This is a genomic window from Desulfosporosinus acididurans (assembly GCF_001029285.1).
GTDB lineage: Bacteria > Bacillota > Desulfitobacteriia > Desulfitobacteriales > Desulfitobacteriaceae > Desulfosporosinus > Desulfosporosinus acididurans.
The window spans coordinates 1-181648 of the sequence record NZ_LDZY01000011.1 but is presented as its reverse complement, the minus strand read 5'-3'; the positions used below and the strand labels follow the sequence as shown (position 1 = coordinate 181648).

Below are 181648 nucleotides of genomic sequence, written 5' to 3'. Positions count from 1 at the left end.
ATCCCCTCCGGGATATAGGGCTCATTGTATCTCCCCTCGATGACCAGCTTAGCAATTGTTTTGGGGTCCTTAGCATCCGTTTTGCTGGGGTGGTTGTCATCAAGCTCCTTACTACGCTTTACATGGAATGGGTTTACGAGGACTAGCTTAATGCTTTGCTCTTTTAGATATGATGCCAGGCCGAACCAGTAATGGCCGGTTGGCTCTGCGCCTACCACTATGCAGTCCTTTTGTGCTTGACCTTTTAAACGTTCAATCCATGCATAGAAATCCCTGAATCCTTCAGCACTGTTTTTCAAACTTGAATACTTTGCCCAGCTCTACTCCTCGCCAGTCGAAAGCCCTGGCGTAATGAAGCTCGCTGGCGATGTCCACTCCGATAACAATACTTCTTTCAGAAAGTTGCTTTAGTTTCTCGTTTTGTGTAAAATTCATTTGGGATGACCTCCGTTATTTTGATTGGATTCTGTTGGCCAACAGTCCTTTCAAATTGTAACGTGAGGTCTTCTTTTTGACAAAGCTCATTTTTTCCTACTACAGGAATGCTCCTTGATAGAGTTTATCTCTTCGTTCAGCGATTTTAATTGTTGTTATTTGACGGAACCTTAGGCCCTGAAATGCAAAAAATGTACTAAAGTGACAAATAAACAATTATTTCCATTCTGTTTCTCGATATTTAGTATGTTATACTTTAATTAGTATTTAATTGTTGGGGGTTATTTAATATGGCTAAAACGTCGCGCAAGGATAGCGGTTCACGACGAAGAAAAATCAGTAAGCTTCGAGTGTTCCTTTATTCACTTTTGACTATGCTTATTATAGCTGTTGCTATTGGCGGAATTATGGTATGGAAGGCAGCTGCACAGCTTCCGCAATGGGATCCCTCCTCTCTGGACAACATGAAGCAGTCTTCGGTTATTTATGATAAGGATGGAAATGAAATCGCTCAGTTACATAGTACAGTGAATAGGCTTAGCTTGAGTTCATCTCAAATTCCGGATATCGTGAAAAAAACGTTTGTTGCTGTTGAAGACAAACGTTTTTATCAGGAAATCGGAATAGATCCGATTCGAATTGTCAGTTCACTATATCAGGATTTGATCTCTGGAAGCGCCAAAGAAGGGGCCAGCACAATTACGCAGCAATTGGCCCGTAATGCCTTCATCCAAGATCCCACGGTGAAGACGCTAACGAGAAAAATTCAAGAAGTTCTTATTGCCATACAACTTGAACGCCGCTATACCAAGGATGAGATCCTTACGTTTTATCTCAATAAAATTCCTCTCGGCGAATCTTCCTATGGTATTGAGGCAGCTGCCAAAATCTATTTTGGCAAAGACGTCAGCCAGCTTGACCCGGCTCAGGTGGCACTTTTGGCGGGATTACCCCAAGCATCCAGCGGATATGATCCCTATTTTCATCCTAATGCAGCCAAGGCCAGACGCAATATAGTTCTTGGCGTTATGCGCAATGCGGGAATAATCGACGATGCACAGTACAATCAATCTATTAATGAATCTTTTTCCTATGTAGACACGATGATTAAAACATATGGCGGACCACAAAAGGCTGTTTATGCAACAGATAATTATAAGTATCCGTCTTTTGTAGATTATGTTGTCAATGAGTTGGAGAATAAATACAATTTGACTCAGGATCAAATCTTTAATGGAGGATTAAAAATTTATACAACGGTTGATCCCAAAATACAAACGGCTGCTGAAGACGCTTTTAATGACCCGGCAAATTTCCCCAAAAGTTATGATAAGACTCTTGTCCAGGGGGCGATGACAATTGTCCAACCATCGACGGGCAATATTGTGGCTATGGTTGGCGGACGGAATTATCAATTTGGAAATTTTGATCGTGCTTGGCAAGCTAAGCGCCAGCCGGGATCTACAATTAAACCTTTAGCTGTTTATGGTCCCGCCTTGGATAAGGGTGGCTATTATCCCGGGACAGTTTTGGATGATATGCCGGTAACCTTTAATTTAGGGTCCGGTCAGACTTACAGCCCTGTAGATGATGATACTTATACTTCAGGCTGGAAAGGACGGATTACAATGCGTTATGCATTGGCGCAGTCCGTTAATGTTTATGCTGTCAAGCTTTTGAGTTTAATTGGCGTGGATACTGGTTGGCAATTTGCCAGAGATAATCTTGGCTTACCTCTGACAAGTCAGGATAAGGTATTAAGTTTGGCTCTGGGAACATGTCACGTTTCGACATTGGATATGGCTTCAGCTTATGGAGTTTATACCAACAATGGAGTGCGTGTTACCAGTCATGCTATTGATAAAGTGCTTGATTCAACGGGAAAGACTATTATAACTCCGGAAATAACTCGAGAACGTGTCATGAAAGAAACCACCGCTTATTTAATCAATGATATGCTGCGCAGCGTCGTAACGAGCGGAACAGGTTATGCGGCAAAAATGGGGGATTGGGCTGTTGCCGGAAAAACAGGCACCACATCTCTGCCGCAAAGCTATGGCAATAAAAATGGTAATCCCGATGCTTGGTTTGCCGGTTATACGCCGTATTACAGCGGAGTAGTTTGGATGGGTTATGATTCTGATCCCGATGGGCAGCATTATTTGCGTCAAGTCTACGGCGGAAGCTATCCAGCTCAGATTTGGAAGAAGGTCATGACCGTCGCTCTTCAAGGGAAGAAGGTGCAGACACAGTTTTCCCGTCCCGCAGGAATTGTTAGCGGTAAAATTGATACGAAATCGGGATATTTACCAAGTTCTTTAACACCCTCGCAGTTCATTCAAACGGAAATAGCCGCTCAGGGGAATTTCCCTACTCAAGTTAGTAATATATGGGTACAGGAATATGTTGATCCCAAGAATCCAAGAGTGATAGTTCCGGCCAGTGATCCCAACAAAGTCTCGCGTGTGTTCTTATATCTTCCGGATAGAGATCCTGCCATTACTTGGCCAGCGAATGAAGCGTCTTACCGTTTGCCGGCTAAAGCGCCTTTGCCGCAGCAATTGCAGGAAGCGCCTTATTAAAACGGAAGCTATCGTTTGCCATTGGTCATCTTTTAGGCTCTGTCTTCGGACAGAGCTTATTTCCTAAAAAACCGTAAATAAATTTGAATCATCTTTGAGATCTAGGTAATTCTAAAGAATAGATAACAAAGTTGATTCGTTGTAAGTAAAAGTTTGGAAGATTATGCGGGAGGGATAAATATGCTGATCTCGTTCGGGTTTTTTGATGTTCCGGAAATGGCTATACTTTTGGTCATTGCATTAGTTATTTTTGGCCCTGGAAAACTGCCGGATATCGGTAAATCATTAGGTAAAGGAATTGCAGAATTTAAAAAAGCTTCTGAGGGAAAACCTACTGAAATGAAAGAAGACGATCAGAACAACCAGAACAACCAGAACAACCAGAACAACCAGAACAATAAACAATAGACTGATGAACAATTGGAACGTTTCCTGCCTAATCTGCGATGACAGAGCCCCACTTCAATAAGTGGTCCTTAGTAAACTTCAGGTGGGGTAGAATCCTCCTTCGCCGCTAAGTATTCCAATTGGGAAAGGCGGCTCGGCAACAATATCCACTGGACATTATTGTATCTGAACCCCGATGTTCAGCTTTGCTGAACGAGTTCACTTTAGAAAGAGAGACTATTCATAGAAATACTCAGGAAAGGAGATGGCTCATCATCGAACAAGTATTTCAGATGTTTAAAGAAGTAGCGGAAACGAATAATATTACCTTATCGGCCAAGCGTCTTCATATGAGTCAACCCAGTATCACTTTGCAGATACAGAGTCTGGAAAATGAATATGGCGCACGTTTTTTTGACCGTACGAATAAAGGGGTTACGCTGACAAAAGAAGGTGAAATCTTTTATACCCATGTTGTAAGAGTTTTGGACATTCTTTCCCACGCCAGGGAAGAGATCAATGCTGTTGCTAAAGATCAGCGCAAATTGCTTTACCTTGGGGCTACTTTAACCATTGGGGAATACATTCTCCCTAAAATTTTAGCGTTTATGTCTCAGCATCATCCTGATGTTGAGTTTAAGGTTAAGATCGCCAATACAGATAGTATTTCACAAGATATCTCGGAAAAAAAACTGCATGTTGGACTCATTGAAGGTCCTATCATTCAGTATAAGGACCTGAATGTTGAGAATTTCTGGGAGGATGAATTAGTTGTTGTGATACCGGTTTTCCATCCTTGGGGATCAAGAAATACGATATCCTTGGAAGAACTTTTATCTGAGCATCTTGTGACAAGAGAAGAAGGTTCTGGAACTCGCAAGGTCATGGAAATAGCTCTGAAGGAGAAAGGGCTTGATCCCGATCAATTGAATGTAGCCATGGAATTAGGCAGCACTCAAGCGATTAAGGAAGTCATTGTGGCGGGACTTGGAATTGCAGTTATGTCCAAGCTAACCGTCAGCAGCAACGATGATCAAAAGCATTTCAAGGCTTTAAAATTCGAAGACGGCCCCATTTATAGACCTTTCAGTATTTTGACCAATGCCCAAATTACTAAGACTAAAAAAGAACGTGCTTTAATCGATCTGCTTCATGACCATAATCAGATTGAGGATATTATAAGTAAGGATTATTATGAATTTGAGAAAAATAAGAAAAAAAAATGATATGCTAGCTTCAAAGTAAACCATTTAATATAGCTCATAAGAAGTCCTCCGCCTCAAGTGATAGCGCAGGTAGAGGGAGGATTCATAGCTGAAAATTCGAATTACGATATAAAAAACCTCCATTGGCTCTTGGCTCCTGGAGGCTTTTTTTGCGCATAATGTTCTTTGCTAAAGGCTATATCTTATTTGAGCGTTTTCAAGATGATTTTTCATGGCTAAAACGGCTTCGTCGTTACGATGCTGCGAGATGTTTTCATAGATGAGACTATGTTCTTGATAGACGGCATTTAAATTATCAATGTTCACCATACCGCTTTTGCTGATATGTTTAATGAGTTTGCGCGAAGTTTGGAGCAAATTACTTAGGATTGGATTATGGGAACATTGCGCAATTGAGAGGTGAAAATCAAGATCTAAATTAACGAAGTGTTGATAATTACGTTCAAGATATGCTCTTTTAGATTGTTCGAAAATCAATTCAAGATTATCTAAATCTTCTATAGTTGCATTAATAGCGGCTAGACGAGCCGATTCAATTTCCAGGACATTACGTACTGATATCACATGCTCCAAATTCTTATCTCCCAAGAAAAATGTCCAAGATAACGGGGTCAAAAAAAATTCTGAGCTGTCTGAGGCAATAAAAGTACCTTGTCCAGGGAGAATATTGATAAGCCCAAGCACGTTTAAGACTTTTAAAGCTTCGCGAATGGAAGTTCGCCCAACATTAAATAGGGCAGCAAGATTGCGGTCTGAGGGAAGCTTATCGCCAGGCTTCATTTTGTTTGCTAAGATTTGGTCTTCAAGAAAATTACTGAGGGTATTAGCCAGAGTTTCAACCTGGCTTGATTTTTTTTCGATTGGACTGAGATCGGCTAAGGTCTTTCCATGGAGAGATCGTTGGTTGGCAAGAAACACGTCAATATTCTTGGCAAAATCATCAGGGGGGAGCTGAAAGAGTTTAGAATCTACAGCGAAAGCTTGAGCAAGCAGTGAGGCATAATGTTCACTGTCCTTACTTAACTTTTTTTCAAGTGTCGAAAGTTTGGATATACTAAGGTGAGGCTGATTATCGTTCATTAAATAGTTATGAATAAAGGCGCTTTGCGACAGCATGAGCCGCCTTCGTAACAAAAGCATATTTTCGGGAATATGTATTGGGGTAAGATTATCCATTTGTCTTATCAAGCCTTTCTGGTGTCCTAGCAGCTGTTAGTCATCAACTGACATATTAATTATAGCAAACGTTTTAGCCAATCGTAAGAGTCCCACTTGTACAAGGGGAGTGGTTCCCTGACCGAGTTCACCCGAAATTAAAGATTGCATTATAACAATACATGAGTTAGAATAAAATTGCAAATAAAGCGGTCGACCACAAGACCGCTTTCTAAACGGAGGACAGTTTATGATCAAAAAGGCTGAAGACTTACGGGTTGAATACAGCCCAAACCTAAAAGACGGAAAAGGCACAGTAAAAATTATCAATATCCTTGAGAATAAGGATAACCATGGAACAGGCAGGCTTTTTGGAGTAAGTATTATCCCTGTAGGAGGGTCAATCGGCAAACATCAACATGTTGGAGATTTTGAAACATATTACATTCTGAAAGGCAAAGCTCTAGTCAATGATAACGGACAGGAACAAATTCTCGGTCCTGGTGATATGACGCATTGCAACGACGGAGATTATCATTCCATCGAGAATATCGGAGATTGTGATTTAGAGTATATTGCAGTGATTTTGTATACCAAACAAAAAGAACAGTAGAAGATATAGTGAAAGGATGATTTTTTATGGGTTACCCAAAGGATATTCTAACGACAAGAGCAGTTGTAAAGCACGGTAAGTATGCCGTAATTCCTCCTGACGGACTCGTTAATAATGTTGTCCCAGGAATTGAAGGCTGCCGAATCAGTATTGTCGCTTCGCCGAAAATGGGGGCTAGTTTTGTTCAATATGTGATTACTGCTGAAAAGAATGGTGGAACAACCAAGGTATTTGGTAAGCAAGCCAATGTCGAAACATTTATCTATTGCATTGAAGGGGAAGGAAACTATACTGTTGACGGTAAAGACTATAAGGCGGTTGATGGTGCCTATATTTATGCTCCGGCAGGTGTAGGTCTGGAATTTAAGAACACCAGCGAAAAGCCGATGAAGGTTCTTCTGTATAAACAAGTCTATATTCCCTGTGAAGGCATGAATCCTTATGTGTATTATGGAAACGTTAATGATATCGAATACAGAATTTATGATGAGATGGAAAACGTTTTCGTTAAAGATCTTCTTCCGGTTGATATCAATTTCGATATGAACATGCATATTCTCTCTTTCGCGCCGGGAGGATGCCATCCTTTCGTAGAGACTCATGTCCAAGAGCATGGGGCTTATATTTTGGAAGGCGAAGGCTGTTATCTCCTTGATGACAACTGGTCGATGATCAAAAAGGATGATTTCATGTGGTTCGGCCCTTATGTGGCTCAAGCGGCCTATGGTGTCGGCAGGACGAACTTTACGTACATCTATTCCAAGGATTGCAACAGAGATGTTGAGCTTTAAGTGATAATTTAGCAACTATTTTCAATATGCTCCCATAATGTAAAAGGTTATATATCTTTTGCGTAAATGGGAGCATTTTTTTTATACTTTATAATTCAAGGCAGTTGCTTCCCAACAAACTCGTTAAAGAATTAAAGATACAAAAGATACTCCATGAAACTTTAAAGGGAGTGGTCAACTATAAGTTTTGACTACTCCCTAAAAGAGGTTACATAAAGTGAACTTGAAGTGAGGTGTGGGAAGACCCCCGCTTATAGAAGCGGGAGCCTTATGATTGGATAAATATGTTTTGGCTAATTTTAACAGCTAATTCTAATAAAGTATAATACAGTACTTTGACTCCGTCGGCACAATCATCGGGGCTGCTCCATTCTGCCGGATTGTGACTGATTCCATCTTTCGAACGGACAAAAATCATGCCGATGGGGCAGATGTTCACCATCTGCATGGCGTCATGTCCTGCACCACTGGGCAGAGAAAAATATGGGAGTTCTGAAGCCACACATGCTTTTTGAGCGGCAATTTGGAACTCTTCTGCGCAAGGTGCAGGCGGAATTCTTTGCAGAATGTCAGTCTTGAGACTAACTCCTCTGTCCTTGCAGATTCTATCGAATTCCTTAAAGATCTGCCTTTCCACCTTATCGCTGACCTCCTGGGAAGTATCCCTAAGATCTAAGGTAAATTCGACGGTTCCAGGAATGATATTGATACCTCCAGGCTGTACATTAAGCCGTCCTACGGTAGCTACCGTAGTTCCTGTTGATTTCGCCTCTCGTTCAACAACTTGAACCATTTCGGCAGCCGCAACTAAGGCATCATGACGCAAGGTCATGGGCGTAGCTCCGGCATGCCCCGCTTCACCATAGACAGAACATTTTAGCCAAAGTTCGTTGACGATCCCGCTGACGATACCAATAGAGAGGTTCTTCGATTCCAAAACTTTTCCTTGTTCAATGTGGAGTTCAATAAAGGCTTTGATTGATTCTTGGGAGCGGTTAGCCTCGCCGATCTTGTTCGGATCGTACCCTTGTGCCTTCATTGCCTCAGCGACAGAAATACCATTTCTATCTTTTATTTCAAGATCTTTATGGCTTAGATTGCCGATAACCCCTCGGCTCCCAAACATACTAAAACTAAAACGAGATCCTTCTTCGTCGTTAAAAGCATAAACCTCAATGGGATGCTTCGTTTCAATATGTTGTTCGTTTAGTGTCTGCAAGACTTCAATTGCTCCGAGAAGACCTAGTGCACCGTCATAGATTCCTCCGTCACAAACAGAGTCTATATGGGAACCTGTTAGAACCACTGCTGCGTTAGGGTCACATCCTTCCCGGCGGCCAATCAGATTGCCTACGGCATCTTCTCTTACTTGTAAGCCGGCTTCCCGCATGTAAACAGCAACAAGATCTTTTGCCGATCTATCTTCTTGAGTAAAGGCGTGACGAGTTATGCCTCCAGATTGATTCCTTCCTATCTTCCCTAATTCCAATAAACGATGAAGTAGACGTTCCTTATTAATCACGTTTGTCACTCCTTAAATTGGCTTATATTGTGTCTAGTTTTATTTTTTAATATTTTTAGACTTTTGTCTTTAGTAATTATAGATAATAAAATCATCTTTTAATTAGCACATTGTGATAATGAAAAATGTAAATGTTCATTATATTCTAGATGTAGCACATTATTCGAATTGTATAAATTCAATGTTAAGGAGGGGACATTACCAATAATAATTTAGATTTAAGACTTAAGCTGGGTATCCTAAAGAGATGTCGGATTTTAGGTATTTAATTAGTAAAAGGAGGGGTTGGGCAATGTTTGATCTGGTTATAAAAAACGGCAAGGTTGTTAAAACGGATGGAATTATCGAAGCTAATATAGGAGTTAAGAATGGGAAAATTGCTGCCATCGTAGAATCCGAAAATTCCCTTGAAGGTAAAGAAGTAATTGATGCTCAGAGAAACTATATATTCCCCGGGGCTATTGACAGTCATGCTCACTTAAATGATCCAGGTTACTTATGGAGAGAAGACTATGCTCACGGCACTGCAGCAGCAGGGGTGGGGGGAATCACTACAATCATTGATATGCCTCTGCAGAATGAACCAGCAATGACGGATGCTCAGATTTTTGATAAAAAGATTCAAGCGGTTTCTGCAAACGCTTATGTTGACTATTGTTTCTGGGGAGGACTAGTTGACTATAACTTAAATCAATTGAAAGGACTAGATGAAAAAGGTTGTATCGGTTTTAAATCCTTCATTGGGCCGGTATCTCCTGATTACGTATCTCTTACTATCGGTCAAGCTAAAGAAGCTATGGAAATTTTGCGGGAGTTTGATGCCCGTGCCGCTTTTCATTGCGAAGACTATTCCCTGATCAAGTGGGAAGAGAAGAGAGCACAACGTAAAGTAAAAAATGACTGGCAGGATTTTTTAAATTCCAGACCGGTCATTGCCGAACTAATAGCCACTCAAAATATAATTAATCTTGCCAAGGAGCTGGGAGCAAAAGCCCATATCTGTCATGTCAGCCATCCTCGTGTTGCTAAAATCATTCAAGAGGCACAGCAGCAAGGGATTGATGTAACAGCTGAAACATGCGGACATTATCTTACGTTTACCGACCAAGACGTCATTAAGAATGGCAGTTTGTTCAAATGTGCACCCCCCTTAAGGGAAGCGGCCGCTGTAGAAGAAATGTGGGAATATGTTAATAACGGGACATTATCTTGCGTAGCTTCTGATCATTCACCGTGTGAATTGAGTGAGAAGAGTGAAGAAAAGCATGGGATTTTTGGAGCATGGGGTGGCATTAGCGGTATCCAGAATGTCATGCAGGTCGTCTTTAGCGAAGGCGTTGTCAAGAGAGGCTATAATCCGACCTTATTGGCCCGGAGTTTAAGTGAAGGTCCAGCAAAGGTTTGCGGGATTTTTGGCAAAAAGGGTGCCATTGAGGTTGGATTTGATGCCGATCTCGTTATCCTTGATCCGGAAAAGGAATGGGAAATTACTCCGGAGTCCTTGTACTATGTCAATAAAATTTCTGCTTTTGTCGGTTTAAAAGGAAAGGGTCTTCCTATCTGCACCGTTGTAAGGGGTCAAGTGGTCGCCAAAGACGGCAAATTAGTCGGTCAAAAGGGCTTTGGTGAATTTGTCAGCAAATTGAAATAGGTTAGGGGGATAATTATGAGCAAGCGTTATGACTTAATTATTCGGCAGGGAATGCTTGTCTGTCCAGACGGTGTCAAGAAAGCAGATGTTGCTGTTGACGATGAAAGAATTGTTGAAATCGCTGAGGAAATAAGCGGTGAGGCTAAGGAAACGATTGATGCCTCAGGTAACTATGTTTTTCCCGGTGCGACAGATGGACATGTTCATTTTAACGACCCAGGCCGTACGGAGTGGGAAACTATCGCCACCGGAAGTAACGCGCTGGCTGCCGGCGGAGGGGTTGCTTATTTTGATATGCCGCTTAACTGCAATCCCTGTACGTTAGATGCTAAAAACTTTAACAATAAGCTTGCCGTTGCTCAGAGGGATTCTTTAGTCGATTATGGATTTTGGGGCGGTCTTACGCCTAAAAATTTAGATAAGCTGGAAGAGCTTGCCGAATGCGGCGTTGTTGGCTTTAAGGCCTTCTCATGTTTCAGCGGAATTACAGAGTTTGAGAGAATGGACGATTACACGGCCTTAGTCGGCATGGAGAAATTAGCCAAGCTTGGTTATCCTCTAATGGTTCATTGTGAAAACGCTGAGATTGTGAGTGCCTTAACTGCTCAAGCTCTGGCCAACAATAAGACGACTGTCCGCGACTATTTTGCAGCTCATTCGCCCATAACAGAAATTGAAAATGTCTCACGGATGATTTCCTACGCTGAGGAAACGGGCTGCAAATTGATTATTGCCCACGTGAGCACCGCAAGGGCAGTGGAGTTAGTAACACAGGCCAGGAACAGGGGAGTTGATGTTTCCTGTGAAACCATCGGTCATTATTTAATTCTGACCGATGATGATGTTGAACGGATGGGAACGGTCGCCAAATGTTCACCCCCAATCCGCGATGCCCAAAACCAAACTAAAATGTGGGGTAAATTGTTCAACGGTGAATTTACCTTTATCTCCTCAGACCATTCACCGTGTGATCCCAAGCTGAAAGACGGAGAGTTTTTGAAGGTTTGGGGAGGGATCTCAGCCTGTCAAACGACGTTGTCGTCACTGCTTACTCATGGTTATCATGAGCGAAAAGTACCCCTTGCCGATATTGCCAAATTGACTGCACAAAATGTCAATGAGGTCTTTAAAATTCCTGGGAAAGGAAAGATTGCCTTAGGATTTGACGGGGACTTTGCGCTGGTTGACTTAAATCAGGAGTTTACACTTCAGGCAGAAGATCTCTTCTATAAACATAAGGCCAGCCCATATGTAGGCAGCACCTTCCGCGGAAACATCATTCAAACCATTCTCAGAGGTAAGACGATATTTAAAGACGGAAAAGTAGTTTCCAAACCAATCGGCAAACATTTAAGACCTCTCGTTTAATTCAGGGATCGCTTAGAATAGGGCTAACGCTTAAGAAGAGGAGTAGGTAAAATGTCTACAAATTCAGGAGACCTCGAAACAAACGTAACCCAGGTTTCACAGTCGGCAGATCATGATGAAGCTTTGAATCCGAAATCACCAAACGAACGGACGGTAGGTCCAATCCCCTATATGTTTATGTGGATCGGAGATGGCGTTAACTTAGGTAATATGACGCTGGGAGCGAGTTTAGTTGTCGCAGGAGTTGCCACGTTGAATATCGTTCAGACCTTTGCAGCCGCCATTATCGCTATCGCCATTATTTCGTCGGTATTTGCTTTAAATGATAGACTTGGTTATCGAACCGGAATTCCTTATGTCGTACAACTTAGAATGTCTTTTGGCCTAAAAGGAGCTACTGTAACCTCACTATTGCGCGGCATTCCTGCCGTTGTCTGGTATGGTGTCCAGAGCTGGATCGGGGGTACAGCCTTAAACGAAATTGCCAAGGCCATTACCGGCGGAGCCTTTAATAATGTTGTTATTTGTTTTGTTGTTCTTCAATTGGTGCAAATTGTAATCTCGATGTACGGATTCCATGCTATTAAGTGGGTTGAAACGCTGACTTCTATCGTGATTATGGTTGCCCTGGTTTATGTGTTTGGCATTCTCGTCACAAAGTATAATGGTGTCATTAGTCAAAAATGGGTTCATGCTACCGGTTCATGGGGGTTGCCCTTCTTTTCCTTCATCATGGTTTTTCTGGGGAATTATGCAGGTATCTTTTTAAGTGCTGCCGATTATTCGAGAGAGTTAAAATCGGGTATTCGTGATGGAAAACGTGGCTTCCTCTATTTCTCACCGATTGTGCTGGCCTATGGTTTTGTTATTACGATCGGCGCTATGCTGGCATCGGCAACTGGGATCTCCAATCCTGTCAAAGCTTTTGCCATCGTCGTTGATAATTCCTATATTACAGTATTTGTATCGGCCTTCATCGTTCTTGGTGCAGTTGCCACAAACATGGTTGCCAATATTGTCACCCCAACTTATGTCATTCAGCTGTTCACAAAATTGAAATATAAAGTAGCAGTATTTATTACTGGACTGTTAGGGCTGTGTGCCTTTCCCTGGGTGCTTGTTCAGGATTCCTCAGCCAAAGGTCTGGATATGTTCATTCTTATCTATTCAGCGTTCTTGGGACCAATTGTCGCAATTTTGCTTATTGAATATTATATCCTAAGAAAACAACGTGTAGAAGTTAGTGAATTGTACAATCAAGCGGGGGTCTTTGCCGGTTATAATCCCGCAGCAATACTTGCCATGCTGATTGGAGCAGGTGCCGCCTTTCTGAAAGTCGATCTTGCCTGGATAATTGGCCTGGTAGTTGCAGGAATTGCTTATTATCTCCTGATGAAATTTGCCTTTAAAGGGTCAAAATTTAAAAGTGGTACAATATTTGAGAACAATTAGTTAGTAAAATCATAGCATTAAGTTAGGGGAAGTCGGCTGCAAAGACGGCTTCCTTTAATTTCATATGTAAACGCATTTTTTTGGCATTAAAGATATAGGTGCAGGAAAAGAGAAGAAATAAACGAATTATTGACGATACTCTAAGTAAGATGATTATTAACAGGAGGAGTAACGTGGAATTAACAGTTGAGAAATTGCTCAAACTCGAACCTCTTCGAACGTCACAAGTAATGGCAGGTGCCCAGGGCCTTAAGAATGTGGTTAAAGGGGTTACCATTATGGAAGCTCCGGATATCGTCGATTGGCTGGCCGGTGGTGAACTGCTCCTGACAAGTTTATATTCCACTCTGGGAGGAAAGGTGAACTATCACGAGTTCATCCGAAATCTCGCAGCCAAAGGTGTCTGCGCGCTGGCGGTTAAAATTCGGCGCTTTGTTGATAGAATCCCGCCGGATATCCTAGAGATTGCCGATGAGGTGGGTTTGCCTATTATTGAATTAAATGGCAATGTTCGCTATGTGGATATTATGTATCCCGTCATGGAGATGCTCTTTAACAAGCAAGTTATTGAACTCAAATATTATAAAGAAATTCAGGAACGGTTTACCGCTTTAGCGCTTCAATGCCAAGGACTTGATAAGATCACAAGGACTTTAGCGGAATTGGTTGGAAATCCGGTGAGTGTTTTTGATAACCAAAGGAAATGTTTGTCTGCCACTGATGAGAAATTTTCTGATTTTGAGGGTATGATGACATTTTATGAAGGGGAATTACTAAGCAAGGACTTTAATTCCTATCGCATCAAAATAGCGGGAGCAGGGGAAGAGCCTGTTTACCAAGTTGTGGTTCCGATTCAAGCCTTAGGCCAGATAAAAGCTTATTTAATTGTGACTGAAATTAACAAACCAATGGATGAGATGGAATTGATTTGTTTGGATCAAGCTACGACAGTTGTAACCCTGGAGATGGTCAGGCGTTTTGCCGTCCGCGAAGTTGAACAAAAATTTAGCAATGATATTGTTGAGAAACTCATTAGCGGAGAGATTGAAGTTAGCAGTTTGCGTGAAAGGGCTAATCTCCTGGCTTGGGAAATTAATCGTTCTTTTGTTGTTGTACTGTTCAGCCTCAAAAATCTGGATGAGTGTTTAGCAGATACTAAGTTCAAACAGGATAAGATTGCTTTTCAAGGAATTAAAGCTGAAATTCAGTCATTGATTATGAACGTGATGAGAACACGAATGAAAGACTTTATTCTCGGACATAAAGGTGACTCGATCATTGTGTTATGGCCTGTTAGAGAATCAAGTAAAACGATTGAGGAGATTAAGAAGGCTGGGCGGGAAATTCAGGATAATGCGAAGAAACGATGGAAAAAAATCATGATTGGGATTGGTATTGGTAATGTTGCCGCGGAGATCGAAGAGATTCCAAGGAGTTATAAAGAAGCCCAGGATGCCCTAATATATGGAGAAATGCTTCAAGGAGAAGACGTCATTTCCTGGTTCCAAGACCTAGGTGTCTATCGAATGCTTTGCAAGTTTGGACAAGGTAATGATCTTGCAGATTTTGTTCCTAAATCACTCAAAATACTTGTGGACTATGATCGGCAGAACCAAACGGAACTCTTAAAGAGTTTAGAAGTCTTTCTAGAGTATAATGGTAACGCAAGTAAAGCAGCAAAAGCGCTCTTTATTCATTACAAAACCTTACTTTATCGTTTAGAACGGATTAAAGAGGTCACCGGACTTGATCTAGAGGATTATAAAAATCGCTTAGAATTAGAACTCGGCTTAAAGATCATTCAAATTTTAAATCAACGGGTATAATTGAGAAACGAAAATAAGAGACGACTGCAATTCTACGCAATCGTCTCTTATTTTAATAGCAGGAGCTGTTCTAAACCAGATGACAGGCAACCAAGTGTCCGTTGCCGCAATCTTTTAATTCAGGGGTTGTTTGGGCACATTGTTGCTGTGCTTTTGGACAACGTGTACGGAAATAACAACCGCTCGGTGGGTCAATGGGACTTGGAACCCCGCCCTCTAAGACTATGCGGGAGCGTTTTAGCTCTACATCCGGATCAGGAATCGGTATAGCCGATAAGAGAGCCTGCGTATAAGGGTGCATCGGATGATCATAAAGGTCTTGGCTCGTTGTTATTTCTACAATTCGTCCTAAATACATGACTGCGATTCGATGGGAGATGTGTTTAACCATAGAAAGGTCATGAGCAATAAATAGATAAGTCAATCCAAGTTGTTCTTGCAATTCTTCCAGCATGTTAACGATTTGGGCTTGAATAGAGACATCGAGAGCTGAGATAGGTTCATCACAAATAATCAGCTTGGGGTTGACCGCCAAAGCTCGGGCGATCCCGATCCGTTGTCTCTGACCACCGGAAAATTCATGAGGGAAGCGGTTGGCATGCTCGGAATTCAACCCGACAGTTTCCAACAATTCATAGATTCGATTGGTGCGTTTTTGACCGCTGGCCAGATGATGAATGTCGAGAGCTTCACCGATAATATCCCCGACAGTCATCCGCGGATTAAGTGAGGCATAGGGATCCTGGAAAATCATCTGCATATCACGGCGAACAGTCATCATTTCTTTTTTGCTTAGGTCATAGATATTGCGGCCCATAAATTTTGCTTCGCCGGACGTCGCTTCATAGAGGCGGATAATCGTACGTCCGGCTGTTGATTTGCCGCAGCCGCTCTCGCCAACTAAGCCTAACGTTTCTCCCTGATGAAGCTTAAAGGATATGCCGTTTACAGCATGAACTTTTTTGTTTTCACGGGATAAAAAGCCCTCATTAATCGGAAAGTGTTTGACTAGATTATTGACTTCCAGAATAACTTCGTTGCTCATGATCTAGCCTCCTTCTCATCAATCCCGTTGAAGGTCACCTTGGGAGCGTCGGGATGAAGAAGCCAGCATGCTGCCCGGTGTTTTTCATTAAGATCAGTATAAGCCGGAGGCTGGGTTTCACAGATCTTCATAGCATGCGGGCAGCGTGCCGCAAAGCCGCATCCTTTAGGAGGATTAAGCAGATCGGGAGGACTCCCGACGATAGGCACCAGTTTGCTGCGCTTGGAGGCATCTAAGCGGGGAACGCTTTTTAACAATCCCCAAGTATAAGGGTGCCGAGGATCCTTAAAGATATCCTGGGTTGAACCCATTTCTACGATTTTGCCGCCATACATGACGATAATTCGCGAACAAAGACCAGCCACAACTCCCAAATCGTGGGTAATTAAGATGATCGAAGTATTAACTTTATCCTTTAAGTCCTTCATTAACTCCAAGATCTGAGCCTGAATTGTGACGTCCAAGGCAGTGGTTGGCTCATCTGCAATTAATAGCTTGGGATTGCAGAGCAAGGCCATAGCAATCATAACCCTTTGTCTCATTCCGCCGGAGAATTCATGAGGATATTGTTTCAAACGTCGTTCAGGATTAGAAATTCCTACCATGGTCAAATATTTAGCAGCACGTCCTAAAGCTTCATTTTTGCCGATCCCTTCATGGTGCTGTAAGACTTCCGTCATCTGCCGTCCTATGGTAAGCACAGGATTTAGGCTTGTCATCGGGTCTTGAAAGATCATACCGATCTCTTTGCCCCGGATTTTCTGCATCTCTTTTTCCGGCAGGCGGACTAAATCCCGGCCCGCTAAACGGATTTGACCGTTTTTAATTTTTCCGGGGGGATTGGGAATCAAACGCATGATTGACTGAACAGTTACCGACTTACCGCAGCCGGATTCTCCGACAATCCCCACAGCTTCCCCTTCATCGACATGAAAACTAACCCCCGAAACTGACTGCACTTCTCCAGCATAGGTATAGAAGGAGGTGCTGAGGTTTTCCACTTCCAGTAAAGCCACAATATCTCCTCCTTACTTGCGCATTTTTGGATCAAAGGCATCACGAAGCCCATCACCAATAAAGTTAAATGCCAGCATTAAAATAGCAATTAAAGCTGCCGGAAAAATTAAAGCAAAAGCATAACCTGGAATATTCCCCCGTCCTTCGGCGGCCATATATCCAAGACTAACCAAAGGTGGCTGCACTCCTAAACCGATAAAGCTCAGGAAGGCTTCCATAAAAATAGCGGCTGGTATCTGCAAAGCAGATACTACAATAATTTGCCCGACAGTATTGGGAAGCAAATGCTTGAAGAGAATGCGGGGAGTGCTTGCTCCTAGAGTGCGGGCGGCCAAAACAAATTCTTGTTCCCGCATTGTCAGGATTTGACCGCGAACGATTCTGGCCATGGTAACCCAGTATTCGATACCGAGAACAATAAAAATATTGCGCAGACCAGAACCAAGAAGAACCATCAACAAAATGACATATAACATGTCAGGAACACTAAAGATGATATCAATAAACCGTTGCATCAGATTATCAATGCGACCGCCCACATAGCCGGAGATACCGCCATAGATGATTCCGATAGTCAGGTTAATCAGTACTGAACCAAAACCAATGGCCAGGGAAATCTGGGTTCCATACATAGCTCGGGTTAAAATATCCCTGCCCAGTTCATCAGTGCCGAAGGGATGTACCCAGCTGGGAGGGTTTAAGGTATGGCTCAAGTCATTGGAATAATAGTTAAAGTGAGAGAAGAAGGGCCCTACAAAGCCAAACAAACAGATAAGAATAAGAACAATCAGCCCGCCCATGGCTAGAGGATTCTTTTTAAAACGACGGCGGGCATCCTGCCAGAGGGTGGTGCTTGGCCGGTTAATCGCATCGGTTTTTTGAGTTCGTTGCAGCGGTGTAAATGAATCTAAAGGCAAACTCATGCTCAGACCCCCTTTTGATCGGTTAACTTGATGCGCGGATCGACCAGAGTATAAGCAATATCCACCAAAAGGTTAAACGTGACCATTAATGTGGCAACCAGAATCGTTGTCCCCATGATCACGGGATAATCACGGTTGGTAATACTGGTAACAAAATATTGTCCAATTCCGGGAATATTAAAGATATATTCGATAACAAAATTGCCGCAGAGAATATAAGCAAAGAAAGGCCCCATGAACGTCAAAAGTGGGATAATGGCATTTTTGAGGGCGTGTCGGAAAACAATAATATAACCGGGCAGTCCCTTAGCTTTTGCAGTTCTGATATAGTCCTGATGGAGAACATCGAGCATGCTTGTCCGAGTGAGACGGGTGATTTGGGCCACAGGGTAGGCACTTAAAGCCAGAACGGGCATAACAAGCTGGTTTGGATCTCCCCAGCCGATGGGCGGAAAGAGATGGAGTTTAAATCCAACATAATACTGTAAAAGGGTAGCAATTACGAAACTTGGTACGGAGATACCAATGGTAGCCAAAAATGTAGCCACATAATCGGCCGTTTTATTTTGCCTCAAGGCAGCAATAATGCCTAAAAACGTGCCGCAGATTAAGGCGAGAATAGTAGCCATGGAACCGATAGCCGCTGTTCGGGGCAAGCCCTCTTTAATAATATCATTGACGGACCGTCCCTGATAACGGAAAGTGGGTCCAAAGTCAAAGTGCGCAGCATTTTTTAGATAATCGGTGTATTGCTTAAACAGAGGATCGTTCAAGTGGTAACGGGCATTAATGTTGGCCTGAACCTGAGGCAGCAAAATCTTATCGGAAGCAAATGGGCCGCCGGGTATCGCATGCATTAAAAAGAAGGTCAGAGTTATCACCAACCAAATTACTAAAATAGCCGCCAGGATTCGTCCGAGTAAATAGCGAACCATATTCCTCCCCCTTAATCAAAGTTACAGAATTACAGAGTTAAGGGGCAAGTTACTGGAACTTGCCCCTTAACTTACTGTCCACTCAACATGATGTTATTGTAAATAAGCGGTTTTGAAATCAAAGTCCCCCATAGGATTAACGAGAACTCCCTTAATGTTGTCCTTCATAACATAGTTTTGTACATAGAAATAAATCGGCATAATCGGGTTTTCTTTCATTAAAATGTTTTCCGCATCATGCATGGCTTTCATACGTACAGCTTGGTCTGCAGTGTTCTTTGCGGTTTGAATATCTTTGTCATACTGAGCATTGGACCAACCAGTTTGGTTTTCTCCATTTCCGGTGGTGAACATATCCATAAAGGTCATAGGATCGATATAATCGCCATTCCAGCCGGCGCGTGCAACATCGTATTGCAGGTTTTGCATCGTTTGCAGGTAAACTTGCCATTCTTGACCGAGCAATTTGACATTGATACCTAAATTCTTATGCCAGAAATCCTGAATAGCTTGGGCAGGGAGTTGATGAGTACCGTTTGTATTATAAAGAAGTGTCAGAGTTGGGAAATTTTTACCATCAGGATAACCAGCTGCAGCTAACAGTTGTTTAGCCTTGGCTATATCTTCGGTAATGAAATTTCCGCCAACGGTACGGAAGTCTTTACCTGGTGCGGCATCAGGAATTCCACCTGGTACGTATGCATAGGCCGGAGTTTGTCCGCCTTTAAAGACATTGGTAATTAAATCCTGACGATTGAGACAGATGGACAGGGCCTCGCGTACGCGAGGATCATTTAAAGGAGCTTTAGTAGTGTTGAACCGATAGAAATATGTGCCTAATTGAGGAGCTTGTTTGAGGGTTCCGGATTTTTTGTAGCGGACGATATCTTCCGGAGTTGGGTCATATAAGCCATCCAATTGTCCGGCATCAAAAGCGGTTGCAGCAGCTTTGTGATCTTCTACCAAGTTGAAATCGAGTTCTGAGAGTTTAACATCGGCTGCATCCCAATAATTAGGGTTTTTCACAAGAGTCATCGTGTCGCTGTGAGTCCATGATTTCATCATAAAGGGACCGTTGCTCACAAAGGTTTTGGCTTCCGTATTCCAGTTCTTATTGGCTTTAACGTTTTTTTGGTCAACCGGATAATAGGTTTGGAAAGCCAGCAAGGATTTGAAATAGGGCGTAGGAGCTGCCAGAGTAAGTACTAAGGTATGAGGGTCTTTCACTTCGATACCCACTTGATCTGCCGTAGCTTTACCGGCATTATATTCTTTCGCGTTTTTAAAATAGTATAATTGGTAGGCATAATTTGAAGCTGCCGCTGGATCAAGAGCATGGAGCCAGGAAGCTTTAAAATCATCAGCAGTCAAAGGATCTCCGTTGCTGAACTTTGTGTCTTTCAGTTTGATGGTGTAAGTTAAACCGTCAGCAGATACGTCAATGCTCTTGGCAATTGCCAATTGCGGATTATTGTTTTTATCCAGACGGGTTAAACCTTCAAATAAATTCATCTCCATGATTGCTTCGGGAACACCGTCGGACATCTGGGGGTCGAGGGTTTTAGGTTCTGCGCCCGGATCAAAACTCACCTTCATTTGTTTACCAGCACCTTGAGTTGCTTGGGTGCTTGAGGTACCGCAGCCGGTAACTACAGATCCAAGAACAAGAGCAGCTGATAAGACTGAAACCAACCATTTTTTCTTTCTGATCATGATTGTTCTTTCTTCCTCCTTATATTTTTTCTTTTGTCTCCGCAGGTAATTTCGGCGGATTCAATTGTTGTGTATTCGGTATTGATATTGTAAATTCCTGCTACAAAATCAGAGAGAAAAAAGAGAATATGTAAATATCGAAAGTATAAATACAAAAATAACAAAAATAATGTTCGTTTAAAAATTGCGAGTTACATAATAAGATTGATTTTTATTAAACTTTGATACAATAGCGAAATACGATTAATTAAGAAAATTAACAGAAGTAAACGAGTATACCATTATTTAGAGTTTTTTAAAAGTTTCTACAGTCATAAGACTTTCTACCGGAGATGCTTTCAAGCAATTTAGACAGAAGCAGAAACTCACTTGAAGCGAATTTCTGCTTATAAAATAATCTAAAATAAGAGCCCATTTAGAAATTGGCGATTGTTAAGAGAACACTTTATTTTGTGAATTACCACCACCATCCAAACCAAGGCCAACCCCAAAAACCGAACCAAGGCCAGCGCCAACCAAAGCCGCCCCACCAACGACCATACATAACCAAAACCTCCTTTGCAGCAGTTTAGGATGTCTTCATCCTTAATATAAGCTATGAAGGTATATGGGATAATGTACCAAATTTAATTCGAACAACTTCTTAGATAAAAATAAGTCCGTTGCAAAATGAGTATTTATACGTTTTTATAAACAAACCCCTGCATATAAGTGGATGATAAACCACTATTTATGCAGGGGTTTTATTTTATGGGGGGGCTTATACATTTTGAAACAGCCCCAATAGATATGAAAATTACAATATTAGATGGCCCTTAAGAGCAAGTACTGATCAAGGGACATATAGTAAATTAGACCTGCCAAAATATGTATATTGTGGTATAGGGTTTTTAAATTACTTGAAAGGGGGAAGGAACATGTATGGTTGGGGTTATGCCGGCAGCGTCTGTACTAGAGTAGGTCTTGGTCAGGTACCTGGTCCAGGTGGTATTGGTACTTTAAGGCCTTGGGTTTGCTGCCCTGTTGTAGGATGCTTTAAATGTGGAGTAGCAGTTATTTTTATAGCTATTCTAATTTTAGTTGCCTTAGGTGTTATCTTTTAACGTGTTTACAATTGTTTTTAAGCTTGTTGTGGCTTGGTAAGTGACGAAGCCTCGTATTCAGCTGACTGTCAGTAATTAGGCTGGCAGTCTTCATTCTTTACTTCATGGCCTTTTTTGCATCAAGTTCAGCTTTAGCTGAACGAGTTCATTTGAATTTTATCAAATCGGCGGCACGCTTTAATTGTTCATCCAGCACCTTAGCATATATTCTTGTTGTCCTCGGATCTGCATGTCCAAGAGCATCTTGAACAATCGCTAGATTATCCGTTTCCCGCAGGAGCAAAGTAGCAAATGTCGAACGTAATTTGTGAACACTGTAACCTTCCGTGTTATGTCCAAACGATTTGAGGATGGTCATATATTTGGCAATTAGATTTTGTACTGCTCTTTTGCTGATTCGGTTTCCTTGAATCGATAGGAAAAGAGCATCAACGTTATTACGGGCATAACGAGGGCGTTCGCCGCTAAGATAATCATTTATCGCTGTCGCGACTTCCTGATTAAAATAAACAACGGTTTCCTTATTCCCTTTACGTGTAAGTTTAAAGTACCCCTTTGTTATAAATATATGGCTGAGATCCAAACCGCAAAGTTCAGATAAGCGCAATCCTGTGCCGATTAAAGTAAGGACAATGGCATAATCACGTTTCTCGGTATAAGCATAGTATTTGAGCTGACCGTCGGATAATCCTGTACCGGTTTCTAAAGCATCTGTCAAATCAGCAATTTGATTAGGTTCTAAAGCTTTAGGAAGGTTTTGATTAACGTAGATTGGATCTAATTTAATTGTAACGTCTTTATGTATCATATCTTCACGAAGCATGTATCGATATAATGACTTAATTACTGCCTGTTTACGAGCCAGAGCACGGGGACCGTTATTACGTTCGGAATTTGCCCAACTTAAATAAGATTCAATATGGCGATGATCTACAGTTTCCATGACTGAAACCTGGATCTGAGAGGGAGAGGCGGGGAAGTTGGGCATCGTGCGGCAGAGATAATTAAAAAACATACCCAACTCGTAAACGTATGCTGCTTGAGTGGATTTTGACTTATTAGTAACTGCAAGATGATTGATAAAATCTTGAGCAAATTGGGGCAGAAGGTGTTTCGTTGTCTTGATATCCATTATCAAACCTCCAATGGTCCAGTAATATGAGAGCATCAGGAGTATATATTAGTCATAATTATACATCGTCATGGCAAAGGGAGAGCAGTTCTACTTCGAAAGAAGTAAAGGCTCTCCCTGAATGTTTATACCGTTTCTTTAATCATTTGCTCTGAGGCGTCATCGTTTTCTTGTTTAAGCATTCTCTTGATAACAAGATATTTTTGAAAACGAATAAGAATGAGTTTGCGTAAAAGGAACTGATTTCTTTCTATGGAGGTGGTGGATTCGAGCATATGAACATTGATATTGCTTTTAAATAAGGAAAAAACAATTCCGGAAAAAGCTAATAATATTGTTAAATTAAAAAATAAAAAAAGCCAATTATCAAGTTGCATTAGCTCACCTCCTCATGGAAATTATATATCCTGAGAGAACTATTGACAAGCGAGGGAATGACAAGAGTCGAAGACTATTGAGGGAACCCAGTCTTGAGGGAAGACACTTAGATTTGAGTTATGTTTAAAATACATATTGACAACATAAACTATCAATGCTATTATTTAGTTCCGCGCTAAAAGTAGTTGAAGATGCTGATTAAACGTTCTGATAAAGAAAGTAAAAGCAAGTCAAAATTGCTTTAAGCGAAAGCTTAGGCATTAAGATATATTGGGGTGTCGCCAAGCGGTAAGGCACCAGACTTTGACTCTGGCATTCGTTGGTTCGAATCCAGCCACCCCAGCCAATTTATTATGCGTGGTGGTTATGGCGAAGTGGTTAACGCACCGGATTGTGGCTCCGGCACTCGTGGGTTCAAGTCCCACTATCCACCCCAATACATAGGAGATTATCCTCCTATAATATTTATCTGGCCCGTTGGTCAAGCGGCTTAAGACACCGCCCTTTCACGGCGGCTACACGGGTTCGAATCCCGTACGGGTCACCATTCATAATGAGCCATTAGCTCAGTCGGTAGAGCACCTGACTTTTAATCAGGGTGTCCCGCGTTCGAGTCGCGGATGGCTCACCATTTCGTTATTTGCATCCGGATTGTGGTTAATTCTAAAAACAGGGTGAAGTAATATAATATATTAGAAACCGATGCTATTCAAGTGAATAAAGGCATCGGTTTTTTCTTATATACCGCTCCGTATCAATATATTGCCTAACGATTATGATCATTGCTGAAATAAGTTGTTATTATTATCATGACAAACGGAATTAGTGAACAAGTTCACTCTTCTTTTAAACCGGCAAGGCTTCTGGCATAGCTTTTTTTCTCTTCAAAGTTAGTTAGGTTATATAAGGCCATTTTTTGCGCCATGGGGGAACCGGCTCCATGCCAAGTACCTGCACCATGCAGGCCGGCACACCAGTTTTGAATAAACTTGGCGATTCGCAGACGTTGTTCGGCCGGTGCTGAGGCTTTCATGAACTTGCGGACATAATGGGCTGTTTCAGGATTTTCCAATTCCAGCTCGGAAGGCATGGTTACTGCCATCCCGCCGCCAATGTCTCCGGCCCATTTCAGGATATCCCAAAAACCGTCGGCAATAGTAAGTTTGGCCGCGTTGCCAAAGATGTCATCCGGCTGAAAAAAGCCGGAGCCGGCCGGTTCCTCATGTCCTTTCAGCGCTGCAGCGACAGTACAGGCCCGAGCGGTTTCATTGATTCGAATCATGTCGGTCATCTTTTCCACAATATGAGGCGCTTTTTGAATCCCGGAGAACTCTGCGGCAAGTTGGGTGGCACCGATAATCAGGTCAGCAAAACCCACTTTGCAGGCACCGCCGCAGTTCATGCGATGTGTCTTGGCGAACCGAGCGACTAACCGTCCGGAATACTTTGCTTCACCGCACATGAAAACATGTTCCCAAGGTATAAATACATTATCGAAGACCATGATGCAAGTCTCCCTTTGACCGTAAAGGGGATTGCCCAGGTATTTCACGTCAGGGGACAGTTCTCTTTCGGCGGTAAATGGTGTGTACTGGCAAATATACGTTAATCCTTCGGCTCCGTTGGGTACGGCAAAGGCTACGGCAAAGTCCTCTTCTCCTTGACGCATTCCCATGGTGGGAATCACTAATGTTTCATGTGAACCGATCGCGCCACTCTGGCTGACTTTTGCTCCCCGCACTACGATGCCGTCTTCTCTTTTTTCTACTATGTGAACATAGACGTCAGGGTCATCCTGTTCTACAGGTCGTTTAGTTCGGTCGCCTTTAGCGTCAGTAACCCCTCCACTTACGGCCAGATCATTTTCTTGGAGGTATTTGAGATGATTGAGCAGGCGGCTGTGATACTCTGTACCTAACTCCCTGTCCATTTCCCAAGTAATACCGGCTAAGGCGTTCAAGACATCCGCCCCCACACAGCGATAATTACAGGTCCCCAGCATTTGGCTGGTTAGGGTTGCCATTTCTGACCTTCTTTCCAGATCAGCGACGCTGGAGGCAATGTGTAGGTTTCTGCTTACTTTGTCACCCAAATATGGTGAGAAAACATTCATGATGTCAGCGTATTTCGGATCCTCAGCCAGCTCGTAAACCCTGGCATTAGCGCGAAGGACGGTCACTGTGGTGGAATTTTCATGAAGGTTAACCTGCTTACCGCCGAGAAAGATCCTTGGATTATAAGCTTTCATACTCTCAAGGTATTCAGTCGCTGTTTTCATTGTAATCCTCCTTTTTAATAACTGAAGGGAGATGTGGCTAATTAAGATATGCGGTTTATAATATTCAAAATATTCAATATAAATTAGCAAATTCCTTTTTAAATTTCGATATTAGATGGAAATAATTTATATCAACATAAGGCGGTTGATTAATACCGGGATAACCCCGTTGTGAAGAGAAATGAATGACTGCAGACTTATCAAGGGTTCTGGACTGACTGTGGATAGGGTATTGCGCTTTTGTTGTCAAATGCAGCGCCCTGCGATTACAGGCAAAAAGAAGGTTCTTATTATGTTTAGAAGTCTGGAATTGATGGCAGGCTTCTCGCAGCATGTGATAAATTAACAAGATAAAATAACAATACCGTTAAGCAGGTAATTACAAATATTTTGGTGAAGTATTATGATGAACAGATTATTAGATAAACAGATAATGACAAGCGGCATTAGTGCCATGAAACAGCGAAAGGAATGACAACCATATATGAAAAGAAGGTATGCCTTAGCAGAGGTTACTGAGAAGCTGGCTGCAGTTGCACAGGGGAGGGAAGCGGCGGATACGGTCATAAGGAATGCACGCTTAGTGAATGTTAATACGGCAGAAATTGTTTCGGGCGTCGATGTCGCTATAACCCACGGAAGAATAGCTTTAGTTGGAAATGCTTCCCATACAATCGATGAGAAAACACAGATTATTGAAGCCCAAGGGAGTTATATTACGCCTGGGTTCATGGACGGACATATGCATGTCGAAAGCAGTATGCTGTCTGTTCGAGAATTCGCCCGCGTTGTTATGCCCCATGGAACTACGGCCATTTTTATGGATCCTCATGAAATGGCTAATGTTCTGGGCATGGATGGCGTACGTCTGATGATTGAAGACGGCAGAAATGTTCCTCTCAGGGTTTATACCGCAATGCCTTCCTGCGTTCCGGCAGCTCCAGGCTTCGAAGATACCGGGGCTGAATTAGGCCCTAAAGAGATAGAAGAAGCTATGACCTGGAAAGAGGTTGTGGGCTTGGGAGAAATGATGAATTTTCCCGGAGTAATTCAGGGAAATTCGGATACGCATAAGGAACTTCAGGCAACTCTAAATGCTAATAAAACAATAACCGGACATTACTCGATGCCGGAAACGGGAGCAGGCTTAAATGCTTATGTGGCTGCTGGTGTACGCTGCTGCCATGAGTCAGTGAGGATGGAAGACGCGCTGGCCAAAATGCGTTTGGGGATGTATGCGCAGCTGCGGGAAGGTTCTGCTTGGCATGATTTAAAGGAAACAGTCAGAAGTATTACTGAGAACCGGATAGATACGCGGTACGCTACCCTAATCAGTGATGATACCCATCCGGAAACTCTGGTTTCCTTAGGACACCTTGATCATATCGTTAAACGGGCCATCGAAGAGGGGGTTAACCCCATTACGGCTGTCCAAATGGTGACGTTAAATGTTGCTCAATGCTTTGAAATGAGTAAGGATCTTGGTAGTATTTCCCCAGGTCGCTGGGCAGATATTCTAATAATAAGTGACTTAACGAACGTTACCATCGAAAAGGTTATCATTAACGGGGAACTGGTTGCTGAAAACGGTAAACTGACCGTGGAGATTTCCGGAAGTACCTATCCGGATTACGCGAAGAAAACCGTGCATTTGGCTGGGAAATTGACGGCTGAGGATTTTGCAGTGTCTGTCCCGAGTTTAGAGCAAAACCAAGCTAAGGTTCGCGTTATAGAAATTATTGAGGCTAAGGTCGGGACTTATCATAGGGAGTGTGCGTTACCCGTTGCCGCCGGCAAAATTCAAACGGACTTAAGACAGGATGTCATTAAAGCCGCAGTTATTGAACGCCATAAAGCAACTGGTACTATGGGGAAAGGGTTTGTCAAAGGTTTTCACCTAAAAGAAGGAGCCGTAGCTTCAACGGTTTCCCATGATGCGCATAACCTGCTGATTGTTGGGACGAACGATGCGGACATGGCTTTGGCCGGAAATACTCTTGCTGAAGTCGGCGGCGGACTCGTGGCTGTTAAAAACGGTCAGATTTTGGCTCTGCTGCCTTTACCCATAGCCGGGCTGATGTGTGAAGAGCCTGCTGAGGCAGTAGCCGGGAAAGTAGCCAGTCTCGAGAGAGCATGGCAGGAGCTGGGCTGCGATCTGGTATCCCCATTTATGACCACATCACTGCTGGCCTTGGCCGTTCTGCCAGAGTTGAGACTAACTAATCGGGGACTTGTAGATACATGTCAATTCAAGTTTTTAGATTTGCTAATTGAGTAGTTCGATTCTTTTCTCTCGAATAAAGGCAATCAAGCGCAAGCCACCTGTTATAAAAATTACTGGTTGAAAACCACTAGAGCCATGCCGAGGCTTGCCCGTAAAACTTGACTTGGAGTTAACTCTAAATGATAGACTATGACAGAAGGTTAAGATACAAACTGTCATTCAAATCATTAACCATAACAAGAGTTGAAGGAGAAAGGAAAACGTAAGATGGGGAAACAATTAGGTTTTGGATGTATGAGATTACCGCTTCTGGACAAGAATGACCAAACATCCGTTGATAAAGAAACGGTAAACAAACTCGTTGACACCTTTTTAGAAGAAGGATTTACTTACTTTGATACCGCATACGTCTACCATAGCTACATGAGTGAGAGCATAATGAGAGAGGCTCTTGTCAAAAGACATAAACGAGATGAGTTTGAACTTGCCACAAAGCTTCCTATGAGAGATGTAAAAACTGTGGAAGACCAGGAGAAAGTCTTTAATGAGCAATTGGAAAAATGCGGTGTGGAGTATTTCGATTATTATCTTCTCCACAATCTCGGCGTTATCACCTATAAGAAGGCCTGTGAACTTGATAGTTTCGGTTTTGGAATGACTAAAAAGAAAGAGGGTAAGATCAAAAGCCTCGGGATGTCATTCCATGATTCACCCGAATTATTGGATGAGATCTTAACGGCTCACCCCGAATTAGATTTTGTGCAGTTACAGATCAATTATATTGACTGGGAAAATCCAAGCATTCAATCAAGAAGGTGTTATGAGGTCGCTAGAAAGCATAATAAGCCGATAATCGTCATGGAGCCATGTAAAGGCGGCTCACTTGCCTTAGTACCGGAAAAAGCAGAAAAGGTAATGAAAGAATACAATCCTAAGGCTTCTGTTCCATCGTGGGCAATCCGATTTGCTGCCAGTCAGGAAGGAGTCTTTATGGTACTAAGCGGAATGAATAGTATCGAACAGGTTAGGGATAACACTTCCTATATGGCAGACTTCAAACCTTTGAACGAAGAAGAGTACAACGTTATCAATCAGGTAATCGAGACGATCAACGAAAATACAGCAATTCCTTGTACAATCTGTAGATATTGTGAAAAAGGCTGTCCGAAAAAGATTGCTATCCCGGATTATTTTGCCTTGTATAATAGTACCAAACGTGCTACGACGAATAACTTTTCGAGTCAATTTGTCTATTATTTGAATCTTGCGGCGAATCATGGCAGGGCAAGTGATTGTATTGGCTGTAAGGAATGTGAAAAAGCGTGTCCACAGCATTTGAAGATCACAGAGCATCTAAAAGATGTTTCTGCTGTCTTTGATGCACAACCTCAGTTCCCGACAAGAAAGGAATAAGGCAGCGAATCATAGATCGCTCTGAGGACCACTTCAGTATAAAATGAATTATTTAAATGCGGATATAATATGTAAAATCGCGTACCATAGATTTTATAGTTTCAGCGTCCAAAATAAGGATATTAAAGAACAATTGGAGGACCGAGGCGATAGTCTCGGTTTTTTAAAGCACACTTTAAAAAATACGTTTTCATTTTAATAACTCGGGATGGATTTATTTATTAACAAAAAAATTTTTTTATGTACATAAGGAAGACAGATATGATTAAAGAGACTAAACTAAAAAATGTTATTATTCTGACCGAATAAAAGTTATGTAAGAAAGGGGCGTCTTTTTGTTCAATTCATGCAAATTGTGCTAATCCCCAATTGGGAAAACCAGTAAGTGTCCTTGTTTCTTTACCAATCTTTCATTAAGTTGAAAGTGTAAATATTCACAAAAACATGTGAAAGTTTTAACTTGTTGAAAAATTCTAACTATTAAAAAGAGCTGGGATGATTGATTTACTAATTTTCAAAGGTTTACAAAAAAAGAAGAGAGTTACAAAAAGGTGGTAGAACACATGGCAAGCAAAGCAGGGCAAGTAAAAAAATTGTCCAGACGTTCTTTCCTCAAATTTGTTGGAGGAGCAAGTTTAACTGGTGTTACACTAAGCTTGGCGGGATGCGGCGAAGTGGCTACAGCCGATAGTGCTGCCGGTGGAAAAGGTTGGATGCCGGCTCAATACAATGCACCAGGCAGCTGGCCAACCGATGTTCGCGGCCGGGTTCCCATTGATCCGCTAAATCCATCAATTGTCCGAGACGACCAAAAGTGTATTCTTTGTGGACAATGTCTTGAAGTATGTGAGAAAGTTCAATCTGTGTTTGGTAATTATGAGCTGCCAATTAAAAATGAATTTGTTTGTGTCAATTGCGGACAGTGTACCCAATGGTGTCCTTCGGGAGCAATAACAGAACGAGATGAAACCGATAAAGTCTTTAAAGCACTTGCAGATCCGAAAGTCACAGTTGTCGTCCAGACTGCGCCTGCAACACGTATTGGTCTTGGTGAAGAATTTGGCATGCCTGTTGGAACGAATGTTCAGGGCAAACAAGTTGCGGCCTTAAGAAAATTAGGTTTTGATGTAATATTTGATACGAACTTCACTGCTGACTTGACAATTATGGAAGAGGGAACAGAACTTGTTAAACGGGTTCAAGGCGAATTGAAAAAGCCTCTGCCTCAACTTACCTCATGTTGCCCTGGTTGGGTTAAGTTTGTCGAATATTTTTATCCTGAACTTATTCCTAATTTATCATCAGCAAAGTCTCCTATGCAGATGGAAGGAACTCTGATGAAAACCTATTATGCTGAAATGAAGAAGGTAGATCCCCAAAAGATCTTTTCAGTAGCTATCATGCCTTGTACAGCTAAGAAATTTGAATGTCAGCGTCCTGAAATGGTTTCGGCCCAAAAAGAATTAAAGGACAAAAACGTTACACCTGATGTTGATGTTGTTCTAACAACCAGAGAACTTGCCAGAATGATCAAGAGAGCTGGTATCGATTTTGCTAATCTGCCTGATGGTCAGTATGATCAGCTGATGGGTACTGGCACAGGTGCAGGAGCAATCTTTGGTACCACCGGCGGTGTCATGGAAGCCGCAGCTCGTTCTGCTTATTATCTTGTGACTGGGCAACAGCCGCCTTCAGCACTTTGGGATTTAACACCTGTGAGAGGAATGCAGGGTGTAAAAGATGCGACAATCAATATTCCTGGTATCGGAAATATGAAAGTTGCTGTAATTTCCGGTTTGGCTAATGCCAGAACAGTTATGGATCAAATTAAAGCAGGTAATGCTCCGTGGGATTTCATTGAAGTAATGGCTTGTCCCGGGGGCTGCGAATATGGCGGCGGACAACCGCGTGCATCTGCTCCTCCTTCTGATGACGTTCGAAATAGACGTGCTGCTTCGTTATATCAAATTGATGCTAATGCAAAACTTCGCAACAGTTACGATAATCCTCAAATCAAGGAAGTCTATGCAGATTTCTTAACTGCTCCGATGAGCGAAAAAGCAGAAGAACTGCTGCATACCACTTATATTTCCCGGGCTTCAGAGTTTACAGCTAAAAAATCAGAGAATATGTAGGAGGTGAAAGAAGATGTCAAAAGGAATACTGGTAGATATACCAAAATGTATCGGATGTGAAAGCTGTTCGGTCGCCTGCAAATTGTGGAATGAACTGGGATGGGATCCACAGGAAAAAAACAAAACGGCTGAAGACAGAGCCAAGGAACCTAACAAAGGCTTATGGCCTGATGAATGGACGTCAATAAATCGTTATGATGTGAAGAAAAATGGCTCGCCTGTCGGACGATACGTGAAAACACAATGTTTACATTGCGTAGATCCTGCCTGTGCCTCAGCTTGTTTCTCAAAAGCATTGAAGAAGCTTCCTGAGGGACCGGTTGTTTATGATCAGAAGCTGTGCGTTGGCTGCCGTTATTGTATGATGGCCTGCCCATTTGACATATTGAGATACGAATGGAAAAAAGCTATTCCCGGAGTAAGCAAATGTCAGATGTGTCCATCACGAGTTACCAATAATCAGGAAACGGCATGCACCTCAGTGTGCCCGACAGGAGCTATTACCTTTGGGGACAGAGATCAATTACTGGCTGAAGCTAAAAAAAGAATCAAAGATAATGGTTATGTCGATCGAGTTTTTGGTGAAAAAGAAGCAGGTGGAACATCCTGGCTGTATATTTCAGACGTGCCGTTTGAACAGTTGAGATTCAGGACGGATGTAACCACCAAGTCTCTGCCTTCTTACACAGAAGGATATATGAAACTTACACCTTTTGTTGGAGGTACCTGGGCAGCTGTCTTAGCAGGATTATATATTTATAACAATAAAAATAAGGAACCTTTGGAGTAATTTGAGAAATTAAAAATGAATGGAGGGGATATTATGGATATGGTTACCACGTTCGAAAAAGAACCAGGTAAAAAACATCACAGTCTCAGATGGAGATTTAGATTAACTCCCATAAGATTAGTGTTTCTAGCCATAGCGGTCGCAGCCATAGCCGTAATCCTGGTGCGTTTTATCTTTGGCTTAGGAGCTACTACTAATCTTAATGACCAATGGCCTTGGGGGCTGTGGATTGCTTTTGATGTACTGTTAGGGGTAGCTCTGGCAGGCGGCGGATATGGAACATGCCTTATAGTATACGTTTTACGCCGGGATAAGTTTTATCCAATAGCAAGAAGTACCATGCTGACCTCATTATTAGGTTATATTGTCGTCGTACTTGGTTTGTTAATTGAAGTAGGGCAGTGGTTCAACTTCTGGAGACCCTATGTATCATGGGGACATACCAGCGTTTTGTTTGAAGTTTTCTGGTGCGTTTCCTGTTATACAGTGATTCAAATCTTAGAATTTTGTGAAGTAGCAACAGAGAAAGTTTTTAAAGGCTTACACAAATTCCTTAAAAAAGCAATGCCTGTATTGCTGATCGTTGGTATTACTTTGCCCACACTGCACCAATCATCACTGGGCGAACTGTTTTACATAATGGTTGGTAAAGAGAATCCGCTCTGGTGGTCGGTCTTACTGCCGCCGTTCTTCTTGTTATCATCATTTTTTGTCGGAGCAGGCATGATTGTTATTGAGAGCAGTCTAGCTGGGAAGGCATTTAATCACAATGTTGAAATCCCTGTTCTCAGAGGGCTGGTCAGAATTTCAGGCGGAGCAATGATCTTATATCTAATCTTAAAGATCGTGGATATGGCTGTTAAAGGTACCTTTGCCAATGCTTTTGCTTTTGATCTGCCTAGTATTATGTTCCTCACCGAGCTGATCTTTGGTGTTATAATCCCTATAATTATAGCCTTTAGTTCTTTGTCCAGTACGCGGAAAGGATTACTGTGGTTTGGTATTCTGGATGTTGCCGGAGTAATCTTGAACAGATTTGACGTCGTGTTCACGGGAATGGCAAAATATCTGAACCAACACGGCGGTCACTATTTCCCTGCTTGGACCGAGTTTATTGTCAGCTTAGGATTAGTCTCTATAGCTTGTTTAGCATATCTGTTCATCGTTGAAAACTTCAATATTATTGAACATCGTGGAACAGAAGCCGTTGAAGGTACAACGACTGAAAATGGTGATTATGCCGTCACTGCAAAATAATCGCCTTTAGCTTCAGTCAAAGTCGAACTATTGATTATACTGATATTGCTCATTTTAAGATGCAGTTAAATTAGGGGTTGCTGAACAACCCCTAATTTAATGCATAAATCATTGCAGAAAAGAGGTGTTTAAAGATGAATAATAGTCGAATAGTATTTAATTACAATAATTGTCTCAATAGTAAAAAAGCTTCGGTTAATATTTGTCGTTTGTGTATCGACTCCTGTCCTCATCAAGCTATTTCCTTATATTTTGAACTTGAGGCCAAACGCTGTACAGAATGCGGCATTTGTATGACCGTCTGTCCAAGCGATGGGTTTGTCTTCCGCAGCTTCGATAAGCTCTATGAATATATTCAAAATTCAGAGGAAATTATTTTAAACTGTCCGCAAGCAATTCCAGCGGGTCATGAAATTCCTTGTCTGGGAATTATTGACCGCGATTTATGGATGACTCTCATGATATATGCTCGAGAGAAGGAGGTGAAGATATTCACCGGAGCATGTGGTGATTGTCCCGATAAAAAAGCTTGTGGGACAAGCGTGCAAATTTTTAATGAAGTGCATACCGCCTGGAAAGACCATCCTCATCTATGGATTAAAGTCGCGCCTGATGAAATCCATAACGAGGAAATGAGTTGGCGGGACGTTGGCCGCGAGAGATTCGAAGCAATCTTTGCGAAGACCAATTCTGATGAAATGTATCTTATTCCAAAAACAAGAAAGTTCTTGGACGAAACCTGGAAATCCAGAACGTCCGAGGTTCATGCACTCCCGCTGCCGGTTATAAATGTAAGTGAAAATTGTTCAGATTGTGGGGAATGTCCAACGATTTGTCCTCAAGGAGCTTTGACGAAAAGGGAAGATGCTGAACAACTGTCTTTGATTTATGAACCCATTAAATGTGTCCGCTGTCAGCGATGTATTGATATATGTTCCTCTAAAGCATTAAGTATGGAAGTTAAATCGCTAACTTATCGTTTAATGGCAGGTAAAATTCTGATACACCATGGAAAGCGACGGTTTTGCTCCCAATGTGGCAAGCGAGTATTTGACAGCTTCGAGCCTCCTTTGTGTATCGATTGTTTGTCACAACCTGTTGCAGCGATTGATATTAGTCAGTGAGATAAATTAAGTTTCTGCGAACAGCTTTGCAGCACCAAGATACTGATTTTCATACCTGTTATACCTGAACTCCTGATAAGTCTCTTTCTTAGGAGCTTTTTTTTATCCAGTTTTTAAGGCCCTCACTTCTATAAGTGAGGGTGGGTCCTTCGTTAACTTCAGGTGGGGTAGAGTCCTCCTTCGCTGTACACAATCCCAATCCTTTTAAAATTAAGAATTAAATTTTAGGGATTTGAGATATATTTAAAGGGAAATTTAATTCTTTGTCGAAAAATATATGGTTACTGTTATATATTATATTGTAGACAGAAAGGGTGATAAACAATTGGAAAATGTCTTGGAAAAGAAATATGGTCTTTTGACCGCAATCGCAATGGTTATCGGTATTGTCATTGGCAGTGGTGTGTTCTTTAAAGCGGAAAAGATTCTCGTTGCAACGGGCGGCAACCTTCCCCTGGGAATATTGGCCTGGGTTATAGGCGGTATCATTATGGTCGTCTGCGCCTATGTTTTTGCAATTATGGCGACGCGATACGAGAAAGTAAATGGTCTTGTTGATTACGCTGAAGTTGCACTCGGGAGTAAGTATGGCTATTTTGTCGGATGGTTTATGGCAACGATCTATTATCCTACGCTTACCTCAGTTCTGGCTTGGGTTTCTGCGAGATATGCCTGTGTTCTCTTAGGCTGGAATATCACAGGTGGAGAAGCTATGTCAATTTCGGGCTTTTTTCTCATTGCAAGCTATGCTTTAAATGCTCTCTCACCAAAACTTGCCGGTAAATTCCAGGTCTCCACGACAGTTATTAAAATTATTCCTTTGGTTCTAATGGCTCTCTTTGGAACGATCGTTGGTCTTAAAAACGGAATTTTAATAAGTAATTTTACAAGTGGTCCCATCGCTAAAGTTACAACCAGCAATCCTTTATTTACCGCAGTCGTCGCCACTGCCTTCGCTTACGAAGGATGGATTATTGCGACGAGTATTAATGCCGAGCTTAAAAATGCCAAAAAGAACTTACCTATAGCCCTTACCTTTGGAACAATCTTCGTGGTCTTACTTTATATATTATATTATACGGGTCTTGCAGGCGCTGTAAGCAACAGTGTTATGATGAAAGGCGGCGAACAGGGCGCGAAATTAGCGTTCGCCACTGTTTTCTCAAACGCCGGCGGTGTTGTTCTTTTTGTTTTTGTTGTTATTTCTTGTCTCGGAACACTAAACGGTCTGATGCTAGGCTGTACACGCGGTTTATATTCTTTGGCCGCCAGAAATATGGGGCCAAAGCCTGAAGTTCTTAAAAGTATTGACCCAAATACGAATATGCCGACAAACTCTTCAATTTTTGGCCTTTTGCTAAGTGCTGCCTGGCTTCTTTATTTCTTTGGCGCAAATTTAGTGCCGGTCTCCTGGTTTGGCCCCTTTAGCTTTGATAGCTCTGAACTACCCATTGTTACGATTTATGCAATGTATATCCCGATTTTCGTCATGATGATGGCAAAGGAAAAATCCCTCGGCTTTTTTAAACGCTTCTTTATGCCGTCACTCGCAGTATTAGCTTGCATCTTTATGGTGATTGCCGCATGTTATGCTCACAGCAAGGAAATTCCCTATTATCTTATTATTTTCGCAGTAATTATGGTTATTGGAATGATTGTAAATAAGAAAGAAAAGTAATTTCATGTCAATAGTTACAACCTTTTTATTGTAATTTAAAATTGAGCGTCATTTTAACTAGTATAGGCCTTGCTTCTTAAGGAAATATATTCCTTGGAGCGAGGCTCTTGTTTTAGAAATGTCATTGTAGCTTTCTTGCAGTCAACATTGTTAACCATTTTGCAATGCTCAAAGCGTTGACAGTTATCATGAGGAGGGAGTTGTTCCTACAATAAGGAAAAAAGTTCTTATAACCCTTTATTTACCATAAAACACAAGCATTTGACTTTATAGGATTATAATTTTCGTCATGTTTTGTACAACTGAAGTATTATAATACTTACTTAGGAACAAGTTAATATAACAATGATTTAGGGGGAGAATGGTATTTTATTTTAAGCATCTCGATCTTCAGAGCATATTTCGAGTTAATTTTCTGATATAACGGCAATTAGTTGGAATATAGTGAATTAATCAAGCTGAAATAATTTATAACTGAAATAATTGATTAATTTCTGAAGAGAAAGGAACATTTCATAATGAGTTTCACAAAAACATCGAGTATTACACAAAGAATTTACTTTTTAACGTCATCAATTGTATTTGGGTTAATTGCATTTGTAATTATTATCACAAGCTATAGAACAGGAAAAATAAGACAATTGAAATATGAAAGACAGTTATACATAGTCTCTTCTATATTGGGAAGTCGATTGAATCAGTCTTATGATAATATATTACGAGAGAAAGGAGCACTGAATAAACCTGTAAAAGAACAGGTACGAGTTTTAAATACTGTACTTCAACCAATTGTGCATGATGTCTTAAAAGACTATCCGTCACTAGGTGCAGGTTTTTATTCAATAAAATTGGATCATAATCTTGCGATCGAACCGAATTTTAGCTCGGATAAGCTTATATCCATACCACATAGTCAGCCATTCTTTGTAGTTTACGAAACAGGAAAACCGATTTTAACAAAAGTAAGTTCTTCAGTGTCGTGGGGAACTCCTATTTTGAACTATACTAGTCCTGTTTTTGATAAAAATGGAATTATTATTGGTCATACGTGGGTTAATGTAAATTTACACGATATGTACGTAGAAATTATTACTAATGGTATCGAAATATTAATTGTAGGATTATTTATCATGGGAGGTATATTACTCGTATTAAGACGACTATTTACTCAATTAAGTAAAGAAGTTAGTAATTTTGCTTTCGAGGTTGTATCTGAAAAACCTAATTTGGATCTTCAATTGCTGCCTGAGTTACATCCAGTCTATTCTAAAATAAAAGAATATGTTAATGAAAAACAGTCGATTCTAGATAGCATGACAGATTGTTTTTTCGCGATTAATGAAAATTGGCAAATTTCATTTGTAAATTCAGCTGCCGAAAGTATTTTCGGTAGATCACGTAATGAGTTGTTGGGTAAGAAGTTAACCGAGGTATTTGAGGTTAATCAAATAGCCATGGAGAATTATCAACATGTGATGATACAAAAAGAGACTGTTCATTTTGAGGTAATTTCTGAAAACTTGGGCAATAAGTGGTTAGAGATAAGTGCATACCCGGTACAACACGGACTAACATGTTATTTTCGGGATATTACCAGCCGTAAGGTTGGGGAAAAGGAAATTGCCAGACTAGACCGTTTAAACCTTGTTGGTCAAATGGCAGCAGGAATTGGACATGAGATTAGAAACCCGATGACGACTGTTAGGGGTTATCTGCAATTATTAGAAGAAAAACCAGAATATAGTTCTCAAAAACAAATCTTTGAGTTAATGATTTCAGAACTTGATCGAGCTAATTCAATAATATCTGAATTTCTATCACTTGCCAGAACAAAACAGACTAAACTAGAGCTTCAGAATCTAAACGATGTTCTTTTTAGTTTGTATCCTTTATTAGAAGCCGATACATTTAATCAGAATAAACAAATTGAATATATCCCAGGCGATATTCCAAATCTGTTACTTAATAAGAAGGAAATTACACAGATGGTTCTAAATCTAGTACGTAATGGCCTTGAAGCAATGAAAGATCGAGGGAGGTTGAAGATTAGGACGTTTTTAAAAGGGAATCAAGTTGTATTTACTGTCGAAGATGAGGGAAGCGGTATTCCCAAAGACGATTTAACTAAGGTGGGAACTCCTTTCTTCACGACCAAGGAACATGGTACAGGACTTGGATTAGCAACATGTTTTAAAATAGCCGAAACCCATAAAGCTAAAATAGATATTGATACTGGGCCACAAGGTACGAAATTTATTATATCTTTTTCCGTACCAACTGAGACAAGAGGACTAGATCAAAGCGTCGTATAACAGAAGTCAGGAAAAATGAGCAGCAGGCTATCATCTTTTACGGATGATAGCCTGCTCTGTATTTCTAGAAGATAACGCCTAAAGCAATTAGAATTAACGTTGCTATAGCGATAATTCCTACACCTAGACAGTGGCCAACACCATAGCCTGCGGCTGGAGCGCAGCATGCTCCGCCAACACCGTAACCACTCATACCATATCCACCCATACCATATCCGTACATTATTTTATCTCCTTTCAGAATTAAAATACGATACCCATTGCTATAAGCAGAAGAATAATTACAACAACGATAGCAATTCCTGCACCAAATCCTGTTCCACAACCACCAGCAAAACCTGTTCCTAATGCCATTATTATTTCCTCCTTTACCAGTTATACCATAAGATATAATGCTCTTGGAAAAAATGGGAATTGTCTACTAATAAATAATACAATCGGTTTTAAAATAAAGTCCTCTACAGTGTTCTTTGATACTACGTTAGTTGTGATGGTAAAAAGATGTCGTCTTCACGACAATAATAATGTCGTGAAGCTAACATCTTTTTGGTCACATGTCAGACATATGGGGGTATAATATCTTGTTATAATATACACAAGCTTAAGATATTACAAAAGGAGGTTGATGCTCGGGTAGATGTATAGGATTTTAACTAGTCTGCGAAGTTTAGGGGAAGAGCAAATTTGTCCTAAAAAGTGAGGTGTTTTTATGTTGGCTGGGTTTGGAATTATTGATAAAGTATTACACCCTCACCGTAAAAAACAAGATAAACTAATGGCCAGGATGGTAGAATACCGAGAATTAGCTTCTTTAGCTTATGAACATGATAACAAGGACATGTACACGCTGCTGCAAAGGGAACTAAACGAGATGTTCTGTGAATACTTGGCTTGGTCTTTTCTTGACGGCATTGGTGTTCTGATCCCCCACTTCTTTATCATGGGATTCATAAGTTTATGGCTGCCGTACTTTACGTTGCCCTTTGCTTTACCCGTGATCGGCAATCAGGTCTCTGTGATTGTCTGGTATCCGTTAGTAATGATTGCTTACTATGTTGGTCGCCGGTTGCTGCGCAAGTTTTCCGGCAGTGTTCAGGCTCATCCTGTAACTCGATAAGCAGGATAAGAATTTTTGGAGGTGCAAAGAAATGTTCTTTCATATTGCGGGTGTTACAGTAAACCCTATCGTCGTTATTATCTGGATGGCATTTGTCGGATTCGTATTTTCGACCATTGGAGCAGCTGGCGGGATTTTGGCCGGTGTAGGACACATAACTATCTTTGGAATGAAAAAAGCTAATGTAATTAAACCTATGAACCAGATTCTCACGTTGGTTAGCCCAATCATCTCTACGCCATTATATTTGCGTGAAAGACGCCTCGTAATTCCCGCAGCTGTAAGTTTAGGAGTGGGCGGTATCATCGGAGCATTGCTTGGTTCTTGGCTTTCCCACACTTATCTAAAGGAAATGGCCTCTTATCAGCCGGTCTTTGGTTTGATCACCTTCGTTATTGCTGGCCGTATGTGGTATGAAATGACTCCAAAATTCCGAGAAAAACAACAAAAAGTAAAAAAGGCAACTAAAGCATTTGAAGCAAAAGTTAAAGAGCTGAAAGCCGCCGGAAAAATGAGTGAGATTAAGGAAATTGGCGTTAACTTCAGCGAAATGGGCATCAACAACACCTTTACCTTCGCCGGAGAAACTTTCCGTTATAATACCATCGCTCCTTTCCTGGCCGGAGTTTTTGTTGCCATTATCTCAGCAGCACTCGGCGTTGGTGGCGGATTCCTTCTCGTACCATTCCTGAGCAGTGCACTTGGTTTCCCAATGTTCATCGTTGCAGGTACTTCGACCATGTCCATCGTAATTTCCTCTCTGACTAGTATTAGTAACTATCTTCGTATGGGAAGCAAACTAGATTTGCCGATGGTTGGCTTTGAATTAATCGGTATCCTGGTTGGATCTTACCTCGGACCTATTCTTTCAAAGTATATCAAAGGTATATACCTTAAAGGCTTTTTGGCTGTAGTACTCACATACATCGGTATTGGTTATGTATTTGGCCCAACGATCCTGCACACTTTTGGGTTTAGAATTATCTAATCTTACCCCAGTAAACCAAGAAGGTTATATAATTAGAGAAGATTATAATATGTTTGAGAAGTTTCTGCTTCTAGTTTGAAAGGAGAAGATTAAATTGTCGAATACCAATACAGATATGACCTATGCGGAAGCTCAGGAATTGTTTGAACGCCTGTTAAAACTTGATTATCATCCAGTGGCGATTAAGTTTTTTAAATCCGAAGAGGAAGCCAATAAATATCCTGCTGAGAAAAAGGCAGCTGCCAAAATGACATTCTGTCAGTTTACAGCGGCTTCCCGTATGGCCAATTACGTTTTAAAAGGTAATAACAACAATATTTTATGTGAAAATTGTCTGACCAGTTTTGGTTATACAGCTCCATCTGATGAAGAAGCTAAAGGTCATTTCAAATATGTCGTTGACGATGAATATGCCAAAGAAGTAATGCTCAGTAAGCCACGTATGCCGATGGGGGAAGTAAAGGAATTTATGACTGCTCCGCTGGCCAAAACCCCGGTTGAACCTGATGTCGTTATGTTTGTCTGCAATCCGCTGCAAGCTTATCATATTCTGAATGATTTCGTTGGCGCTTTTCATGTACATCCGCTTCAATTCAATTATACCGTTAATTCCGCTGTTTGCGGAGGTTCTGTATGGTCCTATCTTAATCACAAACCTAATATGAATACGATGTGTTCCGGAAGTTATACTTCTGGAAAAACGGAAAAAGGGGAAGTCAATGTTTTTATCCCAGGCGACCAAATACTTGATGTAGCACGTCAATTAGCCCATCGCACGGAAGTCATGGGCGGCGCATCCTTCCCTTATAACGGTAATGAATGGCCCGGACTAGATGCTTGCAAAAAATGTCCGATGATACGCTTTAAAGACGTAGAATAGGATAACGCCAAAAGATATTAAGGGAATTATTACAATTTCAAAAGAGACTTAGATAGTTAATTAATAGTTTATCGCTAGCAATGTAGGCCGTGAAGAAAAATTTCTTTGCGGCCTTATTAAAAATATTAAATATTGTAGTCAGATTATAATGTAAGGGGCTCTGGACGTATCAGGAGATATTCGTTTTCAAAATTAGATTATATTATTTTAGCACTTAGTATTAGCCGTATCAGAAAAAATTTAAGGGTGTAAATCGGCAAAACCAGTCGATTTACACCCTTCATGATTATTTTGACCATTTATCCAATCGCAAGACCACTTCTACAAGTGGGAGTGGTTCCCATCCCCTGCTTCGGTGGGGGTAGAGTCCCACCGAAGCCCCGATGTTTAGCTTTAGCTGAACGAGGTCACTGGTTACCTATCATAATCGTTTACTTAGAATAATAGTTGATTAAGCATCCGCTAAGAATGATTTCTCTTTCCTCTTTGGTTAGATTGGTCAACATCAATTCTATAGCGCGATTTCCTTGGGGGCTGATAACTTGAACAGGGAAAATTTCATCTCCGTTCATTAACTTTTCTTTGACATTGGGGATGAAGATGAGATCGTCAACTCCAAAACCAATTTGATCAGGATTACGCAGTGTAAAAGGCAGTATGCCCCAGTTGATTAAGTTACTGCGATAACGCTTAGTGGCATATTCTTCAGCAATATTGGCCCAACCGCCTAAAACCTTCTGGCAAGAAGCGGCTTGTTCTCTGGCCGAACCATCTCCAGGTTTTACCGCGAAAATGGTTGTACCAATTCCTGTTTCTTTAAGAACTTCCTCCGCTTTTTCTAAAGGAAGGCTTGTTAAGAAAGCACAAAGTTCTTTTAATGAAGGGGAAAGAAGTGAGGTATCATTGGAGACATAGTTTTGACGTTCCAACTCAACTTTTTGAACCCCTTTAGCTCTTTCAACATATTGGGGGTCTTTTCGCGATAACGTGAATTCGGCAAGTTTCAGCGGATTTGAACGATAGGAGGACGTCTCGCCGGATGGAATTAGCTCATCAGTCGTTGTGACCGGATCGTTAATCACACAAGCCACCTTTAACAGCAGATTCTTCGGCAGGGCGATCATCTTTGGCCACTCAGCAATATTGGGCCCGAATTTTAATCCTTTTTCCGGCTGCGGTTGACTGAATCCGTTATAGACCCTATTAGCGTAAATTTTACGGTCGAAGCTATAAGGCAAATTGGCTGGGGCAAAATCAAGGTCAGTCGCAGGTGTTAAATATCCTCCGTTAACAGCTGTTGCAGCAATAGACCGGGCATCCATCAGGGCAACTGAGGAAAGCTGTCCATCACCGGGTTTTGATCCTTCACGATTGGGGAAGTTACGAGTTGCATGTCTTATACTAAGATTACCGTTAGCCGGTACGTCACCCGCGCCAAAACATGGTCCGCAAAAGGCGGTTTTTATAATAGCTCCGGCAGTCATTAATTTGGCCATCGTTCCGTTTTTGACCAATTCAAGATAGATTGGCTGGCTTGCCGGATAGACACTTAAGGACAAGCTGTCATTTCCTAAAGAATGATTTTCCACGATTGAGGCAACGTCAACAAGGTTTTCATAAGAACCGCCTGCACATCCGGCAACAATGGCTTGGTCAACTTTTAATCTGCCGTTGTCAATATTCTTCGTCAGGTTAAACTGTAATGACGGGTTATCGATTTGTTTCTGGCCTTCTTCTTCAACAACTCGTAAGATATCAGAGAGGTTTTGGTTTAATTCAGCGATGCTATACACATTACTTGGATGAAATGGCAAAGCTATCATGGGGACGACTTTGTCCAGATCGACAATAATTGCTCCGTCGTAGTAAGCTATTTCTCCCGGTTCCAGCTTAGCATAAGATTCGGCACGTCCATGGATGGCAAAGTATTCTTTGACCTTGTCATCTGTAGTCCAAATTGAACTTAAGCAAGCAGTTTCTGTTGTCATAACATCAATGCCGTTTCTGAAATCCATCGATAAATTCTCAATCCCCGGACCAACAAATTCCAGGACCTTATTTTTGACGAAACCACGCTTAAATACGGCACCGATAATAGCAAGGGCAATATCCTGCGGGCCTACACCCGGTCTGGGTTTGCCTTTCATATATACAGCAATAATTTCAGGATAAGTTAGATCATAGGTTTTTTCTAAGATCTGTTTAACTAATTCCGGGCCGCCTTCACCAATCCCCATCGTCCCCAGGGCACCATATCTAGTGTGACTGTCTGATCCGAGAATCATAGTTCCGCAGCGGGTCATTGTTTCTCTTACATATTGATGAATGACGGCCTGATGAGCGGGAACATAGATGCCGCCATATTTTTGGGCCGCTGATAGCCCGAAAACATGATCGTCCTCATTAATCGTTCCCCCAACTGCACACAGGCTGTTATGGCAATTGGTTAAAGCATATGGTATCGGAAACTTTGTTAGTCCGCTGGCACGAGCGGTCTGAATGATTCCTACATAGGTAATATCATGTGAAGCCAGAGCGTCGAAGCGAATTTTTATCGTTTTATTGTCACCAGAAGTGTTGTGTTGTGAAAGTATTTTATACGCGATAGTATTTTTACGAGCACTTTGAGGTTCCAAGTTTCGATCAGCTATAGCGGCATTTTCTTTTTCTAACAAATCTTTTCCTTTTAAAAGATATGTTCCATGGTTAATAATACGAATCATAAATCCTCCTAAGAATAAAAAGTATAGACTTTCGGTAGTCTCGAGTTAAATAACATGAGGCAGATTGAAACATCAATCTTAAATCTTTGAATTATTTCGAATCACGTTAAAAATCGATCTAGAAATACACTTAATAAAGAGTCGCAAAGATTAACTTCTTTGTATCACCTCAATAGTCCATTCTAGTTTTTCTTTCTGATTATATCATTTATTTTACTAAACCTAAGTAGTGCTAAGAGAATTATACAGTATTATTTTGCTAGCTTAAAATTGAGTAATTTGTTTAAACTTTGCTTTGGCATTTTTAAAGTTTAAAGATAATATTGGGGGAGCCACTCTCACTTACAAGAAGTGGGAGTCTTACGATTGAATAAAAAAATCCAGATATAATATCCGGATTAATAAGGCATTAGTATTTTTTCCTTGGATAGACGTCTAGGCACTTTGAAATTGAAACCTTAGTAGTAGAGGCATGGAGTTATCTTAAGCTATTATTTACATAAATTAATTTGTAGTGTAAAATACACTATACTGTAAAAAACATTAATGTAAAGAGAGATGCTGATCGATGAGCAAAAAAGAGTATGCCCCACGGCATGCCCCGGCGTTTATCTTGCTTTTTTTAGCTAGAAAATCAGATTATGGAGGATCTCTTCTGGCTGCTATGAAACGAGAAATGCCACATTTTTTAGGAGACAGATAGTTATAAATTTATTGGGGCTATATTTAATGAATGAAACGAGAAATGCCACATTTTTTAGGAGACAGTGCCATGATTTACCGTACTTTACGTGCCCTTGAAGGTGAAGGATGCATTGAATCACGCTGGGATGTTCATGACGCTGGTCAGCCGAAGAGGTTTTATTTCATTACAGTTAAAGGATGGGAACGACTCGAAGATTATTTTAAAGACATAAAAATGCGCATGGACAATTTTCAGTTTTTTTTCGAGGCATATCAAACTCTTCTTCAGAACACCGATTCTGCAGATGAGTAATATGGGACAGATCTAGAGAGGAGAAATTCATATGGAGGAGAAGAGATCAGTTACTTCAAGTCATTCTATTGGGAGGACACTCGTTTTTACTGTTAGTCATATGATTAATGACACTTACCCCAATCTATATCCGGTGTTATTGCCGGCTTTGATGGCCCAGCTTAGTTTTAATACCGCTGCAGCAGGTCTGATCAGCACTGTTTCTGCGCTAAGTGCCCAACTGCTTCAACCGTTGATGGGGTATTGGGCGGACCGATCCGGCGGCAGAAAATTTGTCGTTGGGGGACTTGCCTTAGGGAGTACTTTGGCTGCATTTGCCTTTGGATGGGCTCCATCTTATGTTATGCTGCTTATCTTATTGCTTATCAGTGGCCTGGGCAATGCAGCGTTTCATCCGCATGCATCCGCTCTCGTAAGTGATATCACCGGCAAACGTAAAGGATTCGGAATGAGTCTGTTCATGATCGGGGGGAATTTTGGCCGTGCTATTGCTCCATTTTTAGCAAGTACAGCTTTCCTTCTGGGAGGCCGGCGCGGACTTTTCTTTGTTGCAGTTCCTGGTCTGCTTATGGCATTAGTCATGTTTTGGGCAATGTCACCGCCTCCAGCACCTAAGCCGCGCCAAGGTAAGGTTTTAACTCCGGAATTTAAGCTTGGTTTGCACAAGGCCGGCAGTCTCCTGGTGGTTGTTGCCCTGCGCAACATGACCTCATTGACGACCTTAACCCTAGTTCCTATACTTTGGCACTCTTTAGGCTATAAGCTTACAGATACAGCCACACTCCTATCACTATTATTTATGGCCGGAAGCTTCGGAAATGTCGCTGGGGGGGCATTATCGGATATTATAGGTCCTAAACCGGTATTAATTGCCTCGGCGCTCCTTTCCTGTCTTTGGCTGTTGCTGTTCTTAAATGTGCATACTTTGTTTCTCTCCTTTGTCTTAGTGGCGCTTCTGGGTGCCTCACTATATTCTACCAGTTCAGTGGTTATGGTTTTTGGTCAAGCCCTTTTTCCAGAAAATAAAGGTATGGCTTCAGGATTAACTTTGGGGATCGGAAATACATTAGGAACTTTTGGGGTGGCCCTGATGGGTTTAATAGCCGACCATTATTCAGCAACCATCGGCCTTTATGTTTCCGCTTTTGCTGTCCTTCTCAGTATTCCCTTTGTGATTCGTTTAAAGACTAATTTTAATGCTGAGTGATTAAGATTACAGGTTTTTCACTAGTTTTTCTACCAAAGGATAGAGCTGTTTATCTTCATGATTAAGGCGAATTCTTAAGCGGGAGATTATGGAACGCGTTTCATTAATAAACTGGGTAATGTTCTCTCTGATATGAGCACTCGAAATATAGTTTGCCTTGTAGTTTACAAAGGATAAAGCAATATCTGCCATTTCTTCATTAAACAAATTTACAGTTGTTTTTAGACGCACATCTTCTGAAGCTTTTAAGGAGGGGTAAAGATAATCATCTTCCGACTTAAGATGGATCGACAGCTTTCCTGCCAGTGTCCCAATTTTTAGAGATATTTCAAACGATTTAGCGGCTACGTCCTGAAGCAATAGATTTTCAATTTCATTAATTAACTGAGTTATTTCGTGATGTTGTCTCTTGAGATTATCGAGGTTCATAGCTAATGCACTCCTTTATATGTAAATTGTTTAATTCACTGTTATGTATTCGACTGACCTATTTCAGGCCTATATCTATAGAAAGCTTATAAAACTGATTTATAGATATATCCAACTCCTGACTTAATTCATTACTTTCACCTCGATAGTAACTATAACTTGTCAAGGGAAAATAAACTGTGACTGGAATCTCTGAGCTAAGTGATATACATCATTAGTATCTGTGATTCATATCACGAAAGAGGGGTGAAATCTGGAGTGGGGGTAAATAGCCAAAGGCGTTCTCGCTAAACTACTGAGTGAAGTGAGAACGCCTTTATCCAGTTTTTAAGGCCCCCACTTCTTGTAAGTGGGGGGGTGGTCCTTCGAGTTCACGGCCTGATGCGGATATGTTGAAGTTTATTTACCTTTCGGAGCGTGACGAGAAATTTGCCTATGACTGCGATAAATAATATAGCTGCGTTTGAAATATTCTATAGGGACGCTCCAGACATGGACCAAACGAGTAAATGGCCATAATCCAAAAAGAGCGAAGCCTAAGATGATATGGAGCCGGAAGAAAAGAGGCACTGTTTTCATAAGCGATGGGTCTGGGGCAAAGACCAGCAGCCCTCGCAACCAAGGAGCCACCGTTTCGCGATAGTTAAAGTCGCTTTTGGCTAAAAGATTGAAGCCTAAGGTGTTGTAAACTCCCATCGCGATAATCAGCAACAAAAGAATCGCCACTATAAGGTCGGTAAAACTACTGGTTAGGCGTACGCGCTTAACGGTCAAACGGCGAAGAGAAAGGAGAACAATACCTATAAGAGTAATTACCCCGGCTGCGCCGCCGGTGGTAATAGCACTGGCATGAAAGATCTTTTCCGAAATACCTATACTGTCCGTAAATGTTTTAGGGATTAATAAGCCGGCAACATGTCCGCCGAAAACCAGTAATACTCCGACATGAAATAAGATGCTGCCCCACTTAAGGTAGTTCTTTTCTAAAAACTCACTTGATTTTGCAGTCCACCCTAATTGATCGGTATTATAACGATATATATGTCCCGAAACGAAAAGAGCTAACATCAGGTAAGGAAAAATAACCCACCAAAATTGATTCCACAAGTCAATACACCTCCTTGCTTTAATCCATAGTTAGAAATAGAGCCTTCAATAAGCAGACATAGGGACAATTGGCTTCATCTAAGCTTTGTTTTAAACGTTCTAGAGCAGGTCTAAATCGAGCCAGAAGATTTTGCGATTCTTTCGGGGACAAGGAGCAATACTCTAAAACAAGGGGAAGGTAATCAGGAAGCTCCTTATCGGTCATTAACAATCCGGCGCCGGCATAGAATCCTTTTAGATCAGCCATAACTTGTCCGCGTTGCCGCTCATCGAGGGCAGACGTAAGATAAAGATTGACCTTTTCATGGAAGTCAAAGAGGTTTATATAGTCATCTATAATTGTCTGTCGTTCTTTCTGCTCCATGATTCCCATAAACTCCTGAAGAAAAAGAGCGGCTTCTTTGTTTTCCAGAGCAGAGGTTTCGCTTAAGATATCAAAGTCTAACCATTCTTCCGGATAACTGAAGAGAAGCGAGAGGATTTGAAATAGACGTTGGCTGCTATTCAGCTGATTGTTATTCATTAGAGGTACCTCTAAATGAGAAGAAGTCGCTGCTAAGGGCAGAATCTTTACCTGCACTGCAGGTTGAGCAGTCTTGGGCAAAGGAATATCCGGTTGTTCCTTGTTCAGCATAGAGATCGGCAAATTGTTCTCTATGTGCCGTAGGAATCACAAAACGGTCTGAGTATTTGGCGATGGCTAATAAATGATAAAGAGATTGCATTCCGCTTTCTGTTATCCCTAATTCGGCCGGAATTTGCAGCTCTCGTTCCTTATTGACATGAAGGTTACGCATATATTGACGCAAGGCCGTCATTTTTTTAAGCACCAAGCTGATTGCTTCACGGTTTCCGGCGGTCAGTAAATTGGCTAAATAATCGAGGGGGATGCGCATTTGGTCAATGGCTGGAAAAATATCCTGCGCACTATTTCCTTCAAAAGCCCGCATAATGGGACTTAAAGGAGGAATATACCAGACCATGGGCAAAGTACGATATTCGGGATGGAGGGGTAAGGCTACGCCATGCTCAATCGCTAATTGATAGATCGGTGATTTTTGGGCAGCCGCCAGCCAATCGTCACTGATGCCGTCCTTTTGAGCTTGAGTAATGACCTTGGGATCCCTGGGGTCTAAAAACAAACTCAAATGATTTTTGTAGAGGTCTGACTCATCTGAGGAAGCGGTCTCTTGGATACGGTCGGCATCATAAAGAAGCACTCCGACATAACGTACCCGTCCTGAGCAAGTTTCGGAACATACGGTAGGCAGTCCGGCTTCTAAGCGTGGAAAACAAAGGGTGCATTTTTCGGCTTTTTGGGTTTTCCAGTTAAAGTACACCTTTTTGTATGGGCAGCCGGACATGCAGAAGCGCCAGCCTCGACAGGCTTCTTGATCTACGAGAACGATTCCGTCTTCGTCCCGTTTGTAAATTGCGCCGGAGGGGCAGGAGGCAACACAGGCCGGATTTAGACAATGCTCACAGAGACGCGGCAAATGCAGCATAAAGGTTTCTTCAAAGGTAAAGCGGATCTTTTCTTGAAGTGTTTTGAGGTTAACGTCCTTTTTACCTGTAATTTGGGCACCGGCCAGATCATCTTCCCAGTTTGGTCCCCAGGTTAATTCCATGGTTTCGCCGGTAATTAACGATTGAGGCCGGGCAATGGGCTGGTGTTTTCGGCTGGGGCTATTGGTTAAATTCTCATAGTTATAAGTCCAAGGTTCATAATAATCATCTAAAACCGGAAGATCGGGGTTATGAAAAATGTTTAAGAGTTTCGTAAGCTTATTTCCGGCCTTCAACTCTAAGCTGCCGTTATTTTTCCTGACCCAGCCGCCCCGGTACTTATCTTGATTTTCCCATTCACGCGGGTAACCAATGCCCGGCTTAGTTTCCACATTATTGAACCAGGTGTACTCAGTTCCTGGACGATTGGTCCAGGTATTTTTGCAGGTTACACTGCAAGTATGGCAGCCGATACATTTATCCAAATTGATGACCATGGCAATTTGCGCTTTAATCTTCAAGCCAGGACACCTCCTCAAGTTTACGAATAACGACTTTCAGATCCCGTTGATTGCCAGTGGGGCCGTAATAGTTGAAACCATAACTAAACTGGGCGTAACCGCCGATGACATGGGTCGGTTTCAGATGAATCCGCGTCGGACTGTTATGCGTTCCGCCGCGTTCGTGACTGAGGGGTGAACCAGGTGTGTTTAAGGTCTTATCCTGAGCATGGTACATATACGTTGTCCCACGAGGAATGCGGTGACTAACGACAGCCCGGGCCACCACGACGCCGTTGCGGTTATATAATTCGATCCAGTCGTTGTCCTTGACGTCAATGGTGTCGGCATCTTCGTTATTGAGCCAAACTGTTGGGCCTCCGCGAAACAGAGTTTGCATGATGAGAGAATCGCCGTACATACTATGGATATTCCATTTTCCATGGGGGGTCAAATAACGTAATTGCAACGTTTTAGCAGAGACATCGGGAGCTTGCTCATGAGCAGCGAAGGCCAGATTGGGCAGTGCCGGTTTAAAGATAGGCAATCCTTCGCCAAATTCCAGCATGATTTCATGGTCGGTATAGAAGTGCTGGCGTCCTGTCAGCGTTCGGAACGGCACCAAGCGCTCAATATTCGTAGTAAAGGGAGAATACCTGCGTTTCCCCTGGGTGTTGCCGCTGAAAATGGGGGAAGAGATGACTTCCTTCGGCTGAGCCGTGATGCTTGCCAGGTTAAAACGCTCTCCGGCACGGTCCGAGACAATGTCCTGCAGGGAAAGACCTGTTTTTGCTTCTTCAGCCTGCCAAGCGCGCAAGGCTAAAGTTCCGTTAGTAGCACTGGACAGTGCCAGAATGGTTTCAACAGTCTGACGGTCAAATTCCAGACTAGGCCGTCCGGAAGCGACCCCATCTCTCTGGATAGTTCCATTGATTTTCTTGAGCTCTTCATACATGCCCTGTGGGGAATAGGATAAACCATGGGCTCCCAGGGGATTTTTCTCGGCCAAAGGTCCGAGAGAAATAAACTTGTCATAGATTTGCGGGTAATCCCTTTCCACAATCAGGAATTTTGGCATGGTCTGGCCGGGTATGGCTTCAATCTCGCCTTTCTTCCAATCTCTCACCTTACCGAAGGGCTGGGCGATTTCATCAGGAGAATCGTGAAGAAGAGGAGAAGCTACAATATCTTTTTTGCTGCTCGGCAGATAGGTTGCTGCAAGCTCGGAAAACCTCTGAGCTAACCCTTTGAAAATATCCCAGTCCGTCTTAGTTTCCCAGGGAGGGTTAATGGCAGGGTTGAAAGGATGAACAAAGGGATGCATATCAGTACTGCTCAAATCGCATTTCTCATACCAAGTCGCTGCCGGCAGAACAATATCTGAATAAAGAGCTGTTCCGGACATTCGGAATTCCAGATCGACCAGTAGATCTAATTTACCCTCAGGGGCTTGATCACGCCATCTCACTTCTTCGGTTTTAAGGGCCTGCTGATCATTTCCCAGGATGCCATGGGAGGTTCCTAAGAAATGTTTTAAAAAATAATCGTGACCTTTTCCCGAACTGGAAATAAGATTGGCCCTCCAAACAAACAATCCTCGCGGGTAATTGACAGGATTATCCGGGTCTTCAACGGCGAATTCCATTTTGCCGCTTTTCAGCTCGTTGACTACGTATTGCAGGACCTCTTCATTGGTGACAGCGCCTTGATCTTTGGCCTCATCAGCTAATTGAAGAGAGCTGCGATTGAATTGAGGATAGCAGGGCAGCCAGCCTAATCGTACGGCCAGGGCATTATAATCTGCTGGATGCTGATAACGAGGCTGCTTTATAGTTGCCGACGTCAGCTCTTGCAGAGGTAATTCTTCATAACGCCATTGATCTGTCGCGAAATAGTAATAGGACGTGCCATTCTGAAAACGCGGCGGCAGAGTCCAGTCTCTGGCAAAAGCCACGGTCTGCCAGCCTTCCAGCGGACGAACTTTCTCTTGACCGACATAGTGAGCCCAACCGCCGCCGTTGACGCCTTGAGTACCGGTCAGAAGAATGAGATTCAAGATGGCCCGGTAAGTGGTATCGGAATTATACCAATGGTTAATGCCTGCGCCCATGATGATCATAGACCGTCCTTGAGTATCGACGGCATTTTGGGCAAACTCCCGGGCAATTTGAATTACCAAATCGCCTTTGATTCCGGTAAATTGTTCCTGCCAGCCAGGCGTATATGGCTTTAGGTCCTGGTAATCGAGAGGATAATCTCCCGGCAAGCCGCGGTTGATTCCGTAGTTGGCCAGCATGACATCGTAAACTGTGGTTACATAAAGCGTTTTGCCCTGTTGTTCAATTTGTTTGACCGGTACGGAACGTCGGATAAGGGAATTTTGATGATCATCGAAATAGGGCAGATCAAGAGAAACAACCAGATCTTCCACACCCAGCAGAGACAGGGTCGGTTGATAGGCATGTCCCGCTTCGTCTTCCGGTTTCAGGTTCCAGGTACCTTCATTTTCCCAGCGGTGTCCAATACTTCCTTTGGGGATGACGAATTGTTGAGTTGTTTGATCCAAAACAACAGTTTTCCACTCAGCCTTGTTCAGAGGCATACCAAGATCTGAGGCTCGCAGAAAACGGTCTGCAACAAACGTGTCGTCTTTCTTTTCCAAGAGAAGCAGATAGGGTAAATCCGTGAATTTTTTAGCATAGTCTAGAAAATAATCGCTGGCATTTTCTATATAGAATTCTTTCAAAATCACATGAGTCATGGCTTGAGCCAAGGCGCCGTCAGTTCCGGGATTTACCGCCAGCCAATGATCAGCAAAACGAACCGATTCCGCATAGTCGGGACTGACGCTGACGACCTTCGTTCCCTTATAACGGACTTCTGTCATGAAATGAGCATCCGGTGTGCGCGTTAAGGGAACGTTGGATCCCCACATGATAATATAACCGGCGTTATACCAATCACCGCTTTCCGGAACATCCGTCTGATCCCCCCAAACTTGTGGAGACGCCGGCGGCAGGTCAGCGTACCAGTCATAAAAACTGAGCATGGGTGCTCCAATTAAAGATAAAAAACGTGATCCTCCGGCATAACTGACCATAGACATAGCCGGAATGGGGGTGAACCCGGCCAGCCGGTCAGGCCCGTAAGTTTGAATCGTATAAATCATCATGGCAGCGATGATCGTGCAAGCTTCTTCCCAGGAAGCTCGTACCAGACCGCCTTTTCCCCGAGCCGATTTATAGGCTTTGGCTTTTTCCGGATCTTCGACGATGCTTTTCCAGGCCAAGACAGGATCACCGGTTTTGTTCAGCGCCTCGCGCCATAATTTAAGCAATATTCCTCGAATATAAGGGTACTTAACTCTTAAAGGGCTGTAGGAGTACCAGGAAAAAGAAGCACCCCGCGGGCAGCCCCGCGGCTCATAGTCCGGCATGTCGGGGCTGGTTGCGGGATAATCCGTACATTGATTTTCCCAGGTGATGATTCCGTTTTTCACAAAAACCTTCCAGCTGCAGGAGCCTGTACAGTTAACCCCATGAGTTGTACGTACCTCTTTATCATGCTGCCAGCGCCGCCGATAGAGGGCTTCCCATTCTCGATCCTGTGAGCTTAGTTCACTCCAATCATTGGAATAGGTCTCTTTGGGTTGAAAAAATCGCAGTTTTTTCCCAAGAGGAGACAATTTCTTCTTCATTGATGTTCTCCTTCCGACAGTGGTATAGTTCGGGTAATACCTGAGGTAAACCTGCGGCTTCGCTTCCCCACGAAGTTTTGAGAGCTGAACTGCCTTTCCGGAGAATTCGCTCACTTCTGTGGGAGAAGATGCCTTTCATGTCTGTTGAATTCATGCGATGTTAGTGTCTTCGAGTACCAGCTAAGTTCTCTTTAGACCAGGTTTTTAACAAGAAGGAGACTAGAATGGCGATAACAGCCAGGACTACATAAACCCAGAAACCTAGAGCATAACCTTTTTTGCCATATAGGTCCGTGAAAATTCCCAATAGGGGAGGGACTACAAATCCTCCGAAAGCACCTAAGCCTCCAACCCAGCCACTTGCTCCGCCTGGGGCATTGGATACATATTTAGGTACGAGTTTAAAGACGGCGGCATTGGCTGTGCCCATACCAATACCAATAATGATTTCTCCCAGGAGGGCGAACCAAAATTGACTCGTAACGATAAGAATAAGGGCACCGATTAATACGATTAAATAACTGACAATTGCTGTGGACTCGCCGCCGAATTTATCACTGAGGTGACCGCCATAAACTCGGATAAATGAGGCCAGTATTGAAAATCCCAGGGCCATTAATAACCCGGCTTCAGTTACATTAATCCCAAAGTATTGGTTCCAATAGGTAGGAAACCATCCGGTTAAGGCTAAAAAGCCGCCAAAAGAAGTGAAGTAGAGGATCACTAACAACCAAGTCCGGGGATTTCGGGCTGAGATCTTGAGAGCTTCTTTGACTTGACCGGACGGGAAAAGCTCTTGTCCAAGTTCCTGAGCGGTTTTTTTGGCTTCCTCAGGCGTTTTCCCTTGCTTGAGTAATTGAAAATAGTAGGCGTCATGAGCAAATATGGCATAAATGACAGTTCCGATTAAGAGAAAAATGAACCAGGCAGCATAGGAACCGGTTAAACCCAAACCTACTAAAGCAAAAGGAAGAATAATTCCGAATAGTCCCGGGGCAGTATTTCCTAACCCGCCATAGGCTCCGAGAGCCATTCCTTGTTTTTTCTGAGGAAACCAATACGATGTCTGCGGAACGCCCACCGAAAAAGTGGCGATACCGCTGCCGCTTAAGAGGCCAAAGAAGAAGATAACAGGATACATTTTCAGTGTGATTCCTTGAGGGTAGTAGAGGACAAGAATAGTAGTCAACCCGGCCATTCCTAGAAGAGATAAGATTAATAAGATAATAAAGGGTTTTTTACCGCCAACTTTATCGACCCAAGCTCCAAAGGGAATTCTTAATAAGGAACCTGTTAGATTGGGAGCCGCGATTAATAATCCGAGAAGCAATCCCGGCATGTGCATGAGTTGATTGAAGTTTTTAGTAACCGGTCCGAAGAGCGATACCGCTGCGAAGCCTATAAAAAGCCAAAGGTTGCCATCGATAGTCCGCCCAGGGGATTGCTCTTTAGTTGAAGTCTGGTGCTTATTTCTTTTACGCTCATCTGCTATCTCTTCTTTCTAATGTTTCAGTAGTAGGGGATTTGCGATGATATAATGATCTACAATGAGCATTATTTAACAATGAGAACGGGGCAAGCCGCCCCATGGAGAACCCGTTGGCTAACACTGCCCATAAGGGAGCCGCTTATGGGACCATAACCCCGGCTTCCCATCACCACAAGGTCTATATGTTCTTTTTTTATCTCTTCAAGAATTGCTGTTGCAGGGTGACCAGGTACTTGTTTTTTTTGCACCAAAACATGTTCACAAGTTGTGCTGTTAAGGGTGCGAAGTAATGCTTGCTCTCCGCTAATATTGATCTGTTCTTGAGGTACCGGGACTCCTTTTGAGAGAACATATCCTAAAGCTTCTGGTGTAAATGTTACATGAAAAAGTTCAATTTCCGAATTGAATTGGCGTGCCATACCTACGGCTATGGCAAACGCTCTGTTGGAATTTTCCGAGGCATCTGTAGGCATTAAAATTTTTTTAAACATTGAAACCCCTCCTCAATTGAACTAATGAATCCTTTCACTTTAAGATTTAACTTATACCCAATATCGAGGATAACTGCGATTTGGTGAAAGATTGTTAGTTATGATTGCGATTGCTATTAGAATGATTACTCCGGCCGCAACTGGAGTCAGTATGTATTGAGGCGTGGCTTTATTTAAAATTGCCACGAGGGCAGTTGCCCCACCAGGCGGGTGCGTGGTTTTGGTAATGAGCATTACGCCAAGAGCAATGGCAGTCCCTAAGGCTGCAGACCACCAAGTTAAACCAAAAAATTGATAAGTCATAACACCGATTGCAGCCGATAGAATGTGCCCGAAAAAGACGTTGCGCGGTTGAGAGAGAGGAGCATCAGGTACTCCATAAAGTAAAACTGCGGAAGCACCAAAGGAGGCCACTAACATGGGCATGTTATAGACCATAGACAAGATAGCTACTACTCCAATTCCCAAAAAAGTTCCCATCCAGGAAATAAAAATGTCAAAGGGCGGGGGCGATTGTAAGGGTGCGGTTCTGGGGTATCCTCTCATTTTTAAAAAGTAATTTAGAATGGGGTGGACCTTATGTTCATAGGCAGCTGTTGAATCATTTTCTTGCTCAATTGGAAACAATGATAACCAAACCTCCTGTTCTATATTTGATTTATAGAATAACTTAAAACATAACGTTTTGTAGTGACTTAGATCACAATCTCACATGCCAATTTAGGTTATCATTTAAATTAGTAAAGCGAGTGAAGTTAACGAAGGGCCCATCCCCACTTATCGAAGTGGGGGTCTTAAAAACTGGATCAACGAATTTCAGTGATGAAAGGAAATGTTCATATGAATACAAATGCTCTGGTTAAAGATACGCTTTTTAAAATGATCAGGTATTTTGGCAATGATGTTAAACGAATTAATCACGCTATGAAAGTACATACCTTTGCCAAGGCTATCGGAGAAAGTGAGACGATTAGTGATAACCAGCTTCAGCTTTTGGAAGTGGCTGCAATATTACATGATATTGGGATAAAGGAGAGTGAGCGAAAATACAATTCATCATCGGGAACACACCAAGAGATTGAAGGTCCCCCTATAGCTCGTGAACTCTTGTCAGATTTCCAACTGGAAAGTGAAATTGTTGACAGGATTTGTTATCTTATTGGAAATCATCATACATATAGCAATGTAGATGGCATTGATTTCCAAATATTGATAGAGGCGGATCTGCTGGTAAACATTTTTGAAGACAGTTTGAGTGAACAAGCAATTAAGCTCTTAAAAGAGAAATACTTTAAAACAAAAGCCGGAATAGTAATTTTGGAATGTATGTACGGAGTTCATTAGGGGATTCAATGGCTTACAAGGGTCTTCAGCAATGAATGATAAAAAAAGCTTCCTTACGGGTTTAGAGCAAGATCACAACCTGTAAGGAAGCTTTTTTATCCAATTGTTAGGCGGCCGTTGCAAAATGACTATCGAAGCCTCTATGTTCAGCTTTAACTGAACGAGGGACTGCCTGCACGAGACAAGTATGAGTACCATATTATGGTAATGTGATAATTGGAGGTGATAAAATGTTCGGTTTTGGACCATGGGGTTGGGGGTTTGGCTTTGGATTCCGTCCGTTTTGGGGAGGATTTTGGTGGTAAATCACCAAAACTTGATTATTAACATCTATCTTATTAGTAACTTTGATTTTGTTTGATAGGAGGAAAATTAAATGGCGTTTGGAGCAGCAGGTTGTGGAACAGGTGTTGGTTGGGGTGCTGGTATCGGGATCGTTGTAGTGATTATCTTATTATTAATTGCTCTAGGTATTGTCTTTTAAGAAAATTTAAAAGGGGGAACAACAAATGTACGGTTATGGTGGATATGGCTACGGTGGTTATGGCGGAAGCTGTATTGGAGCAGGAATTATTGCAATTGCAATTCTTATTTTAATCGCCCTGGGTGTAATCTTCTAGAATAATCTTACTCTGATGGAGATCACAACAATAAGAATATCAATGTCTCAGAATAGCCGGCCATATTATTATGGTCGGCTCAAAGCGTGCATAATTCATTATTCTTTACAAGACGAACAAAGCTCCAAGCGATGTTAGATTTTGCACCTTGAATTTTATGTTTGATTCAGGTGCTTTTATGTTTTTCGAAATTTGAAGGACCAATAACTTTCAATTTATTTTTACTGTTTTACCATAAATTCTTAATGAAAATTTCAAACTATTGTTTTATAATGAATTCCTTATTTGAATTAATATAAACGGAAATTAAAAGAGAGGATTTGAAAATGAAAAAGTTAACAAAGTTAGTTACCTTTTTTACTTTGATAATAATTGCTTTTAATATGCTTCCGCAGACAGTATTAGCTGACACGGCTTTTCCAACTAGAATTTCTGGGGCCACCCAATATGACACTGCGGCCCAAATAGCCGATCAAGGGTGGGGGACTTCAGGTTCGAGTGCTGCTGTATTAGCGGCAGGTATGACCGGGCCAACCTTAGTAGACGCTCTTTCCGCCGGATCTTTAGCTTCAGCTTTAAATATCCCTATTATTTTAACACAGGGAAATACTTTAACCCCTATTGCAGCCAATGAGTTGACAAAACTACATGTTACAAAGGTTTATGTGACGAGTGGAATTGCAGTTATCCAACAACCTGTTTTAGATGCGCTTAAAGCATTGAATATTTCGGTTGTACCTTTAGGCGGATACGATGCATCGGAAACGTCTGTCAATATTGCCAAAGAAATGGCCAAATCAACTTCGATCAATGGAGTTGTCTTAACTGGTGGTTCAGGCGCTGATGCCATATCTGCAGCTTCCATTGCAGGAGCAAAAAAGATGCCAATTCTTTATACAGATAATCAAGCTTCTCTGCCAAGCAGTATTAGAACCTATTTAACGGGAATTAGCAGGGTGAAAAATTATTATATAATCGGTGGAACTGCGGTTATTAGTAACGCCGAAATGGCTCAATTCTCCGCCAACTCTGTTCGTTATGCTGGTTATGATGCCTATGACACTAATCTTTCAGTGCTTCAAGGTTTTGATGCTGATATCAATTATGCCAATATCTTTGTTGCTAACGGCCGAACTCTTGTTGACGGATTAGCAGGCGTACCTTTGGCAGCTGGCCTGAAGGCCCCAATTGTTTTAACAGATGGAACTAATGTTAAAGCCGGAGATTATGTCCATAGCAAACTGACCTCGACTAGTGTGGTAACTGCTTTGGGCGGTCCAGCAGTAGTTTCTGCCCATGCATTAAATGCAATATCAGCTGGCTCTTCAGCTGCTTCAGTGGGGGTTACGCCAGTGACTTCAACAAATCTTCCAGCCGATACGCAATATTCCGGTAATTGGGCGGGATACATTGACACGCCTTATTTCGGCAGCGGGTATACCGGTATATCAGGCGCTTGGACAGTGCCTAATATCCCCGGCAGTGGACAAGATGCATCTTCAGCACAGTGGATTGGTTTAGGCGGAGTAAACTCATCAGACCTTTTACAAATGGGAACCATGGAAGAAATAATCAATGGGCAAGCTGTTGCAGAAGTGTTTTGGGAGCAGTTGCCTGCACCTGCTCAAATTGTGATGACTGTCCCCATTGGTTCTACTATAAAGGCTAATATTTCCCAATCGGCTGATTCAAGCACAATTTGGGATTTAACATTTACAGTAAACGGCAAAACACAATCTGAATCAATTCCTTCCGTGACACTTGCTCCATCCTATATACAGGGAATTGAAACATCGGCTGAATGGATTAGCGAAGATCCTTCAAACGAATATAATCAATTGTACCCTTTGGCAAATATGGGTACTGTATCGTATCAGTCTGCCACAGTAAATGGTCAACCATTGTACTCCGCAGGTCATGTTGAGCCAGTTGCTATGGTATCACAAAGTGGATATTTAATGATTGCTCCTTCCATATTAGGGGCGGATGGGCAGTCATTCTCAACATCGGTAATAAGTACGATGAATAATACAACTTTAATTCGTTGGAAGGGTAATCAAGGTAATCCAAGATCTCAAGTAAACTTAGGTCAAAAGGTTTTATAATAGATAGAAGAGCATAACCATTGATTCAATTGAGCTATGAAGCATACTTTTGCCGCATTTATAATTGAATTAGGCTTGATTTTTCGTCTTACAAGCTATCTCCTTGTATTATAAATCAAGGAGATGGCTGCTATTTTATCCCATTATTTCTTTGCCAGGTTATAAAACATAGTTAATAAGCCAGACTAACTATTATAGATCTAGCCTGGAGGATAAGTGGTGTTCATAAAACGAAAAAATCTAGAAGCTGGTTTATTAGTACTGTTAATATTTGGTTCCTTAATGTTTTTCTTAAAAGTCTCAAGTATACGTTACCAAAGGATTTCTTTAAAGCCCAAACTAGTTGTTCCCAAAGCCGATGCTTCTGGTTTAGCCGCCAAAGAAAAACCAATTTTGACGTTTGGAGTCGTTAGTGATATTCATGTTCAAGCAAAGAATAATAAGGCGAAGTTGAAGTTCGTAAAAATGCTGAGTGATATAAAAGAACACCTCAATATTCATACTTTAATTATTAATGGCGATTTAGGAAATGGAAGTTCATCCGATTATGCTGCCCTCCGAAAACTTCTAGTTTCAGAGGCCAATAACCTGAAAACATTCTATACGATTGGGAATCACGAATTTTATCAAGCTTACGTCAATCCGAAAACCAAACGTTGGAGTCCTAAAACCTTTCCGAATAATGAATCAGACCATACAGCAATCAACAGATTTTTAAGTTATACTGGACAATCAAAAGTATATTATGACCAATATATTTCCGGGTATCATTTTATTTTCCTTGGCTCGGAGAAATCGGCAATGAGCGGAGGAAAATACAGGGACAAGACATATCTATCAAAGACACAAATAGCTTGGTTTCAGAAAAAGCTTAAAGAAAACTATGTTCCCCATAAGCCAATCTTTGTTTTTTTACATCAACCCTTTCCCGCTGCGACTTCGGGTAAATGGTATCGTTCGATACATAATTATGTATTACAGGAGGATCAACTCAGAACGTTATTAAGTAACTTTCCGGAAGTAATCGTATTCAGTGGTCACACCCATTGGCTCTTGGGACAAGGGCGTGATATTATGCAAGGACCGTTTAACGTTGTCAATGATTCCTCTGTAGAAATGCCAGTAGATCATAACGGTGTGAAAGCAGCCAATGAAAGTGAAGGTCTCAAGGTGACAGTTTACCAAGATCAGGTAGTTATTCAAGGAAGAGATTTTGCAAATAATACTTGGATTACCAAGGCAAGATACAATATCAATTTATCTAAGGAATAATCATAACTCGGTCAGTGAACTCGCTTACGCTAAAGCTGAACATCGGGGCTTCAGATACAATAATGTCCAGTGGACATTATTGCCGAGCCGCCTTTCCCAATAGGAATACTTAGCGGCGAAGGAGGACCCCCGCCCCCACTTACAAGAAGTGGAGGTCTTAAAAGATGGATAAAGGCGGTCTCACTCCACTATACTAGTTAAGCGAGACCGCCTTTGGCTTATATTTGGGAAACCTTGCGGGATGCACTCACAGCAATCCCTAATTCAAGCATATTCTGGATACGTGCTTCAATTTCTTGGCGCTTTCCTTCTATAGCTGAAAAATCCATAGCTGCAATGTAGTAAGACTCCATTAGGTCATGGGTTGCTTTGGCACGGCTTGAGTTTTTAATTGCTCGTTGAATATTTTTATTTACACGTTCGCGACAATCTTCAATATCGCTGGAGAAATTATTGAGTCCTGACATGTCGACGCTCTGGTCAAAATCCAAGGTAATTTGTTTACAATTTAACTGAGGTGTATATTCGTAAGGCTCGGAAACCACACACAAAGCTTTGTGTAAATCTGGCATTATAATGAGGTCCAGCTTTGCAGGATCAAGAGTATTGTGGTAATACTCCACGTTTAAACCATAAGTAATTGCTCTTTCGGCAATTCGCTTTAAAAACGTCGATTTTCCAGTACCAGGCTGGCCTTTAAGAAGATAAAGGGCAGAAGTATCCTGTAATAGAGTATCAATAAATTGGGTTTTGCCTTGAGGCGTATGTGCCCAGGCAAAAAGGTGACGTTCTTTACCATGACCGGTGTTGCCTGAGCCAAATATATCATTTTCGACACTGAGAGTCATCTGGTTAATCGCATGCCAATTTTGGTGCTCTTTGACATAAAACTCCCATTCATCCATAGCTAGCTGGGCTTCCATTAAAGCGTAGTAAGATGCCTGGAAATAGCGCCCAACCTGGTAATTGCACCGCATAATTTCAGGTTTAGCCTTTTGAATTATGTTCTCGTCCCAATAGTCTCCCAAGTTGATAATCTCATCGACTGCCCCAGGATTTTTCGGATCGACGATATGTGGAGCGGTTCCGTCCAAAAGTGCAACTCCCAGAGCGGGAATTACTAAGCCATCGATTGAATTGTTGTCGGAGGAACAGCAATGATATTCAATGTCATAGCCAAGCTTTGAAATATTGTCGGCAATTTTTTTCATAAATGTTGATTTTCCGACACCGGGTCCGCCTTTGATTATAAAAATATGTAGTGCATTTGGCTCGATAATGTAATTATAATAGGAGAAAAAACCTTTTGACGTTACAGCACCTGGGAACATTTTCTTCACGACTCTTTTTGGCATGTTACTTCTCGCTTCCTTTCTGAAACATAAGCCTTTCGGTCAAAGTATTGTATGCAGGAAAGAAGTAAAATGCTAAAAAGAATTTCTTTCGCTGACATGTTAAAAGCCGCCCCACAGCAAGGGCGGCTTTTAGTCTTTTTCATGTCTTTTTTAATCTCTATCTTTATGAATCCTCTGCAATTAGAATACAATAAAGTTTATGATTTTTTGTCAGCTAAATTTTAAGAAGTTATCAAGATTGTCTCGATGTTCAGCTTTAGCTGAACGAGTTCACTGCCGGCCTTGATCTTTATATTGGCTAAACTTAATTTTGACAAGTTTTTCGTTCTTTTTTATTTGATATATTTTATAATAAAAGGGCTTTGTCACAATAACCAGATATATACAAAAATACAAAAAATATAAAAATAGCAGCAGTACGAGAAAGGTAGGGAAATCGTTTGCATCTAAGTAGCTCTTTCAAAGATAGTCTTGTAGTTTTATCAGCTGTATTCCTTTTAATAATAAGCAGATTGCTGAGTAGTTTGGTTTACTTAGTAATTCAGCCGAATTATTACCTAACTATGCATACTATTCTTGAAACATTCAGCATTGTTGTTTCGCTTACCATATCATTTCAATGTATTATTTTGTATCCCTATACGAAATCTGACAGACGACTATTTCTTGGTATACTCTTTTTATTAGTGGGACTTTTTGATATGATGCATACCTTATCGTATAAAGGAATGCCGTTTTTTGGTTTATCGATAACAGGAGAAAGAGCAACATATTTTTGGTTAATAGCCAGAACTACCCAGGCTATAGGATTAGTATTATATATTTTAAATCGTAGCCCTAGAAAAAAAGTAATTTTAACTTTTGGGTTAACATATTTACTAACAGTATGTTTTATTATCATTAAATTGGGCCATCTTTTGCCGCCGATGTTGAATAAAGCCGGCGGTGTAACGGGATTAAAAATTGTAGCAGAATACATTATCTGTTCCCTGGATATAATAGCAGCCATTTTTTTGTGGTCAACTAAGTTTTTAAATGATAGAGAAGAAAGCAAATATTTGATTTATGCCTTGTTTTTAATGTTGTTTAGTGAATTCACCTTTACGTTTTACAAAAATGTATATGATATCGATAGCTTTTTTGGACATGTCTTCAAGGTTATTGGTTATAGCTTTTTGTTAAGAAGTATCCTCGTTAGTAATGTGAAAATACCCTTCATTCGTGAAATTATATCAAAACACAATTTTGACAAGGTATTCCAGTTTGCCCCCGTAGGACTTGCGATTTTAGAGAAATCAACCCATGAGTTTTTAGAAGTTAATGAATCTTTTAGGAACTATTTTAAAATTCCTCTCGGAGACATTATTGGAAAGACACTTTTAGAGATAGGATTATCCGAACACGAATGGCATAAAGTGATTAAACTTATTCAGGAAACTAATTACGGAGTATTAGAATCAAAGAATTTAGAAATAGTCCTTAATTCTAAGGAAAATATTGCCGTTCTAATATCTATTGGAACGATTAATTTTAATCACAAAGAGTGCTTTTTATGTTCTTTTACCGATATAACCAAACAAAAGCGTTTGCAAGAATCGCTGAGAATGTCTGAAGAACGTTTACTCAAAGTTTTTAAGTCCAGCCCAAGTATGATCTCGATTGTTAGAAAATCAGACAATAGTTTAATAGATGTTAATGATCAATTTTTAAGCAAGAGAGGATTCTTGCTTGAAGAAGTAATAGGGAAAACACTAATAGACTTGGGCTTTCCCCAAAAAGAATATAACGACCTTCTGGATCTCCTCAAGAATAGGGGGTTTATTACAAATTACGAAACAAAAATGGCTAAAAAGGATGGGCTTAAAGGTTCCATTCTTGTTTCAGGGGAATCTGTGAACATTAATGGTGAAGAATACATTATTTTTTCCACATCGGATATTACAGAATTAAAAAGATTACAAGCTGAAATATTTCATTTAGATCGTTTAAATCTTGTGGCTCAAATGGCTGCCGGAATTGGTCATGAAATAAGAAATCCAATGACGACAGTTCGAGGTTATCTGCAGCTATTAGGGGTAAAACCAGAGTATAGCTCTCAAAAATCAATTTTTGAATTGATGATTTCAGAACTCGATCGAGCTAATTCAATAATCTCAGAGTTTCTATCACTTGCCAGAACGAAAAAAGCGGAACTTGAGCTTCAAAATCTAAACGATATCTTAAACAACTTGTACCCTCTACTAGAAGCCGATACGTTTAATCAAAATAAGCAGATCGAATTTGTTCCCGGAACCATCCCAGATATCTTAATTAATAAGAAGGAAATAACACAATTGGTGCTTAATCTAACTCGCAATGGACTCGAGGCGATGAAAGAGCGCGGTCGTCTGAGGATTACAACGATTTCAGAAATGGATCATGTTGTCCTTACGGTAGAAGATGAGGGATGCGGTATCTCGAATGAAGACTTAGCTAAGCTAGGAACTCCGTTCTTTACTACGAAGGATTATGGGACCGGTCTTGGAATAGCAACATGTTTTAAAATAGCCCAAAATCATCAAGCGAAAATAGATATTGATTCTGGCTCACAAGGAACAAAATTCACTATTACATTTCCGCTACCACTTGAGCTAATGGCCGGAAATCAAAAGGCTGTTTAGAATATTTGCTATTTTTTGATTTAATGTTATTGGTAAGTTTTAGGGCTAGTCTGCATACTATTGAACAGGAATAATTGGACAAGGGGAGATAGTATGGATTTAAGTTATACATTTCCAATCGTATTAGGTTTAGGAGCACTTCATTCATTAGAACCGGGACATGGTAAGGGATTAATAACTGCTTATCTTGTTTCAACCGGGGCGAAGGTTAAGGATGCCGTAATGATAGGTTTAGTTTCTGCTCTGGCTCATACCTTATCTATTGTTTTATTAGTCATATCCACTTCCTCCGCTTTAAAAGTTATTATGCCGCAAAATCTAACGTATTGGATCCAATTGCTCTCAGGAGTTGGTGTAATCTATATAGGATTAGATATGATCGTTAAATGATTATTTCCGAACAACGACTCAGACAATGGTTGCAGCCATCATCATCATTATATGGGTCACCACCATCAGAAGCATTGTAATCATGATGAACCTATATCATTAAAGACGGGGAATTCCTTACGGAACCTTTTCTTAACGGGATTTTTCATAGGACTGGTCCCGTGCCCCAGCGCCCTGGCTATTCTGCTTGCAGCAGTTTCGGCTAATAGAATACCATTAGGATTAAGCCTTGTGGCTGCTTTCTCCATCGGAAGTGCTCTTACAATGGTTACCATAGGCTTATTAGTAGTAAAAGCCAGCAGTTCATTTAAACGGCTCGAAAAGGGTTGGGTCATTAATAATTTATCAATGGCATCATCTTTACTGATCTTGTTTCTCGGTGCGGCAGTTATGTTACAATCAATTAACCATATTTAACCTAACATATTTTGATTTTTTTCATTGCGAAAAATTTTTACAGCCGGCTATTTCTGCCTGCCAATATTTGGGCCTTCCAGCAAAACTCAAGCCTCCAGCAGATATTACCATTAAAGGACGCAAGTGTTCTGGAAATGCCTGTGGTGATATCGGGAATTGTACTGCCTATGTGGGCAATCTTCTTTTGAATTTTGACTATAACGCCATGAGCAAGATCCTCAAAGTGACTGGCAGTTTAAGGTCAAGGATGGAGAAGCACTTATCGGCCTTTCGGATTATGGGCAAAGCAATATAGTCGATATTCTTTATTTAGAGCTTCCTCAAGAGGGAGAGTCCGTTGGCAGAGGAGATAAGCTTGGATCCGTTGAATCCGGAAAATGGGTTGGCAGTCTGCGGGTGTGCACATGTTTATGCTGAAAGGAAAAAACGAAGCCAGTGACTTTAGCACTGGCTTCGTTTTTTATCCGGTTTTAAGCCCCTCACTTCTATAAGTGGGGGTGGTCCTTCGTTAACTTCAGGGCCTAGGTATTTTTATGGATGTTTACAATCTGATTTTCATTGACCATATAAAGATTTCCGTAATTGAGGACGATCATATTGTATACGAAATTAGACAATAACTAAATATATTGTCTAATAAAGAAGGAAAGTATCTAAATATAGCGAATAATAGAAGGATAATGAATAAGAGAGTGATCGATTACTCTCTATTTAAAGCGACCCTTTCCAAGTAGCGCTATTCTTAGATGTGAGAAAAGAATGCGTTTTAAAAATTCAATAACATAGCAAACAATAAATTTCTTATTTATGATCAGGTTGATCAGGAGGTGATTAGACATATCAATTGGTTTGTTACTTAACTTGTATCATGATAGCCGAATTTATGTAATGAGTTTACAAAATGCTTCTGTGCGGTCCAGTTTAAGATAGCGATCCTTCTTGAGGAACAATTAGTAGTAACGGTACTGGAACTTTTTATACTTGATTGATGTAGAAGTGAATTATTAACTTTCGAGGAGAAATATACTATGTTTAAATTCAAAAAAATAGGCACAAAGATCATGGCTTCATTTGGCTTAGTTCTTTTAATATTTATTGGAGTAACCTGCTATTTGTTTTATATGGCCAATGCCGTTAAGAACAGTGTACATAGTTTTACAATCAGTGATACAGTTGTAAGAGGACTTAAAGATATGGGGACAGATCTGGATGGAGCGGACAGCGCCTCGATGAATCTCGCGTTCTATAATGATACGAAATATATTGATTCATTTAACCAGCAAGTCGATAAGTTTAATACAGATAAGGAGAAAATTCAAAATTTATTTGTTACTCAAAATAGTCGAGATACATTTGCCCGGATTATAGCCTTACAAAAAGACTATGTTGATACGTTTCATAATCTTTTTGTACCTGCTTGGAAGACAGGAAGTAAGGATAAATTAATGATTGCGGATGCTGCTTTAGGCAGCAAGATGGATACACTTGATTCGCTTGCCAGAGGGATTATGCAAAAACATGAGAAAGAGTTGCTTGCACAAAGTGATAAAATTGACGCCGAAATGATCGGGTTCATTTACACGTTATTATTCGCTTTAATCGCAGCAGTTATTGTTGGAATAGTAATTGCAATATTAATAGGACGGGGTATAGCGAAACCGATTATCACTTCGACAAGATTTGCGGAACAAATTGCTGCGGGTAATTTATTGGCAGAGCCGATTGATTTTAAACTTCAAGATGAAGTTGGGACATTGATAGAGGCACTGAATACAATGCAAAGAAATTTAAAAGAAATGGTTCTTCGATCCATCACTACCACAGAAGAAGTCAATACAGCTGTAACAAGTTCAGTTGAAGCCGTAAATAATGTTGCCAGCAGTTCTGAAGAAATCGCTGCTTCAACCGAACAGATCGCTGGTGGATTTCAGGAAATTGCTGCAGCCGCTGAAGAAATCTCGGCCTCCAGTGATGAACTAAAAAACTCAATTTCAGAGTTGAATGACAAGGCCAGAGGAGGAAATATTGAAGCGCAAAATATTGAGGCACGCGCGCGTGCCTTGAAGAAAGAGGCGCTGGATGCTCAAGCTAAGGCAGAAGCTATATACGAGAGAGAAAAAAGGGGACTAGAAAAGGCAATAGAAGAATCCATAGTAGTTCAGAAGATAGGCGAACTGACAAAGGGGATTTCTATTATTGCCGATCAGACGAATTTGCTTGCCTTAAACGCAGCTATTGAAGCGGCCAGGGCGGGCGAAAGCGGGCGTGGCTTTGCGGTAGTAGCTGATGAAGTTCGAAAATTGGCGGAGCAATCTTCCCAGACGGTAAAGGAGATTGAAGAACTAGTCGACAAAGTGATTCAAGCGCAGACGGCGCTTTCCGTTGGCGCAGAGAATACCCTTCGATTTATTAATGATGTCGTTACGCAGGATTATAAAAAAATGATGGAAACAGGCAATCAATACGAACACGATGCGAGCAGTGTGCTAAATATGACTGATGAATTTGCAATGATAGCTCAGGCACTATTCAATATGGTTAATGCAGTAGCTGTTGCAATAAATAACGTAACACAGACAATCAGCCAAGGTGCGGCGGGAGCAGAAGAAGTTTCTTCGGCTGCAGTAGGAGTATCCGAAGAGCTTGAAAAAATCAATCAATCTATGGGAGAGCTCGGAAGAAATGCTGACGCGTTAGCTAACACAGTCGGTTCTTTTGACGTCTAATAATACAGAAGCAAGAGCTCTCAGGTCGCTGGCGAGGAATATATTTTTGTGAGTTTGACGGTCTGAGGGATAGCCACTCACTTCTATAAGCGGGTGGGGCCTTCGTTAACTTCAGGTGGGGTAGAGTCCTCCTTCGCCGAAAATAAATACTTTTCGCATGACCGCTTATTTGTTATTATTATTCTGAAATATGATCTGAATTATGAACATAGGCGTGGCAGTATCTTTGCTTGATTGGGCTGGGATAAATTCTCCCGGTCTACGCTACCTTGAGTTCAGAAGAATAACCTTAAGAGTTCACAATAATTCAGATCACAGCGTAATAAAGGATGAAAATACTTGAAACTTATTATCTCACCGGCCAAGAAAATGAATATAGACGCTGATTTTCTTCCGCCCCGCAATGCCCCTGTATTTCTCGAAAAAGCCCAAAGGCTGAAAGAATATCTGCGAAGCCTCACATACGAGGACCTTAAAAAGCTGCTTTGTTGTAACGATGAGATAGCAAGGCTGAATTATGACCGTTATCAAAACATGGACTTGTGCGGTTATACAAACCCAGCCGTTTTAGCTTACGATGGTATTCAGTACAAGTACATGGCACCACAGGTTTTTGAGTACGACTATTTTGACTACATCGAAAGTCATCTGCGGATTTTGTCCGGATTTTATGGGATATTGAAACCTTTCGACGGTGTTGTTCCTTATCGCTTGGAAATGCAGGCCAAGTTGAAGACGACATTTTGTCAAAATCTCTATGACTATTGGAAAGATGATATTTACCGGGACTTAACCCAGAACGATACTACGATTTTGAATCTTGCTTCGGCTGAGTACAGCAAAACAGTTGATAAATACTTGAGTGCCAACGTTAATTATGTTACCTGCAAATTCGGTGAGCTGATCAACGGTAAACTTATCGAAAAGGGAGTATATGTGAAAATGGCCCGCGGAGAAATGGTGCGTTTCATGGCTGAAAATGCTGTTGAAGATTTAGATAAAATCAAAGAGTTTAATAGACTTGGTTTTGTGTATAACGATGAGCTGTCGAATAGCAGGACTATAGTATTTTTAATTAAACGGAGCTCGGATTAGGCGTAGTCGAACTGTGAAAAAATAGGAATAGTTTAACACCTAGATTTCTAGATTTATAGATATTGATGAAGAAAATAAAGGCAAGACACGAGAAGGAGCGAAGTTATTATTTCGCTCCTTCTCGTGTCTTGATAAGTGCTGCTCACGTTTTGAAATGGATTTGTACTTTGTCGTTGGACGAAACCTATTGTTTTTTAGAGTGATAGATTTGAATGAGGTTTTAGTTAATGATTATGACGGCTATCTTTATAATTTGCAGCTTCCGTCATGCAGCCGATCTTTGATCTGAAGTCTTAATAGATCAGCTGATACCTGGCAGCTTCCATCCTGCTTCTGATCCCTAATTTGATCCTTTGTCTGATCATGGAGTCTGATTCGATCTTGGTTTCCCCCTGTTTTAGCAAACGCAACAGGAACCATTATTACTTGAGACAGCATGACTATACTTAGGACCGTTAAAATAATTTTTTTCATAAATTTACGCTCCCTTTTAAATCTTTTGTATACTCCACAGGTCAGCGGCGCCACTGACCTGTGGTTCTATTATATATTACGTAGGGGAGAGAGCTTTTTAGTAGGTGTATTTATAAAAATATGCAAAAAATTTACAGACAAGGAATCTGCTACAATTAATGAATAGTACATTTAACTAAATCCTGCGCATTTTTTATCAAGATCTTTAAGAGAATTTGGAGATAGAAAACGTAGTAGTCTATGAAAGGAGATGAAAAAATGGTCTTTTCAGAGAGTGAGCTCATATCTGAAATAAAAAAGCGAAACTTAAACGCTTATAGGGACTTAATTAAAGAATACACTAAGCCTGTTTATTATTTAACCTATAATATTTTAAACATCGGCAACAGCAAAGAAGACATAGAAGAGTGTGTCGCCGATGTCTTCTTTGAGGTCTGGCAAAAAATCAACGAATTTGACAGCGAACGAAGTAATTTTAAAACTTGGATTTTAATCCTTACAAAATATAAGGCCCTTACTTATAAGCGCAAATTTAAAAAAAGTCACGTCGAAAACATTGATGATTATCAGCCTGAAGAGCCGAATACCGTTGAAAAACAGATCATCGACCGGGAAACGCAAAAAAAGCTGCTGGAAACAATCAATAGCTTTAACGAAACGGATAAAGAACTATTTATCCGCAGGTATTTTTGCAACGAGAAAATTAGCGACATTATGCAGTCCTTGGGGCTAAGTCGCTCGGCGGTTGACAACAGGCTGTTACGCGGCAGAAAGATAATTAAGGAGGTTTTGGCTTATGACTGAAAAGCAGATGCAGGAACTGATGCAAAATCTGGATAATGATCTCCTGACCGAAGAATTGGATGAGTTAATGAGCGGCATGGACATTGACCTGGATTCTATTACTAAAAAAGCGTTTACTAAGCTAAATAAGGAGCAGTCAAAAATGAAACTGAAAAGAAAAAGAATTTATCCTATTGCAGCAGCCTGTTTAATTATAGCGATCGGCGCATCGACCGCCTATGCCGGAGAAATTTCGGATTTTGTCAAATCGTTTTTCAATCAAAAAGTAGTTTATTCAACGGTTGCCGATGGAAGTGCTTACTATTTGAAATCCCCTGTGCAATTGGCTGAGGGAAGCAAACTAGAGAACGTTATCTTTACAAAGGATAAATTGGAAATGAATTTAACGTATCCTTTAAAAGAAGATAAACTCCCTGAAATATCCGTTACTACCCAAAGCGGCAAACTATATAAACCGGGCGGTTACAGTACTGACAATGGTCAACTGTCCATCAGCTTTTGGAATGAAGCGGAGCAGAACTATGTGTTCACGCCCTCACAGGAACTAAAATTAATGATCGGCGGAAAAAATTATACTATTCATTTAACAGGAGGTACGTCCGTAGTTGGCAGCGGAGAAATTATACCTGCTGAAAAATCGAATATCGATTGGGTAAAGGTTGGTTATCAGAAAACGGCTAAGGGTGTGCAGATTTTAACGAGTTTTAATGACCAGGATCTTAAATTGGAGAGCATTGGAGAACCAGCGCAAAAAACTGCGACAGATACGTTTAAAAATGAAAATGGCACTACATGCGGCGGGACTTCCTCGATGACTAATCCTCTCCTTGGTTATGATAAACATAACCATGTTTATACGTTCACCGAGGCTAAAAACGCTGTTGGCAGACCTGTTACTCAGTTCGAATCCCAGGCTCCTGCCGGTCAAGAAATAGATTTAAAAATCCCAAGTCTGCTTGTTGGTTACGAAAAGACCCTTGGTCATCTTGAGGTACCAATTCCGTCGTTGAATGAAGAAAAACAAATCGGCCAGGTAATCGACCTGAAATTGCAAAAAATCACCTTGAAAAGTATAAAAAGAACCTCCGCAACGACTGCCGAGTTGAAATTTGCATTGAATACAGGAAATAACCCAGGGGTTACTGTCCGTGATGCTAATCTTTACAGTAACGATGTGCAAAGCGGCAACAGCATTTGGCAAGGTGACGAATGTACAATGCGTATCAATTTTAATGAGAAATTGAAAAAGGCTAAGTTTGACGTGGACTGGCCGACGTTTGTAGTTAATGGCAATTGGACTCTGAAAATTAAATAATCGTTCAAGGTAGAAGCCGGCTACACGTTGCAACCGGCTTCTTGGAGGTATGCAACGTATGTCGCACCACCTTCGTATTTTGCTTCCTGAACCTACAATTATGCATCGTTCTCTTTAACAAGGCATCATAGTTTTTCACTCGGAAACATAAAGCCTGTGATTCTGATTTTTACAAAAATAAAAAGCTAATGGTGTTTATTTAAACCCATTAGCTTGATTTAGTCATGTTCATAGCTTCACCTCTTAGGCAATATGATTATTTAACTTAAATACTTTTTTTCTATTTAACATAGATTTTACTTCTTTAGTTGTCAAGGCGCTCTGTTGCCTGTAATCTATAATAACAACTCCATAGATAGCAATCATTACAATAATGCCCAAAATTCCTGATAGCATTTGAAATCCCCCTCGTAATTTTTTTGGTATTTCCTTTAGTTATAGAATAACACAATACCTAGGCTGTGTCATATTTGAATTATGTATTTGTCAAATAGTTTTTTGTTATGGCTATTTTTGCGGCATAGAAATTTTACACTCATACTTATCCCTGAAGTATCGAACACAGTAAGGACAATTAAAGCTTGTTTGCCATTAAAGCAATTGTTATTGGTATAATTTTTCATAAATATTCAAAAAAGGTAAGTAAGAGGACTTTTCGTAATTAGCTTATCTAATATTGCGGCAATAATAAAAAATAATAGTTGCTCTGATCATAAGGCCCCAATAGGTGATTCAATGCTTATATTATAAGCATTGAATCACCGCTTTCATTACAGATATCTAGTGTGCCGTCAATCATGGTGCTACCGATATCTCCACAAAATACATATTATTGCAGGATATCCTGGTAACACAGCAAATAGCCGATCTGACCCAAGAGGAAATAAACATAAAAAGCATTTTGCTTCCTGAACCTATATCTAGACATCGATTTGTTTAACAATCTTAACTGTTTTTCTCTCGGAAACATAAAGCCCTGCCAAAGTAAGGAGCACTCCCACAAAGGCAACCCATGTAATTATTTCATGGAGGATAAGAGCAGATGCCGCGATGGTAATGACAGGAACAATATAGATATAGACACTCGTTTTTACAGCTCCTAAAATACTAACAGACCAATTCCAACTGACAAAGCACACTGCGGAAGCCCCTAAACCCAAGAATAAGAGATTGAACATATTTTGTACTTTTGTAAACGCATAATAATCAAAATGAAAGGGTACAAAGAAAAGAGCTGGGATCATAAAAAGTAGTCCATAGAAGAAAACTTTGCGGGTACAGCCAATGGTATTATAGTGAAATCTGCTGATTCTGCGCATTAAAACAGAGTAAACTGCCCAAACAATCGCCGCAAGGGACGCTAATATATCCCCTAAAGGATTTACCCTTAAAAAATAGCTGCCATTGAGCATAACCAATACTATCCCGATGATCGCGACGATAAAGCCTATAAAAAACTCTGTGCGGAGATTTTCGCCCTCGAAAAAGTAAGCCAAAAGTGCTGTGAATAAGGGTGCAATAGAAACAATAATACCCACATTTGCTGCCAGCGTAAACGTAAGTGCGATATTTTCCAGAAGAAAATATAAGGTGACACCACATAATCCTGATAGGGCAAAAAGAAGTTCTTCCTTAAAGTCTTTAGTTTTCAAGCGATGGGGATAGACGAGAAATAAAGCTATGTAACCGATAATAAAACGGAAAAGTAATATTTCAATCGGGGTAAAGTCCTTCAGCAACAGTTTCGTGGATATAAAAGTTACTCCCCAAATCAGAATCGTACCGAGTGCTGATAAATGGCCGGCAACTAGTTTATGGTTCTCCATATTAAATCTCCTCTCCCATAGACAGCAAAGGTTTTGGATTGTTTTGAAAAATTTTCAGGTACTGCTTGGGCGTTAAGCCGATAAGTTTTTTAAAGAAATTCGAAAAATGACTCTGGTCACTGAAACCTGTTTGAAAAGCCACATCTAAGGGTGACATACCCTGTTCTAAAAGCTTTTTCGCGTTATTAATACGGATTGTAATGAGATAACTGTAGGGAGATATACCTTTCTGACGGGTAAACGAACGGAGTAAATGATATTTGCTGAGCTCTGTTAATTCGCTTAGTTTATCCAAAGTAATGGGTTGGGCATAATTTGACTCAAGATAAGCACAAGCAGTTTTTATCTCTGTAGTAGGTTCTTGTGAGAACGATTTAGGAATTGTATCGGAATATTCTTCGATTAATTGCTCGATGAGAAATAAAAACAGCTCTTCCTTGATAAAATCATTTTCTTCCTCGAAGATCATAAGATTGAGTTCCCGCAGGGAGGCAGCAAGCTCATTGTGATAAAGAACTGTCTGCTTAAAGTGAGGCAGACTGTCATTGCCTGTGATTTCCGCTGCAGTTCGCCTCATTATATTAGGCTCTATATTGATACATCTATAATCCAAGGCCTTGCCATCAACTTGTTCACAGGCATGAGTATCATGAGGATTGAATATAGTAATGTTTCCGGCGTTAAGAATATAATCCTGATTATTACAGGTCAGATAGCGTTTGCCCGACTCTATAAAGCCGAGGACATAATAATCGTGAAAGTGGTTTGGGAATTTTTGCATGATGCCTAGAAATTGGTAAGCCTCAATATTTAGATCCGTATCATAGCAAATGTTTCTGATCTCATTGACCATTTGTTATATAACTCCTTTAATTTATTTCTATCTAAGCATAACATTTTTATTGAGGCAGATCTTGTATGATATTGCTCAGCAAATCCCACTGGAACTTGAATTAATGGCTGTATTTCCGTCAATTAGCATAGATAATGGCAAAAAGAAAAGACTTCTGTGGTCAGCGTGATAGACCTTTCCAGAAATCTCTTTCGGTTATCTGCAGCCAGAGGCTTCCTTTATAAGGGAGCCTCTGGCTGTCAGATTAATACTCTTGAAATATTTCAGCTAAATCTATCTGTATGGATTTAGCGATCTCGGATTGTATTATATCAGTTTCGCAATAGATGTCGGGGCGGCCGAATTTTCCCCCTTTGTCCAATTTAAAAACTACGACAGTTTTCTGATCTGGGTAGATTATCCAATATTGATTTACCCCTGCTTTTTCATAGAGATAGAACTTATCCTTAATGTCTTTACGTAAGGTTGATGGGGATGTTACCTCAATGACGAGATCGGGACCGCCCACACACCCCAGGTTATCCAGCTTATTTCGATCGCAGATAATAACTAGATCAGGTTGTACAATAGTGAAAATATCGTCACTGTTTTTCTCCGGTTCTGGTAATCTTACATCAAAAGGGGCGCCAAAAACTTGGCAGGGACTGTCTTTAAGGGCGTTGTAAAATTGAGCTACGAGCGTAGTAACAATTTTCTGGTGCTGTGTCGATGGAGCAGGAGTTATATTATAAGGAATTCCGTTAATGAGTTCGCACTGTTCTTCTTTCGACCAACTTAGATAGTCTTTATACGTGAGTTTACGGTCAAGATTCTGTTCAGGGGAGCTCATTAAAGATCATCTCCTCACAAAGTTGGCTAAAGAGTGTATTTTTTATCAAGTTCCACATTTTCCCTTAATTTATCATAACATAGAGGTGATCTAGGGGCAAGGAAGCAGTGCACGGGTCAAGTAATTTTACCTGCAATTTTTCGCGAACACTCGTTCTCAAACCGTTCTCTTTGTGGTAAAGTAAGGATAACGGTGCGAGCTGCGAAGCAGCACGCAAAAGCGTGTTGCTTCCTCTTGAAGTTTATTTTCATTAGTAAGTTATTAACATATAGTAGGAAAATCCTATCAGGCAATACCTAACCAGTAGCCTGTACCTAGTCCTTGGAACCGAAATGGTAACATTAGGTTTAAGCCACGAAATTATTCAAGTGGGGCCTGGCAAAAGAACAAAAAAAACCGTCATCAGATGGCGGTTTTAATGTTAAGTATTATGGTTAATGATAGGATACAAGAGCTTTTCTAATCCTCAGATTGCATTTACAAATATCGGAATACTTAATAAAAAGCAACTTGATTTTGGAAAAGCTGATAATCATATAAACAAAAATTTGTCGAGCAGATAATTTGTATATAAGTAGAAAACCGGAGAATAAGAATAAGCATGAAGAACAGAACCTATATCGCAATTGATTTAAAATCCTTCTACGCTTCGGTCGAATGTGTGGAACGAAGGCTTGATCCGCTGACCACCAACCTTGTTGTCGCTGACGCAAGCCGCACAGAAAAAACCATCTGTCTGGCCGTCTCTCCCTCCCTCAAAGCATACGGCATTCCCGGTAGGGCGAGGCTGTTTGAAGTCATACAGAAGGTCAAGGAAGCAAATGCAGCACGGCTGCTCAAAGCCCCAGGACGAGCCTTTTCCGGCGTTTCCTGCAACGATACTGAATTGAAATCCTCACCAGATCTCTCGTTGGACTACATTGTTGCTACACCGAGGATGGCGTATTATATAGAGTACAGCACGCAAATTTACAATATCTATTTGAAATACATTGCGCCCGAAGATATTCATGTCTATTCTATTGACGAGGTATTCCTTGACGCCACCGATTATCTGAACACCTACAATCTTTCAGCCTGTGAGCTTACCACGAAAATGATTCTGGATGTACTCAAAACAACTGGCATTACAGCAACGGCGGGAATTGGCACAAACCTGTATCTTAGCAAAATCGCTATGGATATTCAGGCAAAGCACATCCCTGCTGATAACAACGGTATGCGGATTGCCGAGCTGAATGAAATGAGCTACCGTCGCTCCCTGTGGTCGCATCGGCCGCTAACAGACTTTTGGCGCGTTGGAAAAGGATACGCCAACAAGTTGGAGGAAAAAGGTCTCTTTACAATGGGAGATATTGCAAGATGCTCTTTAGGTAAACCTACCGATTACTATAACGAGGATTTACTGTATAAGCTGTTCGGCATCAACGCTGAGCTGCTGATCGACCATGCGTGGGGGTGGGAGCCCTGCACAATTGCCGATATTAAAGCGTATAAGCCAAGCACAAACAGTATTGGATCGGGGCAGGTGCTGCACTATGCCTATACTTTTGACAAAGCGAAGCTGATCGTACGGGAAATGACTGATTTGCTGGTGCTTGATCTGGTAGATAAAAGGCTTGTGAGCGACCAGCTTGTTTTGACGGTTGGATATGATATCGATAATCTAACAAATCCAGAGATAAAGAAATCATATCACGGGGCAATCACCACTGACCACTATGGACGCGCTGTTCCAAAATCCGCGCATGGGTCAGTAAATCTTGGCAGACAGACCTCCTCTACAAAGCTAATCATGGATGCCGTCACAGAGCTGTTTGAACGCATCGTTGACAAAAATCTTCTGATCAGAAGAGTCAACATCACAGCGAATCATGTCGTTGATGAGGCAACTGTTCACAAGACAAGCAACTTTGAACAGCTTGATCTCTTTACGGATTACGCGGCTGTGCAGGCGAAAAAAGAAGATGAAGAAGCTGAGCTTGCACGAGAAAAAAAGATGCAGCAAGCAATGCTGGAAATAAAAAAGAAATACGGCAAGAATGCCATTCTAAAGGGTATGAATCTGGAGGAAGGAGCTACCACTGTAGACCGGAACAGGCAGATTGGAGGGCACAAATCATGACGAAAACATATGATGACATCATTAATCTACCTCACCACGTCTCTACGACACACCCTCATATGACTGCTATTGACCGGGCAGCTCAGTTTTCCCCTTTCGCCGCACTGACCGGCTATGATACCGCCATCAAAGAAACCGCAAGGCTGACTGATGAAAGAGTAAAATTGGACGAATATATGAAAGACGCTTTGAGTGATAGGCTGCAAGTCATAGCAGATCGGATTAAAGAGTATCCCGAAATCGCAATTACCTATTTTCAGCCGGATGCGAAGAAGAATGGCGGCACCTATGTTACTGCTGTCAGTACGGCTAAAAAGATAGACGAATATGAACGGGTTATCGTTATGACCGATGGCACAGCGATTCCCATTGACGAAATAATCAGTATAGATGGGCAAATATTCGAATTTATGGAAATACGTTGAACCGATAGTAAAGGTTAGAACAGATAGTGAATACAATCACAGAAGACGTTAAAACCTCACCATATTGCTCCTAGTGGTTATCGTTACTATTCTCAAGAACAACTCAATCACTTTTTAGGTATTATGAGCAACTTGCAATTTAACAGGAAAGGAGCCATTGTGGGGATTGATGCTCCTAATTAATGCGTCAAACCTATTAGTTCTTAACGGTCAATCACTGAAGGGATTTCTTTCGTTGTTGAAAAGAACCTGGAAATTTGTTTAGACAACGTTTCGGCAGCCATTATAATAAAAAAATTAGGCCACTCATGAGTGGCCTTTACATCTAAAATTGAATCCCGCAAAGTTCCTCTAGAATTAATGGATACACGGCTCGAGATTAATCTTCAGCAAAGCTTTACTAATCTAATCCACAACCAGAGTAAAATCAAAATAGTTGGAGCACCTTACATCTGAGTAAACAGAACTATCAAGTAAGAATCTTGAAAAACTAAAAAAGTAAGGGAGTAAATACTTTGACCTAAACTAAAGGTAAATATTCAACAATTAAGTTTAAGTTAGAAACTAATCTAGACAAATCCTCCACTATTTCTTCGTGTTTTAAAAACCGACCTGACTCATACGAACTTGACTAACTGACCTGACTCATACGAACTTGACTAACTGACCTGACTCATACGAACTTGACTAACTGACCTGACTCATACGAACTTGACTGACTAACCTGACTTATACAGACCGACCTAACCAAGAGGAACTTTGCGGGAAAATTTTCTTTCTAAACAAAATAACCACCCTTTTAGGTGGTTCGATTCCTCGATTTCAGCATCGTCCTATCTGATTGCATTGCTGAAACCTTCGATGAATCGAAACTTCCCTAGCACGCTACCAACAAGTTTTTGCACTGAATCTTTGTTTAATAACTGATTATGAGATTATTATACTTAAATTCAGTTCCTTGTCAAGTATTGAAGTTAATAATATTTACAATCCTTGATACTAGCGTTTTAGGGGCTTGGCACGCATAAAAGAAACGGGAAAGAATAGAAGTAGTTGCCCATCATTAGCACCTTTCCCTTACCTCTAAGTTTCTGCTAATTCTTATTTTACGACGTATTATGTAAATATAAAAGTTTACCGGACCCTCAGTTGCCAAAAGGCCACGGCGCTGGCAGCAGCAACGTTCAGAGAGTCTACGTTATGGGACATGGGGATGCACGCGGTGTAATCGCAGTCAGCAATCGTGCAGGGCGCCAGTCCATTACCTTCTGAACCCAATACGATAGCAAGCTTTTCCTCTGCCATGAGTTGCGGATCGTCTATGCTGACAGCGTTATCATTTAAAGCCATGGCAACGGTCTTAAAGCCTAGCTTGCGCAGACTCTTCATGCCCTGCTGCGGCCACTGCGAGGGCTCGCTGCCAATACGGGCCCAAGGCACTTGGAAGATGGTACCCATGCTCACCCTCACCGCACGCCGGCACAGTGGGTCACAGCATGAGGGGGTAAGCAACACGGTATCGATGCCTAGCGCCGCAGCCGAGCGAAAAATGGCACCGACGTTGGTAGAGTCCGCAATACCTTCAAGCACAGCCACTCGACTTGCACCGGCACACGCCTCCTCAACGCTGGGTAGATGAGGACGCCGCATGGCACACAGCACACCGCGGGTCAGCTGAAAGCCAGTCAGCCCTGCTAGCAGGTTGCTATCGGCAGTATAGACGGGGACATCTCCGCAGCGGGTGATTATTCCGTGCGCCTGCCCTGCAATGTATTTGCGCTCCATCAAAAGTGAAATAGGCTCGCATCCAGCGTCGAGGGCAAGTCCAATTACCTTGGTACTCTCCGCAATAAAGAGGCCCATCTCCGGCTCCAACCGGTTGCGCAGCTGCGTTTCCGTCAGGCGAGCAAAGACATCCAAATTGGACGATGAAAAATCGCTTATCTCAATGATATTTGACATCTTATCTCCTTTTATGTTCGAGGTTAGTGGTAACATATCAACCTTAATTTTTTTGCAACATTACCGTAAGTAAGAATTACACCACCAGCAATATACTATATTATTAACTACACTATATTGCTTATAAGAAACCTCTTTCTACACTACGAAACAATATAAGAATAGCACTAAACCGCTGGCGAGGATAAGGATTTGACTCAGCAAGAGCTTGCCACTTTGCTGAAGGTAAGTCAAACAACCTATTCAAGATATGAAAGCGGTGTCCTTGATATTCCTAGTACCTCGCTTGTTGAACTTGCGGCTGGTCGTAGAATGGTGGATAGGGAAAAGTAAATTAGCTGTTTAAATGAAACAAATCAGGCCGCCTTGTGTTATGAGGCGGCCTGATCCCTGGAGCAGTCAGGGATAAGTTTCATCATATTGCCTGGAAGATTATGCCATAATAGTTCTAACAGGTTGTCGTGGGACGGTTAGCTAATATTATACTCACGGACTGTAAAATATGCAACCGGGTCACACACAAACTATTGGTATCGCTATATTTGGCACAGTTTGTGTTATAATATGGTAAATGTATAAGTTTTGGCAAATGAGGGGGTGTTCATAGTGGGTTTAACTGAACCTCAAGTAATTACGATCGCTGAATATAATAAACTCCGAGAGAATACCGAGAGTTATTTAGAATATATCGATGGCATAGTGTATATGGTACCATCTCCTTCGACGAAGCATCAAAGAATTTCCAGTAGATTACATGCAAAGTTATTCAATTTCCTTGAAGGAAAAGAATGCGAAGTCTTCCCAGCCCCCTTTGACATTGAGCTTAGGACAGCTGATGATGACCAAGGAGATCAGACTGAAAAGGCCAAGGTGGTCATTCCGGATTTATCGGTTATTTGTGATAAAACGAAACTAGGCGAAAATAAATATGTCGGTTCACCAGAACTGATTATTGAAATTTTATCTCCTTCAAATCAAGCTCATGATCTCGTTAAGAAACTTAATTTATATATGCAATATAGGGTTAATGAATATTGGATAGTTAATCCTTTTTTGAATACTGTACAGATCTATGGTTTGAATGAAGAAGGGCAATATCAGCAGGTAGAGGTATTGAAGGAAACAGGAGTAGCCCATTCAGATATTTTGAAAGGGTTTAGTATGGATCTTGAAGACTTATTTAAGTGAAGAGCAAAGGCATTATGAACGCAAGCACCCTCTGCCGGTTGGGAAGAGGATGCTTGATTCATTTAGGCAGGGGTAATATTCCAATAATACTTAAAAGATGCCGTCCCTCTGATCATAAGTATTAAACCGTTACGCATTCGTATGATACTGTCCTTTTTCAATTATCTGACTTATAATGATAGTAGTAACGATTAAAAGCAATCCAGAGCGATAGTAGGCTCTGGATTTTTATTTTATTGCCGTAAGCATGAAATAGAGGATAGTGGTGGAAATAGTAGGCGTTGAGAACCATGAATGGAGGAAGAGGATGAATTTTTGGCAACGCTTTAATCTGGACGCCGGCGAGGCTGACATCTCAGCTGTTTACCAAGGACATACAGACTGCTGTGGGCAGCGATTTTCCCAGCAGCAAAATCGAATCCCCGGTGGCAGCCAAAGAATCCTTTTTCGCCGTTTATGGAGGTTTATTCTTCTTGGGCATTTTTCGGGGGGACGTCTGTATAAACGGTTGAAGAAATATAACCTCAAAAATTACAATTTCAAGTTCAATAAACAAAGGCATCAGGACAGCAAATCGTGATGTCTTTGTTTTTATATACAGATCAAAAACGAAGTGAGTTTCAGGTGTCGAATGTAAAATACCCGACTTGCTCAAATAAGACCATTTGTATGATCGTTGTTTTTAAACATAACATGGGGAATAAATCCAGCATATTGGCAAAACCTATCAGTGATTTCACGAAGTACTTGACCAGGATTTACAATTTAAGAAAATTGTTTTAATAGAAACCAGATACAATAGGTTAATGATATTATCTTTATCGCACCCTGTATTGTTGCAGAGAAATACAATATTTCATGCATAACTGTGTAACAGAAAGGAAGAAGAAAGTGGGTAAATTAACCAAAATGGCTGTCAGGAATTCCTTTGCGGTAATTCTCATCATCATTTTGTTGTTGGGTGGCGGTATTTACTCCGCGAAAAACATGCAAATGGAAACAATGCCTAATATCAGTATTCCAATGATTACGATTTCCACATTGTATCCTGGTGGAACGCCGGAAGAGGTGGACAGCGATATTTCTTTGCCCTTACAAAAAGCGCTTTCCGGTATTCAAGGGGTTACCGACATCAAAACTATTTCCAACCAGAATATCTCCTTCGTGGTAATGGAATTTGATTATTCAGCTAATCTGGATGATGCTGAGAAACAAGTACAGGACGCGGTCAACAAATTCACTCTGCCATCCGGTGCCGAACAACCGGATGTGAACCGGGTTAGCTTTGGCAGTTTTCCGGCCATGACGTATACGGTGCAAAGCAGCATGAGTTCAGATCAGCTAAACCAGTTTATTAATGTCAAGCTTCAGCCTAAAGTTAGTGGCGTAAGTGGTGTCTCTAACGTTGCCATTGAAGGCAGCAGCGTCAAACAAATAAGTATCCGGGTCAACAACGACGAGCTGAGCAACAATAATCTCACCCTGCAAGATGTGCAAAAGGCTTTGACGGCCAACAATGTGACCATTCCAGCAGGTCAGTTCAACCAGGGTCAACAAACCCTTACTGTAAGCATTGACAACAAGCTGCAGAGCATCAGCGATTTGCAGGCAATTCCTCTAATTGTGTTACCTAATGCCACCCAAAGCATCGGCGATGCTATGAACCAGATTACCCAAGGTATGCAAAATCTGGCTGGAAGCGTTGGTCAGATAAGTGGAGCGGTAGGGGATTTGGGTAAGTCCGTAGGAGGAATGGGACAAGATCTAGGCCAGTTAGGTAGTTTGGTAGGCGGCAATGTCCAGGCAATGGCCATGCTAAATGTTATTCAAAAAGCCGAGGCGGCAATCATCAGCCAACAGCAGGTGTTAGCCAATCCTGGGTCCACGCCAGTTGCTAAAAAGCAAGCCCAGGCAGCTATCCAAAAGGCCCAGGCGACTTTGCAGGGGGCCCAAAGCGAGTTAGATACACTGCTGGCAGATCAGGCGGCAAAGGGCAAAGCTTTAGCCGGCACGAAGCCTCAGGTTCAGGCACCTGTTGGTGAAGCGAAAAAGCCAGGACCTATGTCAGCTGTCAAAGCACCATCAACTGTCTCCCCGAGCATCAAAGTTGTATTTTTAAAGGATGTGGCCACTGTTAGCGAAAGCAATGCCCCTGTCGACCTGTATACCCGCAGCAGCGGCAAGCCTGGGGTTGTGTTAAACATATATAAAACCGATAATGCCAATACTGTAATACTCTCGCAAAATGTATCCAGTGCTTTGGCCGACTTGGCTCAGTCTAATTCCCAAGTAACCTTTACCAAAATCAATGATTCAGCGGATGCGGTCAAAACCTCAGTGAACGGCATGCTGAGGGAAGGGCTATTAGGAGCGTTATTTGCCATTATAGTAATTGCGTTGTTCCTGCGGGACGTCAGGGCTACAGTAATTGCGGTAATTTCAATTCCTTTGTCGATTCTCATTACACTCATTTTTTTGCCTCGCTTTGCCTTTACCTTAAATACGATGACATTAGGGGGCATCGCCGTAGCCATTGGGCGAATCGTGGATGATTCCATCGTGGTGATTGAAAATATCTACCGGCATAAGCAGCAGGGCCTTGCCCCGGGCCGGGAAATGGTAGAAAACGCTGCCGGGGAGGTAGCAAGGGCTATTACTTCTTCGACTATCACAACGGTAGCGGTATTTCTGCCCTTAGGTATGGTTACCGGGATAGTAGGCAAGTTGTTTGTACCCTTTGCCTATACTATTGTGATCTCGATTTTAGCTTCTCTCCTGGTTGCGCTCACCGTAGTTCCAGCGTTGGCTCGGCTCATGATTTTACGCCGGCCGGTTAAGCATCAAGCTAAAGCCAGCAAGTTTACATCAGGCTATGGCAACATTCTAAAGTCAGCGTTAAACCATAAATTCATCGTCCTGCTGGGAGCCGTGATAATCTTATTGGGATCCTTTGTGCTGCTTAAACAGGTGGGGATTCAGTTTTTGCCTTCCGATACGACCAGCGTACTGCAAGGTAGTCTGACCATGCCGCCGGGAACCTCCTTGAGCCAAACCAATGCTAAAGCCGAACAGTTTGAACAATATCTGGACAGCAACCCTAATGTCAAAACTGTCGTATCGGTTATTGGTAACAATACTGCCACTAATAAAACTCCTGGTGCCATGCAGCAGGATAATCAAGGCAGCTTTACCATTGTGCTCAAAGATGGTATTAATAAGGATCCGGCAGCTCAAGCTATTATCGCCAAGGCTAAGCAGTTGCAGACCGGCGGGGAGGCTTTGGTCGTTAAAACCCAAAGCAGTACCGGGCAAAAGGATAATTTTGAATTAACAGTAAATGGCAATAACATGGATGATATCACCAAAGCCACCAGTATAATTATGCAGACCTTGGCTAAGGACCAAAGTCTCGAAAACCTGGCGAATAATTTAGCTCAGAAGAAACCGGAAATTTCAATAAAGATTGACGCCGGCAAAGCAGCCCAAAATGGCCTTACCCCAATAGCGGCAGCCGGGTTGATGCGCAATATCTTAAGTAACAATTATGTTATGACCCTAACACAAGGCACCCAGAACACAGATGTGATGTTAGGTTTTGCCGGCAACGACATCAATAGCGTATCTGCTTTAGAGAATATTCAGGTGAATGGTGCTAACGGCCCTGTGCAGCTCAAGGACATTTCAACTATTCAACAGGTCAATGGAGCGGTGAGTATCTCTGAGTTGGATGGCAATCAGTACGCTGATATTACAGCGGATATCAATGGCAACGATACCCAGAAGGTAGCCAATGACGCCCTGAAATTAGTAGATGGAATCAAAGAGCAATTGCCAAAAGGGGTAACGTACTCCCTGACAGGGACCACCAGCGACATCGCCAGTGGCTTTGGACAAATGGGACTGGCGATGTTGGCAGCAGTATTACTGGTCTATATTGTGATGGTAATGGCCTTTGGTGAAGGGCTAACCCCTCTAGCAATATTGTTCTCACTGCCCTTCGCTGCAACAGGTGCCTTGATTGCCTTGTACCTTACCGCTCAACCCCTGACTATGTCAGGACTAATCGGAATGTTGATGCTAATTGGTATCGTTGTGACCAATGCCATCGTGCTGTTAGACCGGGTGAAGAGCAACCGCAAACAAGGCATGGCACTTCAGGAAGCACTGATTGAGGCCGGTTCGGTGCGGCTGCGGCCAATTGTCATGACCGCCTTGGCTACGATTATGGCTACACTGCCTCTGGCCTTAGGGTTTTCTGAGGGTACTATCATGTCTCAGGGTATGGGTATTGTGGTGATTGGCGGCTTAACTCTGTCGACAATTCTGACCCTGGTCATTGTGCCGATTATATTCAGTTTATTGGAAACAGCTAAAGAAAAGCTATTTCCACAGCCCCATTGAATAGAGCAGATACCGCGATGATAATGACAGGAACAATATAGATATATACACTCGTTTTTACAGTTCCTAGAATACTAACAGACCAATTCTAACTGACCAAGCACACTGCGGAAGCCCCTAAACCTAAAAGACGCACACAAGGTCGCCATTAAGTCGACTTTGGTGTGTTACTTTTTTTATTAATCTTATAACCGTCTGAGCTGCTTTTTTCATTAGCTTTTCTTATGATGTCGGAATAAAATGTATAAAAATTTATATAAAATCAACCAACTTATAGTAATAGCTCTTGATTTTATATAAATTTTTATATAAAATATACTAAATTAACATAAAAGGAGTGAGAGAAATGAGGTACACACAATTAGATACTCCCACACTTCTTATTGACCGTGAGATTTTGGTAGAGAATCTGAAATATATGCAATCCTATGCCGATATTAACAGCGTTGCTTTGCGGCCGCATACCAAAACACATAAAATGCCATTTGTTGCCAATATGCAGATAGAAACTGGCGCATCTGGCATCACTGTGGCTAAGGTTGGCGAAGCGGAAGTAATGGCGGCTAACGGCATAAAGGATATTTTTATTGCCAATGAAATTGTGGGCTGCTCTAAACTGGAGCGAATACGCAAATTGGCGGAAACAGTGGAAATTTCTTTTGGTGTGGATACTCCTTGCCAGGTGGAAGCTGTGGAAGAGGTTTTCGCCTCGGCTGTCAATCCCGCTGAGATACTTATTGAGATTGAAGTAGGAGAAAACCGTTCTGGAATCATTGAAGAAGCAGATTTTATTGTTTTGCTTGATACAATCAAGGCGTGTCCCCATGTTCATTTCAAGGGCATTTTTTCTCATGATGGGAATAGCTATAGCGCTGACAATCTGGAAGAGTGTCGGCAAATCTCCCTTGCAGCGCAGCGGCGAACACTTCATTTTGCACAGCTAGCCAGAGAAAATGGGTTAAGTCCTGCAATAGTCAGTATAGGCTCTACTCCTTCTCAAATGAATCACTTTGAAATACTTGAAGGTGTTACAGAGATTCGTCCGGGGACATATGCGTTGATGGATGCTTCTCAGGGAAATGCTTTCGGTACCTTAAACCGCTGTGCCGCTACTGTTTTGGCTTCAGTCATCAGCCGGCCTACGTCAGAACGGGTGATTCTGGATGTTGGTGCAAAGGGCATCACGATGCAGGAGCGTAACGAAGGAATCTGTGCTGTACCTGGTAAGGGCATCATTAAGGAGTACCCCGATGTCCATATCGCAAACGTCTACGATGAACACGCTATCATATATAATAAAGATTTTCGAGACCAAATTCGTGTCGGCGACAAAGTACGGATTATTCCTGTCCATATCTGCCCGGTTTGCAATCTATACGATTATGCGGTACTAATTTCAGGAGATGAAGCAGTAGAGGAAATTCCGATTCTCTGTCGGGGGAAGCTGCAGTAATAAATATAAGTAAAAATTTAAGTAAATGTTATGGGAGAAATAAAAATGCATCCAATCTTAAAATCATATATTTCAGTTGCTGATATGATTACGCAGACATTCGGGAGAAACTGTGAAGTGGCTATCCATGATTTGACACAACCGGAAAGGTCAGTGGTATATGTTTCAAACGGTACTGTAACTGGAAGAAAAGTAGGTCAGTCATTTGACTATCTCATTTCACAAGTTTTGCTAAGTAAAAAATTCAAAGATGATTACACAGCAAATTATGTATTTGAAGCTGCGAATGGCAAGAAGATCAAGTCGTCATCTTCTCTAATCCGTAATTCAGAAGGTGATGTTGTAGGAATGCTGTGCATCAACTACGACTTGACACTATCTTATCTGATAAAGGAAGAAGTTATCGGTTTTCTACCAGAATCTAACCAGGATAAAATGACTGCTGACGATGATATTCCTAATCAGGATGTGATGACTATCATAGATGACCTAATTGACAATATCATAGGGAATAGAGATGTGGGCAGCCTAAAAAGAAAAGATAATATAGATATTATACGTTTCATGGATGTAAAGGGAGTATTCCTAGTAAAGGGTGCTATTGATAAAGTTGCTGAAAGCTTGAACTTATCTAAAGTTACGATTTACAGTTATTTAGATGAAGTTAGAGGTAAGAGATAAAATTACTATTTTTGATACGACAGGCAGGTAATTCAGGATGCAGCTGCAGCTTAAGTATTTAGCTTTTTTGCGTCCCAATAAAACACTTGGATAAATTTTTTCGAATTGATTCGGGCATGGGATTGACCACTATCTTGTCCATTCTTTAGCTCAAGCATCTTTTTTCGGATTTGGTCGAAATCAAAATACTTTGAAGCATATTCTTCAAATTTGGGATTAGAGTAATCTGTAAGTCCCAAGGAGGCAATATGAACTAAGGCATGGTAGATCGATCTGCGGACTCTTTGTTCAGTGGCCTTTATTTCCTTTTGAAGAGTTACAGGATCATTTTTCAGACCGAGCTTTTGTTTTCCTGCATTCGAGAAAATTTCCTTGAGAGATGGGAAAGTGTATTCGTTTCCCGCAATTTTTTCATGTTCATACAAATATTTAAGTATGGATAAAAGGTCCTGTCCACCGCTTTCCCCGCCAATTCCCAATTCTGATAAAAGGAAACGTCCAGAATCGTTAATAGACTTGACCTGATAAGGGCTATAAAGCGGGTTTGCGAAATTATCATTAAGATTACTAAGAGTTTTCTTAATATGTTGGATAGATTGATCGACCAGTATACGTTCGCTCACTTTCTTTAAAACACTCATAACTTCGTTCCGATTCAGAGGTTTAGTAATATAATACTCAATTCCGCAGGTATAGGCTTCCCCAATCATCTCTTTGAAATCGCATTGGGAAATCATAATAATTTTGCCCTTAAATACCTCTTGAAGACTTCTTGCAGTTTGAATTCCATCCAGGTGAGGCATTAGAAGATCTAGAATTAAGATGTCAACCTTTTTCGTCTCAAGAAGTTTTGCATTGATTTCCGAACCGTCACGAGCTTCCCCTACGATCTCATTTGCTAAGTCTTCTTCAATAATTTCTGTTAGCATGGCGCGAAAAGCGATATCGTCATCCACAATAAAATAGCGCATTTTCTTTATCCTCTTTCCATTAAGGCTTTGATGGGTACGCGCACAAGGAAACAGGTTGAATGTAATGAAGGCTCATTTAATAATTGAATTGTTCCCCCAAGGCTTTCAGTAATATCTTTAATATACGATAAGCCAATACCCGTGGAAGGTCGTCCGGAAATATCAAACTTTGTTGTAAACCCATACTCAAAAATGGCGCTCTGGATTTTTGCGGGGATACCGGGGCCATTGTCACAAACTTTAAATTCAACATCGTCTTGGCAGCGGGTAATGAATATTAACACTCTTCCAGCATCCATTATAGCTTCCACCGCATTACTTACCAAATTATTAAGAATAGAAAAAACAGTATAGGTATAATAACTCGGGTGCTCGCCTTGAATGCAAATTTTAAAATCTAAGTTTTTCCCTATTAACTGTGCATATTTTTGATTAGTTTCTTGAATTATAGTGCCTAGATCATTAACATTTATATAATCGGTAAAATTTTTATCGGAAATGATTTTGGATAACCCAGCATAAATACGTTGGTTATCCTTTTTGATTTCGTGAATTTCGCCCGCAAGTTTTAGGGCAGTTTGAGCGAATGCCTGATTTTGAGGGATTTGCGTATCGGTGAGATGACGATATAGAGTATAACAGGCTCGGGTAGCCTCTTCTGAGTTTTTAATCGATTTCTTAAGTTGAATTGTTTCGACAAATAAGTTTGAAATTTCAACAAGCATGTCATCAATACGTTGCTGTTGTTGCTCTTCTAATAATTGGGCTTCCCGTATTGCAAAGATACTATAAAATCCGAGCACTAAAAAGCTCCGAATAATCGCGATGGGTGCAAGTGTAACCAAGAGTCCATCAGGAATGCTCATTCCTATTAAAAAATGCCTAACTAAAATTTGCGCAAGGCTTGCCAAAATCTCAGCACAAGCAGCTAATATTCCAATGAGGAGCGGCTTATCTGAAAAACGCTTAATTCGAAAAAGAAAAAAAAACGCGCCATATGTTAAATAGTAGAATAACGCATCAATATTAGAAATTAGTGCATAGTTCAAACTTCCTATCTTGGAAGTAGTAATTCCAAGTAATAAACGGAAGCAAGATACAGAGATGCCGACTAATAATCCCGCAACAAGCGGGTTTATTTTTTTCTTTAATAACAAAAAAAAGAAAAACGTCGGTGTTCCTAAGCTAACTCGGAAGCTATCGTCAAAGGGATATATTCGATACTGACCAGCAATAGGAACAATTAGCATCATAAAAGCCAAGGTCGGAAATCGCTTCTGCAAATTAAGCTTAGGCATCTTGAATCCTTTCAATTCAAAAAATTTACATTTTATATTAATTATTAGTGCAATCACTCCTGATGTCAAGATATATTTCTACAAAATAAGCTAAAGTTCCTCAAAATTCCTTAAAATTCATATTAATGCATATAATTTTGCCCCCCGTTTACAATTTCAGGTTTTCAAGTGGCAAGGGCTTTTTCTAAAAAAATTGACTTGTTCAGTGTAACTTTTTGTAGTTTTTTGTATTTTGCCATAGATTAAAACTTATGATTATTCTGATAAATAAAAATAAAGAGTATTAATGCGAATTAATGGAAAGAAAGGGCGTCTAGGTGATCGGAAAGGAGACAGATGCCAAAGACTTTTTAATTCAAAAACGTTAAGGAAACAATGGAGGAATAGAAATGTCAATAACTGAAAAAAGAGTAGAAAAGGATTTTCTCGGCAGCAAGGAAGTACCTAGTGATGCCTATTACGGAATCCAAACTTTACGTGCGACAGAAAACTTCCCGATCACAGGCTATCGTATTCATGAAGACTTGATCAAGGCGATGGCCATTGTTAAAAAGGCAGCAGCTAAAGCCAATATGGAAGTTAAACATCTCAACCCACGTCTGGGTGAAGTTATTTGTAGTGCCGCGGACGAGATCATCCAAGGTCAATGGCATGAGCAATTTATTGTTGATCCGGTCCAAGGTGGCGCAGGTACTTCAATCAATATGAACACGAATGAAGTCATCGCCAATCGCGCTATCGAAATTCTCGGCGAGAACAAAGGAAACTATTCAGTTATTAGTCCGAACACGCATGTTAATATGGCTCAATCGACGAATGATTCCTTTCCAACAGCAGTGCACATTGCTATCCTCACTGGACTTGAGAGGCTCATAAATACGATGGAAGAAGTTTATGGCACGTTTGTGAATAAAGCGAAAGAATTTGAAAGTGTTATCAAAATGGGACGCACGCACTTACAAGATGCTGTTCCTATTCGATTGGGTCAAGAGTTCGAAGCGTATAGTCGAGTCTTTAAAAGGGATATTGACCGCATCAAGGCTACACGTAACCATCTTTATGAAGTTAATATGGGAGCAACTGCCGTTGGTACGGGACTAAATGCCGATGAGAAATACATCAAAATAGTAGTTCAACTTTTAGCGAATCTAAGTGGATTTCCCTTGGTTAATGCTGAGAATCTCGTTGATGCAACCCAAAACACGGATGAATACACTGAAGTTTCTGCTGCCTTGAAGGTTTGCATGATTAATCTCTCAAAGATTTGCAACGATATTCGTCTCATGGCTTCCGGTCCACGTGCTGGATTGAGTGAGCTCAATCTACCTGCTCGTCAGCCCGGTTCATCCATCATGCCCGGGAAAGTCAATCCGGTTATGTTTGAGGTTGTTAATCAAGTTGCTTTTCAGGTAATCGGAAATGATCAAACGATCTGTTTTGCATCGGAGGCTGGTCAATTTGAATTAAATGTCATGGAGCCAGTGTTGGTCTTTAATTTGCTGCAGTCTCTGACCATTATGAACCAAGCCTTAAATGTCTTTAAAAAATATGGATTAGCAGGAATCACAGTCAATGTCGATCGTTGTAGAGATTATGTCAACAGAAGTGTCGGCGTAATAACAGCACTTAACCCGCATCTCGGCTATGAGGCAGCGGCCCGAATTGCTCGCGAAGCTATCGAAACGGGTAAGCCAGTACGAGAACTTTGTTTGGAACAGGGAGTTCTGTCCAAAGAAGAATTGGACATTATTCTTAATCCCTACGAAATGACGCATCCGGGTATCGCTGGCGCAGAACTATTAAATAAAGATGGCTCAAAAACGGCCTAAATCAGTTGCCGAACCGTTTGAGCGATCTTCAGGAAGGAGAGACACAAAACCCGTTAAAGGGTAAGAAGAAATGAAGATAATTAATGTGAATGAAATTATAGAAGCTGTAGAAAAAATGTGTATTGAAGCTAACTATGACCTTGGAAATGATGTAATGCTCAGTTTTCAGCGGGCCTTAAAATCGGAAACATCTCCCTCAGGACGGGAAGTCCTTGAGCGTCTAATCGAAAATGCTTCGATTGCTCATGAAGAGCGGGTGCCAATGTGTCAAGATACAGGAATGACCATCATTTTTGTTGAAGTTGGCCAGGATTTGCATATTGAGGGCGGAATGCTTACAGATGCACTGAATGAAGGGGTACGTCGTGGCTATAAAAAGGGGTATCTCCGTAAATCGGTGGTCAATGATCCATTTGAACGGGTAAACACCGAGGATAATACTCCCGCTATTATTCATTATGATTTTGTATCTGGGGATGAGCTTCATATTACGGTTGCTCCAAAAGGTGCGGGTAGTGAAAACATGGGGGCTTTAAAAATGTGTAAGCCTTCCGATGGATTAGAAGGGGTCATGCAATTCGTCGTGGATACTGTGGAAAGGGCAGGGGGGAATCCTTGTCCACCGATTATAGTGGGCGTCGGTGTGGGTGGCATAATGGAAAAAGCGAGTTATTTAGCGAAAAAAGCACTTCTCCGCGAAGTAGGCGTTCATAATAAGGAAGAGCGCTTAGCGAAAATCGAAGAGAAATTATTGGAGCGAATCAACAAACTGGGGATTGGGCCTCAAGGCTATGGGGGAACAAACACGGCATTAGCGGTTAACTTGGAAGTTTACCCGACTCATATTGCTATGTTGCCGGTCGCCGTCAATATCAACTGTCATGCAGCCCGCCATAAGGAGATAATACTGAAGGGGAGGGAATATTAATGACGGAGGTCGTTCGTATTGAAACCCCACTGACCCATGAAAAAGCAGCTCAGCTTAAATCCGGCGATAATGTTCTACTAAGCGGTGTCATCTATACCGGACGGGATGCCGCTCATAAAAAAATGGTGGAAGCATTGGCTCGTGGGGAAGAACTTCCATTTAACGTAAAAGACCAGATTATCTTTTTCGTTGGGCCTACTCCGCCGAAACCGGGTCAAGTGATCGGTTCGGCGGGACCCACAACAAGTTATCGGATGGATGCGTATTCCCCAACGTTAATTGAACGGGGCTTGACAGGAATGATCGGTAAAGGCTTGCGTTCTGCAGAAGTCGTTGATGCCATGAAAAGATATGGTGCGGTATATTTCGGCGCAATTGGTGGTTTAGGTGCTCTTTTAGCGAAACGAATTGTTGCTGCGGAAGTTATTGCTTATCCGGAACTTGGTCCGGAAGCTGTGCGGCGCCTTGAAGTCAAGGATTTTCCGATAATGGTCATTATCGATCAAGAGGGGAACAACCTCTATGAGATAGGAAAGGCGAAGTATCGTACTATCTAAAAAGATTATTTTTGGTAATATTTATCTATTTGTACATCGATTCACGCCAATTTGGTCGAATGGGACAGGCTCTTTTCATGAAACTGCATAACTCCTGTTAATGATAGACGGATAGAGTAGACGACTTAACTATTTTCTAGAGGAGGACGGATTAAATTGAACAAAAAACTTGCAATTTATATCTTCAGTGGGCTTATTTTAGGCGCCATTGTGGGACTTATGTTTCCTTCGTTCGGTGTGGCGATTCAGCCGGTTGGGAAAATGTTCATAAACCTGATCGAAATGGTTATCATTCCGCTGGTTTTTTCAGCATTAGTTGTCGGAGCATCCGGAATCGCGGATATGAAAAAAATGGGTCGTATTGGACTAAAAAGCATTATTTGGTTTGAGTTTATTACCACCATCATTCTTGTCTTAGGACTTGTCCTTGCGAACGTTCTCCATCCCGGGCTGGGTGTTCACATCCAACAAGCAAACGTGGGAGATTACAGTGCTGCGAAAGGTCAAAAAATTGATATCATCTCTATGATTGTCAACATTCCTCCGTCCAATCTGGTTAAGGCGATGTATAACGGCTCTATGCTGTCCATTGTGTTCTTTGCCACCATACTTGGGCTGGCTATTGCATCCGTAACAGGAGAAGCCGGCAAAGTAGCCATCCGCTTTTTTGAAGGTATTTCTCAAGCGACGTTCACAATCATTCGTTGGGTCATGCAAGTGGCGCCGATCGGTGTTTTTGCTCTTTCTGCTTATGCAGCTGGAAACTATGGTATCAAAGTGTTCCTGCCACTGGCAAAGGCAATTGGTGTAATGTACTTGGGACTTGCAATTGTTCTCTGTGTTCTGTTCCCGCTTGTCAGTAAATTTATCCTGCATGTACCGTTCTTCAAGTTGTTCCGGGGAATCCTCGATCTCTTTATCATTGCATTCTCTACCGCAAGCTCTGAAGCGGTTATGCCGCAGTTGATTGAATTTGTGGAAGAGATTGGCGTACCAAAATCGATTTCGTCCTTCGTTATTCCGCTTGGACTTTCCTGGAACGACGACGGAACTAGCCTGTATTTATCGGTTGCGGCTATGTTTGTCGCGCAGTTAGGTGGACTCCATCTTTCCATCAGTCAGGAAGCCGTGATGATTTTGATGCTGGTTGTTACGTCGAAAGGGATGGCTGGTGTTCCGATGGCTGGATTCGTAGTGCTGCTTACAACTGCAACCGCAGTCGGTTTGCCAATGCAGGGGATTGCATTATTAGCCGCTGTTGACCGCGTTCTCGACATGGCTCGCACCGCTGTTAATGTTATTGGCCACCCGGTGGCTGCCATCGCTGTTGCGAAGTGGGAGAAAGAGTTTGATGAAAGTAAGCTGCAGCAATTTTTGAAAAACGGCAAGCGTAGTCAGGGTATATCCGATAGTGCTGATGCAGCCAGATAATGTCTGTGGATTGATAGCGTAAATGTCCGTAATTCGACAGAGAGACTGACCGAGATGCCTGAATCCGTCAGTCTCTCTGTCACATTGTAGGCTCGAAAAATAAAGAAGTACCTGGAGCTTGCTGCTCATCGACGTATCAGAGATTAACGCATTCTTATGATAATTAACGAACAGACATCTATAACCGGCAATCGGAGGTGCCATTGCGGTTTCAGCTGGTGCCAAAGCGATCTCCATTCGGAACGAGCACCGAATGGTTCGGTGCTCTTAATTATTAGGTAAATATAAATTGCAGCCGGTTCATGCATATCTGCCGGATAATAACCTGACTGATTCATTAAAAAGAATGGCAGTTTTACCTCAAGTTTAAACTATTCCTAATCGGCAGAAAATGGTATAATCAGATAGATATATAAGGAGCGTGTATAATATGCTATTGCCACGACAAGGGCGAAATTATTCATACGCTGATTACTTGACTTGGAACGGGGAGGAAAGATGGGAGGTTCTTGACGGCATAGCTTATATGCAATCTGCACCTTCAAGAATTCATCAAGAAATTTCCGGCGAACTGTACAGACAGTTTGCAAACTATCTGCAAGGTAAGAATTGTAGAGTTTATCATGCCCCGTTCTGCGTGAGACTTGATGTTGAAGATAATGATAATGATGTTAAAAATGTCGTTGAACCGGATATTACCATTATCTGTGATAGCTCTAAGCTTGACGAAAGAGGTTGTAAAGGAACTCCTGACTTAATAATAGAAATATTATCTCCGTCAACCGGTAAAAACGACAAAGTATTTAAATTTAACAAGTATGAAAAAGCAGGTGTTAAAGAATACTGGGTAGTAGAACCTGACCAGAAGATTGTAAGCATATTTTTATTGCAATCAAACGCCAGATATGGAAGACCAGAAATGTATACGGACGAAGATAAAGCTAGAATATCAATTTTTCCGGACCTCGAAATTGATTTGAATTTGGTGTTTTCTCAACAACAGTGAGATCCTTCTCTTTCTCAGGCTTGTACCAAGAATCTTACGCGCGTAAGATTCTTGGTACAAGCCTGTTTGTTAGATTCTCTCCCTTGCTCAAACCCGGATTTCCGAGTTTTCGGGCGAGTTTTAAGCTGCGTTTAGAATTACGTTGGACAGAGGTTGTAGAGATATTTGACGAGGACTAATACTGCTGCGGCTCTCAGGTAAGATACTTCCTGAGGGTAAGAGTGCAAAAATAAGCCCTAAAAATTGCGGGCCATCATTGGAAGGAGAAAGGATTAAAACGGCTTTGCGGGAAATTAAGAACGATGAAAAGCAATTCGGAGCGATAGTAGGCTCCGGATTTTTATTTATTCATTTACCAAACAGGATGAGTCTGCAGCCAACTTCTACCACAGCTACTTGTCAGGCAAAGGTCTGAACGGGTCGGCGGACAGCTTGATGCGGAGCTTGGCAGCCAACACCAGTGCCCAGGTGCAAGTAATCTCTCCTGAAAGAGCGATTCTGGCCGATTCTATGATGATGATCCGCCAGCCGGTGGATAGCCCGGATGTCAATGAAGCCTTGGCAGGCAGATCGGGTCGGTGGCAGGGTGTTACCCGCCAAGGGGAGACCATCTTGGCGGTAGCTTTCCCCCTGCAGGACTTAGACGGGCGCAAAGGAGCCCTGAGGATGGTCACCTCCTTGACCGGCGTGCATCAGGCGGTCAGCCGGCTGACCTGGCTGCTCTTCGGCCTCGGGCTGCTGGTGACAGGTCTGGCCGCGGCGACAGGTTTATGGCTGGCCTCCAGCATTACCGGACCGGTATTGGAGATCACCCAGGTGGCTGGTGAAATGAGCCAAGGCATGTTCAATAGTAGAGCGCCGGTAAAATCAGGTTATGAACTCGGTAATTTGGCGGAGACCTTGAATTTCTTGGCGGCGGAGATTCTGCACCAGGAGCGACTCAAGAGTGAGTTTATCGCTTCCGTATCCCATGATCTGAAGACCCCGCTGACTTCGATCAAAGGCTGGGCACTCACCTTGCTGCACGGAGATGACCATAACCAAGACGAGTTGCGTGAGGGGCTGCAAATCATCAGCGGGGAAAGCGATCGGCTGGCGCTGCTGGTGGATGATCTGCTCGACTTTTCCCGGCTGGAGTCAGGAAGGGCCACTCTTTGCCTGGAGGAGGTTGATTTGGCTGCGTTGCTTCAGCACTGTGTCAAGCAGTTGCAGCCTCGTGCGGGGAAGGGAACTGACGGTTACCATCCGGGATACCGGCTGCGGCAACGTTGCAGAGTGCTCCGGGATTTGCAGCAACAGATCATCTTCAGCCTGGAAGGGCTTCCTGAAGCTAAAGGATTATTGGAAGAGGAGTATCAGGAGCTCATCGCCGTCCTCTACCGAGATAAGATCAGGCTGGTTTCCCAGGCCGATAATGAGCGAAGCGATTTGGTGGATTATTATACGCTGTGGGCCCATCAGATCAAAACACCTATCGCCGCCATGGGCCTCCTTCTCCAGTCCCTCCCCTCAGGGGATGACGGGAGTACTGCTCAGAGTATGGAACAGAACAGGGAGCTGACCATGGAGTTGTTCAAAATTGAACAGTATGTGGAAATGGTGCTCCAATACCTGCGGTTGGAGAGCCCTTCTTCCGATTTTGTGCTGAAACGCTATGCTCTGGACGATATCGTCCGGCAGGCGGTGCGCAAATATGCCAAGATGTTTATCCGCAAGAAGATCAGCCTGGATTTTTCCGAACTGAACTGTGACGTGCTGACGGATGAAAAATGGCTGGTGTTTGTCATTGAGCAGATCTTGTCCAATGCTTTGAAGTACACCCCGGAAGGAAAGATCTCCATTTATATGGAAAGAGCCGGTGCCAAAACCCTGGTAATCGCCGATACAGGGATAGGTATTGCCGGAGAAGATCTGCCCCGCGTCTTTGAAAAAGGCTTTACCGGTTATAACGGCCGAAGGGATAAAAAGTCCACAGGGATCGGCCTCTACCTGTGCAAGAGGATTCTCACCAAGCTGTCCCATACCATTGTGATCGAAGGGGAGCCGGGCAAGGGCACGAAAGTAAAAATCGGCTTGGATACGGTGGATACAGTGATGGAGTGAAATTATGATCTACCTTACCAGAGGGTAAGCTTAAACTGGAAAATGTAAGCCAAAGTTATGGCAGGGCATTTTCCTGTTTTGTTATACTGAACCTACTCAGCAAAGGAGGTTCTTCTTGATGACTATTTTAGAGGTGAATAATCTTAAAAAAGTCTATACTACCCGCTTTGGCGGCAGTCATGTTCAGGCCTTAGCTAATGTGTCCTTCTCCGTGGAGCAGGGTGAATATGCAGCGATTATGGGTGAATCGGGGTCAGGGAAAACGACCCTGCTCAATATTCTGGCCGCTCTGGACAAACCCATAAGTGGTGAGGTTCTGCTCAAGGGAAAAAGGCTCAGTACCATTAAAGAAAAGGAGATTTCCGCTTTCCGCCGGGAAAATCTCGGCTTTGTATTTCAGGATTTTAATCTGCTGGATACCTTCTCCTTGCAGGATAATATTTTCCTGCCCCTGGTGCTCTCCGGCAAGTCTTATGAGGAGATGACCCGGCGTTTGGAGCCCATTGCCTGCAAGCTGGGGATCGGCGATATCCTGGCCAAATATCCTTATGAAGTGTCGGGAGGGCAGAAGCAGCGCTGTGCCGTAGCTCGCGCCCTGATTACCAAACCCCAGCTGATTCTGGCGGACGAACCCACCGGCTCTCTGGACTCTCAGGCCGCTGAGGGTTTGCTCCGCCTGTTTAATGAAATTAATCAGGAGGGGCAGACCCTGTTAATGGTGACCCACAGCGTGAAAGCGGCCAGTCATGCCCAACGGGTACTGTTTATTAAGGATGGGGAGGTCTTCCACCAGCTTTATAAAGCCGGCATGTCGGATGAAGTTATGTACCAGAAGATCTCCGATACCCTGACCACCATGGCCACAGGTGGTGGGCGCCATGAGTAGATTCTTTTATGCCAAGCTGGCCGCCACCAATCTGAAAAAGAATGCTCAAACCTACCTGCCCTACATCCTGACCTGCATAGGCACGGTGATGATGTATTACATTATGGTTTTTCTGGCTGAGAACAAGGGCTTGGGAAAAATGTCCGGCGGTTTTCAGGTGCAAGCCATTCTTAATCTGGGCTCCTATGTGATTGCTATTTTCGCAGTGATTTTTCTCTTCTATACCCACAGTTTTCTGATTAAACGGCGCAAAAAGGAATTCGGCCTCTTTAATATCCTGGGCATGGAGAAGAAGCATATCGCCAGAGTATTGGGGTTTGAAACTCTGTATGTGGCGGTGATCAGCCTGGGGGCAGGCCTGCTGGGCGGGATACTTCTCTCTAAGCTGATTTTCATGGTCCTGCTGAAAATCCTCAACTTTGAGGTACCCCTGGGCTTTAACGTCTCCGGCCCCGCTCTGGCGGCTGCCTTGGTCCTGTTCGCCGTAATTTTCCTCTTGACTCTCCTCAATACCTTGCGTCAAATCCATCTGGCTAAGCCTGTTGAACTCCTCCAGGGAGGTCAGACCGGGGAGAAGGAGCCAAAAACCAAATGGCCTTTGGTGGTGATCGGAACCTTGAGCCTGGGCGCAGGGTATTATATCTCCCTCACCACCCAGTCTCCCTTAACTGCCCTGAGCCAATTTTTCTATGCCGTCCTCCTGGTGATGGTGGGCACCTATTGTCTGTTTACCGCCGGCAGCATCGCAGTGCTTAAACTGCTGCGCCGGAACAAAAGGTATTATTATCAGACCCGGCATTTCACCGCCGTAGCGGGGATGATGTACCGAATGAAACAAAACGCCGTGGGGCTGGCCAATATCTGCATTATGGCCACTGCTGTGCTGGTGATGGTCTCTACCACTGTGTCCCTGTACGTTGGGATGGAGGACGTGCTGCGCACCCGGTACCCCCAGACTATCATGATCTCCGCTCCCATATCTACTCAACAATCTGTCGAGGGCCTGCAGAGGTCAGTTCACAAAGTATTGGCAAAGCACCGGCTGGTGGTGCAGGATAGGCTGGATTACAGGTATCTGTTCTTTCCCGGCAATCAAGAGGGCGGCACGGTGATCACAGCTAAGAGCAAAATATCCATATCCAACGCCACATCTTCGCTCAGGGAATACTATCTGATTCCCCTGGAGGATTATAACCGACTGACCCATAAAACAGTCAGCTTGGGAGATCAAGAGATTCTGATTTATTCCGGTTCCAGCAAGTATGAAAACGATACCTTGACGGTGTTAAACCGGACATTTACTGTCAAGGAAAGGCTGGACTCGTTTTTTGAAAAGAGCCTGGAGAGGTCATCCATCTCGGGCAGCTATTATATCGTGGTCAAAGATATGGATGTGATCAAAACCATGGAGGCGACTCTTGCTAAAGAAAATAGGAATGAGTCCTCAGGTTATAACTATTATCTGGGCTTTGATCTGGACGCCGGTGAGGCTGACATCTCGGCTGTTTACCAGGACATCCGCACTGCCGTGGGCAGTGATTATCCCGGCAGCAGCATTGAATCCCCGGTGGCGGCCAAGGAATCGTTTTTCGCCGTTTATGGAGGCTTATTCTTCCTGGGCATTTTCCTGGGGGCGCTGTTCATTATGGCCACGGTACTGATCATCTATTACAAGCAGGTCTCCGAAGGGTATGATGATAAAGCCCGCTTTGAAATCATGCAGAAAGTGGGTATGAGCCGTGAAGAGGTAAAAGGCTCCATCCGCAGTCAGGTCCTGACCGTATTTTTCCTGCCCTTGGTCACCGCTGGGATCCATATTGCCTTCGCTTTTCCTATCATAACTAAATTGCTGGCCGTACTGAATCTCACTAATGTGGGTTTGTTCGCCTGGTGCTTAGTAGGTACCATCTTGGTCTTTGCCCTGTTTTATGCCCTTGTCTACGGGCTGACGGCCAAAGTGTATTATCGGATCGTCAGCTGGGGGACGTCTGTATAAACGGTTGAAAGCAATGCCATGTCGCCGTTCACAAAATCGCATTAATTCTCTTTGTTATAGGAATTCAAATTGAAGATCTAGTTTAATTTGAAGAAAAAGCAATATCAAATACATGGCATTGACGAAGTTTGCCAAAGATGGATGTGATCAGGAAGCATTGTGAATACCCAGAACGCAAATGAACGCGACAACAACAATGAAAAAGCATTGATGCCCTTTGCAAGTAAATTCCCTTTAAACTATGGGCGTATCGAAAGAGGAATACACTCTTTTTTGTCGAAGAAAGGTGACGAAAGAAGGAGTGGGCATCGTGTTTCGAAGAATATTAGTACCAGTTCTTGTCATTTTTCTAATTAGCCTTTCATCTAATCCTGTTCATGCTGCTAATCTTCAGGCAAACCTTCATACCTATCAAAACCAATTCAATACTCTCAAACAGCAGGCTGAAAGCCAAACTCAACAAAAAGATGCCTCAATTAAGCAAGCTCAATCTATTCAAGCTTCCATAAATCTTTTGCAGGCTTCAGTCAATCATGACAATTCATTAATTCAGCAGCATGAACAAACTATTACAAATATTAAAAATCAAGAAGATTTACTGACTATTGAGCGTCAAAAGGATATTGAAAACTTAGGAAATTACTTGCGGACTGAGTATGAACAAGGTAATACAGGTTATTTGAACCAACTTGGTTGGTTACTTGGTTCTAAAAGTTTAGATGATCTCTTATCTAGAGTCACTTATATTAACTCATTAATTAATGCCTACAAAACATTAGGAGATCAAATTCAAACTGATGATTTAAAGCTTCAATCTGCACAACAATCTGAGCAAAATGTTACTGACGATCTGACTAAAACAGTTCAATCTAAGCAACAAACGAAGAATGACCTCGATACTGCTTTAAGTAAACAAAAGGATCTAATAACCTCTTTAACCCAAGCGGAGCAAAAAACAATTAAGGAACAAAATCAGGTTCAAACAAACATTGACGAAACGCAGCGCCTTATTGAAGCCCAAGAGAGGGAAGCTGCCTTGGCCGCTCAAGAAAAGGCAAAACAACAGCAGGCAGAACAGGAGAAGGCTGACCAATCAAGTAAAAAGCTTACTGCACCGGTTAAACCTAGCGGAACAGTAGGACAGATTTTATCGTTCGCAGAAAGCTTCTTAGGTTCACCTTATGTTTGGGGAGGGAGTACTCCCAACCCGGGATTTGACTGTTCAGGATTCGTTCAATATGTGTACGCTCATTATGGGATCAGTCTTTACAGAGTCACTTGGGATCAATATCAAGAAGGTATAAGCGTTCCAAAAACTGATCTTAAACCCGGTGATCTTGTTTTTTTTTCAACGTATGCTCCAGGCGCCTCTCATGTTGGTATTTATGTGGGGAACGAGATTATGATTGACGACTCTGATTATGGCGTGGCATATGATAGTATTGACCATCCTTATTGGGCAGCAAGGTATTTAGGAGCAAGAAGAGTAATTGCACAATAGAATTGGCGTACCTTTAAAGCCGTGCAGGCAAAAAAGGAAGATGAAGAAGCTGAGCTTGCACGAGAGAAAAAGATGCAGCAAGCAATGCTGGAAATAAAAAAGAAATTCGGCAAGAATGCCATTCTAAAGGGTATGAATCTGGAGGAAGGAGCTACCACTGTAGACCGGAACAGGCAGATTGGAGGGCACAAAGGCAGCTCAGTTTTCCCCTTTCGCCGCACTGACCGGTTATGATACATCGGAACTTCACAATGTTCTTATGTATCGTTATTGGCTGAGGATAATTAAGTTATGAAATTGAGGTGCTTTGGTGAAAACAAATCAGGCTGCCTCGGTATATGAGGCAGCCTGAACCCTGGAATAATCAGGGATAAGATTCATCATTTGTCTGGAAGATTATGCTATAATAATTGCAACAGGTTGTCGAGGGACGGTTGGCCACACCCTTTTCGAAAGGGGGTGGTAGGGATGATCTCAATGGTTGAGGCGATGTATTTAATGATTGCATTTGCTACACTCGTTGTTATGATCATGAAGAAGAAATAACCGCCCCGGTCCAGGATGGCGGTTATTTCTTATAACCTTTAATTCGGGCCAACCGTTTGGTTAGACAATCTGCCGGGCTGGCGTGCTCACAACACGTCAGTCCTTATTTAATATTATATCCATAGATTGTAAACTATGCAACCGGTTCACATATAGCAGGGCGCATCTGCTTTCCGGAACGGTCACTTTCTTCGAGATGCGGGTCGATTTATCTTAACAATTATCGCATAATTAATTCGACAGGACATTGGATGAACTATGCCGAAATTATGCTCCTTAGCTTCAATTGCGTTCACCATCTTGGGGTTAGTTGGAATTATTGACACGTTTTTCGTTCTGGCAGTGCCCGGATCACTTTGCGCTTATAAATTATTATTCGTTATGCATCGGGACAAAGAGAATGTATAGGTTCCACCAATCACCATGTTCATAGACCAGAGTTGAAAGAATGCTTATGTTCCCCGTAGTATATAGAATTCGCTTAAGAGCTGTAAGTTCATTCACGATGCATTGGACGACAAGGAGTAAAAAGCTATGTTCAAAAAATTGTCTAGCTCCGCTGATATACTAAATATAAGTTAAACCTAATAAAAGAAAGGAGATCATAATGAAATTGGGAATGCGAAAACCGAGTCTTAAGAAAAGTATAGCAGCAAGAACTAGTCTAAAACGTTACGTTCGACACAGCCTAGGTATGAAGGCTCCGAGAGGGTGGGGATGGCTGACTAATCCAAAGAAGGCTGCGTATAACAGAGTGTATCGGAAGACGACGTTTAGTATTTTTGATATATTTAAATTCTTTAAATAGTTTAGCGTTATTTCCATTACTTACCTGTTTGATAGGGGAGGGAGATCTCTGTGATTGTCGAATTTAAACTAAGTGAGAATAGGGAATAACTAATATCGACAACGAAAAAATAATATTTAAATCCCAATAAGGCGGTAATCCCATGGCAACAGACGAACAAAACCCAGCTAAAGGGCATATTCTGCAGATTTATAAATATCTTCAAGCGCTGGATCAATTAAGAAATCCCGTGATTCGTAATGTTAAAGACCAACCTTGGAGTATCTATTTCCAAGACCTGCCAAACTACTTAACCATCGAGAAGGGGCAGTTTGAGAATGACTTTTCCGATTCAGGCACAAGCTCTGCTTCCAGTCCTTTTATCCTTAAAATCCAACGTCCCGTACTTACTGATGCGCCGCAACCCCCCTCTTCGTATCTTTCAGTATTGAAAGATACCTGGAAAAAACCTGAACTCCGGGTTCGCTTAAATCTAGATAAAATAACGGGTGAGGAAGACGAGGAAGAACTGACCGAAGAGCAGCTCCTAGCGAACTACTCGGAAGATGAAGAATTTGCTCAATGGCTGAAAAGCAGAGAACTTTGGTCGGAAAAAGAAGTTCCTGTTCGCCAAGCGATGGAAATATATAATAAGTTTTACGAACTGTATGCTCGTTTAGAACGTGAAGCGGAACAATATGAACTTGTTTTGGGTGAAGGCCATTTGTACTGGAATTATCAAAGCGGCCTAATTAGTCATCCTATTTTATTGCAAAGACTTCGACTAGATTTCGATCCTGCAATACCTGAATTTTCCTTGTCTGAAACAGAGCATTCCGTTGAACTCTACACTGCGCTTTTTCGGACCGTTTCAGAAGTGACTGGAACGGTTATGAGTCGTCTTCAAGAAGAATTGGAGCAAACTCCCTATCACCCACTGGGTGGGCAGGATACAGAAGAGTATTTAAAACGAATCGTGACTCAGTTATCTCCCTACGGACAAATTCTCGGTCCGGGTGAGAAGGCGGCTCATAATGACGCTCCGCGAATTGTGCGGGATCCTTTAGTATTTTTGCGCAAAAGATCGTTAGGGTTTAGTAAGGCGATCGAGGAAATTCTTAAGGACATACCGGAAAGGATGCCTTTACCCAGTTTCTTAGAAAATATTGTTGGCCTTGATTCAGAAACAGAACCATCTGCTCCAGAGGATGTCCTGAAAAGTATAGATCCTAATGGAGAAGATGAGGAAGTCCTGCTGAGCAAACTTGCCAATTCGGAACAACTGCAGATTGCTAATCGCTTAAAAAGGTATAATGCTGTTCTCGTTCAAGGACCGCCAGGGACAGGAAAGACTCATTCCATAGCCAATCTAATTGGTCATTTCCTTGCTCAAGGAAAGAGCGTTCTGGTTACCAGTCATACCTCTAAAGCCCTGTCAGTACTCCATGAAAAAATTGTCACCCCTCTGCAGCCACTATGCTTGAGCGTCTTGACTGACAATAACCGTCAACAACTGGAGAGCTCGGTGGATGCCATCACAGAACGCTTAGCCAATAGTGACCCTGAGCAATTAGAACGGGAAGCTAAAGTTCTTCAGCAAGAGAGAGTTGCTCTTTTAAAGGAACTTCGGGAAACTCGCCAAAAACTGCTTTTCGCGCGAGCGGACGAGTACCGTCCTATCGTTATAGCTGGTAATGAATACGCGCCCGCTCAAGCAGCTCGTACCATTCGAAAAGACCAGGAACGATGTTCCTGGCTGCCAAGTCCGATCCGTTTAGGAGCTGCACTCCCCCTTGCAGAAGGAGAGCTAGTGGAACTTTATCAGACGAATCTCATCTTAACTCATGACGATGAACAGGAACTTGAATATCCTTTGCCAGATCCGCAACAGCTTCCAGCACCTTATGAATTTGAGGAATGGGTCAAAACTGTAGATAATTTAGCAAGTATGGATTTAGAAGAGGGAAAAGAATATTGGCAAACGGAGTCTGAAAACGAGCCAGAAAAGCTAGAAATGATCTTGAATCAAATCCAAAAAGCTATTCAAGTTTTTGAAAAGGCATCAAAGTGGGAACTTGCTCTCATCGATGCCAGAATGCAGGGTGAGGAGCAAATCGCTCCCTGGCAAAACTTAATCACTCAAATCGAAGGGGCTTATACCCAGTCTCTTCAAGCCCAAGAAACTCTCTTGGATTATGCTCCTTCCGTCAGTGAGGACTGTTTGCCTAACGAACTAGATTCAGTCTTAGAAGAGATCATTGCTCATTTAAGTGCCGGGGGCTCGCTTGGCGTTTTTAAATTATTAACTAAAGGAAGCTGGAAGACGCTGATTAATCAAGCTCAAGTGAATGGAAGTTCACCGCAGCGCCTTGAGCAGTTTGAAGCTATCAAAGTTTTTGTGGATTTAAGGAATACACGAAAAAGGCTTTCCGACCGCTGGGAACGTCAAGTTGCGGTCTTGGGAGGGCCCAAGGCCTCGGTGTTGGGAAATGAACCTGAGTTGGTCTGTCACTCTTATATTCCCTTGATCCGCAATGCTTTGAATTGGCATCCGCAACAATGGACTCCACTTGTGGAACAGCTTCAAAAGACAGGTTTTCACTGGCAAGATTTCTATGACAAAACTGCAATCCAACTTGGCGAGCAGAGAGAAGTCCTGCGACTTAAAAAAGCGATAACTGAAGAATTAGCAAACCTCGTGGAAATCCAAACCTGTCGCTTGAAGCTCAGAGGGATGGAAGAAAAAATTCGTTCCTTAAAGCTTCAGTTGGAACAGGGGGGCAGTTCTTGTGCTCAAGTGACTTCACAGCTTTTAATGGCCCTGCAAGGGAAAAAGCCTGAAGAATATCGCCAAGCCTATCAACGTCTCGTTGATTTAAAAAACCTTAAGCAAGTTCTTGAATTGCGTCAAGATCTCCTGAAGCGCTTAGAACAGAATGCGCCCGCCTGGGCAGCAGCTATTGCCGGACGTCAAGGGATTCATGGTGAGGGACAACTTCCGGGAAATCCCTCTAAAGCGTGGCTTTGGCGGCAATTTGCGGATGAACTTGAAGACCGAGCCAAGAAATCGATGGAAGAACTTTTAAAACAGATAACCCATTTATCTCAACAGTTACGAGAGAAAACATCAATACTCGTGGAAAAGAAGGCTTGGGCAGCCCAAGTTCGACGAACAACTGTTTCTCAGCGGCTCGCTCTTAATGGTTGGAAACAACTCATGCATCGAATTGGCAAAGGAACCGGTAAACGGGTTCCAGAGCTTATGGCCGAAGCCAGAAAGCTCATGCCTCTTTGCCAAAGTGCAGTTCCCGTTTGGATTATGCCCTTAAGTCGCGTTGTGGAAAATTTCAATCCACGAACCAATCGCTTCGATATTGTGGTTATTGATGAGGCCAGCCAAGCTGATGTCCTCGCCCTGACCGCACTATATATGGGTAAACAGGTCGTTGTCGTAGGAGACAATGAACAAGTCAGCCCTTCAGCTGTCGGGCAAAAAGTTGACGAAGCTAATAAGCTTATTGAGGAACATTTACAAGGGGTTCCTAATGCCAAACTCTATGACGGACTTTTATCTATATACGATCTCGCGGATACGGCCTTTCAGCCCATATGCTTACGCGAACATTTCCGCTGTGTTTCACCAATCATTCAATTCAGTAATTATCTTTCATATGAAGGAAAAATTAAGCCCTTACGTGATGAAAGTACGGTTAAAGTGCGGCCCCATACCGTTGCTTACCGGGTTGAAGGAAGTCAGAGTGCGAAAAAAGTCAACGAGAAAGAGGCTCAAGTTGTGGCCTCCTTACTTATCGCCTGTACAGAACAACCGGAGTATCAAGAAGCTTCCTTTGGCGTAATTTCCCTGGTGGGGGAAGAACAAGCTGTTGTGATTGACCGTTTACTGCAGAACTATTTATCAGCCGGAGAATATAAACGGCGTCGTATTCAGTGCGGAAATCCGGCTCAGTTCCAGGGAGATGAACGAGATATCATCTTTCTTTCGATGGTCGATGCCTCCTCAGGCGAAGGGCCTTTGAGCAAACGAGGTGAGGGTGCTCATGAAACATTTAAAAAACGTTACAACGTTGCTGCCAGCCGTGCTCGTGATCAAATGTGGGTTGTCTATTCCCTCGATCCGGAAAATGACCTGAAACCTGGTGATATTCGCGGGGAACTGATTAAACATGCTAAAGACCCTCAAGCTGTTTTGCGGATGTTGGATACTGCGGAAGTTGAAGCCGAGTCCGAATTTGAAAAGCAAGTTCTCTTTCGCTTGAGACAAGCCGGCTATACGGTTTATCCTCAGTGGAAGGTTGGCGGATACCGAATCGATATGGTTATTGAAGGCCAGGGGAAACGAGTAGCCCTGGAGTGTGACGGAGATAGGTGGCACACCTTAGAAAACCTTAATGAAGACATGTCTCGGCAAGCGATTCTGGAACGCCTCGGCTGGCGCTTTATTCGAATTCGCGGGAGTGAATTTTTTCGTGATCCTGACAGTACCATGGCTGCAGTATTTGCCCGCATAAAAGACTATGAAATCTATCCGGAAAATAAGGGAATAGAAGAAATCGCCTCTGAATCCCAAGCGGAAGGCTTAAAAGATTTAATAATTCGTAGGGCAGAAGTTTTGCGCAGAATCTGGAACGGAGAAGATGAGGATGATCAAGATACGGACAAGGATATTGATAAGGGTGAGGGCCATTCAATCTCTTTGGATGCTAAAGATGTAGTTTTGGTCAACGAAGACGAAAAGGTTATTAGTCGAGCGACTGAATTTCTGAAAGATGAGAAAATTTCTACTGCCCAAGAAGGTGCAACACTCCAGGAAAATAATCTAATTAATGAATCGGACAGAGAAAAAAATGTGAAACTAGGGAATCCATCAGACGGCAATTATCAACTATCATATGATCAAAAAGCGGCCGAAGAAAACGCTGAACCTTTGGAGCAAAAGGCACTTCTTCAGGAATCACAAAATCCTTCCCGCAGACAAGCAAGGGAGGTTGAGGAAGAACCGTTTCAACTTGAGAAATTTCTTATAGAGCATGGATTTGAATGGGTGGATAATCGCAAAATCGGTGGGACAATCTGGGTCATAGGGAATGAAGAATTAGCGGGGATGATGGAAAAATTCCGAGCCCAAGGCTTCCGCTTTCGCTATAAACCTCAAGGCGGGCGGATGACAAAAAATCGTTCCGCATGGTATCTGAGTGAATAGAGAAGTATCACTGTCAGGGGATTCAAGGGGAGAGACAAGTGAGGAGAAGTGCCGAATGAAACCACTAGCAGTCTTAAAACAAGATCTCGTGATCCGAGTCAATCAAGTAATGGAAGAATATTTTAGCAAAATCGAAGAATTGGAGACCCGTTTGCTGGAAAAAGATGAGGAGATTAATCGTTTGTCCTCTTCTTTATCTGAGATGACTACGAACTACGAAATTATAAAGACAGCCGATACTGAAAAATCAGTTGAAATTTCTAGGCTTCAAAGGGAGCTGCAAACGTTAAAGCTTTGTGAGTCGGGAGAACCGGAGCTTATCATTATCTATCAACCTCAGGACATCTTTAACTATCCGCGAAATATCATTCGCTGGTATTTTAACGAATTAGACTTAACTAAGCTCACCTTTGACAATCTCGTTGTTTCCTTAAAAGGACTGATCGATCTTTTGGACTGTGAAATGATTGATGAATTTCTCTTCTATATAAATGATAATCGCCTCAATAGTTTGAGAGAAGGCGAACTTGTCGAACTCATTTCCTTGTTGGAGCTATACTTACAAGCTCAATTTAAAAAAGGTATTTTCTCCAGTGCGGGCATCTTCTCTATGATCAATAGCATTTATAAGCAAGGATGGATTGCTTTGCTCAAAGACTTCTTTGAAACCAACCATTCGTATCTCGAAGAGAGCATTTTTAAGATTGATGCTTCCAGCTTTGATTTCGAAGAACCCCTAACTCTCTTAAGGATTTATTTCGATCTTAAACTTCATACGAAGGCTGAAGCCTGGTTGAAAGAAATATTTCACTCTATGGTACTTGACAAGGAACTTGAGTCTAAAGATGCTATCGAGCTTCTTTATTTTGGACTAGTCTATGAGCTTGAGGATAAAGCTCTAATATTCATTCCCGAGATCCGGACACTGATGAATAATTCCATGCTTCCCGAATTAAAGGCCTTTAAAGTATATTATGACTCCTTTTCATCGGGATGCGGGGTGGAAAAAACGGTACAAGAGCTGAGTATCTTACAGCGAGAAGCAAGAAGCTTAAGTACCCCTCTTAAGCTTAGAGGCTTTGAGGAAATGGTTAGCCGTCTCAAGTCTCTTCAAAAGAAGGAGCTTCAGCAAGAGATTAAGACTCAGCTCGCAACAAAATTACAATCAAGTTTAAAGGAAGAATCCCAATCGAAATTAAGCTTACTGAAAAAGTTTCAGTCGGTGGTAGAAATAAAGAATGGACTTAATTATTGTCCCTATGATAATACCCATCTAAAGGCCATCGAGGCCCTGCTTGCTAAATATGCTGATTCTGGAAAAAATGTAGTGAGCCAATATATTCCTGTTCAACTATTTTATTGTGCTGCCTGCAATAAGGCGTTTATCAATCGCTCTTTAGAAAACAAGCTGATTCCTCTCGTTTCGTTAACACAACTGGATATTATTCAATATAGTCCTGTAACAAAAACGACAACCTCACACAAGAAAGTGAACCAATCTCTAGGTGCCCCTATAGTAAACTCCAATTTTCAGGTTTCGGTATCACCTCCAGCGCCCTTACCAAATTCTCATTATGGCGAGAAATGGCAAGAGGAATCTCCACTTAAAAAACTAGGTTATAGTACGAATCTTACGAGAAGAGACCGCTGGGACGTTCTTATCCATCGAGCCGTTCCTAAACTTGGCTATGAAAGGGTTGCAGAATATCTTAACTGGTTTATAGAAGACAAGCAGAAGATTAAGCAAAAGGACTTCAGCCGTGCTATCTCGATCTGGGAAGATGATTTAAGGCGGTTAAATGAACATAGGGCGAATGAGATTTTGAGACAGGGGTAAATAAGCCGAAGGCAGTAAAGAATAGACAAAATTCAAGTTTGATCAAAATCCCTGATCATTAGAATCATACTATAATGATTGTAATGGACGGAAAGAGCTGCAAATTGATACAGATTAGGGTCTTAAAAGCTGCACTAACTAATCGAGTCGCCCAATAGAGGATTTTGTAGACTACCAACGCTCTGGTTGCTGCCTAACATTGAGCGACATTAAGCGGATACATTTATAGGATGTAACTTCAAACTGAGAAGAGGGGGCTAAATAGAAATTGGAGAAGGGCAAATATTATCTTTCAAAATTAAAAGAGCATAACTATCAGCCTGAGTTTCAAAAATGTATAGAAGATGCCTGCCAATACTGTATAAATATGACATTTTCACAAAGCGATAATGACCTTAATGATAAAGAAAAGCATCCAATTATGTTGCTTGGAAAGATCCAGAGTGGGAAAACAAGGGCGTATACTGGGCTAATGGCCTTAGCTTTTGATAACCAATTCGATATGGTTTTCATTCTAACAAAAAATAGTAAGGCATTAGTACAACAGACTTATAAACGTATGCGTCGTGAATTCAATGATTTTATACGTGAAAATGAAATTGACGTCTTTGATATCATGAAAGTATTGAATGGGCTTACAGATTATGAGCTAAATAAAAAGATTGTAATTGTTGCCAAAAAAGAGAAAAGCAACTTAGATCGTATTAGTGATTTTATTAGCGATTATACAATTCAACAACGCAAAAATTGTTTGATCATAGATGATGAAGCAGATACCACGGGTATAGGGTTTAACAAAGTTAAAGGCAGTGACGACGAATTTGATTTAAGAACAATTGCATCAAAAGTTAACAAAATTCGCGGTAGCCTTGATGGGTGTGTTTTTGTTCAAGTGACTGCAACACCTTATGCCTTATATTTACAACCGGATTTTGATGAAGAGAATTTAGCGCCAATAAAACCTAAAAGAACGATTTCATTACCCTCTGGTGAAGGGTACGTTGGAGGAGAATATTATTTTCTAGACTCCAAAGATGATGCCCATCCGGCACGGTATATATTTGAACCCGTATTAGAAAAGGAAAATGAACTTGTTTCGGATCAAAAACGTAAAGGTAAAAAATCTAAAATTGATGATCGCCGCATTTTTAAAGAAGAAGAAATTATTACTAGCAGAGATAAGTTGGTCGCTTTTAAAAGAGGGCTAATGAATTTTGTTGTTGGTGGATGTATCCTTAGAAGGAACAATCCTAATTCCCATTACGCTTTTATTGTTCATACTGCAACACAGAAAACTTCTCATGTAAAATTAGAAAATATTACCCATGAGTTCTTCAAACAGATAAAGAGCCGCGATTCTAGGACAAGCTCTATAATTAATGAAATGCTCCAAGCGGCTTTCATTGATACTCAGAAATCTGTTGAAGCCTATGGTTATCCTATGCCAGGTTATAAAGATGTTGAGAATGCGTTTTATAATGCGATAGATAAAGATTATATCAGTGTAACCGTTGTAAATAGCGATAAAGATATGGATGCTGTATTAGACGAAGACAATGGAGAGTTAAGACTAAGATCCCCCTTTTCAATTTTTGTGGGAGGTCAAGTTCTAGACAGAGGAGTAACAATCCCCAACTTGATCGGCTTTTATTACGGACGCAACCCGAAAACAATGCAACAGGATACTGTGATGCAGCACTCTCGGATGTTTGGTTATCGAAATGAAGACCTATTGTCTGTCACGCGTTTTTATACAACTCAACGAATTTATGAAAATATGATCCGAATAACTGAGATCGATCTGGCCTTACGTGAAGATATCGAAAGTGGAAAGTTTACCGAAGGTTTTTACTTTATACAAAAATACGTTTCTCACAAAAAAGACGAAAATGGTGAGAAGGTAAAGGATGAAATTATCCCCTGCTCCCCAGATAAAATAAGAATTTCCAATATCTTGTTATTAAAACCAAATAGTCGACTTCTCCCAGTAGGATTTACTCCAATTGCTAAATCTTATGCTCGGAAAATATCAAGCGAAATAAGAAGACACCTGGCAGAAATCATCGATGAACAAGAAAGGGATGCAGTGGATGTTTCACTGGATGTTTTAGAACCAATTATAAAGCTTGCATACTCTGCCTTAAAGCAGGATGAACAAGCATTGCGATTTGTGTCTTTAGAGAGATTATTAACAACTATTAGATACCTCGCAGACAATGAAAATAAAGTACATCTTATTGTCAGAAGAAACCGTAAAATAGCCAAATATAAAGGAAATGGTGTGACTTACCAGGATGCTCCTGATAATGGTAGAGAAGAGCTAGCGATTGCCCGAAAAGTAGCAATTGATAAACCTGCATTAATGTTACTCCACCAAGATGGCACAGCTGAAGGATGGAATGAAAGCGAATTCTGGTGGCCTGTATTATTTTCACAAAAGAATACAAGAAGAACAGTATTTGCTATGCCAGATGCGGGTGGAAGATTAAAAGTCAAATAGAAGTATCTGCATCGCTATGAAATACCAGGAAATAGGATTTCATAGACTATAGATTTAATTTGAGGGTGACAACATGACTATCGGTTGGAATTTCCCGTCTAATAATTTCGGTCAATTAATGGGGGTAAGCGAATCGGGTATAGAAACTTTCAGAGGGGCGCGCTATAGTTTTTTGGCCCGTGAAATTTGCCAGAACTCTCTTGATGCTAAATTAGATCAGGGTCTGCCTGTTACAGTTGAATTTCAAAAAATATACGTCAACAATTATGATGTGCCAGGATATGAACAACTACAGGATGCTTTGGAAAGATGTCTAGCTTTTTGGAAAGAACGTAATAACAAGAAAGCTATGGATTTTTTTAGTAATAGTTGTAGTGTAATCAATCAAGAAAGGATATGTTCGTTAAGAATTAGCGATTTTAATACGATAGGTCTAACCGGATCAGATAAAGAGTATGAAATTACCCCTTGGCAAAGCCTAGTTAAATCCTCAGGTGTATCCGATAAAGGCGGAGCAGCGGGTGGAAGCTATGGTATTGGAAAATCTGCACCGTTTGCATGTTCGGAAATTAGAACATTGTTCTATAGTACCCATGATGTTAAAGATATAATTGCCACGCAAGGTGTTTCAAGACTTGTATCCTTTCAAAATGCAAATGGCGAAATAACACAGGGTATCGGATACTATGGCGATGTAGAACGAAATACAGCTTTAAACACAGTGTCTGGTATCGACCAGACTTTTGACAGAAACTGCAGGACAGGAACCGATATATATATTCTTGGTTTTATGGAAGATAATAGTTGGAAAGATGAAATGATTGTTTCTGCTTTAGAAGGCTTTTTATTATCTATCTATGATGAAAGCTTAATAGTTAAGATAGAGGATATTGTGATTTCTAAGGAAACTCTACCATTAATCATTAATCAGTACAAAAGTAGTGCAAAATACGCGTACAATTATTATCAAGTGTTAACTTCAGGAGAAAGTATTGTTATAAATGAAGATTTCACGGGTCTTGGCGAAATCGAATTAAGAGTTTTGTTAGCACCAAATTTGCACAGAAAAGTATTGATTACGAGAAGTACAGGAATGAAAATATTTGACAAACAAAATATTTCGAGCACAATACAGTTTGCAGCAGTCCTGATTTTAAAAGGTGAAAAAGTTAACCAGTTCTTTAGAGATATGGAATCACCACAGCATGATGCCTGGGAACCAGACAGACATCCAGATACAAAAACAGCCAAAAAAAGACGCACCGAATTATTTAAGCTTATTAAAGAAAAGATTCATGAATTGGGTAAGAATAACGCAACTGATGTAATGGATGCAGAAGGAGTCGGAGAATTTTTACCTGATGATGTTATTGATTTGGAGATTCAAGATGAAAGCGGTGTCGAAGAAACAATCACTGCTAGAATCAAAGATATTGCGATAAAAGTAGTCGATAGGGTTTCTATGTCTAAAGGCAATACCAAAATATTTGATTTAATGGCAGATGAAGAAATAGCGGCGACTGGTGACTTGTCTGAAGAGGACGAGGGTGAGGGAGTTGGAAGAAAACCAACAGGGGAAACTAACTCGTCAAGTGGCGGTATTGGGACGGCGACTTCAGCAAATCGGAACGATAACAGTGAAACTGAAATTAAAAAGTATGTTGAAGTAGGAACAGCATCCGTTCGAATATTTTTAACTGACGAAAAATCTAAACAATACAAATTGATTATAATACCGGAAAAAAATGTTAAGTATGGATATATAAAAATTAGCCTTTCCGGAGAGCAAAGTGATGTCGAAGCAGTTATTATGTCTGCTAATCTGAGTAACAGTTCAGTATCCTTAAAGTGCTCTAAAGGAAAGGTCTTCATAAACAACATGATTGCAAAACAAAAATATAGTGTGTCGTTTGTCTTAGACTACTTTGATAACTGCTCAATGGAGGTGAGACTATATGGATATACGCTATAAATATTTTCCATATCCTGTATTGAGCACATTTTCCGATGATTATCTCAATTCCGGATTTATATCTGAAATAAAAGTAATAAAAGATATCAACGATATTATTCTTAGTTTGAAGGTTTTATTGGATGATTCTGCGATGTTAAGCTTAATTAGTCAGAATAAAGCGGAGTACGTTTTTCATATTGAATGTTCGCAAACATCCTATCGTTCGATAGTTAAGACTTCCGAAACAGAAAGTATAAAACGAATAGCAGAAAGCAAATTAAACGGACGAGTTAGTATATGCACTTTTATTGTTGCCAAAGAAGATCTTGATAGGTTTAGAAGCAATTCGTTTAATGAAGACTATGGTAACCTGTCTTTTCATATAAAACGAGGTGGTATTTTAGCCATTGCCAATCAGGTTAACCTTGACATTACTAAAGAAACTAATGATCTGTCCAAAATTCCCTCTGTATTTACTGTCCTTAGACGTGATTCAGAGGATGATTTAGGAATGCAAATTGAAATAGACGGTAATAAGATTAAATTATTTCTTTGTAATGAAGAATTTTATAATTATAAGAATGTGGCTGCGGTTCCGAACTTTCAACCTTTGTTACATGCTGCCCTTATATTACCTGCCTTAATCTATACCTTCGAAACGTTGAGGCATTCGGGAACGGAAGAGTATGAAATGTATCATTGGTTTAAGGCAATAGAAAAAGCCTTGTTAAAGTCTAATCTTGAATTTAATCAAGATACTCTAGAAAACAGACCATCCTATGAATTGGCTCAGAAGTTACTCGCATCACCAATCAGCAGGGGGTTAAAATCAATTTTAACTTTTGGAATGGAGGAAGAGGAGGAATGAAACTACATTTCTTAAAAGAAGAGGCACTAGAAACTTTAAAAGGAAATATAAAAACAAATCTCCGAAATTACTCAAGCCCAACTAATGATTGGATAATGGACTTTTTTAAAGGAGAGAATCCTTTTATAGAATATAAAAAGGAAGTAAGTGATTTTAAACTTAAAATGTCTTATGAGAAACCAGAGGAAGGCGATGTTGAAAATATTAAAATTATTTATTCCGCTATGTCTAATCTTACTGAAACGGATGCAACAGATGAACGTTTATGGTCTGGATTAGAGCATGGTGCCTTTTGGGATTTTTTAAGATACCGTTGGTCAGTTAGCAAAAAACCACCTGAGGAAAAGGATATTTATAATCATTTTTTCTTTTCACAGTCAAAGAAGAGATCTTTAATTACCAACACTTTATCAAAATTATGGTGGATTGGTAAATTAACATATGATGAAAAAAGAAGAAATCCTTTTGAATTGACCGAATATTTAAAGCATGATTTGGCATCAAGAAGTAGGGTTTTATTTTCTAGTAACTATTCAAATAATCCTGTGATTGTTAGGGCCTTATTATCTTCACTAATTAAACTTCAAAATCAAGGATTGAACATAAGCCGTGAGATATTTACAGAGGCCACTAAGTATTTAAATGTGCTGGGTGGAACATATATTTTGGATTACTTTGAGGAAGAAGAACTCTCTGAAAAAATTAGCAATAGAGTTAAAACACTATTAAGTGCATAAATTAGACGAATATATTAGTATAAGAGTTTCGCGCAGGCTCCTGCCATGCATGTCAACATTCCGGGTCTATGATGCTCTGCCCGCTACATTAGGGCCGACAGATGCCGGCCTATTTCCAGCCAGACATCTGTCTGGATAATCGTACGGATCAGTGCATTGACCAGAAAGAAATAGTACCCAGCGCGGCCGACACGATCGGTGAGTAAGGACGTAATTAATCTTACTCGAGAGGCGGAGCTTGTTTTTCAGTATAATCGTGCTTTTTGGCGAACTAAGTCGAGGCATTCTGGCATGGTTACGACTTTCTTAATATTGCAAAGTAAACTGGGCAAATTCGAGAAGGAGTATAATAGTAAGGAAGGATTATTAATGTCTGGATATTGTGATCGACCTCGGCTTCGCCATAGTAAAGGGGCCAGCCCCTTCTATAATCGTAACAATTAAATGGATCTGAAAAGATGGATGAAAAGATTGGGTTTCCCCAATCTTTTCTCATTTTATAAACATTCATGCTATACTTAAGGTATATATTTCCTGCTTGGAGGATTCAAAATGTCTCTACCGTCAGTGCTAGCTAATATTTTTCGATCAAAGCAAAAATCGTATAAAATGGTTCTTATTCTTGCTCTTTTAGATGAAGGGGCTCCTGGGACAAAAGGGGTTTCTCTTACCAAGATTACGGAACGTTTTCGTCAGACTTTAATTGAACGTGAAATAAAAAATTTTCCAGTGGACACTCCAACTGTGAATATTGGTTCGAGTTGGCAGAAAGCCTCACTTCAACAGATGAGAAGTGTGATTACTAATCCCATCGAAGCACTTTCTCGGCCGCGTATTGTCTGGGCTGACTTTTCCAAAGATATGATTGGATTCCATTCAAATGTACTTTCTTTGCTTAATCCTTCTGTTGTTAAGGAACTTCGAGCACTTGCCCTTCAAGAGATAGAGGAGTACTACCAAAACCAAAACCAGCCGGCCCCAGATAGAATTACCTCGTTGATCTCACAACTTATGAATAACTATCTTAAGTCAAAAGCTGAACCGTTTAGTGCTCATCCTCTGGGAACCTTATTGCGGCAAACGCTTCCCCAAGAATTACAGAACCTCCCCTTTATCGATGAGCGGTACAAGGTCCAGGGGTCGGTAGGCATGGGTAACTGGGCAAACGTGCCTTGGATCGCCATTATGGATAAACGGATTACGGATACAACTCAACACGGAGAATATATTGTCTATCTCTTTTCGGAAAACATGGAGTCCGTTTATCTTACCTTGAATCAAGGGGTTACAGTTCCATTAAAGCAGGGGCGACGTTTAGGCTATGAATATCTTGAAAAGAGGGTCAAAGAGATTCGAGCTAAATTGCCATTAGAAGGAATGCAAAAAGATCAGAACATTTTTTTAACATCCAGTGGTTTAGGTAAGGATTATCAAGTTTCCACGATTGCTTATATCCGCTATGAACGGGATCACTTGCCTAACGATGATATCTTAATCAAAGATTTAAAAAACATGATGGAGAACTATGAGTGCTATGTCCAATCCCAAATAGAGGTTGATGGTGAGGATGGGGAAGAAGACGTGAACAAAGTGAGCGATCGAGATGTCCAAAGTATTCTCGAACAGATCAAAAGCTATATCACAAGGAAAGGGTTTACATTTCCGGAGCACTTGATCGAGAATTATTACCTTTCACTGCGCACTAAGCCGTTTCTCATCCTGGCGGGCATATCAGGAACCGGAAAGACTAAACTCGTCCAACTTTTTGCTGAAGCACTAGGGGCTACGGAAAGCAATCATCAATTTAACCTTATCCCGGTTCGGCCCGATTGGAGTGATCCCTCGGATTTGATTGGCTACCTGGATCTGACAGGCCGATTTAAACCCGGCAGATTGACGCAAGTTTTTTTGACAGCTTCACAACCCGAGAATAAGGACAAGCCTTATTTCGTTTGTCTTGATGAAATGAATTTAGCACGGGTAGAGCATTATTTTAGTGATCTGTTAAGTGTCATGGAAACTCGGCGCTGGCAAGACGGTCGGATCATAACGGATATCCTTGTCGGGGAAGAGGAGCTTCAAGTTATTAAGGATTCTGCAGATAGGATAGAGGGGCCGAGGCAAGAGCCTACTTCCGTGGGTATTCCCGATAACGTGTACATTATTGGCACTGTGAATATGGATGAAACGACGTATCCCTTTAGCAAGAAAGTTCTCGATCGGGCGCAAACCCTTGAGTTTAATGAGATCGACCTGAACCAGCTTCCTTTTGAGGAGGATGAAGCTTTAGAGTTTGATGGACTAACTTTAGCCCAATCCTTTTTAGCAAGCGATTATTTGATTCTAAAGGATGCCTTTCCTGGTAATGAAGCGTTGATCCAACGGACGACGGAACGTTTAGTGGAGATTAACGAGATCTTGGCAGAGGTTCATGCGAATATTGGTTTTCGCGTACGTGATGCCATTTGTATCTATATGGTCTATGATCAGCGATTTGGACTTTTGGCCGAAGATGAAGCCTTTGACCTTCAGCTTTTACAAAAGATTCTCCCACGTTTGCAAGGGAGCCATTCCTCCTTAAAGCGTGTGCTCATCCAATTGATGGCTTTTGCGGTAGGGCAACGGTTAAATGTTGAGGAACTGATGGAGGATGCTTCGGAGCTTTATTTACGTTGGCGGAGTCGATCCGACCAACCGGCAGCATGTTTTGCCAAGAGTGCGCGGAAAATTGCCTATATGCTGCGGAGGATGGAAGAAGATGGCTTTACCTCATTCTGGCTCACTTAAAGAAAGTCGGGAGCTTTTGCACATTGAGACGGATCGGTTTGACCTTTATATCCAGGGAAAGCCCTTTCACCCTAGTGTTGAAGCTCTGCAGTTACATCGGAGAGATGAAGAGGAATGGGTGGCTTCAACCCTACAGATTGTTCCAGCTCCGACTTTAACGATGGAGACGATAAAACTTTTTTCACCCCAAGCCATGGAATTACTTCCCTTTGAGGAGAATGCATCCTTTCCCATCTTTTTTGAAAATCAGGAATACGAAATCGTCCTTCAGAATAAACAGACTGAACCCTTGAGCTTTTTTCATGAGAACCTTCATTTACGGCAAGCCGTAAAGTCCCTGGGGAAGGATTTATTGGTAGGGATTTTAAACTTCCGTAATGAAGTAGGGTATACGGATTTGGAGATTCGCTCCCAGGGGAATACTCTGTTAAGCCTTCGCTTGGAGATCTTTCCGGCGAAGATGGACTATCAAAGGGATTACCAGAGAATACTCTTCGAAGTGAATGAGCAAATCTATAACCTGGCCTTCGATTTCCTTCGTCGCACTTATCAGTTAACAGGGCTGAGGGATACACATAACCAAAGTCTTACCGAGTTTTTTACTATTCTAAGAAGTGTCTTTGGTCAACTCGGTCGAGCGATTGAACGGATCCAGGCTGCACCGCATCATCGCTTAACGGCCATACGTGAAGTGAGGCGTGCGGAGCAGGTCAAACGAGTGGATAAGTCGAATTCATCCTATTTAGCCAAGCATCCTCAGCGACTCGTTGAGGATCCTGTTTATGGCTTAATTCTGATACAAGGAAAATACTTTCGTCCGACTCATTTATGGGAAGCAAGACGGCAGATCAATTATGATACCCAGGAAAATCGCTTCCTAAAATGGATGTTCTCACGGATTACTATAAAACTAAAAGAGCTGCGCCGCCGCGTTTTGGTGATGGAAAGAATTACCGATCCTGTTTTGTTAAAGCAGATGGACGAAATGCTTCGGCAATTGGATCGGTTTTCTGAGATGGAGTTTTTGAGAGACGTCGGGGAGATTAAACAAATCTCGGTCACCTTAGTCTTGCAAATGGCACCGGGCTATCGGGATGTTTACCGATTCTATCTCTTATTAATGAAAGGATTGACGATTCAAGGAGATCTTTTCCGCCTCTCGCTTAAGGATTTGGCCCAACTCTATGAGTATTGGTGTTTCCTCAAGATTCATAGTTTACTTAAGCAAAAGTATGAACTGGTTCGGCAAGATATTATCCGCGTAAACCAGCAGGGGTTGTTTGTGATTTTAGACCGTTCGCAAAAAGCCAGTGTGACGTATCGCAATCCGTTAAATGATGAGTTGTTTACACTTTTCTATAACGCTTTGCCCACAGAGGATAAAAATATTCCGACCTTAGCTCAACGGCCGGATAATGTGTTAGCCCTGAAGAAGGAACATTCTGCTGTAGAATACAAGTATATTTTTGATGCCAAATACCGTATAAACCCTGCCTATGAAGGGACACCGTACGGCTCAAAGTATAGAAGCCCTGGCCCGGAAGAAGAGGATATTAATACAATGCATCGTTACCGGGATGCGATCGTTTATGAGGATCCCAAGACGAAGGAGTATCAGCGGAGTATGTTTGGGGCCTATATCCTGTTTCCTTATGATGATGAAGAAAGATTTCGCGAACATCGCTTTTATAAAAGTATCAATAAAGTTAACGTCGGTGCCTTTCCATTTTTACCGGGAGCAACAAAGCTGATGGAAGAATTCCTGGATGAACTGATTTTGGATAGCCCGGAAAAAGCCTTCGAACGCACCACACAGCCCCGTGGAACGAAACAGTACTACGAGGATAAGCTTAACGGGAAAAATGTACTCATCGGCTCAATGCGGGATAAGCAGCAACTTTCCCTTTGCTTAGACCGCAAGCAATACTGGATTCCGCTTAAGGGGTTGTACCAAGAACAGTCGATCTTAACCCAACTGGAGTACATTGGACTATACCAATCTAACCGCGCTTTCGGGCCCAAAGAAAGTGGAGTCTGGTGGATCGGTCAAATCAAAACCTGGAGCGTCGTACGTCGTAAGGAAATTACGGTTCGCAAGCCCCTTCCTGGAAAAGAAAATGAGCTCTACGTTCTATTTGAAATTAACTCCTGGGCAAAACGCACTTTCCCCATTAAGCCAGGTGGTTATGGAATTCAAACCTATCTGTTCACCTCAACCTACATACTCGAGCGTGCTCAGTTCATTGCCGAGCTCAAGCTTGAGACGGAAGAAGAGTTAAAGGAGTGGCGGGAGAAACGACGGTTAGGTGAAATTCATGTGGAGTTGGATGACGAGTATGTGGATAAGGCGAGTCGGGTTGTGAAGGTGGACTGGCAGGGAGCAGAAGGTTAGAATAATTTCACAAATTGTTGAGATTATATATGGCATTAAATTGTTGTTTGTTTATGCGATGATAGATATTGAGCGCATCGCGAAGTTAGAAGAGGAGATTAAGAGACTCATCAAACAGGAACGAGCGCTTTTTTTGATTGAAGAAAAGGGCTATGTAGACCGCAATCTTGTGAAGGCAGAACACAGAGAACTGTCAAAACCTTGACCCAGCCTTAGGCGTAACGATCCGGTTGAATAGATGAAGTTAACAAGAGAGATGACCGAATGGCGAGGATCCTGGAACTTGAATCAATTCTGGAATTTCAGAGCGGTAGCATTACAGAGTTTGAGGATATTTCAGACAGGAAGATAATTGAAAAAATATTGGTTAAGGAACGAACCAAATTATCAAGAGAACGAAAAATCGAAGGGCCGTTTGGTGAGTTTCCGGGAAGTTATTCTGGAGCCAGGCTTCAACCTGAAGTTAAAATCCACACGATTACCCACCGCCTAAATCCTATCTTTGAAAATTTGTATCTGGGTATTCCGTGGACTGAAATTGATTATTTGATGGCTCTCAATACCAGTATTCCTTTGTATAGGCAGTTAAAGAGGGATTTTCCAGAAGTTGTAGCTGTTAATGCTATGTATACTCATGGAATCGGCGTTATAATTTCTACTAAATGCAGATTTGGCGGGTACGGCAAAGCTGTAGCCATGAGACTTCTCTCAACCCTCCATGGGATGCCCAATTCAAAAATTATCATCGTGGTTGATGATTTCGTCGATCCGTTCAATTTACCCCAAGTTATGTGGTCGTTAACAACAAGAGTACGTCCAGATAAGGATGTGGTCATTATTCCGAATGCTCCTGGAATGCTGTTAAATCTATCATCAGAGCCTGCAGGAATGCATACCAAGATGATTATCGATGCAACAACTTCGGTTGTTCCGGATGTTGCCCGGGAAACTGAACTGTTGGAAGTGCCAGAGAAAACTGATTATTGGATGGATTATCTCAAAAACGGCTGAATTGTTTACAAAGGCACCTGTTGACAATGCCTGGGAAGTCTATATATGTAAAACCTGTGATTTTACTTGGCGGTCTACTGAAAGCGAAGATATTACTAATCCGGAAAAGTATGATAGCAAATTTAAGATTAATCCGGAAAAAATTTCTGCGCTTGAAGTTATACCTCCAATTTCCAATTTATTAAAGGCCTGACCGCTGGCGGCAGGTATGAATATGATGCTTAATATTTTTAAAATCTTCCATTTTAAAAAGCAAACCTAGATAATCATGGCCAAGCCCGCTGGACCAATTCGCTGAAACTCTCAGGCCTGATCGAAGATTATGATCAACTTCTTCTTGCCATTGCCGGTTGTCTTCCGGATTTTTCTTACTTGCTCTATAATATTTCTCGCTATAGTAACGCGGACATCAAAGGCAGCGTCAAACTTCAGATGTTTTTGAACAGGATTACATGGTATTTCTGAAAACTCTAGAAGAATCGCTCCAGGTATTTAGTCAGCTGGAATGGGCTAGAATACTTCGAGACTTTTATTCGCTATATCATGAATGCCAGGAACGATTTAGAATTTCAGACGGTCTATGAGTTAGCTTGAGTTAGCTAAAGAGATTTCTTTAGAAAGGAGTGAAATCGTCATGACTATTGCCGAAAAATTGATCACAGAAGGCATGGAGAAAGGTATAGAAAAGGGTAACCGGAAGTAGCGGAAAATTTGCTGAATCTAGGTATGGGAATTGACATGATTGTAAGGGCTACAGGACTGAGTGAAGAGGAAATCAGGAAGATTATGAATTGACCATCGGATTAGATTGCTCTGGGCTGCACTAGGAAGTTCAGGGCAATTCTATTAAAGGATTTTGATCGACTTTTCTTTTTAACAATGATTAAAAAAATATATGTTTTTTTGTGTAAAAAGAATGTCTTCCAAGAACTTGGTTAAGACATTCTTTTTATGTATTAAGCTCAATAACGACAAAATACAACACAAAATATGGCAAAGGAAGAGCTATAATTAAGAAGACAGGCATAAATTTATCAGAGAGGAGGATGTTCGTGGTACGATTGTCTTATCCTATTGCAATGGAGATAGCCGGCAACAACGCAATGTGGACAAGACCGGATTGCGGTGACTGTCCGGTCAGCTATCCAGCACCAACATATTCTGCAGCCAAGGCTATTTTTGAATCCGTCTTATGGGGGCCGGATGTAGAAATAATCCCTGCAAAAGTGGAGTTGTGTGCTCCCATACAATACCACTCTTATTGCACTAACTATGGAGGACCTTTGCGAAATCCTAAATCAATTAAAGACGGAAATAATTATCAGTTGTATGCCACCGTGTTAATTGATGTCTGTTATAGACTGTATGCAGAAGTTATTCCCAATAAAGAAAAAAGCAGATTGCCGGAAAGAGCCGTGCAATGGGATAAAAAAACGACCTCACCCGGCCATGCTTATCAAAGTATTTTTGAAAGAAGACTTAAACGAGGTCAGTGCTATTCCATTCCCTCATTGGGGTGGAGAGAATTTACGCCCTCCTATTTTGGCGAATTTCGGGACACAACACAGGTGATGTCCGATGCGCTCCCCGTAATTATACCATCCATGTTAAGACAGGTTTTTTCCAAAGGATATGCTTCTCCGGTTTCCTATGTGTACGACAATAACCTTGTCATTCAAAACGGCGTGCTGGAGTACCCTAAAGGGAGTGAAAACTATGCTCAATGAATTGTATAGTTTGTCTGCTGCTTTAAAGAATAAAGGAATTAGCACCAGGGAATGGCATAGAGAATATAAACCCTTACCCAAGGTTACTGCCAAAGCACCCTGTATACGAATATGGCTTGCCCGGGACGGCTCGGTTCGTGGAATTGAGAGCATAAGTGCAGAGCTTGCCCAGTTACTGAGAAAATACGGGAACAATCAAGGAACCTTTCCTGCTTTCAATATTGTTCCCCTATACCGTATCACCGAAAAAGAACAACTTTCCGAGTTGGAACAAATTGAAAAGGGTAGTATCCCCCCCGATTTAGACAAAATTAAATCATGGTGTGTTAATGACAATTGGAAAGAAAGTATTGTCAAAAAAGTTGATAGAAGCTTGCATAATATTTCCCAGACCCTTTCAGATTTAATTGGAAATCAAGAACAACCTGAACGAACTCTCGTTTCAGAATTAATTCGTTTAGCGGATGGTTTCACAAACGAGCCTAATAGAAGTTTCAAGTCCGCACTGGAAAAATGCGTTTTCGCGAAGCTTCAAAAACAAGAGGACATAGGCATTCTGCTTGCTATGCTATTCCATAAAGGTAACCCACAGAAAAATCATAACGCTGATACTGGTGTATCAATTTCAGTTGTTTTGGATTTGTTTGAATGGCAACAGTATGGCTATCCCGTAACAAGCCAACACGCCACCGAATGGATTAACGATAGGCTGTTGGAATCCAGCTTGCTGACTATATCTAAACAGTCCGAGGTTGTTGGCATTGACGCATTTGGGCTTCCCTTTGTTAACCCAAATGAACCTATGCCAAGCGTGAAACTCAATGGCTTTGATGTAATCTTGCGTTCAATGTTCAGTGGACAGCCTTGTCAGTATCGTTATGAGCAGATAGATGATGCTTCCTATCCAATTGCCCTGGAAAATCGTTCTTTCGCCAAAAAATCATTGGAATGGGTTGCAGGCTTGGAGCGGGAGGGTATTACTTGGCGAAAAATCGATAAGAACGAAATCATATTTGTTTACCCTTCCAAGTTGTCGGAAACTTCGCCAAGATTTGCTTCAATTTTTGGTACCAGTCAAGCTGAAAGCTCCGCCCAGTCGGAAGCACGTTTTGAAAACAATGCCAAAGATTTTATTAGGACGCTCAAAGGTCTTCCGACGAAGGAGAAGTCGGATTTTATTCAGATATTCACAATCCGCAAACTGGACAAAGCTCGTTCAAAGGTGATCTTTACTCGAAATTGTTCGCCGGACCAGCTGATTCAAGCGGCGGAGGAATGGATGGCCGGCTGCCGTAACGCGCCAGAAACAGATCTAGGTGAGAGAAAAAGTCCTTTCCCGCTACAAGTGGCAAAAATCGTCAACAATGTCTGGAAACAAAACGGGGAATTGGCGCAAGGCAAGACTGCCGTTGAACGAATGAAATATTATCAGGGAATGGAATTGCTTCTTGATCTTATGCAGGAAAGTATGATAGGCAATTACCTACATATCGTACTTACCCATTCATCCGGGCTGGTAAGCTATGTTGGTAACTGGGTGCATGGCGGTTCAAAATGCAAGGACAAGACAGAGGAAAGAGCTCTAGATAAATTAAAGAATGAAACGGTTTTTCTGTTGTCTGTTCTTGGGCTGCTACTTTATAAACGGGGTGCTAGAAAGGAGAATTACATGGAAAGTATGGCTTATTTAGTCGGACAGCTTTTGAAAATCTCCGACGAACTGCATACCTTGTACTGTAACGTTGTACGCGGGGATGTTCCTCCACAGCTGGTGGGCAGTGCGTTGTTTGCTACAGCCGGGGAAACGCCCTATCAGGCCATGGCTCAATTGTCTCTTCGTATGAATCCCTATATAACCTGGGCCAAACAATATCGCTTTAAGGACAAAACAAAAAATGAGGGGACTAGGATAGCCGGCTGGCTTCTTCGTTTATATGAAGATGTGGCAAACAAATTGTATCCTGCGATGGGGGATGTAACACGTTTCAATGATTTTGATAAAGCACAGCTTTTTATTGGTTATCTGGCATCGTTTCCCAAAAGAGAGTCTTCAGTAACAGCAAGCGCTGACGACAACGTTAATGATAATAGTATAGGAGGAGTCAAGCATGAACACTGAAATTAGGCGCGCAACCGGTCTTTTGGTCATTGAAGTTGTAAACTCAAATGCGAACGGCGATCCAGACAGAGAGAGCGATCCTCGCCAGCGTCCCAATGGTCTGGGTGAAATTTCACCTGTTTCCTTTAAACGTAAGCTGCGCGATTTAGTGGAGGATCACGACAGCTTATTTTTTCAAAGCCTTCCAGAGACCTATGTAAACAATTCAGAGCGATACAGCATATTGGAGTCCCGCGGCCGTGACTTGAAGTCTATTACAGGTGAGATGTCTAATGATGTAAAAAACTTTGATCAGAAGAAATTCTTAGAAAGTACTTTTGTACAAAAATATTGGGATGCTCGGGTCTTTGGCAATACTTTTTTAGAAAAAGGGGCTAATAAAGGATTTATCAAAACGGGGGTTGTTCAATTTGGTGTGGGGGTATCTATTTCGCCAGTCAATGTTATACGTCATACAAATACCAAAAAAGCCGGCGTACAAGAGGATAAACAAGGGGGGATGGCTCCTTTGGCTTTCCGAATCGTGGAACACGGCGTTTACTGTATGCCGTTTTTTGTGAATCCCAATTATGCTGCCAAAACCGGCTGCATGCAGGAAGATATTGACTTGCTTAAACTTTTAATTCCTAGGGCTTATGATTTGAATCGTTCCGCCATTCGCACTGATGTGCGCATTCGTCATGCTTGGTATATTGAGCATCTGAACGCCCTTGGCAGTTGTCCAGATTATCTTCTTTTAGAAACGCTTACGCCAAAGCGTATTGGCGAGGCAACCATTGCGTCCATGAACTGGGATGATTATGAGGATAAGACTGCTCTGCCGGAAGAATTGCAGGCTAAGGTGAGTTCTGTAAGCGACCTGATGTTGGTATGATTTATTACGCGCACAGTAAAAAAAATGATATTCCTGAGCAGGAGTACTTGGCACATATTCGTGGTGTCAGGTCGCTTACCCAGGAATATGTCCAGGATATAAGCTGTTATGCAAATTGTGACAAAACACTGCTATCAGGGATAACGGAAAAAGCCTCCACGTTTCATGATTTAGGCAAACTGAACCACGAAAATCAGGATGTACTTGCCGGGAAAACATCATCAAAATCTCTTCCGTATAATCACGTAGATGCAGGAGTCGCTTATTTTTTGAATAACAAACACTTTTCGGCTTATTCCGCCGCTGTAATCCAGGCTCACCACATTGGCTTTCCTGATTTTACTGTCGAAATGGATAAGGGTGATAAGGCGATTTTTCGGGATAGTTCCATTGCTTTGGATGTAGATAGAGAGCTGCCGGAATTGCAGGCAATCCACAACGACCTCATTGATAGCCATTTTGACTACGGTGGGGAGGAAATCAAAGGAGATCCTTCGGTTTTCTTGCGGATGCTCTTATCCTGCCTCGCTGATGCTGATCACACCGATACAGCGATTCATTATCAGCAGTATCCAGCCGAAATGAGTCCGGTTAAATTGCGCGCCGCCGAACGGCTTGACCAATTAGACCGGCATATTGCAGGGCTAAAGAAGAAAGGAACCGACGATGATCGGAACGCTCTGCGCAATGAGATGTATTTTGCTTGTCGAGATGCCGACATTAACGTCGACATAACCTCCTGTGACAGTCCGGTTGGCTCTGGAAAGACGACGGCGGTTATGGCTCATTTGCTTGCCCAAGCGGAAAAGCGCAGACTACGGCGCATCTTTGTTGTATTGCCCTTTACGAATATCATTAAACAATCCGTTGATATCTATCGGAAGGCTCTCGTTTTGCCGGGGGAAAAGGCTGATGAGGTTGTAGCGGAGATGCACCATCGGGCGGACTTTGAATCCGAAGATGCCAGACATATGACCGCACTTTGGCGGGCACCAATTATTGTCACAACGGCAGTTGCTTTTTTTGAAACGCTGGCCTCGAATTCTACCTCAACTCTGCGCCGATTGCATGAATTGCCCGGCAGTGCCGTTTTTGTGGATGAATCCCATGCTGCTTTGCCGGCTAAACTTCTGCCTATTGCCTGGAAGTGGATTAACATTTATGCTGCGGAATGGAGTTGCTACTGGGTTCTGGCCTCCGGTTCACTGAATCGATACTGGACAATCCCGGAAATTGCCGGCACCGAAAATTCCCACTCTGTACCGGAAATCATCTCTAACGAACTGCGCAAGCGCCTTGCGGTCTATGAAAACAACCGAATTTCTTATCATAGCGATTTATCTCCTAAAGGCATAGCGGAGCTTGCTGAGTGGATCAACAAGTTTCCGGGTCCGAGACTGGTTATCTTGAACACGGTTCAAAGCGCTGCCGTATTAGCGGACTATTTTTCAGAACACTTTGGCCGAGAGTATGTCGAGCATTTGTCTACGGCATTGATCGTAAACGATCGGGAAAACACCCTTAAACGAGTTAAAGAACGCTTGGCTGATAAAGAGGACACTAATTGGATTCTGATTGCAACGTCGTGTATTGAAGCCGGAGTAGATCTGTCTTTCAGAAATGGATTCCGCGAACTTGGATCGCTGGTATCGCTGCTGCAAGTTTCGGGGCGTGTTAATCGGGAGGGCCTCCTTGATGATGCGGGAATGTGGACATTTTGTATTTTGGAAGACGGATTGTTAAGGCTCAATCCAGGTTTAAAGGAGGCTGCTGCTGTTCTCAAAGGGTATTTTGAAGAGAACAAAACCATTATGCCTGAATTGAGTACCCAATCCCTTGCTGATGAAATTGCTTTATATGGGTTATCTAAAAAACATGAAAATTTAGTCACCGCTGAGAAATTGAAAAGATTTCCTCAGGTGGAACAGGATTTCAAGGTGATTGACAGCAATACCCGTCTCGTCGTTGTTGATCCGGCTGTGGCAAAGCGCTTGCAATATGGAAAAGTCGATTGGAAAGAATTGCAGAAAGTCTCAGTTCAAATTGCCAAATATAAGTTGGACGAATTGAGAACGCCCATGATCATGGATTATATATACAGGTGGAATCTCGAATACGACTGTTTTCTTGGTTATATGGCCGGCATCGTGAAATTAAAAAAGTATAAAGGAGAAGCAATCATCATTTGATTAGCTATAGATTAATAGTGGTAAAAACTGCAATACCGAGCGCGGCTCTTTTTGAAATGATTGTTTCCCTGTTCGTCTTGAGAGTAGTTGGAGGTTTGTAAGGTGCTTGGTTGGAAATCATATATCGATGGGTTAGTATTCCTCTACAAAGGTATATAGAACCTTACAGGATCTACTGTTGCTGGAATCACTCTGAAATATTGGTAGTTATAAAATATCTGAAGAATTCTCAGAAGGATTGAGTCTGGAGGTTTTTAATGGAGTATGATGAAGAAGATTTCCTGCTTCTGTCCGGAATACAGCATTTCGCTTTCTGCAAACGACAGTGGGCTTTAATCCATATCGAACAGCAGTGGCAGGAGAATTTGCGCACAGTTGAGGGCGAAATCCTGCACGAGAAAACTCATGACAATACCATCAAGGAAAAGAGGGGAGATTTGATCATATCCCGGGGCATGGGAATCTTTTCACGTACCTTAGGGATTACCGGGGCTTGTGATGTGGTGGAGTTCCACAAGGCCCGGGACGGAGTCACTCTTTTTGGTCGAGAGGTAAGGTACAAGCCGATTCCTGTAGAGTATAAACGAGGCAAGCCCAAGCAGAATAATGTAGACGTCCTGCAATTATGCGCTCAGGCTATGTGCCTGGAAGAAATGCTTTTGTGTACAATTCCCGAAGGGTTTCTGTTCTATGAGGAACCTAAACGTAGGCTTAAAGTGCTGCTTGACGAGGAGATCCGGGAACAGGTAACGACTATTTGCAGAGAGATGCATGAATTGTACGATCGACGGTATACGCCTAAAGTAAAGCCGACCAAAGGCTGCAAAGCTTGTTCCCTCAGTGAGCTTTGCCTGCCTAAGCTATATAAAAATCCCTCGGCTCTGGCTTATATGAAGAAGTCTATTGCGGAAATTGAGGTTGATCAATGAGAAAATTATTGAATACACTTTATGTGACGTCGACCAATACGTATTTATCTCTTGATGGTGAAAATATTGTCATTTTAAAGGATGAGGCAGAGGCGCTGAGAGTTCCCTTGCATAATCTGGAGAGTATTATTGCTTTTGGCTACACCGGCGCCAGTCCGGCTCTGATGGGTGCCTGCGCCCAGCGCAATATCGCCTTGAGTTTTATGAAGTCCAGCGGAAAATTCCTAGGCAGAGTGGTTGGCGAAGTTAAAGGCAATGTTACCTTGCGAAAAACTCAATACAGATTATCGGAGGATGCGGCGGAGAGCCATAAAATTGCTCAATCCTTTATACTGGGAAAAATATACAATGCCCGCTGGGTATTGGAGCGGGCAACCAGGGATCATGGGGCTCGGCTGGATGTGGACAAATTAAAAGGAGTTTGCCAAACCCTAGCTAACGCTTTGAAGCTGGTTGAAAAAAGTCAGGATTTAGAGCAGCTGCGGGGATTTGAAGGAGAAGCCGCGGCCCAATACTTTCGGGTAATGGACGATTTGATTCTTCAGCAAAAGGATGATTTTTATTTTAAAGCCCGGAATAAACGTCCGCCCCTGGACAACGTCAACGCTATGCTGTCTTTTGTCTATACCCTTTTGGCCCATGATGCTGCAGCGGCCTTAGAAACGGTTGGTTTAGACCCCTATGTGGGATTTTTACACCGGGACAGGCCAGGAAGGATTTCTTTGGCGTTGGATTTGATGGAAGAGCTGAGGGCAGTTTATGCAGACCGGTTTGTTATTTCTTTAGTCAATAAAAGAGAAATCAATGGCAAGGGCTTTACCCGGATGGAAAACGGAGCGGTTATTATGGACGATGATACGAGAAAAGCTATTCTTAAAGCATGGCAAAGCAGAAAGCAAGAGGAGATCAGGCATCCCTTTCTGCAGGAAAAAATAGAATGGGGACTGGTTCCTTATGCCCAGGCTATGTTGCTTGCCCGGTTTATCCGGGGGGATTTGGACGGGTACCCAGCGTTTATGTGGAAGTAGGTGAGATAATATTTTAGTGCTTATCACGTATGACGTAAATACGCAATCAGCGGCAGGGAGAAAACGGCTGCGTCAGGTTGCCAAGCAATGTGTGAATTACGGACAGCGCGTTCAAAATTCGGTTTTTGAATGCGTGCTGGAGATGGCTAAGTTCCGCGAAGTACAGCACAAATTGGAGAAAATTATTGATATCGAGAAAGATAGCTTGAGGTTTTATTTTCTAGGAAATAATTACAAGGATAAGGTTGAGCATATCGGAGTAAAGGCTTCTTTTGATGTTGAGGACACTTTGATTATTTAGTGCGAATGTGAAGCGAACATAAAATCCCTGGGGGATTCGCACCGCGAGATAAGAAGTAATCTGTTGAAATATGTAGAGATATGGAAGAGAGAAAGTTTGATTAGTAATTATATGGGGTTTAATGACAAAAATTGCTTTGTAGGAGATAGTTTTTGTTAATTTTTGCGTCGCTCCCTACACGGGAGCGTGGATTGAAATCAGACGTCACAAGCTACTGTTGCGCTGGATTTATGTCGCTCCCTACACGGGAGCGTGGATTGAAATCCATCCGCCCTTTCCATCAGATATGATCATTCGGTCGCTCCCTACACGGGAGCGTGGATTGAAATACCTTTTGGGTAATGCCCGATCAACGGATCCGCGCGTCGCTCCCTACACGGGAGCGTGGATTGAAATCGTCTCAACACCAAAGAACGCCATAATCCAGCGCATGTCGCTCCCTACACGGGAGCGTGGATTGAAATTATGAAATGCGAACCGAGCTGCAGATGCGTCATTTGTCGCTCCCTACACGGGAGCGTGGATTGAAATTAAAGCATCCCGCCAGCAATCGCCACAATCGGTTGTCGCTCCCTACACGGGAGCGTGGATTGAAATAATCCCCTGGGCGCTGTCTTAACAACATCGACTTGTCGCTCCCTACACGGGAGCGTGGATTGAAATACCGAATCAGAGCGTTACATGATAATCGCCCCCTTGTCGCTCCCTACACGGGAGCGTGGATTGAAATACTCTCGCCGCCAACGTCCACCGCATCTTCAGCGTCGCTCCCTACACGGGAGCGTGGATTGAAATTAAATGACGCATCTGCAGCTCGGTTCGCATTTCAGTCGCTCCCTACACGGGAGCGTGGATTGAAATTAGTCTATCTAGTTTAGCTGATGACTTAGGGACTGTCGCTCCCTACACGGGAGCGTGGATTGAAATTATCCCAGTAGACCATCTAGATATACTCAGGTTAGTCGCTCCCTACACGGGAGCGTGGATTGAAATCCATGTCATTTACTTTAACTATCTCTGTAAGATCGTCGCTCCCTACACGGGAGCGTGGATTGAAATTTGGCTATCGTGATATTGCAAGAGCATCGGAGCGTCGCTCCCTACACGGGAGCGTGGATTGAAATAATCAGGTAGTAATTTACAATCTTAATCCATCGGTCGCTCCCTACACGGGAGCGTGGATTGAAATCTCTACCAAGTTAATATTACCTTCAGTACCTTTTTGTCGCTCCCTACACGGGAGCGTGGATTGAAATCATTTGTCATGGACACTACAACAGGTGTTTTATCGTCGCTCCCTACACGGGAGCGTGGATTGAAATCAGTTACCACCGAAGAGGGCAAGCACGCACCCTAGTCGCTCCCTACACGGGAGCGTGGATTGAAATAGGTTCCAGTACGATAACCCCGCGTCCGAGCCATGTCGCTCCCTACACGGGAGCGTGGATTGAAATATATACTCAGGAGTCTTTCTAAGTGGTTTCTTGTGTGTCGCTCCCTACACGGGAGCGTGGATTGAAATTGATGCACAATTTGCAAGGTTTTTTCGCCGGAAGTCGCTCCCTACACGGGAGCGTGGATTGAAATCGCACTCGCCAACTCTGTGAAACTGATTAGCAAGTCGCTCCCTACACGGGAGCGTGGATTGAAATGTCTTGTCAAGAAAGATAACCGCAACAACGTTGGTCGCTCCCTACACGGGAGCGTGGATTGAAATACAACCCCCTTATTTGAATTTTGCCACATCCCAATGTCGCTCCCTACACGGGAGCGTGGATTGAAATCTGGCTACGGAAAAACTAGTCTCCTAAAAGGGTTGTCGCTCCCTACACGGGAGCGTGGATTGAAATCTCCTATAAAGTATGTTTAATAGTTTCCAGCACAGTCGCTCCCTACACGGGAGCGTGGATTGAAATTGCAATTATGCAATATTCGCAGACTCGGAATGAGGTCGCTCCCTACACGGGAGCGTGGATTGAAATTCATGTGGGCGTTGAAAAATCCCATGTGGAAGCCCGTCGCTCCCTACACGGGAGCGTGGATTGAAATCGGGATGGATTAGCAAAGTCTTAAAAGACGTACTGTCGCTCCCTACACGGGAGCGTGGATTGAAATCAGAGATTCATTCACGATTAAACTGGAATTATATACGTCGCTCCCTACACGGGAGCGTGGATTGAAATTGGCATAATATCACCGCCCTAAAGAAGAGAAGCGTCGCTCCCTACACGGGAGCGTGGATTGAAATTGGCATAATATCACCGCCCTAAAGAAGAGAAGCGTCGCTCCCTACACGGGAGCGTGGATTGAAATTTGAATCCGTCAAAGGCAGTTGGAAGCAATGCGGAGTCGCTCCCTACACGGGAGCGTGGATTGAAATTGGACTTATTGGGGTGCCAGCGCAAAGTGATTACGTCGCTCCCTACACGGGAGCGTGGATTGAAATAATGATTTTGATGAAATTGTAACCAAAACACTCAGGTCGCTCCCTACACGGGAGCGTGGATTGAAATCTCACTAATCACACCAATAATCATTAAAAATTAGTCGCTCCCTACACGGGAGCGTGGATTGAAATAGCTATGGTAGTGGTTTCGAAATCAGCTACGAAGGTCGCTCCCTACACGGGAGCGTGGATTGAAATTTGCGTCTTGTGTAAAGTATCTGTTGTGTTTAGGTCGCTCCCTACACGGGAGCGTGGATTGAAATTTTGGGCGTGCACATTTATGTCGATGGTTCGCTCGTCGCTCCCTACACGGGAGCGTGGATTGAAATACAACTTATTTGCATACTACATTCCTACTATACGTCGCTCCCTACACGGGAGCGTGGATTGAAATACATTTATCATGACAGCCTAAATATCTATCTTGACGTCGCTCCCTACACGGGAGCGTGGATTGAAATATGAATAAGAGCAAATTCTCTCTTTCGGATGAAAGTCGCTCCCTACACGGGAGCGTGGATTGAAATTATCGATCCTATAAATAGCCGTTAATTTCATTTTGTCGCTCCCTACACGGGAGCGTGGATTGAAATTTGATCGTCAGTTTCAACAAGTTTTCTAAGTAAGTCGCTCCCTACACGGGAGCGTGGATTGAAATTTATTCCTGCTGGAAATTATATTGTTAATAAGACGTCGCTCCCTACACGGGAGCGTGGATTGAAATATTGAGGGGGAGGTGAGAGAGATGAAAATAGGACGTCGCTCCCTACACGGGAGCGTGGATTGAAATTGTTTCATTAATTTTGTTTTCGTTAGTGTCATGGTGTCGCTCCCTACACGGGAGCGTGGATTGAAATAACACCGTTCATGCTTAACCCAACATTAAATCCGTCGCTCCCTACACGGGAGCGTGGATTGAAATCTCTGTAATAGTGTATGGGTGAAGTATGTCATAATGTCGCTCCCTACACGGGAGCGTGGATTGAAATAATTATATCTGGTTTTACCCAGCGTTGACTTTTATAGTCGCTCCCTACACGGGAGCGTGGATTGAAATACCAATATGGCGACAGACACGGGCTTTGACGGTAAAGTCGCTCCCTACACGGGAGCGTGGATTGAAATTGATCTTCTGGGCCAATAGGCTACATTAGCCAGCATAGAAGAGGGGCATTAATATTTTTGTCGACTGGGAGGTAATAATGTGTTATCAGAAGACAAATTGCATGAAGAAGTTGGATTTCTAACCAAAAACATGAATGCTAAGGAATTAGAAAAGCAATTAAATATTTAAAATCAAATGTTGGACAAACAATGGAGGAAGCCTTAAGTGACCCTTTGTACGATGATGAAGACTTGACAGAGGAGGATGAGATTTCCATTGCCCAGGGTGAAGAAGACGTTGCCGCTGGTAGGTTCCATAGTCTAGATGAAATTAAAAGACAGTTGGGTGACTTATGAATATAGTCATTACTACACGTGCCAAGAAAGATCTATAGAAACTTGATAGAGATACTTAGAGGGGTAACATTAAGAATGCAACGGGTTGCCAAAGGTGCTTAATCGTTTTCAATCTTATGGATACCTAATATTTGCTCAATATCAAGGACAAACTCTTCTTCATCTGTCACTAAAGTTACCTTCCTTAAACGGTCTAATCCTTCAGGTGCCAGGCTTAAGGTGCCTGACAGTTCCTTTTGTATGCTGTCGGAGAGGAAAACAACTTTACAGGGAGTTGCATCTTTTAAATAATAACTAAAGGGCCTGTCTTGACTTATGACCACATCAGAGTTCAGGAATTTGCGTTCGGATTCTTTACCAAATCTTAGTTCCTCCGTTTCAGCATGTTTGTCGACCACACTTCGGGCAAAATCTGAAAGTTGTCCATAGATATGGTCGCCGATTCGATTCAGTTCGTCGTTGAATAGGGTTCTTTAGCTAACAACTTTAGGCCTATGGTGAGGGCATAGATTTCTGCAGTGTTTAAAGCTAAGAAAATTGGATGAATCAGTGAACTGTACGTGTTTGGCCACGTTCTAGTTCACTGATTTTCATTGTTGTGCCCATAAATTTAAAGCCATCTTTCAGAGTGTTAAGATCATCGCTTAAAGCCCGCTCACTTATGCCGAAGGTTTTAGAGAGTTCTTCGCGAGTATGGCTGCCGGAATGAAGATATTTTAAAATTTTAAGGAGACGGTCATAGCCGTCTCTCGCTTTTAATTGTTCGAGGAATGTAAGATCCAAACCAAACTCATATTTGCTGTTTAAGTGTTTCACGAGGTGTTCAATTCTCCTTACAACAGGGTATTTATCACGGGTATAAATCCGAATGCCCTGCGAGATATTCGCGGTGAATTCATCCTTGTTCTCTTTCAGCAATGAAATAGATAGACTTAAAATGTTTTCTTTGGCTGCTTCATCATGTGTTCCTCCATAATAGCTCGAGAACCAGGCTGTAAGCTTTTCTGCCGCTTCTTCCCGGTTCTTTTTATTTTTGCCGAAGATTTCTTTCCCGGCTCCTTTCGTAAAGGCTTCGTTGATGAGGTATTGCAGGGTAATATTCATATCATTCACTTGATACTTGACCTCCAAGCAGATAGTTTTAACATTCTCCGTTATTTTATTTAGCAGTTAACCTTTGCAGTTCAATCAATCCGAAAAAGAATGAAGCAGTGCTTCATTCTTTTAGACATAGGGATATGGGACAATGGATTCAAGCAAAACAACATCTTAGGGGAGGACAGACCATGAAAATCTATGTTATCGGTGATTTACACGGCTGCTATGACGAATTTCAACGGCTACTATCAAAAATGGAACCTAATTTACAAAAGGATCGTTTGATTCTGTTAGGTGATTATCTTTTCGTTCACGCCGGAGTTCGGCCTGGAGTCGCTTTAGAGAAGCAAAGCGAAGGGGATATGCTTTGGATTCGTGAAGAGTTTTATAAGTATCCCAATACTTTAGGGAAAACGGTCGTCTTTGGTCACACTCCAACGGTATATCTCACGCAGGAGTCACGGCCTGTTAGACTGCATAATAATATTGCCCTCGATACAGGTTGTGTATACGACGGATGGTTAAGCGCTTTAGAGATTTCTGAGGGAACTGTGACGAGAATTTATCAGGTTCAAGGTAACCGCAGTTTCGCCTATCCAATGGCTATCTAAGCTGTTTAACCATTGAAAAACATCGCTTAACGATTTAAAGGGAGTGGATTAAAGTGGATCAAGAACTAATTCTTAAAAATAATTACCCCGCACAATATAATCTTTTTGGAATTTATGTGGATTGGCAGATTGACAATAACTATATTGGGTTTCTTGCCCAGATCCCCATGGAATTGACGACTTCAGCAAGTTTTCAAAATAGTGAAGGTAAACAGAAACAAGCTCACTGGTCAGGAAGCATTGAGAAGACTAGAGAGGCGAGAAAAGAAATTCAAGCGGCCTGTATTTGATATTTTTCAGTATTACATGTCGAACGTACCAGCGGATCTGTCCAATCATAAAGTTTCGAATCAGGATGACAATATTATGACGATTGATAGTAGTATTTTTGACAAACGCATTATTATTAAAGTCATGACTAAAGATGGTTTTGAAAGAATCACCAGTGCCAACGATATCTATAACGGCGGTGTAGATGAAAGTGAATACCTAATTGATCCAACCCAATATGATGATGAAACTTCGTATGAAATGGAAAAGTACTGGTCCGAGAAGCTAGGTATCCCGGTTTTAGGTGATGATGAGGAAATCGACTTTTTTATCAATACCCAAGGATTGAAGGTAGGGAAGGTGAAGGAGAAGAAAAGAATGTTATCGATATAATTCAGCCCACGATGAAGAAGGGTCTTTTGCCGATGAAGTCGTGCGAGGAGAATTGGGGTTGCTGTAACCAAATTGATTGATTTCATGGCATGAAAAGTGTATTATATAGCGTTAAGCTTTACAGTGATCTAAACCAATCTTTTCTCATTTCATAAACATCCATGCTATACTTAAGGTAAGGCAGTCGTTATAATGGGCAAGCTAAATTAAGATCGCTACACCGCCCGGAGACGAGTTTTTACTCCTGTAAATATTACGTTCAAACAGCTTCATATTAAAGACGGTTACCTTTACCTTCTTTTTGAGCATAAAAGTTACCCATCTCCTAAGAGAGCCCTCCAACTGTTGAAATACATTCTTAACATTTGGGAACAAAAAACAATCGGTCAATCCACAGCTAAGTTGCATCGGAATTTAAGCCCTTGGAGTGTTACACCAAATGAAAGTAGTCCTTGGACAAAATCAGACATGATGAATAGGGAAGTAAACAAGGCTTTTATAGACTTTTATAAAGTTTTGGCAACGGGTATTAATATTTTTGTCGACTGGGAGGTAATAATGTGTTATCAGAAGACAAATTGCGTGAAGAAGTTGGGTTCCTGACTAAAAACATGAATGCTAAGGAACTACAAAAGGCAATTAAATATTTGAGATCAATTGTTGGACAAACAATGGAGGAAGCCTTAAGCGACCCTTTGTACGATGATGAAGACTTGACAGAGGAGGATGAGATTTCCATTGCCCAGGGTGAAGAAGACGTTGCTGCTGGTAGGCTCCATAGTCTAGATGAAATTAAAAGGCAGTTGGGTGACTTGTGAATATAGTCATTACTACACGTGCCAAGAAAGATCTGGAGAAACTTGATAGAGATACTCGAAACCGAGTGTATTTAACTCTGGAACATTTTGTCGCTGGACAACGTGTTGATATCAAGAAACTAAGAAGTTCCAAAAATTATAGAATTAAGACCTTCGCTCTAACGTGCTCGGGCTTGGCTCTGTAGCCAATTAAATGATCCTGATAAATATATGCTTTATAAGCTATGAAGTTATAGGGAAAAGATTTTGACATTCATTAAAGGAGATTTTTAAACTATGCAAAAAAAATATGTAATCTGGAATTCCGAGGAGCAGGGGGATGTTACGAAATTTCCGGAATCATCCTTCAAAGAGATGGTATACTTCGGAGAAAACTCAAGCAACTGTCGTTTCCCGAATATAGAAGTTAACGAAGAAAATCAGGCGAAGCTTCTGAAGCTAGTAGAGCAGTATAATTTACTTAACGAGGAAGAACGCCAAGAGTTAAGCCTGATAAGTTTCTTTAAAGAGAAGGGTATTAATATCGAGCATGTCGATGAATTTGAAGAACCCCGCGAAATCTTCATTTTACTCGTCTATTTCAAAGAGATTTGCAAACTGTCAGACTTTGACCCTCTGCTTGCGCTTGAAAAAACAATTTAGGACAAAGGGTATGAACAGCGTATTGTCCTTTTATCTGTTGACTTTAGGCGTGTCTGTTAATGAAATATAGAGTATAACTTTTTATAAGTTTACCAGAACGAGTCCTTAATCTAGTATTTGCTGGATGAAAGGACTCGTTTGTTTTTTAGGCTGTGATAATTATTTTTAACATGATGCGGGATGACGATTTTGTGATCAATGATCCTATTGATGGTTTCCCGCTTCTTAAATCACTGCAGGTTAAGATTGTCAAAAAGGAAACAGAATAGACGCAAATTTCACTTTGATCACCTTTCCTTTATCAAAGTTCACAAAATTCAGTATAACAGCTGAGAAAGACAATTCTTTGAAACTTGCCCTCTGCGCTTTGAAACATTATTTCTACATGAAATAAATGATCCTGTTCCAATTTTCTTAGACTATCGGAAAGCATAACTTCGTTGTATACTGCAAGAAGTCTAATTCTACTTGAATCAAGTTTTACTTGATCTACCAAAAATCGTGTGCTAAGCAATAGGAATTATCGGATACCGATGAGGTATGTTGGGAAACTGAAGAGTTCATTAAAAATGGCCCTACAAATAGCAACAAATGATCATTATAATGTTATGTGGAGGGAAGCTAAATCTGTTCCGAAAAGGAGTGATTTAGTGGAGACCTTAACCTTGTTGTTCCTGAAATGGGTTTCAACTCTAGACGCTAAGTGAAGGAGAAGAAAACAATGTTTGAAATCACAGCAACGTTACCTTTAATTGAAATTTCCCGCCAAAGCCAAATGATAAAACAAAGTGAGATACACCTGTTTGATATTATATTGGTATAATATGAGGGAGGAATTTTCGGATTATAGAGGGAGGAATTATAATGAATCTTGATGAAGCAGTATCAGCAATGAAAATACTCTTAAATAAGTATCCTAAACTCACTAAGGCTGAATACTCACAACTTAAGGCCATAGCAGATGAGATCTCTGACGGTGCGATGGATAAAATTTCAGATATTATTTTTGCTGAAGTATTTTCCTTAGAAAAACGTGAAGGGGATATTGGATTTAGGGAGTAAGCTTAATTGGAGTTGTGAAGTGAACAGAAAATTGTCAATACTCAAAACTGCTATTTTTCTGCTATTCGTTGTATGGACGATAAGTTTTATCTGAAATTTGCACATAGGATATTAAATGGAAGAGCATTCTATAGCTTGGCATCGTGCGATTTTGCATTAGCTGCCTTCCTCTCTATGGGGTGGGCGACTGGTGGTGGGGCCGTAATGTTATAATTTCATCATGAGAAGTCAGGTAGCTTAAGGCCTGAATCGTAAAGTCTACATCCTTCATGGAGTTAAAATGACTGAAACTAAAGCGTACGGTCCCCTGGGGATAAGTACCAAGGGTCCGGTGGGCTGCTGGAGCACAATGAAGTCCGCAGCGGGTCATAATCCCAAAGTTCTTAAATAGTCGATAACTGATGTCTGCATTATCGTGGTTGAAAAAGTTAAGAGAAGCGATCCCGGTCCGGTCTTGATTTGGGTCGGGACCGAGGAGCTGAATGCCCGGCAGGGTTTGAACATTTTCCATAAACCTCTGCACAAGAGCCAGCTCTTTTTCTTTGATGGCAGAAATTCCTTCTGCGGCTATGTATTTAAGTGCAGCATGGAGGCCGTAGATCCCCGGCAAGTTTAAGGTGCCTGCTTCAAAACGATCAGGCAGACAGCGGGGCTGGAGAACACTATCGGATGCGCTTCCGGTTCCCCCTTCGATTAGGGGTTCAACCAGTGAGGTTAATTTTTCATTAAGGTAAAAACCACCGATTCCTTGCGGGCCTAAGAGACCTTTATGGCCTGTAAAGGCTAGGGCATCGGCACCTAGTTTATCAAAATCTATAGTTAAGAAACCGGCTGTTTGAGCACTGTCAACAATGAAAAACAAGTCATACTCCCGGCATAGTCGGCCGACTTCTTCGAGAGGCAGTATTGTACCACTAACATTGGAAGCATGAGTCATAATAACAGCTTTTGTAGTTGACTTAATTTGCGGGCGTAAGTCGCCGCTGGAAAGTTCCCCTTTTTGATTGCAGAGAACTGCAGTTACTTCGACGCCTTGTTTGGCCAGTGAAGCCAGAGGCCGCATGACTGCGTTATGTTCCAGAGAAGAAACAAGCACGTGATCTCCGGGTTTCAACAATCCTTTCAGGATAACATTAAGACTTTCCGTAATATTTTTGGTAAAAATTACGTTTTCCGGTTTAGGAAAATTAAACAAGTTACATAGTAGTTCCCGTGTTTCATAGACAATATTGGCAGCTTCAAAGGATGCGGTATAAAGTCCTCGGTTAATATTACAGCCGCAATTGCATAAGAATCCGGCTACAGCATCAGCTACCCCGGGAGCTTTAGGGAAAGAAGTGGCTGCATTATCTAAGTATAATCCGTTCATGACACCATTTCCTTTAGTAAGGGCTTCGCCATTGTACGAAGCCCTTATTGTTATTAAGTTCACTCCTGAGCATGATAAACCAATTGGTATTGGTTCCCTTCAACAGCATAAATTTTCTCGATTTCGTCAGAAATAATTTCGGCAAGATTCAGGGTGAATTCGAATTTTACTCCCAGGCCGCAACTGGAAGTCAGCTTACGGGGTAAAGGGATCAATTCCCCCTGAAAGTTCAATCTTTGTATGAATTTAGCAAATTTGAGGGCGGAAGAGTTCGTGTAGAAGAGCACAATGTAAGTCATAGGCTCATTGCTTCTTTGCCGAGATTTCAAAGGTATGGGTTTTGCTGTCCAGTTCGATAGTATTAATTGTGTAGCCGGTTAAATTCAAGTATCGTTCTACATTTGATTTTGCTGTTTTACTATCAACCAGAACTGTGACTTCAGCTGAGTTAATGTCCAGTGCCTTTTTGGTCATTAGAACCGGTTGGGGACAGGACATTCCTCTTGTATCAACTTGCGCCAATCTTAACACCTCCTTGGACAGTTGCTTTGGTCTCTCTTTCCAGGTTGAAAGAAGCAATCACAAGTAAGAGAACGAAACCAATGAGTACCGCAATTTTTCCGTTAGGGGAAGGGCCTTGAGCGCTGGCGGCAAGGGAAAAGTTATGAGCAAAGGCCGCTCCGGCAGACATCCCTAAAACGGTAATCACGGAATCAATATTTCCTTCGGAAGCCAGGATAAGCTGCCTTAATGGGCATCCTCCCAGAAGAACAGAACCCCAGCCTGCCAGAGCCATGCCTAGAAAATTCCACAGCCCATCAGTATGGGCTACTGACTGACCGGCAAAACTGAGCTTGTAAAAGCCGAAGTATAAATTTCCCAAGCTGGCAAAAACAAGGATGGAGATAAATCCCAAAATCAAATAAGTATCTTTAAAAAGGATAGCATCTCGAATACCGCCTACCATGCATAACCTGGTTCTTTGTACTAAGACTCCGACAATTACTCCTGCAGCAAGAGCAATCCATACTGGGGCATGACCGGCACCTGGACCTTTGGTACTAAAGAAGATAAAAGCAGGTGCTGTTAAAAGAAGGATAAAGAGTCCGACATTAAGCAGGGGAAATAGAAAGCCTTCCAGTGGGGAGAGTTTGTATGTTCGTTTAAGACTAAAGCCATTTTTCAAGAAAATAATGCCGACAATAATTCCAGCTGCAAATCCGGCCAGACCAAACAAGGCATTGAGGTCGCCGCCTCCCAGTCTTAAGACCATGCGGAGAGGACAGCCTAAAAACATCAAAGCTCCAATCATAACGATAAACCCAAGCATGAAGCGAATGAACGGGGATGAGCCGCCGCGCACAGCAAATTCCTTTTTTCCAAGTGAGATCAGAAAAGCTCCTAAAACAATCCCGATAATTTCCGGACGTATATATTGAACAACTGCTGCGCGATGTAAGCCCAAAGCCCCCGTAGTGTCTCTTATAAAGCAAGCAATGCAGATTCCCATGTTCACAGGATTACCAAAACGGACCAGGACAACTGCCAGTATCCCAATAACTGCTCCTGTAAAAATAATGCCTTTTTTACTATCCAATATTTGTCCTCCTTTCATAAAATCAGAGTTTAGAATGTAAATGTTGATTCTTGAATCGTTTGTATCCCTCCTTATTCATAACGATAAACTGATACATAATCATAATAGTATTATAATGTAAAAAGATCAATTATTATTCCATTTCATCCAAATATAGGGCAACGAATTCGCTGATTGAGAGAGAATCCCTGATCAATTTTTTGTCGATGAGGGTGATAAAACTTTATAACAATACAGTATTATTAGCAATAAATGTTTATGCTGCAACAGTTTGGAGGTAACGCCGCTAATGGCCGGCATTCATTGAATGTAGTAGCTCCTATACCTAATACAAAGATACTAGTGTAAAATATTAATGTAAGATTCCAAAGAATATAATTTATCTAGTATGTCTGATTTAAATGTGAGGTAGTGTTATGAAGCTTAGGGAAATAAAAATGCATGATCCTGTAATATTACAAACCAACCTTACAGTACAAGAAGCGGCAGCTATATTGTTACAAAAAAATGTGGACTGCGCACCGGTGATCGATAAAAAAGGCAATATAGAAGGCCTTTTAACCAATAGGCATATCTTAAATTTAGTAAGCCAAAAAGGCAATTTATCTACTTTGATAACTGATATAATGAGCAATCGGGTTGTAATTGGGCATCCAGATGATACGATTGAAGATTATCTTAATCCCGCTTTAGAATATTTATTGGTTGTGGATGAAAAGAAAATTATGGGTATAATCACTCATAAGGATCTTGGCAACAAATTTTTCAGATCTTATACGAAAATCTCCTATGAACTTGAAGCAATTATTAATTCCATTCACAATTTAATAATAGCTGTGGATCGAAACGGTTTTGTTGAAGTTACAAACGACGCCTTTCAAAGATTTCTGGGTATGACAGCCGAAGAGTTAAAGAGGCTTCATGTTAAAAATATTGCTCCCGAAAGCGGATTAGAAGAGGTAGTTAAATCGGGTAAAGTGGAACTCGCCCAAAAGATTATGGTTTTCAATCGTTGGTTTTTAACGAATCGTTTCCCCATTAAAAAAGATGGTAAGATAATAGGGGCGGTAGCGGTTCTGCAGGATATGACAGAATTGGATAACATAGCCGAAGAATTAGAACACTATAAAAGCCTGAATAACGAGCTGGATATGATTATAAATTCTTCCTTTGATGGAATACTAGTTGCTGATGGCAATGGAATAGTGCTTCGAACAAATGAAGCCTTCGAGAAAGTTACTGGCGTTAAGAGAGAGGACATACTTGAACGAAGCATGATTGATTTTGAGAAAGAAGGATTGGTCTCGGAATCTGCAGTTAAGCTTGCGCTGGAGAGGAAAGAATCGGTTACCATATCCCACCAAACCAATAAAAGTGGCAGACTTCATCTAACAACTGCCAATTTATGCTTTGACGATCATGGGAATATTTACCGAGTAGTATGTAATGTCCGGGATATAACCGAATTAAATGAATTGCGACAGAGAATTGAAGAAATTAAGGGCCTAAGTCAACACTATGAAAGTGAGTTGCGCGCATTACGCTTGCAGTATAGCGGTTCTGATAAAATTATTTTTAAATCAGAAAAGATGAAGAGTCTTCTAGGTATGGTGGTAAAACTAGCACATTACGATTCTACTATTCTGATCACAGGGGAGACAGGTACAGGAAAAGAACTAATTGCTGAGACTATTCATAAAAACAGCAGCCGCTGTAATGAGCCCTACATTAAAGTGAATTGTGGCGCTATACCAGAGAACCTGTTGGAATCAGAATTATTTGGATATGACTACGGGGCGTTTACCGGTGCTAAAAAACAGGGAAAGGCAGGCCAGTTTCAATTGGCTAATGGGGGGACTATTTTCCTTGATGAAATAGGAGATTTGCCGTTTAATATGCAGGTCAAACTCTTGCGCGTCATACAGAATAAGGAAATTACTCGTGTTGGCAGTGAAAAATCTATCCCCATAGATGTTCGCTTTATCGCTGGGACCAATCGCAACCTTTTGGACTTAGTGGGAAAAAAGGAATTTCGAGAAGATTTGTATTATCGCCTAAATGTAGTGCCAATACATGTTCCTCCCTTAAGGGAAAGGAAGGAAGATATTCCGATTCTGATAAATCATTTCATCAACCTTTTTAATAAAAAGTACGACCAAAATAAAAGAGTGTCCTCGGAAGTAATAGATAGATTAATGGATTATAACTGGCTGGGAAATGTTCGAGAATTAGAAAACTTGATTGAGAGACTAATGGTGACTAGTACTGGATATTTAATTAACAGGAGAGATTTGCCTTCTTATTTTAACCAAACTTCAGTAAAACCATCAGGAGTCCTTGTTTCAGGAATTGTTCCGTTGCAGGATGCCATAGAAAGTTTAGAGAAACAGCTTCTACAGAAAGCGTATAGCGGGAATCTTACAACCAGGCAGATGGCAAAATTGCTCCAAGTTGATCATTCCACCATTGTTAAAAAAGCTGCAAAGTATGGAATATCAAAACAGAATTCAGTAAATAATCAGAAAAGATAGATAAATGGTGACGATATTCACCAATTGGTTCTAAATGGAACCGCAAGTTGAATGGGCTTACTGTAAGTAATTTGGTCGTTAATTGATTAATAAAGAATACTATAACGGTGATTTTCGGCACCAGGAGGAAGGAATGGCTCTTGTCATTTCTTCCTTATTTTTGTCCAGTTTTTATAACCCTCACTTTCTTGTAAGTGGGGTGAGTCCTTCGTTAACTTCAGGTGGGCTAGAGTCTCCGCCTGAAGCCCAAATGTTCGGCTTTAGCTGAACGAGTTCACTGAACAAGCCTTATAGCAGGCTGAAATTATTGAAAATTTATAAAGTTCAGTTTTGGCATCTTTGTTGCATTAATAACTGATCAACCTGATTATAGTTCGATTCCGATTGATTTCATGAACTATGGTAAGCAGCTTAGTGGGGACTTGGGACTAGGTTGCTTATGGAAGGAGGTTTATTTCAACATCAGGTTTACAAAATATGAAACAAGGAGGTTATCAAATTGAAATTTACGAAAGCTTACATTCCTTATGGGGGATACTTCTCTTCACCATTTGTTCGCTGGAACGGTTCGTTAAAAGGCGATAATTCCGTTATTTTGGGGGCTTCTACCGCCAGACGCTGGTTTGTCGAAAAACAGATTGACCCCAATGGATTAGACTTTCTCTATTATGGTATAACGACAGCTCAGCCTTTGTCTTTTTACGGACATGCCTATTCCGCCGCAGTTATTCTTGATCGTCAGGGCAAAGACATACCGGCTTTGCAAATAAATCAAGTATGTGCGACCTCATGTACGACGTTGGGGCTGGCAGCCAAGGATATTGAGACAGACTCCCATGGAGAAATTTTTGCTCTTTCGGTTGACCGCACTTCGAGTACACCCTTATTAGTTTGCCCTGATCCTCTCACCGGTGCGGTGTCTACAGAAAACATTGTTCTGGATAATTTTGAACGTGATCCATCACCAGGCGCTGGATTGGCAATGTTTCAAACAGCCGAAGCAGTCGCTAAAGAAGCAGGCATAACTAGAGAAGAATGTGATGAAATAGCAGTTTTAAGATATGAACAATACCTGGATGCTCTGGCCAATGACCGAGCCTTCCAAAAACGTTATATGTTCCCTCTAGAAGCTCACCTTAACAAGAAAAAAATTCAAATAATTGCTGAAGACGAGGGAGTAACGCCCAGCACCAAAGAGGGGATGGCCAAGCTTAAACCGGTGACGCCTAATGGGGTACTTACTTTCGGCAGTCAAACTCATCCCGCCGATGGAAACTGCGGCACGATTGTAACAACTAAAGAAAGAGCCCAAGAAATAAGCAAAGATCCGAATATAACGGTGCAGATCTTATCCTATGCCATAACGAGGGTAGGAGCAGGTCGTATGGCAGCTGCCCCAGTTCCGGCTTTGGAACTAGCCTTAAAAGATGCTGGGCTCAAAGCAGCCGACCTATCACAGATTAAGACTCATAACCCATTTGTGGTCAATGATGTAAACCTATCCAAGAAACTTGGTGTAAACCAGAAAATTGTTAATAACTATGGATCTTCCATGATTTATGGACATCCTCAGGGACCAACCGCAGGCAGAGCGGTTATAGAACTTATTGAAGCTCTAGCCGTACAGGGGGGCGGTTATGGCGCGTTTACCGGATGTGCTGCAGGTGATATAGGAGCATCTCTGGTAGTAAAAGTGAACTAAATATAGCTTAGGCAGCTCCAGGCGAGTTGATGCGAAATACGTTGTGGGGAGGATTATAAAATGGCTGAATGGGAGACTATGGAGAGAATTCCAGCACCGGCCTTTATTCCAAAGTTTGGCGCACTGTCGGGGATGCGCGTTTTAATGACTGGAACAATAGTCGCTGCACCGTTTGCTGCGACGTTATTGGCAGAGAATGGGGCAGAAGTTATTCATGTCGAACGTCCCGGCGGAGACCCCTACCGCCTCCAATCACCGGTGGTTACGCTGAAAGAGGATAAAATCGCAGTTGCTGACTCGGAAGTACCTTTAGATAAGAAAATAAGCACAGGCTGGATTCAAGAGGGGAGAAACAAACTAAGCTTAACGTTTAATTGGGACTTGAGAGTTCCAGAGGCGAAAGAAGCATTCCTTGCTTTGATTAAGCAAGTTGATGTCTATTTGGAGAATATTGTCTGGACTGAAAAGTTAGGAATAAACGATGAAGAACTGCTTAAAGTCAATCCATCGCTGGTTATATGCCATATAAGCGGCTTTGGACGTAAGGAATTTGGCGAAGCTGAAGGCTGGAGCACACGGCGTTCTTATGACCCCATTGGCCAGTTGGAAGGCGGGTGGATGAATTTAAACGGATTTCCCGATGGACCTCCTATCTACGGTTCTGTCTTTATCAATGATTATATAACCGCCTACCAGGCAACTTATGGAATTTTAATGGCCTATATCAGTGCAAAAGCAACTGGCAAGGGCCAGGTTATTGACGTCGCTCAAATCGAAGCTATGAGTAAAGGCCTGAATGACACCTTCGTAAATTACTTCTTGTTGGGAATGATCAGAGGGCGGCGCGGTAATGCAACCGGTATATTCCAGCCCGGAGACTTGTATAAGGCAAAAGACAATTATCTCTATATCGGCAGCTATGGAGAACCTGCCTACAATAAATTTGTCCAAGCGATTGATACTGATACCAAGAGATTTCCTTACCATGTCTGCGCTGCCACCCGGGAAGCAGTTGAGTCTCCTAAGGGACAGGAATTTAAAAAATATATTGAGGATTGGGTAGGTGCGCGAACAGCCGAAGAAGGATTCCAGCATTTACGTAAGTTCAATGTGGCCTGTGCTCTTCCGAGGACTGTACAGGATCTTGCAAATAGCGCACACTACCAAGCTCGGGGCAATTTTGTCAATTATGTTGATGAAACTTTGGGTAAAGAAGTAACCGGTTTTGGGTTTGCTCCTAAAATGGGCGGTACTCCGCAGAAGATCTGGAGGGGAGGCCCTAGTATAGGACAAGATAGTGACGTCATCTTAAAATCTTTGGCCGGCCTTAACGATAGTGAACTTGCAGTTTTAAAAGAAAAGGGCATCGTGGTTTAACGTTCTAAAACGTTATAAGTTGAAAACAGAGCAAAGGCTTAAATTAGGAGGTAATTATAAATGACTATAAAGAAAATTGGAGTATTAGGAGCAGGAGCAATGGGCGGGGGAATAGCCCACCTGGCCGCTCAAAAGGGATTTGAAGTGGTCTTGTGTGATGTCGACATGAAATTTGTTGAAGCCGGGGTTGCTAAAATGACAAAACTCATGGACAAAAGTATTACGAAAGGCAAAATCACGGCTGAAGATAAAGAGGCCATATTAGCCAGGATTACTAAAACCACGAATCTGGAGGACTTTGCTGAGGTTGATTTCTTTATTGAAGCAATCATTGAAGACCTAGATATCAAAAAAACAGCCCTTGCCAAAGTTGACAAGATTCTGAGACCAGAAGTCATTATGGGATCAAATACATCATCTATGTCGATTACTGCTCTTGCAGCTTCCACCAGCCGTCCTGACAAATTCCTGGGAACACATTTCTTTAATCCGGCTCAGGTAATGCGCCTTTGTGAACTTATCCGGGGAGCTATGACTAGTGATGAAACGATGCAAAGAGCAGCTGATCTCGCATCGGCTTTAGGTAAAACCTCAGTTGAAGTAAAGAAAGACACTCCTGGTTTTATCGTAAATCGGTGTATGATGCCCCAGTTCCTGGAGGCTATTCGTTTAGTGGATGAAGGCGTTGCGACACCCCAAGACATCGACACCGCAGTGAAGATGGGTCTGAATTATCCCATGGGTCCCTTCGAACTTATGGATTTGACGGGAATTGATATTGCAGCCTTTGTTACGGACTATTTCTACGCTGAAACCGGGAGAGAACTATGGAAAGCTCCCCATGCTTTGAAGAGTATGATAAGAGCCGGACGCCTGGGAGACAAAACCGGCGCTGGCTGGTATACGGATAGAGTAAAGAAATAATCTGGCCGTAATGGCTAGTGAAACTCACAATTTGAAAGGGGAAAGACCCATGACTTATGAGACCATTCTGCTTGCTAAGGAAAATGGAGTGGCTACCATCACTTTGAACCGCCCGCCCATGAATCCTTTAAATAGTCAACTTTTCAAGGAACTAGGCCATGCTGTAGACGAAATTGCGGAAGACAATTCTATAAAAGTCCTTATTATCACCGGATCGGGCTCCAAGGCCTTTGCGGCCGGTGCTGATGTTTCAGAAATGGCTTATCTGAGTCCGGTGGAAGTCTATAACTTTAATATGGGCTCCAGAAAGACTTTTGATAAAATAGAGAACCTGGGAAAACCGGTTATAGCCGCGATTGCAGGGATAACCTTTGGCGGTGGATGTGAGCTGGCACTGGCTTGCGACTTCCGTTTTGCGGCTGAAAACGTAAAGATCGCTTTTCCCGAGACCGGTTTGGGGATCATACCGGGCGGCGGTGGTACCGTACGTCTTCCGAGGCTAATCGGCGTTGGCAGGGCCAAGGAATTGATTTATGGAGGCGAGATGATTGATGCGGTGACTGCAGAAAAACTCGGCATTGTTACTAAAGTAGTCGCTGTGGATGTTTTAATGGAAGAGGCACAGAACTATGCCGCCAAATTGGCTGTAAGACCTTCTGTAGCTATGAAGATGGCCAAGGAATCCATCCAGGCAGGGGTTAATCTGGATAGCAGCTCGGCCTTAAATTATGAAAATCAATGCTTCATCACTGCATTTGCTAGTGAAGATGCCAAAGAAGGCCTGGGAGCATTTTTGGAAAAACGTAAGCCAAACTATACGGGCAAATAGAAATTTCAAGGAAAATGAGGTGGAGATTTATGTCGGAGCTGCCTAAAGGAGGGAGCTATCTCCTGGGTCCAACAGACCCTAACAATATTTTCACTCCTGAGGATTTTGCTGAAGAGCATAAAATGATTTTTCGAACCGCCCTAGGATTCGTTAAAGATAGAATTCTGACAACTATCGAAGATATGGAAGCAAAAAAGGAAGGGTTAAACAAGCAGCTGCTTTTGGAAGCGGGTGAGTTAGGGCTGCTGGGAATCGATATTCCTGAAGAGTACGGCGGATTTGAGATGGATAAAATCAGCACCAGCGTTGTAGCCGAGTGTATGGGTTGGTCTGGCGGTTTTGCCATGACTCATGGAGCTCAAACGGGCATTGGCAGTCTGCCAATTGTCTTCTTTGGCACTCAGGAACAAAAGATGAAGTATCTGCCAGGCATTGCAGCCGGTGAAACGGTCTCAGCCTATGCCTTGACTGAGCCTGGTGCAGGATCAGATGCCCTGGCGGCCAAGACTTGGGCGGTATTAAGTCCTGATGGCAAACATTATATCCTGAACGGCACGAAACAGTTCATCACCAACGCACCTATTGCCGACCTATTCATGGTTTTTGCCAAGATTGACCGGGAAAAATTTACTTGTTTTATTGTCGAAAGAGATTCGGAAGGCCTGTCAACGGGACCTGAAGAACACAAGATGGGCATTAAGAGTTCAAATACCAGCAGCCTTATTTTGGAGGACGTAAAGGTTCCGGTTGAAAATGTACTCTATGAAATCGGAAAAGGGCATGTCATTGCGTTTAATATCCTAAACATGGGACGCTATAAAACGGCTGCTAATGTGGTGGGTAATAATAAGTATGCCCTGGAACTTTCTGCCACTTACGCCAATGATCGCCGACAGTTTAACAAACCTATTGCCGAAATGGGAATGATTAAAGAGAAATTGGCGGAAATGAACATTAGAACTTATGTTGTGGAAAGCATGGTTTATCGTACTGGAGGTCTGTTGAGCAATATCCTTCATAGCTTAGATCTTTCTGGTCCGAACGGGGGGCAGGTTGCGGCCAAAGGCATCGAAGAGTATGCCATGGAATGTTCTATAAATAAGGTTCTAGCTACTGAAATCCAAGGCTTTGTGATGGATGAAGGAGTCCAAATCCACGGAGGATACGGTTTCACTTCAGAATATCCGATTGAAAGGCTTTACCGGGACTGTCGTATTTACCGTATTTTCGAGGGAACCAATGAAGTTAACCGAACTGTGACCTTAAATACCCTGGTTCGTCGGGGCCTGAAAGGCGATATTCTCTTACAGCCCGCTATAGAAAAGGTTAAGGCGCTTGTTGCCAATGGAGTTTTAATTCGAAAAGACGAAGAGCAGATGATTCAGGCTGCCAAGGATATTCTGTTATTTACTCTGGGAGTGGGTATTGAAAAATATGAGGCAGGAATACTGAAGCACCAAGAAATTATTGGCCGCTTAGCTGATATCGCCATGTATACGTTTGCCATGGAAAGCGCCTGGCTGCGAGCCCAAAAAGCTATAGCTGCGGATGGTGAAGCCGGCGCCAGACTAAAACGGATTATGGCCACAGTCTATATTTATTCCAACATAGAGATGTTGGTTAAGTCTGCAAAAGAAGTATTGTCAACATTGACTGATGGTCAAGAACTAGCAAACGATCTGGATAATCTTTCGAAGTTACACCGCTATATTCCTCGGAATATTATAGCGCTGAGACAAGAGATCGCTTCAGCTGTTTCGGAAGCGGGTAAGTATGTAGTTTAATAGGGGATTGAAGCGATGTCTTATCGATACTTGGCTGGATAAAGGTGGATTGCTCGCAACAACTGGCATATCTTGGGGGATTGAGTGGTATTGCCTTAAAAAATAAGCAGCGCTTAGAGGGAACAGAGTCAAGTGATGCCCTCAGACGACTACTAGTTAATTTTAGGCCAAACGTTATTATTGGGAGGAGAGATTTTATGTCAGGCGAACACCAAGATTCAGCATTTGCCAACCCTAGTCCAGCCGGTTTAGTTGCGTTAGGAACAACTTTAATCATGTTTTTTGCCCTTCTTTCTGGAAGAGTGGCACCAACCTGCCTGCCAATATTCGCCATGTGGCTGTTAGGTGGTTTTGTTATTCAGATAGTGGTAGGAATCATTGAATTGCGCATTAATAATATTTTGGGAGGGAACCTGTTTACCTGGTTTAGTGGCTATTTTATGTTGGCAACGGGTCTTGCCATGCTGATGGAATATTTCGGCGGGCATGCTGGTTTGAAATTTGACGGTACAATTGAAGGCTGGGGATGGATTGGCCTGACCCTTGCTCAAATACTATGGTCGCCGGCGTTTTTCAAACGCACTCCTTTATACTTGAATCTGATTATGATGGCTATGATTACCTCATCGATTTTCATTACTCTAATGAAATTAGATTGGGTTTCTCCAGCTATTTGTGCCCCTATTGCCGCCTGGCTATCTCTTATAGCCGGTTGTTTAGGCCTCTGGTGGTCTGGTGTCATTTGTATAAACTGGGCTTTTGAAAGGGAAGTGATACCTAATCCAGGTCCAATTCTGAGTGGTAGTACGCAAAGAGGGAATACTGGAGTCCCGAGAGCCTAATTTCTTTGTTCCCTTAAAGATGTTACCGGGAAGGTAATGGGTACCTCTCCAGATCACAGAGTAAATAATACATGTGTGATAAGAAAGGTTTGTTTTAATGCGCACGGTATAATGTTCGAACTCAAAAACCTTAATCCCCCTTATGCTTGGGGCAACGGGTAGAAACCCGTTGCCCGGCATTTCTGAATTAATATTCAAGATTTGTTTCTTGGGAAAACTGATTTCATAATCGATCTTGAAAGAAGTGATAGTGTGGCTTATAAAGATTTACGTGAATTTCTAGCCCTCTTGGAGCAAGAAAACCAGTTAGTAAGAATAGAAGAAGAGCTTATGCCGGAACCAGATTTAAGCGCCATAGGAAGGGCTGCTCCCAATTTGGATAACGGCCCAGCTGTGCTGGTGGAAAAGGTAACTGGATATAAAAACAGTGTGGTTTTAAATGTGCATGGTTCGTGGCAGAACCATGCACTCATGCTCGGCTTGCCTAAGAATACCTCCATACAGGATCAATTTTTTACTCTCGATAAATTATGGTCTGACTATCCGGTAAAACCCGTATGGGTTAAGGATGCTCCCTGCAAAGAAATCAAAATCACGGAGGGGATCAACCTTTTTGAATTGCTTCCCCTGTTTCGTATTAACAAATTTGATGGCGGGTTCTATCTATCCAAAGCCTTAGTCGTCAGCAAAGATCTGGATGAGCCTGACAACGTTGATAAAGAAAATGTAGGGATATACAGAATTCAAGTCCAAGGAAAAGACCGGCTGAGTATTCAACCGTTGCCTTTCCATGACATCGCAATTCATTTAAGGAAGGCGGAAGAACTGAATCAACCGCTGCCTATTGCGATTTGCCTGGGCAATGATCCCGTTCTCAGCTTTATGGCCAGTACTCCAATTGAATACGTTCAATCGGAATATGCCTTTGCTGGAGCACTGAAAGGAGAACCAATCGAGCTTACCAAAAGTGAAGCGGCTGGCCTTGATATCCCTGCCCGCAGCGAAATAATCCTGGAAGGGTACATCATACCCAGAGAAAGACATATTGAAGGACCTTTTGGCGAGTTCCCGGGTAGTTATTCCGGAGCCAGACTCCAGCCAGAGATCAAAATTCATACCATTACCCATAGAGCCAATCCCATATTTGAAAATCTCTATCTGGGCATGCCCTGGACAGAGATTGATTATCTAATGGCCCTTTAAATGCCAATCCAAGTATTTCCACCTATACAGGCAGCTCAAAAAGGGTATTTTCCCGAAGTAGTAGCTGTTAATGCCATGTACACGCACGGAATTGGGGTAATTGTCTCCACTAAATCACGGTTAGGCGGATATGGCAAGGCCGTGGCCATGAGGCTCTTGTCAACGCCCCACGGTATGCCCTATTCCAAAATAGTCATCATTGTGGACGAATTTGTTGACCCATTTAACCTGCCGCAGGTCATGTGGGCCTTAACTACCAGAGTTCGGCCTTCCAAAGACGTGATCCTCATACCATGGGCACCTGGCATGCCGCTGGATCCATCATCAGAACCGGCCGGGATGCACACCAAGCTTATAATCGATGCCACTACCCCGGTTGCCCCAGATGTAGGAAGAGAAACCGAACTTTTGGATGTGCCCGTAAAAACTGACTATTGGACCAACTATCTGAAAAACACTGTCAGAAATATGGGAGGGAGGTAATGACATGATTTGTCCAAGATGTGATTCGGACACGGTCGACTTAATGGTCCAATCTCCAGTCGGTAATGTATGGGAAGTCTATAGCTGCAACACATGCAACTTCTCCTGGAGATCGACTGAAAGTGAGGACATAACAGACCCTGTTAAGTATGATAAGAGATTTAAAATTAAACCTGAGGAAATACCGTCACTTGAGATAATACCCCCTATACCAAACCTTAAGAAGTAGCTTGATAGTTTGTTTGAAGCATTATTAGTTAATGTTGAAGAGGTATCCCCACTACTAAACAAGATGGTTAAAATAGATATATTTCTTATGGAACCAGATCAACCGAGAAGGGAGGTAATTATAATGAAGATAATCGTTGGGATATCTGGAGCCAGCGGGGCTATACTGGGGGTTGAATTATTAAGGGCACTTCAGTCTCAACCCGAGTGTGAGACTCATTTGGTAATATCGGACGGAGCTCAGAAGACGTTAAGCCTTGAAACTGATTGGAAAATGGAAGAGTTAATAGCAATGGCCGATTATTATTATGACGTTAAAAACATGGCAGCATCAATTGCCAGTGGTTCCTTTACGACTGACGGCATGATTATTATTCCTTGCAGCATGAAGACCCTGTCCGCTGTTGTCCAGGGGTATGCAGATAATTTACTTGTCAGGGCGGCCGATGTATGCCTTAAGGAGAACCGTCGTATTGTTCTCGTCCCAAGAGAAGCTCCTTTTAACAGGATTCATTTAAAAAACCTCCTTGCAGCAGCTGATTTGGGATGTACAATTATTCCACCGGTCTTGACGTTCTACAATTATCCCCAGACGATCCACGATCAGATAAATCATATAACTGGCAAGATATTAAGGCAGTTTGGGCTTGAACACAGTGGTTTTAAGCCTTGGGCCGGCGAGGGAAAATAAATCAACCTGCAGACAGATTACGCGGTTTACGACCAATTTTATTAAAGTTCATTTCAAAACATTGGTGTCGCAATTCGTATAGAAGAAAAGTATCTACGAACGCAATGTCTAAGATACTTTTCTTTATTATGAAAGCTAAGTTAATTCGAATATTACAAAGTTTGGATTTTACGTGTCGTAAATTGAATGGCAGAAAGATTAAATTTGAAATTTAATCTTTGAAAAAAACAATTTTTGAACAGGTTATCACTGCTTAAGTTTAACAAGGTATAGAAAGGAAGTATTTGAATGACTCGTTCGGAAATTCTTATAATGCGACGGGAAGAATTATTAGGAAATTTAGAACCGAAAAATGAAAGTTGTGCAAACTATAGTTCTGAACTGATTGAGGATATTGATGACGAGTTGAAAGAGATACAACAGTACGAAAAATGTAGAGCCAATAATCTAACGGAGCTAAAAGTGCTTTTGTTCTCGCTTTTGCCACAGAATATAGGTGAGGATTACAATAAAATATATAAAATGGTGATAAAAGCGGCTCGGCAATAATGTCCACTGGACATTATCGTATCTGAAGCCCCGATGTTAGTTTTAGCTGAACGAGTTCACTTAGCAGTACAGTTCATCACTTCTCCAAAGTCGACTCAGAGACGAGAAAATAGCATTTGAAAGCAAACGAAGCTGGTTTGTCATATGAGAAAGGAAGTGAAACCTTTCGTTTTCGAATTTATATATATCTACATATCCTGGATACTTTGCTCTGATCTTTTGAAGAGACATTTTTGAGTTGCAGATATTGGGCTATTTTCTTAATGAACTTAAAAGCGGTATATAATAGAAATAACAAGGGAGGAATATCAATGTCGAGGAAAAAACAGGTTAATGATTTAAGATCGGCTTTAGAACTATTGGAGACCGTTCCCGGACAGCTCATTGAGACAGATATCGAAGTTGATCCCCATGCTGAGTTATCAGGAGTTTATCGCCATGTAGGTTCAGGTGGAACTGTAATGAGACCCACAAAAGAAGGCCCTGCGATGATTTTTAATAACATCAAGGGGTTCGATAATGCTCGAGTAGCTATTGGCCTATTAGCCAGCAGAAAACGTGTTGGATTGCTTCTGGATGCGGACCCGAAAAAATTAGGCTATCATTTGATGATGGCAGTAAAAAATCCTATACCGCCGATTGTCATTGACAAAAACGATGCAAAGTGTCAAGAAGTTATTCATTATGCTGATGAGCCGGGTTTTGATTTGAGAAAGTTAGTGCCTGCACCTACTAATACTGAAGAGGATGCCGGCCCTTATATTACCTTGGGTATGTGTTATGCAAGCGATCCTGAGAATGGGGATAGCGATATTACAATTCATCGCCTTTGCATACAGTCTAAAGATGAAATAAGCATGTTCTTTACTCCCGGTGCCCGCCATTTAGGTGTTTTTCGTGAAAAAGCAGAAGCGATGGGCAAACCACTGCCAATCTCCATAAGCATTGGTGTAGATCCGGCTATTGAAATCGCTTCCTGCTTTGAGCCGCCTACAACACCTCTTGGTTTTAATGAACTGGATATTGCTGGAGCACTGCGTAATAGCCCCGTGGAATTGACAAAATGTCTTACAATTAATGAAAATTGTATTGCCAATGCAGAATATGTCATTGAAGGTGAACTGCTTCCTAATGTTACGGTGAGAGAGGACCAAAACACCAATACAGGAAAGGCGATGCCGGAATTCCCAGGATATACAGGTGAGGCCAAGGATGTTCCTGTCATTAAAGTTAAAGCAGTGACTCATCGTGTTAATCCAATAATGCAATCTTGTATCGGACCGAGCGAGGAACATCGATCTATGGCAGGCATTCCTACGGAAGCAAGTATCTTTCAAATGATTGACCGTGCGATGCCTGGCAGATTACAGAATGTCTATGCTCCGCCCTGCGGAAATGGTAAATACGTTATTATTATCCAGTTTAAAAAGAGCGTTCAAAGTGATGAAGGACGTCAGAGACAGGCTGCTCTCCTCGCTTTCTCAGCCTTTAGTGAACTTAAACATGTCTTTTTGGTTGATGAAGATGTTGATATATTTGATATGAATGACGTCATGTGGGCAATGACCACGAGATTTCAGGGCAATGAAGATGCCATCTTTATTCCAGGGGTTCGCTGTCATCCATTAGATCCTTCAAGTACACCTGAATTTTCATCAAGCATCCGCGATGTTGGCATCGCCTGCAAGGCAATCTTTGACTGTACTGTTCCTTTTGATCAGAAGCAGCATTTTACGAGAGCAAAATTCATGGACATTGATGAAAATAAATGGGCGGAGTATATAAAATAGCTTCATAAATCGTTTTTCAGGAATCTAATTCAAAATCAGCTATAGTACGGCTAAGTTTATGCCGTTACCGACGAAGGAATTCAAATTAATATCGAAATTCAGCTGGCAAACAAACATGACATGGAACGGAGGACACTATATTACTGGGCCAAAATGTACGCCCTCCAAATGCAGGAAGGGATGGGTTATAAGGAGTTAGCTAAAACAATAACGATCAATATTTTGGATTTTAACTTTGTAAGAGAGACTAGAAATTATCATAGCGTATTTCGCCTTTTCGAAAAGGATGAGGGATTTGAACTTTCCGATGCTCTGGAAATCCATTTCATGGAACTGCCTAAACTTCTTGTAAAATGGAGAGAATAACTTATAAGCCCAAGGGAAGACGGATTAGTGAGATGGTTATTTTTGTTAGAAGGTTCCGAGGACGAGGAAATATTTAATACTTTGGAGGAGATTGCTGTGCAAGACCCAGTGTTGAATAAGGCAATAGAAGAGTGGGAAAGATCAAGCGATGACCCCAAAATCCGTGAAGAATATTTAGCTCGGTGTAAGTTTGTACTTGACAGATTCTGTTTTCTTAAGTATTATCAACTGTAAATAAACATATTTTTACAGGTGCCCAATGAGGGAGAATAGGGAACCGGGTGTAAGTCCCGGACGGACCCGCCACTGTAATGGGGAGCTATTGCCGCAACCACTCTATAGGGAGGAAGGGGGCAAGGAAGCTATGAACCAGAGTCAGGAGACCTGCCTGTAAATTCTATCTGTCGGCTTCGTGTTTAAGTCGATTTAGGTGAGGATGATGGAAAAATCCGCGCTCTTAGTGAGTTGCGGATTTTTTGTTTTAAACGCTGCTAATTTGAAGGGTGACTGATTTCGAGGGAGGCGAAAAGAATGTTTCCGTGGGAACTTCATGACAAACCCCGTGACGAGTGTGGTGTTTTCGGTATTTACGCTCCAGGTAAGAGTGTTGCTCTGAAAACTTATTATGGACTTATTGCACTGCAGCATCGAGGAGAGGAAAGCGCAGGGATAGCCGTTTCCGATGGGAAGGAACTTAGATTACATAAGAAAATGGGCTTGGTTACAGAAGTTTTTAATAAGGATCTTATTGAAAACTTAAAGGGAAATGCCGCCATTGGACATGTGAGATATTCAACCAGCTGTGATAGTTCGGAAGCAAACGCTCAACCTTTGGTTTATAAGGATGAACGGGGCAGTATCGCAGTAGCTCATAATGGCAACATAACCAATGCAAGTCAATTAAACAAGAGGTTGGCACCAGCGGGAGCAACTAAATCACTCAAGTTAGACAGTGCAGTTTTTTTGAGTTTTATAGAACATTACAGGAATCTCCCGCTTAAGAAACTCTTGGAACGCTATCTGAATGACATATCAGGTTCCTACTCACTGATCATGCTGACAGAAAACAGTCTAATCGGCTTGCGAGACCCCCATGGGATGCGCCCCTTATGCTTGGGTAAAATGAAAAATTCCGAAGTTGGTTATATGATAGCTTCGGAAACGTGCGCTATTGAGGCTGCAAACGGCGAAGTGATTCGGGAGATTAATCCCGGCGAGGGTGTGATAATCAACGAAGCGGGGATTGAGTTTATCCAAAACTGTTCGAGACGACGCCAATGCTTTTGCGTGTTTGAATACATTTATTTAGCACGTTCGGACAGTGTACTGGATGGCAGAACTGTGAATTCAGTCCGCAGAGATCTTGGCAGAGAGTTGGCCAGAGAGCATCCGGTGGCTGGGGACGAAGTCATAGCCATTCCCGAGTCTGGTACGGCAATGGCTATGGGATACTCCGAGCAGCTTGGCCTGCCTTTCCGAGAAGGTTTGATTAGAAACAGGTACATGGGAAGGACGTTTATTAAACCTGAACAAACGGAACGAGAACTGGCTGTCAAGCTGAAATTTAATGTTCTTGGCGATGTGATTCGAGGGCAAAGGGTAGTTATTGTGGACGATTCCCTTGTTCGGGGAACCACCAGCCGCCAAATTATCCAAATGTTCAGAGAAGCAGGCGCTAAAGAAGTGCATTTTCTGGCAGCGTCTCCGCCCTTACGCTTTCCTTGTTATTACGGTATCGATATTCCGTCCGTTGATGAGCTTGCAGCTGCGCAGCGGACTGTTGAAGAAGTTAGGCTTCAGATTGGAGCGGACAGCCTTCATTACCTTAGTCTGCCAGGAATGCTTCAAGTCCTGCAGCGGTCTGAAGAGCTTTGCACGGCGTGTTTTGATGGGGTATATCACGTTCCTGTTTTTAAACAGGAAACTGGTTAGAGATGCAACGGGATTCAAAGAAAATCATTATATATTATCGGGAGGATGAGGAAGATAATGATGAGTTTATTAACAAAAGCGCGTGAAGGAATAATAACACCTGAAATGAAGCAGGTGGCGGCTTGCGAGAACGTTGCACCGGAATTTATCAGGCAGGGAGTTGCTGAAGGAACTATTGTCATCCCTGGTAATATCAACCACAAGACTCTTGTTCCTGTAGGTATTGGGAAGGGACTGCGGACTAAGGTCAGTGCCAGTATCGGTCTTTACGGCAGTGAAGCTATCATAAGCGAAGAAATTGAAAAGGTCAAAACGGCATTGGCAGCAGGTACGAATGCTCTCATGGATCTGAGTGTCAGCGGCGATATTGATACCATGCGTAAAGAAACCTTAAATTCTGCTTTCGTGCCGGTTGGAACACTGCCTGTTTATCAGGCAATAGCCGAAGCTGGGAAAAAGTACGGTTCGACTGTAAAAATGGATGTCGAGGAAATGTTTGAGGTCATTGAGAGACATGCAGCCGATGGTGTTGATTTCCTGGCTTTGCACTGTGCAACGACTATGGAGGTTGTGGAACGGGCTAAGAAAGAAGGACGCCTTGATCCCTTGGTAAGTTACGGAGGTACTCACTTAATCGGCTGGATGATTGCCAATCAATGTGAAAATCCTCTTTATGAACAATTTGATCGGGTATTGGAAATTGCCAGGAAATATAACGTAACTCTCAGTCTGGCTGATGGGATGCGACCTGGTTGTCTGGCTGATTCTTTGGATGGAGCCCAGGTTCATGAATTGGTTATTTTAGGAGAACTGGTCAGGAGGGCCAGGGAAGCAGGGGTCCAAATCATGATTAAAGGACCTGGGCATATGCCTCTTGATCATGTGAAGGCGACGGTTACGTTACAAAAGAGCCTTTGCAAGGGAGCACCGTATTTTGTGTTTGGACCGTTGCTGACGGATATTGCTGCCGGTTATGACCATATTAATGCGGCTATCGGGGGAGCTCTTAGTGCCTGGGCCGGGGCGGAATTTCTTTGTTATGTTACCCCAGCTGAACATATTGGCGTGCCCAGTGTTGCTCAGGTGCGGGAGGGAGTCATCGCTGCCCGGATTGCAGCTCATGCCGGTGACTTAGGCAAAGGGTTGAAAGGAGCCAATCAATGGGATTTGGAAATGTCTATGGCCCGAAAGAAACTGGACTGGAAGAGGCAGATGGAACTGGCCCTTGATCCCCATAGAGCCGAAGAGATCAGAAACACTCGCAATCGGGAGAAGTCTACGGCTTGTGCCATGTGCGGAAAGTATTGTGCTATGGAAATCGTTGCGAAGTATCTGAACACAGCTAAACAGAGCTGTTAAGAAGGGAAAGGTGAATATGATGACTCAGGTTTTAAAAGCACGCGCAGGAATCATTACTGAGGAAATGGAAGCCGTAGCAGCTGATGAGAATCTTGATGTGGAGTTTATCCGACTGGGAGTTGCAGAGGGGAGAATCGTCATTCCCAGAAATAAAAATCGGAAGGAATTTAAATATTGCGGGATTGGAGAAGGTTTACGGATTAAGGTGAATGCCCTGATTGGTACCTCCAGCTCTTTGGATGACATGGAAATGGAAGCCCGCAAGCTGGCGATTGCCGAAGAGGCCGGCTGTGACAGTTTTATGGACTTGAGTACGGGAAAAGATATTGATGGCATGAGGAAACAGTCTTTGTCTCTGGCTCATGTCGCTGTGGGCAGCACAATGATTTATCAGGCAGGCATTGAAGCGATTGAAAAATACGGCAGTGTTGTTAACATGAGAGAGGAAGATATTTTTGAGGTCATTGAAAGACAAGCGGCAGATGGCCTGGATTTTATGGCAATTCATTGTGCTCTGAATATGGATGTCATCAAAAGAATGAGGACGACCGGACGGGTAACCGACGTGGTCAGCCGGGGCGGCGCTTTCCTTACTGGCTGGATGCTGCATAATCAGAAAGAAAATCCTCTGTATGAAAAATTCGACCGGGTGCTGGAAATTTTGAAGGCCTATGACGTTACCTTAAGCCTTGGCGATGCCATCCGTCCCGGCTGTCTTGCTGATTCGCTGGACGGTGCGCAGCTTCAGGGCATGATTATTCAAGGGGAACTTACCAGGCGGGCCCAGGAAGCCGGTGTTCAGGTTATGGTGGAAGGACCGGGCCATGTTCCGCTTAACCATGTCGACGCAACGATGCGCGTGCAGAAAAGGCTGTGTAATAACGCTCCCTATTATATTTTGGGCACTTTGGCGACCGATGTGACTCCCGGTTATGATCATATCAGCGGGGCGATCGGGGGAGCACTCATCGGGGCCTGCGGTGCTGATTTCCTATGTTATCTGACTCCCGCCGAACACCTGGGACTGCCGACTGAAGAAGATGTCAGAACCGGTGTAATCACGACCAGAATGGCGGCTCATATTGCTGATATCGCCAAGGGCAATAAACAGGCCTGGGCCAGGGATTTGGAAATGGCTAAGGCTCGTGTGGCCTTGAATATGGACAGGCAGATTAAGGCATCTCTTTATCCTGAACCACTGAAAGCTGCAGCGGTAACGGATAATGGTGATCACGGTTGTGCTGTCTGCGGAAGCGGATGTGCCGCCCAGGTCGCCGCTGAATATTTTGGGATTGCGTAAAGAGGTCAAAAACACCGCGTCATTTTTCAGAGTTCTGAACAATTGTCGGGTGATGGGACGAATGGGGAGTTACTCGAAGGAATCCGTAAGATCCTTAACAAGCTTCCCTTGTTCGTCACAGATCTTTACATGCACTAAATTTCTCTCTGAGGTGAAGTAAAGTATATATTTGTTTCTGCTTTGACCCTTTGCTGAAGGAATTGCGGGATCAGAGATGCTTTTTCTGGTAATGCTGACCGGACCAAAAAGATTCTCATCTTCAAGGATAACTTTGGGTTTCTGTTGATAATTGCATATGGTAAGCTTTCCTTTATGGCCTTCATCGTAACTGGTATAGACTAATGAATAATCCTCATTGAAGGTCGTTGAGGATATAGCAGGCAGAGCGCCTAAAGGATCGGTGTTTAAAGGAATAGTGTCCATTTCAAGTGGATGATGGTTAATGGAATTATTTCTTCTAACCATAAAAATATTTAAGGTTCGCTTATCAGAGGACCTAGAAGGGTTAGGGTTAAGTTTCATACCTATAAAACCATATCCATCCTCGATCCCTTGTGCCTCAACAACATTGCGAATAAGAGGTTGATTATTGAAGGTTAAGGGCACACCGGCAAAACCCATGGAGTAAAGGTCAAGCCCTTTTGGAGTCAGTGAGGTATAGGTAAGGGTATGGTCTAAGGTGTTAGCATTGACTATTTGATAGGGTTTTCGGAGGAAAGTCATATCACGGTCCGGTTGATCAGTTGGTGTAAAAAAGGGGAAGGTCTCTTGCTCAAAAATTTTCACATACAATAAATTATCATTTGCTTTAGAGTAATATAGATTACCTTTGAAATCCATACTAGTGGCTTCGTCAAAATCTTTAATAGGTATGAACCCCTGATCGGCATGCAAATTACGGTTATTATCTTTGGTAAGAGTTGTTTTAACAATGCCGTCTCTGGATGCTGTAATGATGCTATAACCCGAGAAAGAGTTGGTGAATAAAATAACGTTTCCAAGGTACCGATGAGTGGGGAATTCTGCCAAGAGTGTACTCTCACCCGTAGCTGCATTTAAATAGGATAAATAAGAATAGCTGATGTTATCTTTCAGTTTTGTTGCTAATACTAAGAGTGCGTTATCCGCTGCAACGTAATTATTAAGCCAAACAATGTTTTTAATTTGACCGAATTTTGCAGAAGTAAATTCCAGAAAAGGTTCCCGAAAGGTGGGCTTGGGAAGTGCCTTATATTCGGAAATTTGCGTAATTACAGTAGCCAATAAGACGATCAGTGTAAATAAGGCCATCAAGTATTTCTTCATATGCTGACTGATGCTCCCTCCAAAATCTGGTATAATTAATTATATCACAAATTAGGTTGTTTAAAGGAGCAGAGTAATGGCTATTACTGAGAAACTAGGGGAACAGTTTAATGCTATTCACAAGGTCATCTGGATTATTTTGCTGCCCGTCATTTTAGATATTGGAGAACTTTATTTTTTTGAAAGAATTTTTCATTGGGAATATATGCCGGTTACCAAACTATTCAGCCTGAAGTTGGGGTTTATATCAGCCCCGCCAAGTATTAGGTATATCTTGGAAGACTTTCCTTCCCTAATCTTTCAGTATAATACAGGTACTTTTCGAGGAGTTATCACTCAAATCAACCTGACAAACATGTTGCTTCTTCTATCGGTTGTTCTTGTCACAAGCTTTTTGGATAGTGGTTATTTAGCCGTTATTAGCCAAGCCGGTCGCAAAAGGGTAAACTGCAAAGACTTTTTCATTGAGGGCAACCGCTTATGGTTCAAGTTCTTTATCCTCGCTCTCTTGAAGGTTATTCCCACTCTCTTGGCCTTGATAAAAAAGGAATTTGCATATTTTAGTCTGGTCACTGTTGTTTTTGTTTATGTTCAGTACTCTATCGTTGTCGATCATGTAAGCCTAAAAGACAATTTCAAACTTGGAATAAGTTTCTTATTAAATAATTTAGGATTAAGCTTTAGGATGGGTTTTTCTTTTGGCTTTCTATTTTCTATTGCAGGGATATTTATATGCTTTTTAACACGGTCGGGTTTTAACGGTATCGTGCTCGGTTCAATGATCACGGCCTATTTTGGAGCAGTTATGAATAAAGCCGTGTTAGAGATCTATCGAGAAGTATCTGAAAAGCAAAGTAAGATGGTTCAAGAAATCAGCGTCATCTAGAGACCCTTGATTATTTCAAGACCTAGAAGGAGATTGCTATGCAAGATCCAGTGTTGAATAAAGTAATAGAAGAAGAATTGCGTCGCAACTTGGCGGGTTAATTAATGCAAACTGGGATGGAATCAAAATGCTCAGTGAGTTCAGATTAACGATTTAATATTTGTGTCAAAAGGACCGTCCCCCTGACACGCCCTATAAATAAAAAACGAGCTCCTAATTTTTAATCAGGAACTCGTTTTCACTCACTTAAGGTTTGGTTATATGAAATTAGCATCATTTTTCATTACGCCCCTTTTTAGGAGATTTTTTTGCGGGCACTTTTTGGCTCAGAAGCTTTTAAAGATTCAAGCCCTACTGAAGCAAGAATTTCTTGAATCATATTAATTTGTTTCTTACTCAAATAACACACCTCCTTTAAAAAAATAATTCTATCACAGAATATCTGATTTGACAAGATAATTTATTTCCAGGACAAGTATCCCAACCAGTTATATTAACCTCATGAGGCGAGAAAAATGTATAGTATACAAAATAATGGTTATACTTATATAAGGAATACATGTTCGTTACGGAAAGCTGCCATATAAAATTTCTATATTGTAACGATCCACCGAGGGAATTTTCTAGACGAAGTAAAAACTAATTAGAGTGAAAGAGGCTTCTTGTCGAGGATTATTAACTGGTAAAACACAACATACATTCTTCTTCAGGAGAAATGGGCTTTTCCTTAACATAAATCCCTTTCTGACTGGATAAAAACAAAGGGCTTATCTGCTTTCTAGGAGTGGGTAAGTCCTAGTTTTTTATCCGGTTTTCAACGGCTTTGTCATTGTCAATGCTAGAGGAAAAAGGTATATTTATCTTGGTAAAGAAAAGAATCTAGCAGATCTGAACACGCTAAGAGGTTAAATTATGGAATTGCTCGAAAAAATATTTCTGCATTCCAAGCAAACGATTTCTGATCAGGAATTGCAGCGGATAGCTCAAGAATCGGATTACGAATTATTCCATACTCAAGTCGAAAAGTTCGTCGAGAGCGGCGTTCTGGTTGCGGTGAAATCCTCGAAAACAAATGGACGTATACCGCCGCTTTTTAATAGATATCGAATTATCAAACCGCAAGAAGATTTTTCTGCTTACCTGGAGTCGGTTCGTCGTCTTAATCCGCTTTTAAACATTGCTGGTTATTTGCAACGCCCGGAATTATATAAAAAACACCTGGAGATCGTTGAGGGTCTCAGCAGGTATTTGTGGTTTGCCCGGGAATTATTAGAACAGCCTATGTCCCGCAAGGAACGATCATTTTCGGTCTGGGGCCGGGAAAAGTTATTAGATGAACATTTGGCCTTAGTAAAAGAAGTGCTTAAGTTTAATCGCTTAGAAGAGACATTTCTAAACTTTTATGATACTCCGGAACCTTTTTTTGAATATCATCATCAGCCGGGTGAGTTAACAACTGTATTAGTGATCGAGAATAAAGACACTTGGTTTACCTTGCGCAAGCTCATGCAAACAAGCGGAAAAAGTAACATTGCAGGAACGGAAGTCAATGTTCTTCTCTATGGAGAAGGAAACAAGATTACCAAGAAAGGTGCCTTGGAAGAATACAAGGTTACCATGTTGGGCGGGCAGAAGAAAAAAATTTCTGCCGGCATTAGCGCAGCTAAACCGACGACAGAGGGCGCGTCTTGTGACGAATGTGCGAAGGACGGCGTCAGCATTCGGCCTGCAATCTCTGTTGAGGCTGATAAGAAGGGCAACTCGTGCGAAGGCAGTGCCCTCGTCGTCGGCCAGTGCCAGCCAAGGTTTCTGTATTTTGGTGATCTGGACTGGGAAGGTATTCGTTTGTTTTTTCGTACCAGAGATGCCAACCCCTCCCTGGATATCAAACCATTTTCCTATTTGTACCGCCTAATGCTGGAACTTGCAGAGTCGGTCGAATTGCCGAGATCTCTGGATCAAAGAGGGGTTAGCGGCCCGCTCTCTGAGTTTCTTTCTCTAATAGGGCTAACTGAAGAGTCAAGCCTCAGTTCGATACTGGCTGAGGGCAGGTATATACCGCAAGAAATTGTCAATTATCAAGTGGCAGCTAAAATTCTCAAGTAGTTAAAGCGGGGGTTATTTGTGATGGCGAAATTTGAGTTTCTTGAAGGCTTTGAACAGAGGATGAAGCTTGTCGCGGCGATTGATTCCATTATTAACCGTACCAATCGTAAGATGGAGTTCGAAAAGTTGTTTGAGTCCGGGCAGCTGGATAATATCATTTTTTCAGTCCTTGTCTTTATTATGGAGAAGACCTTGACTGAGGACGAAGATTGTACCATGGAGAGCATCGCAGACTTTGTGGCCCAGCTTATCTCTGCTTATTCTGTCAGCTTGACCGCGGAGGTCATTCGCAAACTGACAGAGTACATCATTAAAGATATTCTGCAAAACGGTGGTGAGGCCAGGTACTTTCCGGTTATGAAGTACGGGCAGGGCATGGAGCAGCTGCGCATCAGGCTGATTGATGACAAGCTTATCGATGATCCGCGCGGCTATGTCCTGAATTACCAACTGACTGATCAAGGTTATGATTTACTGTTTCGCACTAAAGAAGTCGAGCAGGAAATTAGTTTTACGATTGAGGAGTTAAAACTGCGCGAACTGATCAAACGTAAAAACTACAAAAAAGCCATCGGCCAAAGTGCCAACCTTGTCCAGATGATCAGGCAAAAGAAAAATGACATCAGGCAGTTTGTGCAGAAGGTGCGGGAAAATATTTACGAGGTTAATATTGAGGAATTCGAACGCTTGGTTTCCAGTACTTATACTTTACTGGAAGAAGAATACAGCATGATGAACGAAATTCGGGAGATGATCGTGCTCTCGGAAGACCGCCTCAGAGAGGAGGAAGATACCCGGGGAGCTTTGGATGAGCAGATGGCTAAAGCACGCTCGGAAATTGCTGTCATTCGTAGAAATATCAATCTGACAATCAGCGAACAGAAAGAACTGATTCTGGAACGGCTCAGTTTGGCGCGGATTTATAAGGAAACGATCGCTGATTCTTTTGCCCTTTCCAGAGCCCGTTATTATGATTTTGAACAGGTAATCTTAAAGCCTTTGGAAAATTGTGAAGAAGAAAACATTTCCTCTCTCTGGCAATTATTAAATCCTTTATTGCGGCCTAATCCCGACCGCAGCTTGAACCTGCTGACACTTTACGAAAGACAAGCGCGGCTTAAGCAGGAGGAAGAGGTTCTCCCCAGTATTGTCCTGGAGGAGCTGGGCGAAGACCTGGAGCTGCAGAAAATTAAGCGAATAAATGAGAGTAATATTGAGATTATTCGGAGCATCCTAGAGTTTGCCCAGCAACAAAGGGGATCCTTTAGGTTCGGCGAGTTTTTGCAGGATCTGCAGAGCAGGGAACGAGTATTGCAAGAATTAACGGCGGATGACTTGATTTTTAAAACTATGCTTAAGCTGTATGATTTGCAGATGATCGATATAAATAAGTGGAAGTCTCAGCAGGAGGACGTTGTGGCTAATGCCACAGGGGAACTGGATGTCAGCTATTGTCTATACCAAATTGAATATTCCCAGCCCGATTTATATGGGATTAAAAAATTGGAGATCACCAAACCGGACGAACAATTATGGGAACAGGAAATTGCAACGTATATTGGAAAAGAGATGTTTAGCAGGCGTATTGTCATCAGTGATTTTATGATTGAGGTGAGCTTTGAGTGAGCGATATAAAAACTGCCCTGAAGATTTATCGCAAATTGCTGGACAAGGGACAGCTTGATCGGGAAACTGAGGGAGATCTGTTCCTTGAGTTTCGCAATGTTGAGGTCAGAGCAATCCTCGCAGAATTTGAAGAGGAGCTCGATTTTAAAGTTATTGAAACAGCGGGGAGCCTCTATTTGCTGCCGAACAGCGGAAACGGAGTCTTAGGTTTTACAACGAAGGATATTCGAGAAGCGGTAGCAACAGATGCCCGGTTAGTCGATGGTTATCTGCTTAGTTATATTTCGATGTTTATTTTGTACTTATTTTACGGCGGACGGAATCGAAATCCCAAACAGCGGGAATTTTTAAGGATCAGTAAGCTGGTCGAGGAACTGGATAAGCGTTTTAGTATGGCTTTAGCGGATCAAGAAGAGACGAAGCTTATGGAAGAAAACTACGCCCTCAATTTTATGCGCATTGCCGAACTCTGGGAAAGCAAACAGGATTTCGAGGAAAGAGGACGTAAAACGAAAACCGGCACGATTTTAAATACTTGCCGGCTTTTAGAGCGGGAAAATCTTCTGAGACTTGTAGATGATGACCGGGAAATACGTCCCACCAAAAAACTGGATGACTTAATGCTCAATTATTACTTAGATGACAGCCGCGTGGAAGAAATTAAAGGGTTTTTCGAAGGAGTTGGGCAGGATGCCTAGGATCAACCGTATTCGCATTATTAACTTTTCCTACAATAATGATTCGCGGCATATTCAGGATGAAACGTTTAATTTTCACGGCGGTGAAAATGCCCTGCTCAGCTTAGCGAACGGAGGGGGAAAAAGTGTTCTCGTCCAGTTATGCTTTCAGCCGATTGTCCCGGAAATTAGAATTCAGGGCCGGCGCATTAACGCTTTTTTTCGCAAAAAACGATTGCCTGCTTATGTCTTAATCGAATGGAAACTAGACGCTGCCGGAGGCTATTTGCTGACCGGTATTGGGATGGTGGCTGCTGAAGTTTCCGGGGTCGAAGATGAGAGAAACCGGGTGAAGTATTTTACCTTCACTTCGAGATATACGGGTTCCAATGATTTTGATCTGGCCAATATTGAGCTCATCAAGCAAAGCGGAAATATTTTGGAGATCAAGCCTTTTAAAGAAGCCCGGGAGATGATAGCTGAGAGGGAAAAGAAAGATCCTTATAATTTTGGCTGTTTTTATGATGATGATGGAGATCGCTACCGCAAACGTCTGGCTGAATTCGGGATAGCTCAAGATGAGTGGCGCAATATTATCGCCAAAATCAATGATCACGAAGGCGGTTTAGATGAGATTTTCCAAAAGCACAAAAACTCCAGTCAATTGTTAAATGAGTGGATTATTAAAACCATTGAAAAAGTGATCTTCAAAGACCGTGCCGAAGCCCACCGGCTGGAGGAAATGCTGGAGGGCCTTGTACGGGAGGTCATTGAGAATGAGCGCTTCATTTTAGAAAAAGAAGTGCTGGACGAGTTTTTGAAGGTCTATGGAGAGCAGGTTGTGTCTCTCGTTGAACTGCTTAATGGATTGGAAGAGCAAAAAAACTATGGCGCTAAACTGGCGGCTATGTATAGCTATTTAGATTCTGAGACGGTTAAACTTAATGAAAAAAATGAGGATAATAAGATTACGCTAGACAATATCGAACTGGAACGAAAGCGGATCAATCTGGAAGACCGCTCTCATGCGTATTGGTTAAGAAGGGACGAGTATTTGCTGGCAGCCTCGCGGTTGGCTGAGTCGGAAGAGAAAAGCCGGGAAAATGAGGAGAAACTTGAAATAACCAAACGATCGTTAAAGATTCTGCAGGCTGCCGGATTAAGGGATGAACTAAGAGTAAAACGAGCTGACCTTTCGGGAATTGATGAGAAATTAAAAGTTTCTAAGTCCCAATTTGATACGGATAATCGGATGCGTAATCTGGAGTATTCGCTCAAAATGGCAACTCAGGAAATCTTACAATCCCTTGAGTCTGTTTTGACGCGCTTAAAGGAAGAAAAAGGCGAACAGGAGACATTAAGGGTTCAGGCTGATAAAGATGTTAGTGATCTCGGAAATAATTTAAGGAAATTTGAGGGAGAGAAAGGGAGTCTCCAGCAGCAAAAGTTACAATATGAGTCACATGAACGGGACGTTAGATCTAAGCTAAAACTTAGCTTGAGTAGAAATCTGCTGGGTGAATTGGCTGCGGATGAGATTGAAAAGGCCAGATTTGAACTCAAGAAGAAGCTGGAAGATTTGAAAAATGAGGGGCAGCAACTGACTGAAGAAAGAGCTGGCAAGGAACAAAGGCAGCTGGAGGCAGATCAAGAGATTCAAGGGGTAGGGGAAGAAACGTCCAGAGAAAAAAATGTTCTTCACGACCTGGAGCGAGATATTGAAGTTTATGAACAACAGGAACGGGAGATTCAAGGGATTCTGCAGAAATTTGGGTTTAATTTTGAACTTAGGTTTGACCGGGTGCGGCTTCAGGCAGCCTTTGACCAACTGCTCAAAGACCTTAATCATTCCCTGGAAGAAGCCGTACGGATGCGTGACGATGCTAAGGAGTCACTATTTTCCCTCAACAATGGGAGACTGCATATTCCAGAAGAGATAATTTCTCTTCTGGCCGATAAGGATATTTCTTATGAGACCGGCGAAGCTTATTTGCGCAATCAATCCCCGGAAATTCGGCAAAAGCTCTTAGCTGCAAATCCTGTATTGCCGTATGCTCTGATTCTGGCTAGGCAAGATATCGAACTCCTGGCTCAAGCCATAAAGAATCTGACCCTGCGCCGTGCTATTCCTATTATGGCCTACGAGGATTTAAGTCTTAGCATGTCATTACTTGCTGACAGATGGGTTCAGACCGCTGAAGGAATTTTTTTGGTTTGTTTGTATGAAGGCCGGATTTTTGACCATAGCGGTCTGGAAAAACTGGAGGAAGAACTGAAGCGTAAGCAAAAAGACTCCTTGGAACAATATCGGCATTATACTGAGGAACGAAATGAAGTCGTCGCTAAACAAACGATCTGTAGTCGCTTTGCCTTTAAAGCAGATTATCGCTATGATTTAGCAAAGAAAAAAACAGCGTCAGAAATTAAGCTCCAAACGCTGGCAGATAGAAGGGATTTTCTGCGCCAGGAGAAAGAGAATCTGCGTATAACGTTGCAGAATCTTAAGCAAAAAATCCAAACAGTTATTGAGTCTCAGCAAAAAGCCCAAAAAGCCGTTGAGCTCTTTGAAGCCTGGATCGAACAAGAGAATGATTACCAGACTTGCCGGCAAAGGCTTACGGAAGTAAACGAGGCGATAGCAGGTGCGGAAAGGAGAAAATCCGAACTAGAAGCAAGCTTAGTAAGCTTTCAGAAGAAGATCGAAGGATTTACCTTGGAAATCGAGCAGAAAAAAATAGAAGTCAGAGATATTCGAAAAAAGTACAATACCTATCAAGATGCTCAGGAAGCAGAATTCATCGCAGGGACTGTCGAAGAGCTGGAAGAAAGGCTGCAAGCCCTGAAAGCTCAGTACAGCGGAGAAATTGAGCTCTTGGAAAAACGTAAAACTGAGCTGCAGTCTGAAGGCGTGAAAAAGGAAAAGGAACTTTCCAAACTAGGACTATCAGAAGGCGACTATATTGAGGTTGTTTATGATGAAGGAAAACTAGACGAGATTAACTTGGAAATCAGCGTCCTGGAAGAGTTTAACAAGAAGCTGCAAAATAAAAGATTCGCGGCTACAGGAATTGAGTCCGCCGCTAAGGAAGCCTGTCGTATTGCGGAGGAAGAAGTGCGCAAGCTTGGTGCAGAAAGCCCCTTAGGTCAGGAAGATATCAAAGGGGATTTTCCAGGGCGCCGACATAAACTGGCTGAGCAACAGGCCAAACTGACTGAGGAGATCACGCAAATATCCCGTAAAATTACCGACTACAACAAACTGATGGAGCAAATTACTTCCCATATTAATAAATTAAAGGTTGAACCGGAAAAAGGCTTCCGGCCAGAACAAGATGTCAAGAGTCAAACAGGACTATTGGTGGAAAGATATCGCACCATTGAAGCAAAGAACAGAACCCAAGGGGATGGCCTTCGCCAGAAATATTCCGGATTGAAAGCGGAATACCGGGACAAAAATACGAATATCGGCAATATCTTTAAGGGTCTTGACCAGCTCTGGGATAAAGCGGAGATGGGTTATGACGATTTTTATTATCTTTATGAACGCCTGAGCCTGCATCAAGACAAACTCCGTGAATTAATCAAACTGCATGAAAACCAGCTCTTTAATTTAGAACGGAACAAGAAGGATATGGTCCAGCAGAGTCTGCTCCAGGGAATGAGATTCTATGAAGAGATAGAATGGATATCCGATCACTCCAAGGTGCGCTTACAAGGCAGAAGCAGGCCGGTGCAAATGCTTAAGATTGAACTGGCCTTAGATTCCCATGATGCTGCAGGTCTGCGGATGAAGGACTATATCGAAGCGTGTATTGCCAAGGTGCGCGAGGAAACCAGACAGGAAAAAAGTGAGGAAGAGGTTAAAAAGGCTATAGCCAAACTGATGTATAACCGGGAGTTATTGAATATTTATTTGGGTAATTCCAATATTCCGGTCCGTGTCTTTAAGATCGATCTGAACATGCAAAACAGCAGTCTTAAGACCTGGGAAGACGCTATGCGCGAGAACTCCGGCGGGGAGAAGTTTGTTGTCTATTTCTCCGTGCTCTCAGCTTTAATGGCCTATACCAGATCACGGACATTAGAGGCCGCTGGAGCAGAGGAAGATAAAGATTCCAGCGTTTTAGTGATGGATAATCCCTTTGGCCCTATTTCTTCGGAACACCTGCTCAATCCGCTTTTTGAAATCGCCAAAAAACATCGCACCCAGCTGATCTGTCTTTCTGATCTGAAACAAAACTCCATCCTGAATTGTTTTAACCTGATCTACATGCTCAAAGTTAGAGCCAGTGCCATCGGCAGCAATGAGTATTTGAAGTTCGAAGAAATAATTCGAGATGACAGTGATATTCATAACGATGAAAAACTGGAAAAAGCGATATTTAGGGTTTCTGAGCATAAACAGATTAATTTATTTGACTAAGACATAGCTTTCTATAGTGTTTAAAGCCCGAAAATTGATGAATCAGTGAACTATACGTGTTTGAGCCACGTCCTAGTTCACTGATTTTCATTGTTGCAGCCATAATGAACACCTTATCGATCCGATAAATTAAGCTCAAAGCGCGGCCAATGCTTTGAATGCAAAAAAAATCCGATTACATAATTTATATTAAAGGAATTTCTGGGAATATGTCGAAATTAAATATCTATTATATAGATAACAACAAAAGAATAGTTCTTAATAAGAGCTGAATTAACCCTAGGTGTCTATGATTATTAATTGGCTGAGAGGATGAGAAAAATGGTCAAGACGAGTTTTTTTAAATCAATTGCTGGAACCTTAATCCTGTGGTTTCTTGTTCTTTCCTTAATACCCCTTTTTGGTATAAGTGTCTTCAATTATTATACAAGTAAAAATAATATGACACAGGATGCCATTCATAATATGAATCAAACCGTCACCTTAACTGCAGGTTCTTTAAACGATTGGTTAAAAGAAAAAATGGACGTTCTTAATACAATCGGCAAAAATCCCGTGTTCGCCACAGGTGATAAAGCACAGATCATGGCTTATCTTAAACGTGAATCCGAAGCTACTCCTTATGCTGAGGAGCTTCTTTGGGCGGATGAGAGCGGACAAGCCGTTACTTCTTCAGGAAAAACGTTAACGATTAGCGATCGTACTTATTTTCAATCTGCCCTCAAAGGGGAGCCTACTATTTCCTCGATGGTCGTATCCAAGAGTACGCAAAATGATATTGTTCCTATTGCAATACCTTTACACGGTAACAATGGATCTTCCGTACTTGTTATGAGCCTTAAAGGCGATGCTATCCAAGCGATTGTGAATAAGGCAAAATACGGAAATACAGGGTATTCATATTTGTTTGACAGTACAGGACTCGTCATTGCCCATCCGGAAAATTCACAAGTTCTTAAACTCAATGTTATAAAATCAAATTCTGCAAGCCTTAATCAGATTGGCTCCCAAATGTTAAAAAATCAACAAGGATCTGGAGAATATGTCTTTGAAAATATTGACAAAGAGGTAGTTTATACGACGATTCCCAATACTGATTGGCATCTGGTTCTTACTGCACCGATCAATGAATTCTATAGCTTTGCCACGAAGCTTCTGTACATGAGTTTGGGAGCGGGTTTAGGGGTAGCGTTACTTATTGCTGTTTTAGCTTGGTTTATTAGTAAAAGGATTTCTAAACCAATTGTAGCATTAGCAGAACAAACCGATATTTTAGCGACAGGTCGATTAGATGTAATGATTAGTGACGGTTTTATGGGAGAACTAGGTGTTCTTGGACGATCGTTAAAAACTATGACGGAAAATTTGCGAAATACCGTCTCCGAAGTGCATCAAAGTTCAAGCCAATTAGTGGCTTCAGCTCAGGAATTGAGCACGTCGACTGATGAGTCTTCGTCCTCCGTTGAACAGGTTGCTCGTGCGATAGAAGAAATGGCGGGAGGAGCAAGTCATCAAGCAGAGAGCTCACAGCAAATTGTTGAAATGGTCAATCAAATCGTTCGCGCAGTTGATCATGTAAATGATATGATTAATAAAACGGTTGACGATGCAAGTTTAGCAAAGGCGTCCATAGACGAGGGAATGCGAGCAGTTTCAAATCAAACAATCAAAATGAAGGAAAACTTGGAAGTAAGCCGTCAAGTGGCTTTGGCTATTGACCATTTAGCCCAACAATCTCAAGAGGTCGGAGCCATTTTAAGTACCATCTCCAACATTGCTGAACAGACGAATTTGCTTGCTCTCAATGCGGCCATCGAAGCAGCACGTGCTGGGGAACATGGACGTGGATTTGCTGTGGTAGCCGATGAGGTAAGGAAATTAGCAGAAGGATCTCGAAAAGCAACTGAAGAAATCGCCGAAATTGTTGGTAACATTCAAAGTCGCGCTCAAGAAGCATCGGAGCAAATGAATAAGGCAAAAACCGTAGTTGAAGCTCAAGAACAAGCCGTAGACTATACGAATCATTCCTTTGAAAGCATCTCCGAGATCGTAAGGTCCATGGGCGAACAAATGGAAAATGTTAAGAATTCCTCAGAACAGATTGGATGCCATGTCAGCGACATTTCAGAGAGTATTGAATCCATTGTGTCTGTTGCTCAAGAAAATGCAGCTGGAGCAGAGGAAGTGTCCGCTAGCACTGAGGAATTGAGCGCTGCAACAGAGCAAATTGCCGCTGCAGCCAGAACTTTAGTAATCTTGGGAGAAGACCTGGATAAAGCCGTGGCTATTTTCAAGCTTTAAGTTAAGACAATTAATATTGTCTTGACTTAATGAATGCTCTTCTGCACTTAAAAGTATCAATTTTAGAACTTAATTCTTAAGTAAAAGGAGCCCCGGTTAACCGGGGCCGTTGAGTTTAATAACTAACATAGGTTATTTGTCGGACAGGGATTCTCACTACTGATTGAATTCCATCAATTTGGTTTCCGATATTTGAGAATAACCGAGCGTTAGTTACAAATGCCACACCGTCAATAACTCCGCCGTAATTTCCAACCCAAGTGCTTGAATCAGTACCAATTACTATACGGGCTCCTATCGGCAGAGTGTCAAACAGAATAGCATTAAATGGGGGGGCACCAAAAGGGGGTACGCCAAAAGGAGGGAATCCAAAACCTGCCATAAATATTATCTCCTCTCGATTTTGATTTTTGGCTATTGAGCCAAGATAAGATGAGAAAGGAGATGTTGGATTGGGCTGTTTCTAATACATAGTATGAAACTTGTCCTAAGAATGTGATAAAAATAAATGAATTAGGCGATCTTACCTTCCTGCACTTTCCCTAAGCTTGGTATCGAGAAGGTTATGTAAAAGGTAGTTCCGCCAGAATTGGACTCAACCTTAATTTTGGCGTTATGCGATTCTACAATCTTGTAACTGGTAGCTAACCCTAATCCCGTTCCATTATCTTTCGTTGTGTAGAATGGAATTCCAAGTTTATTCATATTCTCGGGAGGGATCCCGCAACCCTCATCCTTAATGGCAAGCACTACTTGGTTATTATGCAAATAAGTTTTAAGAGTTAGGCCACCGTCTTCTTCCATAGCTTCAAGCCCGTTTCGAGCTATATTTAAAATTAGTTGTGTAATTTCCTTTCTATTCAATTCTAGATTTGGGATTTTCTCCGGGATATATTGAATTCTCTTGTTTTGGGTAAACGCGTCAGCTTCTAAAAGCGGGTAAAGATGTGTAAGAATGTCGTTGAGACTTTGAGGTTTCAGCTCAGTTTGCTTTGTTTGAGCGAGGGATAAAAATTCTGTAATAATTTCGTTTGCTCGATCGAGTTCTGAAATCATCAATTCGAAGGTAGGTTTTTGGGCAGCATAATCGGGTTTTACCTCCATCAGTTGCAGGTAACCGCGTACGGTTGTCATTGGATTTCGTATTTCGTGTCCGATTCCAGCAGCCATTTGCCCTACAAGGTTTAGACGGTCTAGTCTAGCCATTTCATCTTGAGCTACCTTTCGGTCTGTAATGTCTCGGAAATATGAGCTTAGACCAGTCTCTGTAGGGTAAGTACTAACTTCAAACCATTTGTTGCCTAACGCCTCAGAGAAAACTTCAAAGGATATAGATTTGTTTTCGGTGAGGACGTCTTGAGAGTGTAATAGGGCAGTGCTCATAATGGTGCATTCTTCCGTCATTTTTTTACCTAACAATTCATCACGAGATCTTCCGAAGGCGATTTCACCTGCACGATTGATATATGTCAATCGCGTGTTTCTATCTACAGCAAGAAAACAATCAGTCATACTTTCAAGGATTGAGACTATTTCTTGCTGCGATTTTGTTAAATTTTCACAGGTTAATTTCTGCTCGGTTATATCTTGATAATAAACCGATAATCCGTTTTCGGAAGGATATACTTTTACTTGATACCAGATGCCTTTCTCTAAAAAGCTATGATATTCAAAGGCAATAGGTTCACGATGGGCCATGGCCTTTTGATAATTCAAGTGAAGCAGCGTTCCTTGTGACTGCGGGATTTCTTTCCAGAGAACATTACCTAAAAGTTTATCTCTTGATTTGCGTAATAACTCCTCAGCTTTATTATTGACGAAGGTAAAACGCCATTGATGGTCAAGTACGTAAAATCCATCAGGCATATGATTAATAATATCTGCAATAAGCTGGTTACTCCGGGATAGTTCGGCCTCTAATGAAAGGTATTTAGTAAGTTGCTCCACTTGTTCTTGTTGCATTCGTTTCATTTCTGTCACGTCATTATACGCTATCAAAATACATTCTTGGTCATCCATAGTAATTGTTTCAGCGGAAAGGATGGCCGTTCCAATTGAACCAAATTTCGTAATGAGTGTACTTTCAATGTTATGTACTGACCCTTGATTGTTGATAATTTCGGTAATGAGTTTGAATTCATGTTTAGGAACCCCAATTTCAATGGGGGTCTTACCAATTACGTCCTCACGAGAGAAGCCTCTTTCTTCTAGGAAATGATCGTTGACATCGATATATTGATAATCGGATTTTCTTAGAATAGCCATCATGTTAGGACTCAACTGAAACGCTTTTCGAAATCGATCTGTTGCCCCTCTAAGTTTTTTTTGTTCCTTTTTCTGATCAGTAATATCGTTAATGATGGCAACATATGCTTCTTCACTACTAGGCATTTGAAATCTTGCCAAATCGGCAATAAAATATCGGTTATTCTCTGTTGAAATTTCTTGATGAAGTTGTTTTGTAGTATCCGACACTGATTTATAACGGTTTAATAGAAGAGTCGGAGTTTCAGTGAAGGACTTTAGAGAGCATTTTTCCGTTATATTTTTACTAAGCAAAAGTGGCCCATGGTTATTAAAGACTATTAAGTTTAGAGGACTATTCGTTAAGATTGTATGGAGGATGGAGGCTTTACCCAAAAAATCGTAAGTCCAGAAATAGAAGTTAAAAATAACCGTTGTTGCTAATGGAGTAATGATTAAGTATGGAGCAGTAACAATTCTAAGGACTTTTGCAGTATCGCCTTTCCAGGGGGGGATGAATCCGATGATAAATAGAAAGATACATGCCATAAACATGCCTATGATACACCAGAAAAAGAGTTTCCTGCCTGTTTGGGCGCTCTTAATGTATCTTTTTAGGAAGGTTCCAAAACAGGCAAAAACGATAATACTTGTTATACCGCCCATTGAACCGCTTCCCCCAACACTGTAACGATAAAGTGAGCTTATGCTGGCGGCTATTGCTGCTGTCACAGGTCCGCCTACAAAACCTGCCATGGTCATGGTAATGTGTCGGAAATCATAGAAGCGACCTGGAACGACAGTGATTTTACCATCCATTGTAAGGATAGTAATGAGTCCAAACATTACGCCTAAGAAGTAAGGAGAGTATTTTTTGTTCAAAGATAGGTTGATCCATATGACGGCAGCGCAGAGAAACAAGACATTAAGTACATTTGATAAGAAGTCGTAGTACAAAATAAACCACTTCCCATTTTGCAAATTTTGCCAACGATTAAAATTATATTCCTAATTTCGAAAAAATGTTGTCGGAATGTTATGCCGTATTATTATTTTGATTAAGCTTTAAAATCAAATAAAATAACTTTTTGTATTAATTAAACTTTCCCTTGTGAAATGACTAGAAAAGTAAAGAAGATGGGATAGCAGTGAATTTTTTTGATACGTTCCATAATATAATATCGAACAAATCAGCCATCAGGGCTTATCACGGAGAGACAAAGATCACAATTAACAGTTGACAACGTAAGTTAAAGGTGTTAGGATTTAAATCCAGCCAAAACAGCTGAGAGAATTCGGTAACTTGGATCTAAGGAGTTGAAAATTAGCCATTGACAACATGGGTTGAAAATGCTAATATGTAATTCCGGCCAAGATGGCTGACAAGATGGTCTTTGAAAACTAAACAACAAGGACAGCCAATGAGAGAAACTCGGAAGAGTTTCAAAAGAATCATGGAATCATGAGCAAGTCATCATCTTCTTTAAGGAAGTTGAAATAACTTTTTTGGAGAGTTTGATCCTGGCTCAGGACGAACGCTGGCGGCGTGCTTAACACATGCAAGTCGAACGGTCTACTCGTGGTTCGATATTCGTGGTCCGTAGTTCGATTACAGATAGACTCTGGAGCTTGAAAGAATGAGCTTTTAAGGCTACTTAATTCGAACAACGAATATCGAATATCGAACTACGTGTTGGATAGTGGCGGACGGGTGAGTAACGCGTGGGTAACCTACCCAACAAACCGGGACAACCCTTGGAAACGAGGGCTAATACCGGATACGCTTATAGGTTGGCATCAACGTATAAGGAAAGGCGGCCTCTGAATATGCTGCCGATGATGGATGGACCCGCGTCTGATTAGCTAGTTGGTGGGGTAAAGGCCTACCAAGGCGACGATCAGTAGCCGGCCTGAGAGGGTGAACGGCCACACTGGGACTGAGACACGGCCCAGACTCCTACGGGAGGCAGCAGTGGGGAATCTTCCGCAATGGACGAAAGTCTGACGGAGCAACGCCGCGTGTATGATGAAGGTCTTCGGATTGTAAAGTACTGTTTTTAGGGAAGAACGGTTTCTTCAGGAATATGGAGGAGACATGACGGTACCTAAGGAGGAAGCCCCGGCTAACTACGTGCCAGCAGCCGCGGTAATACGTAGGGGGCGAGCGTTGTCCGGAATTATTGGGCGTAAAGGG

Annotated in this window: 141 protein-coding genes, 4 tRNA genes, 1 rRNA gene, 6 pseudogenes, 1 CRISPR repeat array and 1 riboswitch; of the genes and pseudogenes, 112 read left to right on the top strand and 40 right to left on the bottom strand. The window is 41.9% G+C overall.

The annotated features are described in order from the left end of the window. A pseudogene (locus DEAC_RS15970) lies at nucleotides 1-435 on the bottom strand (IS110 family transposase); the annotation flags it as partial. A 290-nt stretch (nucleotides 436-725) separates the two neighbouring features. On the opposite strand from DEAC_RS15970, the gene DEAC_RS15965 reads away from it, so the two are divergent. The 3 genes from DEAC_RS15965 to DEAC_RS15955 all read left to right on the top strand — a co-directional run bounded on the left by DEAC_RS15965 (nucleotide 726) and on the right by DEAC_RS15955 (nucleotide 4630). Beyond that, entirely contained in the window at nucleotides 726-3017 is a 2292-nt protein-coding gene (locus DEAC_RS15965; protein ID WP_047811060.1) for a transglycosylase domain-containing protein, read from the top strand. A gap of 180 nt (nucleotides 3018-3197) precedes the next feature. After that, nucleotides 3198-3425 carry a twin-arginine translocase TatA/TatE family subunit gene (gene tatA, locus DEAC_RS15960; protein ID WP_047811059.1) on the top strand — a complete coding sequence of 76 codons (228 nt, stop codon included), beginning with the start codon at nucleotides 3198-3200 and terminating at the stop codon, nucleotides 3423-3425. Nucleotides 3426-3679: 254 nt separating this feature from the next. Next, on the top strand, nucleotides 3680-4630 hold the full coding sequence (locus DEAC_RS15955) for a LysR family transcriptional regulator (RefSeq protein ID WP_047811081.1): 951 nt from the start codon (nucleotides 3680-3682) through the stop codon (nucleotides 4628-4630). Between the two features lie 168 nt (nucleotides 4631-4798). Here DEAC_RS15955 and DEAC_RS15950 read toward each other — a convergent pair whose 3' ends face one another. Then, nucleotides 4799-5770, bottom strand: coding sequence for a FadR/GntR family transcriptional regulator (locus DEAC_RS15950; RefSeq protein ID WP_161796462.1), 972 nt, complete (start codon nucleotides 5768-5770; stop codon nucleotides 4799-4801). Between the two features lie 265 nt (nucleotides 5771-6035). Here DEAC_RS15950 and DEAC_RS15945 point away from each other — a divergent pair, with 265 nt between their 5' ends. Together DEAC_RS15945 and allE are read left to right on the top strand one after the other, a co-directional pair. Continuing rightward, nucleotides 6036-6398: a cupin domain-containing protein gene (locus DEAC_RS15945; RefSeq protein ID WP_047811057.1), complete on the top strand. Its 363-nt coding sequence runs from the start codon at nucleotides 6036-6038 to the stop codon at nucleotides 6396-6398. Nucleotides 6399-6424: 26 nt separating this feature from the next. Beyond that, nucleotides 6425-7189 carry a (S)-ureidoglycine aminohydrolase gene (gene allE / locus DEAC_RS15940; protein WP_047811056.1) on the top strand — a complete coding sequence of 255 codons (765 nt, stop codon included), beginning with the start codon at nucleotides 6425-6427 and terminating at the stop codon, nucleotides 7187-7189. A gap of 268 nt (nucleotides 7190-7457) precedes the next feature. Here allE and DEAC_RS15935 read toward each other — a convergent pair whose 3' ends face one another. After that, nucleotides 7458-8711, bottom strand: a complete 1254-nt coding sequence (locus tag DEAC_RS15935; protein ID WP_047811055.1) for a Zn-dependent hydrolase — start codon at nucleotides 8709-8711, stop codon at nucleotides 7458-7460. A 292-nt stretch (nucleotides 8712-9003) separates the two neighbouring features. Here DEAC_RS15935 and allB (DEAC_RS15930) point away from each other — a divergent pair, with 292 nt between their 5' ends. The 4 genes from allB (DEAC_RS15930) to DEAC_RS15915 all read left to right on the top strand — a co-directional run bounded on the left by allB (DEAC_RS15930) (nucleotide 9004) and on the right by DEAC_RS15915 (nucleotide 15008). Next, a complete protein-coding gene (allB, locus tag DEAC_RS15930) occupies nucleotides 9004-10362 on the top strand; it encodes an allantoinase AllB (protein WP_047811054.1) in 1359 nt (452 codons plus the stop codon). Between the two features lie 15 nt (nucleotides 10363-10377). Then, the gene (gene allB, locus DEAC_RS15925) at nucleotides 10378-11730 is read left to right on the top strand and encodes an allantoinase AllB (RefSeq protein ID WP_047811053.1); all 1353 of its coding nucleotides are present in this window, start codon (nucleotides 10378-10380) and stop codon (nucleotides 11728-11730) included. 51 nt (nucleotides 11731-11781) lie between these two features. Further along, nucleotides 11782-13182 carry an NCS1 family transporter gene (locus DEAC_RS15920; protein ID WP_047811052.1) on the top strand — a complete coding sequence of 467 codons (1401 nt, stop codon included), beginning with the start codon at nucleotides 11782-11784 and terminating at the stop codon, nucleotides 13180-13182. A gap of 173 nt (nucleotides 13183-13355) precedes the next feature. After that, nucleotides 13356-15008 carry a PucR family transcriptional regulator gene (locus DEAC_RS15915; RefSeq protein WP_047811051.1) on the top strand — a complete coding sequence of 551 codons (1653 nt, stop codon included), beginning with the start codon at nucleotides 13356-13358 and terminating at the stop codon, nucleotides 15006-15008. Nucleotides 15009-15078: 70 nt separating this feature from the next. Here the strand turns inward: DEAC_RS15915 and DEAC_RS15910 are convergent, their stop codons facing one another. The 5 genes from DEAC_RS15910 to DEAC_RS15890 all read right to left on the bottom strand — a co-directional run bounded on the left by DEAC_RS15910 (nucleotide 15079) and on the right by DEAC_RS15890 (nucleotide 20641). Beyond that, nucleotides 15079-16053, bottom strand: coding sequence for an ABC transporter ATP-binding protein (locus tag DEAC_RS15910; protein WP_047811050.1), 975 nt, complete (start codon nucleotides 16051-16053; stop codon nucleotides 15079-15081). Then, nucleotides 16050-17072, bottom strand: coding sequence for an ABC transporter ATP-binding protein (locus DEAC_RS15905; RefSeq protein WP_200903154.1), 1023 nt, complete (start codon nucleotides 17070-17072; stop codon nucleotides 16050-16052). Before DEAC_RS15905 ends, DEAC_RS15910 begins: the two co-directional genes overlap by 4 nt. A gap of 9 nt (nucleotides 17073-17081) precedes the next feature. Beyond that, nucleotides 17082-17993, bottom strand: coding sequence for an ABC transporter permease (locus DEAC_RS15900; RefSeq protein WP_047811048.1), 912 nt, complete (start codon nucleotides 17991-17993; stop codon nucleotides 17082-17084). Nucleotides 17994-17995: 2 nt separating this feature from the next. Beyond that, complete coding sequence (locus tag DEAC_RS15895) at nucleotides 17996-18928, bottom strand: ABC transporter permease (protein WP_047811047.1); 933 nt, start codon at nucleotides 18926-18928, stop codon at nucleotides 17996-17998. A 93-nt stretch (nucleotides 18929-19021) separates the two neighbouring features. Beyond that, on the bottom strand, nucleotides 19022-20641 hold the full coding sequence (locus DEAC_RS15890) for a peptide ABC transporter substrate-binding protein (protein ID WP_047811046.1): 1620 nt from the start codon (nucleotides 20639-20641) through the stop codon (nucleotides 19022-19024). Nucleotides 20642-21558: 917 nt separating this feature from the next. Here DEAC_RS15890 and DEAC_RS23760 point away from each other — a divergent pair. After that, nucleotides 21559-21744: a hypothetical protein gene (locus tag DEAC_RS23760; RefSeq protein WP_047811045.1), complete on the top strand. Its 186-nt coding sequence runs from the start codon at nucleotides 21559-21561 to the stop codon at nucleotides 21742-21744. A 145-nt stretch (nucleotides 21745-21889) separates the two neighbouring features. Here the strand turns inward: DEAC_RS23760 and DEAC_RS15880 are convergent, their stop codons facing one another. Both DEAC_RS15880 and DEAC_RS15875 read right to left on the bottom strand, forming a co-directional pair. Beyond that, the gene (locus tag DEAC_RS15880; RefSeq protein WP_047811044.1) at nucleotides 21890-22876 is read right to left on the bottom strand and encodes a tyrosine-type recombinase/integrase; all 987 of its coding nucleotides are present in this window, start codon (nucleotides 22874-22876) and stop codon (nucleotides 21890-21892) included. A gap of 125 nt (nucleotides 22877-23001) precedes the next feature. Further along, nucleotides 23002-23253: a hypothetical protein gene (locus DEAC_RS15875; RefSeq protein ID WP_047811043.1), complete on the bottom strand. Its 252-nt coding sequence runs from the start codon at nucleotides 23251-23253 to the stop codon at nucleotides 23002-23004. Between the two features lie 272 nt (nucleotides 23254-23525). Between DEAC_RS15875 and DEAC_RS15870 the strand changes: the two genes are divergently transcribed. The 4 genes from DEAC_RS15870 to DEAC_RS15855 all read left to right on the top strand — a co-directional run bounded on the left by DEAC_RS15870 (nucleotide 23526) and on the right by DEAC_RS15855 (nucleotide 23885). Then, nucleotides 23526-23600 (top strand) — tRNA-Gln (locus tag DEAC_RS15870). A gap of 14 nt (nucleotides 23601-23614) precedes the next feature. Continuing rightward, nucleotides 23615-23690 (top strand) — tRNA-His (locus tag DEAC_RS15865). A 35-nt stretch (nucleotides 23691-23725) separates the two neighbouring features. Further along, nucleotides 23726-23801, top strand: a tRNA-Glu gene (locus DEAC_RS15860). Nucleotides 23802-23809: 8 nt separating this feature from the next. After that, nucleotides 23810-23885, top strand: a tRNA-Lys gene (locus DEAC_RS15855). A gap of 204 nt (nucleotides 23886-24089) precedes the next feature. Here the strand turns inward: DEAC_RS15855 and DEAC_RS15850 are convergent. Then, nucleotides 24090-25532: a 4-hydroxyphenylacetate 3-hydroxylase N-terminal domain-containing protein gene (locus DEAC_RS15850; RefSeq protein WP_047811042.1), complete on the bottom strand. Its 1443-nt coding sequence runs from the start codon at nucleotides 25530-25532 to the stop codon at nucleotides 24090-24092. A 484-nt stretch (nucleotides 25533-26016) separates the two neighbouring features. Between DEAC_RS15850 and ade the strand changes: the two genes are divergently transcribed. The 8 genes from ade to DEAC_RS22335 all read left to right on the top strand — a co-directional run bounded on the left by ade (nucleotide 26017) and on the right by DEAC_RS22335 (nucleotide 38465). Further along, nucleotides 26017-27810, top strand: a complete 1794-nt coding sequence (gene ade / locus DEAC_RS15845; RefSeq protein ID WP_047811041.1) for an adenine deaminase — start codon at nucleotides 26017-26019, stop codon at nucleotides 27808-27810. Between the two features lie 213 nt (nucleotides 27811-28023). Next, nucleotides 28024-29169 (top strand): aldo/keto reductase, encoded by a 1146-nt coding sequence (locus DEAC_RS15840; protein ID WP_047811040.1) that lies wholly within the window; start codon nucleotides 28024-28026, stop codon nucleotides 29167-29169. A 563-nt stretch (nucleotides 29170-29732) separates the two neighbouring features. After that, nucleotides 29733-31304 (top strand): [FeFe] hydrogenase, group A, encoded by a 1572-nt coding sequence (locus tag DEAC_RS15835; protein WP_047811039.1) that lies wholly within the window; start codon nucleotides 29733-29735, stop codon nucleotides 31302-31304. Between the two features lie 13 nt (nucleotides 31305-31317). Then, nucleotides 31318-32094 carry a 4Fe-4S dicluster domain-containing protein gene (locus tag DEAC_RS15830; RefSeq protein ID WP_047811038.1) on the top strand — a complete coding sequence of 259 codons (777 nt, stop codon included), beginning with the start codon at nucleotides 31318-31320 and terminating at the stop codon, nucleotides 32092-32094. 33 nt (nucleotides 32095-32127) lie between these two features. Further along, nucleotides 32128-33351: an NrfD/PsrC family molybdoenzyme membrane anchor subunit gene (gene nrfD / locus DEAC_RS15825; RefSeq protein WP_047811037.1), complete on the top strand. Its 1224-nt coding sequence runs from the start codon at nucleotides 32128-32130 to the stop codon at nucleotides 33349-33351. 134 nt (nucleotides 33352-33485) lie between these two features. After that, on the top strand, nucleotides 33486-34475 hold the full coding sequence (locus DEAC_RS15820) for a 4Fe-4S dicluster domain-containing protein (RefSeq protein ID WP_047811036.1): 990 nt from the start codon (nucleotides 33486-33488) through the stop codon (nucleotides 34473-34475). A 325-nt stretch (nucleotides 34476-34800) separates the two neighbouring features. Further along, a complete protein-coding gene (locus tag DEAC_RS15815; RefSeq protein WP_047811080.1) occupies nucleotides 34801-36153 on the top strand; it encodes an APC family permease in 1353 nt (450 codons plus the stop codon). 518 nt (nucleotides 36154-36671) lie between these two features. Next, nucleotides 36672-38465 (top strand): two-component system sensor histidine kinase NtrB, encoded by a 1794-nt coding sequence (locus tag DEAC_RS22335; protein WP_083996221.1) that lies wholly within the window; start codon nucleotides 36672-36674, stop codon nucleotides 38463-38465. 64 nt (nucleotides 38466-38529) lie between these two features. Here DEAC_RS22335 and DEAC_RS23940 read toward each other — a convergent pair whose 3' ends face one another. Continuing rightward, nucleotides 38530-38688, bottom strand: coding sequence for a hypothetical protein (locus tag DEAC_RS23940; RefSeq protein ID WP_200903149.1), 159 nt, complete (start codon nucleotides 38686-38688; stop codon nucleotides 38530-38532). 486 nt (nucleotides 38689-39174) lie between these two features. Between DEAC_RS23940 and DEAC_RS15800 the strand changes: the two genes are divergently transcribed. From DEAC_RS15800 to DEAC_RS15790, 3 genes are all read left to right on the top strand, one after another. Next, nucleotides 39175-39582, top strand: a complete 408-nt coding sequence (locus tag DEAC_RS15800; protein WP_047811034.1) for a hypothetical protein — start codon at nucleotides 39175-39177, stop codon at nucleotides 39580-39582. Between the two features lie 31 nt (nucleotides 39583-39613). Next, entirely contained in the window at nucleotides 39614-40570 is a 957-nt protein-coding gene (locus tag DEAC_RS15795) for a sulfite exporter TauE/SafE family protein (RefSeq protein WP_047811033.1), read from the top strand. Nucleotides 40571-40664: 94 nt separating this feature from the next. Then, complete coding sequence (locus DEAC_RS15790; RefSeq protein WP_242847180.1) at nucleotides 40665-41450, top strand: DUF169 domain-containing protein; 786 nt, start codon at nucleotides 40665-40667, stop codon at nucleotides 41448-41450. A gap of 431 nt (nucleotides 41451-41881) precedes the next feature. Here the strand turns inward: DEAC_RS15790 and DEAC_RS15785 are convergent, their stop codons facing one another. Beyond that, nucleotides 41882-44173 (bottom strand): hydratase, encoded by a 2292-nt coding sequence (locus tag DEAC_RS15785; RefSeq protein WP_047811032.1) that lies wholly within the window; start codon nucleotides 44171-44173, stop codon nucleotides 41882-41884. A 568-nt stretch (nucleotides 44174-44741) separates the two neighbouring features. Between DEAC_RS15785 and DEAC_RS24600 the strand changes: the two genes are divergently transcribed. The 3 genes from DEAC_RS24600 to DEAC_RS15775 all read left to right on the top strand — a co-directional run bounded on the left by DEAC_RS24600 (nucleotide 44742) and on the right by DEAC_RS15775 (nucleotide 46377). Next, the gene (locus DEAC_RS24600; protein WP_282434459.1) at nucleotides 44742-44876 is read left to right on the top strand and encodes a hypothetical protein; all 135 of its coding nucleotides are present in this window, start codon (nucleotides 44742-44744) and stop codon (nucleotides 44874-44876) included. A 69-nt stretch (nucleotides 44877-44945) separates the two neighbouring features. Continuing rightward, nucleotides 44946-45170: a PadR family transcriptional regulator gene (locus DEAC_RS15780; protein WP_053006473.1), complete on the top strand. Its 225-nt coding sequence runs from the start codon at nucleotides 44946-44948 to the stop codon at nucleotides 45168-45170. 31 nt (nucleotides 45171-45201) lie between these two features. Then, a complete protein-coding gene (locus DEAC_RS15775; RefSeq protein WP_047811031.1) occupies nucleotides 45202-46377 on the top strand; it encodes an MFS transporter in 1176 nt (391 codons plus the stop codon). Between the two features lie 6 nt (nucleotides 46378-46383). Here the strand turns inward: DEAC_RS15775 and DEAC_RS15770 are convergent, their stop codons facing one another. The 8 genes from DEAC_RS15770 to DEAC_RS15735 form a co-directional block, all read right to left on the bottom strand. After that, nucleotides 46384-46806, bottom strand: a complete 423-nt coding sequence (locus DEAC_RS15770) for a hemerythrin domain-containing protein (protein WP_047811030.1) — start codon at nucleotides 46804-46806, stop codon at nucleotides 46384-46386. Nucleotides 46807-47205: 399 nt separating this feature from the next. After that, complete coding sequence (gene narI / locus DEAC_RS15765) at nucleotides 47206-47913, bottom strand: respiratory nitrate reductase subunit gamma (RefSeq protein ID WP_047811029.1); 708 nt, start codon at nucleotides 47911-47913, stop codon at nucleotides 47206-47208. Nucleotides 47914-47932: 19 nt separating this feature from the next. Then, nucleotides 47933-48436 (bottom strand): nitrate reductase molybdenum cofactor assembly chaperone, encoded by a 504-nt coding sequence (gene narJ / locus DEAC_RS15760; protein ID WP_047811028.1) that lies wholly within the window; start codon nucleotides 48434-48436, stop codon nucleotides 47933-47935. Next, on the bottom strand, nucleotides 48429-49940 hold the full coding sequence (gene narH, locus DEAC_RS15755) for a nitrate reductase subunit beta (protein ID WP_047811027.1): 1512 nt from the start codon (nucleotides 49938-49940) through the stop codon (nucleotides 48429-48431). The genes narJ and narH overlap by 8 nt, the downstream gene beginning before the upstream one ends. Continuing rightward, nucleotides 49930-53616 carry a nitrate reductase subunit alpha gene (locus tag DEAC_RS15750; RefSeq protein WP_047811026.1) on the bottom strand — a complete coding sequence of 1229 codons (3687 nt, stop codon included), beginning with the start codon at nucleotides 53614-53616 and terminating at the stop codon, nucleotides 49930-49932. Before DEAC_RS15750 ends, narH begins: the two co-directional genes overlap by 11 nt. A gap of 160 nt (nucleotides 53617-53776) precedes the next feature. Beyond that, complete coding sequence (locus tag DEAC_RS15745) at nucleotides 53777-54961, bottom strand: MFS transporter (protein ID WP_242847179.1); 1185 nt, start codon at nucleotides 54959-54961, stop codon at nucleotides 53777-53779. 209 nt (nucleotides 54962-55170) lie between these two features. After that, nucleotides 55171-55596 (bottom strand): universal stress protein, encoded by a 426-nt coding sequence (locus tag DEAC_RS15740; RefSeq protein WP_047811025.1) that lies wholly within the window; start codon nucleotides 55594-55596, stop codon nucleotides 55171-55173. 51 nt (nucleotides 55597-55647) lie between these two features. Further along, the gene (locus DEAC_RS15735) at nucleotides 55648-56214 is read right to left on the bottom strand and encodes an HPP family protein (protein WP_053006475.1); all 567 of its coding nucleotides are present in this window, start codon (nucleotides 56212-56214) and stop codon (nucleotides 55648-55650) included. Nucleotides 56215-56418: 204 nt separating this feature from the next. Between DEAC_RS15735 and DEAC_RS15730 the strand changes: the two genes are divergently transcribed. The 3 genes from DEAC_RS15730 (at nucleotide 56419) to DEAC_RS15710 (ending at nucleotide 60937) form a co-directional block, all read left to right on the top strand. Then, a complete protein-coding gene (locus DEAC_RS15730; protein ID WP_242847178.1) occupies nucleotides 56419-56940 on the top strand; it encodes an HD domain-containing protein in 522 nt (173 codons plus the stop codon). Nucleotides 56941-57886: 946 nt separating this feature from the next. Next, entirely contained in the window at nucleotides 57887-59665 is a 1779-nt protein-coding gene (locus DEAC_RS22330; RefSeq protein ID WP_053006472.1) for a cell wall-binding repeat-containing protein, read from the top strand. Between the two features lie 219 nt (nucleotides 59666-59884). Next, on the top strand, nucleotides 59885-60937 hold the full coding sequence (locus DEAC_RS15710; RefSeq protein ID WP_053006471.1) for a metallophosphoesterase family protein: 1053 nt from the start codon (nucleotides 59885-59887) through the stop codon (nucleotides 60935-60937). Nucleotides 60938-61155: 218 nt separating this feature from the next. Here the strand turns inward: DEAC_RS15710 and DEAC_RS15705 are convergent, their stop codons facing one another. Continuing rightward, nucleotides 61156-62292: a PRK06851 family protein gene (locus DEAC_RS15705; RefSeq protein WP_047811022.1), complete on the bottom strand. Its 1137-nt coding sequence runs from the start codon at nucleotides 62290-62292 to the stop codon at nucleotides 61156-61158. Nucleotides 62293-62732: 440 nt separating this feature from the next. Between DEAC_RS15705 and DEAC_RS22865 the strand changes: the two genes are divergently transcribed. The 7 genes from DEAC_RS22865 (at nucleotide 62733) to yaaA (ending at nucleotide 69580) form a co-directional block, all read left to right on the top strand. Beyond that, nucleotides 62733-64952 carry an MASE3 domain-containing protein gene (locus DEAC_RS22865; RefSeq protein ID WP_083996215.1) on the top strand — a complete coding sequence of 740 codons (2220 nt, stop codon included), beginning with the start codon at nucleotides 62733-62735 and terminating at the stop codon, nucleotides 64950-64952. Between the two features lie 93 nt (nucleotides 64953-65045). Further along, complete coding sequence (locus DEAC_RS24270) at nucleotides 65046-65342, top strand: HoxN/HupN/NixA family nickel/cobalt transporter (RefSeq protein ID WP_242847177.1); 297 nt, start codon at nucleotides 65046-65048, stop codon at nucleotides 65340-65342. A gap of 51 nt (nucleotides 65343-65393) precedes the next feature. Then, nucleotides 65394-65759, top strand: a complete 366-nt coding sequence (locus DEAC_RS24265; protein WP_242847176.1) for an urease accessory protein UreH domain-containing protein — start codon at nucleotides 65394-65396, stop codon at nucleotides 65757-65759. Next, nucleotides 65722-66054 carry a lipoyl protein ligase domain-containing protein gene (locus tag DEAC_RS23335; protein ID WP_152671421.1) on the top strand — a complete coding sequence of 111 codons (333 nt, stop codon included), beginning with the start codon at nucleotides 65722-65724 and terminating at the stop codon, nucleotides 66052-66054. The genes DEAC_RS24265 and DEAC_RS23335 overlap by 38 nt, the downstream gene beginning before the upstream one ends. Then, complete coding sequence (locus DEAC_RS24810) at nucleotides 66021-66176, top strand: glycine cleavage system protein H (protein WP_083996225.1); 156 nt, start codon at nucleotides 66021-66023, stop codon at nucleotides 66174-66176. The genes DEAC_RS23335 and DEAC_RS24810 overlap by 34 nt, the downstream gene beginning before the upstream one ends. A 611-nt stretch (nucleotides 66177-66787) precedes the next feature. Beyond that, nucleotides 66788-68485, top strand: a complete 1698-nt coding sequence (locus tag DEAC_RS15685; protein WP_047811021.1) for a methyl-accepting chemotaxis protein — start codon at nucleotides 66788-66790, stop codon at nucleotides 68483-68485. Between the two features lie 339 nt (nucleotides 68486-68824). Beyond that, nucleotides 68825-69580: a peroxide stress protein YaaA gene (gene yaaA / locus DEAC_RS15680; RefSeq protein WP_047811020.1), complete on the top strand. Its 756-nt coding sequence runs from the start codon at nucleotides 68825-68827 to the stop codon at nucleotides 69578-69580. 246 nt (nucleotides 69581-69826) lie between these two features. On the opposite strand, the gene DEAC_RS15675 is transcribed toward yaaA, so the two are convergent. Beyond that, a complete protein-coding gene (locus DEAC_RS15675; RefSeq protein ID WP_047811019.1) occupies nucleotides 69827-70054 on the bottom strand; it encodes a hypothetical protein in 228 nt (75 codons plus the stop codon). Between the two features lie 240 nt (nucleotides 70055-70294). Here DEAC_RS15675 and DEAC_RS15670 point away from each other — a divergent pair, with 240 nt between their 5' ends. Both DEAC_RS15670 and DEAC_RS15665 read left to right on the top strand, forming a co-directional pair. Then, entirely contained in the window at nucleotides 70295-70858 is a 564-nt protein-coding gene (locus DEAC_RS15670; protein ID WP_242847175.1) for a sigma-70 family RNA polymerase sigma factor, read from the top strand. Next, nucleotides 70851-72173, top strand: a complete 1323-nt coding sequence (locus DEAC_RS15665) for a restriction endonuclease subunit S domain-containing protein (RefSeq protein WP_047811017.1) — start codon at nucleotides 70851-70853, stop codon at nucleotides 72171-72173. Before DEAC_RS15670 ends, DEAC_RS15665 begins: the two co-directional genes overlap by 8 nt. Nucleotides 72174-72416: 243 nt before the next feature. Here the strand turns inward: DEAC_RS15665 and DEAC_RS23935 are convergent, their stop codons facing one another. The 4 genes from DEAC_RS23935 to DEAC_RS15650 form a co-directional block, all read right to left on the bottom strand. Then, entirely contained in the window at nucleotides 72417-72569 is a 153-nt protein-coding gene (locus DEAC_RS23935) for a hypothetical protein (protein ID WP_172408334.1), read from the bottom strand. A gap of 524 nt (nucleotides 72570-73093) precedes the next feature. Next, complete coding sequence (locus tag DEAC_RS15660) at nucleotides 73094-73999, bottom strand: DMT family transporter (RefSeq protein ID WP_047811016.1); 906 nt, start codon at nucleotides 73997-73999, stop codon at nucleotides 73094-73096. Nucleotide 74000: 1 nt separating this feature from the next. Next, nucleotides 74001-74852 (bottom strand): helix-turn-helix domain-containing protein, encoded by an 852-nt coding sequence (locus tag DEAC_RS15655; protein WP_047811015.1) that lies wholly within the window; start codon nucleotides 74850-74852, stop codon nucleotides 74001-74003. A 244-nt stretch (nucleotides 74853-75096) separates the two neighbouring features. Next, nucleotides 75097-75681 carry a Uma2 family endonuclease gene (locus DEAC_RS15650; RefSeq protein WP_047811014.1) on the bottom strand — a complete coding sequence of 195 codons (585 nt, stop codon included), beginning with the start codon at nucleotides 75679-75681 and terminating at the stop codon, nucleotides 75097-75099. 601 nt (nucleotides 75682-76282) lie between these two features. On the opposite strand from DEAC_RS15650, the gene DEAC_RS15645 reads away from it, so the two are divergent. The 3 genes and pseudogenes from DEAC_RS15645 to DEAC_RS23330 form a co-directional block, all read left to right on the top strand. After that, nucleotides 76283-77806: a Y-family DNA polymerase gene (locus DEAC_RS15645; protein ID WP_047811013.1), complete on the top strand. Its 1524-nt coding sequence runs from the start codon at nucleotides 76283-76285 to the stop codon at nucleotides 77804-77806. Continuing rightward, the gene (locus tag DEAC_RS15640; RefSeq protein ID WP_047811012.1) at nucleotides 77803-78231 is read left to right on the top strand and encodes a hypothetical protein; all 429 of its coding nucleotides are present in this window, start codon (nucleotides 77803-77805) and stop codon (nucleotides 78229-78231) included. The genes DEAC_RS15645 and DEAC_RS15640 overlap by 4 nt, the downstream gene beginning before the upstream one ends. A 48-nt stretch (nucleotides 78232-78279) precedes the next feature. Next, nucleotides 78280-78381, top strand: a pseudogene (locus tag DEAC_RS23330) (IS607 family transposase); the annotation flags it as partial. Nucleotides 78382-79365: 984 nt separating this feature from the next. Here the strand turns inward: DEAC_RS23330 and DEAC_RS15635 are convergent. Beyond that, nucleotides 79366-80193 (bottom strand): TrmH family RNA methyltransferase, encoded by an 828-nt coding sequence (locus tag DEAC_RS15635; RefSeq protein ID WP_047811011.1) that lies wholly within the window; start codon nucleotides 80191-80193, stop codon nucleotides 79366-79368. 192 nt (nucleotides 80194-80385) lie between these two features. Between DEAC_RS15635 and DEAC_RS22855 the strand changes: the two genes are divergently transcribed. The 6 genes from DEAC_RS22855 to DEAC_RS15610 all read left to right on the top strand — a co-directional run bounded on the left by DEAC_RS22855 (nucleotide 80386) and on the right by DEAC_RS15610 (nucleotide 87916). Next, nucleotides 80386-80526, top strand: coding sequence for a helix-turn-helix domain-containing protein (locus DEAC_RS22855; protein ID WP_083996213.1), 141 nt, complete (start codon nucleotides 80386-80388; stop codon nucleotides 80524-80526). Nucleotides 80527-80799: 273 nt separating this feature from the next. Continuing rightward, nucleotides 80800-81381 carry a Uma2 family endonuclease gene (locus DEAC_RS15630; RefSeq protein WP_047811010.1) on the top strand — a complete coding sequence of 194 codons (582 nt, stop codon included), beginning with the start codon at nucleotides 80800-80802 and terminating at the stop codon, nucleotides 81379-81381. Nucleotides 81382-81688: 307 nt separating this feature from the next. Further along, complete coding sequence (locus DEAC_RS15625; protein WP_047811009.1) at nucleotides 81689-81961, top strand: hypothetical protein; 273 nt, start codon at nucleotides 81689-81691, stop codon at nucleotides 81959-81961. 311 nt (nucleotides 81962-82272) lie between these two features. After that, nucleotides 82273-85782, top strand: coding sequence for an efflux RND transporter permease subunit (locus DEAC_RS15620; protein WP_047811008.1), 3510 nt, complete (start codon nucleotides 82273-82275; stop codon nucleotides 85780-85782). Nucleotides 85783-86128: 346 nt separating this feature from the next. Then, nucleotides 86129-87235: an alanine racemase gene (locus tag DEAC_RS15615; RefSeq protein WP_047811007.1), complete on the top strand. Its 1107-nt coding sequence runs from the start codon at nucleotides 86129-86131 to the stop codon at nucleotides 87233-87235. 30 nt (nucleotides 87236-87265) lie between these two features. Next, on the top strand, nucleotides 87266-87916 hold the full coding sequence (locus DEAC_RS15610; RefSeq protein ID WP_047811006.1) for a helix-turn-helix transcriptional regulator: 651 nt from the start codon (nucleotides 87266-87268) through the stop codon (nucleotides 87914-87916). A gap of 50 nt (nucleotides 87917-87966) precedes the next feature. Here the strand turns inward: DEAC_RS15610 and DEAC_RS15605 are convergent, their stop codons facing one another. Both DEAC_RS15605 and DEAC_RS15600 read right to left on the bottom strand, forming a co-directional pair. Next, nucleotides 87967-88887 (bottom strand): response regulator, encoded by a 921-nt coding sequence (locus DEAC_RS15605; protein ID WP_047811005.1) that lies wholly within the window; start codon nucleotides 88885-88887, stop codon nucleotides 87967-87969. Nucleotides 88888-88892: 5 nt separating this feature from the next. Next, nucleotides 88893-90140, bottom strand: a complete 1248-nt coding sequence (locus tag DEAC_RS15600; protein WP_152671420.1) for an ATP-binding protein — start codon at nucleotides 90138-90140, stop codon at nucleotides 88893-88895. 434 nt (nucleotides 90141-90574) lie between these two features. On the opposite strand from DEAC_RS15600, the gene aspA reads away from it, so the two are divergent. The 4 genes from aspA to DEAC_RS15580 all read left to right on the top strand — a co-directional run bounded on the left by aspA (nucleotide 90575) and on the right by DEAC_RS15580 (nucleotide 94930). Next, nucleotides 90575-92014: an aspartate ammonia-lyase gene (gene aspA / locus DEAC_RS15595; protein ID WP_047811004.1), complete on the top strand. Its 1440-nt coding sequence runs from the start codon at nucleotides 90575-90577 to the stop codon at nucleotides 92012-92014. A 70-nt stretch (nucleotides 92015-92084) separates the two neighbouring features. After that, on the top strand, nucleotides 92085-92942 hold the full coding sequence (locus DEAC_RS15590) for a fumarate hydratase (protein WP_047811003.1): 858 nt from the start codon (nucleotides 92085-92087) through the stop codon (nucleotides 92940-92942). After that, nucleotides 92942-93499 carry a Fe-S-containing hydro-lyase gene (locus DEAC_RS15585; protein WP_047811002.1) on the top strand — a complete coding sequence of 186 codons (558 nt, stop codon included), beginning with the start codon at nucleotides 92942-92944 and terminating at the stop codon, nucleotides 93497-93499. Before DEAC_RS15590 ends, DEAC_RS15585 begins: the two co-directional genes overlap by 1 nt. Before the next feature lie 156 nt (nucleotides 93500-93655). Beyond that, nucleotides 93656-94930 (top strand): dicarboxylate/amino acid:cation symporter, encoded by a 1275-nt coding sequence (locus DEAC_RS15580; protein WP_047811001.1) that lies wholly within the window; start codon nucleotides 93656-93658, stop codon nucleotides 94928-94930. A 143-nt stretch (nucleotides 94931-95073) separates the two neighbouring features. On the opposite strand, the gene DEAC_RS24050 is transcribed toward DEAC_RS15580, so the two are convergent. Beyond that, nucleotides 95074-95268: a hypothetical protein gene (locus DEAC_RS24050; protein WP_207642584.1), complete on the bottom strand. Its 195-nt coding sequence runs from the start codon at nucleotides 95266-95268 to the stop codon at nucleotides 95074-95076. Nucleotides 95269-95360: 92 nt separating this feature from the next. Between DEAC_RS24050 and DEAC_RS15575 the strand changes: the two genes are divergently transcribed. The 27 genes and pseudogenes from DEAC_RS15575 to DEAC_RS23925 all read left to right on the top strand — a co-directional run bounded on the left by DEAC_RS15575 (nucleotide 95361) and on the right by DEAC_RS23925 (nucleotide 136136). Next, complete coding sequence (locus DEAC_RS15575; RefSeq protein WP_047811000.1) at nucleotides 95361-95936, top strand: Uma2 family endonuclease; 576 nt, start codon at nucleotides 95361-95363, stop codon at nucleotides 95934-95936. A 256-nt stretch (nucleotides 95937-96192) separates the two neighbouring features. Further along, a complete protein-coding gene (locus DEAC_RS23615) occupies nucleotides 96193-96351 on the top strand; it encodes a hypothetical protein (protein WP_161796460.1) in 159 nt (52 codons plus the stop codon). Nucleotides 96352-96371: 20 nt separating this feature from the next. Further along, nucleotides 96372-97067, top strand: a pseudogene (locus DEAC_RS24595) (histidine kinase dimerization/phospho-acceptor domain-containing protein); the annotation flags it as partial. 132 nt (nucleotides 97068-97199) lie between these two features. Continuing rightward, a pseudogene (locus DEAC_RS24250) lies at nucleotides 97200-98039 on the top strand (sensor histidine kinase); the annotation flags it as partial. Nucleotides 98040-98157: 118 nt separating this feature from the next. Further along, on the top strand, nucleotides 98158-98925 hold the full coding sequence (locus tag DEAC_RS15565) for an ABC transporter ATP-binding protein (protein WP_047810999.1): 768 nt from the start codon (nucleotides 98158-98160) through the stop codon (nucleotides 98923-98925). Then, complete coding sequence (locus tag DEAC_RS15560) at nucleotides 98918-100921, top strand: ABC transporter permease (protein ID WP_047810998.1); 2004 nt, start codon at nucleotides 98918-98920, stop codon at nucleotides 100919-100921. Before DEAC_RS15565 ends, DEAC_RS15560 begins: the two co-directional genes overlap by 8 nt. 310 nt (nucleotides 100922-101231) lie before the next feature. Further along, nucleotides 101232-102422, top strand: a complete 1191-nt coding sequence (locus DEAC_RS15555; RefSeq protein ID WP_053006468.1) for a C40 family peptidase — start codon at nucleotides 101232-101234, stop codon at nucleotides 102420-102422. Nucleotides 102423-102434: 12 nt separating this feature from the next. Then, nucleotides 102435-102656, top strand: a pseudogene (locus DEAC_RS15550) (hypothetical protein); the annotation flags it as partial. 1262 nt (nucleotides 102657-103918) lie between these two features. Further along, nucleotides 103919-108976 (top strand): AAA domain-containing protein, encoded by a 5058-nt coding sequence (locus DEAC_RS15540; RefSeq protein ID WP_053006467.1) that lies wholly within the window; start codon nucleotides 103919-103921, stop codon nucleotides 108974-108976. Nucleotides 108977-109031: 55 nt separating this feature from the next. Continuing rightward, entirely contained in the window at nucleotides 109032-110813 is a 1782-nt protein-coding gene (locus DEAC_RS15535) for a hypothetical protein (protein WP_047810994.1), read from the top strand. 268 nt (nucleotides 110814-111081) lie between these two features. Continuing rightward, entirely contained in the window at nucleotides 111082-113313 is a 2232-nt protein-coding gene (locus DEAC_RS15530) for a Z1 domain-containing protein (RefSeq protein WP_053006466.1), read from the top strand. Between the two features lie 73 nt (nucleotides 113314-113386). Further along, a complete protein-coding gene (locus DEAC_RS15525; RefSeq protein WP_047810993.1) occupies nucleotides 113387-115285 on the top strand; it encodes a hypothetical protein in 1899 nt (632 codons plus the stop codon). After that, a complete protein-coding gene (locus DEAC_RS15520) occupies nucleotides 115269-116135 on the top strand; it encodes a hypothetical protein (RefSeq protein ID WP_047810992.1) in 867 nt (288 codons plus the stop codon). The genes DEAC_RS15525 and DEAC_RS15520 overlap by 17 nt, the downstream gene beginning before the upstream one ends. Beyond that, nucleotides 116132-116872: a DUF6339 family protein gene (locus DEAC_RS15515; RefSeq protein ID WP_047810991.1), complete on the top strand. Its 741-nt coding sequence runs from the start codon at nucleotides 116132-116134 to the stop codon at nucleotides 116870-116872. Before DEAC_RS15520 ends, DEAC_RS15515 begins: the two co-directional genes overlap by 4 nt. A gap of 552 nt (nucleotides 116873-117424) precedes the next feature. Continuing rightward, complete coding sequence (locus tag DEAC_RS15510) at nucleotides 117425-119659, top strand: MrcB family domain-containing protein (RefSeq protein ID WP_047810990.1); 2235 nt, start codon at nucleotides 117425-117427, stop codon at nucleotides 119657-119659. Next, nucleotides 119631-122051, top strand: a complete 2421-nt coding sequence (locus DEAC_RS24240; protein WP_047810989.1) for a restriction endonuclease-like protein — start codon at nucleotides 119631-119633, stop codon at nucleotides 122049-122051. Before DEAC_RS15510 ends, DEAC_RS24240 begins: the two co-directional genes overlap by 29 nt. Nucleotides 122052-122109: 58 nt before the next feature. Next, a complete protein-coding gene (locus DEAC_RS23610) occupies nucleotides 122110-122256 on the top strand; it encodes a hypothetical protein (protein WP_161796459.1) in 147 nt (48 codons plus the stop codon). A gap of 59 nt (nucleotides 122257-122315) precedes the next feature. After that, complete coding sequence (locus DEAC_RS15500; protein WP_083996206.1) at nucleotides 122316-123062, top strand: UbiD family decarboxylase domain-containing protein; 747 nt, start codon at nucleotides 122316-122318, stop codon at nucleotides 123060-123062. A gap of 1 nt (nucleotide 123063) precedes the next feature. Beyond that, on the top strand, nucleotides 123064-123255 hold the full coding sequence (locus DEAC_RS15495; protein WP_282434458.1) for a non-oxidative hydroxyarylic acid decarboxylases subunit D: 192 nt from the start codon (nucleotides 123064-123066) through the stop codon (nucleotides 123253-123255). An 859-nt stretch (nucleotides 123256-124114) separates the two neighbouring features. Further along, nucleotides 124115-124789 carry a type I-E CRISPR-associated protein Cas5/CasD gene (locus tag DEAC_RS15490; protein WP_047810988.1) on the top strand — a complete coding sequence of 225 codons (675 nt, stop codon included), beginning with the start codon at nucleotides 124115-124117 and terminating at the stop codon, nucleotides 124787-124789. Further along, the gene (locus DEAC_RS15485; protein ID WP_047810987.1) at nucleotides 124779-126908 is read left to right on the top strand and encodes a hypothetical protein; all 2130 of its coding nucleotides are present in this window, start codon (nucleotides 124779-124781) and stop codon (nucleotides 126906-126908) included. Before DEAC_RS15490 ends, DEAC_RS15485 begins: the two co-directional genes overlap by 11 nt. Further along, entirely contained in the window at nucleotides 126898-127782 is an 885-nt protein-coding gene (locus DEAC_RS15480) for a type I CRISPR-associated protein Cas7 (RefSeq protein WP_047810986.1), read from the top strand. The genes DEAC_RS15485 and DEAC_RS15480 overlap by 11 nt, the downstream gene beginning before the upstream one ends. Next, a complete protein-coding gene (locus DEAC_RS15475) occupies nucleotides 127779-129971 on the top strand; it encodes a CRISPR-associated helicase/endonuclease Cas3 (RefSeq protein WP_047810985.1) in 2193 nt (730 codons plus the stop codon). Before DEAC_RS15480 ends, DEAC_RS15475 begins: the two co-directional genes overlap by 4 nt. 257 nt (nucleotides 129972-130228) lie before the next feature. Beyond that, entirely contained in the window at nucleotides 130229-130900 is a 672-nt protein-coding gene (cas4, locus tag DEAC_RS15470; RefSeq protein WP_047810984.1) for a CRISPR-associated protein Cas4, read from the top strand. Further along, on the top strand, nucleotides 130897-131928 hold the full coding sequence (cas1c, locus tag DEAC_RS15465) for a type I-C CRISPR-associated endonuclease Cas1c (protein ID WP_047810983.1): 1032 nt from the start codon (nucleotides 130897-130899) through the stop codon (nucleotides 131926-131928). Before cas4 ends, cas1c begins: the two co-directional genes overlap by 4 nt. Nucleotides 131929-131938: 10 nt before the next feature. Then, nucleotides 131939-132229, top strand: coding sequence for a CRISPR-associated endonuclease Cas2 (cas2, locus tag DEAC_RS15460; RefSeq protein ID WP_047810982.1), 291 nt, complete (start codon nucleotides 131939-131941; stop codon nucleotides 132227-132229). Between the two features lie 166 nt (nucleotides 132230-132395). Continuing rightward, nucleotides 132396-135800: direct repeats of the CRISPR family, unit length 32 nt; unit sequence GTCGCTCCCTACACGGGAGCGTGGATTGAAAT. A 189-nt stretch (nucleotides 135801-135989) separates the two neighbouring features. Beyond that, complete coding sequence (locus DEAC_RS23925; RefSeq protein WP_200903148.1) at nucleotides 135990-136136, top strand: hypothetical protein; 147 nt, start codon at nucleotides 135990-135992, stop codon at nucleotides 136134-136136. A gap of 98 nt (nucleotides 136137-136234) precedes the next feature. On the opposite strand, the gene DEAC_RS15455 is transcribed toward DEAC_RS23925, so the two are convergent. Together DEAC_RS15455 and DEAC_RS15450 are read right to left on the bottom strand one after the other, a co-directional pair. After that, complete coding sequence (locus DEAC_RS15455; RefSeq protein WP_047810981.1) at nucleotides 136235-136534, bottom strand: hypothetical protein; 300 nt, start codon at nucleotides 136532-136534, stop codon at nucleotides 136235-136237. A gap of 148 nt (nucleotides 136535-136682) precedes the next feature. Further along, on the bottom strand, nucleotides 136683-137249 hold the full coding sequence (locus tag DEAC_RS15450; protein WP_047810980.1) for an HTH domain-containing protein: 567 nt from the start codon (nucleotides 137247-137249) through the stop codon (nucleotides 136683-136685). A 173-nt stretch (nucleotides 137250-137422) separates the two neighbouring features. Here DEAC_RS15450 and DEAC_RS15445 point away from each other — a divergent pair, with 173 nt between their 5' ends. The 8 genes from DEAC_RS15445 to DEAC_RS15420 all read left to right on the top strand — a co-directional run bounded on the left by DEAC_RS15445 (nucleotide 137423) and on the right by DEAC_RS15420 (nucleotide 141030). Next, on the top strand, nucleotides 137423-137845 hold the full coding sequence (locus DEAC_RS15445) for a metallophosphoesterase (RefSeq protein ID WP_053006465.1): 423 nt from the start codon (nucleotides 137423-137425) through the stop codon (nucleotides 137843-137845). Between the two features lie 53 nt (nucleotides 137846-137898). Further along, nucleotides 137899-138135: a hypothetical protein gene (locus DEAC_RS15440; RefSeq protein ID WP_047810979.1), complete on the top strand. Its 237-nt coding sequence runs from the start codon at nucleotides 137899-137901 to the stop codon at nucleotides 138133-138135. Between the two features lie 76 nt (nucleotides 138136-138211). Next, the gene (locus DEAC_RS15435) at nucleotides 138212-138508 is read left to right on the top strand and encodes a hypothetical protein (protein ID WP_047810978.1); all 297 of its coding nucleotides are present in this window, start codon (nucleotides 138212-138214) and stop codon (nucleotides 138506-138508) included. 252 nt (nucleotides 138509-138760) lie between these two features. Beyond that, nucleotides 138761-139111 (top strand): Rpn family recombination-promoting nuclease/putative transposase, encoded by a 351-nt coding sequence (locus DEAC_RS24590; protein WP_083996202.1) that lies wholly within the window; start codon nucleotides 138761-138763, stop codon nucleotides 139109-139111. Further along, complete coding sequence (locus DEAC_RS23755; protein ID WP_047810977.1) at nucleotides 139069-139326, top strand: hypothetical protein; 258 nt, start codon at nucleotides 139069-139071, stop codon at nucleotides 139324-139326. Before DEAC_RS24590 ends, DEAC_RS23755 begins: the two co-directional genes overlap by 43 nt. Next, nucleotides 139323-139511: a type II toxin-antitoxin system RelE family toxin gene (locus tag DEAC_RS23320; RefSeq protein WP_152671418.1), complete on the top strand. Its 189-nt coding sequence runs from the start codon at nucleotides 139323-139325 to the stop codon at nucleotides 139509-139511. Before DEAC_RS23755 ends, DEAC_RS23320 begins: the two co-directional genes overlap by 4 nt. 91 nt (nucleotides 139512-139602) lie before the next feature. Next, nucleotides 139603-139968 (top strand): hypothetical protein, encoded by a 366-nt coding sequence (locus DEAC_RS15425; protein WP_047810976.1) that lies wholly within the window; start codon nucleotides 139603-139605, stop codon nucleotides 139966-139968. 864 nt (nucleotides 139969-140832) lie between these two features. Then, nucleotides 140833-141030, top strand: coding sequence for a hypothetical protein (locus DEAC_RS15420; protein WP_047810975.1), 198 nt, complete (start codon nucleotides 140833-140835; stop codon nucleotides 141028-141030). A gap of 172 nt (nucleotides 141031-141202) precedes the next feature. Here DEAC_RS15420 and DEAC_RS15415 read toward each other — a convergent pair whose 3' ends face one another. Genes DEAC_RS15415 through yedE form a run of 4 tightly spaced genes read right to left on the bottom strand, consistent with a single transcriptional unit; the run spans nucleotide 141203 to nucleotide 143996 of the window. Further along, nucleotides 141203-142399 (bottom strand): aminotransferase class V-fold PLP-dependent enzyme, encoded by a 1197-nt coding sequence (locus DEAC_RS15415; protein ID WP_047810974.1) that lies wholly within the window; start codon nucleotides 142397-142399, stop codon nucleotides 141203-141205. Nucleotides 142400-142458: 59 nt separating this feature from the next. Continuing rightward, nucleotides 142459-142698 carry a putative Se/S carrier protein gene (locus DEAC_RS15410; protein WP_047810973.1) on the bottom strand — a complete coding sequence of 80 codons (240 nt, stop codon included), beginning with the start codon at nucleotides 142696-142698 and terminating at the stop codon, nucleotides 142459-142461. A 4-nt stretch (nucleotides 142699-142702) separates the two neighbouring features. Next, a complete protein-coding gene (locus DEAC_RS15405) occupies nucleotides 142703-142930 on the bottom strand; it encodes a sulfurtransferase TusA family protein (protein WP_345788178.1) in 228 nt (75 codons plus the stop codon). After that, nucleotides 142908-143996, bottom strand: coding sequence for a YedE family putative selenium transporter (yedE, locus tag DEAC_RS15400; protein WP_047810971.1), 1089 nt, complete (start codon nucleotides 143994-143996; stop codon nucleotides 142908-142910). Before yedE ends, DEAC_RS15405 begins: the two co-directional genes overlap by 23 nt. A gap of 416 nt (nucleotides 143997-144412) precedes the next feature. Here yedE and DEAC_RS15395 point away from each other — a divergent pair, with 416 nt between their 5' ends. From DEAC_RS15395 to bzaB, 17 genes and pseudogenes are all read left to right on the top strand, one after another. Next, on the top strand, nucleotides 144413-146527 hold the full coding sequence (locus DEAC_RS15395) for a sigma-54-dependent Fis family transcriptional regulator (protein WP_047810970.1): 2115 nt from the start codon (nucleotides 144413-144415) through the stop codon (nucleotides 146525-146527). A gap of 499 nt (nucleotides 146528-147026) precedes the next feature. Then, the gene (locus DEAC_RS15390; protein ID WP_047810969.1) at nucleotides 147027-148229 is read left to right on the top strand and encodes a thiolase family protein; all 1203 of its coding nucleotides are present in this window, start codon (nucleotides 147027-147029) and stop codon (nucleotides 148227-148229) included. A gap of 60 nt (nucleotides 148230-148289) precedes the next feature. Next, on the top strand, nucleotides 148290-149606 hold the full coding sequence (locus tag DEAC_RS15385) for a CaiB/BaiF CoA transferase family protein (RefSeq protein WP_047810968.1): 1317 nt from the start codon (nucleotides 148290-148292) through the stop codon (nucleotides 149604-149606). A gap of 60 nt (nucleotides 149607-149666) precedes the next feature. Further along, nucleotides 149667-150530 (top strand): 3-hydroxyacyl-CoA dehydrogenase family protein, encoded by an 864-nt coding sequence (locus tag DEAC_RS15380; RefSeq protein ID WP_047810967.1) that lies wholly within the window; start codon nucleotides 149667-149669, stop codon nucleotides 150528-150530. Nucleotides 150531-150579: 49 nt separating this feature from the next. After that, nucleotides 150580-151359 (top strand): enoyl-CoA hydratase/isomerase family protein, encoded by a 780-nt coding sequence (locus DEAC_RS15375; protein WP_047810966.1) that lies wholly within the window; start codon nucleotides 150580-150582, stop codon nucleotides 151357-151359. A gap of 29 nt (nucleotides 151360-151388) precedes the next feature. Then, nucleotides 151389-153143, top strand: coding sequence for an acyl-CoA dehydrogenase family protein (locus DEAC_RS15370; protein ID WP_047810965.1), 1755 nt, complete (start codon nucleotides 151389-151391; stop codon nucleotides 153141-153143). A 197-nt stretch (nucleotides 153144-153340) separates the two neighbouring features. Next, nucleotides 153341-153985: an acetate uptake transporter family protein gene (locus tag DEAC_RS15365; protein WP_047810964.1), complete on the top strand. Its 645-nt coding sequence runs from the start codon at nucleotides 153341-153343 to the stop codon at nucleotides 153983-153985. Nucleotides 153986-154237: 252 nt separating this feature from the next. Beyond that, on the top strand, nucleotides 154238-155188 hold the full coding sequence (locus tag DEAC_RS15360) for a UbiD family decarboxylase (RefSeq protein ID WP_345788177.1): 951 nt from the start codon (nucleotides 154238-154240) through the stop codon (nucleotides 155186-155188). After that, nucleotides 155189-155671 carry a hypothetical protein gene (locus DEAC_RS24710; protein ID WP_345788176.1) on the top strand — a complete coding sequence of 161 codons (483 nt, stop codon included), beginning with the start codon at nucleotides 155189-155191 and terminating at the stop codon, nucleotides 155669-155671. It abuts the gene before it with no gap. A gap of 4 nt (nucleotides 155672-155675) precedes the next feature. After that, nucleotides 155676-155900: a non-oxidative hydroxyarylic acid decarboxylases subunit D gene (locus DEAC_RS24235; protein ID WP_047810963.1), complete on the top strand. Its 225-nt coding sequence runs from the start codon at nucleotides 155676-155678 to the stop codon at nucleotides 155898-155900. A gap of 123 nt (nucleotides 155901-156023) precedes the next feature. Further along, on the top strand, nucleotides 156024-156590 hold the full coding sequence (locus DEAC_RS15350) for a UbiX family flavin prenyltransferase (RefSeq protein ID WP_047810962.1): 567 nt from the start codon (nucleotides 156024-156026) through the stop codon (nucleotides 156588-156590). A gap of 288 nt (nucleotides 156591-156878) precedes the next feature. After that, entirely contained in the window at nucleotides 156879-157139 is a 261-nt protein-coding gene (locus DEAC_RS15345; RefSeq protein ID WP_047810961.1) for a hypothetical protein, read from the top strand. A 311-nt stretch (nucleotides 157140-157450) separates the two neighbouring features. Continuing rightward, complete coding sequence (locus DEAC_RS15340) at nucleotides 157451-158929, top strand: UbiD family decarboxylase (protein ID WP_047810960.1); 1479 nt, start codon at nucleotides 157451-157453, stop codon at nucleotides 158927-158929. A gap of 66 nt (nucleotides 158930-158995) precedes the next feature. Next, a pseudogene (locus tag DEAC_RS22830) lies at nucleotides 158996-159529 on the top strand (Rpn family recombination-promoting nuclease/putative transposase); the annotation flags it as partial. Beyond that, nucleotides 159529-159701, top strand: a riboswitch (cobalamin riboswitch). (Overlaps the previous pseudogene by 1 nt.) Nucleotides 159702-159826: 125 nt before the next feature. After that, the gene (purF, locus tag DEAC_RS15330) at nucleotides 159827-161227 is read left to right on the top strand and encodes an amidophosphoribosyltransferase (protein ID WP_047810959.1); all 1401 of its coding nucleotides are present in this window, start codon (nucleotides 159827-159829) and stop codon (nucleotides 161225-161227) included. A gap of 60 nt (nucleotides 161228-161287) precedes the next feature. Continuing rightward, nucleotides 161288-162586, top strand: coding sequence for a phosphomethylpyrimidine synthase ThiC (gene thiC / locus DEAC_RS15325; protein WP_047811063.1), 1299 nt, complete (start codon nucleotides 161288-161290; stop codon nucleotides 162584-162586). A gap of 19 nt (nucleotides 162587-162605) precedes the next feature. After that, nucleotides 162606-163886, top strand: coding sequence for a B12 lower ligand biosynthesis ThiC-like protein BzaB (bzaB, locus tag DEAC_RS15320; RefSeq protein ID WP_047811062.1), 1281 nt, complete (start codon nucleotides 162606-162608; stop codon nucleotides 163884-163886). Nucleotides 163887-163955: 69 nt separating this feature from the next. Here the strand turns inward: bzaB and DEAC_RS15315 are convergent, their stop codons facing one another. Then, nucleotides 163956-165191 carry a hypothetical protein gene (locus DEAC_RS15315; RefSeq protein ID WP_047810958.1) on the bottom strand — a complete coding sequence of 412 codons (1236 nt, stop codon included), beginning with the start codon at nucleotides 165189-165191 and terminating at the stop codon, nucleotides 163956-163958. Between the two features lie 76 nt (nucleotides 165192-165267). Here DEAC_RS15315 and DEAC_RS15310 point away from each other — a divergent pair, with 76 nt between their 5' ends. The 6 genes from DEAC_RS15310 to DEAC_RS15285 all read left to right on the top strand — a co-directional run bounded on the left by DEAC_RS15310 (nucleotide 165268) and on the right by DEAC_RS15285 (nucleotide 177210). After that, on the top strand, nucleotides 165268-166077 hold the full coding sequence (locus DEAC_RS15310; protein WP_053006462.1) for a hypothetical protein: 810 nt from the start codon (nucleotides 165268-165270) through the stop codon (nucleotides 166075-166077). Nucleotides 166078-166989: 912 nt separating this feature from the next. Continuing rightward, nucleotides 166990-168183 carry a hypothetical protein gene (locus DEAC_RS15305; RefSeq protein ID WP_047810957.1) on the top strand — a complete coding sequence of 398 codons (1194 nt, stop codon included), beginning with the start codon at nucleotides 166990-166992 and terminating at the stop codon, nucleotides 168181-168183. Nucleotides 168184-168204: 21 nt separating this feature from the next. Then, nucleotides 168205-169809: a hypothetical protein gene (locus tag DEAC_RS15300; RefSeq protein WP_047810956.1), complete on the top strand. Its 1605-nt coding sequence runs from the start codon at nucleotides 168205-168207 to the stop codon at nucleotides 169807-169809. Next, a complete protein-coding gene (locus tag DEAC_RS15295; RefSeq protein WP_047810955.1) occupies nucleotides 169806-170507 on the top strand; it encodes a DUF6063 family protein in 702 nt (233 codons plus the stop codon). Before DEAC_RS15300 ends, DEAC_RS15295 begins: the two co-directional genes overlap by 4 nt. After that, the gene (locus tag DEAC_RS15290; RefSeq protein ID WP_047810954.1) at nucleotides 170500-174909 is read left to right on the top strand and encodes a coiled-coil domain-containing protein; all 4410 of its coding nucleotides are present in this window, start codon (nucleotides 170500-170502) and stop codon (nucleotides 174907-174909) included. Before DEAC_RS15295 ends, DEAC_RS15290 begins: the two co-directional genes overlap by 8 nt. Before the next feature lie 321 nt (nucleotides 174910-175230). Further along, nucleotides 175231-177210, top strand: coding sequence for a methyl-accepting chemotaxis protein (locus DEAC_RS15285; RefSeq protein ID WP_047810953.1), 1980 nt, complete (start codon nucleotides 175231-175233; stop codon nucleotides 177208-177210). A gap of 115 nt (nucleotides 177211-177325) precedes the next feature. Here DEAC_RS15285 and DEAC_RS15280 read toward each other — a convergent pair whose 3' ends face one another. Both DEAC_RS15280 and DEAC_RS15275 read right to left on the bottom strand, forming a co-directional pair. Continuing rightward, nucleotides 177326-177592 carry a hypothetical protein gene (locus DEAC_RS15280; RefSeq protein WP_047810952.1) on the bottom strand — a complete coding sequence of 89 codons (267 nt, stop codon included), beginning with the start codon at nucleotides 177590-177592 and terminating at the stop codon, nucleotides 177326-177328. Nucleotides 177593-177723: 131 nt separating this feature from the next. Further along, a complete protein-coding gene (locus DEAC_RS15275) occupies nucleotides 177724-180411 on the bottom strand; it encodes a PAS domain S-box protein (protein WP_047810951.1) in 2688 nt (895 codons plus the stop codon). A gap of 546 nt (nucleotides 180412-180957) precedes the next feature. On the opposite strand from DEAC_RS15275, the gene DEAC_RS15270 reads away from it, so the two are divergent. Then, nucleotides 180958-181648: ribosomal RNA gene (locus tag DEAC_RS15270) — 16S ribosomal RNA — on the top strand; the annotation flags it as partial.

Coding starts and splice junctions, on each gene's coding strand:
- DEAC_RS15965 (WP_047811060.1), top strand. CDS start 726: ATGGCTAAAACGTCGCGCAAGGATAGCGGTTCACGACGAAGAAAAATC.
- tatA (WP_047811059.1), top strand. CDS start 3,198: ATGCTGATCTCGTTCGGGTTTTTTGATGTTCCGGAAATGGCTATACTT.
- DEAC_RS15950 (WP_161796462.1), bottom strand. CDS start 5,770: ATGCTTTTGTTACGAAGGCGGCTCATGCTGTCGCAAAGCGCCTTTATT.
- DEAC_RS15945 (WP_047811057.1), top strand. CDS start 6,036: ATGATCAAAAAGGCTGAAGACTTACGGGTTGAATACAGCCCAAACCTA.
- allE (WP_047811056.1), top strand. CDS start 6,425: ATGGGTTACCCAAAGGATATTCTAACGACAAGAGCAGTTGTAAAGCAC.
- allB (WP_047811054.1), top strand. CDS start 9,004: ATGTTTGATCTGGTTATAAAAAACGGCAAGGTTGTTAAAACGGATGGA.
- allB (WP_047811053.1), top strand. CDS start 10,378: ATGAGCAAGCGTTATGACTTAATTATTCGGCAGGGAATGCTTGTCTGT.
- DEAC_RS15920 (WP_047811052.1), top strand. CDS start 11,782: ATGTCTACAAATTCAGGAGACCTCGAAACAAACGTAACCCAGGTTTCA.
- DEAC_RS15910 (WP_047811050.1), bottom strand. CDS start 16,053: ATGAGCAACGAAGTTATTCTGGAAGTCAATAATCTAGTCAAACACTTT.
- DEAC_RS15900 (WP_047811048.1), bottom strand. CDS start 17,993: ATGAGTTTGCCTTTAGATTCATTTACACCGCTGCAACGAACTCAAAAA.
- DEAC_RS15895 (WP_047811047.1), bottom strand. CDS start 18,928: ATGGTTCGCTATTTACTCGGACGAATCCTGGCGGCTATTTTAGTAATT.
- DEAC_RS15890 (WP_047811046.1), bottom strand. CDS start 20,641: ATGATCAGAAAGAAAAAATGGTTGGTTTCAGTCTTATCAGCTGCTCTT.
- DEAC_RS23760 (WP_047811045.1), top strand. CDS start 21,559: ATGTATGGTTGGGGTTATGCCGGCAGCGTCTGTACTAGAGTAGGTCTT.
- DEAC_RS15880 (WP_047811044.1), bottom strand. CDS start 22,876: ATGGATATCAAGACAACGAAACACCTTCTGCCCCAATTTGCTCAAGAT.
- DEAC_RS15875 (WP_047811043.1), bottom strand. CDS start 23,253: ATGCAACTTGATAATTGGCTTTTTTTATTTTTTAATTTAACAATATTA.
- DEAC_RS15850 (WP_047811042.1), bottom strand. CDS start 25,532: ATGAAAACAGCGACTGAATACCTTGAGAGTATGAAAGCTTATAATCCA.
- ade (WP_047811041.1), top strand. CDS start 26,017: ATGAAAAGAAGGTATGCCTTAGCAGAGGTTACTGAGAAGCTGGCTGCA.
- DEAC_RS15840 (WP_047811040.1), top strand. CDS start 28,024: ATGGGGAAACAATTAGGTTTTGGATGTATGAGATTACCGCTTCTGGAC.
- DEAC_RS15835 (WP_047811039.1), top strand. CDS start 29,733: ATGGCAAGCAAAGCAGGGCAAGTAAAAAAATTGTCCAGACGTTCTTTC.
- DEAC_RS15830 (WP_047811038.1), top strand. CDS start 31,318: ATGTCAAAAGGAATACTGGTAGATATACCAAAATGTATCGGATGTGAA.
- nrfD (WP_047811037.1), top strand. CDS start 32,128: ATGGATATGGTTACCACGTTCGAAAAAGAACCAGGTAAAAAACATCAC.
- DEAC_RS15820 (WP_047811036.1), top strand. CDS start 33,486: ATGAATAATAGTCGAATAGTATTTAATTACAATAATTGTCTCAATAGT.
- DEAC_RS22335 (WP_083996221.1), top strand. CDS start 36,672: ATGAGTTTCACAAAAACATCGAGTATTACACAAAGAATTTACTTTTTA.
- DEAC_RS23940 (WP_200903149.1), bottom strand. CDS start 38,688: ATGTACGGATATGGTATGGGTGGATATGGTATGAGTGGTTACGGTGTT.
- DEAC_RS15800 (WP_047811034.1), top strand. CDS start 39,175: ATGTTGGCTGGGTTTGGAATTATTGATAAAGTATTACACCCTCACCGT.
- DEAC_RS15795 (WP_047811033.1), top strand. CDS start 39,614: ATGTTCTTTCATATTGCGGGTGTTACAGTAAACCCTATCGTCGTTATT.
- DEAC_RS15785 (WP_047811032.1), bottom strand. CDS start 44,173: ATGATTCGTATTATTAACCATGGAACATATCTTTTAAAAGGAAAAGAT.
- DEAC_RS24600 (WP_282434459.1), top strand. CDS start 44,742: ATGAGCAAAAAAGAGTATGCCCCACGGCATGCCCCGGCGTTTATCTTG.
- DEAC_RS15780 (WP_053006473.1), top strand. CDS start 44,946: ATGATTTACCGTACTTTACGTGCCCTTGAAGGTGAAGGATGCATTGAA.
- DEAC_RS15775 (WP_047811031.1), top strand. CDS start 45,202: ATGGAGGAGAAGAGATCAGTTACTTCAAGTCATTCTATTGGGAGGACA.
- DEAC_RS15770 (WP_047811030.1), bottom strand. CDS start 46,806: ATGAACCTCGATAATCTCAAGAGACAACATCACGAAATAACTCAGTTA.
- narJ (WP_047811028.1), bottom strand. CDS start 48,436: ATGAATAACAATCAGCTGAATAGCAGCCAACGTCTATTTCAAATCCTC.
- DEAC_RS15750 (WP_047811026.1), bottom strand. CDS start 53,616: ATGAAGAAGAAATTGTCTCCTCTTGGGAAAAAACTGCGATTTTTTCAA.
- DEAC_RS15745 (WP_242847179.1), bottom strand. CDS start 54,961: ATGCACATGCCGGGATTGCTTCTCGGATTATTAATCGCGGCTCCCAAT.
- DEAC_RS15740 (WP_047811025.1), bottom strand. CDS start 55,596: ATGTTTAAAAAAATTTTAATGCCTACAGATGCCTCGGAAAATTCCAAC.
- DEAC_RS15730 (WP_242847178.1), top strand. CDS start 56,419: ATGAAAGGAAATGTTCATATGAATACAAATGCTCTGGTTAAAGATACG.
- DEAC_RS22330 (WP_053006472.1), top strand. CDS start 57,887: ATGAAAAAGTTAACAAAGTTAGTTACCTTTTTTACTTTGATAATAATT.
- DEAC_RS15705 (WP_047811022.1), bottom strand. CDS start 62,292: ATGCCAAAAAGAGTCGTGAAGAAAATGTTCCCAGGTGCTGTAACGTCA.
- DEAC_RS24270 (WP_242847177.1), top strand. CDS start 65,046: ATGGATTTAAGTTATACATTTCCAATCGTATTAGGTTTAGGAGCACTT.
- DEAC_RS24265 (WP_242847176.1), top strand. CDS start 65,394: ATGGGTCACCACCATCAGAAGCATTGTAATCATGATGAACCTATATCA.
- DEAC_RS15685 (WP_047811021.1), top strand. CDS start 66,788: ATGTTTAAATTCAAAAAAATAGGCACAAAGATCATGGCTTCATTTGGC.
- DEAC_RS15675 (WP_047811019.1), bottom strand. CDS start 70,054: ATGAAAAAAATTATTTTAACGGTCCTAAGTATAGTCATGCTGTCTCAA.
- DEAC_RS15670 (WP_242847175.1), top strand. CDS start 70,295: ATGAAAGGAGATGAAAAAATGGTCTTTTCAGAGAGTGAGCTCATATCT.
- DEAC_RS15665 (WP_047811017.1), top strand. CDS start 70,851: ATGACTGAAAAGCAGATGCAGGAACTGATGCAAAATCTGGATAATGAT.
- DEAC_RS23935 (WP_172408334.1), bottom strand. CDS start 72,569: ATGCTATCAGGAATTTTGGGCATTATTGTAATGATTGCTATCTATGGA.
- DEAC_RS15660 (WP_047811016.1), bottom strand. CDS start 73,999: ATGGAGAACCATAAACTAGTTGCCGGCCATTTATCAGCACTCGGTACG.
- DEAC_RS15655 (WP_047811015.1), bottom strand. CDS start 74,852: ATGGTCAATGAGATCAGAAACATTTGCTATGATACGGATCTAAATATT.
- DEAC_RS15650 (WP_047811014.1), bottom strand. CDS start 75,681: ATGAGCTCCCCTGAACAGAATCTTGACCGTAAACTCACGTATAAAGAC.
- DEAC_RS15645 (WP_047811013.1), top strand. CDS start 76,283: ATGAAGAACAGAACCTATATCGCAATTGATTTAAAATCCTTCTACGCT.
- DEAC_RS15640 (WP_047811012.1), top strand. CDS start 77,803: ATGACGAAAACATATGATGACATCATTAATCTACCTCACCACGTCTCT.
- DEAC_RS15635 (WP_047811011.1), bottom strand. CDS start 80,193: ATGTCAAATATCATTGAGATAAGCGATTTTTCATCGTCCAATTTGGAT.
- DEAC_RS15625 (WP_047811009.1), top strand. CDS start 81,689: ATGAATTTTTGGCAACGCTTTAATCTGGACGCCGGCGAGGCTGACATC.
- DEAC_RS15615 (WP_047811007.1), top strand. CDS start 86,129: ATGAGGTACACACAATTAGATACTCCCACACTTCTTATTGACCGTGAG.
- DEAC_RS15610 (WP_047811006.1), top strand. CDS start 87,266: ATGGGAGAAATAAAAATGCATCCAATCTTAAAATCATATATTTCAGTT.
- DEAC_RS15605 (WP_047811005.1), bottom strand. CDS start 88,887: ATGCGCTATTTTATTGTGGATGACGATATCGCTTTTCGCGCCATGCTA.
- DEAC_RS15600 (WP_152671420.1), bottom strand. CDS start 90,140: ATGATGCTAATTGTTCCTATTGCTGGTCAGTATCGAATATATCCCTTT.
- aspA (WP_047811004.1), top strand. CDS start 90,575: ATGTCAATAACTGAAAAAAGAGTAGAAAAGGATTTTCTCGGCAGCAAG.
- DEAC_RS15590 (WP_047811003.1), top strand. CDS start 92,085: ATGAAGATAATTAATGTGAATGAAATTATAGAAGCTGTAGAAAAAATG.
- DEAC_RS15585 (WP_047811002.1), top strand. CDS start 92,942: ATGACGGAGGTCGTTCGTATTGAAACCCCACTGACCCATGAAAAAGCA.
- DEAC_RS24050 (WP_207642584.1), bottom strand. CDS start 95,268: ATGAATCAGTCAGGTTATTATCCGGCAGATATGCATGAACCGGCTGCA.
- DEAC_RS15575 (WP_047811000.1), top strand. CDS start 95,361: ATGCTATTGCCACGACAAGGGCGAAATTATTCATACGCTGATTACTTG.
- DEAC_RS15565 (WP_047810999.1), top strand. CDS start 98,158: ATGACTATTTTAGAGGTGAATAATCTTAAAAAAGTCTATACTACCCGC.
- DEAC_RS15560 (WP_047810998.1), top strand. CDS start 98,918: ATGAGTAGATTCTTTTATGCCAAGCTGGCCGCCACCAATCTGAAAAAG.
- DEAC_RS15540 (WP_053006467.1), top strand. CDS start 103,919: ATGGCAACAGACGAACAAAACCCAGCTAAAGGGCATATTCTGCAGATT.
- DEAC_RS15535 (WP_047810994.1), top strand. CDS start 109,032: ATGAAACCACTAGCAGTCTTAAAACAAGATCTCGTGATCCGAGTCAAT.
- DEAC_RS15525 (WP_047810993.1), top strand. CDS start 113,387: ATGACTATCGGTTGGAATTTCCCGTCTAATAATTTCGGTCAATTAATG.
- DEAC_RS15520 (WP_047810992.1), top strand. CDS start 115,269: ATGGATATACGCTATAAATATTTTCCATATCCTGTATTGAGCACATTT.
- DEAC_RS15515 (WP_047810991.1), top strand. CDS start 116,132: ATGAAACTACATTTCTTAAAAGAAGAGGCACTAGAAACTTTAAAAGGA.
- DEAC_RS15510 (WP_047810990.1), top strand. CDS start 117,425: ATGTCTCTACCGTCAGTGCTAGCTAATATTTTTCGATCAAAGCAAAAA.
- DEAC_RS24240 (WP_047810989.1), top strand. CDS start 119,631: ATGGCTTTACCTCATTCTGGCTCACTTAAAGAAAGTCGGGAGCTTTTG.
- DEAC_RS23610 (WP_161796459.1), top strand. CDS start 122,110: ATGATAGATATTGAGCGCATCGCGAAGTTAGAAGAGGAGATTAAGAGA.
- DEAC_RS15500 (WP_083996206.1), top strand. CDS start 122,316: ATGGCGAGGATCCTGGAACTTGAATCAATTCTGGAATTTCAGAGCGGT.
- DEAC_RS15485 (WP_047810987.1), top strand. CDS start 124,779: ATGCTCAATGAATTGTATAGTTTGTCTGCTGCTTTAAAGAATAAAGGA.
- DEAC_RS15480 (WP_047810986.1), top strand. CDS start 126,898: ATGAACACTGAAATTAGGCGCGCAACCGGTCTTTTGGTCATTGAAGTT.
- DEAC_RS15475 (WP_047810985.1), top strand. CDS start 127,779: ATGATTTATTACGCGCACAGTAAAAAAAATGATATTCCTGAGCAGGAG.
- cas4 (WP_047810984.1), top strand. CDS start 130,229: ATGGAGTATGATGAAGAAGATTTCCTGCTTCTGTCCGGAATACAGCAT.
- cas1c (WP_047810983.1), top strand. CDS start 130,897: ATGAGAAAATTATTGAATACACTTTATGTGACGTCGACCAATACGTAT.
- DEAC_RS23925 (WP_200903148.1), top strand. CDS start 135,990: ATGGAGGAAGCCTTAAGTGACCCTTTGTACGATGATGAAGACTTGACA.
- DEAC_RS15445 (WP_053006465.1), top strand. CDS start 137,423: ATGAAAATCTATGTTATCGGTGATTTACACGGCTGCTATGACGAATTT.
- DEAC_RS15435 (WP_047810978.1), top strand. CDS start 138,212: ATGACGATTGATAGTAGTATTTTTGACAAACGCATTATTATTAAAGTC.
- DEAC_RS15425 (WP_047810976.1), top strand. CDS start 139,603: ATGCAAAAAAAATATGTAATCTGGAATTCCGAGGAGCAGGGGGATGTT.
- DEAC_RS15420 (WP_047810975.1), top strand. CDS start 140,833: ATGAATCTTGATGAAGCAGTATCAGCAATGAAAATACTCTTAAATAAG.
- DEAC_RS15415 (WP_047810974.1), bottom strand. CDS start 142,399: ATGAACGGATTATACTTAGATAATGCAGCCACTTCTTTCCCTAAAGCT.
- DEAC_RS15410 (WP_047810973.1), bottom strand. CDS start 142,698: ATGACTTACATTGTGCTCTTCTACACGAACTCTTCCGCCCTCAAATTT.
- DEAC_RS15395 (WP_047810970.1), top strand. CDS start 144,413: ATGAAGCTTAGGGAAATAAAAATGCATGATCCTGTAATATTACAAACC.
- DEAC_RS15385 (WP_047810968.1), top strand. CDS start 148,290: ATGGCTGAATGGGAGACTATGGAGAGAATTCCAGCACCGGCCTTTATT.
- DEAC_RS15380 (WP_047810967.1), top strand. CDS start 149,667: ATGACTATAAAGAAAATTGGAGTATTAGGAGCAGGAGCAATGGGCGGG.
- DEAC_RS15375 (WP_047810966.1), top strand. CDS start 150,580: ATGACTTATGAGACCATTCTGCTTGCTAAGGAAAATGGAGTGGCTACC.
- DEAC_RS15370 (WP_047810965.1), top strand. CDS start 151,389: ATGTCGGAGCTGCCTAAAGGAGGGAGCTATCTCCTGGGTCCAACAGAC.
- DEAC_RS15365 (WP_047810964.1), top strand. CDS start 153,341: ATGTCAGGCGAACACCAAGATTCAGCATTTGCCAACCCTAGTCCAGCC.
- DEAC_RS24710 (WP_345788176.1), top strand. CDS start 155,189: ATGCCAATCCAAGTATTTCCACCTATACAGGCAGCTCAAAAAGGGTAT.
- DEAC_RS24235 (WP_047810963.1), top strand. CDS start 155,676: ATGATTTGTCCAAGATGTGATTCGGACACGGTCGACTTAATGGTCCAA.
- DEAC_RS15350 (WP_047810962.1), top strand. CDS start 156,024: ATGAAGATAATCGTTGGGATATCTGGAGCCAGCGGGGCTATACTGGGG.
- DEAC_RS15345 (WP_047810961.1), top strand. CDS start 156,879: ATGACTCGTTCGGAAATTCTTATAATGCGACGGGAAGAATTATTAGGA.
- DEAC_RS15340 (WP_047810960.1), top strand. CDS start 157,451: ATGTCGAGGAAAAAACAGGTTAATGATTTAAGATCGGCTTTAGAACTA.
- purF (WP_047810959.1), top strand. CDS start 159,827: ATGTTTCCGTGGGAACTTCATGACAAACCCCGTGACGAGTGTGGTGTT.
- thiC (WP_047811063.1), top strand. CDS start 161,288: ATGAGTTTATTAACAAAAGCGCGTGAAGGAATAATAACACCTGAAATG.
- bzaB (WP_047811062.1), top strand. CDS start 162,606: ATGACTCAGGTTTTAAAAGCACGCGCAGGAATCATTACTGAGGAAATG.
- DEAC_RS15315 (WP_047810958.1), bottom strand. CDS start 165,191: ATGAAGAAATACTTGATGGCCTTATTTACACTGATCGTCTTATTGGCT.
- DEAC_RS15310 (WP_053006462.1), top strand. CDS start 165,268: ATGGCTATTACTGAGAAACTAGGGGAACAGTTTAATGCTATTCACAAG.
- DEAC_RS15305 (WP_047810957.1), top strand. CDS start 166,990: ATGGAATTGCTCGAAAAAATATTTCTGCATTCCAAGCAAACGATTTCT.
- DEAC_RS15300 (WP_047810956.1), top strand. CDS start 168,205: ATGGCGAAATTTGAGTTTCTTGAAGGCTTTGAACAGAGGATGAAGCTT.
- DEAC_RS15290 (WP_047810954.1), top strand. CDS start 170,500: ATGCCTAGGATCAACCGTATTCGCATTATTAACTTTTCCTACAATAAT.
- DEAC_RS15285 (WP_047810953.1), top strand. CDS start 175,231: ATGGTCAAGACGAGTTTTTTTAAATCAATTGCTGGAACCTTAATCCTG.
- DEAC_RS15280 (WP_047810952.1), bottom strand. CDS start 177,592: ATGGCAGGTTTTGGATTCCCTCCTTTTGGCGTACCCCCTTTTGGTGCC.